Origin of the sequence: Saccharopolyspora sp. CA-218241 (assembly GCF_050954615.1) — a bacterium.
In the GTDB taxonomy this organism is placed as follows: Bacteria; Actinomycetota; Actinomycetes; order Mycobacteriales; family Pseudonocardiaceae; genus Saccharopolyspora; species Saccharopolyspora cebuensis.
The window spans coordinates 3,389,187-3,615,550 of the sequence record NZ_CP191860.1 but is presented as its reverse complement, the minus strand read 5'-3'; the positions used below and the strand labels follow the sequence as shown (position 1 = coordinate 3,615,550).

Here is a 226,364-nt window from a genome sequence, read left to right as displayed (position 1 = left end):
CGGCTGACGTCCAGCGCCGCGGAGAGCTCGGTCTCCCGCAGTTGGACGCCCGGGGCGTAGGCGCCGCTGAAGATCGCGTCGCGGATGCGGTCGGCCACCTCTTCAGCGAGTCCTCGGCGGCGGGCGGGGCGGACGCGGTTTCGGTCGGTCATTGCTCCTCCTGGCGATGATGTCCTAATGTTAACATTCAGACATCGCGGAGCCCGATGAGCGGGTCCGCGGCCCACCACGGCGGAAGGTGCCCCATGACGGTCCTGGATTCCCCGATCCCGCGCTTCCACCTCGCGGTCCCGGTCGACGACCTGGCGGCGGCGCGCCACTTCTACGGCGAGGTCCTGGGGCTGGAGCAGGGACGCAGCGCATCGACCTGGGTGGACTGGAACCTCCGGGGGCACCAGTTCGTGACCCACGTGGCGCCCGAGCGCGCCCGGCGCGTCCACAACCCCGTCGACGGCCACGACGTCCCGGTGCCGCACTTCGGCCTGATCCTGACGATCCAGGAGTTCCACGAGCTCGCCGACCGGCTGCGGGCGGCGGGCACCGAGTTCGTCATCGAACCCTACGTCCGCTTCGAAGGCGAGCCCGGTGAGCAGTGGACCATGTTCCTGCTCGACCCGGCGGGCAACGCCCTGGAGTTCAAGGCCTTCGCCGACGACGACCAGGTCTTCGCGCGCTGACCGCGTTCGCGTCGCCGGGGCCCGCCGGTCGGCGGGCGGCGGGGGGCTGAGCCGACGACGGGAGGCGGCTCAGCTCCCCGCGGCGGCCGGGGATGTGCTCCGACCGGCGCACGCCCCGTCCGGGATTCGGCCGCTCGCCGACGATGTGACTTGACCCACGGCGGCATCGCGCCGTAGCGTCCGGTCGCACCGCGATGTTAGCGCTCACATCCACGACGACGCGGCCACCGCGGAAGTGGTCGCCCGTGCGGCGCCGGCCCCAGCGCCGCGCCGGAAACCCGATCCCGTTCGCCCGCCCACGAAGCGACCCGCCCGCCGAGAACCCGCGCCGCGTCCTCGCAGCGGTGCCGGACCACCTGCGCGCCCCCCGGGAACGAACCGGAACGGGACGCGGAGCCAGGTTCGACCGAGGAGACGACGATGCCTCTTCCTCCCGACCCCGCCGCCATCGCACCGCTGCCCCGCCGCCGGTTCCTGCGCCTCGCGGGCGGTCTCGCCGCCGCCTCGACGACCGGACTGGCCGCCTGCGGCACCGCCGATCCCGGGTCGAGCCTGCGCTACTGGAACCTGTTCAGCGGGGGCGACGGCGAGACGATGGCGCGGATGCTGGCCGGGTACCGCGCCCGCAACCCGCACGTCGACCTGGACGAAGTGACCCTGGAATGGGGCGATCGGTACTACACCAAGCTGGCGATGGCGGGCGCGGCGCAGCGCGCACCGGACGTGGCGATCCTGCACCTCGGGCGGTTGCCCGCCTTCGCGCCGGGTGGGCTGCTCGACCCGCTGCGCCCGGACCTGCTGGCCCGCGCGGGCATCGGCGGCGCGGACTTCCCCGCCGGCCTGTGGCGGCGTTCCCACCACGACGGTCGGCTGTTCGCGGTCCCGCTGGACACCCACCCCTTCGTCCAGTACTACAACGTCGAGGTGTGCCGCGAAGCCGGACTGCTCGACGACCGGGACCGGCTGCCGCCCCTCGACGGCCCCGAGGCGGTGCGCACCGCGCTGCGCGCGGCCCGGCGGGTCACCGGCACCCCCGGCCTGCTGGTGGAGACCGCCGGGGAAGGGGTCACGCCGTGGCGGCTGTTCTGGTCGCTGTACCGGCAGGCCGGAGGTGACCTGCTCACCCCGGACGGCACCCGTTCGGCCCTCGACGACGCCGCGCTGACCGGAGTGCTGGGATTCCTGCAATCGCTCAGCGACGAGGGCCTGGCCTCGACCGGGCTGAGCGCCGACGGTGCGATCGCGCTGTTCAGCAGCGGCCGGGCCGGGTTCTTCTGGCACGGGGAGTGGGAAGTGCAGACCTTCCTGAACTCCGGCCTGCCGTTCAGCATGACCCGGTTCCCCGGCGTGTTCGGACCGCCGCTGGCCGAGGCCGATTCGCACGCCTTCGTGCTGCCCCGGCGACCCGACCGCAGCGCCGAGGAGCACCTGCTGGCCTACGAGTTCATCGCCGCCCTGCTCGCGCGCAGCGCCACGTGGGCGGAGGGCGGCCACATCCCGGCCTACCTCCCGGTGGCGCGGAGTCCGGAATACACGCGGATGCGCCCGCAGTCGCTGTACCGCTCGGTGATCGACGACGTGCAGCTCGATCCGGAGGTGTGGTTCGCCGGATCCGGTTCGCGGTTGTGGTCGGAGATGACCGCGATCCTCGGTCCGGTGATGGACGGGCGCACCTCGGTGCCGCGCGGGGTGGCCCGGATCCACCAGCTCGTCCAGGACCTGCTCGACACCCCCAACCCGGTCTCGTGAGCACGCCACCACGGAGGTCCGCGCCATGTCCTCGTCCACCGCGGCACCCCGCCGCTCGCGCGACGCCACCGCAACCGGGCTCGCGTTCGTGGCCCCCTTCCTGCTGGTCTACGCGCTGTTCCTGGTGGTCCCGCTGGGAATGGGCCTGATCAACGGGTTCACCGACGCCAGCCTGGTCGGCGGGGACCGCGAGTTCGTCGGCGCGGCCAACTTCGCCGAGGCGCTCACCGACCCCGCCCTGTGGCGCTCGCTGGGCGTCACGGTGGTGTTCACGCTGGCCAGCACGCCGCCGCTGATCGCGGTCGGGCTGCTGATGGCCCTGCTGACCCACCACCTGGCCCCGGCGCGCTGGCTGTGGCGGCTGGTCTTCTTCGCGCCCTACGTGCTGCCGTCCTCGGCGATCGCGCTGATCTTCGTGTGGATCTACCAGCCCGGGTTCGGGCTCGCCGATGCGCTGCTGGGGATGGTGGGAGCCGAGCCGGTGGGCTGGTTGTCGCGGCCGGTCGCGGCGATGCTGGGCGTGGTGCTGGCGACCGTCTGGTGGACGGCCGGTTTCAACTTCCTGCTCTACCTCGCCGCGCTGCAAGCCATCCCCGGCGACCTCTACGAGGCCTCCTCGCTGGACGGCGCGAGCCGGGTGCAGCAGTTCTTCGGCATCACCCTGCCCATGCTGCGGCCCACCACCGGGCTGATCGCGGTGCTGCAGCTGCTGGCCTCGCTGAAGGTGTTCGACCAGTTCTACCTCATCACCGGCGGCGGACCGCAGCACTCGACCCGGCCGATCCTGCAGTACGTCTACGAGCACGGCTTCACCAACTACCGGATTGGCTACGCCTCGGCGGTGTCCTACGTGTTCTTCGCGCTGGTGCTGCTGCTGACCGCCGCGCACCTCAGCATCCGACGACGTCGAGAGGGGCGCCTCGGCCATGCCTGAACGTCCGTTGACCCGTTCCCGGGCGCGCGCCGGCAACGCGGTGCTGCTCCTGATCGCTCTCGCGCTGGCGGTGGTGTGGGCCTTGCCGCTGGTGTGGGCCGTGCTGACCTCGTTGAAGCCGGAGAGCGAGACCACCGAGATCCCGCTGCGCTGGCTGCCGCGCGAGGTCACCGCGGAGGCCTACCGCAGCGTGCTGGCCACCGAGGAGATCTGGTACTGGCTGGCCAACAGCGTGTTCACCGCGAGCGCGGTCACCGCGCTGGTGCTGCTGCTGTCGAGCACCGCGGCCTACGGCTTCTCGCGCACCCGGTTCCGCGGGCGCGGCGCGCTGTTCGCGCTCGTCCTCGCGGGCGTGCTGGTGCCCACCGAGATCCTCATCGTGCCGCTGTTCCAGGAGATGGTGTTCTTCGGCTTGGTGGACACGCCCTGGGGCGTCATCCTCCCGCAGGCCGTCCTGCCCGCGATGGTCTACATCCTCAAGGTCTTCTTCGACGGGGTGCCCCGGGAACTGGAGGAAGCCGCCCTGATGGACGGTGCGGGCCGGTGGCGGGTCTTCTGGCGGATCGTGCTGCCGCTGTCGCGCCCGGTCCTGGCCGCGGTCGGCATCTTCACCTTCATCACGACGTGGAACAACTTCCTCTGGCCGTTCATCGTCACCGCCAGCCCCGAGTCGATGACGTTGCCGGTCGGGCTGGCCACCGTCCAGGGCAGCTACGGCGTGCGCTACGCCGAGATCATGGCCACCGTGGTCCTCGCCGCGCTGCCGCTGCTGATCGTCTTCGTCCTGTTCCAACGGCACATCGTCCGCGGCATCGCCCACACCGGGCTGGGCGGCCGCTGAGCGGCGCCGCGGATCCCGGCACCACGAGAGCAGCAGGAGGGGAACGCATGACCAGCTCCAGCGACGCCGAACGGGCGGGGGCCGCCCTGACGATCGACCCGGACTTCGCGGTGGGAGAACCGAATCCGCGGTTGTTCGGCTCGTTCGTCGAACACCTCGGCCGGTGCGTCCACACCGGACTCCACGAGCCGGATCACCCCGCGGCGCGCCCGGACGGGCTGCGGCAGGACGTGCTCGACCTGGTGCGCGAGCTCGGCGTGACCCTGGTCCGCTACCCGGGCGGCAACTTCGTCTCCGGCTACCGCTGGGAGGACGGCGTGGGGCCCGTCGGGGACCGCCCGCGGCGGCTGGACCCGGCGTGGCGGTCGGTCGAGACCAACGAGTTCGGGCTCAACGAGTTCATGCGGTTCACCGAAGCGGCCGGGGTGGAACCGATGATGGCGCTGAACCTCGGCACCCGCGGTCCGCAGGAGGCCCGCGAGCTCCTGGAGTACTGCAACCACCCCGGCGGCACCGCCTGGTCGGACCTGCGGCGCGCGCACGGGGTGCCGGACCCGCACGGGATCCGGTTGTGGTGCCTGGGAAACGAGATGGACGGGCCGTGGCAGATGGGCCACAAGACCGCCGAGGAGTACGGTCGCGTCGCCGCCGAGACGGCCCGCCTCATGCGCATGACCGACCCGGACCTCACCTTGGTGGCCTGCGGCAGCTCGAACTCGTCCATGCCGACGTTCGGCTCCTGGGAGGCCACCGTGCTGGAGCACGCCTACGAGCACGTGGACCACATCTCCTGCCACGCCTACTACGAGGAGTCCGACGGCGACGTGGACAGCTTCCTCGCCTCGGCGCAGGACATGGAGCACTTCATCCGGTCCGTCGTCGCCACCTGCGACCACGTCCGCGCCGTGCGGCGCAGCCCCAAGGAGCTGGAGCTGTCCTTCGACGAGTGGAACGTGTGGTACCGCCGCCTCCGCGACCCCGAGACCGAACCCCGGTGGGAGGTCGCCCCCCGGCTGCTCGAGGACCACTACACGGTCACCGACGCCGTCGTGGTGGGCAGCCTGCTCGTCACGCTGCTGCGGCACTGCGACCGGGTGACGGTGGCGTGCCTGGCCCAGCTCGTCAACGCGATCGCCCCGATCCGGACCGAACCGGGCGGTCCCGCCTGGCGGCAGACCACCTTCCACCCGTTCGCGGACGCGGCGCGCTGGGGCCGCGGTCGGGTGCTGCGCGTCGAACCCCGCTCCGACCGGCACGCGACGGCGCAGCACGGCGAGGTGGACCTGCTGCACTGCACCGCCGTCCAGCAGGAGGACGACGCGGTGGTGCTGCTGGCCGTCAACCGGGCCACCGACCGGCCGCTGGACCTGGTCGCCGACGTGCGCGCGCTGGGCGAGGTCCGGGCCGTGGAGCACCGCGCGCTGGCCGACGCCGACCGCCACGCCCGCAACAGCGCGCTGCACCCGGACCGGGTGAGCCCGCGAGCGGTCCCCGGGGCGGTGGTGCGGGACGGTGCGCTGACCGCGCAGCTCCCGCCGCTGTCCTGGAACGTGCTGCGCCTGCAACCGGTGCGCTGAGCACCGGCCCGGGAGCCGATCCGGGTGGCGCGGGGGAGGAACGGCTCCCCGCGCCACCCGGGTCACCGGTCCAGCTCGATCCGGTCGGCGCCGTCGCTGCACGAGGTTCCTCATAGAAGAACGGACTGTTCCGCAGGGCGCAACTGCCGCACGATGGCACGTACCCCCCGGTACGTCCGCGGCGGGGTCGCGCCGCCCCTGCGCTTCCCCCGGGCGCCGCCGGGGCAGTTCGACGCCCAGAGGAGCTAGACCAGTGCAGTTCTACCTCGACGGTTACCAGCCCGGCGACCCGTTCGTCGCGGAACCCCACCCGTCCCTGGCCGAGCGTCCCAGCGGCCTGCCGGAGACCGCGGATGTCCTGATCATCGGCTGCGGTCCGGCCGGGCTGCTGCTGGCGGCCCAGCTCGCCGAGTTCCCCGAGATCCACACCGTGATCGTCGACCGCCGGGACGGACCGCTCGAGGTCGGCCAGGCCGACGGCGTCGCGTGCCGCACGGTGGAGATGTTCGAGGCGTTCGGCCTGGCCGACCAGCTCGTCCACGAGGGGTACCAGGTCAACGAGGTGACCTTCTGGCGCCCGGACCCCGAGGACCGCTCCTCGATCGTCCGCACCGGGCGCATCAACGACGTCGAGGACGACCTCTCCGAGATGCCGCACATGATCGTCAACCAGGCGCGGATGCTGGCCTACCTGCGCGACCACATGCGCCGTTCGGCCACCCGCGCCGAACCGTTCTACGGCCTGCACGCCACCGAGGTCCGGGTCGACCCCGACACCACCGCCGAGCACCCGGTCGAGGTCACGCTGCAGCACGTGGCGGACTTCGAGCCGACCGGCGAGGTCTCGACCCTGCGCGCCCGGTACGTCGTCGGCTGCGACGGCTCGCGCAGCGCCACCCGCGAGTCCATCGGACGCCGCCTCGAGGGCGACACCACCAACCAGTCGTGGGGCGTGCTGGACGTCCTCGCCACCACCGACTTCCCCGACATCCGGCTGAAGTCCGCCATCACCTCCGAGCAGGGCAGCGTCCTGATCATCCCGCGCGAAGGCGGGTACCTGGTCCGGCTCTACATCGAGCTCGACAACGACCGCGACGCCGAGATGCTGCGCGACCGCAGCGCGACCCCGGACGAGCTCGCCGCGGTCGCCAACCGGATCCTGCACCCCTACAGCATCGACGTGCGGCACGTCGGTTGGTGGGCCGTCTACGAGGTCGGCCAGCGCCTGTGCGCGCGCTTCGACGACGTCCCCGACGACGAGGACGGCACCCGCCTGCCCCGGGTCTTCATCGCCGGCGACGCCTGCCACACGCACAGCGCGAAGGCCGGGCAGGGCATGAACGTCTCGATGGCCGACGCCTGGAACCTCGGGTGGAAGATCGCAACGGTGCTCCGCGGCACCTCGCGGCCCGAGGTGCTGCGCACCTATTCCGAGGAGCGCCAGGAGGTCGCCCGCGAACTCATCGACTTCGACCGGGAGTTCGCCGCCCTGTTCAGCGAGCGGCCGGACGGCGACGAGGCGGACGACCCGACGCGGTTCCAGCGCTACTTCCGCGAGCAGGGCCGGTTCACCGCCGGGGTCGCGAACCGCTATCGGCCCTCCCTCCTCACCGCGGCGCCGACCCACCAGCACCTGGCGGAGGGCTTCCAGATCGGGATGCGGTTCCACTCCGCGCCGGTCATCCGGATGGCCGACGCCAAGCCGGTGCACCTCGGTCACGCGCACCGGGCCGACGGCGCCTGGCGCCTCCACGCGTTCGCCGACCGGGCCCACCCGGGTGCCCCCGGTTCCCGGCTGCGTGCGCTCGCCGATTTCCTGGCCTCGGCGGACTCGCCGATAGCCCGGTTCACCCCGCCGGGCGCCGACCCCGACTCGGTGATCGACTTCCGCGCCGTGCTCCAGCAGGGGCACCGCGACGTCACGGTCGAGGACCTCCCGCCGGCCCTGCTGCCGCGCAAGGGGCGGTTCGGGCTCGTCGACTACGAGAAGGTCTGCTGCCCGGAGCCGGCCCGCGACGTCTTCGAGCTGCGCGGGGTCGACCGGGACGCCGGAGCCCTGGTGGTCGTCCGGCCGGACCAGCACGTCGCGCACGTCCTGCCCCTCGACGCCCGCGACGAGCTCGTCGACTTCCTCCGCGGGGCGCTGGTCGAGGTCGGGACGCCCACCGGCCGCCGGCCCGGCGCTGCGGCCAGCCTCTGATCCGGGCCGGCTCCGGTCGACGTCCGATTCCCCGCCGTCGTCCAGCGGTATCCTCACCGGCCGTGCCGTGCGGCGGACCGCAGCCAGGTTCCGCGACCGTCGCGGCGGGGCGGGAGAATCGTGGCATGACCCGACTCCGGCACTGGCCGTCCTTCCCCGCGCAGCTCCCCCGTTCGACCCGGGTGCGGTGCCGTCCGCGCCGCACGTGCTGTTCCGCGCGTGGCTGGAAGAGGCGGGGGAGCAGGTGCTCGCCCCGCACGCGGTCACGTTGTCCACGGTGGACGCGGAGGGCGCGCCTGATGCCCGCGTGGTGATACTGAAGGAGGTCGACGAGTCCGGTTTCTTCGTCGCCAGCAGCGCGCGGAGCCCGAAGGGGCGGCAGCTGGCGGTGAACCCCCGCGCGGCGTTGACCTTCTTCTGGCCGGCCCTGGGCCGTCAGGTCCGGGTGCGGGGATCGGTCAGCGCGTGCGGTGCGGAGACCTCGGCGGCGGACTTCCGCGACCGTCCGCCCGCCTCCCGCGCCGAGGTGCTGATCGGACGGCAATCCGAGGTGCTCACCGATCCCGGCGAGCTGGTCCGCGCGGCCGAGGACGCCGACCGGCAGGTGCAGCAGGACCCCGACCTGGTGCCGGACTCCTGGACCCGCTACGTCGTCGAACCCGGCACCGTGGAGTTCTGGCAGGCCGACCACGACCGGCGGCACGTCCGGCTGCGCTACCGCCGTGCCGGAGCCGGCTGGACGACCGAACGGCTGTGGCCGTAGACCGCGTCGAGGTGCTCGTCCGCCGCACCGGCGGGGCGGGGGATCAGGCGCTCAGCATTCGACGATGTTGAGCGCCAGTCCGCCGCGAGCGGTCTCCTTGTACTTGTCCTTCATGTCCGCCCCGGTCTCGCGCATCGTCTTGATCGCCTTGTCGAGCGAGACGAGGTGCTGCCCGTCGCCGCGCACGGCCATCCGCGCGGCGGTGATCGCCTTGACCGACGCCACGGCGTTGCGCTCGATGCAGGGGATCTGCACCAGCCCGCCGACGGGGTCGCAGGTCAGGCCGAGGTTGTGCTCGATGCCGATCTCCGCGGCGTTCTCCACCTGCTCCGGGCTGCCGCCGAGGATCTCGGCGAGCCCCGCCGCCGCCATCGCGCACGCCGAGCCCACCTCGCCCTGGCAGCCGACCTCCGCTCCGGAGATCGAGGCGTTCTCCTTGAACAGCACGCCGATCGCGGCTGCGGTGAGCAGGAAGCGCACGGCCGCGTCGTCGGAGAACGACGGCAGGAACTTCCGGCAGTAGTGCAGCACGGCCGGGACGATCCCCGCTGCGCCGTTGGTCGGTGCGGTCACGACCCGGCCGCCCGCGGCGTTCTCCTCGTTGACCGCGAGCGCGTAGAGGGTGACCCACTCCATCGCGCGCAGGGCGTCGCCGTCGTCGGCGGCCGACTCCAGGTGCGCGCGCAGCTGCCCGGCCCGCCGCCGCACCCGCAGACCGCCGGGCAGGACGCCGTCGGTGCGGGTGCCGCGCTCGACGCACTCCTGCATCACCGACCAGATGTGCAGCAGCCCGGACCGGGTCTGCTCCTCGGTGCGCCAGGAGAGCTCGTTGGCCAGCATGACGTCGCTGATCCGCAGGCCGGATTCGCGGGTGCGGCCGAGCAGTTCGTCCCCGGTGCGGAACGGGTGGCGCACGGCGGACTCGTCCTCGACGAGCACGCGCCGCCCGGTCTCGTCCTCGTCCAGGACGAAGCCACCGCCGACCGAGTAGTACTCGCGGCGATCGAGCCGGTGCCCGATGCCGTCCAGGGCTTCGAAGACCAGGCCGTTGCTGTGGAAGTCGAGGCGCTTCCCGCGGTGCAGCACGATGTCCTCGTCGGCGGAGAAGGCGATCCCGCGTTCGTCCCCGAGCACGAGGCGGCCCTCGTCGTGCACCGCCCGCACCCGGGGTCGTGCGGCCACCGGGTCCACGAGGTGCGGCTGCTGCCCGGACAGGCCGAGGATGACCGCCGCGACGCTGCCGTGGCCGTGCCCGGTCGCGCCGAGCGAGCCGAACAGCTCGCAGCGCACCCGCTCGGTGCGGGGCAGGAGCCCGGTGTCGCGCAGCCGTGCCACGAAGAGGTGGGCGGCCCGCATCGGGCCGACCGTGTGCGAGCTGGAGGGCCCGATACCCACGGTGAACAGGTCGAACGCGGAGAGGGTCATGGAGGCTCCAAACCGGCTGCGAGGGAGTCGACCTGAATGCGCGACTAATATATCAAAAGGTGATCTGCTGCGGGTTGGCCGGGGTCCGGCGGGGCGGGGGCTTAGGATTGACGGCGTGACCGCTACCTCGCAGGAGTCCGAACGCGCGCCCCTCTCGCTGGCCGACCGCGCGTACTCCGCGATCCAGGAGCTGCTGATCATGCTGGACATCCCGCCGATGGCGCCGATCGACGACGGCGCGCTGAGCAGCACGCTCGGCATCGGCCGGACTCCCGTCCGGGAAGCGCTCAAGCGGCTGGAGGTGGACCGCTTGGTCGTCTCCTACCCGCGTCGGGGCACCTTCGCGACCGCGGTCGACATCACCGATCTGGCCTACATCTCGGAGATCCGGGTGCAGCTGGAGCCGCTCGCCGCCCGCCGTGCGGCGCGGATGGCGAGCCGCGAGATGAGTGCCGAACTGGTCGAGCTCGCGGATCGGATCGAGGCCATCGACGTGCGGACCATCGAACGCGGCCAGCTCATGCGGTGGGACCTGCGCGTCCACCGGATGATCTACCAGGCCGCCGGGAACCCGCACCTGCAGGACACCCTGGTCCGCTACCACAACCTCGCCACCCGCATCCACTGCCTGTTCGTCGACCGGATGTCCCATTTGGACCGGCACATCAGCGAGCACGTCGATCTGCTCCGGGGTGTCGCCGCGGGAGAGGTCGACGAGGTCGGCGAACTGGCCCACGAGCACGTCATCGGCTTCGAGAAGGCCATCCGCGCGCTCACCTGACCCCGGCGACCTCGCCGCGTCCGGTCCGCACCGCGCTAAACGCGCGCCGACATCTCCGAGGGCTCGACCGGCCCGAGCGCGCTGCTCCGCGGACCTCGCGCGACGCGACGGTCGCCGACCTCCGCGGAGCACATCAAGCGCTGCACCACGATCGGCACCGCCCACGACCAGGGCAAGACCTCGGGCCCCCGTCGACGGGAGGCATCGCCGAACTGCTGGGCGAGGACCTCGGGCAGCACCTCCCGTCCGCCCTACCGCCCCGTGGCCGTCGCCGCGCTCGCCGGGCGGGACCGCGGTGAGCTCTACGACCCGGTCCGGGTCACGGCCGGCACGTCGAGCGGGGAAGATCGCCGATCCACGGCGGATGATCGGGGAGAGCACTCCCTCCCACTCCCAACGTATAGCTCACCCGGGGGCTTGCGGCAAGGCCCGGGTGCTACCGCAGAATCGCCGGAACCGATCCGGGAGCCGCGGGAACGGAAGTGCGCGTGGTGCTCCCGGCCGGTCGGCACGTGCGCTGACGGACGCGCCGGTTCTCCGGGGCCTCGGGAGCGGGTGTCGGCCGCGCTCCCGGACCCGCCACCTGTTCAGCCACTGCGAGGGAATGTGTCGACTCACGATGAGGACGAGCTGCGGTCGGAGCGGGACTACGTCGCCGGTCTCTACGCGCGGCTCGACGCCGAGCGCGCGCGGGTGCAGCGCGAGCGCACCGCGGCGTTGCGGGGCCACGGCGGGACGGCCGTGGAGCGGGACGTCGAGGTTCGGGCGCTGGCCCGGGAAGCCGAGCGGCTGGACGCGGCGGACAACGGGCTGTGCTTCGGCAGGCTGGACACCGCCTCCGGCGACCGGGCCTACATCGGCCGGATCGGCCTGTTCGACGAGGACGACGAGTACGAACCGGTGCTGCTCGACTGGCGGGCACCGGCGTCGCGGCCGTTCTACACCGCCACCGGCGCGAATCCGGAGAACGTGCGCCGACGCCGCCAGTTCCACACCCGCGGGCGCCGCGTGCACGACTTCACCGACGAGGTCTTCGGCCGCCTCGGGGGTGACGAGCGCGGTGACGCGGCGCTGCTCGCGGCGGTCGACGCGCCGCGCGGTGCGGGGATGCGCGACATCGTGGCGACGATCCAGGCGGAGCAGGACGCGATCATCCGGCTCGACCACCCGGGCGTGGTGGTGATCGAAGGCGGCCCCGGCACGGGCAAGACCGTGGTGGCGCTGCACCGGGTCGCGTACCTGCTCTACACCCAGCGGGAGCGGATGGAACGCCACGGCGTGCTCGTGGTGGGGCCCAATCCGGCGTTCCTGGACCACATCGGCCGGGTGCTGCCGTCGCTGGGCGAGTCCGAAGTGGTGTTCCGCACCACCGGCGATCTCGTCCCGGGCCTGCGCGTCACCGCGGAGGACTCCCCGGCTGCCGCGCGGCTCAAGGGTTCGCTGCGGATCCTCGACGTGCTCGCGGCGGCGATCGCCGACCGGCAGCGGCTGCCGGAGCACCCGCAGCCGATCGAGCTGCGCGACGTCGTGGTGCGCATCGACGCCGAGACCGCGGAGTGGGCCCGGGACGAGGCGCGCGCGAGCGGTCTGCCGCACAACGAGGCCCGCGCCGTGTTCACCGAGATCGTCACCTACGTGCTCACCGAACGGGCGATCGCCCGGATCGGCCGGGGCTGGCTGACCCGGGACGACCGCGAGGCCTGGGAGCAGCTCCGCGCGGACCTGCTCGTGGAGCTCGCCGAGCACGACGCGTTCACCGCCGCGCTCGACCGGCTCTGGCCGGTCCTGACGCCGGAGGCGCTGCTGGCGGGGTTGTACGAGTCCCCCGAGCGGCTGCGCGCGGCGGGCACCGGCGAGGTGCTGCTGCGCGCCGACGGCGCCGCCTGGACGGTCTCGGACGTGCCGCTGCTCGACGAGCTGGTCGACCTGCTGGGCCGTGCCGAGCCCGCCGACCGGACCGCCGAACGCGAGCGCGCGGCCGAGGCCGGGTACGCCGCGGGCGTGCTGGAGATCCTCAACGTGGAGCGCCACGACCTGATGGACGACGAGGACCACCTGCTCGCCCAGGACCTGCTCCACGCCGAGGACCTGGCCGAGCGCTTCGTCGAGCGCGACACCCGCGACCTCGCCGACCGCGCCGCCGCGGACCGGGACTGGACCTACCGGCACGTCGTGGTCGACGAGGCCCAAGAACTGTCCGAAATGGATTGGCGGGTGCTGATGCGGCGCTGCCCGAGCCGGTCCTTCACGGTGGTCGGCGATCTGGCGCAGCGCCGGTCGGCGGCCGGGGCGACCGCCTGGGGAGCGATGCTGGACCGGTACGTCCCCGGCCGCTGGGCCTACCGGTCGCTGTCGGTGAACTACCGCACGCCCGCGGAGATCATGGCCGTCGCCGCGGCATTGCTCGCCGAGTTCGCGCCCGGCGTCCGGCCACCGGAGTCGGTCCGCGCGTGCGGGGTCGAGCCCTGGTCCCGGCACGTCACCGAGGACGCGCTCCCCACCGCCGTCGAGGAGTTCGTGCGGGACGAGGCCGGGCGCGACGGAACGAGCGTCGTGATCGGTCCACCGGACGTGCCCGGCGCGGTCCCCGCCTCGAGGACGAAGGGCCTGGAGTTCGACGCGGTCCTGGTCGTGGATCCGGGGCGGATCCTCGCCGACGGCCCGAGCGGCGCGGCCGAGCTCTACGTGGCCCTCACCCGCGCCACCCAGCGCCTCGGCGTCGTGCACCGCGACCCGCTGCCGCCGGTCCTGCGCGGGCTCGCCACCGGCGCCCGGCCCGGGTAGCGATGGCCCGGATACCCGGGGTGGGGCGGCGCGAAACCGGGTACCGGGACGCGTCTGCGGGCGCCGGGGGTGACGGTGGTAACACTGCCGCCCCCGGGTTGCCGATGGTCCGGAGATTCATCCACACTCGATCGTGAGGGGAGTACTTCCTCGGGCCGGCCCCGGTCAGTACGGGCACGCACAGGTGCCCCCGGGTGGCCACCCCGCGCGGGTGAAGGAGACCTCGGCCGATATGAGGTTCGAGGAGACGCCTGTGTCCGATTCCGCGATGGTTCTCGCCGCCCCGGAGCAGTCGATCGGTTCGCCCTGGCTGTGGGGGATCAGCATCGCCGTGCTGCTGGCGCTGCTGGTCACGGACTTCCTGGTGACCCGCAAGCCCCACGAGGTCTCGATCCGCGAGGCCGTGGGCTGGTCGGTGTTCTACCTGGCCCTGCCGTTCGTCTTCGCCCTGGGTCTGTGGGCGTTCTACGGCGGTGGTCAAGCGCTGGAGTTCACCACCGGGTTCGTGGTCGAGAAGTCGTTGTCCGTGGACAACTTGTTCGTGTTCATGCTCATCCTGTCCGGCTTCGCCGTGCCGTTCGCGTTGCAGCAGCGCGTTCTGCTGTACGGCATCGTCGGAGCCCTGGTGCTGCGCGGTGTTTTCATCGCCGCGGGTGCGGCTCTGCTGCAAGCCGGCACGTGGGCCTTCCTGGTGTTCGGCCTGATCCTGTTCATCACGGCAGCCAAGATCATGCACGAGGCGGTCCGCGGGTCCGCGTTCGACAAGGACGTCTCGGAGATGCGGTCGGTGCGGTTCCTGCGCCGGCTGATGCCGGTCACCGAGGACTACCGCGGTACCCAGATGACGGTGCGCGAGGGCGGGCGACGTGCCCTGACCCCGCTGGCCGTGGTGGTCGTGGCGATCTTCGCCACCGACGTGGTCTTCGCCGTGGATTCGGTGCCCGCCATCTACGGGATCACCGAGGACCCGTACCTGGTGTTCGCCACCAACGCCTTCGCCCTGCTGGGGCTGCGGGCGCTGTACTTCGTGCTGCACCAGGCGCTGTCCAAGTTGGTCCACCTCAACCACGGGCTCGCGCTGATCCTCGCCTTCATCGGCGTGAAGCTGGTGCTGCACTGGGCCCACGGGGTCTGGCCCGCCGTGCCGCAGGTCCCCACGCTGCTGTCCTTGGCGGTCATCGTGGTGATCCTGACGACCGTCACGCTGACCAGCCTCCACGCCCGCCGCAGCGCGAAGGAACCCGCCACCTCCGGGAGGTGAACCATGCTCACCGACGTGCTCGTCGATGTAGGCACGATCGCGCTGGTCGTGGCCGCGCTGATCATCACCTGCGCTGCCCTGTCGGACGCACGCCCACCCCACGGGCGCCAGCACTAGCCGGCGGGACGGCCGGGCCCGGGGACGCTCGTTTCGGGCGCCCCCGGGCCTCTGTCGGCGTGACGCAGCGCACAGTGCGGTGCGCGCCCGGGGTTCCGGCGGGTTGTCCGCCGCTCGTCGTGCGGTAGCCTACCGGGCAGTATCGTGATCATGGCTTTCGTGAAGGGCGCGCGCATGCACACCCCGGAATCACCGAGTTCGGGCCGCTTCGACACGTGGAGCGCCGCGGTGGACCCGACGGTGGCCAGCGTCGCCCGGATCTACGACTACGCGATCGGCGGCAAGGACAACTTCAAGGTCGACCGGGACGTCGCCCACGCGCTCGTCGCCGAGGTGCCGGAGGCGTTGCTGTTCGCCCGGGAGAACCGCTCGTTCCTCCGCAGGGCGGTGCGCTTCCTGGCCGCCGAGTGCGGGATCCGGCAGTTCATCGACCACGGCAGCGGCCTGCCCACGGCGGACAACGTGCACCAGATCGCCCAGCGCTCCGAGCCGGACTCCCGCGTCGTCTACATCGACAACGACCCGGTCGTGCTCGCCTACGGGCGGGTGCTGCTCGCCGAGGATGGCAACACCGCGGTGCTGCACGCCGACATGGGCGCGACGGAGTCGATCCTCGCCGAGGAGCGGACGCGGCAGCTCATCGACTTCACCGAACCGGTCGCGGCGCTGTACGTGTCGGTCCTGCACTGCATCCCGGACGACGCCGATCCCGGTGCGGTGGTGGCCCGGATGCTCGACGCCGTGCCCTCCGGCAGCTACCTGGTGCTGTCCCACATCGTCAGCGACGACGAGCAGGCCGCCGCGCACTTCACCGAGTTCATGACCAGCAGCACGACCTGGGGCCGGGTGCGCAGCCCGGAGGAGGTCGCCGGGTTCTTCACCGGCCTGGAACTCGTGGAACCGGGGCTGGTCGACGTCGTGAACTGGCGTCCCGACCCCGAGGACCCGGTGTGGTCGGTGACCGACTCGCCCTTCGGCGAGTTCCCGCCCGACCCCGCGGGGCCCAAGAAGCTCTGGGAGCTGGGCGGCATCGCCCGCAAGCCCTGAGCGGACGGTTGCGGGGCAGGCCCGGAGGTGGGCCCGCCCCTTCCGATCAGCGGATGTCCGACGGTCCCCAGTAGGCCCACATGCGGGTGATCCGGTGCGCGTCGTTGATCTCGAAGACGTCCACCGAGTTGACGCTGCTGGTCGTGCCGTCGATCGTCGCGCTCACCACGATCGGCAGCGCGACGAAGGTGCCCTCGTGGCTGCCCCGGGGCTCACCGGGCTCCACGCGCGACCGGTAGTTGTCGACGATGTTGCGGTAGTAGTCGCGCAGCGCCGCGTGACCGGCGACCGGGCCGGTGCCGACCGGGTCCTCGATCACCGCGTCCGGTTCGAAGAGCTCCAGGATGGCCTCGACATCTCCCGCGGTGACCCGTTCGCAATAGGCGACGGCGACTTCCTTGCGTTCCTGCTCGGTGGGCATGGCGCCAGTGTGTCGGATCCGGACCGCGGCAAGATCGCCGGGTGCAGGGGTGGTCAGTCGTGGTCCGGGGCCTGGGTGAGGTGGTGCTCGGCGGCGTCGACGGCTTCGGTGAGCAGTCGGCGGACGTGGCCGCCGCGGGTGCTGTAGAGGGCCCGGCGGCCGTCGCGGCGGGTGGTCACCAGTCCGCTGAGCCGGAGCTCGGCCAGGTGCGAACAGCAGCCGTTCCAGGCCCAGGCAGACCGGGACCGTCCGGTGCTGGCCGCCGGGGCGCTGGCCGGCTACGGCCTCGGATCGGCGCTGATCGTGGTGACCGCGCCCCGGGTGCTGCGCCGCGTGCCCGAACGCCCGCTCATGCTCGGAGGCGGCGCGCTCAGCGCACCGCTACCGGCTCGACGCCGAGCTGGACCCGGCCTGGCCACGCTGACGGCCCGGCGTCCGCTGTGGACCCACGCGGCCCGCCGGGAGCGTCTTGACGGGGAGATTTGTGCCGTCGCGGATTTCCTCCTACGCTCATACCCTACGGGGGTACCGTACAAGGAAGGGAGTTCCATGGGTGAGAGCACCTACATCGTGAAGGGCATGACGTGCTCCGGGTGCATGAACAAGGTGACCGGTGCGGTCACCGGCGTCGCCGGGGTCACCGAGGTCGATGTGGACATCAGTGACGGTCGGCTCACGGTGGTCGGCGACTCCTCGGTCGATCCGGAGGCGATCCGCCGCGCGGTCGGCGAAGCCGGCTACGAGCTGGCGAGCTGACGGGGGACTGGGCGAGTGCCGAGCCAAGACCCGTCCCCGGACGAGCCGCTGGTGGTGATCAAGGCAGTGGACAACGGGCCGTACCAGGTGAAAGGACCGGTCCGGCTGGTCGACCACGAGAACAACGCGTACGACCTCGGTCCCGGCCGGACCCGCCTGCTGTGCCGATGCGGGTTGTCCGCGAACAAGCCGCTCTGCGATGGGTCCCACGCGCGGGGAGGTTTCGCCGCGGCGGAACGGGCCGACGGCGCCGGGGCGGACTGATCGGGCGGGTCGGTGGTGGTGCGCGGATCGCGCCCACCACCGGCCCGTCACCGCCGCGCCGTCCGGTGGCAGTGCGGCAATGCCGAGGCCACGAGCCGGAGGACCAGTTCGCCGGTTCCGCCCTTCCGCCGGACCTCCGCGCTGATGGCGGGGACGAGCCGGTGGCAGCACACGTGCACCGCGGCGGTCCATCCGGCGAGCGCGGCTCTCCCGCCGTGCGCCTGTTGCAGGTGCAGCACCCGTCGCATCGGAATCCCTCCCGGCTGCCGAACGTCCGTACGTTACCCCCGTAGGGTACAAGGGTCCGTTGCGGCTCGTCGATGCGCGGGCCGGATGGCCGAGCCGCCGCGTGGCGGCTCGGCCGGGCCGGTGTCAGAGGGAGCCGGTCCGCCAGGGGCCGGTGATGGCGAAGGTGATGCCGGGCGTCTGGAGGTTGACGAACAGCCAGTTGCCGTTCTCCGGCTCGAACGTCACGCCGCACCACTCGGAGCCGCGGTAGTCGCCGGGCGGGACCGACTTGCCCGGCGCGCCCCCGACCGGCACGACCACGTCGTTGCGGGCGAACGGGAACACCACGCCATCGGTGGTCAGGCCGTGCACGTACTCGCCCTCGCTGCCGTCCTCGCACAGCACGATCCCGCCGCGCGGGCTGACCGCGAGGTTGTCCGGGTTGTTCAGGACCGCGGCGTCGGGGGAGGCGAACAGCACGCGCATGGTCTCGGTCTCCGGGTCGTACTCGAAGACCTGGCCCTGCCCGGTCGGCCCGCCGTCGGTGGAGACGAGGTAGGCGCGGTCGTTGCCCCACCACGCGCCCTCCAGCCTGCTGAACACGGCCGCGCCCTTGGCGGCGCCCTGCTCAGCGGGACGCGTCTCGCCCGGCGCGTAGTCCGGGTTGTCGATCGTCACCCAGGCGGTCCGGTACTCGGTGCCGGTGCCGTCGGTGTAGGTGTTGTACGAGGAGCCGTCCGGGGTCCGCACGACCAGCATCTGCAGCTCGCCGCCGGCGCGGAGATCGCCGGGCTTGGCGGGCAGGTACCGGTAGAACCCGGCCGGGGTGTCGTCCTCGGTCAGGTAGACGATGCCGGAGCGGGGGTCGATGCACAGGGCCTCGTGGGAGAACCGGCCCATCGCCGTCAGCGGACGCGGATCGCCCTTCCGGTCGTGCGGCACCTCGAACACGTAGCCGTGCCGGGTCCCGTCGGCGCCGATGTCGGTGGTCTCCTCGCAGGTGAGCCAGCTCCCCCACGGGGTCGGCCCGCCGGCGCAGTTGCGGATCGTGCCGCTCAGGCTCGCCCAGGACTCCAGGAACTCGCCCTTGTCCGGGTCGAACACCAGGTTCGTGGTGCCGCCGATGGCGTTCGCGTCGTAGGAGGGGTCGGTGAACGCCCCGGAGTAGCCGTCCTGCTCGTGGTTGCGGACCAAGGCGATCGTGCCGTCGGGGCGGTGGAAGGCCGCCATCCCGTCGTGCATCCCCGGCGTGTCGACGCCGTCGGACATCCGGTCGCCGGTCCAACCGTAGCTGGTGTACTCGAAGCCGCGCGGCAGGGCCAGCAGCGGCAATCCCGTGGCCCGGTCCTTGACCGGGCGCAGCGGCCCGTAGTCCGGGCTCTCGTCGGCCTTGACCAGCGGCGCGGCCCCCGCGGTCCGGGCGCCCAGCGCGTTGAGCGGGCCCAGCGCCGTCAACGCGGCGATGCCGGCTCCGCCGCCGGTGAGGAAACCTCGCCGACCCAGCCCTGCGGAACGTTCCTCGGACATGGCGTCCTCCTCCTCGTGGTGGGACAAGCGAGGGAACGTTAGCCGCGGGAGCTGTCCGGCGATCCGGACGATCACGACACCGGGATGAACGCCGGATGTCCGGCCGGCGAGCGTGCCGCGTTCGCAGCAGCGGACCCCGGAGGGCGGACCACACGCCCCTCACTCGGTACGACCCGCGCGAGCGACCCGTTCCGGGACACCGCACCGGGAGATGCTCACCCGGGCGGGCGGCTGGTCGGCGTCACCCGCGGGGCGGCGGCGGGGTCAGCGCCGGAGGGCGTCCTCGACCGCGGCGACGAGGTCGCCGTAGGACTCCGGCCGCAGCTGTTCGCCGTTGAGGAAGAACGTCGGCGTGCCCGTCACGCCTGCGGCGAGCCCGTCGTCCCGGTCCCGCTGCACCCGTTCCGCGGTGGCCGGGCTGTGCAGGTCGGTGCGGAACCGCGCCGTGTCCAGGCCGATCCGCTCCGCGTACCCGACGAACGTGGCCTCCTGCGACTCCTGCGCGCCCGCCCACGCGTCCTGGTTCTCGAACAGCATCCGGTACATCGCTTCGAACTCGCCTTGGGTCGCGGCGGCTTCGGCGGCCTGGGCGGCGAGGTCGGCGTTGCGGTGGCTGGGAACCGGGAAGTACCGCACGACGTAGTCGAGGCGCCCGGCGTAGTCGCGGCGGAGCTGCTCGACGGCCGGGTAGGCGGCGCCGCAGGAGCCGCACTCGAAGTCGAGGAACTCGACCAGGGTGACCTCGCTCCGCGGTGCGGTGGACAACCGGTGGCTGTCCGGGCGGACCAGCAGCTCTTCGGGAACCGCGCCCGAGCGCGCCGACTGGCTCGTCGGTGCGCCCGGCGGTCCGCTGACCACCAGCACGGTGAAGATCACGACCGCCGCCGTCCCGATCACGACGAGGGTCCACAGGAGGTTCTTGCTCATCACGGCCTTCCCGAGGGCGCGCAAGCGGCTCCCGCATCGCCGCCTGTCTACTAGTGAGGCTAGTAGATGGCGCGGCGGCTACCGCGCGCGCCCCGAGCGCAGCGCGAAGGCGGCGGCGACCCCGAGGGCCGAGGTCGCCAGCGCGCCGACGGTGACGATCTGCTCGAACAGGCCCGCTCCCGCCTCGTTGCGGTGCCGCTCGGACTCCGGCGGTGCGGTGTCGACCGGCGGTGCCTCGGGTGGGCCTCCGGCCGGATTCCGCTCGGCGACCGCGACGATCCGGGATTCGGCCGTCGCGGTGGGATCGGCGGGCAGGGCGGCGACCTCCGGTGCGAGGACGCCGACCAGGACGGCCGAGCACGCGCAGCCCAGGGCGGCCGCGCGCCGGCTCCGGGTGCGGTGGTGAGCGGACACCGGAAACCTCCTGCGGGCGGTGCGGCCGGGGCCGCGGACGCCCCGTTCTACTAGAAAGCTTAGTAGATCGGCGAGGCGCTCGGCGCGGTGCTCCCGTTCCGCTTCAGCCGACCAGCGCGGGGCAGACCGCCAGCAGGAAGCCCGCGAGCGCTCCGGTGCCCGCGACGGCGGGCAGGGCGGTGGTGACCAGGCCCGCCGCGCTCGCGGTGAGGCCGCGGCGCACCCGGCCGGCGGGGAGCCGGGCGGTGTCGAGGTGGTGCAGCCGGGTGTCCACCGCGTCCTCGGCCATGGCCAGCGCGTGCCGCGGTGCTCGCCGGTCGGCGTGCCCGGACAGCGCCAGCAGCGCATCGCGCACGGCGGCGGTGCCGTGCGACCGGGCGGCGACCCGGTCGGCGGCGAGTTCGACCAGCGTGCGCACCAGTTCCGGCGATCGGCGCAGCAGCGGGATCCGGGGCGCGGCCCGCGCCACCGCGTCGGCGAGTCCGATCAGCGCGTGGTGCGCACCGCGCAGGTGCGCGCGCTCGTGTTCGAGCACGGCCGCGACCTCGTTCCGCCGCAAGGCGCGCTCCAGTCCGTCGGTGACCACGACGAAGCCGGGGGAGCCCGCGACGCTGTAGGCCATCGGCGCGGCGTGGGGGAGCCGGAGGGTGGCCACTCCGGCGTCGTCGGGCGCAGCGGTGATCCGCAGCAGCGCGAGGTGCCTGCGGTGGGTCCGCTGCCGCCGCCGCGAGAACCGCAGCAGTTCCGACCCCACCCGGGTCAGCGGCACCGCGAGTCCGACGAGCAGCACCAGCGTGGTCACCACGTGCAGCTTCGGCGTGGCGCCGTGGCGGACCACGGCCCAGCAGTGGTGCAGCGCCTCGACGAGCAGGGGAGTCGGTCCGTGCCCGGGCAGCACGATCACCACGAGCGCCGCCGCCGCGGTGAGCGCGGTCGTGGACACCGCGGCCAGCCAGCAGGCCAGCGCGGTCTGCGGTTCGACGCGATGGCGGATCATGCCGGTCAGCACCGCGGGGGCGCCGCAGGCGACGAGCGCCACGCCCAGCAGCAGCGCCCCGGCGAGCATCACGGCCTGCTCCGGCGCCGCCGCAGGCCGCGGCGCAGCGCCGCGGTCTCGTCGTCGGAGGCGGACTGCGCGAAGTGCAGCAGGACGCCTTCGGGGTCCCCGCTGGAGTCGAGCAGTGCGCGCAGCGCCCGGGCGGCGGCCGCGTCGCGGGTCTCGGTCGGGACGTAGTGGTAGGCGCGCCGCTGGAGCTCGCGGTGGACCCAGCCCTTGCGGTGGAGGTTGTCGAACACCGTCTGCACCGTGGTGTAGGCCAGCGCCCGCGTCCGGTTCAGCTCGGCGAGCACCTCGCGCACGGTCCGCGGCCGATCCGAGTTCCAGAGCGCGTCCATGACCGCGCTCTCCAGCTCTCCCAAGCCCTGCATGCCCACCTCCGGCCTTCCCTCCCCGAGGGTAGTGCGGGCCCGCGGTGGACCCGGTGCCACCGCCCCATCAACTAAGTTGCATAGTAGACGTGAGTCCGGTCCGCGGCGGTGGAGCGGCCCGCGCATCCGTCGAACGGGAGGCAGTCGATGACCGAATTCGTCATGTCCGGTCCGCTGGTGCTGGCCGCGCTCCTGTCGCTGGCCGCCGGGGTGGTCTCGTTCGCCTCGCCGTGCTCGCTGCCCCTGGTGCCCGGATACCTGGCCTACCTGGCGGGCCTGGCGGGTGCCGAGGCGCCCGACGGGAGCGCGCGCAGCCGCGGTCGCGGACGGCTGCTGCTGGCCACGGCGTTGTTCATCGCCGGGTTCACCGCGGTGTTCACCGCCGCCGCGGTGGTCGTGCTCGGCGCCTCCGACGCGCTGCTGCGCAACGAGCTGCTGCTCCAGCGGATCGGCGGTGTCGTCACCATCCTCATGGGACTGGCCTTCCTCGGGCTGTTCCCGGCGCTGCAGCGCCAGTACCGGATCCACGCCCTGCCTCGGGCGGGCCTGCTCGGAGCCCCGGCGCTCGGCGCGGTCTTCGGCCTCGGCTGGACGCCCTGCCTCGGGCCCACGCTGACCGGGGTGATCGCCCTGGCCGCGGGCACCGAGACCACCGGACGCGGCGTGCTGCTCGTGGTCGCCTACGCGGCCGGGCTGGGACTGCCCTTCCTCGGCCTCGCCGCGGGGCTCGGTTGGGCGGTGTCGATGACCGACTGGCTGCGGCGGCACGTGCGCGCCGTGCAGGTCGGCGGCGGTGTCCTGTTGCTGGTCATCGGCGTGCTGCTGGTCACCGGCCTGTGGGGCGCGATGCTGTCGTGGCTGCGGGCCCCGATGGCCGCGGTGAACCTGCCGATCTGACCCGCACCCGCGGCGACCGCGTGGGCAGCGGGGATAGCCGGACCCTATGAACGGCATCGGCAACGCGTGTTGGACCTGCGCGACCCGCCGGGATTGACTCGGACCAGCACGGAAGAGCCGACCGCACCGAGGAGCCCAGCGATGTCCGCACCGCACGCGCCGCGCACGTTCCGGATCGCCGCCATCCCCGCCGACGGCGTGGGTCCCGAGGTGGTCGCCGCCGGGCGGACCGTGCTGGACGCGCTGGCCGCGAGGTCCGGCGGAGCCTTCGCCTTCGACTGGACCGAGTTCCCGTGGGGCTGCGGCTACTACGAGAAGACCGGTCTCATGATGCCCGAGGACGGCCTGGACGTGCTCGCCGACTACGACGCCCTGTACTTCGGCGCCGTCGGCTGGCCCTCGGTGCCGGATCACGTGAGCCTGTGGGGGTTGCGGCTGCGGATCTGCCAGAACTTCGACCAGTGGGCCAACGTCCGACCGGTCCGCTTCCACCCGGGGGTCGTCTCGCCGCTGCGCGCCGCCGACAGCACCGAGCTGGACTGGGTCGTGGTGCGGGAGAACAGCGAAGGGGAGTACGCCGGGCTCGGCGGGCGCAACCTCGCCGGGCGCGGCCCCGGCAACGAGGTGGCGTTGCAGACGGCGTTGTTCACCGAGCGGGGCTGCGAGCGGATCCTGCGCTTCGCCTTCGACCTGGCCTGGACCCGGTCCGAGAAGAAGGTCTCCTCGGTGACCAAGAGCAACGCCCAGCAGTACGGCATGGTCCTGTGGGACGAGCTCTTCGCCCGGGTCGCGCCGGACTACCCGGACGTGGCGACCGAGAGCGTGCTGGTCGACGCGATGTCGGCGAAGTTCGTGCTGCACCCCGAGGACCTGTCGGTGGTGGTGGCCTCGAACCTCAACGCCGACATCCTGTCCGACCTCGGCTCGGCGCTGGCGGGCAGCCTCGGGCTGGCGGCCAGCGCCAACCTCAACCCGGAACGGCGCTTCCCCTCGATGTTCGAGCCGGTGCACGGTTCGGCGCCCGACATCGCGGGCCGGGGCGTGGCCAACCCGATCGGCGCGCTGGGCAGCGCCGCCCTGATGCTCGACCACTTCGATCTGCCCGCCGAGGCTGCGCGGCTGCGCGCCGCCCTCGACGCCACCACCGCGGCGGCCGTGCTCACCCCCGACGTCGGCGGCACCGCGGGCACCGACGACGTCGTCGGCGCCGTCCTGGACCACCTCGCAGGCTGACCGCCGGCCTCGGGGTCACCCCGCCGCCGCGGCGATCTCCTCCGCGCCGCGGCGGACCAGCGCGCCCAGTTCCGGGAACCGGGACTCCGCCACCCGGTCGCGCGGGCCCCAGATGCTGACGATGGCGAACGGACGTCGCCTGGGGTCCAGCACCGGGGCCGCGATGCCGTAGACCTCGTCCTCCAGTTCCCCGATGCTGACGCTGTAACCCCGCTGCCGGATGTCGGCCAGCTCCGCCAGCAGGGTGGCGCGGTCGGTGCGGGTCGTCTCGGTGAACTCCGCCAGCGGCGAGGCGAGCATCGACTCGACCTCGTCGTCGGGCAGCCAGGCGAGGAACGCCTTGCCCGCCGAGGTGGCGTGGATGGGGATCTGCCGCCCGAGCCACCGCGCGCTGAGCACCACCGGCGGCACCACTTCGTCCACGTAGGTCAGACCGAGCCGCTGCACCACCGCGAGGTTCGCGGTCTCACCGGACTCCCGGCTCATCCGCTCCAGGACGTCGTGCGCGCGGCGGACCAGGCCGTCCACCCCGGCGGTGGCGGCCATCCGGCTGACCGCGAAACCGATGGAGTAGCGGTTGGTGACCGGGTCGCGCTCGACCAGCGCGTGATGTTCGAGGGTGGCCAGCAACCGCCAGGCGGTCGCGCGGTTGATCCCGCACTCGACGGCCAGCTCGGCGGCGGAGCGGCCCTCCGGGGCGCTGCCGGACACCGCGTTGAGCAGGGCGACGGCGCGATCCACGGACTGCACGCGTCCGCCGCGCGCCTGCTCCTCGGTCGCGTGCGCTGCTGCTCCGGCGCTCATGGCCCCACCCTAGTCCAGCCCTCCCGCCGCGGTGCGGCGCGGCCGGGCGGCCTTGACGGTGCGCACCGCGCTCCTCTAGCGTCGCACATTACGAACAGTCGACGCGTAATGTGAGATAACATGGAACGAGTCGTCACGCCGTACGAAGGCAGCGGGCACCGCCCGTGGGATGACGCGGCGGAGATCCCGGCGCCGCTGCGGCTGCACCGCACGACGGTCAGCCCGCGGTGGGTCGACTACAACGGGCACATGAGCGAGTCCTGCTACTTGCTCGTGTTCGGCGACAACTCCGACGCCTTCTTCCGCTACCTCGGGATCGACGAGCAGTACCGGGAGGGCGGACGCTCCCTGTACACGGTGGAAACCCGCCTCCACCACCGGCGCGAGGCCGCCGAGGGCGAACCGCTCGCGCTGAGCCTGCGGGTGCTCGACCGCGATGCCAAGCGGGTGCACGTCTTCCACGAGATGCGCCACGGCGACACCGACGTGCTGCTGGCCGCCGCCGAGCAGCTGCTGGTGCACGTCGACACCCGGGCGGGGCGGTCCTGCGAGCTGCCCGCCCACCTCCAGCACCGGCTGGACGCCCTGCACCGCGCCCACGCGGTCCTGCCGGTCCCGGACCTGGTCGGCCGCCCGCTGGGCATCCGGCGCTGATCCGCGAGCGGCCGCGCCGCCGCGCGCAAGACGACCCCCGAGCGACCTCCAGGAGCAGCAGTGGACTTCGAGCTCACCGGCGAACAGCGGATGATCGTCGACACGGTCCGCCGGTTCGTCACCACCGAACTGGCGCCGCACGAGGACGAGGTGGAACGCCTCGACGAGGTGCCGCCCGAACTCGCCGAGGAGATCCGCCGCAAGGCGATCGCCGCCGGTCTCTACGCGGCCAACATGCCCGAGGAGCTCGGTGGCGGCGGGCTGGACGCGACCAGCATGACCCTCGTCGAACGCGAACTGGGGCGGGCGGGCTACGCGCTGCAGATGCTGGTCGCCCGGCCCAGCAACATCCTGCAGGCCTGCGAAGGGCAGCAGCGCGATCGCTACCTGCTGCCCGCCGTCCGCGGCGAACGGCACGACTGCCTGGCCATGACCGAACCGGGCGCGGGTTCCGACGTGCGCTCCATGACCACCCGCGCGGTCCGCGACGGCGACGACTACGTCATCAGCGGGACCAAGCACTTCATCAGCCACGCCGACGTCGCCGACTTCGTGATCCTGTTCGCCGCCACCGGCACCGAGCAGACCCCGCGCGGTCCGCGCAACCTCATCTCGGCGTTCCTGGTGGACCTGGATACGCCGGGCCTGGAGGTCCGCCAAGGCTCGCCCTGCGTGTCGCACCGCGGCTACCACCAGTGCGAACTGGCCTTCACCGACTGCCGGATCCCGGTCGGGCAGCGGCTCGGCGCGGAAGGCGCGGGGTTCGAGCTGATGGGCGAATGGCTCGGCGCGAGCCGGCTCAGCGTCGCCGCCACCAGCGTCGGGCGCGCGCGGCGGGTGCTGGAGATGACCGCGGAGTGGGCCGCCGAGCGCGAGCAGTTCGGCCAGACCATCGGCCGGTTCCAGGGCGTGAGCTTCCCGCTGGCGGACATGGCCACCGAGCTGGAGGCCGCGGAGCTGCTGACGTTGCGCGCCGCGGCCAAGCTCGACCGCGGGCTCATGACCGACCGGGACGCGGCGATGGCGAAGCTCTACGCCTCCGAGGCGCTGGGCCGGATCACCGACCGGGCGGTGCAGGTCTTCGGCGGGATGGGCCTGATGGCCGAGCTGCCCGTCGAGCGGTTCTGGCGCGATGCGCGGGTCGAGCGGATCTGGGACGGCACCAGCGAGATCCAGCGCCACATCATCTCCCGGTCCCTGCTGCGCCCGCTGGGCTCGTGACCGCCGTGAACACCCCCGGGCCAGGAGGTGCGATGGGCCTCGACGGCGTTCCCGATCCCCCGCCGCGCGCGCGGAACCTGCGCCGGTTGCTGTCCCCGCGGCACATCGCGGTGGTCGGCGGCGACGCCGCGGCCGAGGTCGTCCGGCAGTGCCGCCGGCTCGGCTTCACCGGAGCGATCCGGCCGGTACACCCGAGCCGGTCCGAGATCGAGGGCCTGCCGTGCCACCGCAGCGTCGCCGAGCTGCCCGAGGTCCCGGACGCGGCCTTCGTCGCGGTCCCCGCGAGGCCACCGTCGAGGTCGTGCGGCAGTTGGCGGAGCTCGGCGCCGGAGGAGCGGTGTGCCACGCCTCCGGTTTCGCCGAGCACGGCCCGGACGGCGCAGAGCTGCAGCGGTGCCTGGTGGCCGCCGCCGGGGACATGGCGCTGATCGGCCCCAACTGCATCGGCGGCCTGGACTACCTCGACGGCGCGGCGCTGTGGCCCGACCAGCACGGCGGCACCCGCGTCGACCGGGGCGTCGGGGTGATCACGCAGAGCGGCAACATCGGTCAGAACATCACCATGCAGCGCCGTTCGCTGCCGGTGGCCCGGCTGGTCACGCTCGGCAACGCGGCGCTGACCGGTGTCGCCGAGCTGATGGAGGCCATGCTCGCCGATCCGCGGATCACCGCGATCGGCCTGCACCTGGAGGGCATCGACGACGTCGCGGCGCTGTCGAGGGCGGCGCTGCGGGCGCTGCGCCGGGGAGTGCCCGTCGTGGTGCTCAAGTCCGGCACCTCGGAGCTCGGCGCGCAGGCCAACCTCAGCCACACCAGCTCGCTGGCCGGATCGGACGTGCTGTGCGACGCCCTGTTCCGGCGGACGGGCATGGCCCGGGTGCACCGCGTCGAGACGTTCGTCGAGGTACTGAAGTTCCTGCACGTGCACGGCGCCCTGGACGGCGGTGCGATCGCCTCGGCGAGCTGCTCGGGTGGGGAGGCGGCGCTGGTCGCCGACCTGGCGGAGCGCAGCGGTCTGGAGCTCCCGGAGTTCCCCGCCGGGACCGGGGCCCGGCTGCGGGACCTGCTCGGGGAGCGGGTCGCGGTGGCGAACCCGCTCGATTACCACACCTACATCTGGGGCGACCTCCCGGCGCAGACGGCGTGCTTCACCGCCCTGTTCGGCGCGGGTTTCGACTGCCACCTGCTGCTCGTCGACTTCCCCCGCGACGACCGCTGCTCCGCCGGGCCGTGGTCGACGGCGGTGGACGCCTTCGTCGCGGCGCAGCGCTCGGCAGGCGGCGCTGGTTGCGCGGTGAGCGCGCTGCCGGAAGGGCTCCCGGAACCGGTCCGCCTGCGGTTGCTGGCCGAGGGGATCGCGCCCATGCAGGGGCTGTCCGACTGCCTCGCGGCGATCCGCGCCGCGGTCCGGATCGGGGCCGCGCAGCGCGAGGTCGGCTCGGTGCGCCCGCTGGAGGTCCCGGCGATGCCGACCGGCGCGGCCCGGCAGCTCGACGAAGCGGCGGGCAAGCGCGCGCTCGCCGGGTACGGGCTCGCGGTCCCCGACGGGCGCGTGGTCGACGCCGACGGCGCCGCGGCGGCGGCCGCCGCCCTGGGCCCTCCCGTCGTGGTCAAAGCGGTGTCGGCCGAACTGGCGCACAAGAGCGACGCGGGCGGGGTGCGGCTCGGCCTCACCGGGGCGCAGCAGGTGACCGACGCGGTGGCGGGCATGGCCGCCCTCGGCGATCGGTTCCTCGTCGAGCGGATGGTCGACGACGCCGTCGCCGAGCTCATCGTGGGCGTGCGGCGGGACCCGCGGTTCGGCTTGGCGCTCACCGTGGGGGCGGGCGGGGTGCTCGTCGAGCTCGTGCGGGACTCGGCCACGCTGCTGCTGCCCGCGACCCGCGCGGAGGTCCTCGACGCGCTGCGCGGGCTGCGGATCTGGCCGCTGCTGGCGGGGTTCCGCGGCCCGGCGGCGGACGTGGACGCCGTGGTCGAGGCGATCGCGGCGATCGGCCGGTACGCCGCGGCCAACGCGGGACTGCTGGAACTGGACGTGAACCCGCTGCTGGCGCGGACGCACGGCGCGGTGGCCGTAGACGTGCTGGTGCGGGAAGTGGAGGAGGTCCGATGACCGACCAGGTGCGGCTCGACGTCGACGGCGGGGTGCTCACGATCACCCTGGACCGGCCGAAGGCCAACGCCGTCGACGTGGCGACCAGCCACGCCCTGCACGCGGCGTTCGACCGGTTGCGCACCGACGACTCGCTGCGCGTCGCGGTGCTGACCGGCGCGGGCGACCGGTTCTTCTCCGCGGGCTGGGACCTCAAGGCGGCGGCGGAGGGCGAAGCGATCGACGCCGATCACGGCCCGGGCGGCTTCGCCGGGCTCACCGAGTTCTTCGACCTGGACAAACCGGTGATCGCCGCGGTCAACGGCCTGGCGCTGGGCGGCGGTTTCGAACTGGCGCTGGCCGCCGACCTGGTCGTCGCCGCCGAGCACGCCGAGTTCGCGCTCACCGAGGTCACCCTCGGCATGGTCCCCGACTCGGGCGGCGTGCTGCGGCTGCCGCGCCGCCTCCCGCAAGCGGTGGCGACCGAGCTGCTCCTGACCGGTCGGCGGATGGACGCCGCCGAGGCGCACCGCTGGGGCCTGGTGAACCGCGTCGTCCCGGCGACCGGGCTCGGCGACGCCGCGGCCGAGCTGGCGCACCGGATCGTGGCGGCGGCACCGCTGGCCGTCGCCGCCGTCAAGGAGATCACCCGAAGCACCGCGGCCCTCGACGTCGCGGACGGCTACCGCCTGCTGCGCAGCGGGCGGCTCCCGCGCTACCAGGAGATGCTGGCCTCCGCCGACGCCGAGGAAGGCCCGCGCGCCTTCGCCGAGAAGCGCACCCCGAACTGGTCCGGCCGCTAGCCGGGACCGGCCCGGCGGGCGCCGACTCGGCGTGCGGCGGGCGTGGAGGTGAACCTGGCCGTTTCGACCAGCCGACGTCGCGGTCCGAGATCCCGCGCCGTGCTGCGCCAGCCCGTCGCCGCGTGCCGACGATTCCCTGCACTGATGCCGCCGCTGCGGCCGGGATCGCCGACTGGGCCGCGACGATGCGTTCGGGCTCCCGCGTCACCGCTGCTCCGCGGCACCGCGCAGCAGCAGGTGGCCCCGGCGGTGGCGCTCGCCTTCGCGGGGCTCGCGCAGCATCCGGCCCACTTCGGCGAATCCTGCCGCGCGCGCGAGGTCCGCGAGGTCGTCGATCGGCCACCGGTAGGCCGTCGTCACCTGGTGGTCGAACGCCGTCACCGGTCCGCCCTCGGACTCGAAGAACGCGAGCAGGAGGTGGCCGCCCGGTGCGAGCACCCGGCGGAACTCGGCGAAGTACGCGGGCACGTCCTGCGGTGCGGCGTGGATGACCGAGTACCAGGACACGACGCCGTGCAGCGCGTCGTCGGCCAGGTCCAGGGCCTCCATGGAACCGACCTCGAACCGCAGGTCCCGGTACGCCTCGCGGGCGAGGTCGATCATCACCGGCGACACGTCGACGCCGAAGACGTCCAGGCCCAGGTCGCGCAGGTGCGCGGTCACCCGCCCGGGGCCGCAGCCCAGCTCGGCGACCGGTCCGGCACCGTTGGTCCGCACGAGCTCGGCGAACGCGGCGAGCAGCGCGCGGTCCAGCACCAGCGCGTCGAACTCGTTCCGGGCGAATTCGGCGTAGCGGACGGCCACGGCGTCGTAGGCAGCCGCGGTCGGGAGTTGTTCGGTCACGGGCGAGGACCCTAGTGCGCCGCGCTGACGGCCGTCCCGTCAGCCGTGGTCGGCGGCGCTGAGCGGCCGGTCTTCGGCGGCGCGGCGCAACGCCGAGGGTTCGAAGCCGGCACCTGCGGCCGGGAGGCCTGGAGGAAGGCGCGCAGCGCCGGGCGGGCGGCGCCCGGCGGGCGGCATCGCGCGCGAGCCGGACCACCGAGCTCGTCCTGGACGCACCGGGCAGCCGGGTGCGGACGTCGAGGCGCCCGGCCAGGTCGGCGGTCCAGCGCTCGTCGCCGAAGACCGGGGCCTCGCGGCGTGCCCGCGGCCCGGCGGCCGCGTTCGGAACCGGGCAATCGTGTTGACACCATCGGGTAAGGGCCCTCGGCGCCGCTCCGGACGGAGCCGCGGCCCGGTCGACTAGGCTCGGCCCGACCGTGTGAGGAGGGACCGTGTCCGCCGCCGAAGAACTCCGCAGGCAGCCGAACGCCTCCTTGGGCGAGCAGGTCCGCCGAGCGCTGCGGGCGCGGATCGCGGAGGGGCGGCTGCATCCCGGTGACCGGCTCTTCGAGCAGGACCTCGCCGCGGAGTTCGGGATCTCCCGGGTGCCGGTGCGCGAGGCCATCCGGAGGTTGCAGGGCGACGGGCTCGTGGAGGTGCGCGACCGGCGGCGCGGGGTCTTCGTGCGCGGCCTCGACCGGCGCCAGGCGGAGGAGCTGTTCGACGTCCGCGAGGCCCTGGAGGTGCTGGCCGCCAGGCTGGCCGCCGAGCGCGGCAGCGAGGCGGGCGTGGCGCGCACGGCGGCGTTGACCGCGACCGCGCGGCGCTCGCTGGAAGCCGGTGATCTCGCCGCGATGGCGGAGGCGAACGCCGCGTTCCACGACGAGCTGGTGGCGCTGTCCGGCCACGAACTGCTGGCCAACGTGCTCGAACCGCTGCACGGCCGGCTCGCGTACCTCTTCCGCCTGAACCTGGAACCCGAGCGCGTGTGCACCGAGCACGAGCAGCTCCACGCGGCCATCGCCGCGGGCGACGCGGAGCGCGCCGCCGCACTCGCCTGCCGCCACGTGCGCTCCAGCCGGCGCATGGTGTTCGCCCACGACCTGTGCTGAGCGCCGCCCTCGCCCGGCCGGTCGATCATCCGCGCGCCCGCGGCGGGTCCCAGTTGACGATCGCCTTGGGGCGCGGCGGGGCGTAGGTGCGGACCTTCGACGTGTGCAGCCCCAGGTGCACCAGCGACTCGGCGATCGTGACGGCCGCGGTCACCCCGTCGACCACGGGCGCACCGGTGCGCTCGCGCACCCGCTCGCCGAGTCCCGACATGCCGCCGCAGCCCAGGCAGATGACCTCCGCCCGGTCGTCGTCCACCGCGCGGACCGCCTGCTCGGCGATGGCGTCGACGGCGGCGCGGAGGTCCCGCTCGATGTCGAGCACGGCGAGGCCGCTGGCGCGCACGGAGGCGCACCGGGCCGCGAGACCGGCGGCGGTCAGCCGGTCCTCGATCAGCGGGACCGTGCGGTCCAGGCTGGTCACGACCGAGTAGGTGCGGCCGAGGAACTGGGCGGTGCTCGCGGCGGCTTCGGTGATGTCGACGACCGGGACGTCGAACAGCTCCTGCAGCCCTTCCCGGCCGTGTTCGCCGTACCCGGCCTGGATGATGGCGTCGAACGGTTCCCGGTAGGCCCGGACGGCCTCCATCACGGCGATCGCGGCGAGGTGGCTCTCGTAGTTGCCCTCCACGGACTCCGCGCCGAAAGCGGGTGTGAGCGCGACGATTTCGGTGCCCGGCCGGGCCGCGGTCGCCGCTTGCGCGGCGATGGACTCGGTGATGGACGCCGAGGTGTTGACGTTGACGACGAGGATGCGCACTCCTGGACCTCCCTGGGTGTTCGACGGCGGGGTGGTGCGGGAACTCGGGCGCCGCCGCGCGGCCGCCGTTCCCGCGGGACACCTCACTCGGACGGAACCGCGATGGACTCGCCGTCCACGTCCCGCGCGTCGGGCTTGCGGTCGCCGATGACGGCGTAGATGCCGGCGCCGAGGATCGCCCCGATGAACCAGGAGAACCCGGCCACCGCGCTGAAAGCGGGTACCAGCGCCAGCACGACCGCGATCGCGGCGGCGGGGGCGAACGCCCACACGGCCTTGGGGTTGTACCCGCCCCGGTAGTGGTACTCGCCGCGCTCGTCCTCGGTGTAGAGGTCGGGGATGTTCACCCGGGTCCGGCGCAGCAGCCAGTAGTCGGCCATGATCACGCCGAACAGCGGACCGAGCAGCGCCCCGAGACCGCCGAGGAAGTAGTTCACCACCACCGGGTTGTCGTAGAGGTTCCAGGGCAGGATGGCCAGACCGATGAGGGCGCTCACCAGACCGGCCCGGCGGAAGTCGAGGTGCCGCGGGAACAGGTCCACGAGCACGTAGATCGGCGCCACGAAGTTGGCCAGCAGGTTCACCGCGATCGTGAGGACCACCAGGGCGATCGAGGCCGCCGCCAGCAGGAACATGTTCGGGATCGTCTGGACGATGTCGGTCGGGCTGGTGATCACCCTGCCGTCCAGCTCGAACTGCGCTCCGCTGAGGACCACGACGATCACGGCGAAGAACAGCATGTTCACCGGGATTCCGACGAGGTTGCCGCGCAGGATCGCCCCGCGGCTGGTGGCCGAGCGCGTGAAGTCGCAGAAGTTGAGCACGAACGTCCCGTAGATGACCACCCAGAGCGCGGCGCCCTCCAGGATCTGCGCCCACATCGCCGCCCCGGTGAGCGGATCGTCCGTGGACAGCGCGATGGACCCGTCCGCGCGGACGAACAGCCAGATCGCCAGCGCGCACATCGTGATGAGCGTGACCGGGGCGGCCACCGCCATGTACTTGCGGATCACGTGCATGCCGTAGCTGACGATGAGGACCTGGACCGCCCAGAGCGCGAGGAAGGTGATCCAGCCGAGCACCGACAGTCCCAGCACCGATCGCTCCTGCAACGGCTGCAGCGCCGGGAACATGGCCAGCAGCAAGGTGTTGAGCACCGAGGACGCCAGGTAGGTCTGGATGCCGAACCAAGCGATCGCGACCACACCGCGCACCGCCGCCGGTAGCTGCCCGCCTCGGGTGCCGAACGCGATGCGGCTCATCACGGGGAACGGCACCCCGGCCTTGTGCCCCATGTAGCCGGACAGCGTCAGCAGCAGGAACAGCAGCAGCGAGGCGAGGGCGAAGGCGACCAGGATGCCCCAGACGTTCAGGCCGAGGGCGAACAGGCCGATCGCGAAGGTGTAGTTGCCGAGGCTGTGCGCGTCGTTGGCCCAGAGCGTGAAGACGTTGTAGGCGCCCCAGCGGCGCCCGTCCTTCCGGGTGGGCGCGAGGTCGTAGCTGTACAACCGGGAGCTGGCGGTCGCCGCGCCCGCCGCCGGTGGGGGGTGTCCGGCGGTGGGCGGGCTGCCCGGGTTCTCGCTGTGCATCGCGCGGTCTCCAGTCCTCGGGAGGAAATTCGGCGGTCGTCCGGGGATCGGGTCCCCGATGTGGTGTCCGGTTCGGACGGCGGCTCAGCGACGGCCGTCGTGGGGGAGCCGGCCGCGGGCTCGATTGCTGCGACGGCCGCGGCTTCGCCGCTCGCGTTGGAGGTGCGTCACCTCGCGCGGGTGCCGCGGGGCAGCGGTCGTTCGCGGCGTCGGTTCTGCGCGGGGAGGAGGGGCGTGCGGCGCTCCGGACGACGCGGAGCGAGTTGCGGGGCCGCCCGGAGGGCGCAGCGACGGGTCATTCACACGGCATCATTCCGTTATGTGAAAGTATACTTTTGCGATGCGAGCACGCTAGCGACAGCTCTCCTGCCCGTCAAGAGAACGTCACCGGGTGGCCACCTGAGGCCGGGTCCGCGGGCCCAGGAACGGGACCGCTGGCGGAGCTGCGTCGACGCGGGGCGGTGCTGGCGTCCGGTGCGCGAGGAAGGCAGGTGATCTACTCGTCGCGGACGACCCCGGCTTGCGTCAACGAGGTCGTGAAGCCCGGCGCCAGGTGCTTCGAGGCGGCGTGCGCAGGCACGGCCGCTCCGGAACCCGCGGTCAGCGCACGGCGTCGCGCCGCCTCCGCAGCGGACGCACCGCTCGGGTCCGCCGCCGGGTGGTGCGGCCCGGCGCGGCGGGAGGTGAGGGGATCAGCCGGTCGTCATCCGGCGGCGGTGAACGGGACCTCGGCGGGCTTTGCCCCGGCGAGGTTGTCCTCGAACGCGCCGTCGGAGATCGCCAGGCTCGCCGCGCCGAAGTCGGCGCCGGTGAGCGCGTCCCGGATGCCCGCCGGGAAGCGGTTCCAGCTCACCAGGTCCGGGTATTGCCAGGTCTCGTAGTGGTTCTCCGGCGGCTCGTCCCCGCCGGTGGCGATGCGGAAGGCGTGCGTGCCCGCGCCGTCCTTGTGGTACACGACCTTCGGGTGGGTGCCTTCCCACCGCACCTCCGAGCTCGGGTAGGTGGTGTAGTCGCCGTGCGCGGAGACCGAGACGTACCGGGCCTCGTCGTGGTGCACCCACACCACGACGTGCTCGATGTCGTGCCGGTGCCCGAAGGCGTCGACCCCCGGGACGGCCTGGTCCTTCTCGAAGTACAGGTCGTACAGGTAGGCGCACCAGCCGCTGTCGTCGCAGCGCGAGCGCGAGTAGGAGTTCGTGTTGTCCAGATCGGACTGATCGCGGCAATTGCCGTTCAGCGCACCGGAGTTCTTCAGCCCCTCGGCGATCGTGCCGTCGCGGCCGATCGCGGGCGTCGGGTAGCAGCCGTCGGTGTCGTAGTCGAACGCCGGTTGCCACTTGGCGTCCGCCGCGGCGGCATCGCCCGGCAGCGCGCTCGGCGGTTCGGCCAACGCCTGCCCGGGCGTCGCCACCAGCAGGAGCGCGGCACCGGCCAACCCCCGCCCGAACCGGCGACGCGCGCGGACGGCGGGCGCTCCTCGATGACGTGCGTTGCGCTTGACGGCCATCCCCGAAACCTCCCGAGCCGCGCCGGTCCGACCGGAGCGGAACACTAGCGGCACGGGAGGTGAACGGACAATCGCGCTCCGGCTGAACGGCGGGTGCCCTCGGCGGGCCCGGGCGGTGACCAGGCCCCCGGTCCGCTCCCGAGCGCGGTGCGGCTCGCCGATGCCCAGGTCGGCACGCTGGCGCGCGGGCTCGGGGCCGGGCACCATGACGATGCCGGAGATCCGCCGGGAGGGCGTGATCGCCGCAACGGCAGGAGGGGTAGGCCGATGGCCACCGAAGACGACGTGCGCAGGATCGCGCTGAGCTTGCCCGGTGCCTACGAGCGCGAGTCGTACGGGGGATGCCCTTCCTGGCGAACGAAAGCCCGGGTGTTCAGCTGGATTCGGGACGACCCCGAGGCGCTCGTGGTCTGGGTCGCCTCGGTGGAGGAGAAGGAGGAGCTCATCGCCTCCGACCCCGGCACCTTCTTCACCACCTCCCACTACGACGGCCACCCCGTCGTCCTGGTCCGCCTGGACGACGTCGATGCCGATGAACTCCGGGAACTGATCGAGGAGTCCTGGCGGCTCCGCGCGCCTCGAACGCTGAGCGCGAACCGGGACCGAGCCCCCGGCCGCTAGTCCGGGACCGGCACGGCCGACTTGCTCGGCGGTGCTCACCGGCGGTCGTTCTCCGCTGTCAGGTCAGGCGGCGGGTGATGGCGTAGGCGGCGCGCCGGACCTCGACGCCGAGGCCCTCGACCCGGTCCGGGGGGATGTCGTCGATGAGCCCGGCGACCTGGACGGCGACGTGCGGGCCGTCGCCCGGTGCGGGCAGCGCGGCGGCGATGGAGGCCATGCCGGGTTCGCGTTCGTTGCGGGCCTCGGAGAACCCGCGCTCGCGGATGCGCCCCAGTTCGTCGCGGAGCTGGTCCGGGCTGACGCCGGCCCCGCTGGCGAGCACGTGGTCGCCGATCTCGTCGAGCAGCGCGTCGACCTCCGGCGCCGCCATGTGGGCGAGGAGGACCTTCCCCGCGCCGAGGTGCAGCGGGAGCCGTTCGCCGACGGGCAGTTCGTAGCGCAGCGGCCGCTTGCCGGGGGAGCGGGCCAGCACGATGCGCGACCGGTCGTGGCGGCGGAACAGCGAGGCGGTGAGCCCGGTTTCGGCCGCGAGGTCGGCCAGCACCGGGTGGGCCGCCACCAGCAGCGGGCTCGTGGTGAGGTAGGCGTGGGCGCCGAAGATCATCCCGATCCCGGGGCGGTAGCCGGTGGCGTCGCGCTCGACCCGCCCGCGGGCTTCGAGGACGTTGAGGATGCGTTGGGTGGTCGCGACCGGCAATCCCGCTTGCCGCGCGATGTCGCTGAGGCGCACGGCCTGGTGCGTGCGGTCGAGGACCTCCAGGACGTCGATGGCCCGTTCGAGCGAGCGCATCGTCGACGTCGGTTTCTCCGCTGGCATCGTGTCGTGCCCCTCGCCTTCTGCTCCTCGGTTGCCCGCCGATCTTCTCACGCAGTGGTAACCCTTGGCGCCTCCTGGGGGCACCTTCCGGTGCCCGGGTGTTGACGGGCGGTTCAACCCTCGCGTAGAAAGCTCACACAATGATGAGAGTTACCGCTGTATGGAACCTCTTGTCGCTCTGTGTCGATGGCGATGCCGGGGATTGATGACTATGCCTCTTGCTCTGTACGCGCTCGGCGCGTTCATCACCGTGATCATCGTGTGGAACGTGCTGCTCCGGCGGAACATGGGCGAGGCCATGCTGCTGGGCCTGCTCGCCACGGCGGCGTTCGCCGGCCCGCGGGCCCCGACCGCGCTGCTCGACGGCGTGACCGGCGCACTCGACGAGGAGGTGCTGTACGCGGCGCTGGCGTTCGTGTTCATGGCTTACGTCGTCGACCGCACCGGCCTGATCCAGAAGCTGCTGGCGATCCTCAACTCGCTGTTCGGCCGCCTGCGCGGTGGCCCGGCGCTGGTGGACACCGCCGGGTCGGCGGTGATGGGCGCGCTGTCCGGGTCGAACTCGGGAAACACCGCGGCCACCGGTTCGTTCACGGGGCCGTGGATGGTGCGCAACGGGTGGAAGCCCGAGCGCAGCGCCACCGTCCTGGCGGGCAACGGCGGCCTCGGCGCGGCGCTCCCGCCGAGCGCCTCGATGGTGATCATGATCGGGTTCGCCGGGTCGATGGTGACGACCGGGCAGATCTACCTCGCACTCCTCGCGGCGGGCGCGTACCAGCTGCTGTGGCGGTTCCTCGTGATCGGCTGGTTCGTCCGGCGGGACCGGATCGCCCCGATCCCCGCCGATTCCGTCGTGCCGTTGCGCAGCAGCGTGCGCGCCGGTGGCTGGGCTCCGGCGATCGCGCTCGGCGCCCTGCTGCCCATCCTCGTGACGGTCGGCCCGGTGGCGTCCTTCCTCGGTTCGGACGAGCACCTCGGCGCGTCCGTGGACGACATCTCCATCCTGACCTGGATCCCGATCATGATCAGCGCGCTGGCGCTGCTGGTCGGCCGCGACCGGCTGCCCAGGACCGCACGGGGCTGGTTCGGGTTCCTCGCCGACTCGATGCCGCGCTTCGCCACCGTCGGGGCGCTGCTGTTCTTCGCGGTCGCGGCGAGCGAGGTCCTCGACGGGCTCGGGCTCGCCGGTGACATCGACGCGATCCTCAACGGACTCGCGGTAAACAAGTACGTCGTGGTGGTGCTGGTCGGGATCCTGATCGCCGTGATCGCAGGTCCGCTGTCGTCCACGGCGACGTTGACCGCGGTCGGTCAGGTCTCCTTGTTCTCGCTGGTGGGCGTCGGCGTCGACCCGGTGCTGGCGGTCACCGCGATCCTCGTGTTCGCCTCGACCGAGGGTGCCTCCCCGCCCGCGTCCGGGTCGATCTTCGTGGCGTCCGGGCTGACCGGGGCCCAGCCGGAGCGGACGTTCGCGCCGCTGATCGGCTACTACATGCTGCCGATCACCCTCATCGGCTGCCTGATCGCCTGGGGTGTCCTGCCGGTCTTCGCCCCCTGAACCGGTGCCGCCCGAAATCCGTTGTCCGACACCACCTCGCAGGAGCGACCCATGACCACCACCGCGCGCCACCGCCTCCGGAAACCGATCCGCATCCTGTTCGTCACCACCTTGCTGGTCTTCCTGGCCCTGGCGGTGCTCCTCGTCGCCACCCAGGTCATCGGCGTGCTGCTGCTGCGGCCCGGGGTGGTCACCGGTGCTTCGGACGTGCTGCTGCTGCCCAGCATCACCGCCGCCGTCGTCTTCGGTCTCGTCGCCTTCGCCGGGAGCTACCTGCCGGACTCCGGCACCGGCGACGCCCAGGACTGAACCCGCGCCCGGGCGCGTCCCCGACCGGGCGCGCCCGCCACCCACGAAGGAGTTCCTCATGCACGTTTGCGTCCTCGGCCTCGGCGAAGCCGGTGCCCGCTACGGCGCGGACCTGGCCGAACGCGGCTGGACGGTCACCGGCTACGACCCGGGGCCGGCCGCGACCCCGCCGGTGTCGCGAGGGCCGGGACCGCCGCCGAGGCCGCCGCCGGAGCGGATCTGGTGCTGAGCCTGGTCGGTGGTGCGCACGCCGCTGCCGCCGCCGAAGCGGTGGCCGGGCACCTCGCGGACGCGACGGTCTACGCCGACATGAACGCCGGCTCGCCGGAGCTCAAGGAATCCCTCGCCGCGATCGTCGGTGCGGAGCGCTTCGCCGACGTCTCGGTGATCGGCTCCGTCCCGCGCTTCGGCGTCGCCACCCACGTGCTCGTCAGCGGGCAGGCGGCCGCGGCGGTGACCGACCACTTCACCGCGTTCGGGGCCCGCGCCGAGACCATCGCCGGGACGGCCGGCGCGGCTTCCGCGCGCAAGCTGCTGCGCAGCACCTTCATGAAGGGGCTCGGCGCACTGATCACGGAGTCGTTGCAGGCCGCCCGGGCGGCGGGCGCGGAGGACTGGGTCGCCGCGCAGATCGACGGCGAGCTGAGCAGCGGGGCGGCCACCCGCGAACGCCTGCGCACCGGCACCGCCAGGCACGCCGCGCGCCGCGCGGGGGAGGCCGACGCCGCCGTCGCGCTGCTCGACGCCCTCGGCCAGCGCGGACCCATGACCCGGGCGACCGCCGAGGTGCACCACGCCCTCGCCGACGAGCAGCAGGGCGCCACCGACGACCTGCGCACCGCCTGCGCGTCCTTGGCGGTGGCCGCCATCGGCGACGCCCGCGACCGGATGGGCCTGCTCGACGGCGGTATCCGCCCGCTGTGGAAGGGCGCGCGAGCGGTCGGCCACGCCCGCACCGTCTGGGTGCCCCGCGGCGACAACCAGGCCGTGCACCGCGCGCTGGCCACCGCCCGGCCGGGCGATCTCCTGGTCGTCAACGGCCACGGTGACACCAGTCGGGCGCTCATCGGTGAGCTCATCGCCGAACGGGCCCGCGCGCGGGGGATCACCGGCATGGTCATCGATGGTGCCGCCCGCGACATCGCCGAGCTGGAGCAGCTCGGGTTCCCGGTCTGGGCCCGCGCGGCGAACCCCGCAGGTCCGTACAAGAACGGTCCCGGGCAGATCGACGTCCCGGTGGCCGTCGGTGGCGTCGTCGCCCGCCCCGGCGATCTCATCGCGGCCGACGGGGACGGGGTCGTCGTGGTCCCGGCGCACGAGGCCTGGGCGACCCTGCGCCGCGCCCGCGCCATCGAGGACGACGAACGGCGGCGCCGCGACGCCATCCTCGCCACCACCGGGTCCGATTAGCCCGCGAGCAGCCGGCGGAATCCATCGGCACCGCTTCCAGGCAGCTCCCGGGGAGGACGACCTGCCCGGGAACTGCTCGACACCGTGCGGTGCCAGTCGGCGGATTGTCCAGGGCGTTGCGCGTGCTGCCCGGTACCCGGGTCCGGCGCGCGTCCCGCAGCGCCGTCGCGACTCCCCGGAGTTCGCTGGTGCGCATGGTGTCGTCCCCTCCGGCAGGCGGGTCAGCGCGCGGCGCCGACGGTGGCGCGGTGGCGGAACCGGGTCCCGGGGTGGTCGTCGAGCAGCCGCACGATCCCCGGGCCGTAGAGCTTCTCCCGCAGGGTCGACCCGGCGTACTCGGTCCACATCGCTCCGCGGCGTTGCAGCTCCGGCACGACGAGCTCGATGAAGTCCGCGATGTCCCGGTACTTCACGGCGTGCGCGAGGTTGAAGCCGGCGATGCCGGTCTCCTCGACCCAGCGGATCAGCTCATCGGCGACGGTCGCCGGGGAACCCACGATGGTGGGGCCGGTGCCGCCGATGCCCACGAACTCGGCGATGTCCCGGGGGGTCCACTCCTTGTCGGGGTCCATCTTCGAGAACAGGTCCACCATGGTCTGCCCGGCCTCGGTCCTGACGTGCCTGAGCGGCACGTCCGGGTCGAACCGGGACATGTCCAGCGCGGTCCACCCGCTGTAGCGGGCCATCGCGCCGGAGTAGCTCACCATCCGGCGGTACTCCTCGTACTTGGCGTGCGCCAGCTCGTCGGTCGGGGCGCAGACCACGTTGAGCATCTGCAGCACCTTCAGGCCGTCCGGGTCGCGACCGTGCTCCACGGCCAGCGCGCGCAGCGCGTCGACCTGCCGCTTGAGCGCGGGCTTGGAGACGGCGTTGACGAACACCCCTTCCGCGCCGGCCGCGGCCAGCGCCCGCCCCCTCGACGATCCGCCCGCCTGGAACAGGACGGGGGTGCGCTGCGGGGAGGGCTCGCACAGGGCGAACCCGGGCACGGTGAAGTACGTCCCCCGGTGGTCGATGTCGTGCACCCGCTCGGGATCGACGTAGACGCCGCGGGCGGCGTCGCGGACGACCGCGCCGTCCTCCCAGGAGCCTTCCCACAGCTTGTAGCAGACCTCGAGGTGCTCGGCGGCCACGGCGTAGCGCTCGTCGTGCGGGGTCAGCCTGCCGTTGCCGAGGTTGCGCGCGGCGCTGTCGGCGTAGGAGGTCACCAGGTTCCAGCCGATCCGCCCCTCGGTGAGGTGGTCGAGGGTGCTGAACCGGCGGGCCAGCGCGTAGGGGTGTTCGTACGAGGTGGACCCGGTCAGGCCGAAGCCGAGGTGCTCGGTGGCGGCGGCCATCGCCGAGACGACGAGGAAGGGATCGTTGGCCGGGATCTGGGCCGCGTCGGCGAGCGCGCCGGCGGCGCTGCCCTGGTAGACGTCGTGGTAGCCGACGTTGTCGGCGAAGAACACGCCGTCGAACCGGGCCTGCTCGAGGAGCTTGGCGTAGTCGGTCCAGTAGCGCAGGTCCTGGTAGCGCGAGCCCTGGTCCAGCTCGTGCCGCCACAGCCCGGCCGAGAGGTGTGCGGGGCCCTGGAAGTCGAAGGCGAACAGTCGAATGCGGTGAGACGTCATCGTCCACTCCCGTCCGTGAGGTCGGCGGAGGTCCCGTCGTGGGTGGTGCGCTCGGGTCGTGCTCAGGCGGGAATCGCGCGGTACCCGCCGAACCGGCCGCGGTGGTAGACCAGCGGTGCACCGGTGCCCGCTCGCAGGCCGCGCACCTCGGCGATCACGATGCGGTGGTCCCCGCCCGCCAGCTCGTGCACCGCCCGGCAGTCGATCCAGGCGTGCGCGCCGGAGATCTGCGGGCTGCCGTCGCCGGATTCGTGCCACCCCACCGCGGCGAACTTGTCCGGACCCCTGCTCGACAGCGCGCGGCAGACGTCGTCCTGCCCGTCGGCGAGGACGCTGGCGCTGAAGTACCCGGCCGGGCGGATCTTCGGCCAACTGGTCGAGGTCGTCGCGACGCTGAAGCTGACCAGCGGTGGGTCCAGCGACAGCGACTGGAACGTCCCGACGACGAGTCCCGCCGGGGTCCCGGTGCGCGGCTCGCGGCCCGCCACGACGACGACACCGGTGGGCAGGTGCCCCATCACGTCGCGGAAGTGGCGTGCCTCGATCGTTGGAGACGACGTGGTCATGCTCGCGTTCCCTCCCATTCGGATGCCGGGGTCAGCGCGCGGCGCCGAGGTCCGCGCCGATCTCGCGGGCGACGCGCAGTCCGCTCTCGATGGCGCCGTCGATGAAACCCGCCCACACGGTGGCGTTGTCGCTGCTGGCGAAGTGCAGGACGCCCTCGGGGCGCCGCTGCGCCTCGGAGTAGCGGGTGAGCTGGTGCGGGCGCTGCATCAGCCAGGTCTCCCGCGAGTGCGGGTCGGCCATCCAGTCGTGCCCGGTGACCTCGAGGACCTCGAGGTCGTCCCGCCACACCCGCAGCGCCTCCCGGACGGCGTCGATGTCGTGCGGTGAGATCCGCCGCGAGTCGGCGCCGAAGGACACGAGCACGGCGTCGTCGTCGCCGACGTGCTCGGTGCGCGCGACCGACAGCGGGTGCGCGGCGGAGGAGTAGGCGAAGAACGGGGCGATCGGCCCGCGCACGCGGATCCAGATCTTCACCCCCCGCGACGCGGTCCCCTCCTCGCTCGCGGCCCGCTTCCCGGCGCTGAGCTCCGGCTCGACGGCCAGTCCGCCGAGGATGTTCTGGGGCAGCGTCAGGACGACCCGGCCCGCCTCGATGCGCTCTCCCGCGGCGGTGGTCACCGCGGCACCGTCCGGGCGGTGCTCGACGTGGCGCACCTCGGTGGAGGTGCGGAAGTCGGCGCGGGTGTCCGCGACGATGGCCTCGACCAGCGATCGGGTCCCCGAGGCGAGGCGGAACACCGCGGAAGCCTCGTGCATGAGGTGCCACGAGCCCCCGGTGGCGGCGGTCCAGCGCAGCGCGCTGGTGAACGCGCCGTCCTGGAGGGGGGCGTTGAAGTGCCCGACCCAGGCGGCCTCGTTCGCGCGGTACTCCTCGACCGGCAGGTCCAGCTCGTCGAGCTTGTCCTGGACGCTGAAGCCGTCCACCGACGCGAGCCCGGGTGCGGCGGTGGGCGCGTCCGGGCGCGGGATCCACCGCATCGTCCCGTCCAGGAGCCGGCGCATGCCCGGGTCGATCAGCTCCATGAAGGCGTCGAGCGTTCCCGACCGGACCTCGTCGCCGGCCAGCCAGTACGCCTCTTCGGGGCGCGGTCCGCGGGTCACCTCGAGGCCGTACCGGGTGACTTCGGCCCACGCGTGCGGCTGCACCCAGTGCAACCAAGTCCCGCCGAGCTCCAGGTCGCGGCCGAGGCGGTGGTCGGTCCACACCCGGCCGCCCAGCCGGTCCCTGGCCTCCAGCACGGCGACGCGAACGCCCTGCCGGCCGAGCTCGCGGGCCGTGATCAGCCCGGCGATCCCGCCGCCGACCACGACGACATCAGCTTTCTCGGTCACGGTGACAGCACTCCCTCGCGATTCGTATCCCGAACGGGCCGGACACCTCGCGGCGGAACCCGACGCGGAGCGGCGGCGCCCTCCGGCAGCGGCGGACTCGGCGATGACTCACTAAAACACGAACAGTTCGTTCAATATACGAACGCTTAGCCGGTATTGTGACCTCGGCCGCTTTCGGCGTCAACCCCAGAGTTCTGCTGTTTTGGCACGGATTTTCGCGCTCGACCTGACAGGGAGGGTGGCGGCGCGGGCAATGCATGTTCGTATAATGAACGGATAGATCGATTTACTGCACTGATCACGACGGCGCGGCGGCGCGGCGTCCCGATGTTCTCCATCGCCGAGCTCGTCGAGCGGATGGCGCACCACGGCAGCGGGGTCCGGCGCACCGGGCAGGCCGAGATCCCGCCGATCTCGGCCTCGTCCAGCGGTGCCGAGCACCTCGGCCGGCGATGGGGCGTCGAGGGCGCCGAGGACCTGCTCGTCCGGTTGCACGGCGAGTGCCTACCGCCGAGCCGCTCGCCGGGGCCGGTAGCACGACGGGGGCGCCGGCACCGCGCGTGCTGACGCCCCCGTTCCTCGGCGACCGGCTCCGGCTCAGCGGCCGTTGCCGGGCGCGTACTTCCGGAGCAGCTCCTCGGTCTCGTGCTCGGCCCCGACGGCGGAGGCGGTGAACTCCGGGGTGTCGAAGACCTCGCCCGCGATGGGGTCCCGGAAGGCGGAGTCGCCGTCGAGTCCGATGGCGCCGGTCTCGGAGTCCACCGTGGTGGCGTGCGCCGGGACGTCGTGGACGGCCAGCACCGTGGTGTCCGCGCCGCGGGCGGCCGGTGCGGACGGGTTTCCGGTCGTGGCCGTCTCGAGTCCGCCGAGCGCCGCGGAGGCGCCCTTGAAGCGACCGCGCGGCGGCGCCTGCCCGCCGTGCTCCTTGAGCAGTTCGCGGAGGCTGCGGTGGAGCTCCTCCTCGTCGTCGGCCTCCTTGCGGGCGGTCGCCACGAGCGCCGACGGGGTGGCCTGGGGCCGGATGCGCACGTAGCGCGGCATGGTGGCCATCTCGAAGCGCAACATCCGCACCAGCGCGATGACGGCCAGTGCGTAGATGATCGACAGCGGCGCGGCACCGGCGATCGAGCTGACCTGGAGCACGGTGAGCGCGGCTTCCCCGCCCGCGAGCAGCAGCAAGGCGCCGACCACGCCGATGATCACCGCCCAGAACACGCGCGTCGCGCGCGGCGTCTCGGTGCGCCCGCCGTGCGAGAGGACGTCCACCACCAGCGAGCAGGAGTCCGATGAGGTGATGAAGAACAACGTGATCACCAGAAGGGCGATCACCGACAGCGCGACCACGATCCCCCCGCCCACGGGGAGGTTCTCGAACAGCAGGAACAACGACGTGTTGGTGTCGATGGTGCCGTCCGCGCCGACCATCGAACCGTTCTGCAACTGGTGGAGGATCCCGGTGCTGCCGAAGATCGTGAACCAGAGGATCGCGATGACCGTGGGCGCCAGCATGACGCCGAGGATGAACTCCCGGATGGTGCGGCCGCGGGAGATGCGGGCGATGAACATGCCCACGAACGGTGCCCAGCTCAGGAACCACCCCTGGTTGAACAGGGTCCAGCTCAGCGTCCAGCCGTCGGTGGCACCGGCGCCGGTGACGAACATCAGCTCCGGGAGCGTCTGGAGGTACTCACCGGTGTTCTGGACCATCGACTGGAACAGGAAAACCGTCGGCCCGACCAGCAGCACGCAGAGGGCCAGCACGGCCGCCAGCGTCATGTTGGCGTTGGAGAGCCAGCGCACGCCCTTGTTCAGGCCGCTGACCACGGACAGGGTGCCCACCGCGGTGACCACCACCACCAGCCCCAGGAGCAGGGCGTTGGACGGGCTGAACCACCCGAGGTGGACCAGGCCGGCCTGCAGCTGCAGCGCCCCCTGCCCGAGCGAGGTGGCGACGCCGAAGATGGTGCCGACGATGGCGAACACGTCGATGGCGTGGCCGACCCAGGACTCGATCAGCTTGCGGCCGAAGACCGGTTCGAGCAGCCACCGGATCGACAGCGGGCGACCGCGGCGGAAGGACATGTAGGCCAGCCCGAGCCCCACGACGACGTAGATGCCCCACGCGTGCAGGCCCCAGTGGAACAGCGCCTGGCCGATGGCGGCGCGGCCGGCTTCCGGCGTGCCGGCTGCGTTGCCCGCGATCTCCGGCGGGGACATCAGGTGGTTCAGCGGTTCGGCCACGCCCCAGAAGACCAGGCCGATGCCCATTCCGGCGGAGAACAGCATGGCGAACCAGGAGAACCGCGAGAACTCCGGCCGCTCGTCGTCCCGCCCGAGCCGGATGTTGCCCACTTTGGACAGTGCCGCCCAGAACGCGAAGACCAGGAAGGTCGTGACGACGAGGACGTACCACCAGCCGACCGTGCCACCGATGCCGTCCCGCAGGTTCGTGAACGCCGTCTCGGCGTCGTCGCCGTAGGCGGCCCCGTACCAAGTGGCGAAGGCCAGGGCGACGAGGATGATCAGCAGCGCCGGCACGAACACCGGCTTGGACAGGCCGCGCCAGACCTCGGCCAGGCGGTTCGGTCTCCGGTCCGCTTCTGCTGGGGAAGCCACACGTGCTCCTTACTCTGCGTGCGATGTGCTGTTCAATCGTGGGGTGCCGTCGGCGCGGCGGGGCCGGTGAGCGGCGAGATGCCGGGGACGCCGTGCGCGAGTGGTGCGCTCGAAGCGGCGTGGGCGGTCGCACCTCCGGCGAGGCACCGCCGGAGGGTCCGCGCGGACGCGCCGTTCGCGGGGCACGGCTTCGCCCGGCCGGGGAGCGGCCGGGCGTGCGCGGTGCGCGCAGCGGCGAAGGGCGCGGTCGCCGAACCGGCGGCCTGGATGGATCACGGGTCGGCGCGGACCGCGGGTCCGAGCCGCCGCAGCACGACACCTCCTATACTGGTCTGTATAACGCTGGACAACGTATTTTTACAGCCCTGTGAAAGTCAAGGTGGTGTGGCGTGGAGCATGAGGTGGCCGACGCGGGGGACCTGACCCCGCGGGCGCGGCGCATCCTGGAAGTCGCCTCCGAGCTGTTCTACGACCGCGGCATCCACGCCGTCGGGGTGGACACGATCGCCGCGGAGTCCGGCGTGACCAAGCGCACGCTCTACAACAACTTCGGCGCCAAGGACGTCCTCGTGGCGACCTACCTGAAGAACCGCCACTCGGGGTGGTGGCGGGGCCTGGAAGAGCGCCTCGCCGCCGCCGAGCCGCCCCGCGCGCTGACCCTCTTCGACGTCTACGCCGAGGACGCCCGCACGAGCAAGCGCGGGTGCGCCTTCCTCAACGCCGCCGCCGAGCTGCCCGCGGACCACCCCGCGTACGCCATCATCCGGTACCACAAGCGGTCCGTCGAGGACCGCCTCGGCGAGCTCATCGCCGAGCACGAACCCCTCGCCGCGGAGCCGGAGCGCCTGGCGCGCCACCTCTTCCTGCTGCTGGAAGGGGCGTTCGCCCACCACGGCATCCACGGCGAGGGCCTGCTGACCGAAGCGCGCGAGATCGCCCGGGGCCTGCTCACCTAGGGCGCGCGGAGGCGGCACCCGGCGCCGTCGCGTCCAGTAAGTGAACGCCCTCCTGGTAAACTGGGCCCTCGGCATTGGTCCAGCGGAGTTCGACGCTGCGGCGTTGCAGGAGGCGGAACGGCGATGGGCGACGGGCCCGAGCATGCGGGCATGGTCAACAAGTCGGTGACCAAAGCCGTCCGCCTGCTCCGCGAACTGGCCGCTCAACCCCGCACCGGGGCCACGGTCACCACGCTGGCCAAGTCGACGGGGCTGAGTCGGCCGACCGCGTTCCGCCTGCTCTACAGCCTCGAACAGGGCGGCCTGGTCGACCGCGTCGACACCAACTACGTCCTCGGCTGGGAACTCGCCCGGCTCGGCCGCCACGCCGACCCGTACGCGGGTCTGGTGGCCCACGCCCAGCCGCTGCTGCAGGAACTGGCGGACCAGTTCAACGAGTCGGTGACCCTGTCCGTCCCGAACGCGCAGGACGGCCTCGACCTCGTCGCGGAGGCGGCGGGCTCGCACGTGGTCGGCGTCCTGTCCCGCAACATGGTCGGCCAGCGCTACCCCATGCACGCCAGCTCCACCGGCAAGGTGCTGCTCGCCGAGCAGCCGCTCGACAAGCTGCGCGCGGTGCTGCCCGAGAAGCTCGACGCCTTCACCCCGCACACCATCACCGACCGGGCGATGCTGCTCAAGGAACTCGACCAGGTGCGGGAACAGGGCTTCGCCATCATCGACAACGAGCTGGAGCACGAAGTCCTCTCGCTGTCCCGCCCGATCCGGGACACCGCGGGAACCCTCGTCGCGGTCCTGACCCTCAACGGCCCGCGGAGCCGGTTCGGCCGCGACCGGATTCCCGAGGCCCTGCAACAGATGCAACGCACCATCGACCGCCTGGCGGAACTGTTCTGGCGCGATTCGCTCGGCGCCTGAGGCGCGCCGCCCGCCGCGTCCCGGGCGCCCGCGGGGAACCCGGGCCGCTGCCCGAGCCGGTCCGCCGGGTGCGCGCCGACGACTTCGCCATGCGGATCATCGGGGGTCGGTGGCACCGGTGTGGTCATCGTCGCGCAGGTGCTGGCCACCGCGGCCGCCCTCGACGGCCGGCACGTCCGGATCCTGGACCGGAGCGGGTGGTGCAGAAGGGCGGCGCGGTCGTCTCCGACGTCAAGATCAGCACCGCGCCGCGGGCCCGCGCCGCCGCGGCTCGCTGCGGGTGAATGCGACCTCTACCTGGGTTGCGACTCCCCGGTGGCCACCGACCCCGTCCACCTGCGCACGACCGCCCCGGGCCGGGCCATCGCCGTGCTGTCCACCGCGGAGGTCCCCACCGGGCACATGGTCGTCCCCAGAGGAGCGCTTCCCCGAGGCCGACGGCGTGCGGGCCGCCTTCGACGGCCGCGTCGCCCCCGCGCCTCCCCGCCGACGAGCGCTCGGCGGCGCTGTTCGGCGATGGCCAGTTCGCCAACATGCTCCTGGTCGGCGCGGCGTACCCAGCCGGGGCCCTGCCGCTACCGGCCGAGGCGATCGAGACCGCGATCCGGCTCAACGGGGCGCAGGTGGACACCAACCTCCTCGCGTTCGGCCACGGCAGGCGCTTGGTCGCGCGACCCGAGGACGAGCCGGCACCGGCGCCTCTCGGAATCGACGAGCTGATCGCCCACCGGACGGCGGACCTGACCGAGTACCAGGACGCCCGCTACGCGGCGGCCTACGCGCGCTTCGTCACCGACGTCCGCGCGCGGGAGCACGCGGTGCGGCCGGGCAGCACCGAACTGACCGGGTCCGTGGCCCGCGCCCTGCACAAGCTCATGGCCTACAAGGACGAGTACGAGGTCGCACGCCTGTGCCTCGATCCCGCTTTCGACCGGAGCGTGCGCGACCAGTGGGGCGCGGGCGCGAAGGTCCACTACCGGCTGCACCCGCCGGTGCTGCGCGCGCCCGGGATGGACCGCAAGATCGCCCTCGGCCCCTGGTTCCGCCCGGCCTTCCGCGCCCTGCGGCGGCTCCGCGGCACCGCGTGGGACCCGTTCGGCCGCGCCCACGTCCGCGAGGTCGAACGCGAGCTCATCACCGAGTACCGCGGCGCCGTCGAGGCGGCGTCGCACGCGCTCACCGAGCGTTCCCTGCCCACCGCGGCCGAGCTCGCCGAACTGCCCGACCTGGTCCGCGGCTACGAGCGGATCAAGCTCGACAACGTCGAGCGGTACCGGGTCCGGCTCCGCGCGCTGCTCGACCAGCTCGGACCGCCGCGTTGACCTCCCGCGCCCACGCCATGCCCGTTGGATCCGGTGCCCGGCGGCGAGGAACGACCACCACCGTCGGTGGCTCCGCTGCCGTCCGGTCCGCCGCGGGGCGCGGCCGAGGGTGAGCCCGCTCCACCATCCGGCCGGACGAGGCTGTCACCGCGGTGCCGGGCCTGGTGCCGCGGAGGCTCGGCGCGGGGACGAGCGCGCGGGCCTCCGCGCGCGTCGGGCCGTTCAGCCCAGCGGTCGGTCCGCCGACGCGCTGGGAGGCGTCGGCAGGGGGGAGTTGGCCAGCAGGGTGGTGAATTCGGCCTCGGGGAGCGCGGGGGTGAAGAGCCAGCCTTGGTAGGCGTCGACGCCGAGGCCGTCGAGCAGGTGGAACTGATCGGCGGTTTCCACCCCTTCTGCGATGCAGCGGCGTCCCAGCGCCTTGGCCATGCCGATCATCGATTCGGTGACGGCCCGGTCGGCCGGGTCGTCGGTGATGCCGGCGACGAACTGGCGGTCGATCTTGATCAGTTCGGCGGGGAGCTGCTTGAACCGGGCCAGGGACGAGTAGCCCGTGCCGAAGTCGTCGATGGCGAAGCGTGCTCCCCGCCGGGCGAGGCTCAGCATGCCGTGCTGGGTCTGGAGGTGCGGGACGGCCAGTTCTTCCTCGACCAGTTCGAGGATGACGCGGTGCCAGTCGAATCCGGCCTCGGCCACCGCCTCGGCGATGAGGTCGGCGAAGGCCGGGTCGCCGGGTACCAGGCCGCTGAGGTTGATCGCGATGTCGACGGGCCGGCCGTTCGGGGCGGACCACCGCGCTGCGGCGCCGAGCGCGGTGCGCAGCACCCACTGGTCGAGTTCCCGCAGCAAGCCGGCTTGGTCGGCCACCGTCAGGAAGGCGCCCGGGGTGAGCAGGCCGCGTTCCGGGTGGGGCCAGCGGACCAGGGCCTCCGCGGCGAGGATCGCGCCGTCGGCCGCGAGGATCGGCTGGTAGTGCACGCTCAGCTCGTCGCGGTGCAGTGCCTGACGTAGCTGTCCTTCGAGGTCGACCTGGTGGTCCACGGAATCCATCAGGGTGGTCGTCGCCTGGCGGACCTGGCCGGGACCGCGTTGCCGGGCCTGGCCCATCGCCGCGGTGGCGAACCGCAGCAGGTCACCGCCGCCCCTCCGGGGGTCGTCGTGGACCGCGACCCCGATCGAGGCCGAGACGTTGAGGAACTGATCCCGGACCGGCACCGGTGTCCGAACCAGTCCGGACACTCGGCCGGTCAGCGCGTCGAGCCCGCCGGCCACGGCCAGGTCCGAGCACAGGACCACGAACTCGTCCTCGCCGGATACGCGGGCGATCGTGCTCTCCTCGCCCAGTCCTTCGGCCAACCGCCGGGCGAGTTCCGCCAGCAGATCGTCCCCGACCTCGTGTCCCAACGAGGTGATGACCCGCTTGAAGTTGTCGATGCGCACGGCCAGCACCGCCACGGTCGCGGCCCGAGCCCCTTCGAGCAGCTGCTGCAGCAGTTCGCGAGCCGCGGTGCGGTTGGGCAACCCGGTCACGACGTCGTGCCTGGCGCGGTACTGCAGCGGCGGGCCGGTCTCGCGCTGGTCGGTGATGTCCTGGGCCGTCCCGGCCAGCACCACGTTCCCGTCGGCATCCCGGGTCGGCGTGCCGTGCACCCGGAAGATCCGCACGGCACCGTCGGGACGCACATAGCGGTGCTCGACTTCGACCGGGTGATGATGGGCGACCAGCGGGGACCACGCCTCCCGCACCCACGCCCGGTCATCGGGGTCCACCGCCGCCAGGAAATCCTCGAACGAGGTGTGCGACCGGCCGGTGAGCTCGGACAGCGTGTCCGACAATTCGAGGACGTCGGCCGCCGGATCCCACTGCCACGTGCCGATGCGGGCGGCGTGCTGGGCATCCCGCAGCGATGGATCGCCGAGCATCGTGGTGCGGTCCACCTCGAGCAACCGGGCGCGCTGCGCCGGGGACATCCGGCTCAGCGCGACCGTCAGGTCCGACACGTCCAGCAGCACGGTGACCCGCAGTCGTTCATCGTCGCCGTGCTGCCAGCTGACCGTGCGCACCGCGCTCACACCCGGACCGCGGCCGCGCAGCCGCCACACCGCGCCGTCGCGCACCAGGAGCTGGCTCATCCGCTGGCCCACCAGTCCCTCGGGCGTGACCTCGCCGGCGAGCTCGGCGGCCTGCTCGCTCGCCCGCACGACCGTCCCGTCCGGGGCGCTGACCAGCACGGCGGCATCGGGTGGAAGCCACAGCTCACCGGCGATCCCGGTCCAGCCCAGCCGCTCATCCGACCCAGCGTCCCGCACAGTCGACCCTTTCCCGCAGCTCAACGCACACGGTCTCCGACTAGAGGGAGACACTCGATGGTGGGCCGGGGTGCTCGGCGCTGCAACCGCTGCCGACTGCGCCCGAGGGGCGACCAACCAGCTCTGGAAGGCTCCGACGTGGGCGCGGGCGACCGGTCGATCGTGGCCGCCGCCCCTGGTAGGTCCGTGGAGCCCCCAGCGCTCCGGCCCGACGGCTCTCGATGGGGCGGGATGATCCCGCTCAGCCCGGCCGCAGCCGCGTCCGGGTGCTTTCGCACGGGCCGGGCCCGGGTCGCTTCGCCGCAGCGCATTCGGCACCGGGTGCGCCGGCCCGGCGTTGGACGAGCTCGGTGCTGACTCCTCTCCGGTGCGTCGCGGGGTGTCATTCCCGGTCGTCGTCGGCGGTGGCCTTTTCGGCGCTGACGGTGGTGAGGTGGCGGTGCATGGCGGCGGATGCTTCCCGGCGGCGGTGGGCGAGCAGGAGGTCGGCGATCTCGACGTGCTCGCGGCACCGGACGATCGCGCGGTCGCGGGCCAGCGAGCGGCGGTATTCGATGAGCCGTCGCAGGCGGTCGATGCGCTGGAGGGTGTCGATGAAGAACGTGTTGCGGCTGCACCGCATGATGGCTTCGTGGAAGCCGCTGTTGAGGTCGAACAGCTCGGCGTTGCCGATGTTCCAGATGTCGCCGTCGACGAGGCGCCGCTGCTGGACGCGCACCTCCTCGATGGCGGTGCGGTCGAGGGCGAAGGTCGGTTCGAGGATGGCGGCGGGTTCGATGGCCAGGCGGAGCCGGTAGCTGTCCTGGTAGGAGCGCAGTTCGGTGAGCATCGGCTGGAACTCCCAGCCGTAGCCGGGCAGCCGTTCGATCCAGCCTTCGCCGCTGATGCGGCGCAGGATCCGGGCGAGCTGGGCGGGGGTGAGGCCGTAGTCGCGGGCCAGGCCGTTCTCGGTGACCCGATCGGGGAGGTTGCCGTCGAGGCGATCGGCGGCGATGCGCAGGTACAGCTGCTCGGTGTCGTCGGCCTCGGTCCGCGCCGCGGGGAGCTCCTCGGGTGGTCGCAGGACGGTGTAACCGCCGCGTTCGGCGAGTCCGACGACACCGTCGTCGGCCAGCAGTCGCAGCGCGCTGCGGATCGGTGACCGGGACACGCGCAGGTGGTCGGCGAGCTTGCGTTCGACCAGCTTGGTGCCCTGGGGCACCTGCCGCTCGCGGAGGTGGTTCACGATGCGTGCGGCGGTCTGGCGCGCCAGCGGGGTCGGTGCCACGGTGCGCGTCCCTCCTTCCCGGTCGCCGCGACGTGCGGTCGCGGTCCTGGACCAGGTTAGGACGCGCCCGTCGTCACAGCGGCAGGACGTCGATGACGTGCTCGACGGCCGGTGGTTCGGCGAAGTGCGGCCCGACCAGCTCCCGCCAGCGGACGTACCCGTCCGAGGAGCGGAAGGTCGCGGTGTGGTGCTCGACGGTCTCCCACTCGACCAGGAGCCGGTACAGCAAGGGGTCTTCCACGCTGCGGACGAGCCGGACGCTGTGGCATCCCGCCGCGGCGCGGAACACGGGGACGGCCTCGGCGACCGCCGCCTCGAACGCCTCCTCGTCGCCGCTGCTGATCCGGATGTGCGCGATCTCGGTGATCACGGAGTTCTCCTCTCAGGTCAAGGTGATGGCGCCGGTGAGCACGGTGCAGCCCACCATGCCGAGCGAGACGACCGCGACGCGCAGCAGCGCGAAGCGCTGGAGCTCGCCGATGTCCTTGCCGATCAAGCCGAGCAGGACCCACAGGGGCGCCGATGCCGGTCCGATGGAGTGCAGCATCTGCCCGACCACGCCGGCCCGGGCGATCTCGTAGGCGGCGATGCCGTGGTGGCTCGCCGACTCGGCGAGCACCGGCAGGATGCCGAAGAAGTAGGCGTCGTTGGACATGAAGAAGCTCAGCGGCAGCCCGATCAGCGCGGTGAACAGCGGGATCAGGTTCCCGAGCGAGTCGGGCACCACGGCGAGCAGGGTGCGGGCCATCGCATCGACCATGCCGGTCCCGGACAGGATCGCGGTGAAGATGCCGGCCCCGAGCACCAGGATGACCACGGGCACGGCGTTGGAGGCGTGCTTGCGGATGACCTCGCCCTGCTCGGTAAGCTTTGGGTGGTTGGCCAGCAGCGCGATCGCGAACCCGGCCATGAACAGGTGACCAGCTCGGCCACGCCCAGGACCAGCAGGACCAGCAGGAGCACGGCTGTCGGCGCGACGGTTTCGATCCCCGCCATGGCGATGTCGCCGAAGTCCGCGCCACGGCCCGCGATGACCGCGAAGAGCACGGGCGCGGTGATGATGGCGACGAACGCGGTGGCGTACCTGCGCATGACCAGCACCATGAAGGTGCCGAGTGTCAAGAAGCCTAAGGTGGCGAGCATCGTTGCTGCTCCTAGCGGGCTCGGGTTTCCGGGCAGGGGGTGTCGCCGGGGCGGCCGTGGTGGCCGCCCCGGTGAGGTGGCGGTGGGTCAGCCGGCGGTGGTGCCGTGCTCGGCGTCGACGCGCGTGGTCACGCCGGTGCCGACCAGGGTGCGGGTGGCGTCGATGGAGGCGTAGGTCCAGAGGATGCGCATCGGCGCGGTGTCGGAGGCGTTGCGGAAGCGGTGGGGGACCCCGGCCGCGACGTAGGTGGTGTCGAAGCGGGTGAGCCGGTGTTCGGTGCCGTCGATCTCGACGATCGCGTCACCATCGAGGATGACGACGCTCTCCGGGCAGTTGTGGGTGTGCAGCGGGATTCCCGCGCCACCGTCGAAGAGGGTCTGGCCGTTGAGGAACACCTGCGCACCGCGCGCTCGGGTGACCAGCGGGATGGTGCTCGCGCCGCCGCCCCGGGAGAAGGCGTCGAGTTCGGCCGGGCGCAGCACCACGGGCGGGAAGTCCGCGCAGCAGGGGCCGTCGGGCTGTGCGTTCATCAGGCACCGATCCAGAGCGTTTTGACGTTGACGAATTCGCGGATGCCCTCCGCGCCGAGCTCGCGGCCGTAGCCGGACTTCTTGATGCCCCCGAAGGGCAGTCGCGGATCGGAGGCGACGAGTCCGTTGATGAACACCGCGCCGGCGTCGATCCGGCGCGCGAAGTCCCGGGCCCGCTCCAGGTCGCGGGTCCACAGCGCCGCGCCGAGGCCGAATTCGGTCTGGTTGGCCAGGGTCAGCGCCTCTTCGGCGTCGGCGACGCGGGTGATCGCGGCAACCGGACCGAAGGTCTCCTCGGTGAACGCGGCCATGCCGGGCGTGACGTGGTCGAGCACGGTGGGCGGGTAGAAGAAGCCGGGGCCGTCCAGCGGCTGTCCGCCGGTGCGGACGTGCGCGCCCGCGTCGACCGTGCGCCGGACCTGGTCGTGCAGCGCGTCGCGCAGGTCGGCCCGGGCCATCGGGCCGATCCTGGTGGCGGGATCGGTGGGATCACCGACCCGCAGTGCCTCCGCGGCTCCGGTGAAGGCGGCGACGAACTCGTCGGCCACGGCGTGTTCGACGAGGAATCGCTTGGCGTTGACGCAGCTCTGCCCGACGTTGGTGAACCGCGCTGTCACCGCGGTTTCGGCAGCGGCGGTGATGTCGGCGTCGGCCAGCACGATGAACGGGTCGGACCCGCCGAGTTCGAGGACCTGCTTCTTGAGCTGCGCGGCGGCTTGGGCCGCCACGATCGAGCCGACCTCGGTGGAGCCGGTGAGCGTGACCGCCGCGATGCGGTCGTCGGCGATGAGGTCGGCGACCGCGGGGACCGGCAGCAGCAGGCTGCGGCACAGGCCCTCCGGCGCACCGGCTTCGCGGACCACTTCCTCCACGGCCAGCGCGCATCGCGGCACGTTGTTGGCGTGCTTGAGGATCGCGCCGTTGCCCGCGGCCAGCGCCGGCGCGGCGAAGCGGAAGAACTGCCAGAACGGGTAGTTCCACGGCATGATCGCCAGCACCACGCCGAGCGGATCGTGGACGACCGCCGATTCGGCGGCGCCGGACTCGAGCGGCCGGTCGGCGAGGTAGTCGGCGGCGTGCTCGGCGTAGTGCTCGCAGGTCAGCGCGCACTTGTCGATCTCGGCCTCGGCTTCGGTGATGGGCTTGCCCATCTCCGCGGTGATCAACCGGGCGTACTCGTCGCGGCCCGCGCGCAGGACGGCGGCGATCGAGCGCAGCAGCCCGGCCCGTTCGGCGATCGGGAGCCCCCGCCACCGCCGCTGCGCGGACGCGGCGGCGTCGAGCGCGGCGTCGACGTCGGTGTCGGTGTGCGGCTCGAACCGTGCGAGTTCGGTCTCGGTGGCGGGGTTGGTGGACAGGATCATCACTCGCCGCCCTCCTCGTCCAGTGCTGCCACGACGGCGTCGGTGAACGCGGCGGTGCCCAGGGAGCCGCCGATGTCGCGGGTGCGGGTGGCGGGGTCGGACAGGGCCGCCCCGACGGCGGACTCGATCAGGGCAGCGGCTCCGGTCAGCGCCGGGGCGTTGTGCCGGGTGCCGAGCCAGTCGAGCAGCATGGCCGTCGAGAGGATGAGCGAAGTGGGGTTGGCGATCCCCTGACCGGCGATGTCGGGGGCGGATCCGTGCTGGGCCTGGCCGACGCAGATGTCGTGGCCGGCGTTGATGGAGCCGCCGAGGCCCAGGCTGCCGGACAGTTCGGAGGCCTCGTCGGAGAGGATGTCGCCGAACATGTTCGTCGTCACCATGACGTCGAAGGTGTGCGGTCGGCGCACCAGCAAGGCGGCCGCGGCGTCGACGATCAGTTCTTCCAGCTCGACGTCGGGGAAGTCGGCGGCGACCTTGCGGACCTCGCGCAGGAACAGGCCGTCGGAGAGCTTGACCACGTTGGCCTTGTGCACGGCGGTGACCTTCTTGCGCCGTGTGCGGGCGAGTTCGAACGCCGCGCGTGCGATGCGCTCGCAGGCCTTCGCCGAGATCTTGCGCACCGACAGCGCCAGGTCGGCGTCGGGCATGAACTCGCCGGTACCGGCGACCATGTTGCGGTCGGAGTAGAAGCCCTCGGTGTTCTCGCGAACGATCACCAGGTCCATCGGGTGCCGCAGGATCGTCAGGTCGGGGTGCGAGCGGCACGGCCGCACGTTGGCGAACAGCTCGAAGGTGGTGCGCAGCTCGGCCGAAGGGTTGATCCCCCCGTCAGCTCGCGGCGGGTAGTCGTAGTGCTGCACCGGACCGAGCACGACGCCGTCGACCTGCGGGATCCGCTCCATCACCCGCCGCGGCAGCGTGGTGCCTTCTTCGGCGAGCGCTTTCAGGCCGATGTCGTGGGTTTCGAGTTCCAGTCCGAGGCCGAGCAGGCGGTCGGTGGCGGTGAGGACCCGGAGGGTGGCGTCGGTGATCTCGGGACCGATGCCGTCCCCGGGCAGGACGAGCAGTTGCACGGTGACACGTTCCTCTCGTGGTCGGCCGAGTTGGCCGTGACAGGACCCTAGAACCAGCTTTGGTTTTTTTCAATGGCGAAGTACCAAATGGCGGGCTCTTCGGCGAAACGGGACCGCTCGCGCCCGGCCAGGACGAGGTCAGTCGCCGGGGCGCCGGTCGACGGGGACGTTGCGGGTCAGGGCGCCGGTGAGGGCGAGTGGCCGAGGCCGGGTGAGCCGGGAACTGCTCGGCAGCATCGCCGACGACTGCACCGGCGGCACGGATGTCCTGGCCGCGCCCGGCCTTCGCGCGGTGGTCCACTTCGGACTCCCCGAGGTCGGGTGGAGCGCGGTGCGGTGGTGATCGCGCCGACACCGCCGCTCCCGGGTTCGGTGCCGGCTGCCACCGGACGAGCGCAGGACCTACAGTCGGTGGTGGGCGTCGGCCGTCGCGGGCGGAGCTTCGCCGGCGGGACACTGGAGCCAGCGCGTGAGTACCAATGTGTGAGTAGGAGTGCGGCGGTGCGGAAGGTGAAGGACCTGACCGGTCCTGGGCACACGGACCAGTTCGGGATCGGTGGCACGGACCTCGGGGTCATGGCGACGGCTCCGGACGGGCGGCTGGTCGCGGTGTTCGGCGACACCTTCGAGCGGGCGGGCGTCGGGGGTCCCGGGTGGCGGTCCCCGGTGGTGCTGTTCGCGGACCCCGCGACCCGCCGGGCGGGCATCGAGTGGACCGGCTCGATCGGGCCCCGCCGCCGGTACGCGGATCAGGCGTTGCCGTACCACCACGACTCGATGATCAACGGGTTGCGGGTCAGCACCGTGCTCCCGACCGATGTCATCACCATCGGTGACGAGATGTTCCTGCACGTGATGGTGTGCGCGGGGATCGGTCACGTGCACTGGTCCGAGATCCACCGCTCCACCGACAACGGCGAGACCTGGCACCACACCGGCGCCACCTGGCCCGGCGACCACCTCGGCGGCCTGTTCCAGATGCTGACCTGGGAACTGGGCGAGGACGGCTACGTGTACGCCTTCTCCACCGGGTTCCAGCGGGACCGGGGTCTGCTGCTCCAGCGGGTGCCCGCCGACCGGATCGCGGACCCGCGCGCGTGGGAGGGGTGGGGCTTCCGGGAGGGCGCGTGGGCCTGGGGCAACCCGCCGACGCTCGTCCTCACCGGCGCGTACGGCGAGCTGTGCCTGCGCCGGGTGGGCGGGCGGTGGCTGCTGGCGCTGTTCGACGCGGGCAACTACCGGATCGACGTGCTGAACCTGGACGGGCCCACGGCGAACCTCTACGAGGCGGGGCGCGGCACCGCCCTGCACGGCGCCTCCTGGTACCGCGAGGACCACGCGGGCGGGCACGTCGCCCAGCTCTACGGTCCCTACATCGTGCCCGGCTCGACGCTGGACGATCTGCACCTGGTCGTCAGCCAGTGGAACACCGAGAAGGACTGGCCCTACCGCTCCATGCAGTTCGCGGGCACCGCCCCAGGACCCGGCGACCGCCCCGCGCCACCCGCCGAACAACCCGGCCTGGACCTCCGGACGGCCGCCGGGGACCTCGCCAAACGAGGCATCGGATGGGGCCTCAAACGGCTGCTGAAATGAAGGAGTGGTCGCGCAGGCCCGCGCGGTGGCGGGCTGGCAGCCGGACGCGCACCGTTGCATCTAGCATGCCGGTGTCCATGGGGTACGACAACTGCTGTGCTGATGCCGTTCGGTGCGCGGGCTTCCGGGCGGGTCGGCCCGATTCACGGAGGTCGCGATGTTCGCCGAGCACGGGCCCGGCACCCTGGCGCCCACCCGCGGAGCGGCGTCGTGAGCAGGCAGCCGGACGTGACGCTCGCGCAGCTGAGGTACTTCGTCGAAGCGGCGTCGGTGCTGAGCATGACCAAGGCGGCCGAGGAGCTGCGGGTGGCCCAGTCGGCGGTGTCGGCGGCGGTCGCCCAGCTCGAACGGCAGGTGGGCACGCCGCTGTTCATCCGCCAGCACGCCCGCGGGCTCGTGCTGACGGCGGCGGGCGAGGAGATGCTGCGCGACGTGCGCGGACTGCTCGCGCACGTCGGTGAGGTCCTGGACGCGGCGCGCGGCCGCGGTGATGACGTCCGCGGCCGGATCAAGCTGGCGTGCATGGTCACCCTCGTCCCGTTCGTGCTGCCCGACCTCCTCGCGGAGTTGAGCGGGAGCTGCCCCGGGCTCGAAGTCGAGGTGCTGGAGCTCGAGGCGGCCGCGGTCAGCACCGCGCTGCGCAGCGGCACGGTCGAGGTCGCCGTGACCTACGACCTCGGTCTCGGGCAGGGGGTGGCGCGGGAGGTCATCGCCGAGGTCCCGCCGTACGTGGTCCTGCCCCCGCGGCACCCGCTCGCGGACCGCTCGGAGGTGCGGCTGAGCGACTTGGCGGAGGAGCCGATGGTGCTGCTGGACCTCCCGCACAGCCGCGAGTACTTCCGCGAGCTGCTGGCTGCGGCCGGCGCGCCGCCGCGGATCGCCTACCGGTCGAGCAGCGTCGAGGCGGTGCGCGGGATGGTCGCCCGGGGGCTCGGCTTCTCCCTGCTGAACCAGCGGCCGGTGCTGGACGGGACCTACGGTGGAGGATTCGTCGAGGCCCGCCCGATCGCCGACGACGTCCCGTCGCTGTCCGTCGTGGTGGCGTGGATGGAGTCGGTGCGGCGCACCGCGCGGGCGCGCGCCGTCACCGACAGCGCCCGGGAGGTCGTCCAACGGCTCCGCTCGGCGACCGGGGAGCCGGCGCCGGGAGGTCGCGCCCGGTCGTGACGCTCCGGGGTCGCACCCGGACATCCGGCGAGTCGACCGAGGGGCACCGCCGCCGAGCGCGCACGGTGGCGGTGCCGGCAACGCGCTCACGTGGTCCTTCTCGCGGTAGAGCATCGGCCCATCCGATGCAACGGACAACTTATCTCTGTTTGCCCGATGTGAGCTGGGCCGCTTAGCGTCGCCCCACGAACGGCCGCCGACGTCCGGAAGCGCCGTTCTCGGCAGGACGCCGGAGCGCGGGCCTGTCGTCTTCTCGCGATGCCCGCTGGAGGTCCCCGTGTCCGATCCCACCGCACGTTCCGCCGCGGACACCGCGCGCGATGCGGCCGTCCAAGCCGATCCCGCCTCGCTGCGCCGGAGCGTGGCCGCCGGCGCGATCGGCGTCTTCGTCCACTGGTTCGACTGGGCCGTCTACGCCTACCTCGCCACGACGATCGCGACGGTGTTCTTCCCGGCCGAGGACGAGGTCGCCGGCGTGCTGTCGGTGTTCGCCGTGTTCGCGGTCTCGTTCGGCATCCGCCCGCTCGGCGCGCTGGTGTTCGGGCCGCTCGGCGACCGCATCGGTCGGCGGCGCACGCTGTCGATCGTCATCATCGTGATGTCGATCGCGACGCTGGTGATCGGGTTGCTGCCCGGGTACCGGACGATCGGGATCGCCGCGCCGATCCTGCTGGTCGCGGTCCGGTTGGTGCAGGGCTTCGCCGCCGGCGGCGAGTTCGGCAGCGCCGCCAGCTTCCTGGCCGAGCACTCGCCCCGGTCCCGCCGCGGCTTCGGCGTGAGCTGGCTCGAGGTCGGGTCGCTGCTCGGCTTCCTCGCGGGCTCGCTCGCGTTCTACCTGCTCTCGGTCTCGCTGACGCCCGAGCAGATCACCGCCTGGGGGTGGCGGATCCCGTTCCTGATCGCGGCACCGATGGGCGTCATCGGCTACGTCATCCGGACCAAGATCGAGGACACGCCGGAGTACCGGGCGCTGGAGGCGACCGACTCGGTGTCGCGCAGCCCGGTCGCGGAGCTCTTCCGCGTCAACCTGCGGCAGTTGCTGCAGGCTGCCGGGCTCATGACGATGATGCACGTGCTGTTCTACGCGGTGCTCACCTACCTGGTGAACTACCAGACCGAGCACCTGGGGCACTCCGCCGAGAGCGCCGCGCTGCTGTCGACGTTCGCCTCGCTGCTCGGGCTGGTGCTGGTGCCCGCGTTCGGCCGGCTGTCCGACCGGGTCGGCCGCAAGCCCGTCATGGTCGGTGCCGCCATCGTCCTGCTGGTCGCGGCCACACCCGCCTACCTGCTGATGCAGACGGGGATGGCCGGCACCGTCGTCGCGGCGCTCGGGTTGGCGGTGATCCTCTCGGCGATCCTCGGAACCCACGCCGTGTGGGCCGCCGAGACCTTCCCGACGCGGACCCGCCAGGGCGGGCTGTCGATCGCCTACAACATCACCGCAGCGCTCTTCGCGGGCACGGTGCCGTTCTTCATGACGGTCCTCATCTCGGCCACCGGCAGCCTCCTGGTTCCCGGCCCGTACCTGATGGTCGCCGCCGTGATCGGGCTGGTCGCCGCCCTGAGCATGCGCGAGACGGCCGGGCGTGGCCTGCTCCAGGACCAGGACCTGCCCGCCCGCTCCGGGGAGGACGCGTCCGCGCGCCCGGCTTCCGCCGGCGGCGCCCGCTCCTGAACGTCAGCACGGACGTGCGGCACGGTTGCATCGGTTCATCTGATGCGCGCATTCGGAAACATGTCTTGGACTGTTGCAGTGGAATCGCCGAAACTCGGCTCATCGGGAGAACGTCGTGACTCCTGGAACGGAGGTTGAGATGTCGCACCACGAGACCGAGGTTCTCGTCGTCGGCGCGGGGCAGGCCGGGGTGGCCATGAGCGAACACCTCGGCGCGCGCGGGATCGGGCATCTGGTGCTGGAACGCGATCGCATCGCCGAACGCTGGCGCACCGGGCGCTGGGACTCCCTCGTCGCGAACGGCCCGGCGTGGCACGATCGCTTCCCGGGTCTGCTGTTCGCCGATGTCGATCCGGATGGTTTCGCGTCGAAGGACCAGGTGGCGGACTACTTCGTCGAGTACGCCGACAAGATCGGCGCACCGATCCGCTGCGGCGTGGACGTCCAGCGCGTGCGGAAGAACGTCGGACGCCCCGGCTTCCACGTGCGGACCTCGGAGGGGACGATTGAGGCGCGCCACGTCGTGGCGGCGACCGGACCGTTCCAGAAGCCGGTCATCCCCCCGGTGGTCCCCGAGGACGCGGACGTGGTCCAGCTCCACTCCAGCTCCTACCGCAACCCGGAGCAGCTCCCCGAGGGCGCCGTGCTCGTCGTCGGGGCGGGCTCGTCGGGCGTCCAGATCGCGGACGAGCTGCGGCGGTCCGGCCGGAAGGTCCACCTGTCGGTCGGTCCGCACGACCGGCCCCCGCGGCGGTACCGGGGCGCGACTTCTGCTGGTGGCTCGGCGTGCTCAACAAGTGGGAAGCGGCGGCGCCGCCGCGGGGCGCCGAGCACGTCACGATCGCGGTCAGCGGCGCGCACGGTGGCCGGACCGTCGACTTCCGGGCGCTGGCGGCGGAGGGCATCACCCTCGTCGGCATGACCCGCGCGTACGAGGACGGCCGGTTGCGCTTCGCGCCGGACCTGCGCGAGAACATCGCGGGCGGCGACGCCAACTACCTGGCGATGCTCGACGAGGCCGACGACTACGTCGCGCGCAACGGGCTCGACCTGCCCGAGGAGCCGGAGGCCCGCGCTTTCGGGCCGGACCCGGACTGCGTGGTCGACCCGCTCGTCGAACTGGACCTCGCCGGTGCCGGGATCACCTCGATCGTCTGGGCGACCGGCTACGCCTCCGACTACAGCTGGTTGCAGGTCGACGCCTTCGACGACCACGGGAAACCCCGGCACGCCCGGGGTGTGTCCGCCGAGCCCGGGATCTACTTCCTCGGCCTGCCCTGGCAGTCGCGACGCGGATCGAGCTTCATCTGGGGGGTGTGGCACGACGCCGCGTACGTCGCCGAGCACATCGCGATCCAGCGCGGCTACCTCGCCTACCACGACGGCGGTGGAGCGCTCGACCCGCGCCGCTCCGTCGCCGACCAGCACGCCGAATCCATCACCACCACCGGAGCAGCCTGATGCCGACCCACACCCGCATCCGCCCGTTCAACACCCGCGACACCTATCCCGAGCAGAACCTCGACAACGACCTGTGCCAAGCCGTGGTCGCGGGCAACACCGTCTACGTCCGGGGCCAGATCGGCCAGGACCTCGACACCAGCGAGTCGGTCGGGATCGGTGACGTCGGGGCCCAGGCCGAGCAGGCGATGGCGAACATCGACCTGCTGCTGCGCGAGGCGGGCAGCCGGATGGAGCACTTGGTCAAGCTGACCATCTACCTGGTCGACCCGCGTTACCGCGAGGCGGTCTACCGGACCGTCGGGCGCTGGACCCGGGTGTGCACCCGATCTCCACCGGGGTCGTGGTGTCCGCGCTGGCGCGCCCGGAGTGGTTGTGCGAGATCGACGCCATCGCCGTGATCCCGGAGGGTGACCAGTGACCTTCTCCATCGCAGCCCGCCAGGACGGGCGGTTCGGCATGGCCGTGAGCTCCTCGAGCCCGGCGGTGGCGGCCCGGTGCGTGCACCTGAGGCCGGGGGTGGGCGCGGCCGCGTCGCAGAACGTGACCGATCCCCGGCTGGGCGGACGCCTCCTCGACCGGCTGGCGTCCCACGGCGATGCCGACCGGGCCTTGGCGGAGGTGGGCGAGGGCGCCACCGATCTGGACTACCGGCAGCTGACCGCGGTCGGGGCGACCGGCCCGGCCGCCTGGTTCAGCGGGCAACGCACCCTCGGTACCCACGGTGGCGCGGTCGGTCCGCACTCGGTGGCCGCGGGGAACATGCTCGTCACCAGCGACCTGCCGTCGATCATGGTCGAGGTGTTCGAGTCGGCGGCGGGCGAGCTGGAGGAGCGGTTGCTCGCCGCGCTGCGCGCCGCGCTCGACGCGGGCGGTGAGGAGGGGCCGGTCCATTCGGCCGGCGTGGCCGTCGTCGCCCCCGACGTCGAGTGGCGGGTGACCGACCTGCGGGTCGACTGGTCCGAGGCACCGATCGACCAGTTGACCGAAGCGGTGCGGGTGTGGCTGCCGCAGCGCGACGACTACGTCCGCCGCGGGCTGCGGCCCGCGACCGCGCCGTCGTACGGCGTTCCAGGCGACCTGTAGGAGGTATCCATGTCGAGCACGGTGTCCCGCGAGAAGGCCGCGGTCCGCACCGCGGTGGATCGGGCGGCCGAGGAGCTGGTCGGGCTGTCGGCGGCGCTGCACGCCCGGCCGGAGACGGCCTGGGAGGAGCACCACGCCGCCGCGGCGGTCCCGGAGCTGCTCGAGCGTCGCGGGTTCACCGTGACCTCGGCCTATCTGGGGTTGGAGACGGCGTTTCTGGCCCGGTACGGCTCGGGGCCGCTGCGGGTCGCGTTGTGCGCCGAGTACGACGCGCTGCCGGGGCTCGGGCACGCCTGCGGGCACAACCTGATCGCCGCGTCGTCGGTGGGTGCCGCGCTGGGGTTGGCCGAGGTGGCCGACGATCTCGGGTTGACCGTCGAGGTGTACGGCACCCCGGCGGAGGAGGGCGGCGGCGGCAAGATCGAGATGCTGGACCGGGGGGCGTTCCGCGATGTCGATCTCGCGATGATGGTCCATCCGGCGCCGGTCGACGTCGCCGAGGCGCGGCCGTTCGCGGTCAGCCATTCCCGGATTTCCTACCGGGGCCGGTCGGCGCACGCGGCGGCCTATCCCGAGGACGGGGTGAATGCGGCGGACGCGTTCACCGTCGCGCAGGTCGCCATCGGGTTGCTGCGCCAGCAGCTGCCGTCGGGTTCGCGGGTCCACGGGGTCGTCACCGCCGCAGGGTCGGCGCCCAACGCGATCCCGGAGGATTCGTCGGGGCGGTGGTACGTGCGTGCGGAGAGCTTGGCCGAGCTGGCCGAGATCGAGCCGAGGGTGCTGCGGTGCTTCGAGGCGGGGGCCCTGGCCACCGGGTGCGTGCTGGAGGTGGAGGCGGAGAGCAAGCCCTACGCCGAGTTCCGCACCGATGCCCGCACGCTGGAGCACTACCGGGCCAACGCCGTGGAGCTGGGTCGCGAGTTCGCCTCGGGGGAGCTGGCGGGCCGGATGAACCGGGCTTCGACCGACATGGGCAACGTGTCGCAGGTCGTGCCGGCCATCCACCCCTACATCGGGATCGGGTCGCTGCCCGCGACCAACCACCAGCGCGCCTTCGCCGCGCACTGCGTCGGTGCGGAGGCCGAACGGGCTCTGCTCGACGGAGCGATCGCGCTGGCCTGGACCGGGGTGGACCGGGCCCGGGACGGGGCGAGGTCGTGACCCCCGCGGCGGGCGGCACCGCCCGCGGGCGGACCGAGCAGGACATGCTCGGCACCGTCACCGTGCCCGAGCAGGCCTACTACGGCGCGCACACCGCCCGCGCGCTGACCAACTTCCCGATCAGCGGTGAGACCCTGGCGGCCCGGCCGCACCTGATCGACGCGCTGGCCGCGGTCAAGCAGGCCGCGGCGTCGGCGAACGTGGCGGTGGCGGCGCTGCCGGAGCACATCGGCTCGGCGATCGTCGCGGCCTGCGAGGAGATCCGCGGCGGGGGCCTGCACGACCAGTTCGTCGTCGACCTGGTCCAGGGCGGGGCGGGCACCTCGACGAACATGAACGCCAACGAGGTGATCGCCAATCGCGCCCTGGAGCTCCTGGGCCGGCCGCGCGGCGACTACGTCGCGGTGCACCCGCTCGACCACGTCAACCTCGGGCAGAGCACCAACGACGTCTACCCGACGGCGGTCAAACTCGCCCTCGACGCCCACCTCCGGGAGTTGCTGGACGCGCTGGCCCGGCTCCGGGAGGCGTTCGAAGGCAAGGCCGCCGAGTTCGCCGACGTCCTCAAGGTGGGGCGGACGCAGCTGCAGGACGCGGTGCCGATGACGCTCGGCCAGGAGTTCGGTGCGTTCGGGGTGACGCTCGGCGAGGACGAGGACCGGCTGTCCGAGGCGCGGCTGCTGCTGCACGAGCTCAACCTCGGCGGAACGGCCATCGGCACCGGCCTCAACGCCCGCCCCGGGTACCGGGAAGCCGCGGTCGCGCGGCTGCGCGACATCACCGGGATCAGCACGCTCGTCTCGGCCCCCGACCTCGTCGAGGCCACGCAGGACGTCGGGGTGTTCGTCCAGCTCTCCGGCGTCCTCAAGCGCACGGCGGTCAAGGTCTCGAAGATCTGCAACGACCTCCGGCTGCTGTCGTCCGGTCCGCAGGGCGGGTTCGCCGAGATCGAGCTGCCCGCCCGCCAGGCGGGTTCGTCGATCATGCCCGGGAAGGTGAACCCGGTCATCCCGGAGGCGATCAACCAGATCGCCTTCGACATCATCGGCAACGACGTGACGGTGACCCTCGCGGCGGAGGGCGGCCAGTTGCAGCTCAACGCGTTCGAGCCGATCATCGCGCGCGCTCTCGGCGCCGGGCTCGGGAATCTCACCGCCGGGCTGCGGGTGCTCGCCGAGCACTGCGTGGTGGGCATCCGCGCCCGCCGGGACCACCTCGCCGCGGTCGTCGCGGGTTCGACCGGCCTGGTGACCGCGCTGAGCCCGGCGCTCGGCTACGAGACGGCGTGCTCGATCGCGGTGGAGGCGCACCGGGACGGCCGTCCCGCGCTCGATCTGGTGCGGGAGCGGACCACCCTCACCGAGGAGCAGCTCGCCGCGCTGCTCGCCCCGGACGTCCTCACCGGTCGCCGCACCGCCACCTGACCCCGGGCGTTCCCACCCGCCGCCGGACGGGTCCGACCGGCGGCGGCCACCCCTCTCGGGCGGCGCAGCGCGCGGGTCCACCGCTGTTCCGGTGGACCCGCGCCGCGTGCCGTCAGTGGCTGCCGACGAGTTCGCCGGTGAGCTTGCCGTGCATGGCGGCGCTGTGCTCGTTGAGCCCGACGATCTCGACGGACTTGCCCTTGGCCTCGTACTTGGTGGTGATGGCGTCGAGGGTGGCGACGGTGGAGGCGTCCCAGATGTGGGCGTCGGTGAGGTCGATGACGACCTTGTCCGGGTCCGCGGAGTAGTCGAACCGGTACACCAGGTCGTTGCTGGAGGCGAAGAACAGCTCGCCGGTGACGTGGTAGACGACCTGGCCGCCGTCGGGGTCGGTGATCGCCGTGACGTCGGCGAGGTGGGCGACGCGGCGGGCGAAGATCACCATCGCGGTGAGGGTGCCGACGACCACGCCGATGGCGAGGTTGTCGGTGGCCACGACGATGGCCACGGTCACGATCATCACGAGGATCTCACCGGTGGGCAGCCGTTTGAGGGTGGTGGGGGCGATGCTGTGCCAGTCGAAGGTGCCGAAGGCGACGAGCACCATCACCGCCACGAGCGCGGCCATCGGGATCTGCGAGACCAGCGGCCCGAACGCGATGCACAGGACCATGAGGAAAACCCCGGCCAGGAACGTGGACAGGCGGGTGCGCGCCCCGGAGGTCTTCACGTTGATCATGGTCTGGCCGATCATCGCGCAGCCGCCCATGCCGCCGAAGAAGCCGGTGACGATGTTGGCGATGCCCTGGCCGATGGATTCGCGGGTCTTGTTCGAGCGGGTGTCGGTGATGTCGTCGACCAGCTTGGCCGTCATCAGCGATTCCATCAGCCCGACCAGGGCGAAGGCCAGCGCGTAGGGGGCGATCAGCGCCAGGGTGTCCAGGCTGAACGGGACGTCGGGCACCCCGGGCACGGGCACCGAGGAGGGCAGATTGCCCTTGTCGCCGACGGTGGGCACGGCGATGCCGGCCGCGATGGTCAGCGAGGTCAGCGCCACGATCGACACCAGGGGTGCCGGGATCACCTTGGTGAGCTTCGGGAACAGCACCATGATCACGAGCCCGGCGGCGAACAGCGGGTAGACCTGCCACGGCACGTCGATCAGCTCGGGGACCTGGGCCATGAAGATCATGATGGCCAGGGCGTTGACGAAGCCGACCATGACGCTGCGCGGGACGAACCGCATCAGCCGGGCCACCCCGAGCGAACCGAGGAGGACCTGGAAGACGCCGCCCAGGATCACCGCCGCGACGAGGTGGCCCAACCCGTGCTCCCGGGCCAAGGGGCGACGACCAGCGCTATGGCGCCGGTCGCGGCGGAGATCATGGCGCTGCGCCCGCCGACCACGGAGATGACGACCGCCATCGTGAACGAGGCGAACAGGCCGACGCTGGGGTCGACACCGGCGATGATCGAGAACGAGATGGCCTCGGGGATCAACGCCAGGGCGACGACGAGCCCGCCGAGGATCTCGGTGCGGGCGACCTTGGGGCTGAGCCAGGACGGCCTACCCGGCCGCAGGCGTGCGAGGGGCGGGGGCGAAGGATTCGACACGGAACAACCTGACATGCTCGGGCGCCGCATCGCGGCGCGAAAGGACCACCGCGGCGGCGCGGCGGAACGCGGTGGGAATTGCGGCGCTGAAGTCGTCTGCGGAGGAGCCGTCGGCTGTGACGGCGCGGCGGGCGGTCAGATCACCGCGGCCTGCTCGGCGGACATGGACGCTCCTCGGCTCGTGATCGGAGTCGGGGACGTCGGTGACCCCCGGGCTCGGTCGCGGTATCGGTGGCCGCGATGGCCCGCAACTCTCCCCTTACGTTAAATGAGGGGGTGGGAGGCTTGGAGGGGCGGGGAGCAAATGAGTGCCGGATCACGTCCACCCGCGGACGTCGGGGGCGCTGGGTGCGGTTCAGCGGCCCGCTTCGAGGTGGCCGCGGATCGTGGCGGCGAACTCCTCGGCGATGCGCAGCCTCGCCCGCAGGTCTTCGCAGGCGTTCTCGGCGGTGGCGCTGAACTCCGCCAGGCGCGCCTCGGGATCCTCGATCGCGGGGCTGTCGGGCGTGGGGTCGAGGATGGCCAGCAGGTCCCGCATCTCCTCGAGCTGGAAGCCCAGCGGTTTCATGCGCTTGATCAACTGCAGCCGGTCGATGTCGGGTTCGGTGTAGAGGCGGAAGCCGCCCTGGCTGCGGGCGCTGGGCACGACGAGTCCGACCTCGTCGTAGTAGCGGATCGTGCGCAGGGACAGCCCCGTGCGTTCGGCCACCTCACCGATCTGCATCCGCTCGCCCACACTGCTCCCTTCCCGCATCCGTTCCGGCTCCGCCCCGGTCGACCGGTCGCCGGGCATCGGCACGACACTACCGCCGCCCGAGGTCGGCCGTCGCCCGCGCCTCCGGTCCTGGTGGGCGTCGCCCCGGGGAGGGTGCGGACTGGAGCCGGGGGCGGGGCCGCCGGCGCCGGAACTGCGATCGCGACGCCGTTGCGGGTGGCGAGCACGAGTGCGGCGAGCGATCGTCCTCGTGCCGGAAGTCCCTTTCCGCAGAACCGGCGATCGTAGCCGGGGGCGCACGGCCATGGCACGTGGTTGTCATCAATTGCCGCACGCGGCCCGTCCGCCGCCGCGCAGCAGTGCCGCGCCGTGACAACAAGCGGCAACGCGTTGCCCCTCGGGCAGCCGCGCGAGAACCATGTGACTCCGGTCAACGGCGCGTGGTGCCGCCGGTAGTGGGAGGTGATGTCCGCCCGGCCGCACGATGAACATCCAATTCGGACAAGGGAGTCAGGAATTGAGACGTCACCGCAAATTTCCTCCTGGGCCGGCGGTCGCCGCACTCGCGGCGGTCCTCGCGGTTCCGGCCATGCTGCCGGGTGGCGCACTCGCGTCGTCGCCGGACGCGTCCGAGCGAGCAGGTCAGGACGTCCCCGAGGTCGAAGCCAGGGACAAGCCCGTCATCGAGCGCGGCAACCAGCGCTTCCGCGATCTCAACGCCAACGGCGGCGTGGACCCGTACGAGAACTGGCACCTGCCCCCGCAGGTGCGCGCCCAGGACCTCCTCCAGCGGATGACCTTGGCGGAGAAGGCCGGGCTGATGCTGATCGACACGTTGAACGCCGGTTGCGGCGGCGCGGTCGACACCGGCTTGGCCGACGACTACCAGCACACCCAGCACATGCACCGGTTCGTCTTCCGCAACGAGGTGGTGCGGGAGGGGCGGCAGCGGTGCGAGCCCGGCGAAGGCGCCACCATCTCGCCGGAGCAAGCGGCGACCCACATGAACACCATCCAGGAACGCAGCGAGTCCACCCGGCTCGGCATCCCGGTGCTGTACAAGTCCAACGCGCGCAACCACATCGACGCCGATGCCCGGGAGGGCATCAACGAGTCGAGCGGTGCTTTCACCGCCTTCCCCAAGGAGGCGGGCATCGCCGCGGCGGCGCTGGGCCGCCAAGCCGCCGCGGGCGAGCGGCCGACGACCGGTGACATGTCCGCGGTCGAGGACTTCGCCGAGGTGATGGCCGCCGAGTGGGAGGCGATCGGGCTGCGCGGCATGTACGGCTACATGGCCGACCTGTCGACCGAGCCGCGGTGGTACCGCACCCACGAGACGTTCACCGAGGACCCCGACCTGGCCGCGCAGATCATGACCACCCTGGTGGGGACGCTGCAAGGCCAGGTCGACCGCCGTGGCGTGTCGCTGTCGCCCGACAGCGCGGTCGCGCTGACCATGAAGCACTTCCCGGGTGGCGGGCCGCAGGAGCTGGGGCTGGATCCCCACTACGCGTTCGGCAAGACCCAGGTCTACCCGGGTGGTGCGTTCGGCGCGCACCTCCGGCCATTCGAGGCGGCCATCGAGGCCGGGGTGTCCTCGATCATGCCCTACTACGGCGTGCCGGTGGACGTCACCCACGAGGGCGTCGCCTACGACCAGATCGGTTTCGCCTTCAGCGAGCAGACGATCGACGGGTTGCTGCGGGAGCAGCTCGGCTTCCAGGGCTACGTCAACTCCGACACCGGCATCATCAACGACCGGGCGTGGGGTCTCGAAGAGGCCTCCGTGCCCGAACGGATCGCTGCGGCGATCAACTCCGGGACCGACACCCTGTCCGGGTTCGACGAGGTCGGCGTGATCACCGGCCTGGTCGCGGACGGCCTGGTCACCGAGGAGCGGATCGACGAGGCGGCCCGCCGGCTGCTGATGCCGCTGTTCCGGCTGGGTCTGTTCGAGGACCCCTACGTGGACGCCTCCGCCGCCAACGGCATCGTCGGCAACCCCGAGCACCAAGAGACCGCCCGGCAGTTGCAGCGCGAATCCGCGGTGCTGCTGCAGCACCGGCCCGCCGCCGACGGGCGGTCGGCCCTCCCGCTGCCGGAGGGCTCGACGGTCTACGTGCTGGGCGGCATCGACCCCGCCGTCGTGGAGAGCTACGGCTACCAGGTCATCAACGGCAACGCCGCCGATCGACCCAGCGCCGCGGGCGCCGACCACGTGCTCATCGACATGACGGCCCACGCCGCGAACACCTCGGACTACCGCAGCGACGACCCGGCCACCGGGCTCGACCCCGAGCACATCAACCCGATCGAGCTGGAGGGGGTGCGCGGCCTGGACGGGCAGAGCCCCTACGGCGCCGCGGACGCCTGCAACGCCTACGGCGCGCAGGAGTGCACCGATGATCGCCTGCGCTTCGGCGGTCCCTACCCGTGGGAGTCCGGCACCCTGGACTTCTCCGGCATGGCCGAGGCCGAGTCGTGGCAGGTCACCCCGCCGCTGGACGTGGTGCAGCAGGTGATGCAGGAGGTCGGTGACCCCGGCAAGGTGGTGCTCAACGTCTACTTCCGCCAGCCGTACGTGCTCGACCAGGCCAGCGGGCTGCGGAACGCGGGCGCCGTCCTGGCCACCTTCGGCACCTCCGACGAAGCCCTGATGGACGTGCTCAGCGGTGCGTCCGCCCCCACCGGCCGGATGCCGTTCGCGCTCGCCGGCACCCGGCGCGCCGTGCTCGAGCAGCACAGCGACACCCCGGGCTACGCCGAGACCACCGACGGCGCGCTCTTCCCGTTCGGGCACGGCCTCACCTACGCGCCCTGATCCACGCGGACGGCCCCGCGTCCGGCCTTCGCAGGTCACGGGGCCGTTCCCGCTGGGGAACGCCGCTCGCACGAGCTGCCCCAGTGCTTCCAGCGCTCGATCGTCCTGCTGGGAGCGGAAACGCGCACCGGCTCGGTACCAGGGCGGGAAAGCGCGTTCGGGTCTGAGGTTCGCGGCGGCGAGGTCCGATGACGTCGAAGCGTGCCGGGGTCGGGTTGCGCGCGGGGAGGGGTGCGTGGTTGATCGCGGACAGGGCTTCGTTGACCGCGAAGATCTTCGCGGCCGGTGGCCGACCTCGTCGCCCACCGGCCGCCCGGCCGTGGTGACCCGAAGGGGTACGGTCGCGTTACCGTTCCGGCCGCACGCGTGGTGCCGAGCGACAGATGATCTAGCGCCGACTCCGAGACCGTCGGCGGGCGAACCGATCGGGAAAGGCCAGGTCATGTCCGAGCTCGCGCAACGTCTCGGCGTCGCCGACCAGGACCGGCGGCGAGGGTTCATCGTCGACACGCTGGTGGAGGCCTTCTCGGACCTCATGCAGGCGGCCCCGGTGGCGTTCCGCACCAAGTTCCGCAAGATGGCCGCCTCGCCTTGGGCGTTCTACCGGGGCAGCGCGTGCCTGTTCTACGCCGACGTGGCGCGCCTCGAAGACCCGTGGGCCGATGAGCGCACCCGTCGGGTGTGGATCCAGGGCGACCTGCACGCCGAGAACTTCGGGACGTACATGAACGGCGAGGGCGTGCTCGTGTTCGACGTCAACGATTTCGACGAGGCCTACCTCGGTCACTTCACCTGGGACCTGCAGCGCTTCGCCGCCAGCGTCGCCCTGCTGGGCTGGCGCAAGGCACTGCCGGACGCCGACATCGAGGATCTCGTCCGGACCGCCGCCCGCGCCTACCTCGACCAGGTCGGCGAGTTCGTGCGCGGCGAGCGCGACTCCGCGTTCTCCCTGCGGCTGAACACCACGGACGGCGCCATCCACGAGGTCCTGCAGCGGGCCCGCCTGCGGTCCCGCGGCAGCATGCTCGACGGCATGACCGAAACCGAGGGCTACAGCCGCAAGTTCCGCGAAGGGCCCGAGGTGCGCCGCCTGGAAGCGCCCGAATACCAGCGGGTCCTGGCCGCCTTCCGCCGGTACCTCACCACAATCCCGCAGGACAAGAAGATGCGTGACGTGGCCTACGAGGTCAAGGACCTGGTGGGGCGCAGCGGGTTCGGGATCGGCAGCGCGGGGCTCCCGGCCTACAGCGTGCTCATCGAAGGTGAGAACGAGGCGCTGGAGAACGACATCGTGGTGTCGATGAAGCAAGGCAACGTCGCGGCACCTTCCCGGGTCGTTCCGGACGGGGACATCCGCACCCACTTCCGCCACCACGGGCAGCGCACCGTGCTGTCCCAACGAGCGCTGCAGGCCCACGCCGACCCGATGCTGGGCTACACCGAGATCGACGGTGTCGGCTACGTCGTCGACGAGGTCTCGCCCTACGAGTCCGACCTGGCTTGGGAAGAGCTGACCGAACCGGCCGAGATCGCGCCCGTCCTGGACTACCTCGGCCGCGCCATCGCCAAGATCCACTGCGTGTCCGACTCCGACTCCGACCAGGCGCTGGTGCCCTTCCAGACCGAGGAGGCCATCGCGGCCGTCGTCGACGGGTACGGGGAGGAGTTCACCCGGTGGTTGTGCGACTTCGCGCTCGACTACGCCGACGTGGTCCGCGATGACCACCGCCTGTTCGTCGACGCGTTCCGCAGCGGCGAGATCCCCGGCGTCACCTCCACCGCCAAGTCCTGACCGGAGCACCACCGCCGAGACCGTCGCAAGGTCGCCACGGACGGGTGCCAGGTCAGCGGTCGGTTTTCGCGAGGGGTGCGTCCTGGTGCTCGATCTCGGTGAGCCAGCGGAGGAAGCGGCGCGCTGTCGGTGATGGGGGCGGTGCGTCGAGGGAACGCACGAGGTAGTGGGCTTGCCGCATGGGCCAGGCCGCGTCGAGGGCGAGGCTGACCCGACCGGTCGCGACGGCGGTGCGGGCGAACCGTTCGGGGATGATCGCGCAGGCCGGGCCGGCGGCGGCGAGTTCGAGTGCGCTGATGCTGGTGTCGACGGTGGTGGCGCTATCGGGTGACGGTGTCCCGGTGGGCAGGAGGCGTTGCCAGACGTCGTCGAAACCGAGGATCTGGATCCTGGGGCGGTCCGCGAGGTCGTCGATGGAGCGGACGGGACCGTAGCGGTGGAGGTGCTCGGAACCGTGGACGATCACCGCATCGTCGTGGTGCAGAAGTTCACTGTGGACACCGGTCCGAGGACCGCGTCCTTGGTGGATGTCGACGTCGACCTCGCCGGGGGTGAGCGCTTCGGACCAGACGGCGCAGATCAGGCGCACGTCGATGTCCGGGTGGGCGTGCAGGAAGTCGGGGAGTCGCGGAGCGAGCCACGTGGTGGCGTAGGAGCTGGGGTCGGTTGCCCGCGTGCGCCGGTGGCTGTCGCGTCCGCCGGAATCAGCGGCACGGCTTCGGCCGGTCGCTCCCGTGCCGCTACGCGCTGTCCTCGACCAGGTAGGTCACGGCTGGATCGGGCAATTGCTGCAGACTCCGCCGGACCCACTCCCACGGTGCCGGGTGGGGAACAGGCGCCGCCGGGCCCCGGGCGGCGAGCTGCGCGTGGAACCTGACGTTGCTGGCGAAGTCCTGGGGATACACGTCGCGGTCGACTCCGCAGTAGTCACCTCGATGGCGGGCCAGGCGCAGGACCTCGTCCCAGTCCTCGATGTTCGCCAGGCCGGCCGAGCAGGTGCCGTGCGAGAAGAGCCCGAGGTCGATCTCGTCGTAGTCCGGTCCGTCGGCCAGGTGGTCGAGGAGCGTGTCGCGCGCTGAGCGGGTGCCGAACGTCGTCCAGTAGGGGACCCGCCCTTGCCGCAGCGGCAGGTGCACGTCGAGCAGGGCGAAGCAGCCGACGAGCAATCGGTCCGGGGCGATACCGCGCTCGGCGAACCAGTCCCGGTAGATCCTCGCGACCGGTGCGCTGAGGGTGTCGGGGTGCTCGAACCGCAGCCGTTCGAGCCGCCATCCCTCCTGCTCGCACAGCCGGGCGAGATCGGGCAGGAGCGCGGGATCGAAGCCCCATTCGGCCTCGGGGCTGGAGGTGTCGGGGGGCGGTGCGTCCCAGCGGGAGCACGGTGAGCCCTGCTGGGCGAGGAAGCGAGCGACGCGGGGCCCGCCCTCGGCGTACTCCTCGGCGGTGAGCCCGCCGACGGCCCCGTGCTGGAACACCTGCCGCTCCCCGGTGGCCGTCGTGGGCCAGCGCTGACCGCAGTCGGCGACGAGCACGGTGCCGCCCGGCTGCAGCCGGGCGCGGAGGAAGTCGGCATACGCGGCGGGAAGCCGCCGGTACTTCAACCGGAAGTACGCCATCCGCCGGATCATCAGCCGGTCCTGGTTGGCATCGTGCATGTGGTGCAGACCGACGGTCGGGTTGGCGGTGAGGATGGCGGCGCGGGCGGACGCGAGGCCGCCCACGGCGGCTCTGGGCTCGTCCGGGTGCAGCCCGCGATGCCGGACCGGCACGAGCACGGTTTGCGGCAACCACGGCACGCCGGCGAGCGCGGCGAGGTGGATGCTCGCACCCGAGGTAGAGCCGATCATCACCGCGGGACCTCGGCCGCGCGGGTAGTGCCCGGCGACCCAGCGCGCCACGTCCTCCATGTCGACATGGCCAAGCCGGTCCTGGCCGACGGCTTCGAGCTGACCGGACCACGCGTACGCCCGTTCGCGCAAGGCGGCGGGGAGCCGGTTCACCCAGGGCAGGAGAACAGGTCCCGCCAGCCGCGCGGTCGGCCCGAGCCCCAAGGTGGGGCTGCTGTCGCCGTGCAGATGGCGGGAGAGCACGCGCAGCATCGCCGACGCGGAATCGAAGGCGGCGACGGCCTGCTGCGGCCTCACCCCTGCGCCGGCGCGTCCCATGCCCGCGAGATGAGGTCGTGGATCGGCGTGCACCACGCCGCCGGGTGACTCCAGACGAACGTGTGCGGTCCGGGCACGGCCTCGAACCTCCCTTCAGGGGCGAGATCGGCCAGCGACCGCGCCCACGACTCGGTCGAAACCTCGTCGTGCTCGCCGCGCAGGACGAGCACCGGGCAACGCACCGCGCCGATCACGTCCTCGAGGTGATCACGCAGGTGTACCGACACGAGGTTGCGCAACTGGCGCGCGCCCGCACGTACCCACTCGGGGGTGTGCTGCTGCTGCAACCCGGGCAGAGGGTAGCGCGAGTCCCGGCGCCACTGCAGGATCAGGCGTGGCCACGACCGGACCGCCGGATCCACCGTCGGGCTCGCCAGCACCAGTGCGCGCACCCGCCGCGGACGCTCCACGGCGACTCGGGCGACGACCTGGGTGCTGCTCGAATGCCCGACCAGCACGACCGGCGGCAGGTCCGCGGCATCCAACCAGGCGGTCACGGCGGCGGCGTAGCCCGGTACGTCGAGCAGCTCCGTCGCGGGCCCGCTACCGGCGAGCCCCGGCAGGTCCACCAAGTGCGTCCGGGCTCGGTCGCTCAGCGCGGTGAGTGCGGGCAGCAGGTACTCCGACACCGCCATCCCCTGGACCGCAACGACGTGCGGCGCCTCGTCCCTGGTGGGTCCCAACGTCCGGCTGCGCATACGGCCCTGGGGCGTGTCGGTGAACCGCACCAGGTAGCCATCCGGTTGCGGAGCGCTCCGAGGCGCCGAACGGTCACGGGTGCTCATCCGTTCCCACCTCGCGGGGTTGCCGGGTTGCGACACGGTGCCCGCCTCCGGTTGTCCGAGATCGCTCAAGGAAGCGATAACCACAGTGCGACTGCGGAGTACCCGGCAACGACCGCGGGCAGTCCACCGACCCTTGTGCACGTGCCACGGCGAGCACCAACAGCCCGACGTGGCTCCACGAGGTGCTGCGTACGGGGCGCGAGACCGGCCGGACAGAAGCTCGCCCGGGGCCACAACCCGACGCGGACGGTTTCCGCTGACCCAGCGAGGGCAAGCCGCCCGCGGTGAGCTCAACGACTCGACCGAGCGGTCCGCCACCGCAGCCGCTCCCGATGCCGACCACCTGGTCGACAGCGACCGATTCGCGCAGCACCTCGCAAAGCTGCCAGGATGGCTCGCTGCAGCTTCCCGGATGCTAGGTGAGGGGCACCAGGCTCGTGGTGTCGGCATCGATCGCTACTTTCCGGGTGTCGGTGCGTTCGAGCCATGCCTTGCCTTCGGCTGCGATGCCCTCCAGCACGTGCAGGGCGTGGGTGAAACCAGCGGAGTCGAGGCTTACTTCGGACAGGCCTGCCTCGCCCTCGGTGCTGAGCTCAGCGCTCTGCTCCGGTTCTGCGACGCGGATGGTCCGGGAAGGACCGTTCGTGAGGGTGAGGTCGATGGTGTAGTCGTATTCGCCGGCTTTGACCACCTGCAGCGAGGAGACGGCGTCGAATCGGAAGTTCCCCCGCTCGTGTCCGTGGAACGATGCGCTTTCGAAGTCGAGCTGCCTGGTGAGCTCTCGAACGCCGTCCGAGGTGATGAGGAACAGGTGCAGGTCGTACATGGAGTAGCGCCAAGGACCGCCTGGGACGTGGGCTCGTTTGCTGTTCTTCGCCGGACTCTGGACGATGGCGTGGGCGATGATGTCGCGCCAGGCGAGTCGGTAGTGGCGCAGTGCTTCGTCGATGAGGAGCGCCCTGTCGCACGCCAGCCACGCTTCCATCTCGTTCTCAGTGGGGCAGGTCGCTTCGAGCTTGCCCTTCCACCTGCTGTGTTCGGCTTCCCTCTCTTCCAGGATGCGCAGGTATTCCCACTCTTCTTCAGCGACGCGGCGGCGTTCGCCCATGATGAGCGACCACGTGGCAGCGGCGATCCGCGTGCTCACGAGCGCGAGGAGCGCGGCGCCCACCGCGGGGAGAGGCTCTGCCAGGAATGCCGCCATGACGACGATGGACATCGATGCTGCGGTGAGCGCGAGGCAGAGCAAGCACCAGGCCTTGGTCGCCAGGGGAGTCCGGTAGCGCTCGCGGTACTCGAACAACGTTTCGTCCTGCCACTGCTTCCGGGCTTGGCGAATCACGTATCGGATCAGCCAGTTGACCTGGCCGAGCGGGACCCTGCTCTCGCGGTAGAGCTCGACGATCTCGTTTCGCCGCGCCGCCCGAGCAGACCTGGTGCTCAGGAGCCAGAAGTCGGTGTTCACGCCCTTCGGGGCGTACTTGTGGGAGTAGTATCGGAAGGAGCGATCGACGTCGTTGGCGAATCTTGATCCCGCGTTTTCGGTCGGACCGAAACTCCCGGAATGCTCGCGGTCTTTGGCCCTGCGTCGGTGCACGCGGTAGTGCCACTCGAATCCGTACTTGGCGGTACCGCAGCCTGCGGCGAGCGCAGCGAGGTAAGCGATGACCGGAAGCGGGGTCGGCTGCCTCAGGACGAGCCAGCCGAGGTAACCGATGGCGAGGGCCAAGGAAGTGGTCGACAAGGCGGTGCGAAAGTGGTCGCCAGCGGTGCAGACGTTCGGTGTCGGGCGGCGGGCACGAGGACCGGCGGGGCGGGGGTGGAAGTAGGCCCACACCCGGCCGACCCGGTCGTCGTGGCATCTCATCCGGTCCGCTTCTCGGCGAATTCTTTCCCAGAAGTGATCTTTCATACCACCGGTGAGGACGAGATCGCAGTGCCGCACGATCGCATCGCGCTGCTGGGAAGGCAGCGCTTTCAGCTTCTCGAGCGCTCCGCTGGGGTTGCTCTCGGAGCCGTCGAGCGGGCCGAGGAGGTCGGTCACCGCTTGCAGCGCGCGTTTCCACTCGCTGTCCGAATACTTGGCGAGGTGGTCGGGTAGACGCGCCAGTTGGGCTCGTTCCTCGGCGGTGAGGTCGCGGTACGAGCGTTTGCTGAGCATGGCCAGCACCCAGTGGAACCGCACTTCGGCGTTCTCGTAGTTCCGGGTAATGGCTTCGGTGATCAGGTCCCGTGCCCGTGACGGGACGCCGTCATTCAGGTACCGCAGACCGACCTGGTACTTCACTTCGGGCGGGTCCCCGGGAAGCACCTGGTACACGGTCGAGTTGTGCACCTCCTCGGCTTGGATCCCCACGAACGAGCCGGATTCCGCGGTGTTCTTCGTGTGGCCGTCGCTCACGACAGCCCGCTCACGGCGGTGATGAGCGCGGCGACCTTGGCCGCGATCTCGGCGGATTCGTCGATCAAGCCGCGCAGTCGCTTGAGCGCGAGGACGGACTTGCTCTTGGCGTCGGGCGTGTTCTCCTCCAAGGCCTTGCCGGCGAGGTCGAGCTCGTCCTGCGCCGCATCGCAGGTAGGCGAGTCGAGCCGCCCGCTCGATCGCGCGCGGGCCAGTTCCTCGCGCACGGCTGCCAGTTGGGCGGCGAGATCGGGCGTGGGCGAGGTAGGCCCGGGAGTGCCCATCCAGACGGAGCTATTGCTGACGTCCCGGGCCTGGATGCCGACGTTTCCGTAGGCGATGCTGGTGACGTCCCCGGTGCGGTCCGTGTCGCGGTGGCGCATCGTCGAGTGCTCCTGTTCTCCGATGAGTTCGTCTGCTAGTCGGTTCGCGAACGCTGCCGCGTTGTTGGCGGCCCGTGGTTGCCATCTGCCGTCGTCGTCGGTGTTCTTGGTCCCGTCGGCGTGATCGCTGATGCCGCGCACGATGGCCACCGGGGAACCGGCCAGGTGTCCGGCTTGGGCGACGCCGGCGGATTCCATTTCGATCGCCACGGCGTCGTTGTAGTGCTGCCGGATCCATTCCGCCTCGGCGGAGATCCCCGAGTTCTGCACGACCTCGCCAGCGGCAATGGGACCGAAGTGGACACTGGGTAGCCGAGTTCCCGGATCGGCCTCCTCAGCCCAGTGCCCGGTCCGGGCGATGTGGGAGGCGAGCTGGCCGATCCCGTGATCGGCTTCCCATGCCCTGGGCCGTGCTTTGAGCCCGTCGTCCTCGCTGGTCCCGCCGTGGTAGGCGTACACGTGCGTGGCCACCACGACATCCCCGAGCGGAGTCGCATCCCACAGCGCGCCCGCGACACCGACGAACAGCACCGCGACCGGTTCGAACTCCTCGATCGCGCGCTCGGCCAGGACCGCTGCGGAGTGGTTGCCCTTGCCGGTCAGCGCGAGCGCCACTCCACCTCCCGCAGCGAGGTTTCCGACCTCGAAGCGGGTACCGCGCACGTGGATGTGGGTTCGGAGGTCGACCAACCTCCGCCGCACGGCTTCGTACTCCACGTTGAGGGCGGTCAGTATCACCACCATGTCGTCCGTCATCGTTCCCCTTCGCTCGTCGTTCGATCGGGCCGGACCAGCGGGGGGTGCAGCACGGTTCGCGGCCCTGCTCGGAACAGCCGAGCGGGACGTCCTCCCGTGGTTCTGCGATCAGTGCCCGCCGGTTCGACGAACCCGGGTACCGCCTGAATCTTCCGGTAGAAGTTCCGGGGGTCGAGTTCGACGCCCCAGACCGCTTCGTAGACCTGCTGAAGTTCCGCGATCGTGAACGTGCCGCCGCAGAACGCGGTCGCGAGAGCCGAGTGCTCCAGCTTGCTCCGCGCACGCTCCACCCCATCGGTGAGGATCTGGCGGTGGTCGAAGGCCAGCTTCGACCAGCCGGTGAGCAGTTCCTCGACGGGCACCCAACCGGCTTCCGCCGCGTCCGTGCCCGCGACCGGTTCAGGAAGGCCCGGGGCGATCGCGAGGTAGGCCACCGAGATCACCCGGCCACGCGGATCACGTGACGGCGCACCGTAGGTGCCGAGTTGCTCCAGGTGCAGCTGCGCGCCGTCGAGGTCCGCTTCCTCCCGCAGCTCGCGATGAGCGGCATCCAGGATGTCCTCCCTGGCGTTGTTCAGGAAGCCGCCGGGAAGCGCGCGCGCCCCCCGGTACGGCTCGACTCCGCGCTCCACGAGCAGCACCTGAAGCTGTGCCTCCCGCAGCGTGAGGATCACCAGGTCTACCGTGACCAGAACTTCCGGCGGCGACCACGAATCTTCGACCACGAGATCGGAAGGTACATTACTGTCAAACTGACATAAAGTCCGGAGAGTCAGGTTCACCCGGATGCGGGACTCCTTGTCCGTCCGCGAGCGCCGCCCGCCCGGTCGCAGTGCGGGAGACGATCATCGATCTGGTCCGCAAGAGCGCCGCGGACATCTCGTTCGCCCTGGGTCCGTGAAGCCGCTCCGCGCCTTCACGCTCGTCGGCCGGGGTTGGTGGAGCCGCCTAGGGTGTGCGCGTGGAACGACGTCAGCTCGAGTACTTCCTCGCCGTGGTGGACCACGGTGGGTTCACCGCAGCCGCCAGCGCACTGCACGTGGCGCAGCCCTCGCTGTCGCATTCGATCAAGGTTCTCGAACGGGAACTCGGTGCGGAACTGTTCCACCGGTTGCCGCGCAGCGTGCGGCTCACCGCGGCCGGCACCGCGCTGATCGATTTCGCCCGTCGGGCGCTGCGTGAGATGGAGACCGGGCGGGCCGCGGTGCGCGAGGTGACCGGGCTGATGGCGGGCAGGCTGGACCTGGTCACGCTGCCCACGCTCGCGCTGGATCCGCTGGCCGAGGTGATCGGTCGGTTCCGCGCTCGCCACCCGCAGGTCCGGGTGCGGTTGAGCCAGCCGGAATCCGAGGACGACGTGCGTGCGGCCGTGCGCACCGGGCAGGCCGAGCTCGGCTTCTCCGGCGTGACGTCGCCTTCGGACGACGAGCTGGAGACCGTCCCGATCGGTGAGCAGGAACTCGTCATCGCCATGCCGCCGGGCAGCGTCCCGTCACCGGACGGTCGGATGACCGTCGACGAGCTGCTCGCCAGGGACGTGGTGACCGGCTTCGAGGGCACCCTGGTGCGCGATCTCCTGCGTGCCGAGGCGGAGCGGCGCGGCGTCGAGCTCAACGTCGTGGTGGAGGTCGGTCACCGCGAATCCGCGCTGCACCTGGTGGTGGCCGGTGCCGGGTGCGCGGTGCTTCCGCGCCCGCTCGCGCGGCTCGCCGAGCTCGAAGGCGCGGTGCTGTGCTCGGTGGAGCCGGTGCTCAACCGCCGGCTCTACCTCTTCCGCCGCCCGGGCAGGCTGTCGCCCGCCGCGCAGGCGTTCCAAGGGATGCTGGGGTACCCCGACTCATAGTCGGTTTCTATCGGTACACCTGAAATTCGGTATTTGTTTCGATCGGTGGAGCGGTTTCCAATCGTCGGCATGACCGACACCACGCACCTCCGTCTCGGCAACGCCGCCGATCCGAGGCCGAGGGTCGTCACCCTCGGGACCGCAGGAGGGCCCCGCTGGTGGGCGGGCGAGAACGCGGGCGAGCGTTCCGGCATCGCCACGGCCGTCCTCGTCGGTGGCCACGCCTACCTCGTCGACGCCGGTCACGGGGTCGGACGGCAACTGAACCTCGCCGGTATCCCGATCAGCTCGCTGCGTGCGGTGTTCCTGACGCACCTGCACTCCGACCACACCGTCGACCTGGCGAGCCTGGCGATCTTCGGCATGTTCGCGCTGGCGGAGGACCAGGACCCGATCCGGATCATCGGGCCGGGCGACCGCGGTGCGCTGCCGCCCGTCGCACCACGCGCGGTGGTGCCTCCGGCCCCGGTGTTCCCGGAGCAGCCGACCCCGGGCACGGCGGCGATGTTCCGGCACCTGATGGCCGCCTACGCCACCGACCTGAACGACCGCGTGCTCGATGCGCTGCGGCCCAGCCCGCTCGACCACTTCCGGGCCGAGGACATCCGCATCCCGGAGGCCACCGGCTACCACCCGAACGACAACCCGACGCCGGAAGGCGTGCGGCCGTTCGAGATCTACGCCGATGACCTGGTCACCGTCACGGCCACCCTCGTGCGCCACCCGCCGATCGCGCCGGCGTTCGCGTTCCGCTTCGACACCGCGCACGGCTCCGTCACCATCTCCGGTGACACCGCGCCGTGCGACAACCTGATCCGCCTCGCCCGGGACACCGATCTGCTGCTGCACGAGGCGATCGACTTCGACTGGGTGCACCGCACCTACGCCGGGGGAGGTCCGACCGCGCAAGCCTCGATCGACCACCACACCAAGTCCCACACCAGCCCGGACCAGGCGGTGGACATCGCCAACGCCGCGGGCGCCGAGGCGCTGGCCCTGCACCACCTGGTGCCCGGTACCACGCCGCGCTCGGTGTGGGAGGCCGCGGCCGAGCGGTGCCAGGGCGCGTTCCTCGTCCCCGACGACCTCGACGTGCTGCCCTTCGGCACGTCGCCGCCCGGATCCCACGTCACGCGCGCAGAGGTGGTCGCACCATGAACCAGCAGGCCACCGCCCCCGCGGGCCGGGAGTCCGCATCGGACAGCCTCAACTCCCGGGAGATGCGGCGCATCCTGGCGTCGAGCTTCATCGGCAGCGCCATCGAGTTCTACGACTTCATCCTGTACGCGACCGCCGCCAGCCTGGTGTTCGGCGAACTGTTCTTCGCCGGGATGCCGCCCGCCGTGGGTCTGTTCGCCTCGTTCACCACCCTGGCCGTCGGCTACGTCGCCCGCCCGCTCGGCGGTGCGATCTTCGGCCACTTCGGCGATCGCATCGGCCGCAAGGGCGTGCTGATCGTGTCGATGGTGCTGATGGGGACGGCCACCACCGCGATCGGCATGCTGCCGACCAGCACCCAGATCGGTGTCGCGGCACCCGTGCTGCTGGTCGTGTTGCGGCTGGTGCAGGGTCTGGCCGTCGGTGGCGAATGGGGCGGCGCGATGCTGGTCGCGCTCGAGCACGCCCCGGCGAAGCGGCGCGGGTTCGCGGCGAGCTTCGCCAACATGGGCGGGCCGGCCGGTGCGGTGCTCGCGACCCTGGTGGTGTCGGCGTTCTCCACGTTGCCGGACGAGCAGTTCCTCAGCTGGGGCTGGCGGGTGCCGTTCTTGCTCAGCGCCGTGCTGATCGCCGTCGGCCTGGTGATCCGGCTGAAGGTGTCGGAGACGCCGTTGTTCCTGGACCTGGAGGAGAAGGCCGAGCGTCGGAAGATCCCGCTGCTGGAAGTCGTCACGCAGTACCCGCGCAACCTGGTGCTCGGCATCATCGCCGGGATGAGCTCCTACACCGTGCAGGGCTTGATGACGGTGTGGGCGGTGGCCTACGCGATCGATCTCGGCGTGGACCGGACCGGAGTGCTCAACGTCAAGGCGGTCGGGGCGACGCTGACGATCGTCGGGATCTGGTTCGCGGCCCGCCTGTCCGACCGGTTCGGCCGCAAGCCGGTGATGGTGACCGGCATGTTCGCCGGGGCGGTGCTGGCGTACCCGATCATCCTGCTGCTGCAAACGGGCACGCTGTGGGGCTTCGCGGTCGGTCTCTTCCTGGCCAACGGCATCGTCCAGGGGGTGATCTTCGGGCCGTTCGGTGCGTTCGTCGCCGAACTCTTCCCGACCCGGATGCGCTACACCGGCGCGTCGCTGGCCTACCAGAGCGCCTCCACCCTCGGCGCCGGTTTCACCCCGATGATCGCCTCCGGGCTGGTGCTCGCGGCCGGTGGCGGGCTGTGGTTGCTCGCGCTGGTGTGGGCGTTGTCGTTCCTGGTGTCGGCGGCCTGCGTGCGGGCCACCCGGGAGGGGCGCGAGATCGATCTCGCGGGCGAGACCAAGTAGCGGCCGGGGGGGAGCGAGTCGGGTCGCGTTCCGGCGCGGCCCGGCTCGCTCGCGCTTACGCCTGCCCGCCGTGGGACGGTCCGTGCTGGTCGTGGTCGCGTTGGAACTGCCGGAACGCGTCGAGGGTGGCGGTGCGGTGCCGACGAGCGGCGAGTTCGACCTCGACCGGGTCGCTGCCGTCCTCGATCAGGGCGACGAGCTGCTCGTGCTCGGCGACGGATTCGACCGCGCGGCCCGGAACGAAGCTGAAGGTCGAGCCGCGCAGCATCCGCATCCGGTTCCAGCCGCGGTGCACCAGGTCGGTGATGTGCTCGTTCGGGCAGCGGGCGAACAGGACGGCGTGGAACTCCTCGTTGAGCTCGGTGAAGCGGCGCGGGTCGAAGTGCTGCAAGCACTCCCGCATCCGCTGGTTCACCTCGCGCGCGCCGGCCAGATCGTCGGCGGTCAGCAGCGGGGCGGAGAACCCGGTGGCAGCGCCTTCGACGACCGCGAGCGTCTGCATCGTGGCGACGTACTCGCCCTCGTCCACCATGGCGACTTGCGCGCCGATGTTCTTCTCGAAGGTGACCAGACCTTCGGCCTCCAACCGCCGGATGGCCTCGCGGACCGGGACCGTGCTGACCTTGAGCTCGTTGGCGATCTGGCTCAGCACCAACCGGTAGCCGGGGGTGAAGCGGTGCGAGACGATCCGCTCGTGGAGCCACTCGTACGCCAATTGGGATTTGCTGGTGGCGACGCGGCCGGCCGGTGCGTCCGTGGTCATGGGTCCTCGCTTCGCTCGACGTCCACTTCATCTTGCCCGAGGCGCGTGGCGCGTCCGGTCGTCCTGTCGCGAGCGTACTCGCGGCATTGATATCAGATACGTCATCGTATACGTTCCTTGGCATGACGCACGACGATGTCGGTTCCCCCTCCGAAGGACTCGCTCGGCACCCACTCGTCGGGCGACCGGGCAAGGTGATCGCGCTGCACCTGAACTACCGGTCGCGGATCGCCCAACGCGGCCGGGTCCCGGCCAAGCCGTCGTACTTCCTCAAGCCGGTGACCTCGGTGGCGGCCACGGACCAGACCGTCGAACGCCCGCTGGGCGCGGAGCTGCTGGCCTTCGAGGGCGAGATCGCGCTGGTGATCGGCAAGACCGCCCGCCGGATCGCCCGCGAGGACGGGTGGGCGCACGTGTCCTCCGTGACCGCGGCCAACGACCTCGGCGTCTACGACCTGCGGGCCGCTGACAAGGGTTCGAACCTGCGCTCCAAGGGCGGCGACGGCTACACGCCGCTGGGGCCCGCGGCCCTGCCCGCCGCCGAGCTCGACCCGGCCGCGCTGCGGGTCCGGACGTGGGTCAACGGCGAGCTCGTGCAGGACGACTCCGCGGGCGCCGTCGCCTTCCCGTTCGGCGAGCTGGTCGCGGACCTGTCGCAGCTGATCACCTTGGAGCCGGGAGACGTGGTGCTCACCGGCACCCCCGCCGGATCCTCCGTGGTGGTCCCGGGCGACGTCATCGAGGTCGAGGTGGACGTCCCGGACACCGAGCACCGCACCGGTCGGCTGCGGACCACCGTGGTCGAGGGGGCGGTCCCGTTGCCGGACTTCAGCGCGCAACCGACCGCCGACGACCACCAGCGCGCCGAGGCGTGGGGGAGCCACGAGGCCGCCGGGCTCATCCCGGAGCCGGCCCCGTTCGAGCTCACCGACGAGCTGGTGGCGAAGCTGCGGCAGGTCTCGGTGGCGACGTTGTCGGCGCAGCTGCGCAAGCACGGCCACAACCAGCTGTCCATCGACGGCGTGCGCACCAACAGCCCAGGGCGGAAGATGATCGGCCGGGCGCGCACGCTGCGCTTCGTGCCCGGTCGCGAGGACCTGTTCCGCAGCCACGGGGGCGGGTACAACGCGCAGAAGCGGGCCTTCGACGCGCTCGGTCCCGGCGACGTCCTGGTGGTCGAAGCCCGCGGTGAGCGCGGCAGCGGGACGGTCGGCGACATCCTGGCGCTGCGGGCCCAGGTCCGGGGAGCGGCGGGCATCGTCACCGACGGCGGAGTGCGGGACTGGACCGCGGTCGCCGGACTCGACATCCCCACCTTCTCCAGCGGTCCGCACCCGGCCGTCCTCGGGCGGCGGCACGTCCCGTGGGACGGCGACCTCACGATCGCGTGCGGCGGTGCGACGGTGCAGCCCGGGGACGTGATCGTGGGCGACGACGACGGCGTCCTGGTCATCCCCCGGCGCTGCTGGACGAGGTGCTCGACGCCTCGATCGAGCAGGAAGCCGAGGAGGAGTGGATCGCGGCCCGGGTCGCCGAGGGCGCGTCCGTCGACGGCCTCTACCCGCTGTCCGGCGAATGGCGCGAGCGCTACGACGCCGAGCGGAACCCCGACCGCTGAAGCACCACGATGCGCAGGGCGCTTCGGGCGAGCGCTGCGGCTCCGCTGCCGACACCGCCGCGCACACCACCCGCAACCATTCCCGCAGGAGGATCGACATGAGCAACGCTCCGGGTGCCTGGCGCACCCGCCCCGAGGAACTGACCGGATCGATCGCGCCGGTGATCACCCCGTTCACCTCCGACGGCGAGGTGGACCACCGGTCGCTGGCGAACCTCGTCGACTGGCAGCTCAAGCAGGGCTCCGACGGGATCTCCATCGGCGGCTCGACCGGTGAGCCGAGCGCGCAGACGATCGAGGAACGGGCAGCGGCGATCCGCACCGTGCTCACGACCGTCGACGGCCGGGCCCCGGTCGTCCCGGGCACCGGCTCGGCCAAGCTCGACGAGACCATCGAGCTCACCGGCGCGGCGCACGACGCCGGGGTGGACGCCGCGCTGATCATCACGCCGTACTACGCGCGGCCCACCCAGGAAGCGCTGTACGCCTGGTACTCCACGGTCGCCGCGGAGTACCCGGACCTGCCGATCATCGCCTACAACGTGCCGAGCCGGACCGCGGTGGAGATCGCGCCGGAGACGGTGGCCCGGCTGCACCGCGACGTGCCCAACTTCGTCGGCATCAAGGAAACGACCAAGGACTTCGAGCACTTCTCCCGGGTGATCAAGGCCGCTGGTCGCGATCTGCTGGTCTGGTCCGGAATCGAGCTGCTGTGCCTGCCGCTGCTGGCGCTCGGGGGCACCGGCTTCATCAGCGCCACCGCCAACATCGCGCCGGCCGCGACCAAGCGGATGTACGAGGCCTACCGCGCCGGGGAGCTCGACGAGGCGCTGGACCTGCACTACGGCCTGCACCCGCTGGTGGACCTGATCTTCGTCGAGACCAACCCGGCGCCGGTGAAGTGGGTGCTCCAGCAGCGCGGCCTGATCAGCTCCGGCCACGTCCGCTCGCCGCTGATCACGCCGACCGAACCGGGTCAGGAAACGATCCGCGCGCTGCTCGCCGAAGGCGCGAACCACCTCTCGCCCGTCGATGACAGCGACACCATCGCCGCCCGCACCGCCGCAACCGCTTGAGGAGTACGACCATGACCGACGCCGCCACGCCCGCCCGGCGCGTGCCGCAAGACCTGCCGGAGCGGATCCAGCACTTCATCGACGGCGAATTCGCCGATAGCTCGGACGGCGCCACGTTCGACGTCCTGGACCCGGTGTCCAACCGGAACTACCTCCAGGCCGCGGCCGGCACGCGGGCCGACATCGACCGCGCCGTCGCGGCCGCGCGCACGGCCTTCGACGAGGGCCCGTGGCCGCGGATGCTGCCGCGCGAGCGAGCGCGGATCCTGAACAAGATCGCCGACATCGTCGAGTCCCGCGACGAGCGGCTGGCCGAGTGGGAGAGCTTCGACTCCGGGCTGCCGATCACCCAGGCGCTCGGGCAGGCCCGGCGGGCCGCGGAGAACTTCCGGTTCTTCGCGGACCTGATCGTGGCGCAGGCCGACGACACGTACAAGGTCCCCGGCAAGCAGGTCAACTACGTCAACCGCAAGCCCAAGGGCGTGGCCGGCCTGATCACCCCGTGGAACACGCCGTTCATGCTGGAGAGCTGGAAGCTCGCCCCGGCGCTGGCCTCGGGCTGCACCGTGGTGCTCAAGCCCGCCGAGTTCACCCCGCTGTCGGCGAGCCTGTGGCCGAAGATCTTCCGCGAGGCCGGGGTGCCGGACGGCGTGTTCAACCTGGTCCACGGGATCGGCGAGGACGCGGGCGACGCGCTGGTCAAGCACGAGGACGTCCAGCTGATCTCGTTCACCGGCGAGTCGGCGACCGGCGAACTGATCTTCGCCAACGCCGCACCCACGCTGAAGGCGTTGTCCATGGAGCTCGGCGGCAAGAGCCCGGCCGTGGTGTTCGCCGACGCCGACCTCGACGCCGCGATCGACTCGACGGTGTTCGGCGTCTTCTCGCTCAACGGCGAGCGCTGCACCGCGGGCAGCCGGATCCTGGTGGAGCGACCCGTCTACGACGAGTTCGTCCGGCGCTACGTCGAGCGGGCCGAGAAGATCAAGGTGGGCGACCCGCACGACCCGGCCACCGAGGTCGGCGCGCTGGTGCACCCCGAGCACTACGAGAAGGTGACCGGCTACATCGAGATCGGCAAGACCGAGGCCAAGCTGGCCGCCGGCGGCGGCCGCCCGGAAGGCCTGGAGTCGGGCAACTACGTGCAGCCGACGGTGTTCGTGGACGTGCCGCCGACGGCGCAGATCTTCCAGGAGGAGATCTTCGGCCCGGTCGTGGCGATCACCCCCTTCGACACCGACGAGGAAGCCTTGGAGCTGGCCAACGACGTCAAGTACGGGCTGGCCGCCTACGTGTGGACCTCGGACCTCGAACGCGCGCACACGTTCGGGCAGCGCATCGACGCCGGCATGGTCTGGCTGAACTCGCACAACGTCCGGGACCTGCGCACCCCGTTCGGCGGGGTCAAGGCATCCGGTCTGGGCCACGAGGGCGGCTACCGGTCGCTGGACTTCTACTCCGACCAGCAGGCCATGCACATCTCGCTGGCGCCCGTCCACACCCCCAAGTTCGGCGCCTGACGGCGCCGCGCACGCGAAGGAACGTTCAACGATGAGTGTCTCGGCTGCGACATCAGAGCTTCCCCCGCCCGACATCGTCCGCTGCGCCTACCTCGACCTGGTCGTCACCGATCTGGCGGCTTCCCGGGAGTTCTACGTGGACGTGCTCGGCCTGGTGGTCACCGAGGAGGACGACCACGCGATCTACCTGCGGTCGTTCGAGGAGTTCATCCACCACAACCTGGTGCTGCGCAAGGGGCCGGTGGCCGCGGCGGCGGCGTTCGCCTACCGCGTCCGCACGCCTGAGGACGTGGACCGGGCCGAGCAGTGGTTCGCCGCGCGCGGCTGCCGCACCGAACGTCGCGCGGACGGCTTCACCGCGGGCATCGGTGACTCGGTGCGGGTCACCGACCCGCTGGGCTTCCCGTACGAGTTCTTCCACGAGGTCGAGCACGTCGAGCGGCTCGCGTGGCGCTACGACGTCCACACCCCGGGGCTCTCGTGCGGCTGGACCACTTCAACCAGGTGACCCCGGACGTGCCGAAGGGGCGGGAGTACCTGGAGGACCTGGGTTTCCGGGTCACCGAGGACATCAAGGACGACGAGGGCACCACCTACGCGGCCTGGTTGCGGCGCAAGGACACCGTCCACGACACCGCCCTGACCGGCGGCGACGGCCCGCGCATGCACCACATCGCCTTCGCCACCCACGAGAAGCACAACGTCCTGTCCATCTGCGACAAGCTCGGCGCGCTGCGCATGTCCGACGTCATCGAGCGCGGCCCGGGCAGGCACGGCGTGTCCAACGCGTTCTACCTCTACATCCGCGACCCCGACGGTCACCGGGTGGAGATCTACACCCAGGACTACTACACCGGCGACCCGGACAACCCGGTCGTGACCTGGGACGTGCACGACAACCAGCGCCGCGACTGGTGGGGCAACCCGGTCGTGCCGTCCTGGTACACCGACGCCTCGCCGGTGCTGGACCTCGACGGCGAACCGCAGCCGCTGCAGGAGCGCACCGACAGCAGCGAGATGGCCGTCACCGTCGGCGCCGACGGTTTCTCCTACACCCGCAAGGGCGACGAGAACGAGGGATTCAAACTGGGGGCATCACTATGACCGCGACGGAGCGCGACCTCCTCGGGCGCGTCCCCGACGAGCTGTTCGTGGCCGGGAAGTGGATTCCCGGCGGCGGCGGTACCTTTCCGGTGCACGACCCCGCCACCGGCGCGGTGATCGCCGAGGTCGCCGACGCCGCACCCGCCGACGGCGCCGCCGCGTTGGACGCTGCCGCGAGCGCGGGACGGGACTGGGCCCGCACCCCGGCACGGCACCGCGCCGAGGTCCTGCGCCGCACCTTCGACCTGGTGCAGGAGCACGCCGACGACCTCGCCCTGCTGATGACCCTGGAGATGGGCAAGCCGCTGCGGGAGGCGCGCGGCGAGGTCGGGTACGGCGGGGAATTCCTGCGGTGGTTCAGCGAGGAAGCCGTCCGCATCGACGGCCGCTACAGCAGCAGCCCCGAGGGCAACGGCCAGATGGTCGTGACCCACCGGCCGGTCGGTCCTTCGCTGCTGATCACGCCGTGGAACTTCCCGCTGGCGATGGCGACCCGCAAGATCGCACCGGCCCTGGCGGCCGGCTGCACCGTCGTGCTCAAACCACCCGCCCTGACCCCGCTGACCACCCTGCTGCTGACCCGGCTCTTGCAGCAGGCGGGAGTGCCGGAGGGCGTGGTCAACGTGGTGCCGACGTCGCGTTCCGGGCCGCTGTGCGCGCCGCTGATCAGCGATCCGCGGTTGCGGAAGCTGTCGTTCACCGGCTCCACCGAGGTCGGCGTCCGGCTGCTGGAGCAGGCGGCCGGGGGAGTCCTGCGCACCAGCATGGAGCTCGGCGGCAACGCGCCGTTCCTGGTCTTCGACGATGCCGACCTGGACGCGGCGGTGGACGGCGCGCTGGCCGCCAAGTTCCGCAACATCGGGCAGGCGTGCACCGCCGCCAACCGCTGCTACGTCCACGAGACCGTTGCGGAGGAGTTCAGCCGACGCGTCACCGAACACGTCGCGGGGATGCGGACCGGACGCGGCACCGAGGACGGCGTCGACATCGGGCCCCTGATCGACCGCAAGGCCGTCGGCGACGTCGCAGCCCTGGTCGACGACGCCGTCGATCGCGGCGCCGTCGTCCGCACCGGCGGGTCGGGAATCGACGGTCCGGGCTCCTTCTACCGGCCGACCGTGCTCACCGACGTGCCGCCGGACGCGAAGGTGATGCAGCAGGAGATCTTCGGGCCGGTGCTGCCGATCACCACCTTCGCCTCGGAGGAAGAGGCGATCGAGCTGGCCAATTCGACCTCTTACGGGCTCGTCGGCTACGCCTACACCCGCGACACCCGCCGCGGCCAACGCCTGATCGAGGAGATCGAGACCGGGATGATGGGCCTCAACGTCGGGGTCGTCTCCAACGCGGCAGCACCGTTCGGCGGCGTCAAGCAGTCCGGACTCGGCCGCGAAGGCTCCCGGGAAGGAATCCAGGAGTACCTGGAAACGAAGTACACCCTGATGCCCGGCCCCTACGCGTGAGGCGTGATCCCACCTCGGAAGAACCGACTTTCTCGCAATGACGTGAGGAGAGATCGTGCAGTTCCACCACCACGGGTACGTTTCCGGTGACCCCCGCATCCAGCCGGCCGCTGGGACGGGAGTGGATCGCCCCGCGGAGCTTCCCGACGAGGTCGATGTCCTCATCGTGGGAAGCGGGCCGGCGGGGATGATCGCCGCCGCCCAGCTCGCCCAGTTCCCGCACATCGTGACGCGCGTGGTCGAACGCCGCCCCGGTCGGCTGGAGGTCGGGCAAGCCGACGGTGTCCAGGCGCGCAGCGTCGAGACCTTCCAGGCGTTCGGGTTCGCCGACCGGATCACCGAAGAGGCCTACCGGATCACCGAGATGTGCTTCTGGGCGCCGGACCCGGACAACCCGCGCAACATCGTCCGGACCTCCCGCGCACCCGATGACCCGACCGGGATCAGCGAGTTCCCGCACCTGATCGTCAACCAAGCCCGGGTGCTCGACTACTTCGCCGAGGCGGCGCGCAACGCACCGGCCAGGCTCGAACCCGACTACGGCTACGAGTTCGTCACCCTGGAGATCGCCGACGAGGGCGAACACCCGGTCGCGGTCACGCTGCGGCGCAGCGCTGGTGCGGACGCGGGCGAGCAGCGGATCGTCCGCGCCAAGTACGTGATCGGGTGCGACGGTGCGCGCAGCCGAGTGCGCGAGTCGATCGACCGGGAACTGGTCGGCGACCAGGCCAATCACGCGTGGGGCGTGATGGACGTGCTCGTCGAGACCGACTTCCCCGACATCCGCACCAAGTGCGCCATCCAGTCGCACGACGGAGGCAGCATCCTGCACATCCCGCGCGAGGGCAATCATCTGATCCGGATGTACGTCGACCTGGGCGAGGTCTCCGAGGACGACCACGGCGCGGTGCGGGGCACGTCCCAGGAGGAGGTCGAGGCCCGGGCCAACGCGATCATCCACCCGTACACGTTGACGGTGAAGCACGTCTGCTGGCGCAGCGTGTACGAGGTGGGGCACCGGCTGGCGGACCGGTTCGACGACGTGCCGGAAGAGCTGGTGGGTGTCCGCGGTCCGCGGGTGTTCATCACCGGCGACGCCTGCCACACCCACAGCGCCAAGGCCGGGCAAGGCATGAACGTGTCGATGCAGGACGGGTGGAACATCGCCTGGAAGCTGGCGCACGTGCTCGACGGGCGCGCCCCGGAAACGCTGCTGGACACCTACTCCGCCGAACGCCAGGTCATCGCGCAGAACCTCATCGAGTTCGACCGGGAGTGGTCGAGCATGATGGCCGCCAAGCCCGAAGAACTCGGCGACCCGAACACGCTGGCGGACTTCTACGTCAAGACCGCCGAGTTCCCCGCCGGCATGATGACCCGGTACCAGCCCTCGCTGATCACCGGCGACGCCGCGCACCAGGAGCTGGCGACGGGGTTCCCGATCGGCAAGCGCTTCAAGTCCAACGCCGCCACGCGGGTCTGCGATGCCAACCCGGTGCACCTGGGGCACCACCACCGCGCGGACGGACGCTGGCGGATCTACGCGTTCGCCGACCGGCCTGCCCCGGGGCAGCGCTCCAAGGCCGCCGACTTCGCCGAGTGGATCAGCGGTTCGCCGGAGTCGCCGGTGGTCGCCTGCACGCCGGAGGGCGCGGACGTCGACGCGTGGTTCGACCTCAAGGTGATCTACCAGCAGGACCACACCGGTGTCGACCTCGCCGCGGTACCGAGCGCGTACCTGCCGAAGGTCGGCCCGTTCGGCCTCGTCGACTACGAGAAGGTGTACGCCGCCGACCCGCGGGACGACATCTTCGAGGCGCGCGGTGTGGACCGGGGTGGTGCGCTCGTCGTCGTGCGCCCCGACCACTACGTCGCGAACGTGCTCCCGCTGGACGCCGAGGAGGAACTGGCGGCGTTCTTCGCGGGGATCGTCAACGCCGAGAGGCAACCCGTCGGCATCTGGCGGTCCCCGAGCACAACGGGTGCGAAGGCGCGGCGCTGAGAACCGGCCGCGTCTTCGGCGTTCCCGACTCGACGGCATCGCGGGGAGGCGCTCAGCGCGGCGTGTCCGCTACCGTCGGCGGACACGCCGCGAGGCGCATGAGTCACGACCGGTGTCCACCTCCGGCCCGGTCGGTTCCGCGCTTGGCGTGGGCCTTGAGGTCGAATGCCGGGTCGGCGGCCTGTTCCGGCCGGAGCGGCAACTCGGCTGCCAGCAGGCGGCGGGCGACCAGGTGGTCGGCCGGTCGATTGGCGGACTCGACCGCGGTCAGCTCGCCATCGCGGAACCGGAACACCGAAAACTTCCCCGCGTTGACGTCGCCGCGCAGCACGGCGTCGTCCCCGGGAAGCCCGAGCCCGGCGATCTGGAGCCGGAGGTCGCCCTGGTTGCTCCAGAACCACGGCACGTCCCGGTAGCGGGACGGGCCGTCGATGATGGCACGAGCGACGTGCCGTGCCTGGTCGGTGGCGTTCTGCACGGATTCCAGGCGGGTCCGCGCCCCGAGGTGGTGGCTGGGGAAGGCAGCGCAGTCCCCGATCGCGTAGATGCGCTCGTCGTCGGTCCGCAGCGAGTCGTCGACGAGCACGCCGCCGTCCACCGCGAGCCCGGCCTGCTCGGCGAGTTGGGTGCGCGGCGAGGCACCGACGCCCACCAGGACGAGGTCGGCCGGGTACCGCCCGCCCGATGCGTCGAGGACCGCCGCGACCCGCCCGGCGCGGCCCTCGAACGACTCGACCCCCGCACCGACCCGCAGGTCCACGCCCGTCCGGCGGTGCGCGGTCGCGACGAAGTCCGACAGCGGCGCGGACAGCACGCGTGCCATCGGTCGGTCGGCCGCTTCGAGCACCGTGACGTCGAGGCCGCGCTCGCGGGCGGCCGCGGCGAATTCGAGCCCGATGAACCCAGCACCGATCACGACCGCGGACCGCGCGCGTTCGAGGTCGGCGCGGACGGCACGCGCCTCGTCCAGCGTGCGCAGGTGGTGGATGCCGTCGAGGTCGGCGCCCGCGACGCGCAGCGTCCGGTTGGCCGACCCGGTGGCCAGCACCAGGTGCGAGTACGGCAGCACACCACCGCCGTCGAGCGCGACCTCGCACCGCGCCCGATCGATCACCGCGGCGCGCGCCCCGGTCCGAACCTCGACGTCGAGCCCGGCGAAGTGGTCCGCGGTGCGGATCGGTAGCGGTGCGGGTTCACCACCCGGGCGCAGGTAGTCCTTCGACAGCGGCGGGCGCTGGTAGGGCGGGCAGTCCTCCTCGCCCACGACGGTGACGGTGCCCGCGAACCTCCCGGAGCGAAGTGAATCCGCCGCCTGGAGCCCGCCCTGCCCGGCCCCGATGATGACGACGCGGTCCGGTGCGGACATCGCTCACACCTGGCTGGCGGGGACGTCGACGTCGATCTGCGCCACGTCCCCGCCGAGCGCGATCTGGCAGCCGAGCCTGCTGCGCCGCTCGTCGCGGGGTTCAGCGGTGCACTCGAGCATCTCCTCCTCGTCCTCGCCGATCTCCGGCAGACCGTCCAGGAACGGCTCGTGCACGTACACGTGGCAGGTCGCGCACATGGCCTGTCCACCGCATTCGCCGACGATGCCGCGAACTCCGCTGCGCACGGCGGCCCGCATGATGGTGGTGCCGGACTCGGCCTCGATGGCGTCCACCGCGCCGTCCGGGTGGTGGAAGTTGACCTTCGCCATGGGATGCTCTCCTCGGTCGTCCTGTCGGGTGGCGGTCATCCGCGGTCCCACCGCACCGGGAGGCGGAGCACACCGCGGAACACCCAGCCGCCGGACAGCGCGGGCGCTTCCGGATCCAGTCGTAGGTCGGGCAGCGCGTCGAACAGGCGCGGCATGGCGACACCCACCACGGAGGCGCGCGCGACCCAGGCACCGGCGCAGAAGTGATTGCCACCGCCGAAGGCGAGGTGCGGTTGCCTGGTCCGGTTGATGTCGTAGGTCTCCGGGTCGTCGAAGACCTTCGGGTCGCGGTTGGCTGCCCCGACGACCACGCCGAGCCGAGCGCCCTCGGGTACCAGAACGCCTTCCAGCACGGTGTCCCCGGTGGACTCCCGCGGGTACATCCCGATGGGGGCGACCCAGCGGACGGACTCCTCGAACGCGGCGGACCACCGCGACGGCTCGGCCAGCACCTGCCCGAGCTGGTCCGGGTGGGACAGCAGCGCCCACACCGTGGTACCCAGCGCGTCCCGCGGCTCGTTGAGGCCGCCGCCGATGGTCATCTTCAGGTTGGCGCGGACGGCTTCCAGCGGGATCGGCAGGTGGGCCAGCCCGGACAGCAGGCTGTGGTCGGGGTCCTCGCGCAGGCGCGGCAGCATCTCGTCGATCGCGGCATCGACCTCCCGCGAGGACCGCGCGGCCCTGGCCCACACGTCCGGGTCGTCGGCGTAGTTCCCGGTCCCGTCGATGAGGGTCTGCGACCAGCGCTGGAGGTCGTCCTGCGTCGCGTTGTGGAAACCCAGGACGAGCCGGAGGTTCTCGGCGGCGTAGGGCGCGGCGAACTCGGCGATGAGGTCGGCCCCCGGCCCCGCCTTCGCCAAGCGCTCCAGGTAGGTCGTGCAGTTCCGCTCGAATACCGCGTTCCAGTGCTTCTTGATCGCGTTCGGCCGGAGCACTCCGCCGTAGGACTTGCGGTCGACGTCGTGCGCGGGGTCGTCCTTGCGGAGCATGCTGTGCCCCATGGCCCGCTTCATCAGCGAATCGGACTCGTCCGCGGAGAACCGCTCCTGGTCCTGTTCGATGGTGTGGCAGGCGGCGTAGTCGGTCACCATGTACCGGTTCACCGCGGGAACCCAGTGCACCGGCGCTTCGGCGCGCATCCGCTGGTAGAGGGGGAAGGGATCGGCGTAGAGGTTCGCGATGGTGACCCAGTCCGCGACCGGGATCGGACGGGCCTCGGCCGGGTCGACAGTGCGCGTCATCGTTGACCGCCTCCACTTCGTCGAGGGATGCGAAAAGCCTGGCAGAAGCGAACAAATCATGTAAACTTCAAACTTGTTCGATGCATCCACTACTGCGTGGTGGATGTCCGCATCGGCTGCTGCGGACGGACCTGCGGGGTGGCGATGGCGAAGTACACGCTCCGGCAGTTGACCTACTTCGAGGCGGTCGCGGAGACGGGTTCTATCTCCAGCGCCGCGAGCGGGCTGCACGTGTCGCCGACCGCGGTCGCCTCGGCGCTCAACGAGCTGGAACGCGTCTTCGGCACGCAATTGGTGGTGCGCCGCAAGGCCCACGGGGTGTCGCTGACACCGGCCGGGAGCTACCTGCACTCCCGTGCCGCGGACCTGCTTCGGCAGGCCGACGACCTGGAGCTCAACGTGGCCAGCGGGGGAGCGGAGCTCAACGGTCCGCTGGTGATCGGCTGCTACGCCACCGTGGCGCCGACCGTGGTGCCGCCGCTGCTGGAGTGGTTCGCCGACAACCACCCGAAGGTCCAGGTGCGAGTGGTGGAAGGCAGCCAGTCCGAACTCCCGGGCAGGTTGCTCGCGGGCGAGCTGGAGCTGGCGGTGGTGTACGACCTGAACCTCCCGACGGGCCTGGAGTCCGTGGTGCTCTACGAGGCGCCCGCCCACGTCCTGCTCCCGGCCGGGCACCGCTTGGCGAAGCAGCCGGTGGTGTCGCTGGGTGAACTGGCGGGCGAGCCGATGGTCCTGCTCGACGTGCCGCCCGCCGCGCAGCACACGATGGCGCTGTTCGACCGCGTCGGTGTGGTGCCGGAAGTGGCCGTGCAGGTGTCGGACTTCGAGCTGGCCCGCTCGCTGGTCGCGCGGGGGATGGGGTACGCGATCATGATCCAGCGGCCTGCGGTCGGCAAGTCCTACGAGGGATTGCCCGTGGTGGCGAAGGAGATCCGGCCGGCCGTGCAGCCGATCAGGGTGAAGGCGGTCTGGCCGACGGCGGTCCGGTTGACCGACCGGGGCCGGGCGCTGCTCGATCTCGCGCGTAACCCCGGAATTCCGAAGGCGCCGCGAGCCCGCTGACCCCGCGGAAGGCTCAGGGCGAGACCGGGACCGGGCGCGAGGTGGTGCACGCGGTCATCCGCGTCCACTGGGGACAGCGTCGTCGTCCCCGTCCTCGGGACTGGTGCCCGCGAACGCATCCGGTGTGGGCGGCCGAGCGGCCCGGCCGCCCACACCCGGTCGGTCACCGGTCGATCGCGGCGCTGAGCTTGGCAGCCCCGGGGATGTCCAGCGCATCCGCGCCGAGGGACTTGCCGGTGCGGTCCTTGATGGTGAAAGCCGCGATCATCCCGATCACCGTGAGGCCGAACAGGTAACCCGAAACGGCCATGGTGCTGCCGAATGCGGCCTGGAGCCAGGTCGCGATCATCGGGGCGAAGGCGCCTCCCAGAATCGCGCCGAAGGCGTAGGACAGCCCGGCCCCGGAATAGCGGACGTGGGCCGGGAACATCTCGGCGAGCATGGCCGCCTGCGGTCCGTAGGAGAACCCGATGCCGATGCTGAAGACCAGCATCGCCAGCCCCATCAGCACCACGCTCTTGGTGTCGATCAGCCAGAACATCGGGAAGACCCAGATCAGCAGCACGGCGAAACCGATCTTGTACACCGCGGTCCGCCCGATCCGGTCCGACAGGATCGCTCCCGACATCGTCGTGACGACCCAGGCCGCGCTGGTGAGGGTGACCAGGTTGAGGATCGTGGAGCGGTCCATCCCCAGCTCAGCCGTGGTGTAGGAGAGCACGTAGCCGCCGGTGACCATGTAGCCGGCCGCGTTGTTCGCGGCGAAGGTGAGCGCTCCCTGGAGCACCTGCGGTCCGTTGAACCGGAACATCTGCACCAGCGGGAGCCGGACGGCCGGCTTCGCGTCCTCGGCTTCGGCGAACACCGGCGACTCGGCGACGCCCAGCCGGATCGCCATGCCCACCACGACGAGCACGACCGACAGCAGGAACGGGACCCGCCATCCCCAGTCGAGGAACTGCTGCTCGGACGTGGTCATGGTGACGATGCTGAGCACGGCGGTGGCGATCAGCATCCCGATCGGGACCCCGATCTGCGGGAAGCCGCCGTACCGGCCGCGCTGGTCCGCGGGAGCGTGCTCGACGGCCATGAGCGCGGCCCCGCCCCATTCACCGCCCGCGGAGAACCCTTGCAGGACGCGCAGCACGATCAGCAGGATCGGACCCCACATCCCGATCGAGTCGAAGCTCGGGACCAAGCCGATCGCCGTCGTGGCCCCGCCCATCAGCACCAGCGTCAGGACCAGCATGGCCTTGCGCCCCAGCTTGTCCCCGAAGTGACCGGCGACCGCCGCACCGAGCGGGCGGAAGATGAAGCTCACCCCCACGGTGGCGAACGAGATCAGCCGACCGGCCAGTTCTCCGTAGGAAGCCACGAACGGCTCGAAGAACAGGGGCGTCAGCACCAGCGCGGCGGCGTTGGCGTAGATGAAGAAGTCGTACCACTCGATGGTCGTGCCGATCAGCGTGCCCACCGCGACTCGGCGGTGGTCCCGCCGAGAGCGCTCCCGGGTGTGTTCTCGGTCGGACATGGCAGCTCCCTTGCTGTCTCTGGCGCGGTGCCGGGCTGACGCGAGCGCCGCTCCCGAATCCCGCCGCTCGGCAACCCTCGCGGCCGGAGGAGCCTTCCGCTCCCACCGCGACTTCCATCCCGGTCGGCTCGGTGCTCCGTCAGCGAGGCGCGGAGTGCGGAGGGCGTCGTAGGCGTGCGGCCCCGTCGGGCTGCGCGGGGGAGCTGTTGGGCCGCGCTGCGGCGACTGCGCCCAGCAGGTGTCCGGGCGCGGTGGTCACGAGGTCGCGGGTCAACGGAAGCTCCCAGGATCAGCTACGAAATCGCATACGATCCAGGATGGTGATCGCTGCAGGCCACTGCTGTCAATGGCCAGCCGACCGCGACCTGCCGGAGTTGGCAGCGGCGAACTGCTCGGAAGGTTCCTCGTTCCGGGTCGGCGCGACCGGACGAACGGTGTCGAGCGTCGCCACCGGTGGTGGGACGCCGTGCCGCCACCGGTGGCCGGGGTCCCGCCGACCCACCGCCGCCGGTGGCGGCTCCGGTGTCACTGGACGGACCAGCCTCCATCGGAGGGGAGGACGGCGCCGGAGATGTTGACCCCGTCGTCGCTGAGCAGGAACGAGAGGGAGGCGGCGAGGTGTTCGGCGCTGGCGACCGGGGGCATCAGGCGGATGAAGTCACCGGTGCGCGCCTTGCCGAACTCCGCGCGTCGGCCCTCGCCACCGATGCCGGTGGCCACTCCGCCGGGGGCGATGGCGTTGACCCGGATGCCGTCCGGGCCGTACATGAATGCCGAGTTCTTGGTGATACCGACGACGGCGTGCTTCGACGCGTGTAGGCGACCCCGGCGGCATTTCCGCGGAGCGCGGCCTCGGAGGCGATGTTGACGATGGAGCCGCGGCCCGCCGCCAGCATCGCGGGCAGCACGGCGCGGGTGAGCCGGAAGGTGCCGTCCACGTTGACCGAGAAAGTCCGCCGCCACGTCTCGTCGGAGGTCTCGTGGGCAGCGGCGAAGTCGTCGACGACGCCGGCGACGTTCGCGAGTCCATCGATCGTGGGCCCGGCTGAGGTGACGATGCGCTCGATGTCGTCGGTGCTGGTGATGTCTCCGGCGACGAGCACGAGCGAGTCGGTGTCGAGTTCGGCGGCGAGCTCGTCGAGCTTGTCGGCCGACACATCGGCGGCGATCACGCGACCGCCCTCGCGGATGATGCGCGAGGCCGTGGCCCGGCCGATACCGGAGGCGGCGCCGGTAACGATGACCGTGCGATCTGCGAAGCGTCCCGGGATGATGCGTTCGCGCCAGCCCGCGCCTTCGCCATCGGCGGGGTGGTGCCGTCGTTCACGCGGCGCACGAGGTCGTCGACGGTAGCGGGGGTAAGCTCGCCCCGGCTGAGGTCGGTCAGCTGCCGCAGCGGGAGGTTCCGGACGCGGGCGAGCGTGTCGGAGTCGAACCCGTGCTCGCCGAGGAGTTCCCGCAGCGCGGCGGCGCCTCGCGGATGCGCCAGCCTGTCGCCGACCGCGCTGCCGGCTGTCAGCGGGCGTGTGCGTGGGTCACGGGCATGCCTTTCGTGTTGGTGTTCCGCCATTCGCGTGGCGGTAAGTCAGCGGGCTTCCGGTCCTGAGGTGCCCCGTACCCGGCGTCGCGGTCGTCCTCGCGAGGGATGCCGCTGAGATGCGAGGCGGGACCGGGTGATCCGCCGCTTCCCGGAGAACTGCTCAGCGGATCAGGTCTTCCCGGCCGCGTCGGCGGTGCGCTGCGGGATGGCGGCGGCCAGCGCGAAGGACAGCAGGGCGGCGAGCCCGCCGATGATCATGACGACCTGGAAACCGGTGAGCGAGGGGATCGTGGCGGTGCCGAAACCGATGACCAGGTGCGCGAGCACGACTCCCGTGATCGCGCTGGAGAAGGAGTTGCCGAGGGAGCGCATCAAGGTGTTGAGACTGTTGGCCGAGCCGGTTTCGGACACCGGCACCGCATTCATGATCAATGCGGGCATGGCGCCGTAGGCCATCCCGATCCCCACCCCGTTGATGCAGGAGATCAGTACGAGTTGCCAGATCTCGGACATCATCGGGACACCCAGCGCGTAGCCGACCGTGACGGCCAGCGCACCGACCATGAGCGTCACCTTCGGACCCCGGGCTCGCGACAGGCGCGCCGACAGCGGCGCCACCGCCATCATCACCAGCCCTTGCGGCGCCATGACCAGGCCGACGACCAGCATCGACTGCCCCAGGCCGTACCCGGTCTCCACCGGCGTCTGCAGCACCTGCGGGTGCACCAGCCGCACCGAGAACATCGAGAAGCCGAGGGCGATGGAGGCCAGATTGGTCAGCAGCACCGGAGCGCGTGCGGAGGTGCGCAAGTCCACCAGCGGCTGCCGGGTGCGCAGCTCCCACCAGCCCCACACCGCGAGCGTCACCGCGGCGGCGCCGAACAGGCCCGTCATCGCGGCACCGCCCCAATCCGGACCTTTGGAAATGGCCAGCAGCAGGAACACCAGTCCCGCGGAGAGCCCGATGGCGCCGGCGAAGTCGACGCGTCCACCGGTGCGGACGGGTGACTCGGGCACGAAGCGCAGCACGAGGGCCAAGGCGAGCGCACCGAGCGCGGCCGAGATCCAGAACAGCACGTGCCAGCTGGTGTGATCGGCGATCAGCGCGGCGAGCGGCAGCCCGAGCGCGCCGCCCACCCCGAGCGACGAGCTCATGGTCGCGGTCCCGGAACCGACCCGGTCGGCTGGGAGCTGGTCGCGCATGGCGCTGATCCCCAGCGGGATGACACCACCCGCCAGTCCTTGGAGGGCGCGTCCGATCACCATCGGTGCGAGCGAGTCGGCCATCGCGGTCACGACCGAGCCGGCGACCAGCAGCACCAGGCTGACCAGGAGCATCCGCCGCTTGCCGAACATGTCCCCCAGCCGTCCCGCGACGGGCGTGGCGACGGAGGCGGCGAGCAGCGTCGCGGTCACCGCCCAGCTCGCCCCTGCGGGTGTCGTGCCGAGGAGCTGGGGAAGCGCGGGCACCAGCGGGATGATCAACGATTGCATCAACGCGACCGTGATCCCGCTGTACGCCAGCACGGCGATCATGGCGGTCGCCTCGGGGCTCGCGCCGGACGTGCGGGGAACGGTCGGACTGGGCAGCGGTGCGGACATGCGATGACCTCCGGGAAGGGAGAACCTTGCCACCGATTGAAACATAGGGTTTAATTGAACCAATCAGGTGGTTTACTTGGTGGGCGACCAGGGGAAGACGGTTGCCCGGGAGGGTGATGGCTTTGGCGGGCAAGGTTCGGGCGCAACGCGGGAGCGGGACGCGAGAGCTGATCATGACCACCGCGGAGCGGTTGTTCGGCGAGCACGGAGTGCACGCGGTGTCCAACCGGCAGATCGGTGAGGCCGCCGGGCAGGGCAACAGCGCTGCGGTCAGCTACCACTTCGGGACCAAGGTGGATCTCATCCGCGCCATCGCCCACGGGCACGCGGAACAGGTCGAGGCCTTGCGCGCCGGGTTGCTGCCGCGGGTGATCCGCTCCGCGGAGGTGCGTGATTGGGTCGGCTGCCTGGTGCGTCCGATCACCGAGCACATGGCCGCGCTGGGAAGCCCGACGTGGTACGCCCGGTTCAGCGCCCAGGTCATGACCGACCCCGCCCTGCACCAGGCCACCGTGGAGGACTCGATGAGTTCGCCGACGGTGCACGCGCTGCTGGAGGGGTTGAACCGGTGCCTGCCGGATCTGCCGCAGCTGGTGCACGCCGAGCGCGGCACCATGGCCCGCCACCTGATCGTGCACATGTGCGTGGAGCGCGAACGCGCGCTCGCAGAGGGGAGCTCGACGTTCCAGTCGAGCTGGGACGAGTTGGCCACGAGCCTGACCGATGCGATCAGCGGCCTGTGGCAAGCCCCGGTCACCAGGCGCGAGACGCGGTAGCAACAGCGCTGAGGGGCGGCTGCGCGCGGATTCATGACGGCGAGGAGGTGAGATGACCGATGCCGAGAGCGTGATCGGGCAGTCGCTCTTGCCGAATCCCCGAAGTGCGCGGTGCCGGTCCGAACCGTTTCCGGGATTTCCGCGCTCGGCGCGAGGGCGATCCGACCGGGGATTTCCGGCCGTCCGATGGCGACATGCCGTGGGCGCGCCTCGGGCCCGTCCAGCAGTACCCGTCGCAGCGATCCGGGATGACCGGTCCCGGACGGTTCCACCACGGCGTGAAGAAGAGCGTGGCAGGACATCTCCCACGTGGATCTGCGATCGCGGATGTGCCGCCGTCCGGCTCAGGGAGCTCGGGTAGCCACTCGCGCCACTGCACGTGCTGCGCGAGGCCGCTGCCGAGGCTCTGCCATGCGTCTTCGCGAGGAGTCCCGCGGGGCGTGCCACGTCAATTCGTACCGATGTGATCGGCTGCGTGCTGCGCAGCTGGTGTTCAATGAGAAAGGCCGCGATGCCGATGCTGTCCTCTTCGACGCCCGAGTTCTCCGATGCCGAGGTCGCCGCGCTGCGCGAGCGTTACCGTGCGGAGCGGGAGCGTCGGGTCCGTCCCGACGGCAGCAGCCAGTACCGGAGGGCGGAGGGGAGATTCGGCTATTACGCCGAGGACCCGTACGCCGAGGTCTCCAGCAGGGAGCCGCTGACCGACCGGGTGGACGCGGTCGTGATCGGCGGCGGTTTCGGTGGCCTGTGCGCGGGTGCCCGGCTGCGCCAGGCGGGCCTGGAGCGGATCCGGATCATCGAGAAGGGCGGTGACTTCGGCGGTACCTGGTACTGGAACCGCTACCCGGGCATCCACTGCGACATCGAGTCCTACGTCTACCTCCCGCTGCTGGAGGAGGTCGGCTACGTCCCGAGGTGGAAGTACTCGCCGGGCGAGGAGATCCGCCAGCACGCGATGGCGATCGGCCGCGAGTTCGACCTCTACCGGAACGCCTGCTTCCAGACCGGCGTGCGGGAGCTGTGCTGGGACGATGGCGAGTGGATCGTCCGCACCGACCGCGACGACGAGATGCGCGCGACCTACGTGGTCGTCTCCAACAGCACGCTGGACCATCCCAAGCTTCCGGGGATCCCGGGGATCGAGGACTTCGCCGGACACACCTTCCACACCAGCCGCTGGGACTACGGCTACACCGGCGGCGGACCGGACGGCGGGTTGACGGGGCTGGCGGACAAGCGGGTCGCGGTCATCGGCACCGGTGCCACCGCGATCCAGGTCGTGCCGCACCTGGCGCGCGATGCCGAGCACCTCTACGTCTTCCAGCGCACCCCGTCGTCGGTGGACGTGCGCGACAACCGGGCGACCGATCCGGAGTGGGCGGCGTCGCTGGAACCCGGTTGGCACGCGCGGCGGCGGGAGAACTTCCAGGCCGTGGTGACCGGGAACCCGGTGGCGGAGGACCTCGTCGACGACGCGTGGACGGCGAGCGCGAACGTGCTCGGCAAGATCATCGCCACCGACGCGCGAGCGGACTGGGACGTCGCGGAGTGGGAGCGGGTCGAGGAACTGCTCGACTTCGAGAAGATGAACCGGCTGCGGACACGGGTCGAGGAGACCGTCGATGACCCGGCGACCGCCGAACTGCTCAAACCGTGGTACCGCTACGGCTGCAAGCGGCCCACGTTCAGCGACGAGTACCTGCCGGCGTTCAACCGTTCAAACGTCACGCTCGTCGACACCGCCGACCACGGCGGCGTCGAGCGGATCACCGAGCGCTCGCTGATCGTCGGTGGCCGCGAGTACGAAGTCGACTGCATCATCTTCGCGACGGGCTTCGAGGTCGGGAGGTCCGACGTCGTCACCGGGCGGCTGCCGATCCTCGGGCGGGACGGCGAGGGCCTGCTGGAGAAGTGGTTCTCCAACGGTGTCCGCACCTTGCACGGCTTCTACAGCAACGGGTTCCCGAACCTGTTCCACCTGGGCTCGACGCAGAACGCGCCCTCGGTCAACTTCGTCCACGTCCTCGATGAACAAGCCATCCACATCGGCGCCGTCGTGGCCGAGGCTCGCCGCCGTGGCGTGAAGTGCATCGAGCCCAGTGCTGCGGCCGAGACGGCATGGGTCGAGACGCTCCGCGCCAGCTCGCCGGAACGCGCTTGGTTCGACGCCGAATGCACCCCCGGCTACTACAACGACGAAGGCACCGCGCACGGCCGCACCACCTACGGCCGCGGTCCGGCCGCGTTCCAACGCCTCCTGCGCGAATGGCGCACCGGCGACGGCATCGATGAAGTCCTCGGCGACGCGAACTGAACCGAGGTGGGCGGCTCGGCTTCACCACCCGTGTTCGCGAAGGGCGCGTGCTGACCGGGCGAGGTGAGTGGTCGCCATCGATGCCCTCGCCTGCCCCGTGGGGATCGCGGCTCGGCGTCCGAGCGAGCGGCCGGTGTCCGCGGCGGGCACCGGCCGCTCGGGCGTGATCAGCCGCCGTTGGACTGCCGTACCCCTTCGGCGAGCGCGTCGAACCGGTAGACGTAACCGCCCGACGGGCCGCTGACGGTCACGTAGGCATCGGTCGTTCCGGGTCGGATGGCGATGTTGGTCGCGGATTCGAAGTCCCCGTCGCCCTCCGGCACGGTGATCGTGGCTCGGTGCGTGCCGTCGGGCCCGTAGACGATGATCTTCGGCTCGCCGTGCACGCCCTGGTAGACGTTCCCGGCCGCGTCGACGGCGTTCGAGTCCGTCTGGGCCGTGCCGCCGTCGACATGCATTCCGACGTGGCCCGCGGTCACGGCCGTGCCGTCCTCGTTCAGCGTGAGGCGGTCGATGCGGTTCGCGTCGAGCTGGCTCACCCACAGCGCTCCGCCGTCGAGGTCGAACGAGATCCCGTTGGGGTTGGGTTGGTGGTCGGCGAGCACGGTGCCCTGGCCCGTGTCGGCGTCGAAGCGCAGGACCCGCCCCGACGGCTCGGCCCCCGGGTAGGCGGTGAACTCCGAGTCGGTGACGTACATGTTCCCGTCCTCGTCGAACGCGAGGTCGTCGGGTTGCATCGGCTTCCCCTCGACCGGCCCGGAGACGACGGGTCGCGGGTCGCTCCCGTCCGCGGCCACGCTCACGATCCTGCCGTTGGCGTAGTCGGTGAGGTGGAGCCGCCCGTCGACGGGGCTGAACTGGGCCGAGGTGAATGCGCTCCGGTCGTCGGTGAACACGGTGTCGACCGCGCGGGACTCGAGGTCGACGGCCACGACCTTCGGCCCACCGGCTGGTGCCGTGACGTCGACCAGGTAGAGCCGGCCGTCGGCGCCGAAGGTCGGCCCCTCGAGCAGCGTCGGTGCCGGGTTCGTACGGGCCGGTGCGACCTCGACGACCTGTTCGGCCACCTGCTCGCCCGGGCCGCCGGCTTCGGCGCCCGGATCGGTCGGTGCGGTCGAGATCGATGCGCACCCCGCCACGGCCAGCAGGGGCACGACGGCGAGCCAGCCGCGGGCTCCGCGCCACCTGGCGTTCGTCGTGCGCGTCACGCCCGCACCTCCGCCAGTCCACCCGACCCGGACTCGCGGTCGCGTTCTCGGCTGCACGTCGCGCGCAGGACGTTCGGGCCGAACCCGGGATGGGCGGCGGCGTCAGCCGCATGGCTCGTTGTGGCAGTCACGGGATTGCCTCTCGCTGGACGGTAATCGGTCGACAGGCGGCGAAAGCGCCTTGGACGACTCTAACCGTACGTTGATGTACGTTTCCGGGTCCAGGTGCGCACCGGGGGCCGGCCGATGGCTACTCTCCCTCCCATGCCGTCAACCCGGCGACGCGACGCCACGCACAACCGCGAGCGCTTGATCGACGCGGCGCGGCGCTCCTTCGCGGCTCTCGGTCCGGACGCCCCGCTCGAGGGCATCGCGCAGGGGGCCGGTGTGAGCCGTACGACGCTGCACCGCCACTTCGAGACTCGGCAGGACCTCGCGGCTGCCGTGCTGGAGCGCAACGTCGCCGACATCGAGGCCCGTGCGGCATCGCTCACCGGCACGGACGACGGCGCCGTCACCCTGTTCCACCACCTGCTCGACATGCAGGCGAACGCCCCCTGGTTGGCGCGTGTCGTCGCGGCCGACGAGAGCACGGGAGTCGGCGCGCTGGCCGATCGCACGGCGGCCGCGATGGAGCCGTTGGTCGAACGCGCACGCATGCGCGGCATCATGCATCCCGAGCTCGGCACGCAAGACCTTCTCCTGACGCTTCCCATGGCCCTGGCCGGTCAGGCGGCGGGAGAGCACTCCGCCAGTCCCCATCGCTCGGACCACCTGCGCGCGATCCTGCATCGCGGGCTCTTCACGACCGACCCGCCGCGGAGCCGTCCGGTGGCGGGCCCGTGACCGCTTCGCCGCCCCGGGCTTCGGTCCGGCTGGTGTCGGCGTGGACACCTTCGTCGAGGACGGCCTGGATCGCCGACCTGTGCTCGTCGAGCTGGTAGCAGCGCGAGCATCAGGATGACCGGGATGAGGGGGTCCGATGGGATGCAGCGCGATGGTGCCGCGCTCAAGCGCGTTCGATGGATCTTTTCGCGTACTCCGCGAAGTCGGCCCCCGGTGCGGGAGGTCGGTGCTACGTTCCTCCGGTGATCATGGAGAGCTGATCACTGCTGGTTTCGTCGATGGTGCCCGCGTCGCGTGCTCCGAGGTGGCGCCGGTGCCGCGCGGGGGGCGTTCCAGCCGCGGGATCCGGTTCGGCTGCGCGTGGGCGGGCCCGTCGACGACAGCGCCGCTCCGTGCCCACGATGGCCCGACGAACCGAGGGGACCATGACGTTCGAAGTCGTCACCGGAGACCTGACCGCGCACGCGAGCCACCTGGACGGTCTGACCGCCCGCCTGGAGACAGCGGTCGCGGCCGCCGAGACGGTGAGCATGTCGGATGACGCCTACGGCCTGCTGTGCTCCTTCCTGCCGGCCATCATCAACCCGGTGGAGCAGGAAGGCGTGGACGCGGTGAAGTCAGCGCGGGAGGGCGTCAGCGCCACGGCGGACAACGTGCGCAAGTCGGCCGAGCAGTACCGGGAGATCGACGACGCGAACGCCGCCTCGCTCAGCCCGATCAAGGAGGCCGTCGCCGGGAACCGGAGCGCGGTGGCGCCGGCCGGCGAGCCCGTGAGCGCTACGCCGGTGATGGCACCGAACGCCGGCCGCACCGGCTCGATGACCATGTCCGGAGAGCTCCCCCGGTAGCCGATCGGCGTTCCGCCGGGCGGCGGGACGTCCTCGCTCGCAAGACGCATTCCCCGGAGCGGCTCCGGCCGGGGCGGGTGGTGCGGAAGCTCCCCGAAATCCAGTGAGACGGAGGTTCTCCGATGCCGGATATGAACTCGGGCGGGTTCGCCGTGACCGGGGCCGACCCGGATGCCGCCGAGCGGCGGATCCAGGAGTGGGCGCAGGGATTCGCGGACAAGGCCCAGCGGTACCAGCAGGTGCAGGCGCAAACCGAGCAGTTGCGGCTGACCGCAGCCAGCCGGGACGGCAGCATCAAGGTGACCGTCCGCGCCGACGGCAGCGTGACGGACCTGGAATTCACCGAGAAGGTCCGCGCGCTGGCGCCGAACGACCTCGCCGCGCAGATCCTGTCCACCATGCACCGGGCGCAGTCCGACATCGCCGACCGCGTGGGGGAGGCGATGACCGCGCACCTCGGTGACGAGGACGCGCAGACGCGCGCCATGATGCTGGACAACCTGCGCGAGCGGTTCCCCGACCAGCCGGACGAACCGGAGGGGCCGGAGCAGGAGGAATCGGCGCCCTCGCTGAGGTGGGACACCCGTGACGAGTACTGACCCGGTTCCCGGCGCCGGTCGTCCTGCCCCGGCGTTCCGCCCCGCCCGGTCTTGGAGTGATGACCTGTGACGAATCCGCTGGTGGCGGAACGCGAGGACTCGACGCAGTCCTTCAGCGGAGTGCCGATCCTGGAGTCGGTCAACGAGACGCAGAAGGCGATCGAGTCCGGTGACTGGGCCTCCGGCGTCATGGGCGCGGTGGGGACCGGGCTGGATGCGCTCGGCATGGCGCTGGATCCGTTCGGGGCGATCCTCTCCGCCGGGGTCGGCTGGCTGATGGAGCACGTCGGCCCCCTGTCGGACGCGCTGGACTCGCTGACGGGCGATCCGGACCAGATCGAGGCGCATTCGAAGACCTGGAAGAACATCTCGACCGAACTGGGCGCCGTCAACACCGAGATGACCGCGCTGGTGGAGTCCGACACCGCCGGCTGGATCGGCGCGGCCGGTGACGCCTACCGGGCCCGCAGCGAGGACACCACCGCCCTGATCGCGGCGGCGCAGCAGGCCGCCGACGGGGCGTCGAGCGGCATCGCCACTGCCGGTGAGGTCGTCGCCGGGGTCCGCACGCTGGTGCGCGACATCATCGCCGAACTCGTCGGCAGCCTCATCAGCTGGGCGCTCCAGGTGCTCGCCACGCTCGGCCTCGCGATGGCGTGGGTGGTGCCGCAGGTCGTCGCCGCGGTCGCCAAGGTCGCGGCCCAGATCGCCGACATCACGACCAAGCTGATCAAGGCGATGAAGGCGCTGGCCCCGCTGCTGAAGAAGCTCGGCGGCTCCTTCGGCGACGCGAAGAAGCACCTGGACGAGATCAAGGCCGACGGGGGCAAGGCCGACGGTCCGGCCCCGCAACCGGTCCCCGGGGCCGCGGCCCGGCGTCCACCTCCACGGCCGGAACCGACACCCCGCGAACCCCGCCCACCACCGATCGAGGAGGTCCCGCAGGCGGTTCCCCCCGCGGCGGGGTCGATGACGACGGCTTCACCCCCGTCCCGCCGCGCGGCGGCAGGAACGGAAGGAACGGGCGGAATGGCGGGAACCAGAACAACCAGCCGCCGCCGGGCTACCCGAGTCGACCCGATGGCCGTTCGCCGGGCGCGGAGAAGCCCATCTCGCAGCAGATTCACGACCACGTCATCCGGGGTGAGTGGTCCGGTCACCCGGAGTACGGCAACCCGGTCGGTGGCCACGTGCGCAAGGACGACGTCGGTGGGCCGACCAGGACCGATGGTTATAGCGGCAACGGCGTGGCGAACGGGAACCCGCACCACAGCGGGATCGAGCAGCTGGGACCGGGCCAGGCCAAGATCGACTTCGGCGACCAGAATCCCGTGACCAAGCCGGAGTCCACGTCCCTGTTCCCGCCGGGGATGTCCGGGAGGCAGGTTCAGGACATCGGTGACGTCGCGTGGAACAAGGGGAACACGCCGTACCAGCCGGACCCGAACAGTCCTTCCCGGGGGGAGTGGTGGGGCGACGCCAAGATCAACGAGGGCCCTTACGCCGGTCAGACGATCACCGTCGCAGGGTGGTATCACACGGATAAGAACGGTAAGGCCGTCGTCGACACCTACTACCCCTACGAGATGAAGTAACCGCGCGCGGTCGGCAGCCGCAGCGGCTGGTCCCGGTCGGACCAGCCGCTGCGACGACCGCACGGTGCTCAGGCCGCCGCTGGATCCGGGTGCGGGATCGCGGTGTCCGAGGTGGAGCGTTCCCGCGCGGCCGCGACCGTGCGGTCCACGGCGTCTTCCCAGGGCGTGGGTTCGAGCCCTTCCTGCGTGGTGAGGATACCGGGTGCCAGCGCGCACGGGCGGTGCCACAGGTCCTCGAGCCGGGACAGCTCGCGCGCCAGGGTCGAGAACGGTGCGGCGGCGCGCATCGCGCGGCGTGGGATGCCCAGCGGTGCCCTGCGGCGGACTCCGCCGACGTCGGCCGCACGTCCGGCCAGTTCCCGCATCGTCCTCGGCGGGGCGGTCGGTGCGTGCAGCACGCCGTCGGCCGGCAGCCGGTCGAGATGCCGGGCGGTGTGCAGCATCGCGGTGGCCAGGTCCGGGATGAACGTGAGCGAGTGCGGGGCGTCGAGGGCGCCCGGGAGCACCGCGCGCCGATCCGCGAGCACCGGTTCGATGACGGTCGTGCAGGCGACCGAGGCGCCGGTGCCGAGGCTGGTGGGCCCCACGAGGTCGGAGGCCACGATGCTCGTGGTCCGGGCGGCGTGGGCGCGACGCCGATCGATGAGCAACCGCCGGATCCGGCCCTTCTCGTCCCGCGGCGCGAACTCCGCCCCTTCGCGCAGGTCGGAGGCCAGCCCGACGAACGGGTACATCGACTCGGGGAACACGATCGGTACGTCGTGGCGGGCGGCCGCGTCCAGCACCGCCTCCTCGCGCGGTGGCAGGTCGCGCCGCCAGATCCGCGAGTCGTAGGGGGCGTGGAAGCAGGCGTGGACGGCGTCGGCGCCGCGCAGCGCCTGCTCCAGGGCGGCCGGATCCAGCACGTCGCCCGTCACCCGCGAGATCCCGCGGTCCTCGTGCTCCTGGACCTCGCTGCGGCGCAGGATCGTCACGGTGTCCCCGTCCCCGATCGCCCGCGCGATGATCTCGCGCCCGATCTGCCCTTCGCCGATCACCAGGTGGTGCATCGCTCCCCCTCCGCAAACTGTGAGCACTGCTCTCTGTCTGACCAAGAGTGAACACCGCTCTCGCCCCGCGCGTCAAGAGCGGTGCTCTCTGTTTGGCACACTGCGAGGATGGCGGATACCCCGAACCCCCGGCCGACGGCACGAAGCCGAGCCCGCGAGCAGACGATGCGGCGCATCATCGCGCTCGGCAACGCCCAGCTCGCCGAGCACGGGCCCGAACAGCTCAGCGTTCGGGAAATCGCCCGCGGTCTCGGGATGGTTTCCTCGGCCGTGTACCGCTACGTCGTCAACCGCGACGAACTGCTGACGCTGCTGCTGGTGGACGCCTTCGACGATCTCGCCGATGCTGTCGAGGCGGCGATCGCGGAAGTACCGGCGGCGGGCCCCGCGGAGCGGTTCACGCGCCTCGCGCACGCCGTGCGCTCCTGGGCGATCGTGAACCCCGCCCGGTGGGCTCTGCTCTACGGCACCCCGGTGCGCGGCTATGCGGCTCCGGCCGAGATGACCACCGGGCCGGGCACGCGGGTCCTCGCCCGGCTGCTCGAGGTCGTGGCCGAGGTCGATGGTGTCCCCGCCGCGCCGGAGCTGGGAGCGGAACTCGCGGCAGCGCTCGAGCGGGGATCCCATGAGCTCGGGACCGATGCGTCGGCCTCGACGGCGCTGCGGGCGACCGTGCTGTGGAGCGGCCTGGTGGGGGTGGTCAACGGGGAGCTCACCGAGCAGTACGGCGCGGAGTTCGCTCCGGTCGCCGAGGAGCTGTTCGCCGCCCAGATCGAAGTTCTGCGGGGCCTGCTCGGGGCGGAGCGCGGCTGCTGACCTTCCGTCCTGCCCCGGTCGGTCGCGGGAGCGGTGTCCGCACGCCGCCGAGGTCGCCGCGGTACCGAGGTCCGGGCGGCCGGGTACGTCACGACGACTCCCGCGCGGTCGGCGTTCGTCGCCGCCGCGTTCAGAACATCGGCGACGTCGCGTGGAACGACGGGAACGCGCACGTCCAGCCGGATTCGCAGCCGAGCGCTCCTCGCAGCCGCGGTGCTCAGGCCGCGGCGGGTTCCGGTTGCGGGTCGGTGAGCGGGTGGGCGAGCTCCTCCTTCGGCAGCCGCGCCAGCACGATGGTGACCAGCGCCGCCAGCAGCGGGATCACCGCGGCGATCAGGAACGTCGGGGTGAGGCCGATCAGCGCGGCGACCGGTCCGGCGACGGCCAGGGACAGCGGCATGAGGGCGATCGAGACGAAGAAGTCCAGGCTCGACACCCGGCCGAGCAGGTGCGGTGGCACGAGCCGTTGGAGCAGCGTCCCCAGATGACCATCGGCGCGGAGAACAGCGCACCGAGCACGAAGGCCGCGATCGCCACCGTCAGCAGCCGGTCGCTGACCGCGATCAGCGCGAACGAGGTGCAGGACAGCCCCCACATGCCGAGGGTCGCGGTGAGGTAGCGGCGGGGGATCCGCAGCGAGGTCATCACCGCCGAGCCCGCGGCACCGCCGATCCCGAAGGCGGCCATCATCCCGGCGTGGGCGGAGGCGTCCCCGCCGAGGTGGTCCTTGATGAAGAACGGCAGCAACACCTGGAGCGGTCCCATCACCGCCAGCACCAGCAGCGCCGCGAACAGCAGGCTCGACAGCAACCAGCGGGTCGAGACGACGTACCGGAACCCTTCGAGCAGGTCGGCCACCGCCGAGCGCGGGGCGGTGCCGCGGGCCCCGCGCAACGGCGTCGCGGGCACGGTGGTGAGGATCCCGGTGGCCAGCAGCGCGCAGCAGGACGCGGCGGCGAGGGCGATGCCGGGGGACAGCGCCCCGATGATCAGGCCGGCCACCGCCGGTCCGGCGGCCTGCTGCACGGTGGGCCGCAGCGCGCCCTCGAACCCGTTGACCGCCATCAGGTCGTCCGCGGCGACCAGCGCCGGGATCCACGCCGAATACGCCGGGTAGTAGAACGCGGAGGCCATGCCGCCGACGAACCCGATGACCACCAGGTGCCACAGCCGGGTCTGACCGGTCAGCGAGAGCACCGCGGCGGCGCCGAAGCAGGCGGCCTGCACGCCGTGCACCCCGAGCAGGATGTGCTTCTGCGGCAGGCGATCGGCCAGCACCCCGCCGACCAGGCCGAAGACCAGCGTGCCCGCCGAGGCCGCCGCGCCCACCGCGGAGAGCTCCGGCGGTCCGCCGCCGATGCGGATCACCTCCCACACCTGCGCCACCGCCCACAGCCCGCTGGTGAACAGCGAGAAGAACAGCGAGACCGCGAGCCTGCGGTAGGCGCGGTGCCGGAACGGCAGCAGCGCGCGCGGGAGACGACGGGCGGGGGTCGTCATGGACGTTCCTCCTGGCGGGTGCGGCGGATCCGGCCCCGGTGCGCGGACCATCGTGGCAGGACCGGCCGACACCCGCGGTGGAGCCGCGAACCGGTGCCGGTCACGATCACCACGCTAGGAATTCCAGCGCGGTCGAGGTCAAGCCGGATGTCGTCCGGCGGCGGCTCCGCCGCGGCGAACGGGCACCACGCGCCGACGGGGACCTGCCGGTGAGCGGTAGGTCCCCGTCGGTGGTCGGTTCAGCGTCCGTGGAAGTGGCGGATCAGCTTGCGCGGCACCAGCTTCCGCTCACCGTCGACCACGATCGGCACCAGCTCGGGTGCGGCGGCCTTCCACCGCGCCCGCCGGTGGCGGGTGTTGCTCCGGGACGTCTTGCGCTTGGGCACTGCCATGTCTTCCTCCTCGATCGGGGGCGGCGCGGGACGGCCGCCGGGATTCCGCCGCGCGAGCGGGGCTCAGCCGTGCTGGTCGCGGGGAGCGGGCTCGCACGGGTCCTCGTGCCAGGTGATCGCCGACTCGGCGGGGGCGCGCCACGCCTGCTCGCCCGAGGCGAGCTCGTCGTCGGTGAGCAGCGCGCCGCGCAGCGCGCGCAGCACGTCGCCGGGGTCGGCTTCGTGGACGAGGACGACGAGTTCCTGCATCCGGTCGCCGTAGTGCTCGTCCCAGTGCAGCGAGGCACGCAGCCGCTGCTCCACCGGTACCTCCGCCCACCGCTCCGGGGGCAGCGCGGCCAGCCACGGCCCGGCGTGGCCGAGGTGCAGCCCACCGCCCGCCGATTCCAGCCACAGCACGCTGTCGGGATCGCCGGCCACCCACGCCCGGCCGCGGGCGCGCACCACCCCGTCGAGCAGCGCGTCCAGCGCTTCGTGCAGGCGTTCGGGGTGGAAGGGGCGGCGTTGTTCGAACAGCACGACCGCGACCCCGGCGACCGGTTCCATCGGTGGCTGCCCGCGCAGCAGCGGCCCGTGCGCGCCGTCGACCGCGCCGCGCCGGGCATCGGCCGGGATCCGGTCCAGCAGCGCGGGCACGTCGAGTCCGCCGAGCGCGGTGCGCGGTGCGGTCGGTGCCAGCCGCGCGAGCACCGCCTCGGTGCGCCTGGCCCGCCAGCGCTCCGCTTCGCCGGCCAGGACCACGGCGTCGGCGAACTCCACCTGGCCGACGGCGACCTGGGCGACCGTGCGCTCGTCGTCCGCGCTGCCGCCGAGCCCGCGCTCGCGCAGCTCCTCGTCGCCGCCGGCGTCGTCGAGCCAGCTCGGCAGGTCCACCACCGCGAGCGCGGCCCGCACCTCGACGTCCTCGGCCACCGGGGCGTCGTCGACCACGACGTGCTCGATCGCCCAGCAGATCGCCTCCGGTTCCAGCGCCGGGTCGAGCCGCACGACGATGCGCCGCACCCCCGGCGTGCGGGCCAGGCGGCGCAGCAGCGGCAGGAAGTCCTCCCGCAGCGTGCACGAGACGCAGCCGTGGGCGAGTTCGAGCACCGCGGTGTCCTCGGCCTCGCCGTGCCGGACGTGGCGGCGCAGCACGCCTTCGGGCAGGGTGCGCAGGTCGTGGTGCACCACGGCGGTGCCGCGCGGATCGGTCGCGCGGACGGCGTCGGTGACGGCGGTGACCGGTTCCTCGGGAAGACCCGCCACCAGCAGCAGCGGCACTCGGGAGGTCCGGGTCGGCTGGCTCCGCACGTGCGCCTCCAATCGACAATGGTTTTCAATTGCTTGCCGGGACGCTACACTAGTTGAAAACGGATGTCGTTATCAGGAGGTTGTGGTGTCCGTCCGATGCCAGGTGACCGGGCGCGTGCCCGGACACGGCAAGCAGGTCTCCCACTCGCAGCAGCGCACCTCGCGGCGCTGGCTGCCCAACGTGCAGCGGCGCCGGTACTGGCTCCCGTCGGAGCAGCGCTGGGTGCGGTTGCGGGTGTCGGCGAAGGGGGTCGGGACGATCGATCGGCGCGGCATCGAGGCGGTCGTCGCCGAGCTGCGCGCCCGGGGCGAGCGGGTCTGAAGGCGGGAGGGGAGCAGTGGCCAAGAAGTCCAAGATCGCCCGCGATCAGCAGCGCCGCGTCGTCGTGGCCCGCCACGCCGAGCGCCGCGCCGAGCTCAAGCGGATCATCAAGGCGCCGGGCAGCACCGTCGAGCAGCGCACCGCCGCCCTCGCCGAGCTGTCCCGCCAGCCGCGCGACGCCAGCGCGACCCGGGTGCGCAACCGCGACGTCGTCGACGGCCGTCCGCGCGGCTACTTCCGCAAGTTCGGGCTCTCCCGGGTGCGCCTGCGCGAGCTCGCGCACCGCGGCGAGCTGCCCGGCGTGACCAAGTCGAGCTGGTGACGGCGATGGCGCGCGCCCGCTACAGCCCCCCGCGCCGGGAGAACCTGTTGCGCCGCGCAGGGGTCACCGAGGTGGACTGGAAGGACGTGTCGCTGTTGCGCGAGTTCCTGTCGCCCCGAGGCCGGATTCGTTCCCGCCGGGTCACCGGCCTCGGCCCGAGGGAACAGCGCCAGGTCGCCCGGGCCATCGCCCAGGCGCGGGAGATGGCGCTGCTGCCGTACCCGACGCAGCGCTGACCCCGCTTCCGCCGCACCGCGGCGGACCCGCCACCCCCGGTCGCTCCCGCGTGTTCCCGGCAGAGCTCGCTCCGGGCACCGGGGGTGGTGCGGCCCGGTCGTCCTGCGGCGGGACACCGGCGTTCGTACCCTCGGCACGTCCACCATTGGGGGAGTGGCCATGCTTGCGAGGCGACGGCTGTTATCGGTGGTGCTGGCGGTACCGCTGCTGCTCGGGACCGGGGCGGCGGAGGCCGCACCGCCCGGCCCGGTCCAGGTGGTCGGGCTCGACGTCGTCGGCACCGCCCGGCTGCTGGCCGAGGGCCGGACCACCTCGGTGGCGCTGGTCGAGCGGTACCTGCGCCGCATCGACGCCTACGAGGACGCCTACGCCGACCAGCCGGGCGTGAACGCGATCATCGCGGTCAACCCGCACGCCGCGCGGCGGGCCGGCGAATTGGACGCGGAACGGCGGCGCGGCGCGGTGCGCGGACCGCTGCACGGCGTCCCGCTGGTGCTCAAGGACAACGTGGACGTGCGCGGGATGGCCACCACCGGCGGCTCGGCCGCGTTGCGCGGTTCCCGGCTGCACGACGACGCGACGCAGGTCCGGCGGCTCCGCGAAGCCGGCGCGATCGTGCTGGCCAAGACCAACATGCACGAGTTCGCGATGGACGTCACCACGGTCAGCTCGGCCGGCGGCCAGACCCGCAACCCCTACGACCAGCGACGCCACCCCGGCGGGTCCAGCGGGGGCACCGGGGCGGGCGTGGCGGCGGCCTTCGCTCCCGCGGGTCTGGGCACCGACACCTGCGGATCGCTGCGCATCCCCGCCGCGCACACCAACCTCGTGACCCTGCGGGCCACCACGGGACTGTCCAGCCTCGACGGAGTGCTGCCGTTGGCCGGCAGCCAGGACGTGCTCGGGCCGATGGCCACCTCGGTCCGCGACGTCGCGGTGGTGCTCGACGCCACCGCCGGACCCGATCCGGCTGACCCGGCGACCGCGCAGGCGCACGGGCACGTGCCGCCGAGCTACCTGCGGGGGTTGCACCCCGACGCGCTGCGCGGCGCGCGGCTCGGCGTCGTCACCGACTACTTCGGCGACGCGGCGGCCGAGCGGCCGACCAGCGCCGTGGTGCGCACCGCCATCGCGGACATGACCGCCGCCGGAGCGCACGCGGTGGAGCTCGGCCCGCTGCCGCGGATCACCGGCGAGCTCGCGGAATCCAGCCGCATCAAGCACGAGTTCGAGCACCACCTCAACACCTACCTGGCGCGCACGCCCGGCCCCCGGAGCTCGCCGGGCTGGAACCGCCCCGCGACCGGACGACCCTGGACGACGTGGTGGCCTCCGAGGCGGCGATCCCGGAGGTCCAGCAACGCCTGCGGACGCTGCTGGACAGCCCCGCGCTGCCGAACGACGCGCACGACGAGGCGCTGCGCCGGCGCGACGTGCTCCGGCGGCAGCTGCACGAGCTGATGGTCGCCCACGACCTCGACGCGCTGGTCTACCCTTCGGTCTCCGCCCCGCCGACGGAACTCGGCACCCGCCAGTCGCACCTCAACTGCCGGCTCGCCGCGCACAGCGGCTTCCCGGCGCTGAGCGTGCCCGCCGGGTTCACCCCGGACGGGCTGCCGATCGGCGTCGAACTCATGGGCGCGCCCTTCGCCGAACCGCACCTGCTCGCCTTGGGCCACGCCTACGAACAGCGCACCCACCACCGCGTCCCACCGCCCACGACCCCACCGCTGCCCTGATGGGCGCCGTCCTGGTCGCTTCCGCCCACAGCGGACGGTCGTCAGTCGGCGACCAGGACGCGGCGGGGGCCGGAGCTGCGGGCGGCGCCGCGTTCCTGCTGGCGCCGCACCAGCCAACGGCCGGGTGCCACCCCACTACCGCCGTGCTCCGGGTGCACCAGGAACGCCGGGGCGGTGTTCTCGAACGCCGCGATGGTCAGGCCCAGCGGGTCGTGCACCGCGGGGCTCCACCGGCAGGTGTCCCGATCGGACACCAGGGTGTGCGGGTTGCCGCCCGCCGCGCCGCGCAGCAGCTCCACGCCTTCCGGCGGAACGGGGTGCCAGCGGGCGCGGGTGGGCACGGTGATGGTGCCGAGCATCGCCAGCGGCAGGACGAGCAGGTCGCCCTGCGCCTGGAGGCCGTCGAGCACCGGTACGGACAGCTCGCGTTCCAGGTGGTCCAAGGCGTCGAGGCCGGTGCGGTCGAGGAGTTCGGCGAGATTCATCTGCATCACCTCGGGAAGTCGTGATCAGGTGCGGCGGAGCAGCCGCGCGTACTGGGCTCCGGTGAGCCCGTAGGACCACCCGGCCGCGTCGACCGGGTCGCGGAACCAGGGCGGCACGTGCAAGCCGTAGCGGCGCCGGGTGCCGTCGCGCTCGGCGGAGCCGTTGACGGCCAGCAGCAGCTGGACCGAGCCGCCCGACTGCCGGTACGGCACGTCGTAGAGGTGCAGTTCGCAACCCGGGTTGCCCGGATCGGGAGCCGCGCCGACCAGCGCCAGACCGGCCACGTCGGCGTAGCGCTCCCAGCCGCCGAGGCGCTCGATCGCGCAGCGCCGCACCTCCACGTTGCGCTCGGCGGCGATCCGCTCCGGTGCGGGGTCCTCGATCACCCAGGCGGGCACCCGGGTGCCGTGCCAGGAGTGCACCGCCCAGCCGTCCGGGTACACCACGGCCGGTCCGGTGGCGGCGTGCAACCGCAGCTCACCGGTGCTCGCACCGGGCATCGGTTCGACGCGCACGGCGGCGGGGCGTTCGGCGACCACGCACCGGCCCTCGCGCGGCCACCACCAGCCGGCGGAGCGGGCCAACAGGGCCCACGGTTCCAGGGCGTCGGTGTCGTCGAACCGCCACAGCCGCCGGTGCACGTCGCCGTGCGCGATCCAGTCGACCTCGTGCTGCCCGAACCAGCACAGCCCGGTCGGCCCGGGCAGCGCCGACTTGACCGGTCCGGCCACCGCGTCCCGGATCCGGCGGCGCAACGCGCGGTGCACCTCCTCGGCCAGCACCGGGCGCAGCGGTGCACCGGAGCGCAACGCGGTTTCCGGATCGGACGGTGGATCGCGCGGCTCGGGGACGCCGAGGGGGTCGCCGAGCCGTTCCCGCAGGGACGACATCAGCGACGCCAGCCGGTGTTCCACCGCGGTGAACCGCGCCGGGGTGGGTGCGGTCGACGCGGGCACCGAACGCAGGGCGGCGGCCGGGGAATCCACCCACTCGAACGCGGGCGGTGGCGCGCCCACCCTCGCGTACAGCGCGGTGATCGCCGCCTCGGCGGCGGCCCGGTCGGCGGGAGCGCTGCGCAGCGCGTGGCGCTGCCAGTCGGCGCGGATCTCCACCGCTCGCCGCCAGCGCGCGAGGCGCCGGTCCAGCGCGGAACGGTCGGAGGGGAGCGGGGAACGGCGGGCCCGGCGCCCGCGGCGCCCGCTCAACGAGTCAGGGCGGTCGCGCCCTTTCCGGTAGGCATGCCGTGATCGTGGCATCCCCGCCCGGCGCCCCGCAACCTCCGCCCGCACCGCGCCGGGCGGAGCGGGCATCGGGCTTCAGCGGGACAGCACCGCCGCGAGGGCGTCGCGGAGCCGGGCGGCGGGGTCCTCGGGCAGCGCGGCGCTGCGCCAGGCGACGTGGGCGTCGGGGCGGACCAGCAGCACGCCGTCCTCGGCGATCTCGCTGAGCCGGGACCAGTCGTCGTAGAGGTCGGTGTAGGGCCGGCCGGGGCCGATCAGGTGCGCGTCGACCTCGACGCCGAGTTCGGCGCCGATCTCGGCGGCGGCGTCGACCCAGGGCTGCCCGCCGAGGCCGGTGAGCACGGTGAAGCGCCCCCGGCCGACGAGGTCGTGGGTGGAGACCTTGTGCCCGTCGCGGCCCAGCCAGGCGTGCGGCAGGCGGGCGCCGGGCCAGGTGGTCGGGTGGTGGTGCAGCTCCGGATCGCGGGTGTACTCCGGTTCGGGGGTGCCGTCGCCGACGACGGCCGTGGAGGCGTAGCGCTGGCCGAGTTCGACGCCCAGCGCGTTGAACTCGTAGTTCTTCAGCTCCATCGCCTTGCGCAGCAGCTCGCGCTTGCGGGCGCCCTCGGGCGTGGCGTCGCGGCGGGAGTCGATCGCCGCCCGCATCGCCTCGGTGTCCTCGGTCTCGTGCACCCCGAGCGCGTCCAGGATGGCGCCGAACTCCTCGATGGACTTGTTGGCCCGCAGCACGATCTGCTCGCCCACCGGGGCGCGCTCGGCCTCGTAGCTGTCCAGCAGCGCCTCGCCCGCGACGCCGCGCAGCACGTGGGCGAGCTTCCAGGCGAGGTTGTAGGAGTCGCCGATGGAGGTGTTGGAGCCCAGCCCGTTGGACGGCGGGTGTCGGTGCGCGGCGTCGCCCGCGATGAACACCCGGCCCTGCCGGTACCGGGTGGCGTACATCTTGTTGTTGCCCCACAACGACATCGAGCGGATCGTCACCGGGATCGAGGGATCGCCGACGAGTCCGCGCACGATCTCGGTGGCCATCGCCTCGTCGAGTTCCGGCGGCGGCTGGTCGATGTCGTAGCCCCAGGTGGCCAGCCACTCGTTCCACGGCCGCACCATCCGGACCAGGCCCAACCCGATCCCGCCGATCGTCGCGCCGGGTTGCAGCACCCAGTACAGCACCGACGGCCGGTGCTCGACCAGGTGCGACAGGTCCGCGTCGAAGACGATGTTCATCGACCCCGCCACGTCCATCTCGCCTTCCATCGGCAGCTCGAGGTCGGCGGCGACCTTCGAGCGGCCCCCGTCGGCGCCGATGGCGTAGCGGGCGCGGACGCGGTACTCGTGGCCCGTCGAGCGGTCCCGGACCAGCGCGGTGACCCCGGAGTCGTCCTGGGTCAGCGACAGGTACTCGGTGTCGAAGCGGAACCGGGTGCCGCGCTCGGCGGCGGCGGAGACCAGGATCGGCTCGAACAGGTGCTGCGGCAGGTCGCAGTTCATCGACGGGCTGGCCATCACGTAGTCGGCCTCGCGCTGCGGGTGGGTGCCCCAGGTGCGCACCCGGCCGATCTCCTCACCGGCCAGCGACGAGCAGAACACCGTGTCGCCGATCAGGTGGTGCGGCGTGGCCTTCGCCTTGACCTGGTCCTCGATCCCCATGTCCCGCATGATCTCCACCGTGCGCTGGTTGGTGATGTGCGCGCGGGGGGTGTTGGCGGTCCACCGGTACTTGGAGACCACGAGGTTGTCGACGCCGTAGGTCGACAGGAACAGCGCCGCCGAGGCCCCGGCCGGCCCGGAGCCGATGATCAGGACGTCGGTGGTCAAGTCGGGGGGCGTGGACACGTCTGCTGGCCTCCGTGGCGTGGTGGGCTGCTGCGGGCGGGCGACGTGGCGGGGCGTCCGCGTTCCGCCGGGTGCCGCGCCCGGTCGCGTGCCGATGGTAAGCGGCGGCGCAGCGTGATGATCATGGCCGCGATCCGCCGCGGCACGGCCCCGCGGGCGGCGCCGACCTGCCGGATCGGCCGCCCCGCGCGTCACCGAGCGCGACGACCGCACGCAGCGTCGCGGACCCGGTACGTCCGCTTCGGCCCGTGATGATCACCACAGGGGATCAGGTCTCGTCGCGCAGCGTCCGGACGTAGGAGAGCAGGGCGCGGCGCACTTCGGCGCGCACGGCGGGGTCGGTGGCCCCGGCGCTGCGCCCGACCGCGTAGAGCCCGTTGCTGATGTGCACGATCACCGAGGCCGCGGTCTCCCGGCGTTCCGGCGGCATGGCCGGTGCCAGGACCTCCAGCCGCTGCACCAGGCGGCTGCGGATCGCCTCGACCACGCCGGGCGCGGCCGGGGGCGAGGTCGACGAGCTCAGCAGGAACCCCAGCAGTCCCGGCGGGTCCTCGTTCAGCGCGGCGTGGATGTCGAGCACCTCGTCGATGAGTTCGGCGGGCTCGGCGTCGAGCGCGTCGCGGAGCCGCTCGTCGAGCGCCGCCCCGAGCCGGATCGTCCACTGCTCCTGCAGCGCCGTGAGGATCGCGTCCTTGTCGGCGAAGAACTGGTACAGCGAACCGACCGAGACGCCCGCCCGCGCGGCGACGAGGTTCGTGTTGACCTCCGCGTACCCGCGCTCGGCGAACAGCTCGCTCGCCGCGGTCAGGATCCGCTCGACGAGCTCCCGGCTGCGCCGCTGCTTCGGCATCCGGCGGCGCCCGGGCGTGGGTGCCGCCGCACCGCCGGGTTCCGGCACGGGCATGGTGGCCGCTCCTCCCCGTGGAACGCGAGTGATCGCAGCATCACCGCAGGTGCGAACGCGAGTTGTCAAATGCGAGTTATTGCTCGGATAATAGTCCTGGGCGGGAGCTGATCGCCAGCGCGGCGGCTCCGGCGGGCCGGTCGTTCCACGCGGAGGAGTCCATCCATGACCAGCAGGCACTGGGACGTGCTCATCGTCGGTGCCGGTCTCTCCGGCATCGGTGCCGCCCACCGGATCGGGTCGGCGGCGCCGGACCGCGACTACGCGATCTTCGAGGCGCGCGGCGCGATCGGCGGCACCTGGGACCTGTTCCGCTACCCGGGCGTGCGGTCCGATTCGGACATGCACACCCTGGGCTACCCGTTCCGCCCCTGGACGCGGCGCGAATCCATCGCCGACGGTGCGTCGATCCGCGAGTACATCCGGGACACCGCGGCCGAACACGGCATCGACCGGCACATCCGGTTCCACCACCGCGTGGTGGCCGCCGCCTGGTCCTCGGCGCACGCGCGGTGGACCGTCGAGGTCGAGGTCGGCCCGGAGCGGCGGACCGAGACCCACACCTGCTCGTTCCTGTACCTGTGCAGCGGCTACTACGACTACGACCACGGGCACGTGGTGGACTTCCCCGGCCAGGAGCGCTTCCGCGGCCGGATCGTGCACCCGCAGCACTGGCCGGCGGACCTCTCCTACCGGGGCGAGCGCGTCGTGGTCGTCGGCAGCGGCGCCACGGCGGTCACGCTCGTGCCGTCGATGGCCGAGGATGCCGCGCACGTCACCATGCTGCAGCGTTCGCCCACCTACATCGCCTCCCGGCCGGACGTCGACCCGCTGGCGGAGCGGTTGCGCGCGCACCTGCCCGACCGGCTCGCCTACCGGCTCGTGCGCGGCAAGAACATCCTCACCGGCACGCTGGTCTACCGGCTGTGCCGCCGGTGGCCGCGCCGGGCGGCCCGGGTGCTGCGCGACGGCGTCGCCGGGCAGCTCCCGGACTCCGTCCCGCTCGACCCGCACTTCGCACCCCGCTACGACCCGTGGGACCAGCGGCTGTGCCTGGTGCCCAACGGCGACCTGTTCCGGGCGCTGCGGGACGGCCGGGCGAGCGTGGTCACCGACGGCCTCGAATCCTTCACCGAGCACGGCGTGCGGCTCACCTCGGGCGAGGAGCTGGCGGCCGACGTCGTGGTCACCGCGACCGGGCTGGAGATGCTGGCGTTCGGCGGGATCGACCTGACCGTGGACGGCGAAGCGGTCGACCCCGGTCGCCAGGTCGTCTACAAGGGCATGATGTTCAGCGGGGTGCCGAACCTGGCGTGGTCGCTGGGCTACACCAACGCCTCCTGGACGTTGCGCTCGGACCTCACCGCCCGGTACGTGCGTCGGGTCCTCGACCACATGCGGCGCCACGGGCACACCACCTGCCTGCCCCGACCGCGCGGCGCCGGGGCGCGGCGCTCGGAGCGGCCCATCCTGGACCTCTCCTCAGGTTACGTCATGCGGGCCGCCGACCGGCTGCCGAAGCAGGGTTCCCGGCGGCCGTGGCGGCTGCACCAGAACTACCTCGTGGAGCTCCCCGCGATGCGGCTCAGCCGCGTCGACGACGGCTCCCTGCTGTTCAGCCGGACCGCCTCGGCGCCCGACCGATCCGCGACCACCGCACCCACCCGCTGAGGAGATCCCGTGCGCGACTTCGCATTCCCCGGCACGACCGCGCTGATCACCGGCGCCGCGAGCGGCATCGGCGAGGCGCTGGCGCACGACCTCGCGGGCCGGGGCTGCGCGCTGGCCCTCCTCGACCGGGACTCGGCGGGCCTGGACCGGGTGGCGCAGCGGTGCCGCGCGCTCGGCGCGGACACGAGCGTCCACGTGGTCGACCTGTCCGACGGCGCCGACCGGGCGGACCTGGCCGAGGAGGTGCTGGACCGCCACCAGCGGGTCGACCTGCTCGTCAACAACGCCGGGGTGGCGCTCGCCGGTGAGCTGCACCAGGTCGGCATCGAGGACTTCGACTGGCTGATGGAGGTCAACTTCCGGGCGGTGGTGACCACGACGATGGCGTTCCTGCCGCACCTGCGCGGCAACCCCGGGGCGCACGTGGTCAACACCTCCAGCCTGTTCGGGCTCGTCGCCCCCGCCGGGCAGGTCGCCTACGCGGCGAGCAAGTTCGCGGTGCGCGGGTTCACCGAAGCGCTCCGGCACGAACTGGCGGGCCGGGGGGTCGGCGTGACGGTGGTGCACCCCGGCGGCGTCAAGACCGGCATCGCCACCAGCGCGCGACTGGGCCGCGGCACCGACGACGAGCAGCGAGCGGCGCGCGACGAGTTCTCCAAGCACCTGACCATGCCGCCCGCGACGGCGGCGCGGCTCATCACCGAGGCCGTCCGCACCCGCAAGCCCCGCCTGGTCATCACCCGCCCGGCCAAGGTCCTCGACCTGCTCGCCCGGCTCGTCCCGGGCCGGTACGCGGCGGTGCTCACCGCGCTCAGCGGCCTCCGGAAGTGAGGGAGCGTCCCGCCGGGAACGCGCTTCCCGCCCCGGTGAACCCGCGGGTCCGCGGGGCGTTCACCGTTGCCGGTGAGAGCGCGCGCCGCTCGGTGCGTCCCGGCCCGGTCGGCGATGCCGTCCTGGTAGGTTCGGCGCCCTGCGCGGCGGGATGCGACGCCGCCGCCCGCGATGGCGATTCCCGCGGGTCCGCCGCTGTCGAACGAAGAAGAGGGGTTCCGCCGTGCCCAAGATGACCGCTGCCGTTCCGGTGCTCACCGCCGTCGACGTGCCCGCCGCCGTCGAATTCTGGTCCCTGCTCGGTTTCACCCGCGAATTCGCCGAGTCCGACTTCGCCGGGGTGGGGCGCGACGACGTCACGCTGTTCATCTGCTCGGTGGACGACCAGGTGGTCCCGGACAACACCCAGGCCTGGGTGGAGGTGCACGGCTTGGACGACCTGCACGCCGAGTGGGCCGGTGCGGTCCTGTCCACCGACTACCGGGACACCTCGGGCCCGGCGATCACCGCCATCAGCGACCAGCCGTGGGGTCGGGAATTCGCCGTCCGCGACCGGGCGGGCAATTGCGTGCACTTCGTCGGCGAGCACTGATCACCCGGAGGTGTTGTTCCGGAATCCCGGAATCGCGGCAGCCCGTTCGGAATCACGGCGATTCCCGCGCCGCGCGTGAATCCCGCTCGGTGATCGCGATGGCGGAACTCCCGAATTCCCCGGGCACGGCCCGAATCGCCCGTTGACATGGTGATCCGCCCGGTTATGTGATGGGTGGGCGGCGGAGCGGTTCGTCGCGGCACAGCCGAGAGCGGAGAACGGTGCGCAGTTCCGGTGCCCCCGGATCCGTCCGCGCGTTCGTCCGCTTCGCCGGGGGAGGAACGCATGGCCGGCACGCGAGGCATCGGGACGGCGGACGCACCGCGGGAATCGGCGCCGTGGTGGCGGCGGGCATCGGACACCGGGCGCCGGGTGGTCCCCGCGCGCTGGCGCGTCGCCGCGCGGGACCGCCGGTTCGCCGCCGAGGAACGGCCGGAACTCCAGGCGTTCCAGCGCTTCTACGAACGGCTGGAGCGCAAGCGCGGCGCGGTCTACCTGTTCGTCACCGGCGGGCTGCTGCACCGGCTGGTCAGCGCCGAGCGCCTGGTGCCCCGCGACGTCAACCTGGTGCTGCTCGGTTCCGGCCTGGCGGAACCGGAGGTGCGGTGGATCCGCACCCGCCTGGACCGCCCGTTCCACCACATCGGGCTGCCCGTCGACGCCAACACGGCGTGGGAATTCCTGTTCGCCACCAACCGGTTCGACTTCGGCTACGTCGACGCGGACTGCCTGGTCCTGGAACCGGCGGTGTTCGACGACCTGCTGCGGTTCGACGACGACATCGCGCTCAACGCGGCTTGGACCCACCCCGCCGAACCCGGCCTCGCGCTGGCCGTTCCGCCCCTCGTCGGCGTCCACGTCGCGGCGGTGCGCGAACTCCGGCGCGGCGGCCGGTACCTGAGCCCGGCGCACCACGACTGGGACGGCTCGGTCCTGCCCGGACCGCAGCCGCGCTCCTACCGCCGCGTGCCCACCGCCCGGCAGCGCCGCACCCTGCTCGAAGTGCTGCCCGCCGACGAGCGCGGCAGGCCGGTGCCACCGGGCGGCGCCGCGCACTTCGACACCCTCGTCGCCTTCCAGATCGGCGCCGTCACCGCCGGTTACCGCACCCGCGCCGTGCGCCCGCTCGCGCACCGGCCGCCGGACGCGGCCGCCGCCTCCGGGGCCTGGCAGCAGGACCTCAGCGACGAACTCGTGCACCTGCGGGAGCTGGACCGCCACGTCCGGCTGCACCTGGCCATCGAGCACGCGCAGCTCAGCGCCACCGGCGCCGAGCTGCCGGGGAGCTACCGCGCTCGGCTGCGGGAGGTGGCCGGCCGGCTGGCGGGCCTCGGGGTGGCCCCGGAGGAAGCCGCCGGGCTGGTCCGGGCGCACCTGAACGGCCGGGGAGTGGGCGAGCGGTCGGCCGACCGCGTGCTGGGCGCTGGTTGACCGATCGGTGCTGATCGGCGTCCGGTTGGGGGTCCGGTGGTGGCGTCGGGACAATGGGGGGCGTGAACGCGATCCTCAACGTGCTGTGGCTGGTCCTGTCCGGTTTCTGGATGGCGGTCGGCTACGCGGTGGCCGGAGTCATCTGCTGCATCCTGATCATCACCATCCCGTTCGGCATCGCCTCGTTCCGGATGGCCAACTACGCGCTCTGGCCGTTCGGGCGCACGCTGGTCGACCGGCGCGATGCCGGGGCGGCGTCGCTGCTGGGCAACCTGGTGTGGCTGGTCTTCGCCGGGTGGTGGCTGGCCCTCGGGCACCTGGTCACCGGTGCCCTGCTGTGCATCACGATCATCGGCATCCCGCTCGGCGTGGCGAACTTCAAGCTGGTCCCCGTGTCGCTGGTACCCCTGGGCCGCGAGATCGTCCCCGCCTGACGGGTCCTTTCGGAATGCGGCGGAGCCGCATGCGGTGAGGCCGTCAACCGGCGCCGCCGCCACCGGTCACACCCGCTCCCGGGTGCGGCGCCGGGCCACGACCAGGCGCCGCACCAGCGGGATCAGCGCGACCACGACCAGCAGGGCGAACAGGGTGCCGGAGATCGGGCGGGCGAGGAACCCGGACGGGTCGCCGTCGAAGATCAGCAGGGACCGGCGCAGCGACTCCTCCAGCATGGCGCCGAGGACGAACGCGAGCACCAGCGGTCCCGGTTCGAAGCCGAACTTCTTCATCAGGTAGCCGAGCAGGCCGAAGAACACCACCAGCGCGATGTCGAAGACGCTGTTGCGCACCGTGTAGACGCCGATCAGCGTGATGAGCACCGTGATCGGCGCCAGCACCGCCGCGCGCACCCGCAGGATCTTCACGAACAGCCCGACCAGCGGGATGCTCATGATCAGCAGCAGCACGTTGCCGAGGTACATGGAGTTCACCACGCCCCAGAACAGCTCCGGTTCCTGGTCGACCAGTTGCGGGCCGGGCGTGACGCCGTGCACCAGCAGCGCCCCGAAGATCATCGCCATCGTGGCGTTGGCGGGGATGCCCAGGGTGAGCAGCGGGATGAACGACGAAGTGGACGCGGCGTTGTTCGCCGTTTCCGGAGCGGCGACGCCTTCCACCGCCCCGCGCCCGAAGTGCTCCGGGGTCGGCGACCGCCGCTTCTCCAGCGCGTAGGCCGACAGCGAGGACAGCGTCGCGCCGCCGCCGGGCAGGATGCCGAGCAGGAAGCCGACCACCGAGCCGCGTCCCATCGCCCCGGAGGAGCGCCGCAGGTCGGTGCGGGACGGCCACACGTTGGGCACTCGCGACGGGGCGGCCACCGCGGTGCGCCGCCGCTCCAGGTCGTGCAGGATCTCGCCGAGCCCGAACAGCCCCATCGCGATCGGCACGAAGTCCAGTCCGTCGGACAGGGCCAGCGAATCGAAGGTGAACCGCTCGACGCCGGTGAAGGTGTCCCGGCCGACGGTGGCCAGCAGCAGCCCGAGGCAGGCCGCGACCAGCGCCTTGAGCCGGCCGCCGTTGCTCACGGTGGCCACCAGCAGGATGCCCAGCAGCGCCAGCGCGGTGTACTCCGGCGGGCCGAAGTCCAACGCGAAGCCGGCGACCAGCGGGGCGAAGAAGGACAGCGCGACGATGGAGACCGTGCCCCCGGCGAACGACCCGATGGCCGCGATGCCCAGCGCGGTGCCCGCCTTGCCCTGGCGGGCGAGCGCGTGGCCGTCGAAGACGGTCACCACCGAGGAGGCCTCGCCGGGCAGCCGCAGCAGCACGGAGGTGATGGTGCCGCCGTACTGCGCGCCGTAGAAGATGCCGGCCAGCATGATGATCGCCGTCACCGGTTCCACGCCGAAGGTCAGCGGCAGCAGGATCGCGATCGTCGCCGCCGGTCCCAGTCCGGGCAGCACGCCGACGAGCATCCCGATGACGACGCCGAGCAGGCAGTACAGCAGGTTGGTGGGTTCCAGGACGACGCCGAACCCGTCGAGGACGGGGGCCAGATCCATCGTGGCTCCAAGGGGGCCGTTGCGGGTCAGAAGAGGTGCGGGATGGGCACGCCCAGCGCGCCGACGAAGATCGCGTAGAACGCGATCACGATGCCCAGCGCGGCCACGACGGACAGCCGCCACGTTTCGCCGCCCAGGAACCGGAGCCAAACCAGGGCGAGCAGCACCGAGGGGATCTCGAAGCCGATGGTGCCGACCAGCGCGACGAATCCGGCCATGCTCAGCAGGCCGACGAGCACCTTCGCGCTCTCACCGGTGAACGCCTCGGCGTCGGTGGTGCGCCGGGCCAGCACCGCCAGCGCGATGCCGAGCCCGGTGATGGCGAGGCTGATCAGCAGCGGCCAGGTCCCGGGACCGGGCGCGGCGGGGGTGCCCGCGCCCAGGGTCCAGGACCCGACGAGCCCGGCGACGCCGACCGCGATCACCAGCAGCGCCGCGACGAGGTTGGCCACCGGTCCCGCCCGCGGCGGTTCCCCGGCCTCGGCCGCCTCCTCCGGCTCGGCGGCCGTCACCGCGCGCCCCCGAGGTCGATGCCGTACTCCTGCACCATCCCGCGGTAGCTGTCCAGCGAACCGGTCCACTCCTCGACGACCCGCGCGCCGTCCACCTCGTGCGGCGTCAGCAGGTTCTCCTCGTTGAACTTCCGGTAGGACTCGGTGGCGAAGGTGGCCCGGAACGCCTCGCGCAGCCGGTCCAGCACCTCCGGCGGGGTGCCCTTCGGGGCCACCACCGCGCGCGCCTGCGAGACCAGCACGTCGTAGCCCTTCTCCACGGCGGTCGGGGTGTCCGGGAGGTACTGGTTGCGCTGCTCGGAGAAGGTGACCAGCGGGATCAGCGCGCCGCCCTCGATCTGCCCGATCGCCTCGCCGAGCTGCACCGCGGCGACGTCGACCTGCTGCCCGAGGACGGCGGTCATGGCCGGGGCCCCGCCGTCGAAGGGCACCGCGGTCCCGGGGATCCCGGCCTGCTTGAACAGCAGCTCCTGGGAGAGCTGGCTGCCGGTGCCGACGCCGGTGGTGCCGAACTTGAGCTCGCGCCCGGCGGCGGCGAGGTCCTCCAGCGCGCCCAGCCCGGAATCGGCGTGCGCGACCAGCACGTAGTCGTCCCGGGAGATCCCGGTGATGACCTCGAAATCGGTGACGTCGACGGCCTGGTCCGGGGGCACTGCCAGCGGCGTGATCGCCACCAGCGAGGCGTTGAGGACCATCAGCTCGTGCCCGTCGGGCGCCTTGCCGGACAGCTCCTCGGCGGCCAGCGCGCCGTTGGCGCCCGGCGTGTTCACCACCGGCATCGCGACGCCGAGCTCCTCGGCGGCGCCGTCGGCCAGCGCGCGCCCGATCAGGTCGGTGCTGCCGCCCGGGTCCTGGCCGATGGACAGGGTGATCGGTCCGCTGGGGAATTCCCCGCCGCCGCTGGACAAGTTGCCCCCGCACGCGCTGAGCGAGAGGGCGAGCGCCGCGGCGACGGCGGGCACCGCCCATCGGCGGCCACGCCTCCGGCGGGATGATCCCCGGTGAATGGGCTCCGTCGACGTCACCTGGGTCATGCCTTCTCCTTCGCTGGCGGTGATCGGCGTTGTGATCGGCATCACTGCGGCCGGACGCCCGGGAAGCCTAAGAGCGGAATTCCATGCATGTCCAAGGCCGATCGGGCATGAGCTGATACCTTGCGCGCATCATGTTCTCCTTCGAGCAGCTCCGCGGGTTCGTCGCCGTCGCCGAGGAACTGCACTTCGGCCGGGCGGCGGAACGGCTGGCCATGACGCAGCCGCCGCTGAGCAGGCAGATCCAGAAGTTGGAACGCGCCGTCGGGGTGCGGCTGTTCGAGCGGGACAACCGGCGGGTGGCGCTCACCCCCGCGGGAGCGGCGTTCGTGGCCGAGGCGCGCCGGTTGCTGGCGCTGGCCGACCGGGCGCCGGACGTGGCCCGCAGGATCTCCGCCGGGTCGCGCGGCACGCTGCGCATCGGGTTCACCGCCGCCTCGGCCTACGGCACCCTCGGTCAACTGCTGAACCGGTTGGAGGAGGCCCTGCCGCAGATCGACGTGGAACTCTCGGAGATGGTCACCGGCGAGCAGGTGGCGGCGCTGCGCGGCGGGGAACTGGACCTCGGGCTGGCCCGGCCGCCGTTCGACGGCGAGTTCGGCTCCCGGGTGCTGCGCCGGGAACGGATGCTGGTCGCGGTGCCCGAAGATCACCCGCTCGCCCGGCGCGGCACCCCGGTGGCCGCGGCCGACCTCGTCGACCAGCCGCTGATCATGCATTCGCCGAGCAAGGCGCGCTACTTCTACGACCTGGTCGTCGGGTTGGTGCCGATCGCGCACCGCAACGTGGTGCACGTGGTGAGCCAGATCCTGACGATGGTGTGGCTGGTGGCGGCCGGGCGCGGCATCGCGTTCGTGCCGGAATCGGCGACCGGGCTGGGCATTCCCGGTGTGGTGCACCTCGAACTCGCGGGAGCGCCCGACGACCCCGTCGAACTGCACCTGCTGTGGACCCGGGATTCGCGCAACCCCGCGCTGTGGCGGGCGCTCGACGCCGTCGACCAACTGATGCCGGACGGGTATCACTCGATGCAGAACAACTCTTGGACAGCATCGTGAACAGCTCCCTACCGTAGCGGCGACAGAGCCCGGCCCAGCGCCAGGGCGTTCCCGATCGCCGACCGAAGGGCGTTCCCGTGACCCAGTTCGCTCCGCCCGATCTGGCCACCCGGCTCGGAACCGGCCTGCTCTCCTTCCCCGTCACCCACTTCGACGCCGAGCTCGCCTTCGACGAAGCGCGCTACCGCGACCACCTCGCGTGGCAGAGCGGATCCGGCGTCGCCGGATTGTTCGCCGCCGGGGGCACCGGCGAGGGCTTCTCGCTGACGGCGGGCGAGGTCGACCGCGTGGTGCGCACCGCCGTCGACGAGGTCGCGGGCCGGGTCCCGGTGCTGGCCCCGGCGACCGGCGGCACCGCGCTGGCGGTGGCCCAGGCCCGGGCGGCGCAGGACGCGGGCGCCGACGGCGTGCTGCTGCTGCCGCCGTACCTCACCGAAGCCGGGCAGGCCGGGCTCGCCGAGCACGTCAGCGCGGTGTGCGCGGCCACCGATCTCGGCGTGCTCGTCTACAGCCGGGCCAACGCGGTGTTCACCGACGTCACCGTCGCCGCCCTCGCCGACCGGAACCCGAACCTGATCGGGCTCAAGGACGGCGTCGGCGACGTCGAGCGGATGGCCCGGATCTACGCGCGGCTCGGCGACCGGCTGGTCTACGTGGGCGGCCTGCCGACCGCCGAGACCTTCGCGCTGCCGCTGCTCCAGCTCGGGGTGAGCACCTACTCCTCGGCGCTGTACAACTTCCTGCCGGAGTTCGCCCTCGGCTTCTTCGAGGCGGTCCGCGCGCAGGACCGCGCCGAGGTCTACCGCAGGCTCAACGAATTCGTGATCCCCTACCTGGACATCCGGGACCGGGCGCGCGGCTACGCGGTGTCCATCGTCAAGGCGGGGCTGGACGCGGTGGGCCGCGACGGGGGACCGGTCCGCCCACCGCTGACCGGGCTCACCGACGAGGAGCGGGCCGATCTGGCCGAGCTGATCGCCGCGGTGTCCTGAATGCCGAACCGAACAACCGAGGGGTTTCCCGTGGACACGTCACGCACGCCCACCGTCGTCGACGTCGAGGTGGTGCCCGTCGCCGGGCGGGACAGCATGCTGCTCAACCTCAGCGGTGCGCACGGCCCGTTCTTCACCCGCAACGTGGTGGTGCTGACCGACAGCGAGGGCCGAACCGGGCTGGGCGAGGTGCCCGGCGGCGAGCCGATCCGGCGCACCCTCCTCGACGCCGCCGAACTGGTGCGCGGTCGTCCGGTCGCCCGGCTGCACCGGACCCTGCGCGAGGTCGCCGAGACCTACGCGGCCCGGGACGCCGGCGGGCGCGGCGAGCAGACCTTCGACCTGCGCACCACCGTCCACGCCGTCACCGGCTTCGAATCCGCGCTGCTGGACCTGCTGGGCAAGCACCTGGAGGTGCCGGTGGCCGACCTGCTCGGCGAGGGGCGGCAGCGCGACCGGGTGCCGGTGCTGGGCTACCTGTTCTTCATCGGGGACCGGCGCCGCACCCCGCTGCCGTACCCGACCGCCCCCGAGGGCGCCGACGACTGGGAGCGGGCGCGGTGCGAACCCGCGCTCACGCCCGAGTCGGTCGTCGCGCTGGCCGAGGCGGCGCGGGCCCGCTACGGGTTCCGCGACTTCAAGCTCAAGGGCGGGGTGCTGGCGGGGGAGCAGGAGATCGCCGCGGTCCGCGCGCTGGCCGAGCGCTTCCCGGACGCCCGGATCACCTTGGACCCCAACGGTGCCTGGTCGCTGGAGGAGGCGGTCCGGTGGTGCGCCGGGATGTCCGGGGTGCTCGCCTACGCCGAAGACCCCTGCGGCGCGGAGGACGGGTTCTCCGGCCGGGAGGTGATGGCGGAGTTCCGGCGTGCCACCGGGCTGCCGACGGCGACGAACATGATCGCGACGGACTGGCGGCAGCTCGCCCACGCCGTGCGCTCGCACGCGGTGGACATCCCGCTGGCCGACCCGCACTTCTGGACCCTGCGCGGTTCGGTGCGGGTGGCTCAGCTCTGCCACGACTTCGGTCTCACCTGGGGATCGCACTCCAACAACCACTTCGACATCTCGCTGGCGATGTTCGCCCACGTCGGAGCCGCCGCTCCGGGCGCGATCACCGCGCTGGACACGCACTGGATCTGGCAGGACGGCCAGGCGCTGACCCGCGATCCGCTGCGCATCGCCGACGGTGCGATCGCCGTGCCCGACGCGCCGGGGCTCGGGGTGGAACTGGATCGCGACGCCCTGGGCGCCGCGCACGCGCTGCACCTCGAACACGGCCTGGGCGCCCGCGACGACGCGGCGGCGATGCGCCACCTCGTCCCTGGCTGGACCTTCGACCCCCGGCGCCCGGCGCTGGTCCGATGAACTCCCCAGGAGGCCCGATGAACACCGCATCCGACCGGATCGGCTCCGTGGTGCTGTCCCGCGTCGACCTGCCGCTGGACACCCCGATCAGCGACGCGAAAGTGCTGACCGGGCGGCAGAAACCGCTCACCTCGGTGTCGATGCTGTTCGCCGAGATCCGCACCGAGGAGGGCTGGGAGGGCGTCGGCTACACCTACTCCAAGCGCGCGGGCGGGCCCGGCCAGTACGCCCACGCCCGGGAGGTCGCCCCGGAGCTCATCGGCGAGGACCCCAACGACATCCAGCGGATCTGGACGAAGCTGGTCTGGGCGGGCGCCTCGGTCGGCCGCAGCGGGCTGGCCACCCAGGCCATCGCGGCGATCGACATCGCGCTGTGGGACCTGAAGGCCAAGCGCGCCCGGCTGCCGCTGGCCAAGCTGCTCGGCGCCCACCGCGACGCGGTGGCCTGCTACAACACCTCCGGCGGTTTCCTGTCCACGCCGCTGGAGCAGGTGGTGGACAACACCCGCGCGGCCCGGGAGGCGGGCATCGGCGGGATCAAGATCAAGGTCGGGCACCCGGACCGCCGCGCGGATCTGGCGCGGGTCGCGGCCGTCCGCGAGGAGCTCGGCGACTTCCCGCTGATGGTGGACGCCAACCAGCAGTGGGACCGGGGCACCGCGACCCGGATGGGACGGGTGCTGGAGGAGTTCGACCTGGTCTGGATCGAGGAGCCGCTCGACGCCTACGACGCCGTCGGGCACGCCGCGCTGGCCCGCGAGCTGGCCACGCCGATCGCCACCGGGGAGATGCTCACCAGCGCTTTCGAGCACCGGGAACTGCTGCGCCACGAGTCGGTGGACTTCCTGCAGCCCGACGCGGCGCGGGTCGGCGGAATCACCCCGTTCCTCGCCGTCATGGCGGCGGGCCGGGACGCGGGCGTGCGGCTGGCCCCGCACTTCGCGATGGAGATCCACCTGCACCTGGCCGCGGCCTACGAGCTGGACCCGTGGGTCGAGCACTTCGACTGGCTGCAACCGCTGTTCGACGAACGCCCGGAGATCGCCGACGGGCGGATGGTGGTCCCGGGCCGACCGGGCCTGGGCATCACGATCAGCGAGCAGGCCCGGGCCTGGACCGTCCAGCAGGCCCGCACCGACGCCGACGGCACCACCGCGCTGGCGGAGTGACCGCACCCGTCATGCCGCGGGCGCGCTCCGTCCGGCGGTGGCGACCCCGTTCAGCAGGTCCGCGAGTTCGATGAGCGCCGCGGGTCGCGCCGTGTAGTGGTAGTTGCGGCCCTGCTTGCGGACCGCGACGAGTCCGGCGGTCTTGAGGATCTTGACGTGGTAGGAGACCGTCGACGCCGAGACGTCGGCGTCGGCCACGATCTCCGTGCAGGAGATCTCGTCGACGGTGGCGATGCGCAGGAACAGATCCATGCGCACCGGGTCGCTGAGCGCCTTGAACACCTCGGTCCGGTTCGCGAGGCCATCGCGGACGTCGTCGAACGCGCTCATGATCACCGCCTCGATCTCGGGTTGCGAGTCCGGTCCAGTCTACTTGCGGCTGGAGCGTCCGAACTGCGCCCGCGCACCGCGCGGGCGCAGTCGTCCGGCCGGGTTCGGCGAGCGGCCCACGGTTGACGGTGACCGGCAGATGTTTCTACGATCATCGAAATGTTCGCCAGGAGGCTGTTGGTCCGTTCGTCCCAGGTGCAGCCGAGCCGGGGCGTGGCGAGGTGGCGACCCGGCCTTCCGGCGGGTGCGGCATGAGCGCCGGAGCCCAACGCGCCGCGATCGCGGTCGTGCAGGTCCTCGGGCTCGCCGTCTGGTTCTCCATGTCGGCCGTCGTCCCGAGCCTGCAGCAGGAGTGGGGGATCTCGGCGGCGGAAGCGGTGTGGCTCACCGGCTCGGTGCAGATCGGTTTCGTCGCCGGGGCGCTCGGGTCGACCGCGCTGAACCTGGCGGATCGGGCCCGCCCGCACCGGGTCCTCGCCGCGAGTGCGGCCTCGGCCGCTGCGTGCACGGTCGCGCTGGCCGTCTTCGTGGACGGGATGGCGGGGGCGATCCCGCTGCGCTTCCTGACCGGGGTGTGCCTGGCCGGGGTGTACCCGGTCGGGATGAAGCTGACGGCCTCCTGGTCGAGCAGCACCGGCCGCGGCCTCGCTCTGGGCGTCCTGATCGGGGCGCTGACGATGGGGTCGACGCTGCCGCACCTGATCGCGGGACTGGGAGCGCTGCCGTGGCGCGGCGTGCTGTCGGCCGCGTCGGGGATCGGGCTGCTCGGCGCCGTGGTCGCGCTGGTGCTGGTGCGGCCGGGGCCGCACCTGGCCGCGGCGGCACCGAAGCACAACCCGCGATACGCGATCACGATGTTCGCCGAGCGCGGGCCCGCGCTCGTCAACGTCGGCTACTTCGGGCACATGTGGGAGCTCTACGCGCTGTGGACCTGGATCCCGACGTTCCTGCTGGCCAGCTCCGCAGGAGCGGCGTTGCCGGGTTCGGTCGCGCTCGTCGTCTTCGCGGCCATGGGGATCGCGGGCGTGGCGGGTTGCCTGCTGGGTGGCTGGGCCGCGGACCGGTTCGGTCGCTCTCCGACCGCCATCGCGGCGCTGGCCGTGAGCGGGCTGTGCTGCGCGGCGTCGCCGTTCGCCTTCGCCGCGGGACCGGCGTTGCTCGTCGTGTTCTGCGCCGTGTGGGGCGCGGCGGTGATCGCGGATTCCGGCGTGTTCTCGACCTCGTTGAGCGAGACGGCCGATCCCCGCTACGTCGGCACCGCGCTCACGGCGCAGACCGCGATCGGCTTCGCGCTCACCGTCGTGAGCATCCAACTCGTCCCGGTGTTGGCCGACGTGGTCGGCTGGCGCTACGCGTTCCTCGTGCTGGCCCCGGGCCCGCTCATCGGCGCGCTCGCGATGCGCGCCTTCGGCGCCCGCCCGGCAGCCGGTGCGGTGCCCGCGAAGGAGAGCACCTGACTCCCGCGCGACCCGACCGCGCATCGGGGCGCCGCCGCGACGGTGCACAATCATTGACTTGCTCAACGGTTGATGCTCTTCTGTGAAAGCGGCGGTAGTCGGCTGCGAGGAGGCACCGATCGTGCGCAACGAGGGCGTGGGTTCCTGGCCGTACCGGCGGATCCGGCGGGACCCGGGGCGCACGGCGCTCACCTTCCGCGCGCAGAGCTGGAGCTACGGCGCGCTGGACGAGCGGGTCACCCGGCTCGCGCACGCGCTGCGCGGCCTGGGGGTGGGGCGCGGTGACCGGGTCGCGCTGGTGAGCCCGAACCACCCGGCCTACCTGGAGGCGCTGTTCGCCTGCGGTCTGCTCGGTGCGGTGTTCGTGCCGCTCAACGCCCGGTCGGCCGCACCCGAGATCGCCTTCGCGCTGCGCGATTCGGGCGCGGCGGTGCTCGTCCACTCGGCCGCGGTGGCCGCGACGGCGGTCGAGGCGGCGGAGTCGGCGGGGACGCCGCGCCGGATCGTGGTCGACGGCCCGCCGGACGCGGCGGCGCTGGACTACGAGGCGCTGATCGAGGGCGCGGCCACCGACCGGCTCGACGAACCGGTCGGGCACGACGACCCCTGCGCCATCATGTACACCTCCGGGACCACCGGACGGCCCAAGGGCGTGGTGCTCACCCACGGCGGCGTCACCTTCGCGGTGCTGAACCCGGTGCTGGACCTGGACCTGACCACCGACGAGGTCGCGCTGGTGTGCGCGCCGCTGTTCCACACGGCCGCGCTGGACTTCGTCGCGCTGCCGGTGCTGCTCAAGGGCGGCACCGTGCACGTCGAGGAGCGCTTCGACCCCGGTCGGGTGCTCGCCCTGGTCGAGCGGCGCCGCGTCACCTACACCTTCGGCGTGCCGACGATGTGCGACGCGCTGAGCGCGCATCCGGACTGGCCGGGCGCCGACCTGTCCTCGCTGCGCCGCGTCGTGGTCGCCGCCGCGCCGGTGCCGCCGCGCACCCTGCGCGCCTTCGCCGACCGCGGGATCCGCATGTGCCAGGGGTACGGGCTCACCGAGACCGGGCCGGGAGCGCTGATCCTGACCCCGGACGCCGTCGAGCGCAAGCTCGGGACGGCGGGCGTGCCGCACTTCTTCACCGACGTCCGGGTGGTGGACCAGCGCGGCGAGCCGGTTCCGCCGGGCGAGCGCGGGGAGATCCAGATCAGCGGTCCGAACGTGATGCGGGAGTACTGGAACCGCCCGGAGGCGACCCGGGAGGCCTTCGCCGACGGCTGGTTCCGCTCCGGCGACATCGGGGTGTCCGATGAGGATGGTTACGTGTCCGTGGTGGACCGGCTGAAGGACATGTTCATCTCCGGTGGGGAGAACGTCTACCCGGCGGAGGTGGAGGCCGCGTTGCTGGACCTGCCGGGGATCGAGGAGTGCGCCGTGTTCGGCGTCCCGGACCCGCGGTGGGGCGAGGTCGGTCGCGCCGCGGTGACCGTCGCCGACGGCGTGCGGATCGACCAGCCGCAGATCGTCGCGTTCCTGGAGCGCCGCCTGGCCCGGTACAAGATCCCGAAGTCCTTCGTGGTGCTGCCCGAGATCCCGCGCACCGCGAGCGGCAAGGTGCGCAAGGGCGAGCTCCGCGAGCGCTACGCGGGTTGACCGGTCTCGGCCGAGCTCAGCCCTCCTCGGCGGGGAACGCGACGTGCTGGAGCGCCTCGCGCAGCTCCCGGGTGCGCTCGGCCGGCAACCCCGCGAAGTGCCGGTCGCTGCGCTCGGCCACCCGGTCCCGCGCCTCGCCGTGCAGCCGGACGCCGTCCTCGGTGGCCGTGACCAGCTTGTTCCGCCGGTCCTGCGGATCGGCCGCGCGCACCACCAGGCCGCGATCCTGGAGCTCGTCGACGAGGGCCACGATCTGGCTCGGGTCGAGGCCGACCAGGGCGGCGAGCCGCCGCTGCGCGATGCCGCGGTGCTCGACGACCAGCGCGAGCACGGAGTAGGAGCGGACCCGGAGGTCGAGCGGAGCGAGGGCCTTGCTGGCCGACCGCGCCACCACGCCGCTCGCGCGGGAGAGCAGGAAGCCGAGGTCGTCGGTCAGCGGGGGGTGCGGGCTCATGGGGGCCTCCTGCCGGGAACGCCCGGAATCGTAGCAGTACCTCAACGATTGAACTTATCCACGGTAGATGTTCTCATGCGACCGTGGTCGGAATCGCGGAGGACCAGCGCGGGGCTCAGCGGCACGGTCGCGAGCGGTGCCCGGTGAGCGCGGCATCAAGCTGCGCTACTCCGACCCGATGCTGCTCGACGACGTGGCCGCCGACTTCCCGGACCTGACGATCATCCTGGCGCACCCCTCGGTGCCGTGGCAGGACGCCACGATCTCCATCGCCACCCACAAGGCCAACGTGCACAAGACTTCCCGGTGATCCGGCCCGACCGCTGGATGCGCGACTTCGCGGCGCTCGAGATCCTCGCCGGGGTGCGTCGGCTGAATCCGCGAGGGCAACGCCCTGCGGCTGCTCGGGCTCCGCGGCTGAGCACCGCGCGGAGAAGGCTCCGCCCGGCCGCGTACCACCGACGGCCGGCGAAGCCTCCGCCCCGCTCGGGGGCACTTCCCATCCTCCCAGGACCCGCCGCGCTCGTCATCCGGCGCGGCGACGCCTTGCCCCGGCGTGCCCGGTCGGCGAGGATCACCCCATCGGTCCAACGCGAGGAAGGATGTCCCGAGGTGTCCGATCCGACTTCCGAGTTCGTCGGCGTCAACCACCGGGTGGCGAACCCGGCCCGGATCTACGACTACGGGCTGGGCGGTGACCACAACTTCGCGGCCGACCGCGAGCGCTTCGAGATGCTGGAGCAGGTCGATCCCGACGCCCGCCTGGTGGTGAGCGCCAACCGCGGTTTCCTGCGCCGGGCGGTGCGGTACTGCATGCAGCAGGGCATCACCCAGTTCCTCGACCTGGGGTCCGGGGTGCCGACCGTGGGCAACGTGCACGAGGCGGCGCACCAGATCGACCCCTCGGTGCGGGTGGTCTACGTCGACAACGAGCCGGTCGCCGCCGCGCACACCCGGCGGTTGCTGCGCGGCCTGGACAACACGGCCATCGTCGAGGAGGACCTGCGCGACCCGGAGGCCATCATGAGCGCCCCGGAGACGCGGGAGCTGCTCGACTTCTCCCGGCCGGTGGGGCTGATGATGGTGGCCGTGCTGCACTGGGTCGCCGACGCCGACGTCGCGGGGCTGCTGGCCCGCTACCGTTCCTTCCTCGCCCCCGGCAGCATGCTCGCCATCAGCCACCTCACCGACGAGCACCTCCCGGAGCAGATGGGCCAGGTCGGCGAGGTCTTCGACGAGACCACCGAGCCGGTCACCTACCGCCCGCAGTCCCAGGCCGACCTGCTGTTCGAGGGCTGCGACCTGGTCAGCCCCGGCGTCGTCTACACCACGGAGTGGCGGTCCGAGCCGCACGAGGCCGTGCACCCGCCGGAGCGCGCCAAGATCTGGGCGGCCGTCGGACGCCTGCGCTGATCACGCCGCCTTCTGGGCCTTGGACGCATCCGGCTCCGGTTGGGGCAGCAGCGCGGTGTGCAGCCCGCCCGCGATCAGGCCGCCGACCACCGGGGCCAGGATGAACAACCACACCTGGCCCAGCGCGCCGCCACCGGCGAAGATCGCCGGGCCCAGCGCGCGGGCCGGGTTGACCGACGTGCTGGTCAGCGGGATCCCGACGAGGTGCACCACGGCCAGCGCGAAGCCGATCGGGATCCCCGCGAAGCCGGGAGCGTTGCGGTGCCCGAGCCTGCTGGTCACCGAGAGCACGACGAACACGAACAGGAAGGTGAGCACCACCTCGGCGGCGAAGGCGCCGCCCGCGCTGATCCCGACGTCGGATTCCTCGCCCCAACCGTTCGCACCCAATCCGGTGACCCCGGGCTGGTAGACCGCCGTCGTGCGCATCACGCCGTAGAGCACCGCCGCGCCCGCGATGCCGCCGACGAACTGCGCCAGCCAGTAGCCCGCCGCCTCCGACAGCGGCATCCGGCCGGAGCACACGAATCCGACCGTCACGGCGGGGTTGATGTGGCAGCCCGACACCGGTCCCAGCGAGTACACCAGCACCAGCATCACCAGGCCGAAGGTGAGTGCGGTCGCCACCACCCCGGCCGCGAGGCTGGTCCCCGCCAGCGCGATGCCGTCGCCGAAGGAGAGTGTGGCGACACCGACGGCGAAGAACACCAGCAGCGCCGTGCCCAGCGCCTCGACCGCGAGCTTCCTAGCCAGCATGACGTCCCCCAGGTCGTCGTGAGCTCGGTCCCCGCCAGGGTGGGCCAGTCCGCGCCGCCCCGCCGGGCGGACCGGTACCGATCGGGTGGGCGAAGCGGTGCCGCGCCGATCCCCCTCAGATCCGTCCGGGTCCGGGATCGGGCACGTCGGTTCGCGGCCGACGCGGCCTCGTGCTGGGAGGCGACGACTTCGGTCCCGAGCTGACGACGCAGGTCAGCGCGCTCGCCGTGGGGCGGGTCCCGCCGGGTGGTGGTTCCGGAGGGCCGCGCGGTCCAGGAAGCCGAGCCTGGCCTCCGAGGGGGCCAGCACCAGGTCGCCGCGCCGTAGCGGGGGCGGCAGCACGGACCCGGCCAGCCGGGCCCGCACGAGTGCGCGCAGCCGGGGACCGCACCGCCGGTAGAAGCGCAGCTGGGTGTGCCTGCCGAACAGCAGCCACCCGAACCGCAGGACCGGGCCGAGGGCGGGGGTGCGCTGCGAGCAGCCGGTGATGACGAGCTCGACCGATCCCGAACCGACGTCCTTGACCACCTCGTAGCTCATCCGGCCGCGTTCGAGGTGCCCCTCCAAGGTCTCGTACGCCCAACCCCAGCCGTGCCGTCCCGACGTCCCGGTGCGTTCGAGGACGTCGGTCACCCGCACGCCCATGGTGAAGCGGATCCCGTGGAACCGGCCTTCGAGCAGCATGTCGCGGCCGAGCAGGTCCGCGCGGCGGTCGTAGACGGCGCGCACCAGCTCGGGCTCGGAGAACTCGTAGTCGCGCACCAGACCGCACGCGACTTCCCACGCCCCGCCGCGCACCGGCGGACCGGGACGTTCGCGGGCCAGGAAGCACCGGTGCTCGTCGAGGTGCCAGCGCCGCGGCTCGACCTCCGCGGGGTGGAAGTTCACCCGGCGCCCGCGCAGTTCCCGCAGCGCCGCGCCCGGGTCGCCGCCCAGCAGCGGGAAGCCGGTCATTCGTACTCGCGGAGCGAATCGCCGATCACCCACAGCGTCGGCGGCCACAACCCGGTGAACAGCGCGCGCCGCTCGGCGTTGCCCCGCTCGTGCTGGTCCACCGTCTTCGCCCGGATCCACAGGCAGAGGCACAGCGCCACCGAACCGAGCGACATCGCGTGCAGGTAGCTGCTGCGCAACCCGGCACCGTGCAGGAGCCGAACGACCATCGAAGCCTCCGGTGTTGCCCGTCGTCGCCGATCGTGCCCAGTATGGGGAACCCACGTCGCCTCCGCGACAAGGAGGGTTCCGATGCCGATCACCGAGCGGACGCCGGTCATCGCGTTGCGCTGGGCCGCCGGGATGGCGCTGATCTCGTGGCGCTACCTCTGGCAGACGACCCCGCTGTACCGCACCGAGGAGTTCGGCGACGACTCCGACCTCCCGCCCGCGCTGCCCGCCGATCTCGTCGACGAGCACAGCCAGCTCGCCCCGCACGGCGTGGGACCGCTGTTCCACCGGCGGTTCGGCGTGCACGTCGAGGGCGGCTCGCTCACCGCGCAGGAGCTGATCGACGTGTTCAGCCGCCGGTTCGACCGGGCAGTGCCGCGCGAGGTGGCGGCGGTGAGCAGGCGGACGGGAACCCGAGGTGCGCTGCAACCCGGTGACGAGCTGGTGGTCCGGATGCCCGGGCCCTGGGACGCCCCGGTCCGCGTCGTCGAGCGCACTCCCGAGTCCTTCCGGCTGGCCACCCTGCGCAGCCACCTGGAGGCGGGGCTGATCGAGTTCCGCGCCAGCCCCGAGGACGACGGCCTGCGGTTCGAGATCGAGGCGTGGGCCCGGCCGAGCACCGCGGTGGTGCACCTGCTGTACTCCCGGCTGCGGCTGGCCAAGGAGATGCAGCTCAACATGTGGGTCCGGAGCTGCCTGGCGGCCGCCGCGCTGGCCGGCGGCCGGGCCCGCGACGGCGTCACCATCCACACCCGGCGCTGCGTCTGGCCGCAGTAGGGGAGGAACGGCCGAACGGCCGAGGTATAGATGGCCGAACGGCCGAGCGCACCGGCTCCGTTCGGGCCGATCGACCGATGCCGCCGGCGCCTCGGGTCGGCCAAGGTGGTGCTGTCGTCCCCACCGGATCGGAGGCAGCGCCGTGCACGAGTTCGAAGGTCGCATGCACGGGTTCGAAGGCCGTTGGTGCGCCGGGAAGTCCGAGCGCCGCATGCGCTCGCGGAGTCGGGTCGTTCCCGCGGCGGGTACCTCGGGACCGGCTTCCGGAGCGGGCGGACCGCTCCGCCCCTCCGCGCGCGGCCCGCCGAGGGGCGCTGGGCGGAACGCGATCGGGGTGGTGCTGCGGGAACCGAGCCGCCGCGCCCGGCGGCGCATGGTGTCGCGGCGCTCCGGGTAGGTCGACGGTGGTTCAACGTTCTCGTCGAGGAGGAAGTCGTGGAGCACGTCGCGCTCGGGAATTCTGGTCTGCTGGTGTCGCGCTTCGCGATCGGCACGCTCACCGTGGGGAACGATCCCACCTTCGCGCCGATGGCCGGGGTGGACGCCGACGGGCTGCGGCGGCTGTTCGACATCGCCCTCGACGCCGGGGTGAACCTCGTCGACACCGCGAACATGTACTCCTTCGGCCAGGCCGAGGAGATCACTGCGCAGGCGCTGGCGGGACGGCGTGACGACGTCGTGCTCACCTCGAAGGTGCGGATGGCGGTCGGGGCGGGGCCCAACGGCGGTGGCGCATCGCGGTCCCACATCCTGCGGGAGGTGGAGAACAGCCTGCGCCGGTTGCGCACCGACCACCTGGACCTGCTCTACACCCACCAGTGGGACGGCGTGACGCCCATCGAGGAGACGCTGGCCGCGCTGGACACCCTGGTGCGGGACGGCAAGGTCCGCTACGTCGGCACCTCGAACTACAGCGCGTGGCAGCTCGTCAAGACCACCTACACCGCGCGGTTGCGCGGTCTGGTGGAGCCGGTGGTGCAGCAGATGTACTACTCGCCGGAGGCGCGCGAGCTGGAGTACGAGATCCTCCCGGCCGCCCGCGACCTGGGCATCGGGACCTTCGTGTGGGGAGCCCTCGGTGAAGGCCTGCTCTCCGGCAAGGTGCGGCGCGGGCAGGAGACCCCGAGCACCACGCGGCAGGGCAGCGGTTGGCCGGAGCCGCACGTCACCGACTGGGAGCGCGCCTACTCGGTGATCGAGGTGCTCGCCGGGATCGCCGACGGGCACCGCGCGTCCGTACCGCAGGTGGTGCTGGCGTGGCTGCTGCGGCGCCCCGGGGTGACCGGCATCGTGCTGGGCGCCCGCACACCGGAGCAGCTCCAGGACAACCTCGCGGCCGACCGGCTCGAGCTCTCCGAGGAGGAGCACCGGCGGATCACCGAGGTCGGGCAGCTCCCCGCCTACTACCCGTACTGGCACCGCTCGCTCAACGCCCCGGACCGGCCGGACCCGGCCGAGCAGCCCTACCTCGAGGAGTTCGCCCGGCGAGCCGGGCAGCAGTCCTGAACGCCCGCTCGACGGTTCCGCCACCGACGCCGCGCCCGCCACCGACGCCGCTGCGCGGCGGCCCGCGGGTGAACGCTCAGATCCCGGCGTCGGCGAGCCCTTCGCCCAGCGCGGCGATCGCCCGCGGACCGTGCCCGGCCGCCAGCAGCGGAGCGAGCACGTCGCGGCGCAGGTCGGGCAGGTGTCCCAGCAGCACGTCGGCGGGCCCGTCGATCTCCACCGCGCCCAGCGCGGCGGGCAGCAGCAGGGTCTGCGCCGGTCCGAGCGGTTCCGCCGCCGACCCGCTGCGCACCACCACCGGGCCCCCGAGGTTGGACAGGACCTGCGCGGTGCGGAACGAGTGCCGCATCGGGGCGGTGCCGCCGACCCGCCACCGCTCCAACGCGAAGTGCGGACCGGCGCACAGCACGATCCGCCGCACCCCGTCGTCCACGGGGATGTCCAGCCCCGGTACCGGGTCGGGCCGGGCGTCGTAGCGGACCTGGTCGAGCAGCGCCTCGACGTTGGCGCGCCACTGCTCGTCGGGCAGCGTCGAGCCGTCCTCCATGGCCCAGCGCATCGCGTGCTGCTGGACGTCCGAGGTCTGCTCGATCTCGTAGACCAAGGTGGCCGGACCGAAGCTGTGCACCGTGCCGCCCGGCACGTAGAAGGTCTCGCCCGGGCGCACCGGAACGCGCCGCAGCGCCCGGTCGAAGTCCTGGTCCAGCAGCGCCCGGTGCAGCGCCTCGCGGTCCACCCCCGGGCGCACGCCGCACAGGGCGGTGGCGCCGGGCGCGGCGTGCAGCACGTGCCAGGCCTCCGTCTTGCCGTTCGGTTCGCCCTCCAGCCGCCGCGCCGCGGCGTCGTCGGCGTGCACGTGCACGGGCAGCGGACCGGCGGCGTCGATGAACTTGGTGAGCAGCGGGAAGCGGTCGCCGGACCAGCCGTCGCCCACCAGCTCCTCCGGCCACCGGGCGACCAGCTGCCGCAGCGGTGTCCCGGCCAGCGGACCGCTGAGCACCTCGGCGGCGCGCCCGTCGACGTCGCTGACTTCCCAGGTCTCGCCGACGGCCCAGTCCGGCAGCCCCGCCTTGCCCAGGGTGCGCGCGATGGCCCGGCCGCCGAAGACCAGCGGTCGGGCCGGACAGCTCAGGCGCAGCGGGTACCAGTCCATCAGAGGATCGGCGTGCCGCCGGTCACCGGGATGCGGGCGCCGGAGACGTAGCTGCCCTCGTCCGAGGCGAGCAGGACGTAGGCCGGGGCGACCTCCGCGGGCTGCCCCGGTCGGCCCAGCGGGACGCCGCCGCCGAAGTTCTCGACGTCGTCCTCGGTCATGGTCGACGGGATCAGCGGGGTCCAGATCGGTCCGGGCGCGACGCTGTTGGCGCGGATGCCGCGCGGGCCGAGCATCTGGGCGAGACTCGCCGCCATGTTGGCGATCCCGGCCTTGGTCGCGTTGTAGGCCAGCAGCTTCGGCGGTGGGGCGTCGGAGTTGACCGACGTCGACCCGATGATCGACGCGCCCGCGCGCAGGTGCGGCACCGCCGCCTTGGTCAGGTGGAAGAACGCGCTGAGGTTGACCGCGAGGGTGTGGTCCCACTCCTCGTCCGGGATGTCCTCGATCGAGTCGTGGGTCATCTGGAACGCCGCGTTGCTCACCAGCACGTCGAGCCGCCCGAACTCCTCGACCGCCCGCGCGACGATGTCGCGGCAGTGCGCGGGATCGGCCACGTCGCCGGACATCACCACCGCGGTGCGCCCGGCATCGACGATCCAGCGCCGCGTCTGCTCGGCGTCCTGGTGCTCGTTCTGGTACGCGACGAGCACGTCGGCGCCCTCCCGCGCGAAGGCGATCGCCACCGCGCGGCCGATGCCGCTGTCGGCGCCGGTGATCACGGCGGCCTTCCCGGTCAGCCGCCCGGAACCCCGGTAGCTGCGCTCGCCGTGGTCGGGCCGGGGTTCCATCGCCTCGGTAATGCCGGGCGGGGTCTGCTGCTGCGCCATCGGACCTCCTCGTGCCGGGCCCCTCGATGCTCGCCCACTCCCGCGCGGCCCGCACTCGCTGGCGCGGGGAGGTTGCGGCGGGGTGATCGTCGGCACAGCGGCTACCCGCCGGTAGGCCACGACCGGGTACAACCGGTGTGCTGAGAAGCTGCTGTGGCACTCGTCCCGCGTGGTGGTGCGGGTGGCGGGGCCTCAGGCGGTCGCCGCGCTGCGCCGATCCGCCCGCGTGCACGGCGTCGCGGCTGCCCTCAGGCCGCTGGAGAACCCGCGGCGGTGCCGGTTGCGCCTGGTCGCGAGCGGCGCCGCCGCCCCGAACAACCGGAGGTGACCATGACCGCCGAACAGGACCCGAGGTGGTTCCGCGAGGCGCTGGCCGAGGCACCGCGGCACGCGGACGTCGAGGTCGAGGGGTGCCCGATCCACCTGCGCTGCTGGGGCGATCCGGAGCGGCAAGGGCTGGTGCTGGTGCACGGCGGTGCGGCGCACTCCGGCTGGTGGGACCACATCGCCCCGTTCCTGGCCCGCACCCACCGGGTCGTCGCGCTGGACCTGAGCGGGCACGGTGACAGCGGTCGGCGGCCGGTCTACGACATGCTGACGTGGGCCCGCGAGGTCGTGGCCGCCGCCGAGGCCGGGGGAGCGGTGCGCGCACCGCTGGTCGTGGGGCACAGCATGGGCGGCTGGGTCGCCGCGACCGCCGGGGCGCACCACGGCGATCGGTTCGACGGCGTCGCGATCATCGACTCCCCGCTCAACGACCAGCCGCCCGAGGAGCGCAAGCTGCGCAGGGAGCTCCGCGAGCCCAAGGTGTACCCCTCGCTCGAGGCGATCGTGCACCGGTTCGCGCCGCTGCCCGCCCAGGAGGTCGTGCTGCCGCACGTGCGCAGGCACGTCGCGGCGGAGTCGGTCCGCCCGGTCGAGGGCGGGTGGTCCTGGAAGTTCGACCCGAACATGGTCGGCGACCGGTTGCTGCTGCGCGACCTGCTGCCCGCGCTGCGCTGCCGGGCGGCCTTCCTGCGCTCCGAGTTCGGCCTGGTCCCGCCGCCGATGATCGCCGAGATCGAAGCGCTGCTCGGCGATGCGCCCGTCGTCGAGCTGCCCGAGGCCGGGCACCACCCGATGCTGGACCAGCCGCTGTCGCTGGTCACGGCGCTGCGGGCGCTGCTCGCGCACTGGTCGCCGGTCACCCTCTGAGCGCCCCGGGACGCCGGTTTCCGGGGGCGGGGCTGCTGCGCAACGGTGCGCTGCCTCCGGCGGGTGGTCAGTCGTCGAGGCGGTCCAGGGCGGCGGCGCCCCGCCTGCGCGGGGACCACGCGCGCCCGTCCGGGTCGGTGAGCAGCCGCCCTGCGGGAACCGCCCACAGCCGCGTCCGGCGGGTGACGCGGGGGCGCCGGTGGGTGCGTAGGTGCCCGGGTGGGCGCGGGCCGCGCCGCCCGGCGGCGTGCCAGCGGTCCAGGGCCGCGGCGGCCTCGCGCAGCAGCGCGATCCCGCGCTCCGGCGGGTCCGGCTCGGTGTCCGGGCGCCCGCCGAGGTGCTCCCGCCACAGCCGCACCCGCAGGTCGCGGGCGAAGCTCCCGCCGGGCTCGTCCACGACGGCGGCGGTGAGCTCGGAGTCGTAGGTCCACGACCGGCGGTTGAGGTTGGCCGACCCGACGGCGGCCCAGACGTCGTCGACCACGCACAGCTTGGAGTGCACGTAGATCGGCGGCCCCGCGTCGCTCTCCAGCTCGAACAGGTGGACCCGGTCGCCGCCGGCCCGGTGCAGCAGGTCCACCGCATCGGCGTGGGCGACGTCGCTGGTGGCCACGTGCAGCGCGCCGTCCTTGTCCGGCCGCCGGGGGAGCACCGCCACCAGCCGCAGGTGCGGTCGTCGGCGCAGGGCCTCGGCGAAGACCTCCGCGACCATCGGCGACCAGAGGAACTGGTCCTCGACGTAGACGAACCGGCGGGCGCGGCGCAACGCCTTGCGGTAGCCGTGCGCGACGCTGCGCTCGCCGTCCGGGGCGAACGGGAACGGCGGGGTCTTGGCCGGGTAGGTGCGCAGGAGCTGCACCGCGTGCGGTCCGCAGCGGGGCGGTGCGGGCAGCGGCTCGGGGAGCGCGGTGGGGTGCTCCTCGCGGTGCCACCACGACGCCGGTGCCCGGCGCAGCGAAGTCGAGTCCTGCCACCGCTCCCGGAAGCAGTGCTCCACGTCGGCCACCGCGGGGCCGCGCACTTCCAGGTGGGCGTCGTGCCAGGACGGGCGGTGCCCGTAGACCGCGGCGACCGAGGACTGCACCCGCGGATCGCCGCGGTGGCCGCCGTCGTCCCGCCTGCTCGGGCTCGGGTCGATCCCGCCGACGAAGGCGACGTCGTCGGCGGGCCGGTCGGGCCGTCGGATGACGAGGAACTTCTGGTGGTGGCTGCCGGTGGCCCGGACCCGCTGGTCGAGCACCGCCGTCGCCCCTTCCCGCCGCAGCAGGGCGGCGAGGTCGAGGTTGCCCGGCGCGAAGTCGTCCAGGACGTCCAGGTAGGGCCGCCAGAGCAGCGCGTGCACCGACGCGCCGGCGCGCACGGCACCGACGAGCGCGGCGCCCGCGGTCCGGCCCGACGCGTCGAGGGGCTGGTCCGGATCGCCGAGCCACGCCGCGAGGTGGATCCGGTCGCCCGGACCGGTGTCGGCGAGCTCGGCGCGCAGCCGGTCGAAGTACTCGGCGCCGTCGATCAGCGGGCGCACCCGGTTGCCGCCGGACCAGGCGGTCGCCCCGTCGAGCCCGGTGTGCGGGTTGCCGCGTTCGGCCGGGGTGAGCAACCAGTCCGTCACGTCCTGCTGGTCGTGGTCCACGTGCGGATCCGCCCTCCCGTCGTCGCGTGTCGCGAGGAGAGGGGACCCACTGGGGACGTCGGTCAAACGTGCGGATCGGCCGCGGCGGTGCTGGCCGCGCAGAGCGCACCCCAACCCCCGGCGATGGCGGCGGCCTTGCGGCGCGCCCGCGCGGTGGGCAGGCTCAGCCCGAACAGCACCGCGTCCGCCGCGTCGCAGGCCGCCCGGGCCCCGATCGCCCAGCGCAGGGCCGGACCCTGGGGGCGGTGACCATCGCGATGCCCGACACCAGGTCGCGGGCGCCCACGGCGCGCGCCAGCGACGCGATGCCTGCGGGGGTCGCGCCGCGCTCGTCGGTGAGCTCGCACGGTCCGGCGAGCAGCGCGGGGCGCACCAGCACACCGGCGCCGTAGGCGGCGGTCAGCGCGCCGAGCACGCGGGGCAGCGAGGGCATGGTCCTCCTCCGTGTCGTCGCGGACCTCCCCAGGAGATCACGCGGCGCGGGCCGGGGCAGCCCGAGCGCCACCGGCGGGCCTCGTCCCGGTGCGGGAGGATCGTCGGCGTGCGGACAGCGGCCACCGGCCAGCGCCACCGGGCCGACGCCGACCCGGTGGCGGCACCGGAGCCGGGGGCCGCCGCGGACGTCTTCGTCCCCTACGGGCCGACGCACTGGGCGGCGCTGGGCCTCGGCGCGGTGGGCGCGGTGGTGCTCGTGCTCGTCGGTCGACGGCTGCGCGGACGGCGCGCCGAAGTGCGGTTCCGCCGCGGCTTCGCCGTGCTGATCCTCGCCTTCCAGGTGCCGGTGCAGGTGCGCCGCCTGCTGCCCGGGCAGTTCGACCTGCACGACTCGCTGCCGCTGCAGCTCAGCGACCTGGCTTGGATCGCCGCCGCGTACGCGCTGTGGTCGGGCCGCTGGTGGGCCTGCGCCCTCACCTACTACTGGGGGCTCACGCTGACCCCGCAGGCGGTGTTCACCCCCGCCCTGGACGCCCCCGACTTCCCGCACCTGGCCTTCCTGGAGTTCTGGGTGCTGCACCTGGTGCTGCCGTGGGCGGCGATCCACCTGACCTGGGGAGCGGGCGTGCGGCCGGACTGGCGCGGTCTGCGCGTGGCGGTCGCCACCACCGCGGCCTGGGCGGTGCTGGTGCTGGGGTTCAACGCCTGGGCCGGCACGAACTACGGCTTCCTCAACCGCAAGCCGGACAACCCCTCGCTGCTGGACCTGCTCGGCCCGTGGCCCTGGTACCTCGTGGTGGAGCTGGTCCTGGTGGTGCTGGGCTGGGCGCTGATCACCTGGCCGTGGACGCGGCGTCGCGGAGCGTGACGTGCTGGCGGGGTGCGGAGCCGGGCCGCGCGCTGTGCGAGCCTGGGGCCGCGGTCGCGCGGGCGGTCGCGGTGCGGAGGAGGCCCGGATGGACGCTCGTCAGCTCACGTACCTGCTGGTGCGGACGCTGGTGTTCCTCGCCGTCGCGGTGGTGGTGGCCGCGCTGGCGGGGTGGCCCTGGTACGGGGTCGCCGCGGTGGGGCTGACGGGTGCCGCGGCCGCCGTGCAGCTCGGCGGCGTGCTGTGGCTGCGGCGGTCGGAGCGCGCGAAGTCCTCCACGATGGGGTGAACTCACCCGTCCGGGACCGCACGGTCGGCCGTCGTCCGCGACGGTCGGCGGCGGGCACGCTGGGGGTCTGGCCCGGAACCGCCCCTCGCGGGGGAAGTGGGCGGCAGCCGCGCGAGGCACCGCTGAAGGCAGGCTCCGGCGGAGTCCACCCGCGTGGGAGGAGCAGTGCCGTGCACAAGGTGAAGGACCTGACCGGGCCGGGCCGCACCGACCGCTTCGGCATCGGCGGCACCGACCTGGGGACGATGACGACCGCGCCGGACGGTCGGCTGGTGGCGGTGTTCGGCGACACCTTCGAGCAGGCGACCGTGGGCGGGCCGGGCTGGCGCTCGCCGGTGGTGCTGTTCGCCGACCCGGGCAGCGCGCGGCGCGGCATCGAGTGGACCGGCGCGGCCGGTCCGGGTTCCTACGCCGCGCAGGTCCTGCCCTACGAGCACAACTCGATCATCAACGGGCGCCGGGTCAGCACGGTCATCCCGACCGACGTCATCGCGCTCGGCGGCGAGATGTACCTGCACGCGATGGTGTGCGAGGGGATCGGCAACGTGCACTGGACCGAGGTGCACCGCTCCACCGACAACGGCGAGACCTGGCAGCACACCGGCACGACCTGGCCGGGCGACCACCACGGCGGGTTGTTCCAGATGCTGACCTGGGCGCCGGGCGACGACGGGTACGTCTACGCGTTCTCCACCGGGTTCCAGCGGGACGAGGGCCTGCTGCTGCACCGGGTCCCGGCCGACCGGCTGACCGACCCCCGGGCCTGGCAGGGCTGGGGCTTCCGGGGCGGCGCCTGGGCGTGGGGCAATCCGCCGACGGTCGCCCTCACCGGCGCCTACGGCGAGCTGTCCCTGCGCCCGGTGGGCGGCCGGTGGCTGCTGGCGTTCTTCGACGCCGGGAACTACCGCATCGACGTGCTCAACCTCGACGTGCCCACCGCGAACCTCTACGCGGCACCGCGCGCCACCGCGCTGCACGGCACCTCCTGGGACGCCGAGGACCACGCCGCCGGGCGCGTCGCCCAGCTCTACGGGCCCTACGTGGTGCCCGGCTCGACGCTCGAGGACCTGCACCTGGCGGTCAGCCAGTGGAACACCACGACGAACTGGCCCTACCGCGTGATGCAGTTCGCCGGGCGCGCTCCCCGGTGACCGGCCGCGCGGCTTCCGCCGAGCGGGAGAATGGGCCACCGGATTTCACCCGGATCACCGCCATCGGAGAGCCTGTTTCGGGATTCCGCGGTGCGCATCCGGCGGTGCGCCGGGGAATCCGTTCGGAGCACGGCGCGGTGCTCCGGTGGTGCGCAGCCCGGCGCCGGTCCTGACAACGCGCCGGGACGCGATTCCCGCAGCGCCGACCACGTTCCACTGTGGATTCCTGTCCGGTGGCGGACACCGCCGGATCCGCTCGACGAGCGCTTTCCCGCACGGCTGCGCGCGGCGCCGGATGGCCCTGTCCGGGAGCGGCCGTACGGCGAGCGGACATCCGGGTTACATCGGGAAACCCGGTATTGACGTTCTCGTGAACAATTCCTCTAGGCTGTGACGCACTTCGTGCTCTCCGCGCAAGAAGTGGGGTAGTCGGTGCAACCCGAGAACGCACATCAGGCCCGCGTGCTCACGTCCCTGCGATTCCACGGTCCCCAACCCGCGGCCGAACTGGCCGCTCAAGTTTCGTTGTCCCGGTCCAAGGTCGGGCAGGAACTCCTGCGGCTCCAGGAACTCGGTTTCGTGGAGCGGGCGGGCAAGGCCGAGTCGCGAGGCGGTCGGCGCTCCGGCCTGGTCCAGCTCTCCCGTGGGCTGCGCTTCCTCGGCGTGGACATCGGCGCCACCTCGCTGGACGTCGGCATCACCGACGGCAGGCTCGAACTCGTCGCCCGCGCCGCCGAGACGATCGACATCGAGGACGGTCCCGAGATCGTCCTCGGGCGCGCGGTCGAGCTGATCGACAAGCTCCGCGCGGACGGTCTGCTGGCGCGGGTCGACGGCGTCGGGGTGGGGCTGCCGGGTCCGGTGAGCTTCCGCGACGGGTTCACCGTGTCGCCGCCGATCATGCCGGGCTGGGACCGCTACCCGGTGCGGGAGTTCTTCATGCAGCAGCTCGACTGCCCGGTGCTGGTCGACAACGACGTGAACCTGATGGCCGTCGGCGAGATGTACTGCGGGCTGGCCCGTTCGGTGCGGGACTTCCTGTTCGTCAAGATCGGCACCGGGATCGGCTGCGGCATCGTCACCGCGCACCGGGTGATGCGCGGCAGCAGCGGCAGCGCGGGCGACATCGGGCACATCGCGGTGCAGGAGACCGGACCGGTGTGCAGTTGCGGCCGGTCCGGGTGCCTGGAGGCGTGGTTCAGCGGCGCGGCGCTGTCCCGCGACGCCACCGCGCTGGCCCGCAGCGGCGAGTCCCCGGAACTGCACCGGCTGCTGGGCGACCGCGCGGTGCTCACCGCCGAGGACGTCGGGATCGCGATGCGGTCCGGTGATCCGCAGGCCCTCGGCCTGGTGCGGGACGGCGGGCGGCGGCTCGGCCGGGTGCTGGCCGGACTGGTGAACTTCTTCAACCCCGCGATGATCATCGTGGGCGGCGGGGTGGCGCGGCTCGGGCACCCGCTGCTGGCCGAGGTGCGCGCCGAGCTGTACCGGCGCTCCACGCCGCTGGCCACCAGCAGCCTGCCCATCGTGCTGTCCGAACTCGGCGAGCACGCCGGCGTCGTCGGCGCCGCCGGGATGGCCGGCGACCACGTGCTCGGCGTCCAACCGGCGAGCTGACAACCCCCAGGAGGGCGGAGATGAACAAGCTCGGTATTGCGCTGGTGGGCCATTCCTTCATGGGTGCGGTCCACTCGCAGGCCTGGCGGACCGTGGGGCGCGTCTTCGACCTGCCCGTCCGGCCCGAGATGGTGGTGCTGTGCGGACGCCGCAAGGAGGCGGCGCAGGAGGCGGCCGACCGGTTCGGCTGGGCGGAATCCACCGACGACTGGAAGTCGGTGCTGTTGCGCGACGACATCCACGTGGTCGACATCTGCACCCCCGGCGACAGCCACGCCGAGATCGCGGTGCACGCGCTCGAAGCGGGCAAGCACGTGCTGTGCGAGAAGCCGCTGGCGAACTCGGTGACCGAGGCGGTGTCCATGCAGGAGGCCGCGGATCGGGCGCGTCGCAACGGGATTCAGTCGATGGTCGGGTTCAACTACCGCCGGGTCCCCGCGCTGGCCCTGGCCCGCTCGTTGGTCGCCAGCGGCCGGATCGGGCAGGTGCGGCACGTCCGGGCGAGCTACCTGCAGGACTGGCTGGTCGACCCGGACTCGCCGCTGACCTGGCGGTTGCGAGCCGAACGCGCCGGATCCGGGGCGCTGGGCGACCTGGGGGCGCACCTGGTGGACCTGGCGCACTTCCTGCTCGACGAGGAGATCGTCTCCGTCTCCGGCACGGTGGAGACGTTCGTGGCCGAGCGTCCGCTGCCGGATGACCCGGCGCGCACCGGACCGGTGACCGTCGACGACGCGGCGCTGTTCACCGCCCGGTTCCGGGACGGCGCGCTCGGCACGTTCGAGGCCACCCGCTACGCCACGGGCCGCAAGAACGGGCTGCGCATCGAGGTCAACGGCAGCGCGGGCAGCCTCGCGTTCGACTTCGAGTCGATGAACGAGCTGCACTTCCACGACGCCGCCGAACCCGCCGACACCGCCGGATTCCGGCGAATACTGGCCACCGAGCCGCAGCACCCGTACCTGGAGGCGTGGTACCCGCCGGGCCACGTGCTCGGCTACGAGCACACCTTCGCCCACGAGTTGCGCGACTTCGTCACCGCGATCGCCGAGCGCAGCGCGCCCGCCCCGGACTTCACCGCCGGGCTGCGGGTGCAGCGGGTGCTCGACGCCGTCCAGCGCAGCGCGGCCCACCACAGCCGCTGGATCCCGGTGGGGGAGGCGCAGCGGTGACCGGGGCGGACGTCCCGGCGCTGTTGGAGATGACGGGCATCGTCAAGGACTTCCCCGGGGTGCGGGCGCTGGACGGGGTGGACCTCCAGGTCCGCGCCGGTGAGGTGCACTGCCTGCTGGGCCAGAACGGCGCGGGCAAGTCCACGTTGATCAAGGTGCTCTCCGGAGCGCACCAGCCCGACGCGGGCGTGGTGCGCTGGGAGGGCGCGGAGGTGGCGCTGTCCTCCCCGGTCGCCGCGCTGCGCCGGGGCATCGCCGCGATGTACCAGGAGCTCGACCTGGTGCCCGGGCTCAGCGCCGCCGAGAACATCTTCCTAGGCCACGAGCACGCCGTCGCGGGGTTCACCCGGCGCGGGCAGGCGCGGCACGAGGCCGCGGAACTGCTGGCGCGCCTGGGACATCCCGGGATCGACCCGGACACCGAGGTGGGCGCCCTGCCCGCGGCGGTGCGGCAACTGGTGTCGATGGCCCGCGCCCTGGCGCACCGGGCGCGGCTCATCGTGATGGACGAGCCCACCGCGGCGCTGTCGGCCGGCGAGGTCGACGACCTGTTCCGGGTCATCGGCGAGCTCACCGCCGAGGGCGCGGCGGTCGTCTACATCTCGCACCGGATGGAGGAGATCCGCCGGATCGCCGACCGCGTCACGGTGCTCAAGGACGGGCGCACCGCGGCCTCCGGGCTGCCGGTGGCAGGCACCTCCACCGGCGAGCTGATCGCGCTGATGACCGGCGGCACCCCGCCGACCGTCGAGGCGGGCGGCAGCAGCGCCACCACGACGCCGGTGTTGGAGGTGACCGGGCTCGCTCGCCGCGGCGAGTTCACCGACATCAGTCTCACCGCGCACGCCGGGGAGGTCCTGGGCATCGCCGGCCTGGTGGGCTGCGGACGCAGCGAACTGCTGGAGACCGTCTTCGGCGCCCGGACCCCGGACGAGGGCGAGGTGCGGGTGGACGGCAAGCGGGTCCGCCCGGGCAGCATCGCCGCCGCGGTCCGCGCCGGGATCGGGCTGACCCCGGAGGAGCGCAAGAGCCAGGCGCTGGTGCCGCAGCTCCCGCTGGCGGCCAACGTCACGCTGGCCACGCTGCGCCGCTACAGCAAGGCGGGTTTCATCCGGCGCGGCAGCGAGCTCGCCGACACCGGCACGATCGTCGACCGGCTCCAGCTCCGCCCGGCCGACCCGACCCGCGCGGTGTCGGCGTTCTCCGGCGGCAACCAGCAGAAGGCGGTGATCGGCCGGTGGGTGCTGCGGGACTGCCGCGTGCTGCTGCTCGACGAGCCGACCCGCGGGGTCGATGTCGGTGCCCGCGCCGAGCTCTACGCGCTGATGCGGTCGCTGGCCGAGCAGGGCATCGCGATCGTGTTCGTCTCCAGCGACATCCCGGAAGTGCTGGCCCTGGCCGATCGGGTGCTGGTGCTGCGCGACGGCACGGCGGTGCACACCGCCGGGGCCGGTGAACTCACCGAAGGCGACGTGCTCGACCTCGTCATGGAGGCCCGGACGGCATGACACAGACCACCACCCCGACCGCCCCGCCCCGGACGTCCGCGCTGGCCGCCTGGTGGGCCCGCGCGGACATCCGGATGATCGCGCTGCTGGCCGTGTTCATCGCGCTGTGCGTGGTCGGCTACGCCACCCGCCCGGACGCGTTCCTGACCGAGGGCAACATCTCCACCGTGCTGCGGCTGTCGGCCGCCATCGGCGTGGTCAGCGTCGGCATGACGTTCGTGATCGCGGCGGGCGGCATCGACCTGTCCGTCGGGTCCATCGTGGCCCTGTCCAGCGTGTGGATGACGACGTGGGCCACCCAATCGTTCGGCCCGGTGGTGATGGTGCTGTGCGCGCTGTTGGTCGGCACCGCCTGCGGCCTGGTCAACGGCGTGCTGGTGTCCTACGGGAAGGTCGTGCCGTTCATCGCGACGCTGGCCATGATGGCCTCCGCGCGCGGGCTCGCCGAGCGGATCAGCGGGCGGCAGACCCAGGTCGTCGACGATCCCGCGTTCGGCGCGGTGTTCCGCGGCGACCTGCTGGGCGTGCCGGTGCTGATCTGGATCTTCGCGGTGGTCTTCGCCGCCGGCTGGGTGCTGCTCAACCGCAGCACCTTCGGGCGCCGCACCCTCGCGGTGGGCGGCAACGCCGAAGCGGCCCGGCTGGCGGGCATCGACGTGCGCAGGCACACCGCGGTGGTCTACGCGCTGGCCGGCCTGTGCTGCGGGATCGCCGCCCTCATGGTGGTCGCGCGCACCACCGCGGGCGCCTCCACCAACGGGATGTTCTACGAGCTCGACGCGATCGCGGCGGTGGTCATCGGCGGCACCCTGCTCTCCGGCGGCCGGGCCAGCATGACCGGAACGCTGCTCGGCGTGCTGATCTTCACGACGCTGGGCAACGTCTTCACCCTCAACAACCTGGAAACCGACATCCAGAACATCGCCAAGGGCGCGATCATCGTGCTCGCCGTGCTGCTGCAAGCCCGAACCCGGCGCCGCGCCTGATTTCCTCCGACCACGTTGGGAGACCGCCATGTCCGCGTTCCCGGAAACGCACCGCCGAAGATTCCTGCTCGGCACCGGCGCCCTCGGCGCGACCGCGCTGCTGAGCGGCTGCCTGGCCAACGAACCGCCGCAGCAGCAGAACCAGAACGCGGTCGCCACCGGTGGCGACAACGCCGCCCCGGGGCGGCACGTGACCATCGGGTTCTCCGCCCCGGCCGCCGACCACGGCTGGCTGGCGGCCATGACCACCAACGCCCGCGACCAGGCCGAGCAGTTCCCGGACGTGACGCTGGAGGCCACCGAGGGCAGCAGCGACGTCAACCAGCAGATCGCCCAGGTGGAGACGCTGATCAACGCCCAGGTCGACGTGCTGGTGCTGCTGCCCGCCGACGGCAAGGCGCTGACCGGGGTGGCCCGCCGCGCGATGCAGGCGGACATCCCGGTGATCAACGTGGACCGCGTCTTCGACTCCGAGGACGCCTACCGGTGCTGGATCGGCGGTGACAACTACGGCATGGGGGTCAACGCCGCCGGCTACATCGCCGCCGAATTGGAGCGGCGCGGGGTGACCGACCCGGTCATCGCCGAGATCGCGGGCACCGATTCGCTGCCGCTGACCCAGCAGCGCAGCGCGGGGTTCCGCGACGGGCTGGCCGAGCACGGCTTGGAGGTGTCGCGGCGGGTGGCGGCCGACTTCACCGCGGAATCGGGCGAGCGGGAGACCACCAACCTGCTCCAGGCCGCGTCGCGGCTGGACGCGGTGTGGAACCACGACGACGACCAGGGGATCGGGGTGCTGGCCGCCGTCGAGTCGGCCGGGCGCGACGAGTTCTTCCTGGTCGGCGGCGCCGGATCGCGGCAGATGATGGACCGGATCAAGGCCGGGAACAGCGTGGTGCGCGCGACCGTGCTCTACAACCCGTCGATGTGCTCCTCGGCGATCTCGCTGGCCCGGCTGCTCGCCCAGGCGCGCGGCATGGCCGACCTCGCCGAGCACGAGATCCCGCGCTCGATCACCACCTATTCCGCGGTGGTGACGCGGGAGAACGTCGACCAGTACCTCGACGTCGGCTTCGCCTCCTAGCGACCGTCCCAGGAAAGGAATTCCTCCCATGCGCACCGCGATCCTGACCGCCGTCCTGCTCGCCGCGGCGGCCCTGGCAGTACCGGCCGCGGCGGCCCCGGAGCACGGACGGCAGCACGTTCTGGTGTTCTCCAAGACCGCCGGTTTCCGGCACGATTCCATCGAGGACGGCATCGCCGCGATCGAGAAGCTTGGTCACCGGCACGGATTCACCGTGGAGTCCACCGAGGACTCGAAGGTGTTCACCGACGCCCGGCTGCGCCGCTACGACGCGGTCGTGTGGTTGTCGACCACCGGTGACGTGCTCGATCCCGCGCAGCAGGGCGCCTTCGAGCGCTACGTGCGCGGCGGTGGTGGCTTCATGGGCGTGCACGCCGCCGCCGACACCGAGTACGACTGGCCGTTCTACGGCGAGCTGGTCGGCGCGTACTTCACCAGCCACCCCGAAATCCAGCCGGCCACCGTGCTGGTGGAGGACCGCCACCACGACTCCACGGCGCACCTGCCGGAGCGCTGGGACCGCACCGACGAGTGGTACAACTACGCGACCAACCCGCGCGGTGCCGTCCACGTTCTCGCGTCGCTGGACGAGGCGAGCTACGACCCCGGCGACGGCGCCATGGGCGATCACCCGATCGCCTGGTGCCACACGATCGACGACGGCCGCGCCTTCTACACCGGCGGCGGCCACACGCGGGAGTCCTTCGACGATCCCGCGTTCCTGCGCCACCTGCTCGGCGGGATCCGCACCGCGACCGGACTCCGCCCCTGCTGACCCGCGATCGGTCCACAACGAGGAGTGACCTGATGCGAGCACGTCGATTATCAGTCTGGACGGCGGTCACCGCGATGGCGGCCGCCCTGATCACCGCACCCGCGTACGCGGCCCCACCCCCGTCGGAGCCGCCACCGGACTCCGCCTTCGACCAGGTCACCCTGGCCAAGGGCGAGACCAAGGTCGGCGAGCCGATGGCGCTGGCGGTGCTGCCCGACCGGCGGGTGCTGCACACCTCCCGCGACGGCGATGTCTTCCTCACCACCCCCGACTCCACCACCACGCTCGCCGCGGACCTGCCCGTCTACAACCACGACGAGGACGGGTTGCAGGGCATCGCCATCGACCCGGACTTCGAGGAGAACAGGTGGGTGTACCTCTACTACGCCCCGCCGCTGGACACCCCGTCCGGTGACGCGCCGGAGGAGGGCACCGAGGCGGACTTCGCCCCGTTCGACGGGTACAACCTGCTGAGCAGGTTCAAGTTCACCGAGGAAGGCACCCTCGACCTGGCCAGCGAGCAGGAGGTCCTGCGGGTGCCCGCGCAGCGCGGCACCTGCTGCCACGCCGGCGGTGAGATCGACTTCGACGCCAAGGGCAACCTGTACCTGTCCACCGGCGACGACACCAACCCGTTCTCCTCCGACGGGTACACGCCGATCGACGAGCGCGCCGAGCGCAACCCCGCCTTCGACGCGCAGCGCTCCTCCGGCAACACCAACGACCTGCGCGGCAAGATCCTGCGCATCCACGTGGAGCAGGACGGCAGCTACACCATCCCGAAGGGCAACCTGTTCAAGCCGGGCACGGACAAGACCCGCCCGGAGATCTACGCGATGGGCTTCCGCAACCCGTTCCGGTTCAGCGTCGACCCGAAGACCGGCTGGATCCACCTGGGCGACTACGGGCCGGACGCCGGATCGGCCGACCCGGCGCGGGGACCCGCGGGCACCGTCGAGTACAACCTGATCAAGGAGCCCGGCAACTACGGCTGGCCGTACTGCATCGGAGACAACCAGCCGTTCGTCGACCACGACTTCGCCACCGGCGAATCGGGCGAGGCGTTCGACTGCGCCGCGCCGCGCAACACCAGCCCGAACAACACCGGCCTGACCGAACTGCCGCCGGTGCAGCCCGCCTGGCTGCCCTACGACGACGGCTCGGTGCCCGAACTCGGCTCCGGCCCGGAGTCGCCGATGGGCGGACCGGTGTACCACTACGACCGCAATCTCGACTCGCCGGTGAAGTTCCCGCAGTACTTCGACAGGAAGGTGCTCAACTACGAGTGGGACCGCGGCTGGATCAAGGAGTTCTCGATCGACCGCCGCGGACGGCTCGAGCACATCCGGCCGTTCTTCGACTCGATGGAGCTGATCCGGCCGATGAACCTGGAGTTCGGCCCGGACGGCGCGCTGTACGTGCTGGACTACGGCTCCAGCTACTTCGGCGGCGCGGACGACTCGGCGCTGTACCGCATCGACCACAGCCCGCAGAACAAGACGCCCCAGGTGGCGCTGAGCGCGGACGTGACCTCGACCGGGCAGGCGCCGCTGACGGTCAACTTCGACCCGGCGGGCACCACCGACCCGGACGGCGGTGAGCTCAGCTACGCGTGGGACTTCACCGACGACGGGGAGGTCGACGAGACCACCGCGGGGCCGACGAGCTTCACCTACACCGAGCGCGGCGCGCACACCGCCAAGCTCGCCGTCACCGACGAGCAGGGCAAGACCGGCTACGCCAGCGTGCAGATCGTCGTCGGCAACACCCCGCCGGAGGTCACCATCGAGCTGCCGCCGAACGGCGGGGCGTTCAGCTTCGGCGAGCAGGTGCCGTTCCGGGTCAGCGTCACCGACGCCGAGGACACCCAGATCGACTGCTCCCGGGTCGAGGTGAGCTACGCGCTCGGCCACGACACGCACGCGCACCCGCTCAGCGAGACCACCGGGTGCGAAGGCGTGATCGAGACGCCCGCCGACGAGGGGCACGGCATGGACGCCAACCTCTTCGGCGTCATCACGGCCACCTACGCCGACAGCGGTGCCGACGACCTGCCGCCGGTCGAGGGCGAGGGCCGGGTCACGCTCCAGCCGAAGCACAAGCAGGCCGAGTTCTTCACCGAGTCCCAGGGCGTCGAGGTCGTCGCCGAGCCGGGGGCCGCCGGGGGGAACAAGGTCGGCGCGATCGAGGACGGTGACTGGTTCTCGCTCGACCCGGTGAGCCTCACCGGCGTGGACGGCATCGGCTACCGCGTCTCGGCAGCCGGGGCGGGCGGCACCATCGAGGTCCGCTCGGGCGCCGTCGACGGACCGCTGGTGCAGACCGTGCCGGTGCCCGGCACCGGTGGTGACGACCAGTACGTCGACCTGGAACCGGTCGCGGTGACCGATCCGGGCGGCTCCGGACCGCTGTACTTCGTGTTCCGGGGCGAGGGGAGCGGTCTGTTCGCGGTCGACGAGCTGACCTTCTCCGGTGCGGGCGTGTCCGAACCGGTGCCGCCGGAGGCCGCCGTGACGGCCCGGGCCCGGGGCGACGTCCCGCGTTGATCCGCGTGGTGGTGGCCCCGCCTGCCGGGGCCACCACCGCTGTCCCACCAGGAGGTGACACGGTGGACGACACGACACGACCGGGCCGCACCGGCCTGTGGCTGAACGGGGCCCGCGGCTCGGTGGCGACCACGACGATCGTCGGGCTGGCGGCGCTGCGCGCGGGCCTGGCGCCACCGACCGGCTGCGTGACCGAACTGCCCGGCATCCGCTCGGCGGCGCTGCCGGACTGGGCCGACCTCGTCGTCGGCGGCCACGACGTCTCCGCCGTCTCGCCGCACAAGAGCGCCGAGCACCTGGTGGCCTCCGGGGTGCTCCCGGCGGGGGTGACCGGTGCGGTCGCGCCGCAGATCACCGCCGCCGAAGCCGAACTGCGCCGGGGATACGACCCGGCGGTGGACCGGGACGGCCAGGGCGCGGCGGCCCGGCGGATGGCCGCCGACATCGACGACTTCGCCCGGCGGCACGACCTGCGGCGCGTCGTGGTGGTCAACGTCGCCTCCACCGAGGCACCCGTCCCGGACCTGCCGGAGCACCACGATGCCGCGGCCCTGGAAGCCGCGTTGGACGATCCGGCGCGCGGTGTGCTCCCGGCCAGCGCGGTCGCCGCGTACGCCGCGGTGCTGGCCGGGAGCCCGTACGTGGAGTTCACCCCGTCCATGGGCATCAACTGCCCGGCCCTGCGGGAACTCGCCGAACGGCGGGGCCTGCCGTACGCGGGCTCCGACGGCAAGACCGGGCAGACCCTGCTGCGCACCGCCCTCGCGCCGATGTTCACCGAACGCGGTTTCGCGGTGCGCTCCTGGGCGGGCACCAACCTGCTCGGCGGGGGCGACGGCGCGACGCTGGCCGACCCGGAGACCGCCGCCAGCAAGCTCGCGTCCAAGGCGCGGGGCCTGGCCGCGCTGGTGGGCGAGCAGGCGACGGCCCCCCTGCACATCGACCACGTCCCCGACCTGGAGCAGACCAAGGTGGCGTGGGACCACGTGCGCGCCGAGGGCTTCCTCGGCACCCCGGTGACCCTCCAGCTCACCTGGACCGGCTACGACTCGGCGCTGGCCGCCCCGCTGGTGCTCGACCTGGTGCGGCTGGTCGCGATGGCCCACCGGGCGGGTCAGCGCGGCGCGCTGCCGGCGCTGGCGTGCTTCTTCAAGGACCCGATCGGCAGCGACGAGCACCGCTTCGACCACCAGGTGCGCCGGTTGTACGACTGGGTGCGCGCCACCGCGGGAGGTGCCGGATGACCCGCCTGCGAACGCTGGTCGAGCTCACCCGGGCCCCGGCGGCGCTGACGGTGCTCGGTGACACCGCCGTCGGCGCGGTCGCCGCGGGACGTCCGCTGCGCGGTCGCCGCGCGCTGCTCCCGCTGGCGTCGGTGTCGCTGTACTGGGCGGGGATGGCGCTCAACGACTGGGCCGACCGGGAGCGCGACGCGGTGGAGCGGCCCGAGCGGCCGATCCCCGCCGGACGCATCGGCCCCGACCAGGCGTTGCGCGTCGCGGTGGCGCTGGGCTCCTGCGGTGCGCTCGCCGCCGCGTGCGCCGGACCGGCCGAGGCGCGCGTCGGGGCCGGGCTGGCCGCCTCCGTGGCGGGCTACGACGCGGTGCTCAAGCACGGCGCCGCGGGACCCGCCGGGATGGCGCTGTGCCGGGGCCTGGACGTGCTCCTGGGCGCCGGTGGTGACCGCGCCGCCTGGCCTGCCGCCGCGGTGCTGGCCGGGCACACCGGCGGGGTCACCGCCCTCGCGCGGGGCGAGGTCGACGGGACCGGGGTTCCCACGGCCGCGGCCGCGCTGGCCGGTACCGCGCTGACGGCCGCGGCGGTGGTCGCGGGCCGCTGCGCCTCGCCCCGGCACCGGGTCGCGGCAGCCGGGGCCGCGCTGGTGTACGCGGCGAAGGTCGGCTCGGCGCAGTGGCGCACCTGCCGCCGACCGGACGGGACCACCGTCCGCGCCGCCACCCGCGCCGGGATCCGCGGCATGGTGCCGCTCCAGGTCGCCCTGGTCGCGCGCCGCGACCTCCGGGCGGCGGCGGTGCTGGCCGCTGCGGTGCCGCTGGCCCGGTACGTCGGCAGCCGGGTGGAGATCGCATGAGCGGGCCGCGACTGGGATACGGCAGCAACGGGTTCGGCGACCACCGGTTGCCGGACGCGCTGGCGGTGATCGCCGAGCTCGGTTACGAAGGCGTGGCGCTCACCCTGGACCATCACCACCTGAACCCGTTCGCCGACGACCTGGCCGAACAGGTGCGGTCGGTGCGGCGGGAACTCGGGCGGCACGGGCTGTCGGTGGTCGTGGAGACCGGCGCCCGCTACCTGCTCGACCCGCGCCGCAAGCACCACCCGACGCTGGTGTCCGAGGACGTGGAGCGGCGCGTCGACTTCCTGCGGCGCGCGGTGCGGGTGGCCGCCGACCTCGGCGCCGAGGTGGTGTCGTTCTGGTCCGGCGTCCAGCCGTCCGATGTGGACGACGAGCTGGCCGCCGGGCGGCTGCTCGACGGCACCGGGCGGGTGCTGGACGAGGCCCGGCGGCACGGCGTGGTGCTGGGCCTGGAGCCCGAACCCGGCATGGTCGTGGACACCGTCGACCGGGCGCTGGCGGTGCGCGAGCGGCTCGGCGACCCGCAGCACCTCGGGATCACCCTCGACGTCGGGCACTGCGTCGCCGTCGAGGCCGACAGCGCCGCCGAGTGCGTCCGCAGGCTCGGCCCGCTGCTGGTGCACGTGCAGCTCGACGACATGCGGCCGGGGGTGCACGAGCACCTGGAGTTCGGCGACGGCGAGCTCGACCTGCCCGCCACGCTGGAGGCGCTGTCCGAGGTCGGGTACTCCGGACTGGCCGCGGTCGAACTGCCCCGGCACGGCCACGCCGCACCGGTGGTCGCCGAACGCGCGATGGCGGCGCTGCGGCAGGCGTGGCCGCCGTGGCTGGCCGAGGCGGTCGCGTCGGTGCGGCGCGATCCGGCGAGCATCGGCGCGCTGTTCCCGGCGGTCGGCCGGGAGGTCGGCCGCGCCCCGCTGCGCCGGGACGACCCGCACGGCGCGGTGCACGGCACCGTCGACGACCGGGCGCGGACCCGGCTGCTGGTGGCGCTGGCCGACACCGCCGCGCCCGAGGCGCTGGCGGCCGAACTCGCGCAGCTGTACCGCTACGGCGACGACGCCGAGCGGCGCGGGGTGCTGCGCGGTCTGGCCGCCGTGGACCGGGCCGAGGTGGTGCCGACCGGCTTGGAGCTGGTCGGCGACGCGCTGCGGACCAACGACCCGCGGTTGGTCGCCGCCGCGCTCGGGCCGTTCGCCGCCCGCCACCTCGACGACCACGCCTGGCGGCACGGGGTGCTCAAGTGCCTGTTCACCGGGGTGCCGCTGGCGGCGGTCGCCGACTGGCGGGGCCGCCGGGACGACGAGCTGCACCGCATGGTCGCCGACTACGCCGCCGAGCGGCGCGCCGCCGGACGTGCCGTTCCCGCCGACGCCCGCACCCTCCTGGAGAGCTGATGCGCATCTTCGACCCGCACATCCACATGACCTCCCGCACCACCGACGACTACGAGGCCATGCACGCCGCCGGGGTGCGGGCGATCACCGAGCCCGCGTTCTGGCTCGGCCAGCCGCGCACCACCGTCGGCTCGTTCACCGACTACTTCGACGGGCTGATCGGCTGGGAGCGGTTCCGGGCCGCCCAGTTCGGCATCCGCCACCACGCCACCATCGCGCTGAACCCCAAGGAGGCCAACGACCCGCGCTGCCGCGAGGTGCTCGACGTGCTGCCGCGCTACCTGGCCAAGGACGGCGTGGTGGCGGTCGGCGAAGTGGGCTACGACGCCATGACCCCGGAGGAGGACACCGCGTTCGCCCACCAGCTCGACCTCGCCGCGCGAGCCGGGCTGCCCGCCATGGTGCACACCCCGCACCGGGACAAGCCGGCCGGCACCCGGCGCAGCCTCGACGTGGTGCGCGAGTCGGACCTGCCGCCGGAGCGGGTGGTCGTCGACCACCTCAACGAGGTCACCGTGGAGCTCGTCGCCGACAGCGGCTGCTGGATGGGCTTCTCGATCTACCCCGACACCAAGATGGACGAGGACCGGATGGTGGCGCTGCTGCGGCGCTACGGCACCGAACGGGTGCTGGTGAACTCGGCCGCCGACTGGGGCCGCTCGGACCCGCTGAAGACCCGGGCCACCGGCGAGGCCATGCTGCGCGCCGGGTTCACCGACGCCGAGGTGACCACCGTGCTGTGGGACAACCCGGTGGCCTTCTACGGGCAGAGCGGACGGCTCAACCTGGACCCGCTGCCCGGGTTCACCGCCGAAGCCAATTCCTACGAGGGCAATTCCGTGCTGCGCGGCGCCCGGCCGGAGCGGTGATGCCGGTGTTGTCGTACTGCACGAACGTGCACCCGGCCGAAGACCTGGACGGGGTGTGCGCGCAGCTCGCCCGCTACGCCGGGCCGGTGCGCGCCGCGCTGGGCGAGCAGGAGATCGGCGCCGGGCTGTGGCTGGCCGCCGACCTCGCCGCCAGGCTGGTCGCCGAACCCGCCGCGCTGCACCGGCTCAAGTCCGAAGTGGCCGATCGCGGGCTGCGGGTGGTGACGCTCAACGCCTTCCCGCACCACGGTTTCCACGACCCGGTGGTCAAGCACCGCGTGTACCGACCGTCGTGGGCGGAGCCGGAACGGCTGCGCTACACCCTGGATTGCGCCGAGGTGCTGGCCGCGCTGCTGCCCGACGGCGGCTCCGGCAGCATCTCCACGCTGCCGCTGGGCTGGCGGGAGCCCTGGGGCGCGGCCGAGGAGGGCGTCGCGCGCCGCCGGTTCGACGAACTGGCCGCGGGCCTGCGCGCGTTGGAGGACCGCACCGGCAAGCGGATCCGGGTGGGCATCGAGCCGGAACCGGGTTGCCTGCTGGACACCGCCGCCGATGCGGTGTCCTGGCTGCGCGGGTGCGATCCGAGCTACCTCGGGCTGTGCCTGGACACCTGCCACCTCGCGGTGTCGTTCGCCGACCCGGTGGGCACCGTGCGCGAGATCCGCGCGGCCGGGGTGGAGGTCGTCAAGGTGCAGGCCTCGGCCGCGCTGCACGTCGACGACCCGGTGGCCGCCCGCGCCGAACTCGCCCGCTACGCCGAACCCCGCTACCTGCACCAGGTCCGCGAACGGGCGCCGGAGGGCGTGCGCGCCTGCGACGACCTGCCCGAGGCGTGGGACGAGCTGCCCGGCGGCGGACCGTGGCGGGTGCACTTCCACGTCCCGCTGCACTGGCGGGCCACCGGCGCGCTGCGGCCCACCACCGACGTGCTGCGCGCGGCGCTCGGCGCGCTGCCCGACCCGCTGCCGCCGATCGAGGTCGAGACCTACACCTGGAGCGTGCTGCCCGACCCGCCGGACGACCTGGTCGACGGCATCGCGGCCGAGCTCGCGTTCACCCGAGAGCTGCTCGATGCGAGGGAGTTGCCATGAAACCGGTGGTCCTGCTCGACGTCGTCGGGCTCACGCCGTCCCTGCTGGCGCACATGCCGAACCTGCGCGCGCTCGCCGCCGGGGGCTGGCAGGCCGAGCTCGGCACCGTGCTGCCCGCCGTGACGTGCAGCGCGCAGTCCACCTTCCTGACCGGGAAACCGCCGGCCGAGCACGGCATCGTGGGCAACGGCTGGTACTTCCGCGACCTCGGCGAGGTGCACCTGTGGCGCCAGCACAACCGGCTGGTGCGCGGTCCGAAGGTCTGGGAGTCCGCCCGCGCGGCGCGTCCCGGCTACACCGCCGCCAACATCTGCTGGTGGTACGCGATGGGCGCGACGACGGACTGGACCGTCACGCCCCGGCCCATCTACCACGCCGACGGCCGCAAGTCGCCGGACTGCTACACCCGGCCGCCCGGCCTGCACGACGAGCTCACCGCGGCGCTCGGCCCGTTCCCGCTGTTCCACTACTGGGGGCCGACCGCCGACATCACCTCCAGCCTGTGGATCACCGCCGCCGCCCGCCGGGTGCTGCGCCACCACCGCCCGGACCTGCTGCTGTGCTACGTCCCGCACCTGGACTACGACCTGCAGCGCTGGGGACCGGACAGCCCGCAGGCGCGCGCCGCGGCGGTCGAGGTCGACCACGCGCTGTCCGGGCTCCTCGACGAGGCCCGGGACTCGGGTGCGGCGGTCGTGGTGCTCAGCGAGTACGGGATCACCCCGGTGGACCGGCAGATCCACCTCAACCGCGCGCTGCGCCGGGAAGGGCTGCTGGAGGTCCACGCCCAGGCCGGGATGGAGTACCTCGACCCGTGGACCTCGCGGGCCTTCGCCGTCGCCGACCACCAGGTCGCCCACGTCTACGTGCGCGATGAGTCCGATGTGGACAAGGTGCGGTCGCTGGTCGCGGCGCAACCCGGGGTCGACGAGGTGCTGGGGCGTGCGGAGCAGGCCCGCTTCGGCCTGGACCACCCGAGGGCCGGGGACCTCGTCGCCGTGGCCGAGCCCGACGCCTGGTTCACCTACTACTACTGGCTGCACGAGGACCGGGCGCCGGACTTCGCGCGCGGCGTGGAGATCCACCGCAAGCCCGGGTACGACCCCGCCGAGCTGTTCCTCGACCCGGACGACCCCTGGGTGAAGCTGAAGGCCGCCGCGAACCTGGCGAAGAAGAAGACCGGGCTGCGCTACGCGATGAACGTCGTGCCGACCGACGGCCGGTTCGTCCGCGGTTCGCACGGCCGGCTGCCGGACGACCCCGCCCACGGCCCCGTCCTGCTGTGCTCCGACCCCGCGGTCCCGGCCGCGGTGGAGCGCTCCGGGCGGCTGGCCGCGACCGACGTGCACGACCTCGTGCTGAGGCTGCAAGGAATCCGTTGAAAGGGAACCCCATGCCGTTGCCCCGCCGCACCCTGCTGCAGACCGCCGCGGTGCTCGCCGCCGCCGGTGCCTCCACCGGAGCCGCGAGCCACCACCCCGGCCGCATCCCGCACAAGGCCATCAGCATCCAGCTCTACACGCTGCGCTCGCTGCTGGACGCCGACCTCGTCCCGACGCTGCGGCAGCTGGCCGACATCGGCTACCGCACCGTCGAGACCGCCGGGACGCACGGCCGCACCGCCGCCGAGTTCCGGTCCGTCCTCGACGACCTCGGCCTGCGCGCCACCTCCGGCCACTCCGGGCTGGAGGGCGGCATCGACGCGCTGATCGAGGAGTCGTGCGCCCTCGGGCACCGCAGAGTCGCGGTGCCGTACGCGGAGTTCGACACCGCCGACGGGTGGCGCCGGTTCGCCGACCAGCTCAACGAAGCCGGTCACCGCTGCCGCCGCGCCGGGCTGCGGTTCGGCTACCACAACCACGACCACGAGTTCGCCACCGTCGACGGGCACCGGCCGTTCGACATCCTGCTGCACCGCACCGATCCGCGCCTGGTGCACTTCGAGCTGGACGTCTACTGGGCGGTGCACGCGGGCCAGGACCCGGTCGCGCTGGTCGACGCGCACCGCGGCCGGTTCCCGCAGCTCCACGTCAAGGACCGCTCGGCGGCGGGGGAGATGGTCGATCCGGGCACCGGCACCATCGACTTCCCGGAGCTGTTCGACCACGCGCGGGCGCGGGAGTTCATCGTCGAGCACGACAACCCGACCGACCCGATGCGCACCGCCCGCGTCGGCTTCCGCTACCTGCGCACCGTTCGCTGGTGATCTCGGTTTCCGGGCCGGTGGCAGGACCGCCGGCCCGGAAACCGGTGGACCGCGCCGCCGGTTCCGCAGTAGGGTGCCGATCGTGCTGATCACGCCGCCCGCCGCCGCGGGCTGGATCGTGCCCGCGCTCCCGCTCTACGGCGAAGACCACGAGCGCGGCGACTCCGCCTGGTGAACCGCTCCTGATCGGTCCCGTCCTGCCCGCGCGGCCCCGACGGCCCGCGGGAAGCACCGATCGGTGGAGGAGTTACCCGTGGCCGCGCCGCCCTCCCGCCTCGCGCCCGCCGTCGAGGTCCTGACCAGTCCGCACGTCCCCCGACTGCTGTCGGCCTCGCTGCTGGGTCGGCTGCCCACCGGCATGGCCGCCCTGGCGATCCTGCTCGCCGTGCTCGACCGCGGCGGGACCTACACCGCCGCCGGCGGGCTCTCCGCGGTGTACGCGGCGAGCGCGGCGGTGGGCGGACCCGTCCTCGGGCGGTTGATCGACCGCACCCGGCAGGCGCCGGTCCTGCTGTGCTCGGGCGCCGCCTCGGCGGCGGGCTTCGTCGGCCTGGCGCTGCTGGACCCGGTGGCGCACCCGCTCGCCGCGGCGGGGTGGGCGGCGCTGGCCGGGGCGGCGACCCCGCAGCTCGAACCGTGCCTGCGGGTGCTGTGGTCCCCGGTGCTGCGGGACGACGAGGCGGTGCGCACGGCCTACTCCCTGGACGCGGCCACCCAGGAGCTCGTCTTCGTCACCGGCCCGCTCGTGGTGCTCGCGGCCACCGCCGCGGGCGGTCCCAGCGCCGGACTGCTGGTCGCCGGGGCGCTCGGGCTCCTCGGCAGCCTCTGGTTCGCCACCGCCGCCCCCGCGCGGCGCTGGCGGGGCGGTCCGGCGGCGGGAGCGCACCCGGCCGGTCCGCTGCGGTCGGCGGCGCTGGTCCGGTTGCTCGTGGCGCTGCTGTTCGTCGGCGCCACCATCGGCATGTTCACCGTGGGGATCACCGCCTACACCGATCACCTCGGCGCGCCCTCGGCCGCTGGTTGGCTGATCGCGGCCAACGCGCTCGGCGCCCTGATCGGCGGCATCGCCTACACGACCGCCCCGAGCCCGGCCGACGAGCACCGCAGGCTGCGCGCGCTGCTGGCCGGGCTGGCCGTCGGCTACGCGCCGCTGGTGCTGCAACCGGGACTGCTGGGCACCGCACCGCTGGCGGTGCTCAGCGGTCTCGCCCTGCCGCCGGTGCTCGCCTGCTCCTTCGCGCTCGTCGGCCGACTGGCCCCGGCGGGCACGATCACCGAGGCGCACGCCTGGATGATCACCGCTTTCGGCGCCGGGAACGCCGCCGGATCGGCCGCCGCCGGTCTCGCCGCCGACCTCGCGTCGAGCCGCGCCGCGCTGGCCCTCGGCGTCCTCACCGGCGCCCTCGCCCTGGTGATCGCCGCCCGCCCCTTCACCCACCACGGCCCCGATACCCACCACGGCCCCGATACCCACCACGGCCCCGGCACCGCGCCGCGCCCGGAAGGGGCGTGAGTGAGGGGCACCTTCATCCGACTATGCCGGATGAAGGTGCCCCTCACTCACGGTGGAAGCTGCACGCGGTGGCGGGCTTCCGGGATGAATCACCTAGCTGAAGAAGAACATGAGGCTGTCCGGGATCGACCCGATGTCCCCGAGGGTGTCGGCGGTGAACTCGCCGATCTCGGTGAGTTCGAGGGCGGGGTAGGTCTCGTTCACGGTTCTCGGCCTCCTCGTGTCGGCGGTGGCGCTGTGATCGTCGTTCGGCGCCTGCCTCCGGGGATCGGCAGGTGTCCGCGGTGTCCTGAGCGCTCCCGGGTTGGTGTCACCCGTGTTCCGCAGCAGAGCCGCTCGGCCGTGTGGCGAGAGGAGCTCGACACCTGATGCTCGCCCCGACGAGGCCGGGGCGCGGTGGTTCGGGCGGTGGTGGCGCGGGTACGCCGGGAGGCGGAATCGTCGAGCGCAGTGAGGAGAGCACCGTGGCATCCGAACCGCAGGCCCCCGCACCGTACGACGGCTTCGACCGGATGCCGATCGGTGGCGAGTGGGTCACCGGACGCGCCGGTTCGACCGCCACCGACGTCAACCCCTACACCGGGGAAACGCTGGTGGAGATCCAGCACGCCGACGCCGCCGACGTGGACGCCGCCTACACCGCCGCGGCCAGCGCGCAGCGCGACTGGGCCGCGCGGACCGCCGCGGAACGCGCCGAGGTCTTCGTGCGCGCCGCGCAGATCATGTCGGACCGCGAGGAGGAGATCGTCGACTGGCTGGTCCGCGAGGCCGGGGCGATCCGCCCCCGCGCGCAGTGGGAGTGGATGGCGGTCCGGGCCGTGATGCTGGAGTCCGCGAGCTACCCGGCGCGGGTCACCGGGCGAATCCTGCCCGCCGCCCTCATCGACGGCAAGGAGAACCGGGTCTACCGGCAACCCGTCGGCACCGTGGGCGTGATCAGCCCGTGGAACTTCCCGTTGCAGCTCTCCAACCGCTCGGTCGGGCCCGCGCTGGCCGTCGGCAACGGCGTGGTGCTCAAGCCGGCCAGCGACACCCCGATCACCGGTGGCCTGCTGCTCGCCCGGATCTACCAGGAGGCGGGGCTGCCCGAGGGACTGCTCAACGTCGTGGTGGGCCGCGGCGGCGAGGTCGGCGACGCGGTGGTCACCGATCCCCGGGCGGGGGTGGTGTCGTTCACCGGGTCCACCCCCGTCGGCCGCGGCATCGCCGAGAAGGCGCCGCTGACCAAGCTCGGCCTCGAACTCGGCGGCAACGGTCCGCTGGTGGTGCTCGACGACGCCGACCTGGACCGGGCGGTGGACGCGGCGGTGTTCGGCTCGTTCTTCCACCAGGGCCAGGTCTGCATGGCCACCAACCGGATCATCGCCCACCGCGCGGTGCACGACGAGGTGGCCGAGCGCGTCGCCGCCCGCGCCCGGGACCTGCGCTGCGGCGACCCCGCCGACCCGGAGACGCGGATCGGTCCGGTGATCAACCGCAGCCAGCTCGACTCGGTGCGCGAGAAGGTCTCCCGCGCCACTTCCCAGGGCGCGCGGTTGCTGGTTTCCGGCGAACCCGGCGGTCCCAGCGGGCAGCTGCTGCCGCCGCACGTGCTCACCGGGGGCAACGACGTGGCCACCGCGGACGAGGAGGTCTTCGGGCCGGTCGCCACCGTGGTCCGCGCCGAGGACGAGCAGCACGCCCTCGACCTGGCCAACGACACCGAGTACGGCCTGTCCAGCGCGGTGTTCACCGGCGACGCCGAGCGCGGCGTGCGGTTCGCCCTCGCGGTCCGGGCCGGGATGACCCACGTCAACGACACCACCATCAACGACGAACCGAACACCGCCTTCGGCGGCGAGAAGAACTCCGGTGTCGGGCGCTTCGGCGGGGAGTGGGCGATCGAGGAGTTCACCACCGATCACTGGGTGAGCGTGCAGCACCGCCCGCGCCCCCCGATGCTCTGACCCGTGAGCCGCGCCGCCGGGGCGTGGACGGTAGCGGTGGTGTTCCTGGTCGGCATGATCGGCACCACCCTGCCCACGCCCCTCTACCCGATCTACGAGCGCCACTTCGGCTTCGGCGGGCTGGTGGTCACCCTCGTCTTCGCCGCCTACGCGGTGGGGGTGCTGGCCGCCCTGCTGCTCGTCGGCGACCTCTCCGACCGGGTCGGCAGACGCCCGGTGCTGGGCGCCGGGGTGGCCTTCGCCGTGGTCAGCGGTGCGGTGTTCCTGGTCGACGCGGTGCCCGCGCTGTTCGCCGGGCGGGTGCTGTCGGGGATCTCGGCGGGGATCTTCACCGGGACGGCGACGGCCACCATCGTCGACCTCGCGCCCGCGCGGCGCGCCAGCCGGTCGGGCCTGCTCGCGGCGGCGGTGAACATGCTCGGGCTCGGGCTCGGACCGGTCACCGCCGGGGTGCTCGCGCAGTTCGCGCCGTGGCCGCTGCGGTTGCCCTACGCCGTGCACCTGGTGCTGATGCTGCTGCTGGGCGCCGCGCTGCTGGCCGTGCCGGAGCCGGTGCGACGACCGGCGGGCCGGGTCCGCCTGCGGGTGCAGCGGCTCGCGGTCCCGGCGGAGGTCCGGGGCACCTTCGTGCCCGCCGCGATCGCCGGCTTCGCCGGTTTCGCCGTGCTGGGGCTGTTCACCTCGGTCTCCCCGCTGTTCCTGACCGGGGTGCTGGGCATCGAGGACCACGCGGTGACCGGTGCGGTCGTGTTCGTGCTGCTGGGCAGCTCCACGATCGGCCAAGTGGCGTCGGAGTCGCTGGACCGGCACCGCTGCCTGGTCGGCGGGTGCGCGGTGCTCGCCGCGGGCGTCCTGGTCGTCGCCGCCGGGATCGGCACCCGGTCGCTGTGGGCGTTCCTGCTCGGGGCCGTGGTCGCCGGGCTGGGGCAGGGGATGAGCTTCCGGTCCGGGCTCACCTCGGTCACCTCCGGTGCGCCGGCCGAGCAGCGCAGCGGGGTGTCCTCGGCGTTCTTCGTGGTGCTCTACGTCGCCCTGTCGTTGCCGGTGATCGGCGTCGGCGCCGCCGCGCAGGCGTTCGGCATCGTGCCCGCGGGCGTGGTGTTCGCCGGGATCGTGGCGGTGCTCGCGGTGGGAGCGGGGCTGGTGCTGGTGCGCCGGACTTCCTGATCGTCCACCGGGTCGATCCGTGATCGCGGGTGTTGACCGGTGCGCGCGCCGCGCCATAACTTGTAGAACGGTCGATCAGTTCGGATCCACCCGAGGGAGGGCGGTCCCGTGACCGAGCTCGACGCGCTGCGGAGGTCGCTGACCGCGCCCGGGATGCCGTTCGAAATGGTGGAGCGCGACCTCGGCGGCAGGCGGGTCCGCACCTGGCGGCACGCCCCGGAGAGCCTGCGCGCCCTGGTCCTGGACTCCCGGGAGTTCGGCGGCCGCGACTTCATCCGGTACCAGGACGAGCGGCTGAGCTACGCCGAGCACTTCGCCGCGGTCGCGACCTTCGCGCACCGGCTGGCCGAACGCGGTGTCGCGCCCGGTGATCGGGTGGCGCTGGCGATGCGCAACTACCCGGAGTGGTCGGTGGCGTTCTTCGCCGCCGCCTCGCTGGGCGCCGTCGCGGTACCGCTCAACGCGTGGTGGACCGCGGGCGAGCTCGAATTCGCCTTGCGCGACAGCGGGTCCTCGGTGCTCGTCGCCGACGGCAGGCGGGCCGAGCTGCTCGGCGCGATCCCCGCCGACCTCGGCATCGATCTGGTCGTGGTGCGCCCCGAAGGGCCGCTGCCCGCCGGTGCCGCCGACTGGGACGCGGTGCTCGGCGCGATCCCCGCCGACGCCGCGCTGCCCGATGCCGAGGTGGGGCCCGACGACCTGGCGACCCTCTTCTACACCTCCGGCACCACCGGCCGCCCCAAAGGCGCGGTCGGCACCCACCGCAACATCTGCACCAACCCGGTCAGCGTCGCCTACGGCGCGGCGCTCGGCGCGCTCCGCGGCGGCACCCCGCTGGAGGAAGCGCTCGCCCCGCAGCCGGAACGGACCAGCCTGCTGCCGGTGCCGCTGTTCCACGCCACCGGCTGCCACTCGGTGCTGGTGAGCACCTTCCGCTCCGGCGGCGCGCTGGTCCTGATGCACAAGTGGGACCCGGCCGAGGCGCTGCGGCTGGTCGAGCGGCACCGCGTCACCCACTTCACCGGCGTGCCCACCCAGCTCTGGCAGATGTGCGCCCATCCCGACCTCGCCACCCGCGACCTGTCCAGCCTGCGCACCGCGGGCTCCGGTGGCGCCCCTGCACCGCCGCACCTGCTGACCCGGATGGTCGCGTCGATGCCGGACCGGGGGTTCTCCAACGGGTACGGGCTCACCGAGACCTCCTCCGCCACCTCGATCAACGCGGCCGGGAACTACCTGGCCAAGCCGGACAGCGTCGGACCGCCGGTCGCGGTGGTGGACGTCAAGGTGGTCGACGCGGTGGGGGAGGAGGTGCCCACCGGCGGGATCGGCGAGCTGTGGATCAAGGGCCCCAACGTGGTGGTCGGCTACTGGAACCGCCCGGACGCCACCGCCGAGGCGATCACCCCCGACGGCTGGCTGCGCTCCGGGGATCTCGCGCACCTGGACGACGAGGGCTTCATCCACGTCGTGGACCGGGCCAAGGACATGGTCATCCGCGGCGGCGAGAACGTCTACAGCGCCGAGGTCGAGGCGGCGGTGTTCGAGCACCCCGGGGTGCGGGACTGCGCGGTGGTCGGCGTGCCGCACGAGGAGCTGGGCGAGGAGGTCGGCGTCGTCGTGCAGCCCGAGCCCGGCGTCGAGCTCGACGCCGAGGCGCTGCGGCGGTTCCTGGGCGAGCGGATCGCCGCCTTCAAGGTGCCCGCCCACGTCTGGCTGCGCACCGAGGACTTCCCGCGCAACGCGGCGGGCAAGCTGCTCAAGCGGGCGCTGCGCGACGAGGTCGTCCCGGGCTGAGGCGTCATGGCCGCGGGTTCCGCCGCGTCCAGCCGCTCCCGCGCCGACCGCCCGCCGCCGCGTCGCAGCGCGGGCACAACCGCAGGCGCGCGCCGGCAGTCCCGGCCAGCCACCGGGCATCGCGCCAGGACACGTGCGGGAAGCGGGCCAGGCCCGCCCGGTGCAGCGGGACGCCGCACAGCGCCTGGTTCGTCCCGGGCCGCCACCCGTGCACATCACCGCACGGCTGCCGCACCCCGTCCTCGTCGGTCCACTTGCTGCTGGCCGCCACCGCGGGTTCCACCCCACCGGTCTACCCGGAATCCCCGCGTACCACCGCGCCCGCCCGGGTACGCGAGAGCCATGCGGCCGCTCGAGACCGACTCGCTCACCTTCATCGGCACCGCCACCGCGCTGCTGCGCCTGGGGCCGTTCACGGTCCTCACCGACCCCGATTTCCTGCACCGGGGTCGGTGGTCCTACTTCGGGCAGGGCCTGTTCTCCCGGCGGCGCACCGAGCCCGCGATGCGCCCGGCCGAGCTGCCGCCGCTGAACGCCGTGGTGGTCTCGCACCTGCACGGCGACCACTTCGACCGGACCGCCCGCCGCGAACTGCCGCACGACGTGCCGATCGTGACCACCGGGCACGCGGCGGCCAAACTGGGCAAGAGCGGCTTCACCGAGCCGGTGCCGCTGGCGACCTGGGCGCGGCAGGACTTCATCGAGTCCGGCGCGACGCTGAGCATCACCGCCGTCCCCGCCCGGCACACCGCGGGACCGCTGAACCGCCTGCTGCCGCCGGTGATGGGCAGCGTGCTGGAGTACCACCCGGCCGGGGGCGGGACGCCGAAGCGGCTCTACCTCAGCGGCGACACCGTGATGCACGGCGGGCTCGCCGCCATCCGGCAGCGCTTCGGCGAGCTCGACGTGGCGGTGCTGCACCTCGGTGGCACCCAGGTCCTCGGCGTGCTGCTGTCGATGGACCACGAGCAAGGCGTGGACCTGCTGGAGCTGCTGCGACCGGAACGCGTGGTGCCCGTCCACCACGACGACTACGGCCTGTTCCGCTCACCGGTGTCGAACTTCGAGGCGGAGCTGGACCGGCGCCGCCCCCCGACCGAGCTGCACCGGTTGCGCCGCGGCGAAAGCCTCGCCCTGTAGGGTCGACGCACCCGATCAGCGGCAGAAGGGCGCCCGTGCCCGATCGTTCCCACTCCTCGCTCGTCACCGAGCTGCGCGCGGCGGGCTGCGTCTTCGCCGAGGACGAAGCCCACCTGCTGCGCGCCGAAGCCCGCTCGCCCGCCGAGCTCGACACCCTGCTCGCCCGCCGCGCCGCCGGTCTGCCGCTCGAACAGGTGCTCGGCTGGGCGGGGTTCCGGGGCCTGCGGATCCGGTTGCGGCCCGGCGTCTTCGTCCCGCGCCGCCGCAGCGAACTGCTCGTCGAGCAGGCCGTCGCCCGGGGCCGCGCCGGCGCGGTGGTGGTGGACCTGTGCTGCGGCTCCGGCGCGCTGGGCGTGGCGGTGGCCGCCGAGCTGCCGGGCGCGGAGCTGCACGCCGCCGACCTGGACCCGGTGGCGGTGCGGTGCGCGCGGGACAACGTCGGTGCCGTCGGCGGCACCGTGCACGCCGGGGACCTGTTCGCGGCGCTGCCCGCCGAGCTGCGCGGCCGGGTCGACGTGCTGCTGGCCAACGTGCCCTACGTGCCCACCGGGGAGATCGGCGCGCTGCCGCCGGAGGCCCGCGAGCACGAGCCGCGGCTCGCCCTCGACGGCGGGCCCGACGGGCTCGATCCGCTGCGCCGGGTGGCGGCCGAGGCGCCGGAGTGGCTCGTCCCCGGCGGGCACCTGCTGGTCGAGGCCGGTGACCGGCAGGCCGGGGCGGCGGCAGCGGTGCTCGCCGAGCGGGGGATGGACCCGGAGGTCGTCCGCTGCGCCGAACGCGGTGCGACGACCGTGCTCGGCACGCTGCGGTGAGCGGTTCCGCGCAGGTCGGCGCCGGGGTCGCGACCGGTTCGGGGATTCATCCGTCCGGAGGGGTTGCGATCAACCTGTAGGGTGATAGTGAGCGGTTGAGCGCACAGCCGATTGCCCAGTGGAAAACCAAGCGCGGCAGCTTGACGGAGCCGTCGCTGGTCCTTCTTCCGGGGCGGCCGGCAGCGGCCGCGCTCCCGGGACCGACAGACAGCTCCTCCGTCCGGCTGCTCATCCAGGAGGCAGCCGCACATGACCATGATCGCTGAACGAACCCCGGAAGCCGAGCGGGCGGTAGAGACCGCCGCGCCGGGAGTCCGGTTGAAGCTTTCCAGGCCGACGACCACCGCCGTCGTCGTGCACGTCGCCGGGGACGTCGACGCGAGCACCGCGCCCCGCTTGCACGAGCTGCTCGCCCCCCGGCTCTCCTCGGTCGCCGAGACCGTGGTCGTGGACCTCAGCGAGGTCGGGTTCCTCGGCGTCGCCGGGCTCGAACTGCTGTCCCACGCCCAGCACCGGGCGGCGGCCCGGGGCGTCGCGTTCCGCGTCGTCGACGGCCCGGTGTGCGTGGACCGGGCGTTGCGCGCCGCCGGGTGGACCGCCGCCGTGGCCCCCCACCCGACGGTGGCCTCCGCGCTGAGCGGGGACACCGGGTGGGAGCTCACGCCGCCGGTGCTCCCGCTGGACTGACCGCCCGCGCGGGTGCGTTCGCCGCCCGGCGGGGATCCGCGCAGCGGTGCGGATCCCCGCCGCGGTGCGGGCCGAGGCGCTGTGGCCGAGGTCGCAATCCGGTGATCGCCGGTGGGATCCGCCGACGATCACCAGCGACGATGATCAGTACACTGAGGACTGAATCGGGGATCGCCGCGCACCGCGGCCGTTTGACCGTCGGAGGTCCCGGGTAGACATCGCCGCGTCGGAACGGAACGAAGCGGGAGGACGCGGTGGGAGGGACGCGGAACCGGGTGGCTGCACGGCGGGGAGCGGTCGGCACGCCGAGCGGGCGGTGGCACGAACTGCTGCGCGCGGTGGTCGGCTACGCTCGCCGGACTCCGTCACGCTTGAGAACCCAGGCGCGAGCCGGAAGTCCCGTCGGTAGCCCTGAGGAGATGGTGGATGTCCGCCCCCGAACCGCAAGTCCCTGCCGGGTTCAGCGTCGAGTTCGACGGCGGCGAGCCGTCCGGAACCGCCCGCCGACTCGTCGTTTCCGGTGAGCTCGACCTGATGACCAGCCCCCGGTTCGCCGCGGCGCTGGAGGAGCTGCTCGACGACCCGGGCACCGGCCCGGTCGTCGCCGATCTCACCGGGGTCGCGTTCTTCGACTCGTCCGCGCTCGGCGTGCTGCTCCAGGCCGCCGACCGGGCCCGGAACCGGAACCGGCCGCTGCGGGTGGAGCCCAGCGAGCGGGTCCGCAAGGTGATGGTGCTCGCCGGCACCGCGCGGCACTTCGGCATCGAGGAATGACCCGGCCCGGTCCGCCGGGACCGGGCACGGCCGTCCGCCCGCGGCGAACCGGGGCGGGCGGACGGCGAAATTGCGTCGCGGGTGTCGGGACCCGCCGGTAGCGTCGTCGGGGTTCCGCGCCGTCCGGCGACCACCGTCGGCGGTCGGCCTCACGACAGGAGACCCCTCGATGACCACCGCCGCCAACGACCGCGCGCCCGGAACCGCCGCGCCCCCGTCGTCCGCGAGCGCCGCCCTCGTCGTCTGGCTGCTGGTCGGCTCGGCGTTCGTCATGATCCTCAACGAGACCATCATGAGCGTGGCGCTGCCCGTGCTCGTGGTGGACCTCGGCATCAGCGTGAGCACCGCGCAGTGGCTCACCAGCGGATTCCTGCTGACCATGGCGGTGGTCATCCCGATCACGGGGTTCCTGCTGCAACGCTTCCCGCCCCGGCGGATCTACCTGGCGTCGATGAGCTCGTTCGCCGCCGGGACGCTGATCTCCGGGCTGGCGCCCGGTTTCGGGGTGCTGATGACCGGGCGGATCGTGCAGGCCGTCGGCACGGCGGTGATGGTGCCGCTGCTGATGACGTCGGTGATCCGGCTGATCCCGGCCGAACGCCGGGGCGCCACGATGGGCACCATCACCGTCGTCATCGCGGTGGCGCCCGCGCTCGGCCCCACCTTGTCCGGGCTGCTGCTGTCCACGCTCGGCTGGCGCTCGATGTTCTGGATCGTGCTGCCGATCGCGCTGGTGGCGCTGGCCGCCGGGGCGGCCCGGCTGCGGATCGACGCCGAGACCCGGTACGTGCCGCTGGACCTGCTCTCCGTGGTGCTCTCGGTGCTGGCCTTCGGCGGACTGGTGTACGGCCTGAGCAGCATCGGGGAGTCCGCGCGCGGCGGCTCCGCGGTGCCGCCGTGGCTGCCGACGGCCGTGGGCGCGATCGCGATGGTGGCGTTCGTGGCGCGGCAGATCCGGTTGCAGGCCGACGGCGGCGCGCTGCTGGACCTGCGCCCGCTGGCCAACCGGCCGTTCGCCACCTCGATCGTGCTCGTGGTGCTCAGCATGATGTCGCTGTTCGGCGTGCTCATCCTGCTGCCGCTGTACCTGCAGGACGTGCTCGGCGCCAGCGCGTTCACCACCGGGCTGGCCGTGCTGCCGGGCGGTCTCGCGATGGGGCTGCTGGGCCCGGTCATCGGGCGGCTCTACGACAAGGTGGGGGCGCGTCCGCTGGTACCGCCGGGCGCCGTGGTGCTCTGCGGCGCGCTGTGGGCGTTCACCGGGCTCGGCGAGTCCTCGCCGCTGTGGGTGGTCATCGCGATGCACGTCGTGCTGGTCTGCGGTATCTCGCTGATGCTGACGCCGTTGGTCACCGACGCGCTCGGGATGCTGCCCGGCGAGCAGGTGTCGCACGGCAGCGCGATCGTGAGCACCTTGCAGCAGGTCGCTGGTGCGGCGGGCACGGCGCTGTTCATCACGCTGATGACGATCGGTTCGGCCGAGGCCTCGGCGGGCACCGACGTCGGCGGGGCGCGCACCGCGTTCCTGTGCGCGGCGATCATCGCCACGGCCATGCTGCCGATCACCCTGCTCGTCGGCCGCCGCCCGAAGGACCGGCCCGCCGCCTGACCGGCGCAGCGGCGGTCACGCCGGGAGGTGGTCGGCGAGCTGTTCGGCGGCGCTGCGCGGTGCGCGACCGAGGAGTTCGGCCAACAGCGGGTCGACGCGCGCGAAGTGGCCCGTGCGGGTGGCTTGGAACAGGCTGAGCGCGGACCGGGCCACCTGCTCCGGGGTGCCGTTCGCGGTCTGGTCGGCGATCCACCGCTCGTCGTCCACGACGACGCGCTCGACGGTGCGGCCGGTGAGTTCGGCGGCGATCCGGGCGAAATCGTCGAGGGTCACGAGGTGGGGCGGGATGAGGGTGATGGGGCCGTCGAAGGCGCGGTCACCGGTGAGGACGATCGCGGCGGCCTCCGCCGCGTCGGCGCGATCGACCCACGGCACGGGACCGTCCGCCGGGCCCGCGATCACGCCGGTCCGCCGCCAAGGGCCGAGGAACCGGTCGAGGTCGCCGAAGAAGCCGTTGCGCAGCGAGGTCCAGGCGACTCCGGAGTCGGCGAGCATCGCCTCGGTGGCGGCGTGGATGGCGAGCGGGGGTACGGGGCGTCGGCGGCCGCGCCCACCGTGCTGGTGTACAGGATCCGCCGGGCCCCGGCCGCGACGGCAGCCCGGATCGCGGTGCGGTGCTGGCCGACCACATCGGCTGTCGGGTCGCTGGAGGACACCAGGAGCACCTGGTCGGCGCCGGTGAAGGAGTCGCGCAGGGCTTCCGGGTCGTCGTAGGACCCCTGCCGCACGCGCACACCGCGCTCGGCGAAGTGCCGCGCCTTGGTGACGTCGCGCGCGCTGACGCCGACCTGGTCGGCCGGGACGCGCTGGAGGAGGTGCTCGACGGTGGCGCCGTTGAGCGCCCCGGTCGCGCCGGTGACGACGATCATGTCCCTGCCCTTTCCTGCGTGCGGAAACCCGAGCCGGCGCGATCTCGGTGCGCCGGCCGGTCGCCCGGGTCAGAAATTGACCCGTCCGGTCAGTTTCGCGTTCGCCGCCGACCCTAGGTAAGCTGACCCACCGAGTCAACTTGTTGTGGCGGTGATGATCATGGCCGGTGCGGCGGAACCCCGGTTGCGCGCCGACGCCAAGCGCAATGCCGAGCAGATCCGCAGCGCCGCGATCGGCGCTTTCCGGGACCGGGGCCTGACCGTGCCGCTGGAAGAGGTCGCCAAGGCGGCGGGGGTCAGCAAGGCCACCATCTTCAACCGGTTCGGCGGCCGGGTCGGCCTCATCGAGGCCGTCGTCGAAGAGCTCGTCGCGACCGAGCTGTTCCGCATCATCGACCGCGCCCGGTCCGTGCCGGACGCCGGGGAGCGGATCGCGCAGTACCTCACCGCGATCCGCGACCTGCAGTACCGCCGACCCGCCGTCAACGACGTCCTGCTGCAGGAATACCCCCACTCGCGGCAGCTCATGGAGATCTGCCGCACGGCGGGCGGGTTCAACGAGGAGCTCGTCGCCGCGGGACGGAAATCCGGCGCGCTGCGGCCCGATTTCGCGGCGGACGACCTCCACGCGCTCGTCGTCGACAACGCGCTCGCCCTCAAGCACGGAACCCGCCCGCACCGCGACGACTACGAACGCCGCACCACGTTCCTCCTCGACGGAATCCGGGCGCGAAGCCGATTCCGGGGGCGTGACCGCACTGCCGCCCTGGCCGACCGACGTGGGCGCCCGCGTCCACGTCGGGACGCCCTCGCGCGTGGTCCGCGTGACGGTGCGGGCGGGTTCGCGGCGCTACAGCGTCACGGTGAGCTCGGGGAGGCGCCAGGTGCCGGGATCCGGCTGCCGCTCCGGGACGCGCACCGGCGCCAGTGCTGGGTAGCGGCGCAGCAGGCTCCCGAGCGCGACCTCGGTCTGCACCCGGCCCAGCGAGGCGCCGAGGCAGAAGTGCGGGCCGTGGGCGAAACCGAGGTGACCGGGGGTCGGCTCGCGGGCGATGTCGAAGCGCTCGGGGTCGGCGAACGCGCGGGGGTCGCGGTTGGCCGAGCTGAGCACCGCGATGACCATCTCGCCCGCGCGCACCTCCGCGCCCGCCACCTCGACGTCCTCCCGGGCGAAGCGCGGGATGGCGAGCAGTTGGGGGCCGCACCAGCGCAGCGATTCCTCGACGGCGCGCGGCAGCAGCTCCGGTCCGGTGCGCAGCGCCGCCAGGGCGTCGGGGTGCTCGAACAGCGTCCCGACGGCGTTGGCGATGAGGTTCGCCGGCGTCTGCCCGCCCAGGACGAGCTGCCAGACCAGGGCGACCAGCTCCACCTCGCTGAGCCGGTCGCCGTCCTCGTCGCGGATCCGCACCAGCTCGGACAGCAGGTCCCCGCCGGGTTCGGCGGTGCGGTGCGCGACCGCAGCGCGGGCGTCGGCGATGACGCCGGGGATCGCCGCGGCCAGCGCCGGTCCCGCACCCGTCGCGACGGCCGCGCCGTACTCCTGCCAGCGGGGGCGGTCCGCCTCGGGGATGCCGACCAGCTCGCAGATCACCTCCATCGGCAGCGGCCGGGTGAAGTGCGCCGACAGGTCCACCGCACCGCCCTCGGCGTGCTCCGGCAGGGCGTCCAGCAGCTGGTCGACGATCCGCTGGACGCGCGGGCGCAGCCCGGTGGCGCGGCGCGCGGTGAAGGCCGGGGCGGCGAGCCTGCGCAGCCGGAGGTGTTCGGCGCCTTCGGTCTCCTGCATGGTCCGCAGGTAGGGCAGCAGGTCCTCGGGGAGGTCGGTCGGGCGCATCGCGAAGCTGGCGGGGCTGAGCTCGAAGCGCGGGTCGCCGAGCATCGCCCGGCACTCGCGGTAGCGGGTCAGCGCCCACGGCGCGGGCAGGCCCGGGGCCGCCAGGCGCGCGACGGGCCCGCGCTCCCGGAGTCGCTGGTAGGCGGCGACCGGATCGCGGGCGACGTCCGGGTCGGTGAGGTCGAGCTCGGGCACGCTCATCGGTACTCCCATGTTGGCAACATCTGAATGATGAGAGTATCCGAAAATTGGCGCAGCGGGGAACGCTTCGCCGCGCGCGGTGGCGGGCCGGTCCGCCACCGCGCGGCGGGGATCAGGACTTCAGGTCGCTGACCTCGGCGAGCAGCTCCAGCGAGCGCATCCAGGCGGTGCGGTCCGGCGCGGAGGAGACCACGATCAGCTCGTCGGCCTGCGCCTGCTCGGTGAAGCGGTCCAGGTGGTCCCGCACCTCCTGCGGGGTGCCGATCGCGGAGTGCTTCGCCATCTGCCGCACCTGGTGGCCCGCCGGGGAGTCCAGGATCGCGTCCGCCTCCTCGGGGCTGAAGGTGCGCCCGCGCCCGACGAGCTGGGTGACCCGGTTGCGCTTCATCTCGTGGAACTGGGTCCGCGCCTCGTCGGTGGTGTCGGCGGCGATCACGTTCACCCCGGCGATCACGTAGGGCTCGGCGAGCTGCTCGGAGGGCTGGAACTCGCGCCGGTAGACCGACACCGCCTCCTCCAGCGCGTCGGGGGCGAAGTGCGAAGCGAAGGAGTACGGCAGCCCCAGCAGCGCGGCCAGCTTCGCCCCGAACAGCGAGGAGCCCAGGACGTAGAGCGGGACGTCGGTGCCCTTGCCCGGGACCGCGTCGACGCCCTGGATGCGGCTTTCCCCGCGCAGGTAGCCCTGCAGCTCCAGCACGTCCTGCGGGAAGCTCTCCGCCGAGGTCGGGTCGCGCCGCAGCGCCCGCATCGTCTTCTGGTCGCTGCCGGGCGCGCGCCCCAGCCCGAGGTCGATGCGGCCCGGGTACAGCGTCGCGAGGGTGCCGAACTGCTCGGCGATGGTCAGCGGCGCGTGGTTGGGCAACATCACACCGCCCGCGCCGAGCCGGATGCTGCTGGTCTTCTCCGCCACGTGACCGATCAGCACGCTGGTCGCCGAGGAGGCGATGGACGGCATGTTGTGGTGCTCGGCGTACCAGATGCGGCGGTAGCCCCATTCCTCCGCGCGCCGGGCCAGTTCGACGCTGGCGGCGAAGCTCTCACCCGCCGTCTCACCGGAGCCGATGTGCGCGAGATCGAGGACGGAGAGCGGAGCAGTCACAGCGGGTCAACCCTTCAGGTCACGTACGTGCGGCGCGAGGCCGGTTCCGGGGACGAAACGCCCGCGCGGACCGGGCTATTCCCCGCCGGGACTCGCCACCGCGCGGAGGAGATCGTCGCCGGGAGGTGTCGGCGGGTGTTCAGCCGGGAACACCCGTCGCGGGCCGAGCTGCTGTCCGGACACCCGGCCCGGCCAAGGCCCTCGCCGGTTCAGACGTGGAGCCGGTGGGGGCCGTCGTCGGCGGCCGCCGCGCTCCCGGTGCGCCCGCGCTCGATCGCCAGCCGCTCCAGCACCGGCACCACCTGGTGCGGGCTCGGCATCGCCCGGACCTGCGCCCGCAGCCGCGCGGCCTGCGCGGCGAAGCCGGGCTCCACGAGCAGGCGCGCCAGCCGGAACCGCACGTCGGCGTGATCGTCGCAGGTCGTGGCGAGGGCCGCGCCCTGGCGGACGAGCGCCGCCGTCCGGTGCGGGTCCGCGCCCGGTGCCGGCGCGAGCACGAGCTGTGGCACGCCGTGCACCATCGCGGCGGTCATCGCGGTGCGGTTGCCCCGGTGCACGACCGTCGCGCAGTCCGGCAGCACCTCGTCCAGCGGGATCGCCGTCGCGCCCCCGGCACGTCCGGTCCCGGGGTGCGTCACGACCACCTCGACGTCGAGCTCGGCGACCGCCTCCGGCAGTTCCGCCGGTGCCGGGTCGACGAAGCACACCCGGGGTCGCCGCGGCGGCTCGCGCAGCCACTCCGGCAGGATCGCCGGCCCGCCGTAGGGGATCGGCCGGATCGGCGTGCTGCGCAGGTCGAGCGCGGGGCGCAGCCAGGGCGGTGTCGGGTCGAGGGTGAGCTGGCCGACCACGACCTCCTCGGCGAAGGCGCAGCCGAAGCGGGCGAGCTTGCCCTCGAGCCAGGCCGCCACCGGATCGGCCCCGCCGCCGTCGAGCTCCTCGTGCAGCGCCAGGAACACCGACCGCAACCGGGCCCAGTGGTCGACCCCGCTGAGCATCCTGGCGTGCGCCGCGCCCACGGCGGTCGCGACCACCGGTCCGGCGTAGGACACCTCGTCCCACACCACCAGGTCCGGCCGCCAGCGCTGCGCGACGTCGGCCAGGTCGTCGAGCATCGGGTCGTCCAGCGCGAGCGGTTCGTGGACGCAGGTGGTGAACAGCGCGTGCAGGCGCTCGTAGGTCAGCGCGGCGGGACTCGTCTCGTCCAGCAGCACTTCCCACCCGGGCGCGGCGCGACCCCGGTCCCGTCCGACCGCCACGGCGGTGAGCCCGGTCCGCGCCACGGAATCGGCCATCCCGGGCGGCCCGGCGACCCGGACCTCGTGCCCGGCCGCGCGCAACGCCCAGGCCAGCGGGGCGAGGGCGTGCAGGTGCGCCGGGGCGGGGGTGAACAGCACGCGCACGGGTTCACCCGCGCGCGGCGGGCCGGGTGCGGGACATCGCGGTCAGCCGCCGTAGAACAGGAAGCCGTCGTCCTTGAACCCGACGTCGGAGCCGAGCGTGTCCGCGTTGAACCCGCCCACCTCGGCCAGCACCGGCGGCCGGTACGTCGGTTCGTCCATCGTGCTCTCCCCGGGTGATCGGCGACCGCCCACCGCGGTCGTCCGCGCCTACAGCACGGATCGTGTACGGCGACCCGTTCCGGGTCAACGGCGCGGCACCCGGCTCACCCGCTCCGCGCACGGGGATCATCCGCTCGGGGCCGCCGATCGGATCCGCCACCGGCACCGCTGCGCAGATCATTCTGGAAGCGGTCCTTAGGGTGAGGGCATGGTTCCGGAGGACGAGACCGACTCGTCGAAGCGCAAGCCGCTGCTGGTGCTGGGCAAGATCACCGAGATCCTCGACGCGTTCTCGCTGTCCCGCCCGGTGCTGACGCTGGGGGAGATCCAGCAGGCCACCGGCATTCCGGCGTCCACGGTGCAGCGCCTGGTGTCCAACATGGTGGTCGAGGGACTGCTGGACCGGGCGGGGGAGGGCATCCGGATCGGAGCGCGGATGGCCTCCTGGGCGGCGACCGCGGTCTCCGGGGTGGACGTGCTGACCCTGGCCCAGCCGGTGCTGCGGAGCCTGCGCGACCGCACCGGCGAGACCGCCTGCTTGTTCCGCGCCGAGCAGGGGCACCGGGTGTGCGTCGCGGTGGCCGAGACCCGGCACGCGCTGCGGCGCGAGATGCACGTCGGCAAGATCATGCCGCTGCACGCGGGCTCGGCCGGGCGGGTGCTGCTGGCCTGGGACGCCGAACTCGCCGAGGCGGTGCTGGCCGGGCCGCTCGAAGCGCTGACCGGGACCACGGTGACCAGTCCGGAGGCGTTGCGCGGGCTGCTGGACCGGACCCGCCGCGACGGGTACGCGATCACCGCGGCCGAGCGCGACGACGGGGCGTCCGGGCTGGCCGCGCCGGTGTTCGGCGCCGGTGGCGAGCTGGCGGGGGCGCTGGCGGTCAGCGGTCCCACGATCCGGATGTCGCGGTCCTGCTGCGAGCGGTGGGTGGAGCCGCTGCTCGAGCACGCCGAGCGGCTCACCGGCGTGCTGGGCGGCCGCCCGCCCGGCTGAGCCCCTCGATCGTGAGCCTTGCTCATATCGCGGGTGGTGGCTCATGATGTGAGTCGCAGCCGAGGTGAGGAGATGAACACGTGAGCGCCGACAAGCCCTTGCCGCTGGAAGGCGTGCGGGTCCTCGAACTGGGCAACTACATCGCCGCGCCCACCGCCGGGCGGCTGCTCGCCGACTTCGGCGCGGAGGTGATCAAGATCGAGCGGCCGCGCACCGGCGACGAGCTGCGCGGATGGCGGCTCTACGGCGGCTCGACCTCGATGCTGTACCGCACCGTGAACCGGAACAAGAAGTCCGTCGTGCTCGACCTGCGCACGGCGGCGGGACGCGACGCCGTGCTGCGGCTGGCCGAGCGCAGCGACGTGGTGCTGGAGAACTTCCGCCCGGGCACGCTGGAGCGCTGGGGGCTCGGCCCCGAGGAGCTCGACGCGGTCAACCCCGACCTGGTGCTCACCCGGATCTCGGCGTTCGGCCAGACCGGGCCGATGGCCGGGCGACCCGGTTTCGCCGCCGTCGCCGAAGCGGTCGGTGGGCTGCGCGCGCTGGTCGGCGAACCCGACCGCCCGCCGTCGCGCACCGGGGTGTCCATCGGGGACTCCATCGCCGGCCTCTACGCCGCCTTCGGCGCCATGATGGCGCTGTTCCGCCGGGAGACCCGGCGCGGCGGCACCCGTCCGCCGCTCGACGAACGCGTGATCGACGTGGCCCTCAACGAATCCGTGCTGTCCATGATGGAATCGCTGGTGCCCGATCACCTGGCGTACGGGGTGGAGCGGCAGCGGGTCGGCGGCCGGATGGAGGGCATCGCGCCGACCAACGCCTACCCGTGCGCCGATGGCAGCAGCGTGGTGATCGCGGGCAACGCCGACGGCATCTTCCGGCGGTTCATGACCACCATCGGCCGGGAAGACCTGGCCGCCGACGACGGGTTGGGCACCAACGCCGGGCGGTGGGCGCGCCGCGACGAGCTCGACGCGGCCATCGGCGAGTGGACCTCGTCGCTGCCGCGCGAGGTGGTGCTCGCCGAGCTCGACGCGGTCGGCGTTCCGGCCGGGCCGATCTACACCGCCGCCGACATCTGCGCCGACGAGCAGTACCGGGCCCGGGACATGGTCCAGCACTTCGACGTCGACACCGGGGACGACGAGCCCCGGCGGGTCGGTTTTCCCGGCATCGTGCCGGTCCTCGGCGGGACCTCGCTGCCGATCCGGGGCCTGGGCCCGGATCTCGGCGAGCACACCGAGGAGGTGCTGACCGGCCTGCTGGGGCTCAGCGCGGACGAGCTCGCCGCCGCCCGGGGCTGACGGTCAGCTCGCGTGCTGCCTGCGGCGGACCTGGAAGAAGTTGCTGTCCCCGCCGCCCTTGCGGTGCTCCTGGTAGACGAACTCCAGGTCGCGTTCGTCGAAGGTGTGGAACCAGTCGTCCCACGAGACGGTGCGCAGCTTCTCGCCGCCGTAACCGGGGAAGTCGACCTCCAGCACGCCGAGGTGATCGCCGTGCTCGGTCCCCGGTGGAGTCGCGGGCGTGCCGCCGCGCTGCTCGACCCACTGCTGGATCGTGTCGTGGTCGGTGGTGGTCAGGGACTGCCCGGGGTAGTCCTCGCGGGTCATCGTGGGCACCTCCTGTTCTGGGGTCGTCCACCGGTGGCTACCCGCCGGCGCGCGGACGGACCACATCCGCGTTCGGGGTCGACGGCCCCGCCCGGTACGCAGAGCGGGGCCGTCGCGCAGGACACCGCTGCGCCTGCGATTCGGGCCGGACGCGGCCGCACCCGGCCCGGTGATCGACACCCAAGCGCACACCGGCTCCGCGCGCTGGCCGGCCCACCGGATCGGGCGACCGCGGTCAGCTCGGCAGGTGCGCGCGGGTGGTCGCGGTGATCCCCGCCGCGACGCCGAGCATGCCCGCGGTCAACCCGAACACCGCGCCGATCCCGGTGACCCCGGCCAGCGCACCGGCCAGGTAGGGCACCGCGACCTGGCCGAGCCGGTTGCCGCTGAGCCGCAGCGACAGCGCGCTGCCCCGGTTCTGGTCGGAGACCAGCCGCACCACCCAGGTCATCGTCAGCGGCTGGCCGAGGCCCATGAAGAACCCCGCCACCGCCAGGCAGACCAGCAGCACCCACGGCACCGGGACCAGTGGGACCACCGCCAGGGCGATCGCCGAGCACAGCGGAGCCGAGACCAGCAGCAGCCTGCGGTCGACCAGCGCCACCAGCCGGCCGAGCAGCAGGCGGGACAGCACCGAGGTGATCGTGCGCGCGGTGAGCAGCGCGGTGACCACGCCGACGCCGATGCCGTGGTGCTCGCCGAAGACCGGCAGGTAGGCGGTCAGCACGTCGGTCGCGGACAGCACCGCGAGGCTGGAGTACATCGCCGGTTTCATGCCGGGCGTGCGCAGCATCCGCCAGCTCGACTGGCGCTGCGCCCGGCGCACCGGGGCCGGCGGCGGCGTGCGCAGCACGGCAACCAGCGGGAGGGCCAGCACGGCGAGCGCGGTGGCGACCAGCAGGCCGGGCGTCGTGTTCAGCTCCCCACCGGGCCCGCGCGTCGCCGCGGTCACCGCGCCGCCCAGTGGCAGCCCGACGGCTTGGCCGAGCGAGACGCCGAAGGTGAGGCCCCCGAAGCGGCGGTCCAGCTCGGCGGTGGTGGAGAGCTTGGCGATCACGGCCTGCCCGGAGACGGTGAACAGGAGCTGCCCCAGCCCGAGGACCACGTTGCCCGCGCCGAGCAGCAGGAGGTCGGAGCTGACCGCGGTGAGCCCGGCGCCCGCCGCGGTCAGCACGGTGCCCGCGACGATGGCGGGTCCGGTGCGGTACCGGTCGACGGCCCGCCCCACCGGAAGCGCGATCAGCAGCGGTACCAGGGCGAAGGCCCCCGCGATGACGCCGACCGCGGTCGCGTCCCCGCCCAGCGCCAGCGCCCGGTACGAGGTGTTCACCCGCACGATGCTGTAGACCGCGTTGGTCAGCACCGTGGCGGCCACCAGGGGGCCGAACCACCTCAGCTCAGCCCGCGTCGTGCTCACCTGCGCAACGTGCGGGGGCGAGGGCCGCCCGGGTGAGGTCGAGGTGCCCGGCGGGCGCGGGCCGGTCTCCGGGGGGCTGCGGTGGGGAGGACGCGATCATCGACGGCCAGTCTGCTCCGTGCCACCCGGTCGTGCGAGTTCAGGTAGCGGGGCTCACAGGCCCAGGACGAGGCGGGCGATCAGGAAGTAGATGATCAGCCCGGTGGCGTCGACCAGGGTGGTGACCAGCGGCGCCGAGATCACCGCCGGGTCGACGCCGACGCGCTTGGCCAGCAGCGGCATGGTGGAGCCGATCATCGCCGCCCAGGCGCACACCAGCACCAGCGAGGCCGCGACCGTGACGGCCACCGGCAGGTCCACCAGCAACCCGCCCACGACGAGGCCCACCGCACCCAGCGCCACGCCGAGCACCAGCCCGACCCGGCACTCCCGCCACGCCACCCGCGGCACGTCGCCGACGCGCACCTCGCCGACGGCCAGCGCCCGGACGGCGGCGGTGGCGGCCTGCGCGCCGACGTTGCCGCCGGTGCCCACCAGCAGCGGGATGAACAGCGCCAGCGCGGTGACCTGCGCCAGGGTCGCCTCGAAGAACTGCAGCACGTTGACCGTGAGGGTGGCCGCCACGATGAGCAGCAGCAGCCAGATGATCCGCGAGCGGGCGAGCGCGACCACCGAGACCGACATGTAGTGCCCGCTCCAGGGGGTCGCGGCGGCCTGCCGGGCGATGTCCTCGGTGTCGGCCTCCTCGATCAGGTCCACCGCGTCGTCGATGGTGAGCAGCCCGACCACCCGGTCCTCGCTGTCCACCACGGTCAGGTCCACGAGGTTGGCGTCGGACATCAGCCGGGCCGCGGCCTCGGCGTCGTCGGTGGCGCGGACCCGGGGTGCGCCGTCGTCGACGAACTCGGCCACCGGGCGGTCCGGCGCGCTGAGCACCAGGTCGCGCAGGCTCACCGTGCCGACGAAGCACCGCTGGTCGTCCACCACCGGCAGGGTGTAGACGGTCTCGGCCTCCAGGCCCTTCTCCCGGACCGCCTCCAAGGCGTGCCCCGCGGTGCGGCCGTACCGGACGGCGACCGGTTCGGGGCTCATCGACCGCCCCACCGAGCCCTCCGGGTAGCCCAGCAGCGCCGCGGTGGTGACGCGCTCGCGGTGGCTGAGCCCGGCCAGCACCCGCTGCGCGAACTTCGCCGGGGCCTCGCCGAGCAGCCGGACCCGGTCGTCCGGGTGCATCGCCTCGACGAGCTCGCGGAACGACTGGTCCCGCAGCCCGGACAGCACGTGCTGCTGGTCGGGCGGGTCGAGCTCCTCGAACACCGTCAGCGCCTCGTCCTTGGGCAGCAGCCGGAACAGCAGCACCGCCTGCACCGGGGCGGCGCGCGCGATCTCGTCGGCGATCTCGTGCGGGCGGTGCTCGTCGAGCCAGCGCAGCAGGCCGACGACGTCGTTGTCGTCGAGCAGGTCCTCCACCTCTGCCATGCTCACCACCCCCGGCGAGTCGGTCCCCTCCCGAAGGATGCCGTACCCGGCGGCGCCGGGCAGATCACCCGCGTTCGGCGGATTGTTCCGGTCGAGAAGATGAGATTTGCTCATGTTCATTCCGCCGCCGTCCGGGAGGTCGTCGATGATCCGCTTCGCCGCGGTGCTGCTCGCGGGAGCGCTGGCCGTCTCGCCGGGCGCCGCCGCCGCCGCCGGGCCGGAGGCCGAGGACGGTGCGTTCTCGGTGCTCACCTACAACGTGGCCGGGCTGCCCGAACCGCTCTCCGGTAGCGAGCCGGCGCGCAACACGCCGCTGATCGGGGAGCGGATCGCGCCCTACGACGTGGTGCACGTGCAGGAGGACTTCAACTACCACGCCGCCCTCTACGAGGCCGACGACCACCCGCACCGCACCCCGACCAGCGGCGGGGTGCCGTTCGGGTCCGGGCTCAACACGCTGGCGAACTTCCCGGTGACCGACCTGGACCGCGTCACCTGGGCGCAGTGCTGGATCAACCAGGCCGACTGCCTCACGCCGAAGGGCTTCACCTTCTCCCGCGTCGAGATCGCCCCGGGGGTCTCGATCGACTTCTACAACGCGCACGCCGACGCCGGGGACACCGCGCTGGACGAGGCCGCGCGGCGGGCGAACCTCAGCCAGCTCGCCGACTACATCGCCGAGCGCTCCGCCGGCCGCGCCGTGGTGGTGATGGGCGACCTCAACTCCCGCTACACCAGCAGCGGCGACATCGTGCGGGAGTTCGCCGCCCGCAACGGGCTGACCGACCCGTGGGTGGACCTGGTGCGCGACGGCGTCCCGCCGCCGATCGGCGGTCCGGCGCCCGCGTGCGAGCCGGCCGACCAGTGCGAGGTGGTGGACAAGATCTTCTACCGCAGCGGCGCCGACCTGCGGCTCACCGCCACCGACTACGCCAACGACCGCACCGGGTTCCTGCGCGAGGACGGCGAGCCGCTGTCCGACCACGACCCGATCAGCGCGGAGTTCACCTGGCACCAGCGCTGATCGGTGGCATCGTCGAGCCCGAGCGCACCAGGACCCTCCTCAACCGGATCCAGCGCTTCACCCCGGAGGAGCTCACCGCCGAGCTCGCCCGCGCGGGCTTCGCCCACGTCGAGGTGCTCGGCGACCTCGCCGGTGCCGAGCACGACCTGGCGGCCCCGTCCTTCGACGCCGTGACGTCCTGAGCGCCGGCGGTGCGGATCAGCGCCGCGGCGGGAGGGTGCGGTCGTGCAGGGACTGCATCCGGGCGTCGAGATCGGCGGCGGCTTCGGCGGCGGCGGTGAGCTCCCCGGCGAAGTCCTGCGGGACGGCGCCGCCGCTCTTGTAGGTCAGCTCGTGCTCCACGGCGGCCCAGAAGTCCATCGCGATGGTCCGGAGCTGCACCTCGACGGTGACCGGCTCGGTGCGGTCGGACAGGTGGACCGGGACGCGCATGATCAGGTGCAGGCTCCGGTAGCCGTTCGGTTTGGGCTCGGCGATGTAGTCCTTGACCAGCACGGTCTCCATGTCGTGCTGCCGGAGCAGGTCGTGCACCAGGTAGACGTCGGAGACGAAGGGGCACACCACCCGCACGCCCGCGATGTCGTCGAGGTGCTCGCGCGCCGCGTCCGGGGTGATCGGGTGGCCGCGCCGGTGCAGCTTCGCGGCGATGGCGGCGGGGCGCTTGATCCGGGAGGTGATGTGCTCGATCGGATCGTGCTCGTGGGCGTGGTCGAACTCCTCGCTCCAGATCCGCATCTTGGTCATCATCTCGTCGACCGCGAACTTGTGGAGCAGCAGGAGGTACCCGGCGCGGCGCATGAAGTCCAGGCCCGGCACCTCGTCCGGCGGCCCGGCGGGCAACCCCCGGTGCGGGGAGGACCAGCCGTGGCCGGGTTCGCGCGGTGGTCGGTCCGGCATCGGGTCTCCTCGGCGGCGGTCGGTTCGCCGTCCAGCCTAGGCACGCGGTGCCCGGGATGCCCGGAAAGTGGTGTACGCCTCCACGGCGCGCAACACCGGGGGCGCCGCACGTGACGGCGCCCCCGGCGGGGTCAGCGCTTGCGGTTCTCGCCGAGCTCCTCGGCGATCGGGTGGCTCGGGATCGGCTCGTCCCGCTCGCTCATCCCGGACTTGCCGGGCTGCCGGTGCTGCTCCTGGGCCTCGGCTTCGGACGGACCGGCCCCGAGCGGGACGGACTGCTCCACCTCCGCCAGGTTGGCGTACTCGACCGGCGGGATCGAGTTCAGCGCGCGCATCGTGTCGCGATCCGCGCCCGCTTCCTGCGCGTCGCGCACCAGGGTTTCCTTGTCCGCCGGGAAGTCGGATTCGGACAGGGCGGTGCGCAACCGGCGCACATCGGTCGTCACCATCGTGGCTCACCTCCCTCCCGGAGCTACCCGGCAGGGAGGTGGGCCAAACGCCTCAGCGCCGCAGGAAGTGCCGGTACTGGTGGGCGATCGTGCGGTGGTCGGCCGCGGTGTCCAGGAACATCAGCGAGTCCATCCGGCAGTCGCAGGGGTTGCGCTCCTGGTCGTTCTGCGGGTAGCTGCCGCCGATCTTGATCCCGCGCGGATCGGTCGGCGAGGTGCCGGTCCCGTCGACCTCCCACGGGTCGCCCGGCACCACGTAGGACCCCGGCACCGGACGTCCGTTGTGGTAGAGCGCCATCTCCCCGGTGGTGTAGTCGAACGTGGCCGCCAAGTGCACCCACTCGCCGCGGGGCAGCAGCGTGCGCCAGTCCTGGTGCGCGGCGAAGGTCTGGGAGGCGCCGCCGTCCAGCCGCCTGCCCAGCGCCACCAGCTTGAGCTCGCCGTCCACTTCGATCAGTTCCAGCAGCGCCCGGACGCCGTGGCCGTCGGAGTCGCCGCTGAGCACCCCGGCCAGCCCGACCGAGTTGAACCGGTCGTGCGGATCGGGCGTGGTGGTGTCCGGGGCCGGGTGGTCGCCGGTCATCTTGAACCAGCCCATCACCGTGATGCCCTCGGCGCCGTTGAAGGCCCGCAGCGACTCCACGCCGCCCTCGTCCCAGATCCCGGCCTTCCAGTCGTCGTCGCCGTCGTGGTGCGGATCGACCTGCCGGGTCTGCAACGCGTTGTTGCTGCCCGGGAACGCCCCGTCGTCGACCCGCATCTCCTCGCCGCCGTTGACCAGATCCAGCAGCGAGTTCGACGAGCCCTGGTCCTCCTCGTAGGAGTCGTCCGCGGCGAACGGGTGCTCGAAGTCGTAGTGCGCCACCAGATCGCGCTGGACCCGGTCGGTCACCGGGGGCTCCTGCCCGCGCCGGGTGCCGGTGACCTTCCAGATGGTGCCGTTGGCCTTGGCCAGCAGGTACAGCTCGCCCTCGGCGTCGATGCCGAAGCGCAGGTCCACCCGGCCGTCGCCGACGAAGTCGGTCATCCGCATCGGGTTGCCCGCGGTGTCGAAGAGCTGGAGCTCGTGCAGCGGTGCGCGCTCACCGCCGCGCTCCATCTCGTCGACCTCGGTGTAGTAGACGCTGCCGTTGACCAGGTCGCCGAAGACGTACTTGCCGCGCAGCGCGGGGACATCGTCACCCCGGTACACCTGGCCACCGGAGATCGCGTGGCCGCTGTCGGAGTTGCACGGCCAGTTCAGCGGCGCGTCGTGGTCGTAGGCGGCCACCGGGTAGGTGTAGCCGTACCGCTCGTCGTCCTCCGGCAGCGGGTAGAGGTAGCACTGCGTCTCGGGGCGGAACGACAGGTAGCCCTCGCGCTCGCTCCAGCCGAGGTTGTCCCCGGCCCGCACCTCGTAGACCGCCTCCACCGCGCGCTGCCCGATGTGCCCCAGGTACATCGCGCCGCTGCGCGGATCCCAGCTGAACCGGTGCGGGTCGCGCATCCCGTAGGCGAAGATCTCGCCCAGCGCCCCGTCCTGGCCGGCGAACGGGTTGTCCGGCGGGATGCCGTACCGACCGCCGGGACCGTTGTCGCCGGCCGGGTCGATGCGCAGGATCTTGCCCGCCGGGTTGCCCAGGTCCTGCGGGATGTCGTTGTCCACCGCGATCCCGCCGTCGCCCACGGCCAGGTAGAGCAGCCCGTAATCGGGGTCGCCGGGGCGCGCGGTCGGGTTGAAGTCGATCTGCTGGATGGCGTGGACCTGGCTGCCGAAGCCGAAGCGGAAGATCTCCCGGCTGGTGCCCCGGAACACGTCGGCGGACGGGTCCTCGGCGGTCCACTCGGTCACCACGCTCTGCACGACCGAGTCCGGCTGGTTCGGGTAGGTCGGCTCCTCGGTGGCGATCGCCTCCTCGCCCTCGGTGTGCACCGTGTAGAAGGTGCCGTTGTCGGCGAACTCCGGGTGGAAGGCGGCGAAGCCGAACCCGCTGCCCATGCCGCGGCCGGAGAAGAAGTGCTCGAAGCGCTCCCGGAAGTCCAGGTAGACGTGCTGCTGGTCGCCTTCCAGCAGGTACAGCGGTCCGTTGAGGTCCGGGACGTACATCCGCCCGGAACCGTCGGGGACCTCGCCGACGAAGTTGATCCGGTTGTGGCGCATCAACCGCTCGTCGGTCGGCGGGGGCGTGGGTTCGGTCTCGGGGAGCTGGGCGTACTCCTCCAGCACCAGGCCGAGCCGGGAGGGGATCGGGTCCTCGGGGATCGGGTCGGTGATCGGTTCGTCGCCGACCGGGGCCGCCGCCGGGGCTGCCGCCGGGGCGGGCCCGGCCGACACCACCGGTGCCACCAGGGTCGAGGCGACCGCTGCCGCGGTCATCGCGGGTAACCACCATCTGCGCTTGCGCACTGCGGAACTCCTGTCTCGTCGGGTCCGTTCAGGACAGGTGCGGGAGGGCCCGGCCGACGGCGGTGACCTCGCGGACGCGGCCGTGGTTGTCGAACGAGCCGAAGCCGATCCGGCCGCCGCGCAGCCGGTGGTCGGTGGCGGTCATCAGCAGCCGCCCGTCGACGTGCACCGCGATCCGCCCGGACGGGACGTGCTGGTCCACCCGGACGCGGTGCCAGTCGGTGTCGTCGATCGCCGGCGGTGCCCCGCTCGTCCCGTCCCACTGGTCGTCGATGCGCTCGCGGTCGGCGTCGTCGACGACGAAGACCCCGTTGTGCGGGTAGATCGTGTTGTCCTGGGACAGGTGGACGTAGCTGAACCGGGTCGGGGAGCGGTAGTTGAGCAGGAGCACCACGTCGCGGTCGTCCCGGGCGACCGGTTCGTCGATGCGGACCTCGGCGGTGTAGCGCAGCGTGCCCAGCGCCGGTCCGCGCTGGACCACGGCGTACTCGAACGGGCGCCGCGGTCCCTCCGGCGGGTCGCCACGTTCGACCAGCACCACCTCGCCGTCCCGGAACTCCCACTTCTCCGGGGTCAGCGGTGCCCAGTCCCGCTCGTCGGCCCGCGGCTGCACCCGCGCCCAGCCCGCCGCCTCCTGCGCGGTGGCCACCGGCGCGGCCAGCAGCGCGAGCACCCCGGCCAGGGCGACCGCCCACCGGCGGCTCACCGGTCGGCCCCCAGGTGCGGGGCGACGAATTCGGCGTAGCGGCGGGCGATCGTGGCCAGCACCGCCGCGCCGTCGGCCGCCCACACGTCGGCGTTGAAGATCTCCACCTCGACATCGCCCCGGTACCCGGTGTCGCGCACCGCCCGGGTGAGCGCGGCGAAGTCGATGTGACCGTCGCCGACCATCCCCCGGCTCAGCAGCGCGTCCGGGGCAGCGGGGTGATCCAGTCGGAGACCTGGTAGCTGACGATCCGGTCCCCGGCGCGGGCGATCCGCTCGGCCACGTCGGGGTCCCACCACACGTGGAAGGTGTCGACGACGACGCCGACGACGTCCGCCGGGTGCTGCTCGGCGAGGTCGAGCGCCTGGCCCAGGGTGGCGACCACCCCCCGGTCGGCGGTGTAGATCGGGTGCATCGGTTCGATGCCCAACCGCACCCCGCGCTCCCGGGCCGGGCCGGCCAGGGAGGCCACCGCCTCGGCCACCCGCGCCCGCGCGCCCGGCAGGTCCCGGTCGTCCGCGGGCAGCCCGCCGGGGACCAGGACGAGCACCTCGCAGCCCAGCGCCGCCGCCTCGTCCAGCGCGGCGAGGTTGTCCCGGTGCGCGGCGGCCGGATCGGGCCCGGTGAAGAACCCGCCCCGGCACAGCGACGAGACCCGCAGGCCGGCGTCGGCCACCAGGCGCGCGGCGGCCGCGGTGCCGACCTCGGCGACCGGTTCGCGCCAGAGCCCGATGGCGCCGATGCCGCGCTCGACGCACCCGGCCACCGCCTGCGGCAGCGACCAGCGCGCGGTGGTGCGCTGGTTCAGCGACAACCGGGCCAGCGCGGGATCTCCCGGTCGCGGGGTGGCGATCCGCGCCGGGCCGCCGGAGGGCACGTCGCGCGCGGTCACGACGCCGCTCCCGAGGTCTCCAGCAGCAGCCGCATCCGGTGCGCCGCCAGCTCCGGGTCGGGCAGCAGCCGGGCTTCGTTGGCCAGCGCGAAGATCCGCGCCAGGTGCGGCACGCCGCGGGCCGACTGCATCCCCCCGACCATGCTGAACCCGGGCTGGTGGCCGCTGAGCCAGGCGGTGAACGCGATCCCGGTCTTGTAGTGGAACGTCGGCGCGCCGAACACGTGCCGAGACAGCGCCAGGGTGGCGCCCATCTCCGCGTCGTAGGTCGCCAGGTCGCCCTCGTCCAGCGCGGTCAGCGCCGCCGAGGCCGCCGGGGCGACCGCCGAGAAGGCGCCGAGCAGGGCATCGGAGTGGTGCTCGCCGTCGCCCCGGATCAGCTCCGGGTAGTGGAAGTCGTCACCGGTGTAGAGCCGGACCCCGGCGGGCAGCGCGGCGCGCAGCGCGCGCTCGTGCTCGGCCGACAGCAGCGACACCTTCACCCCGTCGACCTTCGCGGCGTGCTCGCGGACCAGGTCCAGGAACACCTCGGTGGCCGCAGGCAGGTCCGCCGCGCCCCAGTACCCGGCCAGCAGCGGGTCGAACGCCTCGCCGAGCCAGTGCAGGACCACCGGCTCGGCGACCTGGCGCAGCACCGCCCCGTAGACCTCGCGGTAGTCCTCGGGGCCGCGGGCGATCCGGGCCAGGTGCCGGGAGGCCATCACGATCACCTGCGAACCGGTGGATTCCACGAACCCGACCTGCTCCTCGTAGGCGGCGAGGACCTCGGCGGTCGAGCTGACCTCCGCCCGGTGGTCGGTGCCCGCCCCGGAGGCGATCCGGGCGCCGTGGTCGCGGGCCACCTCGGCGCTGCGCCGGACCAGCTCGCGCACCGCGGCCCAGTCCAGCCCCATGCCGCGCTGCGCGGTGTCCATCGCCTCGGCCACCCCGAAGCCGTAGCCGAACAGCATCCGGCGGAACTCCAGGGTGGCGTCCCAGTCCAGCACGGCGGGAGCGCCGGGGGAGTTGTCGGCCAGCGGGTCGGCGACCACGTGCGCGGCGGCGAAGGCGACCCGGCTGCGGTGCGGTCGCGGATGCCGCGGCCACGCCCGGGGTTCGCGCAGCACGACCTCGGTCCAGCCGTCCTCGGTCGGCAGCCGCAGGGAGGCGCTCATGCCGCACCGTCCTCGGGCAGCTCCACCCGGCGGCCTTCGGCCGACGACGTCAGCCCGGCGTCGACCAGCCGCAGCCCGCGCACCCCGGCGGCCAGGTCGTAGGGGTGCGGGCGACCCAGGTGCACGTCGAGCAGGAAGCGCTCCCACTGGGCGCGGAACCCGTTGCCGAACTCCGCGTTGTCCGGCACCTCGTCCCACTGCCCGAGGAAGTCCTCATCGGTCGGCTCGTCGGGGTTCCACACCGGACGCGGGGTGCGCACCCGGTGCTGCACGCGGCAGCCGAACAGCCCGGCCACGGCCGAGCCGTGGGTGCCGTCCACCTGGAACTCGACCAGCTCCCGCCGCGCCACCCGCACCGCCCACGAGGAGTTGATCTGGGCCACGGCGCCGCCGTCGAGTTCGAAGAAGGCGTAGGCGGCGTCGTCCGCGGTGGCCGCGTAGGGCTCGCCGCGCTCGTCCCACCGCTGCGGGAGGTGCGTGACGGCCTTCGCGGTCACCGCCCGGACCCGGCCGAAGAGGTTCTCCAGCACGTAGTTCCAGTGGCAGAACATGTCCAGCACCATGCCGCCGCCGTCCTCGGCGCGGTAGTTCCAGCTCGGCCGCTGCGCGGGCTGGCCGTCGCCTTCGAAGACCCAGTAGCCGAATTCGCCGCGCACCGACAGGATCCGGCCGAAGAAGCCGGAGTCGGCGACCCGCTTGAGCTTGCGCAGGCCCGGCAGGTAGAGCTTGTCGTGCACGACGCCGTTGACGATCCCGGCATCGGTGGCGGCCCGCACCAGCTCCTGCCCGTCGGCGACGGAGGCGGCGATCGGCTTCTCGGTGAACACGTGCTTGCCCGCGCCGATCGCCCGCAGCAGCGCATCCTTGCGGGCGGCGGTGATCTGCGCGTCGAAGTAGATCGGCGCGTCGTCGTGGGCCACCAGCTCCGCCGCGTCGGTGCTCCACTCCGCGACGCCGTGCTCGTCGGCCAGCCGCTTGAGCCGCTCGGCGTTGCGGCCCAGCAGCACCGGCTCGACCTGCACCCGGCTGCCGTCGGGCAGCGGGATCCCGCCGTCGTCGCGGATGGCCAGCACCGAGCGCAGCAGGTGCTGCCGGTAGCCCATCCGCCCGGTGACGCCGTTCATCAGGATGCGGTAGGTGTGATCGGTCATGGTCGTGCGGCTCCGTTCCCGGTGGTCAGGCCGAAGAGGGGTCGGTGCGGCGGTTGCCGAGGTAGAGCTCGCCGAGCCGCCGGTCGGCGAGCAGGTCGGCGGCGGGACCGGAGATGTGCACCCGGCCGAGGTCGAGGACGCAGCCGAAGTCGGCGGTCTCCAGCGCGCGGCGGGCGTTCTGCTCGACCATCAGGACCGCGGTGCCCGCCTCGCGCATTCGCACCACCTGCTCGAAGACGGTGCTGGTGGCCTTCGGGTCCAGCCCCATCGACGGTTCGTCGAGCAGGACCACGCGCGGGCTGACCATCAGCGAGCGGGCGAACTCGACCTGCTTCTGCTGGCCGCCGGACAACGCTCCGGCCAGCGCCGTCCAGCGCTGCGCCACCACCGGGAACAGGTCCTTGACGAAGGCCACCCGCTCGGCGATCGCCGCCTTGTCCCGCATCGTGTAGGCGCCGAGCAGGACGTTCTCGCCGACGGTCATCTCCTTGAACACGCTGTGGCCCTGGAGCACGTGGGACAGCCCGGCGGTGAGCATCCGCTGCGGGCGGTGGTGGGTGATGTCCTGCCCGTCGAGCAGGACGCGGCCCGCGCGCGGCGGCAGCATCCCGCTGGCGACCTTGAGCGCGGTGGACTTGCCCGCGCCGTTCGGGCCGACCAGGCACACCACGCTGGCCGGCGGCACCCGCACGGTCAGCCCCCGCAGCACCAGCGCGGCCCGGCCGTACCCGGCTTCGACGTCGACGAGTTCCAGCAGGTCAGACCCCAAGGTAGGCCTCCAGCACTCGGGGGTCGTCGCGCACCTCGGCCGGCGTGCCCTGGGCGATCGGCCGGCCCCGGTCGAAGACGACCACGTGGTCGGACAGGCTCATCACCATGTCCATGTTGTGCTCGACGACGAGGAACGTCCGGCCCTCGGCGTTGAGCTCGCGGACCAGCGCGCCGATCCGGTCGATCAGCGCCGGGTTCACCCCGCCCGCCGGTTCGTCGAGCAGGATCGTGTCCGGATCGGCCATCAGCACCCCCGCGAGTTCGAGGAGCTTCTGCTGGCCGTAGGACAGGTCGCGGCCTTCGACGCGCTCCAGGTGCTCGATGCCGACGCGGGTGAGCAGATCCCGCGCCTTGGCGACGTCGGCGGGCTGGGCCGACCGCTTCAGCGCGCCCAGCGGGGAGCGGGGGCGCACCGCGACGAGCAGGTTCTCCAGCACCGTCATCCGGGGAACACCCGGCAGAGCTGGAAGCTGCGGCCGATCCCGGCGCGGGCGATGCGGTGCGGGGCCAGCCCGGTGATGTCGGCGCCCCGCAACCGCGCCGTGCCCGCGTCCGGGCGGATCATCCCGGTGACGCAGTTGAAGAACGTCGTCTTGCCGGACCCGTTCGGCCCGATCAGCGCGTTGATCCGGCCGTCGAGGAACTCCACCGAGGCGTCGTCGACCGCCCGCACCCCGCCGAAGGACTTCGTCAGCCCGGTCGTGGTCAGCCCGCTCACCGGGACACCTCCTGCTCGTCGCTCGCCCGCCGCTCGCCGAGTTCGGCCTGGGTGACCTCGCGGATGGACGTCGTCCTCGGCCGGAACCGGTTCACCAGGGAGCCCAGCGCCGGAATGATCCCGTCGGGCATGAACAGCACCACCGCGCCCAGCAGCAGCCCGAGCGCGACCAGGTGGATCTGGGTGTCGCCGTACTCGTTCTTGAAGTACTCCATCGCGTAGCCGACGATCACCGCGCCCAGCGCCGGGCCGAACAGGCTGCGCAGCCCACCGAGCAGGCTCATCAGCACCATGTAGGAGCCGGTCAGGATGGAGAACTGGAAGATCGGGTCCAGGAACCCGAACCACAGCGCGTAGAGCCCGCCGCCCAGAGCGGTGAACAGCGCGGAGAGCACGAAGGCGATGAGCTTGTAGCGGAACGTCGGCACCCCGAGCGCCTGCGCCTTGTCCTCGTCCTCCCGGATGGCCTTGAGCCCGGTGCCGAAGCGGGACCGGTCGATGGCCCACCAGCACAGCAGCGCCACCGCCAGCAGCACCCCGTGCAGGTAGAAGAAGCGCGCGTGCTGCTCCGGTCGCGGGACGTCCTCGCCGAACGGCCGGGGCAGCCGCAGCCCGTTGGATCCCCCGGTGACCTCGCTCCAGCTCTGGAACACCAGCAGCAGGATCAGCACCAGGGCCAGCGAGACGATGACGAACGAGGCCCCGCGCACCCGCAGGCTGGCGATGCCCACCGGGACCGCGATCGCGGCCACCGCCGCGCTGCCGAGCAGCAGCGCGACCCACGGGTTCAGCCCGGTGTGCAGCACCAGCAGCGCGGTCGCGTAGCCGCCGAGGCCCGCGTAGGAGGCGTGGCCCAGCGAGATGTAGCCGGTGAAGCCGCCGACGAAGTTCCACGAGGTCGCCAGCACGGCGTAGCTCATGATCACCACGCCGACCGAGAGGATGAACGGGTCCGGCGCCAGGCCCGGGAAGGCGAGCACCGCGCCGACCAGCGCGAGCAGGCCCACCACCCGGGCGCCGCGCAGCGCGGTCCGGGCCCGGTCGGAGGCGGGGACGTCGGCAGCGGCGAGGTCAGAAGCGCTGGGCAAGGCGACCTCCGAAGAATCCCTGGGGGTGCAGCATCAAGGTGGCGAACAGCGCGAGGTAGAAGAACGTCTGGGCCCAGGTGGTGCCCAGCGGGATCTGCAGCATGCTCTGCCCGACGCCCAGCACCATCGCCGCGATCGCCGCCCCGGGGATGCTGCCGAGCCCGCCGACGACGATGATCGCCATCAGCGGTCCGATCCAGTGCCAGTGCAGCGACGGGTAGATCGTCGAGTCCAGCGCCAGCGCGGTGCCGCCGACCGCGGCGGTGGCCAGCCCGAGGCCGAAGCCCAGCCCGGCGATGCGGTCGGTGTTGATGCCGACGAGCTTGGCCGCTTCCTCGTGCTGGATGGTCGCGCGCAACGCCTGGCCGAACCGGGTCAGCTTGAGCAGCGCGTAGAGGCCGCCGAGGGCGAGCGCGGCGAGGCCGAACGCGATGAGCTTGACCACCGGCACGCTCGCCCCGAACACCTCGAGGTGGGCGCCGGAGTAGGGCAACGCGATGCGCCGGTGCGTGCCGGTGAAGGCGAAGCCGAGCAGCCCCTCGATGATCAGCGCCAGCGAGAAGGTCAGCAGCACCGACATCATGGTCAGCGTGGCGGGCCGCAGCCGGGAGATCAGCAGCCGTTGCAGCGCCACCCCGATGCCGAAGAACAGCGGCACCGTGACCAGCAGCGACAGCAGCGGGTCGAGCCCGGTGCTGGAGCTGAAGAACCAGGCCAGGTAGGCGGCCAGGACGAGGAAGGCCGAGTGCGCGAGCATCACCACGCGCATCACGCCGAAGTACAGCGTGAGCCCGGCGGCCAGCAGTGCGTAGAGCCCGCCGAGCAGCAGGCCGAGCAGCAGGCTCTGGAACAGCAGGGAACCGTCCATCGTGGCCTCACCACTCCGGTTTCGGGTAGACGAGACCGGTTTCGGCGGTGTCGTGCGGGAGCACGATGCGGATCTCGCCGTCGACGTACTGCTGGATCAGGTGGGCGCCTTGCGGTTTGCCGGTGCGGTCCCAGCTCAGCGGTCCGACGACGGTCGGGACCTCGTTGTGCCGCAACCAGTCGATCAGCCCCTGCTGGCAGGCGCGCGAGGGGTCGGCGCACCCCACGGCTTCGACGGCGGCGGCCACCACCTGCCCGGTCGTCCAGGCGTTGGCCTCGTCCTCGTTCGGTTCGGTGCCGTGCAGCCGCCGGAAGTGCTCGACGAACTCCCGGTTGGACGGGTAGGTCGCGGTGGGCGTGTACCCGGTGGGGGAGACGATCCCCTCGACGTGTTCGCCGAGTGCCTCGCGGAACTCCGGGTTGGTCGGCGCGGTGGAGAAGGCGGCCAGGTCCGGCTGGTAGCCGAGCTGGCGCAGCGCGACGATCAGGTTCACCGCGTCCTGGTACTGGGTGCCGCCGACCACCACGTCGGCGCGGGAGTCGGCGATCTCGGCGGCGATGGAGGCGAAGTCGGTCGTGTTGGGCGGGTACACCTCGTCGACGACGGTGCGGACGCCGCCCGCTTCCAGGGCTTCCTTCAGCCCGTAGGCGGTGCCCTGGGCGAACGGGTCGTCCATCGTGGCGTAGGCGGCGGTCTTCGGCCGCTGCTCCGGCGGCAGCGCGAGGATCGCCTCGGCGAGGTGGTCGTAGTGGTCCTGGGCGATGGCCGGGGCGGCGTAGAAGAGGTTGTCGAAGTCCTGCTGGAAGATCTCCTCGGCCGCGCCGGCGGGTTCGACGAACAGGTAACCGTAGTCCTCGGCCACCTGCGCGGCGGGGATGACCAGGCGGGTCGAGAAGGGGCCGAAGACCAGATCCACGCGGTACTGGTTGATCAGCTTCTCGTAGTCGGAGGCGACCCGGTCGGCGCTGGACTGGTCGTCCAGGATGATGAGCTCGACCTGCTTGCCGAGCAGTCCGCCGCGGGAGTTGACGTGGTCGGCCCAGGCCTCGTAGCCGCGCTGCACGCCCTTGCCGGGTTCGGAGAAGTCCCCCGTGAGCGGGAGCGAGATCCCGATCTGGATCGCGTTGGGATCGCCCAGCTCGCTGGAATCCGCGCTCAGGCAACCGCTGAGCACGAGCGATCCGGCCGCGAGGGCGGCTCCGAGGCGGAGGCCGTTGGCTCTGTTCATGGTCCACCCGTCGTCGGGGGCATGTGTGAAAGCGCTTTCGTAAGCGCTTTCGGTAGAATAGGGATCACCGCACGGGGTGGCAAGGATCACTTCCCGTGATCGTGGTGCGATGGGCGGACCGCCGCCGGGAGCGTGCGGCGGGGTCCGGCGCTCCCGCACCGCTGCGGGCGAGGCGGACGGGTGATGCGGAACCGACGAGGAGCGGGAATGGCGCAGCAGGGCGGGCGGCTCCGGCTGGTCGACGTGGCGGAGGCCGCCGGGGTCTCGATCGCGGCGGCCTCCCGGGCGCTGTCCGGGTCGAAGGGCGTCAGCGACACCATCGCCGCGCGGGTGCGGGAGGTGGCCGCCGAGCTCGGCTACGTCGCCGACGCCCACGCCCGGTCCCTCGCCGGGGGCGCCAGCACCAGCGTCGGCCTGCTGGTGCACGAGATCGGCGACCCCTACTTCTCCGAGATCGCCAGCGGGGTCCTGGGCGTCGGTGCCCGGGAGGGCTTGACGGTGCAGATCTGCCACACCGGGCGCGAGCCCGACAACGAGCTGGTCCAGGTGCGCGCGCTGATCGCCAACCGGGTGCGGGCCGTCATCATCGCCGGTTCCGGGTTCGTCGATCCCCGCACCCAGCTCGCCGTCAAGGAGGAGCTGCGCGGGTTCCAGGACTCCGGCGGGAGGGTCGCGGTGATCGGCAGGCACCACCTGGGCGTCGACGCGGTGCTGCCGGACAACGTGCCGGGCGGGCGCACCATCACCGAGCACGTGCTGTCCCTCGGGCACCGGCGGATCGCCTTCGCCGCCGGCTCGCTGGAGCTGACCACCGTCGCCGACCGCCTCGCCGGTGCCGAGCAGGCCCTGTCCGCTGCCGGGCTGGCCCTGGCGAACCTCCCCGTGGTGGAGGCGCCGTTCACCCGGGACGGCGGCAAGCGCGCGATGGCGCGCATCCTCGACGAGCACCCGGGCACCACGGCGGTGATCGCGCTCAACGACGACATGGCCATCGGCGCCCTCGCGGTGCTGCGGGAGCGCGGCGTGCCGGTGCCGGAGCGGATGTCGGTCGCGGGGTTCGACGACGTGGCGGTCGCCGAGCACCTCGCGCCGGCGCTGACCACCGTGCGGCTGCCGATGGCGGAGCTGGGGGAGCAGGCGCTGCTCATGGCGCTCAAGCCGAAGTCCGCGCGGCCGCGCCGCCGCGCCACGCCGCACCGGTTGGTGGTCCGCGGGTCCACCGCCGCGCCGCGCTCCTGACGTCGCGCCGTTTGCCCACGTCAGCGGCGTGCGTCAACACGGGCGGTGATCGTTCACCGGGCTGGTTGATTCGTCCCGTCTGAGCGGGTGAGGGCCCCCGTGCTCCATTGACGCGATCTTGGACCGGCCTCAACGATGCTCTTCGTGTTCGCACGGTCGCTGCGGGTGATGCCAAGTCGGAGCCCGGTGCGGCCGAGGGCGACCGCCCGGGTCCGGAACGCGGGCGGGTTCCCCGGTGCGGCGAGGTGGTTCGCGGCGCGGCGGCGCGGCGGAGCCTGCGGAACGGCCCGCGGTGGCGCGGGCGTGAGGAGTGCGTGGTGACGAGGAGTGCTGGCTTCGTGGTGCTGCCGGATTCGATCGGCGCGGGCGAGCTGCGGGTGGCGGTGCCGTTCGAGTCCGCCCGCGTGTACACCCACGCGTCGGGACGTCCGTGGCTGGTGACCCGCGACGACGTCGTGCTGGCCACCGCGGGTCCGGTGCGGTTGGCGGTGATCGGCCGGAGCCCGGCGGACGCGGACCGGTTGGCGGAGCTCGCCGCGCGGATCACCGATCTGTCCGATGTGGACAAGATCGTGGGCGCGGTGCTCGGCTCCTGCCACCTGGTCGCCTCGGTGCGCGGCCAGGTCCGCGTCCAGGGCAGCCTCTCCGGGCTGCGGCGCGTCTTCCGCTCGCGGGTGCACGGCGTTCCGGTGGCCTCCGACCGGGCCGACGTGCTCGCCACCATGACCGGCGCCGGGATCGACGAGGAGGCGCTGGCCGTCCGGGTCGCCTGCGGCGTGCAGCTCGGTCCCCCGGCCGGGGACCGCAGCACCTGGTCCGGGGTGGTCGCGGTGGCCCCGGACCACTGCGTGCTGTGGGACCGGGACGAGGAGCGGGAGGCCCGGTGGTGGCACGCCCCTCCGGCAGAACTGTCGCTGGAGCAGGGCGCCGCGGTGGTGCGCGAGGCCCTGACCGAGGTGGTGCGCGGGCGAGCCCCGGAGGAGGGCAGGCTCAGCAGCGACCTCTCCGGCGGCATGGACTCGACCACGGTGTGCTTCCTGGCCGCCCGGGACGCCCCGGACCTGTTCAGCTTCCGCTGGGGCGAGGCCGAAGCGGGCAACGACGACGCGCTCTACGCCGCCCAGGCGGCGCGCGAGCTCCCCGGCGTCGAGCACCTGGTGCTGCCGCAATCCGAACTCCCGGAGATCTTCGCCGATCCGGACGTGCCGGTCACCGAGGAAGAGCCGTACGTGATGAGCCGGACGATCGCGCGCACCCGGCACAACGCCCGGTGGCTGGCCCAGCGCGGCTCCCGCAGGCACCTCGCCGGGCACGGCGGCGACGAGGTCTTCTGCCCGCTTCCCGGCTACCTGCACCGGCTCATCCGGCGGCACCCGCTGACCGCGTGGCGGCACCTGCGCGGCAGCGTGGCGCTGCGCCGCTGGCCGCTGTGGTCGACGCTGGGCCAGATCCTCACCCCGTCCACGCTGGACGCGTGGTGGCGGGTGCAGGCGGACCGGCTGACCTATCCGGCACCGCCGCTGCGCCGCGCCGTGCTGGCGTGGGGGACCGGACCGCTGCGCGCTTCGCCGTGGGTCACCGACGGCGGTGTGGAACTGGCCCGCGAGGCGCTGCGCCGCGCGTCCGAGGACGCCCACCCGCTCGCCGAGGACCCCGGCCTGCACCAGCTCATGGTGGTGGTGCGGGCGAACGCAGCGCGCTACCGGCTGCTCGCCCGGCTGTACGAGGAAGCCGACGTCGAGCTGGAGATGCCGTACCTGGACGACCGGGTGATCGAGGCCGTGATGCGGGTCCGGCCGCACGAGCACGGCGGTCCCTGGCGGTACAAGCCGCTGCTGGCCGACGCGATGCGCGGCCTGGTGCCCGCCGAGGTGCTCGGTCGTTCCACGAAGGGCGAGTTCGGCGAGGACGTCCGGGTGGGCCTGCGCAGCAACCTGCCGGTGGTGCTGGAGCTGTTCGCCGATTCGGCGCTGGCCTCCCGCGGGTTGATCGACCCCGACGACCTGCGCGCCCGGCTGACCGCGCCGCAGCCGGACAACACCACCGTGATCGCGCTGGAATCGCTGATCGGCTGCGAGACCTGGCTGCGCACCGCCGCCCCGACGATCCCGGCGCCTCGCCAGCCCGGCACCCGGACCGGCGAGCCCGACCTCGCCACCGGCTGATCCGCACCGACCATGACAGGAGGCCCGACGCCCATGCAGTTGCACCCGGACGTGTCCACCACCGAGACCGATGACGGCACCGTGCTGCTGCACCAGCGCACCGGTCGCTACTGGCAGCTCAACACCACCGGCAGCCACGTGCTGCGGTTGCTGCTCGACGGCAGCGCGCCGGAGGACATCGCGGCCGGGCTCGCCGACCGGCACGGCATCGACCCGCAGCAGGCCGAGCGCGACGTCAGCGCGGTGGTCGAGCAGCTCCGCGGCGCCAGCCTGGTGGTGCGGTCATGAGCGCCCCGGTCGCGCTGTCGCCCCGGGAGCGGTTGCCGCTGCGGCGCCGGGTGCTGCCGCTGCTGGCCGTCGGTGCGGGCCGGTTGCTCTCCCGCGCCCGGCCCGCGCGGTTGCGCCGGGTGCTGGAGTTCGCCCGCAGGCGGGCGACCCCGGCCACCGCCGAGCAGGCCCGGGCCGCCCGGTCCGACGTGGTCTCGGTGAGCCTGCGCTGCGCCGGGCAGGGCTGCCTGCAGCGCTCGATCGCCACCGCGCTGCTGTGCCGGATGCGCGGCACCTGGCCGACGTGGTGCACCGGGGTGCGCACCCACCCGTTCGCCGCGCACGCCTGGGTCGAGGTGGACGAGGTGCCGATCGGCGAGCCCTACCCGAAGGGCCACTACAAGCCGATGCTGGCGGTGCCGCCGGTCGCCGCCGAGGTGGCCGAGGAGGGCTGACCCCGCGCCCCGGAGCGCGCTCGGGTCCTGGCGCGGACCACCTCGCGCGGCGTCGGGGCCGCGTCACAGCACCAACTCGGCGCCCTCCGGGGCGAGCTCGGCGCCCGCCGCGCGCATCGCGGCGTGCTCGGGCGAGCTCTCGTCGAGCACCGGGTTGGTGTTGTTCAGGTGGGTGTAGAGCAGCCGGGCGCCGGGCGGTCGGGGCTTGCGCAGGCTGCCGCCGGGTCCGGCCATCGGCAGGTGCCCCATGGCGCGCTGCGCGGGGTCGCCGACGTCGCCGCCGGTGGCGCCGGACATCTCGGCGGAGCCGTGGAAGGACCCGTCCAGCAGCACCACGTCGGCTCCGGCGCAGAACTCCTCGAAGCCGAACGGCCACCCGGCCAGGCAGGGCGCGTAGACGAGCCGGCCGCCGGTGGCCGGGTCGGTGAACCGGTAGGCCACCACCCAGGTGCCGGGGGCGTCCGCGGCGTACTTCGGCCGCTTGCCGCTGACCGGGAGCACGTCCACCCGCAGCCCGCCGAGCTCGCCGGACCCGGCGATCCGCCAGTCCCACCGCGCGTACGGCTCCAGCACGGTTCTGGCGGGCAGCGCCGCCAGCACCGGTTCCGGGGCGTGCACGGTCAACCCGCCCGCCTCCTTGAGCTGGAACAGGCCCGTGGTGTGGTCGAGTTCGCCGTCGGTGAGCAGCACGCCGCGCAGCGGGGTCTCCCGGGCACCGGGCCCCGGGGCCAGCGCCGGGCACCCGAGGAGCTGGGTGCGGATGTCCGGCGAGGCGTTGACCAGGTACCAGGACGCGCCGTCCGCGCTGATCGCCAGGCAGTCCTGGGCGCGCGCCGGGTGCCTGCCCGCGCGGGCGCCCCGGCAACCCGGGCAGGCGCAGTTCCACTGCGGCACCCCGCCGCCCGCGGCGGTGCCCAGCAGCACGGCCCTCATCGCGGCCCCCGCATCGCGTAGCCGGTGCGCGGCGGGGCCTCCAGGGCCAGGTCGACCAGCCCCCGGTCCGGGGAACGCTGGCAGACCGGATCGGTGGCGGCGGCGTCCCCGGTGAGCAGGAACGCCTGGCACCGGCAGCCGCCGAAGTCGACGGTCCGGCGTTCGCAGCTCCGGCACGGTTCCTGCATCCACTCCTCGCCCCGGTAGGCGTTGAACGACGCGGACTCGTACCAGATCTCGGCCAGCGGCCGGTCGCGCACCGACTCCAGCTCCAGGCCGGTGATCACCGACGCGGCCGGGCAGGGCAGCACGACCCCGTCCGGTGCCACGGTGAACTGGCGCGCGCCCCAGCCGGACATGCACGGCTTGGGGAACTCCTCGTGGTAGTCGGCCAGCACGTAGCCGATCTCCATCCGCCCGCGCAGCCGGTCCACCGCCGCGCGCACCACCGGCTCGGCCCGGGCGAGCTGCTCCCGGGTGGGCATCAGCGCGCCCCGGTTGCGCCACGCCCAGCCGTAGTACTGGGTGTTGGCCAGTTCGAGCCGGTCGGCGCCCATCCGCTCGGCCAGCGCGATGATCCCCTCTAGCTGGTCGTGGTTGTCCCGGTGCAGCACCGCGTTGACCGTCAGCGGCAGTCCCGCGCCGGTGATCAGCTCGGCGGCGGTGAGCTTGTGCGCGTGGGCGCGGGTGCCCGCGATCCGGTCGGCGGTCTCCGCCTCGGCCGCCTGCACCGAGAGCTGGACGTGCGCCAACCCGCGTTCGACGAGCTCGGCCAGCCGTGCCGCGGTGAGCCCGAGGCCGCTGGTGGTCAGGCTGACGTAGCACCCGTGCCCGGCGGCGGCGCCCACCAGTTCGGGCAGGTCGCGGCGGGCCAGCGGTTCCCCGCCGGAGAGGTTCACCTGGAGCACCCCGAGCGCGCGGGCCTGGGCGAACACCGATTCCCACGCTTCGGTGCTCAGCTCCCGGTCGCGGCCGAGGAGCTCCAGCGGGTTGGAGCAGTACGGGCAGTGCAGCGGGCAGCGGTGGGTCAGCTCGGCGAGCATCCCCAGCGGCGCGTCGGTCACGTCCACTCCACCACCCGGCGTTCGACCAACCGTTCCAGCACTTCGCGCACCTCCTGTTCGCGGACCCCGCTGAAGCGCTCGCGCAACCGTTCGGCGATGCCGTCGACGGTGGTCCGGCCGTCGCACAGCTCCAGCACCGCGGTCGCGGTCCGGTTCGGCATCAGCACGCCCTCCGGGTAGAGCACGACGGGGCGGTCCCGGACGTGGTCGTGGTCCAGGCGCACCCCGCGGCGCAGCGCCGGGGCGCTCACCCGGCGGCCCGTTCGACGGCGTCGAGCACCGACCACAGCACGTCGCACTTGAACGCCAGCGCCGCCACGGCGGCGTCCTGCTCCGCCCGGGTCGTGCAGTGGCGCAGGACGATCTCCAGCGCCTCGGCCCCTTCACCGCGCACCGCGTCGATCCGGTCGGTGAAGTAGGCGAGGTCGGCGCGGTCGATCCAGGGGTAGTGCGCGAGCATGTCGACGACCCGCCTGCGCATCAGGGCACCGGAGAACATCTCGGTCAGCCCGGAGGCCACCCCGAGCGCCCACGGCTGCTCCCGGGCGAAGGTCACGTAGGCGTCCACGGCGAAGCGGACGCCGGGCACCACGTGGCGTTCGTCGAGCACTTCGGCGCGGTCGAGCCCCACCGCCTCGCACAGCCGCAGCCAGCGTTCCGCGCCGCCCTCGCCGTCGGCGCGGCCGTCGTGGTAGGCGATCCGCTCCAGCCACCGGCGCCGGATCTCCGGTACGGGGCAGTTGCTGATGATGGCCGCGTCCTTCTGCGGCAACATCCGCTGGTAGTACCACCGGTTCGCGGCCCACAGCCGCAGTTCCCGCTTCGACAGCGCGCCGCGGTGCAGCCGCTCGTGGAACGGGTGGGCCGACCAGTAGCGGGATTCCAGCGCGCGCAACGACGCGGTGAACTCGTGTTCGCCGAGCGCGGGCACGGGCGTCACCTCCGGCCGGGTGGGCCGCCCGCGCGGGGCGCGGGCGGCCGTCCCGGAGCGCTCGTGGTTCACTCCATCCGGGCCACGTAGGCGGTGACCTCCGGTGGGGTGTCGTAGTCGGTGAACTCCGGCGTGGTCCAGGGCTCGAGCTCGTCGATCATGGGCGCACCTCCCGCGCACGATGGGACAGTTGTGCACGGTAGGTGTTGTGCGGCCGGATGCGCTTCCCGCCGAACGGAGGGTTTTCCGTTGCAACCCGGGCGCGGGGCTTCCCCCCTTCGAGCTGCCCGACGATTATCCGGAGGCGCGTCGGGATACCCGGAGAACCGGCCCCCGGGGCCGCGTCGAGCACGACCACCGAACGCGAGGAGACGAGATGGACGCCCAGCGCGCCACGGGTGGCCTGCGGACCTACATCCACGTCGTGAGCAGCGCGCTCGGCGGCGCCGTCGACGTGGTGGACATCGACGCCTCCAAGGGCCCCGCGACCGCCATCATCCTGCTGCACTCGACCATACCGACGTTGCCCGAACTGCCGCTCCTGCTCACCTGGGACGAGATCAACGGCTGGGCGCTGCGGGTGAAGATCAGCGACGACGGCGACACCACCGCGCTCGGGTACCTGGGCGACGAGATCCTGCCCGACCCGGCGGTGGTGCGGACGTTCCTGACCGAGGCGGTCGACGGCGGGAACCCCGGCGTGATCATGCCGCCCGGCTTCCGGACCCCCGGTGCCGACGACGACCTGGAGCACCGGCTCGCGCACTTCGACCAACCGCCGTTCTGAACCCCGCGGGAGTGGCTCCCGCACCGGGTTCCGAGGAAAGCGAGAGGATGACTTCCGCACCCCCGGCCCAGGCTTCCGCGGCCGACACCGTCCGCGCCGCGACCGACGTGCTCGTCCCGATCCTCGCCCAAGGCGTCATCGCGCGGCGCCCGGCGGCCGTGCGGCTGGCCGGCCGGGTCGGCGCCGACCGGCGGACCGTCCGCTTCCTGCAGCGGATGCGCGACCGCTACGGCGACGGCCCGCTGCGCCTGCGGGTGCCCGGGCGCTCGTTCTACCTGCTGCTCGCCCCGCGCGACGTGGCGCGGGTGCTGGCCGGCTCGCCCGACCCGTTCGCGCTCGACGCGGTGGAGAAGCGCGCCGCATTGCGGCACTTCCAGCCGCACGGGGTGCTCATCTCGCCCCCGGAGTCGCGTCCGGCCCGGCGCGGGTTCAACGAGGCGGTGCTGGACACCGGGGCGCCGGTGCACCACCTCGCCGGGTCGCTGGTCGGCAAGATCGAGCAGGAGGCGCGCCAGGCGGGTGCGGCGGCCGCGCGCCGCGGTGCGTTCGGCTGGGACGACTTCGCCCCGGCGTGGCGCCGGGCGATGCGCCGGGTGCTGCTCGGCGACGGCGCCCGGGACGACACCGAGCTCACCCGCCTGCTGGAGAAGCTGCGCCGGGATGCCAACTGGGCCTACGCCAAGCCCGCCCGGACCGCGCTGCGCCACCGCTTCGACCGCCGCCTCGCCGGGCACCTCGACCGCGCCGAGCCGGGCAGCCTCGCGGGCCTGGTCGCCGGGACCCCGGCCGCGCCGGGGACCGACCCGGCGGGGCAGGTGCCGCACTGGCTGTTCGCCTCCGACCCGGCCGGGATGGCGACCGTGCGGGCGCTGGCGCTGCTGGCCTCGCACGACGGGATCGCGGCGCGGGTCCGCGCCGAGCTGGCCGACCGGGACCTCACCGAACCCCAGGACCTGCCGCTGCTGCGCGCCTGCGTGCTGGAGTCGGTGCGGTTGTGGCCCACCACGGCCGTGGTGCTGCGCGACAGCACGTCCCGCACCGGGTGGGACGGCGGCGCGCTGCCCGCGGCCGGCACGGCGCTGATCATCAGCTCGTTCTTCCACCGCGACGAGCGGACCGTGCCGCAGGCGCACCGCTTCGACCCGGACGCCTGGCTGGACGGTCGCGCCGCGCGCTCCGAGGCGCTCGTCCCGTTCAGCGCCGGTCCCGGCACCTGCCCGGCCCGGGAGCTGGTGCTCTACAGCGCGAGCACCTTCCTGGCGGTGCTGCTGCGCGACCAGGACTTCCGGTTGCGCCCGTTCCGGCGCCTGGACCCGGCCCGGCCGCTGCCCTACGGGTTGAACCCGTTCGCGTTGCGCTTCACCGCCTGCGCCCGGGACTAACCGTCCGGACCCGCGGGTAATCGGCGGGGCATGGTGGAACAGCAGAACGGACGGGCCCGCCGCGACCTCGAACCGGAGGTCGAGGAGGACGCGCAGGTCCGCCGCCAGCCCGGTGGCCTCGGCGGGGAGGGGACCGAGGCCGAACGGCAGGTCGCCGACCAGCCCGAGCACGACGCCGTGCGGGAGCAGGACGAGCTGGACGCCCCGATCGGCCCGGAGATCGGCGGCGAGGCCGACGAAGGCCGGACCGGCCCACCCGACGAGTAGTTCCCGCGGCGAGGCGCACCACGCGATCGACGCTGCCGAGCCGACGATCCCGGACCCGTGGGCGCGCGGAGGTCCGCCGGGGGCCGCCCGACCAGGAGGTGCTCGCCCGCACCTCAGAACGGCCACCGCCGCACCCATGTCAGCTGCTGGGCGTGACGTCGTCGGACTGGACCGGAGCCCGGCCGGGTAGTCCGCTGGTATGCCCGAGCTGCCCGACGTCGAGGGGTTCCGCCGGGTCGTCGCCGACCACGCGGCCGGAGCGACGCCGCGGCGGGTCCGGGTGCGGGACGCGGGCGTGGTGCACGGGGACGCCGACGCCTTCGCCCGGGAGCTGACCGGCCGGACCTTCGGGCGGCCGGACCGGCACGGCAAGTGGCTGGTGGTGCCCACGGGCCAGCGCTTCCCGGAGCTGCTGGCCCACTTCGGGATGACCGGGGCCTTCGTGTGGGGTGGCACCGACGAGCCGGACCACCGGCATGACCGGGTGGTGTTCGAGTTCGACGGGGGTGCGCTGCGCTACCGGGACATGCGCAAGCTGACCGGCCTCCGGTGGGCCCGCGACGAGTCCGAGGCCGACGACGTGCTGGGCGATCTGGGCCCGGACGCCGCCGCGATCGACCGCGACGACCTGCGCGCCCGGCTGACCCGCTCCCGCAGGCAGCTCAAGCCCGCGCTGATGGACCAGACCGCCCTCGCCGGGCTCGGCAACCTCTGCGTCGACGAGATCCTGTGGCGGTCCAGGTTGCCCCCGACGCGGCCACCACCGAGCTGCGCGCCCCGGAGTGGACCAACCTGCACCGGCGGATGGGCGCGGTGCTGCGGCAAGCCAGCCGCGTCGGACGGGTACCGGACCGGCCGTCCTGGCTCACCGGGCACCGCGACGAGCACGACGGCCGTTGTCCGCGCTGCTCGACGGCGTTGCGGCGCGGCCGGTTCGGCGGTCGCGCGACGGTGTGGTGCCCGCACTGCCAACCCGGCTGATCACCCGGTGACCGTCGCCCGCCGTCGGGCGGCCGGACCGGACGCGGTCGTCAGCCGCTCGGCGGCAGGTACTTCGGGGCGAACAGCTCCTCCACGGGGCGGGGCCCGACGTACTGGCGGCAGGTGCACGGGACGTACTCGTGCCCGTCCCAGCCCCCCTCGACGTACCGCGAGCGCCGCAGTTCGGCGTGGCAGGTGCCGTCCTCGGGATCGTGCTGGTCGAGGCCGTGGCCGCAGCCGCAGGACGCGGTGAGCTGCTCTTTCGCCCGCGCCTTCGACCGGACCCGGCCGAACCGCCCCGCCGCGAAACCGAGGGCGAGCAGCACCCCGCCGACCACCAGGCTGATCGGATCCATCGCCACCCCTCCCGGTACCTCACCCGTCCGGGTGGGCTCGATCAGCATAGCGATCCGCCGGGCGCGCGGTCCCCGATTCGCCGCCGGTCGCGGGCCGCGGATCACCGGAGCCGGTGCGCCGGGGTGTCCGCCGTGCTCGGCTGCTGCGCGGGCACCTCCACCTCCGGGGTGATCCCGGCGAGCACGTCGGGGAGCTCGGCGATCGGGGTGGGCCGGCCGAAGTAGAAGCCCTGCACCTCGTCGCAGCCCAGGTCGACCAGGACCGCGAGCTGCTCGGCGTCCTCCACGCCCTCGGCGATCACCGAGAGCCCCACCGCGTGCGCCATCGCGATGATGCTCTGCACGATCGCCCGCGCCTCGGCCGCCGCGCCGATCCGGGCGGTGAACGAGCGGTCGATCTTGAGCGTGTCCACCGGCAGCCGCAGGAGTTGCGCCAGCGACGAGTGCCCGGTGCCGAAGTCGTCGATGGCCAGCGCCACCCCCGCGCGGCGCACCGACTCCAGCGTCTGCTTGGCGTTGCGCACGTCCTCCATCAGCGCGCTTTCGGTGATCTCCAGGCAGAGCACCTCGGGCGGCAATCCCGCCGCCTCCAGCGCCGCCAGCACCGACTCGACCAGCGACGGGTCGTCGAGCTGCCGCGCCGACAGGTTCGCCTTCAGCGTCAGCGGCAGCCCGCCCCCGCCGCGGTAACCGGCCAGCTCCCGGGTCGCGGTGCCGAGCATCCGGGCACCGATGTCGTGGATCAGGCCGGACTCCTCGGCCAGCGGGATGAACTCGCCGGGGGAGACCGTGCCGTGCACCGGGTGCGTCCAGCGCAGCAGACCTTCCACCGCCACCGGTCGGCGTTCGGGCAGCGAGACGATCGGCTGGTAGGCCAGCCACAACTGGTCCAGCCGCCCGGCCCGGCGCAGGTCCTGCTCCAGTTCGAGGTGGCGCTGCATCCGCTCCCGCAGCCCGACGTCGAACACCGCCAGCTGCCCGCGTCCGCGGCTCTTGGCCTGGTACATCGCCACGTCGGCGTCCCGCAGCACCTCCTCGGCGTTGCGCCGGTCGTCGGTGTCGGCGACCGCGATGCCGACGCTGGCCTCCACGTGGATCTGCCTGCCGTGCGCGGTGAGCGGTGCGTCCAGCGCCGAGCGCACCCGGTCGGCGAGCCGGCGCAGGTCGCCGACCTCACCGCCGCTGAGCACCACGAACTCGTCGCCGCCGAGCCGGCCCGCCAGTTCGTCGGGGCGCACCATGCCGGACAGCCGCCGGGCGATCATCCGCAGCACCCGGTCGCCGAACTGGTGGCCGAGCGAGTCGTTGATCACCTTGAACCGGTCCAGGTCGATGAACAGCACCGCGACCGGCGTGCGCGCGGTGCGCAGGTCGGTGCTCAGCCGCCGCAGCACGGTGCTCCGGTTGGCGAGCCCGGTCAACGGGTCGCGGACGGCCTGGCGCTCCAGCCGCTTGCGGATGGCGCGGGACTCGGTGATGTCGGTGAAGGACAGCACCACCGGGTGCGGCGGCGGGTCCCCGGGGGTCAGGGAGTGGGTGGAGATCGCCAGCCAGACCCCGCGCCCGTCACCGCGCACGGTCCGCACCGAGCGCAGCCGCTGGGGTTGCCCGGTCCGGCCCGTCATGCTCGACGGGTGCGCCTGGTCATGCAGGGCCTTGCCGTTGCGGTGGTACAGCGCCCAGGTCGCCGCGCGCAGGCCGAGCAGGTGTTCGCGGGTGGTGCCGAGGATCTGCGCCGCCGCCGGGTTGGCGGATTCGATCCGGCCGTCGGTGTCGACTACCACGACGCCTTCGCCGAGCGAGTCGACCACGGTGGCGTAGTGCTCCTCCGCGCGGCGCCGGGCGGTCTCGTCGGCGCACACCAGGATGAACCCGTCGGCCAGCCGCGCCGCCGAGATCCGGATCGTCAGCGGTGTGCCGTCCGCGTCCCGGTGCTCGGTCTCGGTGACCCCGCCCGAGTCCACCAGCTCCGCCGGGTCCACCGGGGCGCCGAACATCTCCGCGGCGGGGCGGCCCAGCGCCCGGTGCGCGGGATGGCCGTAGATCGCCTCGGCCGCGGGGTTCCAGGTCGTGATCACCGCGTCGCCGTTGGTCGAGATGATCGCGTTGTGCACGTGGTGCATCAGCGCGGCCTGGTCGTGCAGCGCCGCTTCGGCGGCCCGCTGCGCGGAGATGTCGCGCAGCACCGCCTGCACCGCCGACCGGCCGTTCCAGGTGGTGCGCACCGACACCGCCTCCACCAGCACCTCGGAGCCGTCCAGCCGCACCAGGTGGCCGGTGGCCGGCGGGGTGGCCGCCGGGCCGCTGAGCACCGCGAGCTGCCTGCGCAGCCCGTCGCGCGTCTCGCTGGTCAGGAAGTCGGCGAGGGGGCGGCCCACCACCGCCGCGCTGGTCTCCGCGCCGACCAGCCGCAGCGCCGCGGCGTTGACGTAGACGACGACGTCGTCCTGGTGCACGCACACCGGCTCCGGGTGCTGCTCGATGAGCGACCGGTAGCGCTCGGCGAGATCGGCCAGCGCCTGCCTGCCCTCGGCTTCGGTGGTGACGTCGGTGATGACCCCCACCAGGCCGCCCGCCTCGTCATCGCACCGCCGGGCGCGCAGGCGCAGCACCACCGGTCCCGTCTCGCGCGATTCGCGGGCCCGGTGGACGTCGAACTCCCGCCGGTCGGGGTCGGCGTCCGCGGCGTCGAGCAGCGGCCGGAGTAGGTGGGCGAACTCGGCGCGGATCTCCTCGTCGGCGGCGCCGGGCAGCCCCAGCAGCGTCCCCAGGTTCCCGGACCAGCCGGGCTCCGCGTCGCCACCGGTGCCGCACCACCACGGGACCGAGCCGGTGAGCGGCCACGCGGCGTCGCGGAGTTCGCGCGCGGTCCGCGCGAACCCGTTGCTGTCCTGGGCGTCGGCCATGGTCCTCCCGGCGGTGTCCTTCGGAGTTCCCGATGGGCGGCGGGGGCAAACGGCCGCCGCCCGAACGGGGGAGCGGTGCCCGCCGGGTTTCCGCCCGGTCGCGCGCGGGAAAGCCCTGCCTGCAACTGCACATCGAGCCCGAGGAGGGGACATGTCCCACCTCTGGCGCGGTGCCGCGGCGGGAGCCGCCGGGACCACCGCGCTCCAAGCGACGACCTACCTGGACATGCTGCTGCGGGCCCGGGGGCCCAGCAGCACGCCGGAGGAGACGGTGCGCCGTGCCGAGCAGGCCGCGGGCACCTCGCTGAGCTCCGACGACGAGGCGGAGGGCAACCGGCGTTCGGCGGCCGGGGCGCTGCTGGGCATCGTCACCGGGGTGGCCAGCGGCGTCGGGTACGCGGTGGCGCGCGGGCGGTGGCCGCGGCTGCCGACGCCGGTGCTGGCGGTGGGCGTCGGTCTGCTCGCCGCCGCCGGATCGAACGCGCCGATGACCGCGCTCGGCGTCACCGACCCGCGCACCTGGGATGCGGACTCATGGGTCAGCGACCTGGTGCCGCACCTGTGCTACGGGATCGCCACGGCCGGTGCGTTCGAGGCGATGAACCGGCGCCCGGTCGAACCCCGGTGAGCGCGCGCGATCGGGGCCCGTCCGCGGTGGACGGGCCCCGATCGTCGCGGGACGCGTTCAGCGGGTGCTGCGGTGCTTGCGGTCCTGCTCCAGCTTGCGGGCCCGCTCCCGCTCGACGGCCTCGGCCTGCTCGCGGGTCGCGGTGCCTTCGGCGACCGAGATCTCGGCGTCCATCATCCGCTGGTGCTGCTCGTCGCCCGACTCGGCGCGGATCTGCTCGTCCGGGTCCGGCCGGTGGTGCTTGATCGGGTGCTCGCGCCGGTACGGGTTGTCCGGCGGCAGCCCGCCGCTGACCCGCCCGTAGAACCCGAGCACCGACAGGAACAACCCGGCGATCAGGCTGAACAGGCAGTTCGACAGCCGGAAGCCGAGCACGTTGGCGCCGGTGTGCATGATCCCGAGGTGCACCAACCCGGACAGCAGGAACAGCACGCCGAGACCGATGCTCACCGTGGAGGCGAGCCGTCCGCCCCACACCGAGGAGATGACCAGCACCAGCCCCGCCACGATCGACAGCACCGCCAGCGCGCCGTTGGTGGACAGGCCCCACACGAGTTCACCGGCGAACAGCCACGGCACGTTGCGGGCGAGCCCGAGCACGCCGAACACGAGCAGTGCCACGCCCAGCGCCGCGGCGCCGATCCGGTGCACCACGTGCACCGGGTGTGTCTGAGTCCTGGCCATGACAGCACCTCCTGTAGCTGTGTCCTCGCCCCGCCGGCGGGCTCAGCGCCCGCGCCGGTGGTCCGGCGGGACCCTCGGGCCGGTGTGCAGCAGCGGGTCGCGGCGGAACCGACGACCGCGGGCGATCCCGGACCGCACCACGTCGCCGAGCTTCCTGCGCACCTGCTGCGGTACGGCTCCGATCCCGATCCGTCGCACGGGGACGACCTCCTCCCTCGGTCCGGGCCCGGCGATCACCGGGCGGCTCCTCGCACACTGGGTTGACGCTGCGGGCCCGGATCAAACCCGCACCCGGCGATCAGCGCGCCGCCGGGTCACCCGATCACGACGCGGAAGACGAAGAACCCGGCCACCAGCAGCACGACCACGGCGAGGAGCACCAGCCAGATCCACTTGGCCGACCGCGAGCCGGGTCGGGTGGTGAAGGTGGTGGCCTCGGTGGCCGAGGCCGAATCCGGTGGGGTCTCACCCGGCGGGACCCCGCCGCCGGGGTCCAGTCCGGGGGTGCGGTCGGGGTCCGGGTCGGGCGGTTGCTGCTGTCGTGCCATGGGACTCCTCGCAGAACGGATCGCGGGGCGGTGCCGGCCGGGCGCCCCGCTCTGCCCGGGAGGACCTCCTAGCAGGCGGGTTGCCGACCTCTTTCGAGGTGAAACCCCGGCGGCGCCCGCCCGCGACCGGCACCGCCGCGCGCGGCGCTGCCGGAGACCTCAGACGTGGTCGCGGGGGATCCAGCGGTCCCAGTTGTCCGAGTACACCCGTTGACCGCCTTCGTAGGCGTCGAGCTCGGCGTGCAGGTGGAACTGGGTCCTGGTCGAGGTCAGCGTGGTGCGGGTGACCGTGCCCGCCGACCAGTCGCCGCGCGAGAAGCCCATCGTCCACTCCACGTCGCCGCGCACCGAGTCGAAGTCGTCACCGGACCAGCTGTAGGTCTCCTCGGCGCGGCGCTCGACGTCGAGGCCGATGTCGTCGAACCGGACCACGCCGAGGTCCTTGACCACCTCCAGCGCCGAGCTGTAGTCGGCCAGGTCCTTGCTGATCTGCCACTTCTGCTCCCCGGCGGACAGGTGCGTGCTGGCAAGCGGCTCGGCGCCCTCCGGGTCGTGGAACAGCGGGGTGGGCAGGTCGTCGGGCTCGCGCACCGGGCGGATCGGCAGCTCGAAGCAGCTCTGCTCCGGGTAGACGGTGAGCTGCACGGGTTCCGGCGGGGGCCACGCCAGGGGCCAGTACGAGGTCGACAGCGCCAGCCGGATGCGGTGTCCCGGCGGGAACGCCTGCGCGACGCCGTTGAGCTGCACCCGCACCTGGTAGCGCTGCCCGGGCACCAGCGGCTCGGGTTCGGCGTTGCCGTTGCGGTGGGTCAGGTTGAGCAGCCCGTAGGTGACGCGGGTGGCGCGGCCGTCCTCGTCGACGTCGGAGAGCCGCGCGGCCACCATCGCCACCGGCCGGTCCACCTCGATGCTCAGGTCGGCCACCGCCCCGCCGAGGATCTCGCAGCGCTCGATCAGCGGGTCGCTGTCGAACACCAGCGAGCCGCCGTCCTCCTCGCGCTGGTCGTAGGGCAGGTCCGGGGGCGCGTTGTAGGAGCACCACTTGCCCGCGTACTGCCCGACCGACAGCGGGGATTCCACGCTCAGCGGCCGGGAGCTCAGCTCCTGGCCCTCCTTGCCGATCTGGTAGAGGCCGAGCGGGTAGGGGATCCGCCGCACGTGCGGGGACGGCCACGACGGTTCCCCGACCCAGCGGCCGGGGCGCTCCTCGTAGGCGGTGGAGGGCGGCACGCTCTCCTGCATCCAGGCGCACAGCATCGGCCCGTTCATGACGCCGTTGTCGACGTCCTTGAGCCAGCGGTCCCACCAGCGCACCAGGGACTGCAGGAAGCCGATCGCCGGGCCGGGCTTGCCGAGGTGCGGGTACTTGTGCGACCACGGCCCGATCAGGCCCTTGCGCGGCACCTCGAGGCCCTCCAGGGTGCGGAACACCGCGTTGGAGTAGCCGTCGGCCCACCCGCTGACGCCGAGCACCGGGCACTGGACGCTGGAGAAGTCCTCGCACACCGACCCGTGGCGCCAGTAGTCGTCGCGGCGCTGGTGCTCCAGCCACGCCTCCAGCCAGTGCCCGCTGCCCTCCAGCCGCTCGCGCCACATCTTCCGCCACCGGTCGCCGACCAGCTCCGGGTCCGGCGGGCACGAGGTGTAGGCGAACATCGTCGCCGCCCAGGACAGGTTGTCGCCGAGCAGGCAACCGCCCATGTAGTGCACGTCGTCGGCGTAGCGGTCGTCGGTGTAGCTCAGCGCGGCGATCGCGCCGAGGCTCGGCGGGCGGCGCGCGGCGATCTGCAGCGCGTTGAACCCGCCCCAGGAGATGCCCATCATGCCGGTCCGGCCGGTGCACCACGGCTGGGACGCCAGCCACTCCAGCACCTCCATGCCGTCCTGCAGCTCCTGCTCCAGGTACTCGTCGACGAGCACGCCCTCGGAGTCACCGCTGCCCCGCAGGTCCACCCGGGCGCACGCGTAGCCGTGCCCCGCCAGGTACGGATGGTTGATGGAGTCCCGCAGCGCGGTCAGATCGCGCTTGCGGTAGGGGATGAACTCCAGGATCGCGGGCACCGGCTCGGAATCCGACTCCGTCGGACGCCAGATCCGGGCGGCCAGCCGGGTGCCGTCGGACAGCGGAATCCAGACGTGTTCCTCCTCCGCGATCTCGTGGGGCAGGGAGCTGACGGTCTTCATCCGATGGCCTCCTCGTCCAGTTCGAAGGGCAGCAGTTGCACGCAGCGGTCCCACTTGGCCGCGAGGTCGTCGTCGTCCTGGCCGCCGAGGTAGACGGCCGCGAGTTCGTAGCTGTAGCTGTCCTGCGCGTACAGCTCGGAGAGCCGGAGCCCGGCGGTGGCGGGGATGTCCACGATCGCCTCCGGGAACTCGGCGTGCAGCCGGGCGAGGTCGTCGGGCGAGGGGGAGCGGCGCACCACCGCGTCGCCGCGGAAGGTGCGCAGGTGCCACTTGCCCGCGACGGCGAAGTCCCCCGCCCGGTGCGGCAGCTCCGGGGCGAGCCCGAGCGCGAGCCGCACCATCGCCTGGAGGTTGGGCGCCCCGTCGACGAACGCGAACAGCGGGGCGTGCGACTGCGACAGCCGCGGGTTGATCTCCAGGATGTCGAGCCGATCGCGCTCGGCGTCCCAGAAGAACTCGATGTTGAACGTGCACCGGTCCAGCCCGATCCGGCGCAGCACGCGGGTCGAGATGCCGGTGGCCCGGTCCACCACCTCCGGGGGCAGCGCCGAGGGGTAGCGGTAGCACAGGAAGCTCGACGTCCCGGGGTAGCAGGCCGAATCGATCGCCCCGTAGACGTGCGGTTCACCGCGGTGGCAGTAGCCCTCGACGGTGAGCTGGTGCCCGTGCACCTCCTCCTCGGCCAGGCACGCCCGGCCACCGGCGGCGGCGATCTCCGGCGGCAGCGCGTCGAGCATCGACAGCAGGTGGTCGAAGTCCGAGCCGACCCGGTCGATGCCGTGCTTGATCCCGGCCACCGCCGCGTCGAACTCGGCGCGGTCGGCGGCCTTGTACGCCAGCTCCGAGGAGTAGGACTTCACCGGCTTGAGCCACATCGGATAGCCCACCCCGGCGGGCGGTGCGGGCCGCTCGGGACCGAGGTCCACCAGCGAGAACGCCGGGTGCGCCGTGGTGACCCGCTGCTGCTCCAGCCGGCTCCAGTACTTGTCCTCGCAGGTCGCCACCGCCCGCAGGTCCGGGGCGGGCAGGCCGTGGCGGTGGCACAGGATCGGCACCATCGAGGTGACCGGGAAGTCCCAGTACCCGATGAGGGCGTCCGGGACCGCCCCGGCGGAGCACAACCGCTCCTCCGCCATCTCCAGCAGGCGGGGCAGGTCGTGCGCGTCGGACATGATCTCCTCCCGGCGCAGCAGCGGGTGGTAGCGGCACGGCGGGAGGCCGGGCAGGCCTTCGACGAGCTGGAGGTTCCGGTCGTCCAGCCCGAGCACGAAGACGTTCGCGACACCGCTCACGCATGTCGCCTACCCGCTGGCCCGGACGTTCATGCGGGTTCCGGCGCCGCGGTGGGCACTTCAGTCGACGTAGCGGCGGGCCGCGGACCTGCGCTGGCTCTCCTCCAGGCGGCGCAGGCCGCGCTCGACCCCGGGCGGGACGACGCGCCGCTCGCGCAGCACCCAGCGCAGCCCGCCGACGGCTTCGGAGACCGCGCCGAGGGTGTGCCGGTCCTTGGGGGAGGAGCCGAGCACGGCGGCGCTGCGGCGCACCGCGCTCGGCAGCGGCCGGCGCAGCCACGTCGTCCACAGCGTGTTGCGGATGCCCAGCTGCCTGCGCCGCCGGGAATCGCGGGCCACCGAGGGGGCGTGGTGCACCACGACGTCCTCCACCCAGCACAGCCACCAGCCCGCCGCCGCGAGGTCCAGCGCCAGCAGCTCCTCCTCCCCGCCGAGCCACAGCCGTTCCCGGAACCCGCCGGCCGCCCGGAACGCCGAGGTGCGGAAGGTGGTCAGCCCCGCCATCACGCTGAGCAGGGCGGGCCCGGGCAGCCACGCCGGGGCGGGCACCGGTGAGCCGCGCAGCTCCGGGGTGAGCGGGTCGTCCCGCCCGTCGGGTTCCACCACGCACCGGCCCATCACCGCGCCGACCGCCGGGTGCTCGTCGAGGACCCGCGCGGCGCGCCGCAGCGATCCGGGCGCCCACCAGCAGTCGTCGTCGCAGAAGGACACGTACGGGGTGGTCACCTCGCGCACCGCCAGGTTGCGGGCCACCGCGCCGAGGTTCTCGGTGCTGCGCAGCAGGCGCACCTGCGGGAACTCGGCGGCAAGCAGGTCGGCGGTGCCGTCGGTGGACCCGTTGTCCACCACGATGATCGGCACCCGGTCGGGCAGCGCGGTCATCCGCTCCAGGGCGCGCGCCGCTTCGGCCCGCCGGTTGTGGGTCATCATCACCGCGGTCGTGCGCGGACCGTCCTCGGGCATCGAACACCTCCAGCGTCGTCCTGCCCGGAGTACCCGGGTTCGTTTGCCCCCGCACCGGCGCGGGTAAGTCCGCAGCAGCCGGACGCGGCGGAGCCGGCGGGGAAAGGCGGTAGCACCACGTGTTCTTCCACCGCGCGCTGATCACCGGAGGAGCCGGGTTCGTCGGCTCGCACCTGTGCGAGGAGCTGCTGGCCGGGGGCACCCGGGTGGTGTGCCTGGACGACTTCTGCACCGGTCG

General features: G+C 72.7%; 212 protein-coding genes and 11 pseudogenes (2 of these 223 cut by a window edge). 122 read left to right on the top strand and 101 right to left on the bottom strand.

Features of this window, described 5'->3' with window-relative positions:
• Positions 1-152, bottom strand: the start of a protein-coding gene (locus tag ACQP0T_RS17260; protein WP_433868996.1) for a GntR family transcriptional regulator. 547 nt of this gene lie to the left of the window's left edge; only the first 152 of its 699 coding nucleotides appear in the window; it begins with the start codon at positions 150-152; its stop codon lies off the left edge, out of view.
• Positions 153-245: 93 nt separating this feature from the next.
• Between ACQP0T_RS17260 and ACQP0T_RS17255 the strand changes: the two genes are divergently transcribed.
• The 7 genes from ACQP0T_RS17255 (at position 246) to ACQP0T_RS17225 (ending at position 8,741) form a co-directional block, all read left to right on the top strand.
• Positions 246-677 carry a VOC family protein gene (locus tag ACQP0T_RS17255; RefSeq protein WP_433868995.1) on the top strand — a complete coding sequence of 144 codons (432 nt, stop codon included), beginning with the start codon at positions 246-248 and terminating at the stop codon, positions 675-677.
• Positions 678-1,097: 420 nt separating this feature from the next.
• On the top strand, positions 1,098-2,426 hold the full coding sequence (locus tag ACQP0T_RS17250) for an extracellular solute-binding protein (protein WP_433868994.1): 1,329 nt from the start codon (positions 1,098-1,100) through the stop codon (positions 2,424-2,426).
• A 25-nt stretch (positions 2,427-2,451) separates the two neighbouring features.
• Positions 2,452-3,360: a carbohydrate ABC transporter permease gene (locus ACQP0T_RS17245; protein WP_433868993.1), complete on the top strand. Its 909-nt coding sequence runs from the start codon at positions 2,452-2,454 to the stop codon at positions 3,358-3,360.
• Positions 3,353-4,201, top strand: a complete 849-nt coding sequence (locus tag ACQP0T_RS17240; protein ID WP_433868992.1) for a carbohydrate ABC transporter permease — start codon at positions 3,353-3,355, stop codon at positions 4,199-4,201. The genes ACQP0T_RS17245 and ACQP0T_RS17240 overlap by 8 nt, the downstream gene beginning before the upstream one ends.
• Positions 4,202-4,248: 47 nt before the next feature.
• The gene (locus ACQP0T_RS17235; protein ID WP_433868991.1) at positions 4,249-5,778 is read left to right on the top strand and encodes an alpha-N-arabinofuranosidase; all 1,530 of its coding nucleotides are present in this window, start codon (positions 4,249-4,251) and stop codon (positions 5,776-5,778) included.
• 253 nt (positions 5,779-6,031) lie between these two features.
• Positions 6,032-7,978, top strand: a complete 1,947-nt coding sequence (locus tag ACQP0T_RS17230) for an FAD-dependent monooxygenase (protein WP_433868990.1) — start codon at positions 6,032-6,034, stop codon at positions 7,976-7,978.
• A 187-nt stretch (positions 7,979-8,165) separates the two neighbouring features.
• On the top strand, positions 8,166-8,741 hold the full coding sequence (locus tag ACQP0T_RS17225) for a pyridoxine/pyridoxamine 5'-phosphate oxidase (protein ID WP_433868989.1): 576 nt from the start codon (positions 8,166-8,168) through the stop codon (positions 8,739-8,741).
• Between the two features lie 51 nt (positions 8,742-8,792).
• Here ACQP0T_RS17225 and ACQP0T_RS17220 read toward each other — a convergent pair whose 3' ends face one another.
• The gene (locus ACQP0T_RS17220) at positions 8,793-10,166 is read right to left on the bottom strand and encodes an L-serine ammonia-lyase (RefSeq protein ID WP_433868988.1); all 1,374 of its coding nucleotides are present in this window, start codon (positions 10,164-10,166) and stop codon (positions 8,793-8,795) included.
• Between the two features lie 115 nt (positions 10,167-10,281).
• Between ACQP0T_RS17220 and ACQP0T_RS17215 the strand changes: the two genes are divergently transcribed.
• From ACQP0T_RS17215 to ACQP0T_RS17195, 5 genes and pseudogenes are all read left to right on the top strand, one after another.
• Positions 10,282-10,947, top strand: a complete 666-nt coding sequence (locus tag ACQP0T_RS17215) for a GntR family transcriptional regulator (protein WP_433868987.1) — start codon at positions 10,282-10,284, stop codon at positions 10,945-10,947.
• A gap of 51 nt (positions 10,948-10,998) precedes the next feature.
• Positions 10,999-11,223 (top strand): annotated as a pseudogene (locus tag ACQP0T_RS17210) (hypothetical protein); the annotation flags it as partial.
• A gap of 330 nt (positions 11,224-11,553) precedes the next feature.
• A complete protein-coding gene (gene helR / locus ACQP0T_RS17205; RefSeq protein WP_433868986.1) occupies positions 11,554-13,731 on the top strand; it encodes an RNA polymerase recycling motor ATPase HelR in 2,178 nt (725 codons plus the stop codon).
• Between the two features lie 232 nt (positions 13,732-13,963).
• Positions 13,964-14,992, top strand: a complete 1,029-nt coding sequence (locus tag ACQP0T_RS17200) for a TerC/Alx family metal homeostasis membrane protein (RefSeq protein ID WP_433868985.1) — start codon at positions 13,964-13,966, stop codon at positions 14,990-14,992.
• Positions 14,993-15,259: 267 nt separating this feature from the next.
• On the top strand, positions 15,260-16,156 hold the full coding sequence (locus ACQP0T_RS17195) for an SAM-dependent methyltransferase (RefSeq protein ID WP_433868984.1): 897 nt from the start codon (positions 15,260-15,262) through the stop codon (positions 16,154-16,156).
• Positions 16,157-16,202: 46 nt separating this feature from the next.
• Here ACQP0T_RS17195 and ACQP0T_RS17190 read toward each other — a convergent pair whose 3' ends face one another.
• Positions 16,203-16,577: a nuclear transport factor 2 family protein gene (locus ACQP0T_RS17190; protein ID WP_433868983.1), complete on the bottom strand. Its 375-nt coding sequence runs from the start codon at positions 16,575-16,577 to the stop codon at positions 16,203-16,205.
• Between the two features lie 53 nt (positions 16,578-16,630).
• Entirely contained in the window at positions 16,631-16,756 is a 126-nt protein-coding gene (locus ACQP0T_RS17185; protein WP_433868982.1) for a hypothetical protein, read from the bottom strand.
• A 370-nt stretch (positions 16,757-17,126) separates the two neighbouring features.
• Here ACQP0T_RS17185 and ACQP0T_RS17180 point away from each other — a divergent pair, with 370 nt between their 5' ends.
• Positions 17,127-17,333, top strand: a complete 207-nt coding sequence (locus ACQP0T_RS17180; protein WP_345361224.1) for a heavy-metal-associated domain-containing protein — start codon at positions 17,127-17,129, stop codon at positions 17,331-17,333.
• A 15-nt stretch (positions 17,334-17,348) separates the two neighbouring features.
• Positions 17,349-17,597, top strand: coding sequence for a CDGSH iron-sulfur domain-containing protein (locus tag ACQP0T_RS17175; protein ID WP_433868981.1), 249 nt, complete (start codon positions 17,349-17,351; stop codon positions 17,595-17,597).
• Positions 17,598-17,644: 47 nt separating this feature from the next.
• Here the strand turns inward: ACQP0T_RS17175 and ACQP0T_RS17170 are convergent, their stop codons facing one another.
• The 6 genes from ACQP0T_RS17170 to ACQP0T_RS17145 all read right to left on the bottom strand — a co-directional run bounded on the left by ACQP0T_RS17170 (position 17,645) and on the right by ACQP0T_RS17145 (position 22,121).
• Positions 17,645-17,845 carry a hypothetical protein gene (locus ACQP0T_RS17170; protein WP_433868980.1) on the bottom strand — a complete coding sequence of 67 codons (201 nt, stop codon included), beginning with the start codon at positions 17,843-17,845 and terminating at the stop codon, positions 17,645-17,647.
• A gap of 124 nt (positions 17,846-17,969) precedes the next feature.
• Positions 17,970-19,352, bottom strand: a complete 1,383-nt coding sequence (locus ACQP0T_RS17165; RefSeq protein ID WP_433868979.1) for an alkaline phosphatase PhoX — start codon at positions 19,350-19,352, stop codon at positions 17,970-17,972.
• Positions 19,353-19,616: 264 nt separating this feature from the next.
• A complete protein-coding gene (locus ACQP0T_RS17160) occupies positions 19,617-20,279 on the bottom strand; it encodes a DsbA family protein (RefSeq protein ID WP_433868978.1) in 663 nt (220 codons plus the stop codon).
• Between the two features lie 78 nt (positions 20,280-20,357).
• Positions 20,358-20,693: a hypothetical protein gene (locus tag ACQP0T_RS17155; protein WP_433868977.1), complete on the bottom strand. Its 336-nt coding sequence runs from the start codon at positions 20,691-20,693 to the stop codon at positions 20,358-20,360.
• Positions 20,694-20,796: 103 nt separating this feature from the next.
• Positions 20,797-21,759, bottom strand: coding sequence for a M56 family metallopeptidase (locus ACQP0T_RS17150; protein WP_433868976.1), 963 nt, complete (start codon positions 21,757-21,759; stop codon positions 20,797-20,799).
• Entirely contained in the window at positions 21,759-22,121 is a 363-nt protein-coding gene (locus tag ACQP0T_RS17145; protein ID WP_345361209.1) for a BlaI/MecI/CopY family transcriptional regulator, read from the bottom strand. Before ACQP0T_RS17145 ends, ACQP0T_RS17150 begins: the two co-directional genes overlap by 1 nt.
• Positions 22,122-22,268: 147 nt before the next feature.
• On the opposite strand from ACQP0T_RS17145, the gene ACQP0T_RS17140 reads away from it, so the two are divergent.
• Positions 22,269-23,018 carry a cytochrome c biogenesis CcdA family protein gene (locus ACQP0T_RS17140; RefSeq protein WP_433868975.1) on the top strand — a complete coding sequence of 250 codons (750 nt, stop codon included), beginning with the start codon at positions 22,269-22,271 and terminating at the stop codon, positions 23,016-23,018.
• A 141-nt stretch (positions 23,019-23,159) separates the two neighbouring features.
• On the top strand, positions 23,160-24,251 hold the full coding sequence (locus ACQP0T_RS17135; RefSeq protein ID WP_433868974.1) for a tartrate dehydrogenase: 1,092 nt from the start codon (positions 23,160-23,162) through the stop codon (positions 24,249-24,251).
• Between the two features lie 15 nt (positions 24,252-24,266).
• Here ACQP0T_RS17135 and ACQP0T_RS17130 read toward each other — a convergent pair whose 3' ends face one another.
• Positions 24,267-25,055, bottom strand: coding sequence for an IclR family transcriptional regulator (locus ACQP0T_RS17130; protein ID WP_433868973.1), 789 nt, complete (start codon positions 25,053-25,055; stop codon positions 24,267-24,269).
• 120 nt (positions 25,056-25,175) lie between these two features.
• Between ACQP0T_RS17130 and ACQP0T_RS17125 the strand changes: the two genes are divergently transcribed.
• From ACQP0T_RS17125 to ACQP0T_RS17105, 5 genes are read left to right on the top strand one after another with little or no spacing between them, the layout of a single operon-like run.
• Positions 25,176-25,709 carry a thioesterase family protein gene (locus ACQP0T_RS17125; RefSeq protein ID WP_433868972.1) on the top strand — a complete coding sequence of 178 codons (534 nt, stop codon included), beginning with the start codon at positions 25,176-25,178 and terminating at the stop codon, positions 25,707-25,709.
• 60 nt (positions 25,710-25,769) lie between these two features.
• A complete protein-coding gene (locus ACQP0T_RS17120) occupies positions 25,770-26,930 on the top strand; it encodes an acyl-CoA dehydrogenase family protein (protein WP_433868971.1) in 1,161 nt (386 codons plus the stop codon).
• 32 nt (positions 26,931-26,962) lie between these two features.
• Complete coding sequence (locus tag ACQP0T_RS17115; protein WP_433873755.1) at positions 26,963-27,358, top strand: CoA-binding protein; 396 nt, start codon at positions 26,963-26,965, stop codon at positions 27,356-27,358.
• Positions 27,241-29,043, top strand: coding sequence for an acetate--CoA ligase family protein (locus ACQP0T_RS17110; protein WP_433873753.1), 1,803 nt, complete (start codon positions 27,241-27,243; stop codon positions 29,041-29,043). The genes ACQP0T_RS17115 and ACQP0T_RS17110 overlap by 118 nt, the downstream gene beginning before the upstream one ends.
• Entirely contained in the window at positions 29,040-29,825 is a 786-nt protein-coding gene (locus ACQP0T_RS17105; protein ID WP_433868970.1) for an enoyl-CoA hydratase-related protein, read from the top strand. Before ACQP0T_RS17110 ends, ACQP0T_RS17105 begins: the two co-directional genes overlap by 4 nt.
• A 204-nt stretch (positions 29,826-30,029) precedes the next feature.
• Here ACQP0T_RS17105 and ACQP0T_RS17100 read toward each other — a convergent pair whose 3' ends face one another.
• Entirely contained in the window at positions 30,030-30,668 is a 639-nt protein-coding gene (locus tag ACQP0T_RS17100; RefSeq protein ID WP_433868969.1) for a class I SAM-dependent methyltransferase, read from the bottom strand.
• A 431-nt stretch (positions 30,669-31,099) separates the two neighbouring features.
• On the opposite strand from ACQP0T_RS17100, the gene ACQP0T_RS17095 reads away from it, so the two are divergent.
• A complete protein-coding gene (locus ACQP0T_RS17095) occupies positions 31,100-31,759 on the top strand; it encodes a GntR family transcriptional regulator (protein WP_433868968.1) in 660 nt (219 codons plus the stop codon).
• Positions 31,760-31,784: 25 nt separating this feature from the next.
• Here the strand turns inward: ACQP0T_RS17095 and ACQP0T_RS17090 are convergent, their stop codons facing one another.
• The 3 genes from ACQP0T_RS17090 to ACQP0T_RS17080 all read right to left on the bottom strand — a co-directional run bounded on the left by ACQP0T_RS17090 (position 31,785) and on the right by ACQP0T_RS17080 (position 35,612).
• The gene (locus tag ACQP0T_RS17090) at positions 31,785-32,516 is read right to left on the bottom strand and encodes an aspartate/glutamate racemase family protein (protein ID WP_433868967.1); all 732 of its coding nucleotides are present in this window, start codon (positions 32,514-32,516) and stop codon (positions 31,785-31,787) included.
• 83 nt (positions 32,517-32,599) lie between these two features.
• Positions 32,600-34,105, bottom strand: coding sequence for an NCS1 family nucleobase:cation symporter-1 (locus ACQP0T_RS17085; protein ID WP_433868966.1), 1,506 nt, complete (start codon positions 34,103-34,105; stop codon positions 32,600-32,602).
• A 703-nt stretch (positions 34,106-34,808) separates the two neighbouring features.
• Positions 34,809-35,612 carry an NPP1 family protein gene (locus ACQP0T_RS17080; RefSeq protein ID WP_433868965.1) on the bottom strand — a complete coding sequence of 268 codons (804 nt, stop codon included), beginning with the start codon at positions 35,610-35,612 and terminating at the stop codon, positions 34,809-34,811.
• A gap of 267 nt (positions 35,613-35,879) precedes the next feature.
• Between ACQP0T_RS17080 and ACQP0T_RS17075 the strand changes: the two genes are divergently transcribed.
• Positions 35,880-36,233 (top strand): MmcQ/YjbR family DNA-binding protein, encoded by a 354-nt coding sequence (locus tag ACQP0T_RS17075; protein ID WP_433868964.1) that lies wholly within the window; start codon positions 35,880-35,882, stop codon positions 36,231-36,233.
• 58 nt (positions 36,234-36,291) lie between these two features.
• On the opposite strand, the gene ACQP0T_RS17070 is transcribed toward ACQP0T_RS17075, so the two are convergent.
• On the bottom strand, positions 36,292-37,050 hold the full coding sequence (locus ACQP0T_RS17070) for an IclR family transcriptional regulator (RefSeq protein WP_433868963.1): 759 nt from the start codon (positions 37,048-37,050) through the stop codon (positions 36,292-36,294).
• Between the two features lie 211 nt (positions 37,051-37,261).
• On the opposite strand from ACQP0T_RS17070, the gene ACQP0T_RS17065 reads away from it, so the two are divergent.
• From ACQP0T_RS17065 to ACQP0T_RS17050, 4 genes are read left to right on the top strand one after another with little or no spacing between them, the layout of a single operon-like run.
• Complete coding sequence (locus ACQP0T_RS17065) at positions 37,262-38,608, top strand: TRAP transporter large permease subunit (protein WP_433868962.1); 1,347 nt, start codon at positions 37,262-37,264, stop codon at positions 38,606-38,608.
• Between the two features lie 51 nt (positions 38,609-38,659).
• A complete protein-coding gene (locus ACQP0T_RS17060) occupies positions 38,660-38,917 on the top strand; it encodes a hypothetical protein (protein WP_433868961.1) in 258 nt (85 codons plus the stop codon).
• A 58-nt stretch (positions 38,918-38,975) separates the two neighbouring features.
• Complete coding sequence (locus ACQP0T_RS17055; RefSeq protein WP_433868960.1) at positions 38,976-39,146, top strand: hypothetical protein; 171 nt, start codon at positions 38,976-38,978, stop codon at positions 39,144-39,146.
• A complete protein-coding gene (locus ACQP0T_RS17050) occupies positions 39,140-40,327 on the top strand; it encodes a DUF1932 domain-containing protein (RefSeq protein WP_433868959.1) in 1,188 nt (395 codons plus the stop codon). The genes ACQP0T_RS17055 and ACQP0T_RS17050 overlap by 7 nt, the downstream gene beginning before the upstream one ends.
• Before the next feature lie 221 nt (positions 40,328-40,548).
• On the opposite strand, the gene ACQP0T_RS17045 is transcribed toward ACQP0T_RS17050, so the two are convergent.
• From ACQP0T_RS17045 to ACQP0T_RS17025, 5 genes are all read right to left on the bottom strand, one after another.
• Complete coding sequence (locus ACQP0T_RS17045; RefSeq protein WP_433868958.1) at positions 40,549-41,940, bottom strand: LLM class flavin-dependent oxidoreductase; 1,392 nt, start codon at positions 41,938-41,940, stop codon at positions 40,549-40,551.
• Positions 41,941-42,002: 62 nt separating this feature from the next.
• Positions 42,003-42,506 (bottom strand): flavin reductase family protein, encoded by a 504-nt coding sequence (locus ACQP0T_RS17040; protein ID WP_433868957.1) that lies wholly within the window; start codon positions 42,504-42,506, stop codon positions 42,003-42,005.
• Between the two features lie 31 nt (positions 42,507-42,537).
• Entirely contained in the window at positions 42,538-43,839 is a 1,302-nt protein-coding gene (locus tag ACQP0T_RS17035; protein ID WP_433868956.1) for a flavin monoamine oxidase family protein, read from the bottom strand.
• Between the two features lie 180 nt (positions 43,840-44,019).
• Positions 44,020-44,334, bottom strand: coding sequence for a hypothetical protein (locus ACQP0T_RS17030; RefSeq protein ID WP_433868955.1), 315 nt, complete (start codon positions 44,332-44,334; stop codon positions 44,020-44,022).
• Positions 44,335-44,436: 102 nt separating this feature from the next.
• Positions 44,437-46,455: a BCCT family transporter gene (locus tag ACQP0T_RS17025; protein WP_433868954.1), complete on the bottom strand. Its 2,019-nt coding sequence runs from the start codon at positions 46,453-46,455 to the stop codon at positions 44,437-44,439.
• A gap of 389 nt (positions 46,456-46,844) precedes the next feature.
• Here ACQP0T_RS17025 and ACQP0T_RS17020 point away from each other — a divergent pair, with 389 nt between their 5' ends.
• The 3 genes from ACQP0T_RS17020 (at position 46,845) to ACQP0T_RS17010 (ending at position 49,651) form a co-directional block, all read left to right on the top strand.
• Positions 46,845-47,411 (top strand): TetR/AcrR family transcriptional regulator, encoded by a 567-nt coding sequence (locus ACQP0T_RS17020; protein WP_433868953.1) that lies wholly within the window; start codon positions 46,845-46,847, stop codon positions 47,409-47,411.
• A gap of 123 nt (positions 47,412-47,534) precedes the next feature.
• Entirely contained in the window at positions 47,535-48,329 is a 795-nt protein-coding gene (locus tag ACQP0T_RS17015) for an IclR family transcriptional regulator (protein WP_433868952.1), read from the top strand.
• Between the two features lie 533 nt (positions 48,330-48,862).
• Positions 48,863-49,651 (top strand): DUF6537 domain-containing protein, encoded by a 789-nt coding sequence (locus ACQP0T_RS17010; RefSeq protein WP_433868951.1) that lies wholly within the window; start codon positions 48,863-48,865, stop codon positions 49,649-49,651.
• 222 nt (positions 49,652-49,873) lie between these two features.
• Here ACQP0T_RS17010 and ACQP0T_RS17005 read toward each other — a convergent pair whose 3' ends face one another.
• The 7 genes from ACQP0T_RS17005 to ACQP0T_RS16975 form a co-directional block, all read right to left on the bottom strand.
• Positions 49,874-51,958: a putative bifunctional diguanylate cyclase/phosphodiesterase gene (locus ACQP0T_RS17005; protein ID WP_433868950.1), complete on the bottom strand. Its 2,085-nt coding sequence runs from the start codon at positions 51,956-51,958 to the stop codon at positions 49,874-49,876.
• Positions 51,959-52,340: 382 nt separating this feature from the next.
• On the bottom strand, positions 52,341-53,225 hold the full coding sequence (locus tag ACQP0T_RS17000; RefSeq protein WP_433868949.1) for a GntR family transcriptional regulator: 885 nt from the start codon (positions 53,223-53,225) through the stop codon (positions 52,341-52,343).
• 73 nt (positions 53,226-53,298) lie between these two features.
• Entirely contained in the window at positions 53,299-53,595 is a 297-nt protein-coding gene (locus ACQP0T_RS16995) for an antibiotic biosynthesis monooxygenase family protein (RefSeq protein WP_433868948.1), read from the bottom strand.
• 12 nt (positions 53,596-53,607) lie between these two features.
• The gene (locus ACQP0T_RS16990) at positions 53,608-54,135 is read right to left on the bottom strand and encodes an SLC13 family permease (protein ID WP_433868947.1); all 528 of its coding nucleotides are present in this window, start codon (positions 54,133-54,135) and stop codon (positions 53,608-53,610) included.
• A 320-nt stretch (positions 54,136-54,455) separates the two neighbouring features.
• A complete protein-coding gene (locus tag ACQP0T_RS16985) occupies positions 54,456-54,899 on the bottom strand; it encodes a cupin domain-containing protein (protein WP_433868946.1) in 444 nt (147 codons plus the stop codon).
• Positions 54,899-56,263, bottom strand: a complete 1,365-nt coding sequence (locus tag ACQP0T_RS16980; protein ID WP_433868945.1) for an NAD-dependent succinate-semialdehyde dehydrogenase — start codon at positions 56,261-56,263, stop codon at positions 54,899-54,901. The genes ACQP0T_RS16985 and ACQP0T_RS16980 overlap by 1 nt, the downstream gene beginning before the upstream one ends.
• Positions 56,263-57,336 carry an isocitrate/isopropylmalate dehydrogenase family protein gene (locus ACQP0T_RS16975; protein ID WP_433868944.1) on the bottom strand — a complete coding sequence of 358 codons (1,074 nt, stop codon included), beginning with the start codon at positions 57,334-57,336 and terminating at the stop codon, positions 56,263-56,265. Before ACQP0T_RS16975 ends, ACQP0T_RS16980 begins: the two co-directional genes overlap by 1 nt.
• 211 nt (positions 57,337-57,547) lie before the next feature.
• On the opposite strand from ACQP0T_RS16975, the gene ACQP0T_RS16970 reads away from it, so the two are divergent.
• The 10 genes from ACQP0T_RS16970 (at position 57,548) to ACQP0T_RS16925 (ending at position 66,906) form a co-directional block, all read left to right on the top strand.
• Positions 57,548-57,679 (top strand): hypothetical protein, encoded by a 132-nt coding sequence (locus tag ACQP0T_RS16970; RefSeq protein ID WP_433868943.1) that lies wholly within the window; start codon positions 57,548-57,550, stop codon positions 57,677-57,679.
• Positions 57,680-57,837: 158 nt separating this feature from the next.
• Positions 57,838-58,932, top strand: a complete 1,095-nt coding sequence (locus ACQP0T_RS16965; protein ID WP_433868942.1) for a DUF4185 domain-containing protein — start codon at positions 57,838-57,840, stop codon at positions 58,930-58,932.
• Between the two features lie 210 nt (positions 58,933-59,142).
• Complete coding sequence (locus tag ACQP0T_RS16960) at positions 59,143-60,099, top strand: LysR family transcriptional regulator (protein ID WP_433868941.1); 957 nt, start codon at positions 59,143-59,145, stop codon at positions 60,097-60,099.
• Positions 60,100-60,376: 277 nt separating this feature from the next.
• Positions 60,377-61,774 (top strand): MFS transporter, encoded by a 1,398-nt coding sequence (locus ACQP0T_RS16955; protein ID WP_433868940.1) that lies wholly within the window; start codon positions 60,377-60,379, stop codon positions 61,772-61,774.
• Between the two features lie 139 nt (positions 61,775-61,913).
• The gene (locus tag ACQP0T_RS16950) at positions 61,914-62,696 is read left to right on the top strand and encodes a flavin-containing monooxygenase (protein WP_433868939.1); all 783 of its coding nucleotides are present in this window, start codon (positions 61,914-61,916) and stop codon (positions 62,694-62,696) included.
• The gene (locus ACQP0T_RS16945; RefSeq protein WP_433868938.1) at positions 62,693-63,235 is read left to right on the top strand and encodes a hypothetical protein; all 543 of its coding nucleotides are present in this window, start codon (positions 62,693-62,695) and stop codon (positions 63,233-63,235) included. Before ACQP0T_RS16950 ends, ACQP0T_RS16945 begins: the two co-directional genes overlap by 4 nt.
• On the top strand, positions 63,235-63,636 hold the full coding sequence (locus tag ACQP0T_RS16940) for a RidA family protein (protein ID WP_433868937.1): 402 nt from the start codon (positions 63,235-63,237) through the stop codon (positions 63,634-63,636). The genes ACQP0T_RS16945 and ACQP0T_RS16940 overlap by 1 nt, the downstream gene beginning before the upstream one ends.
• Before the next feature lie 16 nt (positions 63,637-63,652).
• Positions 63,653-64,321: a DUF1028 domain-containing protein gene (locus ACQP0T_RS16935; RefSeq protein WP_433868936.1), complete on the top strand. Its 669-nt coding sequence runs from the start codon at positions 63,653-63,655 to the stop codon at positions 64,319-64,321.
• Positions 64,322-64,330: 9 nt separating this feature from the next.
• Entirely contained in the window at positions 64,331-65,482 is a 1,152-nt protein-coding gene (locus tag ACQP0T_RS16930) for a M20 family metallopeptidase (RefSeq protein WP_433868935.1), read from the top strand.
• Positions 65,479-66,906, top strand: coding sequence for an aspartate ammonia-lyase (locus tag ACQP0T_RS16925; RefSeq protein WP_433868934.1), 1,428 nt, complete (start codon positions 65,479-65,481; stop codon positions 66,904-66,906). The genes ACQP0T_RS16930 and ACQP0T_RS16925 overlap by 4 nt, the downstream gene beginning before the upstream one ends.
• Before the next feature lie 112 nt (positions 66,907-67,018).
• Here ACQP0T_RS16925 and ACQP0T_RS16920 read toward each other — a convergent pair.
• Together ACQP0T_RS16920 and ACQP0T_RS16915 are read right to left on the bottom strand one after the other, a co-directional pair.
• Positions 67,019-68,535, bottom strand: a pseudogene (locus ACQP0T_RS16920) (SulP family inorganic anion transporter).
• Between the two features lie 340 nt (positions 68,536-68,875).
• On the bottom strand, positions 68,876-69,313 hold the full coding sequence (locus ACQP0T_RS16915; protein ID WP_433868933.1) for a MerR family transcriptional regulator: 438 nt from the start codon (positions 69,311-69,313) through the stop codon (positions 68,876-68,878).
• 511 nt (positions 69,314-69,824) lie between these two features.
• Here ACQP0T_RS16915 and ACQP0T_RS16910 point away from each other — a divergent pair.
• Both ACQP0T_RS16910 and ACQP0T_RS16905 read left to right on the top strand, forming a co-directional pair.
• A complete protein-coding gene (locus ACQP0T_RS16910; protein ID WP_433868932.1) occupies positions 69,825-72,056 on the top strand; it encodes a glycoside hydrolase family 3 N-terminal domain-containing protein in 2,232 nt (743 codons plus the stop codon).
• Between the two features lie 442 nt (positions 72,057-72,498).
• On the top strand, positions 72,499-73,848 hold the full coding sequence (locus ACQP0T_RS16905) for a DUF2252 domain-containing protein (protein WP_433868931.1): 1,350 nt from the start codon (positions 72,499-72,501) through the stop codon (positions 73,846-73,848).
• 52 nt (positions 73,849-73,900) lie between these two features.
• On the opposite strand, the pseudogene ACQP0T_RS16900 reads toward ACQP0T_RS16905, so the two are convergent.
• The 6 genes and pseudogenes from ACQP0T_RS16900 to ACQP0T_RS16875 all read right to left on the bottom strand — a co-directional run.
• Positions 73,901-74,497: pseudogene (locus tag ACQP0T_RS16900) on the bottom strand (LysR substrate-binding domain-containing protein); the annotation flags it as partial.
• A 91-nt stretch (positions 74,498-74,588) separates the two neighbouring features.
• The gene (locus tag ACQP0T_RS16895; RefSeq protein WP_433868930.1) at positions 74,589-75,992 is read right to left on the bottom strand and encodes a hypothetical protein; all 1,404 of its coding nucleotides are present in this window, start codon (positions 75,990-75,992) and stop codon (positions 74,589-74,591) included.
• Entirely contained in the window at positions 75,989-76,798 is an 810-nt protein-coding gene (locus tag ACQP0T_RS16890) for an alpha/beta fold hydrolase (RefSeq protein ID WP_433868929.1), read from the bottom strand. Before ACQP0T_RS16890 ends, ACQP0T_RS16895 begins: the two co-directional genes overlap by 4 nt.
• A gap of 415 nt (positions 76,799-77,213) precedes the next feature.
• Complete coding sequence (locus ACQP0T_RS16885; protein ID WP_433868928.1) at positions 77,214-79,199, bottom strand: hypothetical protein; 1,986 nt, start codon at positions 79,197-79,199, stop codon at positions 77,214-77,216.
• Positions 79,196-80,338 (bottom strand): purine phosphorylase, encoded by a 1,143-nt coding sequence (locus ACQP0T_RS16880; RefSeq protein WP_433868927.1) that lies wholly within the window; start codon positions 80,336-80,338, stop codon positions 79,196-79,198. Before ACQP0T_RS16880 ends, ACQP0T_RS16885 begins: the two co-directional genes overlap by 4 nt.
• Positions 80,335-81,063, bottom strand: a complete 729-nt coding sequence (locus ACQP0T_RS16875; protein WP_433868926.1) for an NUDIX hydrolase — start codon at positions 81,061-81,063, stop codon at positions 80,335-80,337. The genes ACQP0T_RS16880 and ACQP0T_RS16875 overlap by 4 nt, the downstream gene beginning before the upstream one ends.
• Before the next feature lie 236 nt (positions 81,064-81,299).
• Between ACQP0T_RS16875 and ACQP0T_RS16870 the strand changes: the two genes are divergently transcribed.
• From ACQP0T_RS16870 to ACQP0T_RS16860, 3 genes are all read left to right on the top strand, one after another.
• A complete protein-coding gene (locus tag ACQP0T_RS16870) occupies positions 81,300-82,181 on the top strand; it encodes a LysR family transcriptional regulator (RefSeq protein WP_433868925.1) in 882 nt (293 codons plus the stop codon).
• 69 nt (positions 82,182-82,250) lie between these two features.
• Positions 82,251-83,339, top strand: coding sequence for an MBL fold metallo-hydrolase (locus ACQP0T_RS16865; protein WP_433868924.1), 1,089 nt, complete (start codon positions 82,251-82,253; stop codon positions 83,337-83,339).
• Positions 83,336-84,670: an MFS transporter gene (locus ACQP0T_RS16860; protein WP_433868923.1), complete on the top strand. Its 1,335-nt coding sequence runs from the start codon at positions 83,336-83,338 to the stop codon at positions 84,668-84,670. Before ACQP0T_RS16865 ends, ACQP0T_RS16860 begins: the two co-directional genes overlap by 4 nt.
• Before the next feature lie 55 nt (positions 84,671-84,725).
• Here the strand turns inward: ACQP0T_RS16860 and ACQP0T_RS16855 are convergent, their stop codons facing one another.
• Complete coding sequence (locus tag ACQP0T_RS16855) at positions 84,726-85,433, bottom strand: GntR family transcriptional regulator (RefSeq protein ID WP_433868922.1); 708 nt, start codon at positions 85,431-85,433, stop codon at positions 84,726-84,728.
• 122 nt (positions 85,434-85,555) lie between these two features.
• On the opposite strand from ACQP0T_RS16855, the pseudogene ACQP0T_RS16850 reads away from it, so the two are divergent.
• The 6 genes and pseudogenes from ACQP0T_RS16850 (at position 85,556) to ACQP0T_RS16825 (ending at position 94,216) form a co-directional block, all read left to right on the top strand.
• A pseudogene (locus ACQP0T_RS16850) lies at positions 85,556-87,051 on the top strand (fumarylacetoacetate hydrolase family protein).
• Between the two features lie 98 nt (positions 87,052-87,149).
• Positions 87,150-88,127 (top strand): 4-hydroxy-tetrahydrodipicolinate synthase, encoded by a 978-nt coding sequence (gene dapA, locus ACQP0T_RS16845; protein ID WP_433868921.1) that lies wholly within the window; start codon positions 87,150-87,152, stop codon positions 88,125-88,127.
• Between the two features lie 11 nt (positions 88,128-88,138).
• Positions 88,139-89,647 carry a 5-carboxymethyl-2-hydroxymuconate semialdehyde dehydrogenase gene (gene hpaE / locus ACQP0T_RS16840; protein WP_433868920.1) on the top strand — a complete coding sequence of 503 codons (1,509 nt, stop codon included), beginning with the start codon at positions 88,139-88,141 and terminating at the stop codon, positions 89,645-89,647.
• Between the two features lie 31 nt (positions 89,648-89,678).
• A pseudogene (gene hpaD, locus ACQP0T_RS16835) lies at positions 89,679-90,751 on the top strand (3,4-dihydroxyphenylacetate 2,3-dioxygenase).
• Complete coding sequence (locus tag ACQP0T_RS16830; RefSeq protein WP_433868919.1) at positions 90,748-92,214, top strand: NAD-dependent succinate-semialdehyde dehydrogenase; 1,467 nt, start codon at positions 90,748-90,750, stop codon at positions 92,212-92,214. Before hpaD ends, ACQP0T_RS16830 begins: the two are co-directional and overlap by 4 nt.
• Positions 92,215-92,269: 55 nt before the next feature.
• Entirely contained in the window at positions 92,270-94,216 is a 1,947-nt protein-coding gene (locus tag ACQP0T_RS16825; protein ID WP_433868918.1) for an FAD-binding monooxygenase, read from the top strand.
• A gap of 103 nt (positions 94,217-94,319) precedes the next feature.
• Here ACQP0T_RS16825 and ACQP0T_RS16820 read toward each other — a convergent pair whose 3' ends face one another.
• Genes ACQP0T_RS16820 through ACQP0T_RS16810 form a run of 3 tightly spaced genes read right to left on the bottom strand, consistent with a single transcriptional unit; the run spans position 94,320 to position 97,153 of the window.
• Positions 94,320-95,582 (bottom strand): NAD(P)/FAD-dependent oxidoreductase, encoded by a 1,263-nt coding sequence (locus ACQP0T_RS16820; protein WP_433868917.1) that lies wholly within the window; start codon positions 95,580-95,582, stop codon positions 94,320-94,322.
• Positions 95,583-95,585: 3 nt separating this feature from the next.
• Complete coding sequence (locus tag ACQP0T_RS16815) at positions 95,586-95,912, bottom strand: 2Fe-2S iron-sulfur cluster-binding protein (protein WP_433868916.1); 327 nt, start codon at positions 95,910-95,912, stop codon at positions 95,586-95,588.
• Between the two features lie 35 nt (positions 95,913-95,947).
• Positions 95,948-97,153, bottom strand: a complete 1,206-nt coding sequence (locus tag ACQP0T_RS16810) for a cytochrome P450 (protein WP_433868915.1) — start codon at positions 97,151-97,153, stop codon at positions 95,948-95,950.
• 99 nt (positions 97,154-97,252) lie between these two features.
• Between ACQP0T_RS16810 and ACQP0T_RS16805 the strand changes: the two genes are divergently transcribed.
• Positions 97,253-98,215, top strand: coding sequence for a LysR substrate-binding domain-containing protein (locus tag ACQP0T_RS16805; protein ID WP_433868914.1), 963 nt, complete (start codon positions 97,253-97,255; stop codon positions 98,213-98,215).
• A 163-nt stretch (positions 98,216-98,378) separates the two neighbouring features.
• Here the strand turns inward: ACQP0T_RS16805 and ACQP0T_RS16800 are convergent, their stop codons facing one another.
• The 3 genes and pseudogenes from ACQP0T_RS16800 to ACQP0T_RS16790 form a co-directional block, all read right to left on the bottom strand.
• Positions 98,379-99,746, bottom strand: a complete 1,368-nt coding sequence (locus ACQP0T_RS16800) for an MFS transporter (protein WP_433868913.1) — start codon at positions 99,744-99,746, stop codon at positions 98,379-98,381.
• 525 nt (positions 99,747-100,271) lie between these two features.
• A pseudogene (locus tag ACQP0T_RS16795) lies at positions 100,272-100,936 on the bottom strand (SDR family NAD(P)-dependent oxidoreductase).
• A 518-nt stretch (positions 100,937-101,454) separates the two neighbouring features.
• Positions 101,455-102,888 carry an MFS transporter gene (locus ACQP0T_RS16790; protein WP_433868912.1) on the bottom strand — a complete coding sequence of 478 codons (1,434 nt, stop codon included), beginning with the start codon at positions 102,886-102,888 and terminating at the stop codon, positions 101,455-101,457.
• 173 nt (positions 102,889-103,061) lie between these two features.
• Here ACQP0T_RS16790 and ACQP0T_RS16785 point away from each other — a divergent pair, with 173 nt between their 5' ends.
• Positions 103,062-103,664, top strand: a complete 603-nt coding sequence (locus tag ACQP0T_RS16785) for a TetR family transcriptional regulator (protein ID WP_433868911.1) — start codon at positions 103,062-103,064, stop codon at positions 103,662-103,664.
• 496 nt (positions 103,665-104,160) lie between these two features.
• The gene (locus tag ACQP0T_RS16780) at positions 104,161-105,978 is read left to right on the top strand and encodes a flavin-containing monooxygenase (protein ID WP_433868910.1); all 1,818 of its coding nucleotides are present in this window, start codon (positions 104,161-104,163) and stop codon (positions 105,976-105,978) included.
• A gap of 167 nt (positions 105,979-106,145) precedes the next feature.
• On the opposite strand, the gene ACQP0T_RS16775 is transcribed toward ACQP0T_RS16780, so the two are convergent.
• The gene (locus tag ACQP0T_RS16775) at positions 106,146-107,186 is read right to left on the bottom strand and encodes an SMP-30/gluconolactonase/LRE family protein (protein ID WP_433868909.1); all 1,041 of its coding nucleotides are present in this window, start codon (positions 107,184-107,186) and stop codon (positions 106,146-106,148) included.
• A 264-nt stretch (positions 107,187-107,450) separates the two neighbouring features.
• Between ACQP0T_RS16775 and ACQP0T_RS16770 the strand changes: the two genes are divergently transcribed.
• The 5 genes from ACQP0T_RS16770 (at position 107,451) to ACQP0T_RS16750 (ending at position 111,074) form a co-directional block, all read left to right on the top strand.
• Complete coding sequence (locus ACQP0T_RS16770) at positions 107,451-108,032, top strand: TetR/AcrR family transcriptional regulator (protein ID WP_433868908.1); 582 nt, start codon at positions 107,451-107,453, stop codon at positions 108,030-108,032.
• A gap of 425 nt (positions 108,033-108,457) precedes the next feature.
• Positions 108,458-108,880 (top strand): type VII secretion target, encoded by a 423-nt coding sequence (locus ACQP0T_RS16765; RefSeq protein WP_433868907.1) that lies wholly within the window; start codon positions 108,458-108,460, stop codon positions 108,878-108,880.
• 122 nt (positions 108,881-109,002) lie between these two features.
• Positions 109,003-109,479 (top strand): YbaB/EbfC family nucleoid-associated protein, encoded by a 477-nt coding sequence (locus ACQP0T_RS16760; protein WP_433868906.1) that lies wholly within the window; start codon positions 109,003-109,005, stop codon positions 109,477-109,479.
• Between the two features lie 66 nt (positions 109,480-109,545).
• Entirely contained in the window at positions 109,546-110,814 is a 1,269-nt protein-coding gene (locus tag ACQP0T_RS16755; protein ID WP_433868905.1) for a WXG100 family type VII secretion target, read from the top strand.
• Entirely contained in the window at positions 110,811-111,074 is a 264-nt protein-coding gene (locus ACQP0T_RS16750; RefSeq protein WP_433868904.1) for a hypothetical protein, read from the top strand. Before ACQP0T_RS16755 ends, ACQP0T_RS16750 begins: the two co-directional genes overlap by 4 nt.
• A gap of 68 nt (positions 111,075-111,142) precedes the next feature.
• Here the strand turns inward: ACQP0T_RS16750 and ACQP0T_RS16745 are convergent, their stop codons facing one another.
• The gene (locus ACQP0T_RS16745; protein WP_433868903.1) at positions 111,143-112,123 is read right to left on the bottom strand and encodes an NAD(P)H-binding protein; all 981 of its coding nucleotides are present in this window, start codon (positions 112,121-112,123) and stop codon (positions 111,143-111,145) included.
• Positions 112,124-112,231: 108 nt separating this feature from the next.
• Here ACQP0T_RS16745 and ACQP0T_RS16740 point away from each other — a divergent pair, with 108 nt between their 5' ends.
• Positions 112,232-112,939, top strand: coding sequence for a TetR/AcrR family transcriptional regulator (locus tag ACQP0T_RS16740; RefSeq protein WP_433868902.1), 708 nt, complete (start codon positions 112,232-112,234; stop codon positions 112,937-112,939).
• Positions 112,940-113,156: 217 nt separating this feature from the next.
• On the opposite strand, the gene ACQP0T_RS16735 is transcribed toward ACQP0T_RS16740, so the two are convergent.
• The 4 genes from ACQP0T_RS16735 to mrf form a co-directional block, all read right to left on the bottom strand.
• Positions 113,157-113,339, bottom strand: coding sequence for a hypothetical protein (locus tag ACQP0T_RS16735; RefSeq protein WP_433868901.1), 183 nt, complete (start codon positions 113,337-113,339; stop codon positions 113,157-113,159).
• A complete protein-coding gene (locus ACQP0T_RS16730; protein WP_433868900.1) occupies positions 113,297-114,439 on the bottom strand; it encodes an MFS transporter in 1,143 nt (380 codons plus the stop codon). The genes ACQP0T_RS16735 and ACQP0T_RS16730 overlap by 43 nt, the downstream gene beginning before the upstream one ends.
• A 239-nt stretch (positions 114,440-114,678) precedes the next feature.
• Positions 114,679-114,831 carry a 50S ribosomal protein L32 gene (gene rpmF, locus ACQP0T_RS16725; RefSeq protein ID WP_345360997.1) on the bottom strand — a complete coding sequence of 51 codons (153 nt, stop codon included), beginning with the start codon at positions 114,829-114,831 and terminating at the stop codon, positions 114,679-114,681.
• Between the two features lie 63 nt (positions 114,832-114,894).
• Entirely contained in the window at positions 114,895-116,121 is a 1,227-nt protein-coding gene (mrf, locus tag ACQP0T_RS16720; protein WP_433868899.1) for a ribosome hibernation factor-recruiting GTPase MRF, read from the bottom strand.
• A gap of 85 nt (positions 116,122-116,206) precedes the next feature.
• Here mrf and rpmB point away from each other — a divergent pair, with 85 nt between their 5' ends.
• From rpmB to ACQP0T_RS16695, 5 genes are all read left to right on the top strand, one after another.
• Positions 116,207-116,443, top strand: a complete 237-nt coding sequence (rpmB, locus tag ACQP0T_RS16715) for a 50S ribosomal protein L28 (RefSeq protein WP_433868898.1) — start codon at positions 116,207-116,209, stop codon at positions 116,441-116,443.
• Positions 116,444-116,459: 16 nt separating this feature from the next.
• The gene (gene rpsN / locus ACQP0T_RS16710; RefSeq protein WP_433868897.1) at positions 116,460-116,765 is read left to right on the top strand and encodes a 30S ribosomal protein S14; all 306 of its coding nucleotides are present in this window, start codon (positions 116,460-116,462) and stop codon (positions 116,763-116,765) included.
• 5 nt (positions 116,766-116,770) lie between these two features.
• Entirely contained in the window at positions 116,771-117,001 is a 231-nt protein-coding gene (rpsR, locus tag ACQP0T_RS16705) for a 30S ribosomal protein S18 (protein WP_433873751.1), read from the top strand.
• A 160-nt stretch (positions 117,002-117,161) separates the two neighbouring features.
• Positions 117,162-118,463 carry an amidase family protein gene (locus ACQP0T_RS16700; protein WP_433868896.1) on the top strand — a complete coding sequence of 434 codons (1,302 nt, stop codon included), beginning with the start codon at positions 117,162-117,164 and terminating at the stop codon, positions 118,461-118,463.
• Positions 118,436-118,741: an amidase family protein gene (locus ACQP0T_RS16695; RefSeq protein WP_433868895.1), complete on the top strand. Its 306-nt coding sequence runs from the start codon at positions 118,436-118,438 to the stop codon at positions 118,739-118,741. Before ACQP0T_RS16700 ends, ACQP0T_RS16695 begins: the two co-directional genes overlap by 28 nt.
• Positions 118,742-118,782: 41 nt before the next feature.
• On the opposite strand, the gene ACQP0T_RS16690 is transcribed toward ACQP0T_RS16695, so the two are convergent.
• The 4 genes from ACQP0T_RS16690 to ACQP0T_RS16675 all read right to left on the bottom strand — a co-directional run bounded on the left by ACQP0T_RS16690 (position 118,783) and on the right by ACQP0T_RS16675 (position 123,202).
• Positions 118,783-119,226 carry a hypothetical protein gene (locus ACQP0T_RS16690; RefSeq protein WP_433868894.1) on the bottom strand — a complete coding sequence of 148 codons (444 nt, stop codon included), beginning with the start codon at positions 119,224-119,226 and terminating at the stop codon, positions 118,783-118,785.
• A gap of 24 nt (positions 119,227-119,250) precedes the next feature.
• On the bottom strand, positions 119,251-120,432 hold the full coding sequence (locus ACQP0T_RS16685; RefSeq protein WP_433868893.1) for a DUF6745 domain-containing protein: 1,182 nt from the start codon (positions 120,430-120,432) through the stop codon (positions 119,251-119,253).
• A gap of 111 nt (positions 120,433-120,543) precedes the next feature.
• Entirely contained in the window at positions 120,544-122,280 is a 1,737-nt protein-coding gene (locus ACQP0T_RS16680; RefSeq protein WP_433868892.1) for an FAD-dependent oxidoreductase, read from the bottom strand.
• A gap of 286 nt (positions 122,281-122,566) precedes the next feature.
• Positions 122,567-123,202, bottom strand: a complete 636-nt coding sequence (locus tag ACQP0T_RS16675) for a TetR/AcrR family transcriptional regulator (protein ID WP_433868891.1) — start codon at positions 123,200-123,202, stop codon at positions 122,567-122,569.
• 165 nt (positions 123,203-123,367) lie between these two features.
• Here ACQP0T_RS16675 and ACQP0T_RS16670 point away from each other — a divergent pair, with 165 nt between their 5' ends.
• From ACQP0T_RS16670 to ACQP0T_RS16650, 5 genes are all read left to right on the top strand, one after another.
• Positions 123,368-124,873, top strand: coding sequence for a flavin-containing monooxygenase (locus tag ACQP0T_RS16670; protein ID WP_433868890.1), 1,506 nt, complete (start codon positions 123,368-123,370; stop codon positions 124,871-124,873).
• Between the two features lie 9 nt (positions 124,874-124,882).
• A complete protein-coding gene (locus ACQP0T_RS16665; protein ID WP_433868889.1) occupies positions 124,883-125,704 on the top strand; it encodes an SDR family NAD(P)-dependent oxidoreductase in 822 nt (273 codons plus the stop codon).
• 232 nt (positions 125,705-125,936) lie between these two features.
• Entirely contained in the window at positions 125,937-126,296 is a 360-nt protein-coding gene (locus ACQP0T_RS16660) for a bleomycin resistance protein (protein WP_433868888.1), read from the top strand.
• Between the two features lie 285 nt (positions 126,297-126,581).
• On the top strand, positions 126,582-127,727 hold the full coding sequence (locus tag ACQP0T_RS16655) for a hypothetical protein (RefSeq protein WP_433868887.1): 1,146 nt from the start codon (positions 126,582-126,584) through the stop codon (positions 127,725-127,727).
• A gap of 62 nt (positions 127,728-127,789) precedes the next feature.
• Complete coding sequence (locus ACQP0T_RS16650; protein WP_345360959.1) at positions 127,790-128,161, top strand: YccF domain-containing protein; 372 nt, start codon at positions 127,790-127,792, stop codon at positions 128,159-128,161.
• Positions 128,162-128,227: 66 nt separating this feature from the next.
• Here ACQP0T_RS16650 and ACQP0T_RS16645 read toward each other — a convergent pair whose 3' ends face one another.
• The 3 genes from ACQP0T_RS16645 to ACQP0T_RS16635 are packed head-to-tail and all read right to left on the bottom strand — an operon-like array spanning position 128,228 to position 131,201.
• The gene (locus tag ACQP0T_RS16645) at positions 128,228-129,727 is read right to left on the bottom strand and encodes a tripartite tricarboxylate transporter permease (protein ID WP_433868886.1); all 1,500 of its coding nucleotides are present in this window, start codon (positions 129,725-129,727) and stop codon (positions 128,228-128,230) included.
• A gap of 26 nt (positions 129,728-129,753) precedes the next feature.
• The gene (locus ACQP0T_RS16640; RefSeq protein WP_433868885.1) at positions 129,754-130,239 is read right to left on the bottom strand and encodes a tripartite tricarboxylate transporter TctB family protein; all 486 of its coding nucleotides are present in this window, start codon (positions 130,237-130,239) and stop codon (positions 129,754-129,756) included.
• Positions 130,236-131,201, bottom strand: coding sequence for a tripartite tricarboxylate transporter substrate binding protein (locus ACQP0T_RS16635; RefSeq protein ID WP_433868884.1), 966 nt, complete (start codon positions 131,199-131,201; stop codon positions 130,236-130,238). The genes ACQP0T_RS16640 and ACQP0T_RS16635 overlap by 4 nt, the downstream gene beginning before the upstream one ends.
• 203 nt (positions 131,202-131,404) lie before the next feature.
• Here ACQP0T_RS16635 and ACQP0T_RS16630 point away from each other — a divergent pair, with 203 nt between their 5' ends.
• The 4 genes from ACQP0T_RS16630 to ACQP0T_RS16615 all read left to right on the top strand — a co-directional run bounded on the left by ACQP0T_RS16630 (position 131,405) and on the right by ACQP0T_RS16615 (position 135,854).
• A complete protein-coding gene (locus ACQP0T_RS16630; RefSeq protein WP_433868883.1) occupies positions 131,405-132,328 on the top strand; it encodes a LysR family transcriptional regulator in 924 nt (307 codons plus the stop codon).
• A gap of 77 nt (positions 132,329-132,405) precedes the next feature.
• On the top strand, positions 132,406-133,320 hold the full coding sequence (gene kdgD / locus ACQP0T_RS16625; RefSeq protein ID WP_433868882.1) for a 5-dehydro-4-deoxyglucarate dehydratase: 915 nt from the start codon (positions 132,406-132,408) through the stop codon (positions 133,318-133,320).
• A 30-nt stretch (positions 133,321-133,350) separates the two neighbouring features.
• Positions 133,351-134,685 (top strand): enolase C-terminal domain-like protein, encoded by a 1,335-nt coding sequence (locus ACQP0T_RS16620; RefSeq protein WP_433868881.1) that lies wholly within the window; start codon positions 133,351-133,353, stop codon positions 134,683-134,685.
• 17 nt (positions 134,686-134,702) lie between these two features.
• Entirely contained in the window at positions 134,703-135,854 is a 1,152-nt protein-coding gene (locus ACQP0T_RS16615; protein ID WP_433868880.1) for an L-talarate/galactarate dehydratase, read from the top strand.
• Positions 135,855-135,863: 9 nt separating this feature from the next.
• Here the strand turns inward: ACQP0T_RS16615 and ACQP0T_RS16610 are convergent, their stop codons facing one another.
• Entirely contained in the window at positions 135,864-136,184 is a 321-nt protein-coding gene (locus ACQP0T_RS16610; RefSeq protein ID WP_433868879.1) for an ArsR/SmtB family transcription factor, read from the bottom strand.
• A 251-nt stretch (positions 136,185-136,435) separates the two neighbouring features.
• Here ACQP0T_RS16610 and ACQP0T_RS16605 point away from each other — a divergent pair, with 251 nt between their 5' ends.
• Positions 136,436-137,641, top strand: coding sequence for an MFS transporter (locus ACQP0T_RS16605; protein WP_433868878.1), 1,206 nt, complete (start codon positions 136,436-136,438; stop codon positions 137,639-137,641).
• 121 nt (positions 137,642-137,762) lie between these two features.
• The gene (locus ACQP0T_RS16600; protein ID WP_433868877.1) at positions 137,763-139,283 is read left to right on the top strand and encodes an acyl-CoA synthetase; all 1,521 of its coding nucleotides are present in this window, start codon (positions 137,763-137,765) and stop codon (positions 139,281-139,283) included.
• Between the two features lie 16 nt (positions 139,284-139,299).
• Here the strand turns inward: ACQP0T_RS16600 and ACQP0T_RS16595 are convergent, their stop codons facing one another.
• On the bottom strand, positions 139,300-139,737 hold the full coding sequence (locus tag ACQP0T_RS16595) for a MarR family winged helix-turn-helix transcriptional regulator (protein ID WP_433868876.1): 438 nt from the start codon (positions 139,735-139,737) through the stop codon (positions 139,300-139,302).
• A 139-nt stretch (positions 139,738-139,876) separates the two neighbouring features.
• Between ACQP0T_RS16595 and ACQP0T_RS16590 the strand changes: the two are divergent.
• Both ACQP0T_RS16590 and ACQP0T_RS16585 read left to right on the top strand, forming a co-directional pair.
• Positions 139,877-140,158: pseudogene (locus tag ACQP0T_RS16590) on the top strand (amidohydrolase family protein); the annotation flags it as partial.
• Between the two features lie 191 nt (positions 140,159-140,349).
• Positions 140,350-141,150, top strand: a complete 801-nt coding sequence (locus ACQP0T_RS16585) for an SAM-dependent methyltransferase (protein ID WP_433868875.1) — start codon at positions 140,350-140,352, stop codon at positions 141,148-141,150.
• Here ACQP0T_RS16585 and ACQP0T_RS16580 read toward each other — a convergent pair whose 3' ends face one another.
• From ACQP0T_RS16580 to ACQP0T_RS16570, 3 genes are all read right to left on the bottom strand, one after another.
• On the bottom strand, positions 141,151-141,906 hold the full coding sequence (locus ACQP0T_RS16580; RefSeq protein ID WP_433868874.1) for an aquaporin: 756 nt from the start codon (positions 141,904-141,906) through the stop codon (positions 141,151-141,153).
• Between the two features lie 213 nt (positions 141,907-142,119).
• Positions 142,120-142,860 (bottom strand): DUF1990 family protein, encoded by a 741-nt coding sequence (locus ACQP0T_RS16575; RefSeq protein ID WP_433868873.1) that lies wholly within the window; start codon positions 142,858-142,860, stop codon positions 142,120-142,122.
• Positions 142,857-143,069: a hypothetical protein gene (locus ACQP0T_RS16570; RefSeq protein ID WP_433868872.1), complete on the bottom strand. Its 213-nt coding sequence runs from the start codon at positions 143,067-143,069 to the stop codon at positions 142,857-142,859. Before ACQP0T_RS16570 ends, ACQP0T_RS16575 begins: the two co-directional genes overlap by 4 nt.
• Before the next feature lie 82 nt (positions 143,070-143,151).
• Here ACQP0T_RS16570 and ACQP0T_RS16565 point away from each other — a divergent pair, with 82 nt between their 5' ends.
• The gene (locus ACQP0T_RS16565; RefSeq protein ID WP_433868871.1) at positions 143,152-143,847 is read left to right on the top strand and encodes a DUF1990 family protein; all 696 of its coding nucleotides are present in this window, start codon (positions 143,152-143,154) and stop codon (positions 143,845-143,847) included.
• A gap of 435 nt (positions 143,848-144,282) precedes the next feature.
• Entirely contained in the window at positions 144,283-145,353 is a 1,071-nt protein-coding gene (locus ACQP0T_RS16560; protein WP_433868870.1) for an aldo/keto reductase, read from the top strand.
• Between the two features lie 76 nt (positions 145,354-145,429).
• Here ACQP0T_RS16560 and ACQP0T_RS16555 read toward each other — a convergent pair whose 3' ends face one another.
• Entirely contained in the window at positions 145,430-146,506 is a 1,077-nt protein-coding gene (locus ACQP0T_RS16555) for a type I phosphomannose isomerase catalytic subunit (protein ID WP_433868869.1), read from the bottom strand.
• Positions 146,506-147,336, bottom strand: coding sequence for an SDR family oxidoreductase (locus ACQP0T_RS16550; protein WP_433868868.1), 831 nt, complete (start codon positions 147,334-147,336; stop codon positions 146,506-146,508). The genes ACQP0T_RS16555 and ACQP0T_RS16550 overlap by 1 nt, the downstream gene beginning before the upstream one ends.
• 330 nt (positions 147,337-147,666) lie before the next feature.
• Between ACQP0T_RS16550 and ACQP0T_RS16545 the strand changes: the two genes are divergently transcribed.
• Positions 147,667-148,530 carry an alpha/beta fold hydrolase gene (locus ACQP0T_RS16545; RefSeq protein ID WP_433868867.1) on the top strand — a complete coding sequence of 288 codons (864 nt, stop codon included), beginning with the start codon at positions 147,667-147,669 and terminating at the stop codon, positions 148,528-148,530.
• Positions 148,531-148,597: 67 nt separating this feature from the next.
• Here ACQP0T_RS16545 and ACQP0T_RS16540 read toward each other — a convergent pair whose 3' ends face one another.
• Both ACQP0T_RS16540 and ACQP0T_RS16535 read right to left on the bottom strand, forming a co-directional pair.
• Positions 148,598-150,160, bottom strand: a complete 1,563-nt coding sequence (locus tag ACQP0T_RS16540) for a phospholipase D family protein (RefSeq protein ID WP_433868866.1) — start codon at positions 150,158-150,160, stop codon at positions 148,598-148,600.
• Positions 150,161-150,323: 163 nt separating this feature from the next.
• The gene (locus tag ACQP0T_RS16535; protein ID WP_433868865.1) at positions 150,324-150,593 is read right to left on the bottom strand and encodes a hypothetical protein; all 270 of its coding nucleotides are present in this window, start codon (positions 150,591-150,593) and stop codon (positions 150,324-150,326) included.
• Positions 150,594-150,701: 108 nt separating this feature from the next.
• Between ACQP0T_RS16535 and ACQP0T_RS16530 the strand changes: the two genes are divergently transcribed.
• The 21 genes from ACQP0T_RS16530 to ACQP0T_RS16430 all read left to right on the top strand — a co-directional run bounded on the left by ACQP0T_RS16530 (position 150,702) and on the right by ACQP0T_RS16430 (position 176,675).
• A complete protein-coding gene (locus ACQP0T_RS16530) occupies positions 150,702-151,463 on the top strand; it encodes a YwaF family protein (RefSeq protein ID WP_433868864.1) in 762 nt (253 codons plus the stop codon).
• A gap of 88 nt (positions 151,464-151,551) precedes the next feature.
• Positions 151,552-151,752 (top strand): hypothetical protein, encoded by a 201-nt coding sequence (locus tag ACQP0T_RS16525; RefSeq protein ID WP_369774517.1) that lies wholly within the window; start codon positions 151,552-151,554, stop codon positions 151,750-151,752.
• A gap of 170 nt (positions 151,753-151,922) precedes the next feature.
• The gene (locus ACQP0T_RS16520; protein ID WP_433868863.1) at positions 151,923-152,903 is read left to right on the top strand and encodes a DUF4185 domain-containing protein; all 981 of its coding nucleotides are present in this window, start codon (positions 151,923-151,925) and stop codon (positions 152,901-152,903) included.
• Between the two features lie 432 nt (positions 152,904-153,335).
• A complete protein-coding gene (locus tag ACQP0T_RS16515; protein ID WP_433868862.1) occupies positions 153,336-154,520 on the top strand; it encodes an ROK family transcriptional regulator in 1,185 nt (394 codons plus the stop codon).
• A 20-nt stretch (positions 154,521-154,540) separates the two neighbouring features.
• Positions 154,541-155,692, top strand: a complete 1,152-nt coding sequence (locus ACQP0T_RS16510; protein ID WP_433868861.1) for a Gfo/Idh/MocA family protein — start codon at positions 154,541-154,543, stop codon at positions 155,690-155,692.
• 29 nt (positions 155,693-155,721) lie between these two features.
• Complete coding sequence (locus tag ACQP0T_RS16505; protein ID WP_433873750.1) at positions 155,722-157,200, top strand: sugar ABC transporter ATP-binding protein; 1,479 nt, start codon at positions 155,722-155,724, stop codon at positions 157,198-157,200.
• Entirely contained in the window at positions 157,197-158,186 is a 990-nt protein-coding gene (locus ACQP0T_RS16500; protein WP_369774521.1) for an ABC transporter permease, read from the top strand. Before ACQP0T_RS16505 ends, ACQP0T_RS16500 begins: the two co-directional genes overlap by 4 nt.
• 28 nt (positions 158,187-158,214) lie before the next feature.
• Positions 158,215-159,270 (top strand): substrate-binding domain-containing protein, encoded by a 1,056-nt coding sequence (locus tag ACQP0T_RS16495; RefSeq protein ID WP_433868860.1) that lies wholly within the window; start codon positions 158,215-158,217, stop codon positions 159,268-159,270.
• Positions 159,271-159,298: 28 nt separating this feature from the next.
• Complete coding sequence (locus tag ACQP0T_RS16490) at positions 159,299-160,045, top strand: ThuA domain-containing protein (protein WP_433868859.1); 747 nt, start codon at positions 159,299-159,301, stop codon at positions 160,043-160,045.
• A gap of 74 nt (positions 160,046-160,119) precedes the next feature.
• Positions 160,120-162,591: a PQQ-dependent sugar dehydrogenase gene (locus ACQP0T_RS16485; protein WP_433868858.1), complete on the top strand. Its 2,472-nt coding sequence runs from the start codon at positions 160,120-160,122 to the stop codon at positions 162,589-162,591.
• Positions 162,592-162,653: 62 nt separating this feature from the next.
• Positions 162,654-163,835 carry an inositol-3-phosphate synthase gene (locus tag ACQP0T_RS16480; RefSeq protein WP_433868857.1) on the top strand — a complete coding sequence of 394 codons (1,182 nt, stop codon included), beginning with the start codon at positions 162,654-162,656 and terminating at the stop codon, positions 163,833-163,835.
• On the top strand, positions 163,832-164,683 hold the full coding sequence (locus ACQP0T_RS16475) for an SCO3242 family prenyltransferase (protein WP_433868856.1): 852 nt from the start codon (positions 163,832-163,834) through the stop codon (positions 164,681-164,683). The genes ACQP0T_RS16480 and ACQP0T_RS16475 overlap by 4 nt, the downstream gene beginning before the upstream one ends.
• Complete coding sequence (locus ACQP0T_RS16470; RefSeq protein WP_433868855.1) at positions 164,680-166,086, top strand: EboA domain-containing protein; 1,407 nt, start codon at positions 164,680-164,682, stop codon at positions 166,084-166,086. The genes ACQP0T_RS16475 and ACQP0T_RS16470 overlap by 4 nt, the downstream gene beginning before the upstream one ends.
• Positions 166,086-166,955, top strand: coding sequence for a TatD family hydrolase (locus ACQP0T_RS16465; RefSeq protein WP_433868854.1), 870 nt, complete (start codon positions 166,086-166,088; stop codon positions 166,953-166,955). The genes ACQP0T_RS16470 and ACQP0T_RS16465 overlap by 1 nt, the downstream gene beginning before the upstream one ends.
• Before the next feature lie 5 nt (positions 166,956-166,960).
• Complete coding sequence (gene eboE, locus ACQP0T_RS16460) at positions 166,961-168,046, top strand: metabolite traffic protein EboE (protein ID WP_433873749.1); 1,086 nt, start codon at positions 166,961-166,963, stop codon at positions 168,044-168,046.
• Complete coding sequence (locus tag ACQP0T_RS16455) at positions 168,043-169,428, top strand: alkaline phosphatase family protein (RefSeq protein ID WP_433868853.1); 1,386 nt, start codon at positions 168,043-168,045, stop codon at positions 169,426-169,428. Before eboE ends, ACQP0T_RS16455 begins: the two co-directional genes overlap by 4 nt.
• Before the next feature lie 11 nt (positions 169,429-169,439).
• On the top strand, positions 169,440-170,252 hold the full coding sequence (locus ACQP0T_RS16450) for a sugar phosphate isomerase/epimerase family protein (RefSeq protein WP_433868852.1): 813 nt from the start codon (positions 169,440-169,442) through the stop codon (positions 170,250-170,252).
• Between the two features lie 253 nt (positions 170,253-170,505).
• Entirely contained in the window at positions 170,506-171,765 is a 1,260-nt protein-coding gene (locus ACQP0T_RS16445; RefSeq protein WP_433868851.1) for an MFS transporter, read from the top strand.
• 464 nt (positions 171,766-172,229) lie between these two features.
• A complete protein-coding gene (locus ACQP0T_RS16440) occupies positions 172,230-173,711 on the top strand; it encodes an aldehyde dehydrogenase family protein (RefSeq protein ID WP_433868850.1) in 1,482 nt (493 codons plus the stop codon).
• Between the two features lie 3 nt (positions 173,712-173,714).
• The gene (locus ACQP0T_RS16435; protein WP_433868849.1) at positions 173,715-174,878 is read left to right on the top strand and encodes an MFS transporter; all 1,164 of its coding nucleotides are present in this window, start codon (positions 173,715-173,717) and stop codon (positions 174,876-174,878) included.
• Between the two features lie 108 nt (positions 174,879-174,986).
• Positions 174,987-176,675, top strand: coding sequence for a class I adenylate-forming enzyme family protein (locus ACQP0T_RS16430; RefSeq protein ID WP_433868848.1), 1,689 nt, complete (start codon positions 174,987-174,989; stop codon positions 176,673-176,675).
• Between the two features lie 4 nt (positions 176,676-176,679).
• On the opposite strand, the gene ACQP0T_RS16425 is transcribed toward ACQP0T_RS16430, so the two are convergent.
• Complete coding sequence (locus ACQP0T_RS16425; protein ID WP_433868847.1) at positions 176,680-176,958, bottom strand: hypothetical protein; 279 nt, start codon at positions 176,956-176,958, stop codon at positions 176,680-176,682.
• A gap of 59 nt (positions 176,959-177,017) precedes the next feature.
• On the opposite strand from ACQP0T_RS16425, the gene ACQP0T_RS16420 reads away from it, so the two are divergent.
• The 5 genes from ACQP0T_RS16420 (at position 177,018) to ACQP0T_RS16400 (ending at position 181,697) form a co-directional block, all read left to right on the top strand.
• Positions 177,018-177,815 carry an MBL fold metallo-hydrolase gene (locus ACQP0T_RS16420; RefSeq protein WP_433868846.1) on the top strand — a complete coding sequence of 266 codons (798 nt, stop codon included), beginning with the start codon at positions 177,018-177,020 and terminating at the stop codon, positions 177,813-177,815.
• A gap of 35 nt (positions 177,816-177,850) precedes the next feature.
• The gene (locus ACQP0T_RS16415) at positions 177,851-178,627 is read left to right on the top strand and encodes a putative protein N(5)-glutamine methyltransferase (RefSeq protein ID WP_433868845.1); all 777 of its coding nucleotides are present in this window, start codon (positions 177,851-177,853) and stop codon (positions 178,625-178,627) included.
• A 318-nt stretch (positions 178,628-178,945) separates the two neighbouring features.
• A complete protein-coding gene (locus ACQP0T_RS16410) occupies positions 178,946-179,314 on the top strand; it encodes an STAS domain-containing protein (RefSeq protein ID WP_433868844.1) in 369 nt (122 codons plus the stop codon).
• Between the two features lie 426 nt (positions 179,315-179,740).
• Positions 179,741-180,088 carry an STAS domain-containing protein gene (locus tag ACQP0T_RS16405; protein WP_433868843.1) on the top strand — a complete coding sequence of 116 codons (348 nt, stop codon included), beginning with the start codon at positions 179,741-179,743 and terminating at the stop codon, positions 180,086-180,088.
• A 169-nt stretch (positions 180,089-180,257) separates the two neighbouring features.
• Positions 180,258-181,697, top strand: a complete 1,440-nt coding sequence (locus ACQP0T_RS16400; protein ID WP_433868842.1) for a DHA2 family efflux MFS transporter permease subunit — start codon at positions 180,258-180,260, stop codon at positions 181,695-181,697.
• Positions 181,698-181,712: 15 nt separating this feature from the next.
• On the opposite strand, the gene ACQP0T_RS16395 is transcribed toward ACQP0T_RS16400, so the two are convergent.
• Complete coding sequence (locus ACQP0T_RS16395; RefSeq protein ID WP_433868841.1) at positions 181,713-182,192, bottom strand: hypothetical protein; 480 nt, start codon at positions 182,190-182,192, stop codon at positions 181,713-181,715.
• A complete protein-coding gene (locus ACQP0T_RS16390) occupies positions 182,096-182,566 on the bottom strand; it encodes an NAD(P)H-binding protein (protein WP_433868840.1) in 471 nt (156 codons plus the stop codon). Before ACQP0T_RS16390 ends, ACQP0T_RS16395 begins: the two co-directional genes overlap by 97 nt.
• Positions 182,567-182,720: 154 nt before the next feature.
• On the opposite strand from ACQP0T_RS16390, the pseudogene ACQP0T_RS16385 reads away from it, so the two are divergent.
• Positions 182,721-182,909 (top strand): annotated as a pseudogene (locus ACQP0T_RS16385) (TetR family transcriptional regulator); the annotation flags it as partial.
• A gap of 507 nt (positions 182,910-183,416) precedes the next feature.
• Here the strand turns inward: ACQP0T_RS16385 and ACQP0T_RS16380 are convergent.
• The 4 genes from ACQP0T_RS16380 to ACQP0T_RS16365 form a co-directional block, all read right to left on the bottom strand.
• Positions 183,417-184,601, bottom strand: a complete 1,185-nt coding sequence (locus ACQP0T_RS16380; RefSeq protein ID WP_433868839.1) for a cytochrome P450 family protein — start codon at positions 184,599-184,601, stop codon at positions 183,417-183,419.
• 112 nt (positions 184,602-184,713) lie between these two features.
• Positions 184,714-185,700 carry an LLM class flavin-dependent oxidoreductase gene (locus tag ACQP0T_RS16375; protein ID WP_345360811.1) on the bottom strand — a complete coding sequence of 329 codons (987 nt, stop codon included), beginning with the start codon at positions 185,698-185,700 and terminating at the stop codon, positions 184,714-184,716.
• 209 nt (positions 185,701-185,909) lie between these two features.
• A complete protein-coding gene (locus ACQP0T_RS16370) occupies positions 185,910-187,103 on the bottom strand; it encodes a nucleotide disphospho-sugar-binding domain-containing protein (RefSeq protein ID WP_433868838.1) in 1,194 nt (397 codons plus the stop codon).
• Positions 187,104-187,145: 42 nt separating this feature from the next.
• Positions 187,146-187,262 carry a lasso RiPP family leader peptide-containing protein gene (locus tag ACQP0T_RS16365; protein WP_433868837.1) on the bottom strand — a complete coding sequence of 39 codons (117 nt, stop codon included), beginning with the start codon at positions 187,260-187,262 and terminating at the stop codon, positions 187,146-187,148.
• 208 nt (positions 187,263-187,470) lie between these two features.
• Between ACQP0T_RS16365 and ACQP0T_RS16360 the strand changes: the two genes are divergently transcribed.
• The gene (locus ACQP0T_RS16360) at positions 187,471-188,256 is read left to right on the top strand and encodes an IclR family transcriptional regulator (RefSeq protein WP_433868836.1); all 786 of its coding nucleotides are present in this window, start codon (positions 187,471-187,473) and stop codon (positions 188,254-188,256) included.
• 80 nt (positions 188,257-188,336) lie between these two features.
• Positions 188,337-189,560 carry a CaiB/BaiF CoA transferase family protein gene (locus ACQP0T_RS16355; protein ID WP_433868835.1) on the top strand — a complete coding sequence of 408 codons (1,224 nt, stop codon included), beginning with the start codon at positions 188,337-188,339 and terminating at the stop codon, positions 189,558-189,560.
• 3 nt (positions 189,561-189,563) lie between these two features.
• Here the strand turns inward: ACQP0T_RS16355 and ACQP0T_RS16350 are convergent, their stop codons facing one another.
• The 3 genes from ACQP0T_RS16350 to mgtE all read right to left on the bottom strand — a co-directional run bounded on the left by ACQP0T_RS16350 (position 189,564) and on the right by mgtE (position 192,762).
• Complete coding sequence (locus tag ACQP0T_RS16350) at positions 189,564-189,866, bottom strand: hypothetical protein (protein ID WP_345360798.1); 303 nt, start codon at positions 189,864-189,866, stop codon at positions 189,564-189,566.
• 235 nt (positions 189,867-190,101) lie between these two features.
• Complete coding sequence (locus ACQP0T_RS16345) at positions 190,102-191,283, bottom strand: MFS transporter (protein ID WP_433868834.1); 1,182 nt, start codon at positions 191,281-191,283, stop codon at positions 190,102-190,104.
• A 153-nt stretch (positions 191,284-191,436) separates the two neighbouring features.
• Complete coding sequence (gene mgtE / locus ACQP0T_RS16340; protein WP_433868833.1) at positions 191,437-192,762, bottom strand: magnesium transporter; 1,326 nt, start codon at positions 192,760-192,762, stop codon at positions 191,437-191,439.
• Positions 192,763-192,907: 145 nt separating this feature from the next.
• Between mgtE and ACQP0T_RS16335 the strand changes: the two genes are divergently transcribed.
• Positions 192,908-193,786: an endonuclease/exonuclease/phosphatase family protein gene (locus ACQP0T_RS16335; protein ID WP_433868832.1), complete on the top strand. Its 879-nt coding sequence runs from the start codon at positions 192,908-192,910 to the stop codon at positions 193,784-193,786.
• Between the two features lie 198 nt (positions 193,787-193,984).
• Here ACQP0T_RS16335 and ACQP0T_RS16330 read toward each other — a convergent pair whose 3' ends face one another.
• The 13 genes and pseudogenes from ACQP0T_RS16330 to ACQP0T_RS16270 form a co-directional block, all read right to left on the bottom strand.
• Positions 193,985-194,584 carry a GTP pyrophosphokinase gene (locus ACQP0T_RS16330; RefSeq protein ID WP_433873747.1) on the bottom strand — a complete coding sequence of 200 codons (600 nt, stop codon included), beginning with the start codon at positions 194,582-194,584 and terminating at the stop codon, positions 193,985-193,987.
• 230 nt (positions 194,585-194,814) lie between these two features.
• Complete coding sequence (locus tag ACQP0T_RS16325; RefSeq protein WP_433868831.1) at positions 194,815-195,132, bottom strand: DUF2795 domain-containing protein; 318 nt, start codon at positions 195,130-195,132, stop codon at positions 194,815-194,817.
• 52 nt (positions 195,133-195,184) lie between these two features.
• On the bottom strand, positions 195,185-197,488 hold the full coding sequence (locus ACQP0T_RS16320) for a PQQ-dependent sugar dehydrogenase (protein WP_433868830.1): 2,304 nt from the start codon (positions 197,486-197,488) through the stop codon (positions 195,185-195,187).
• 58 nt (positions 197,489-197,546) lie between these two features.
• A complete protein-coding gene (locus tag ACQP0T_RS16315; RefSeq protein ID WP_433868829.1) occupies positions 197,547-198,224 on the bottom strand; it encodes a hypothetical protein in 678 nt (225 codons plus the stop codon).
• Positions 198,221-199,077: pseudogene (locus tag ACQP0T_RS16310) on the bottom strand (sugar phosphate isomerase/epimerase family protein). Before ACQP0T_RS16310 ends, ACQP0T_RS16315 begins: the two are co-directional and overlap by 4 nt.
• Positions 199,078-199,112: 35 nt before the next feature.
• Positions 199,113-200,270 carry a dihydrodipicolinate synthase family protein gene (locus ACQP0T_RS16305; protein ID WP_433868828.1) on the bottom strand — a complete coding sequence of 386 codons (1,158 nt, stop codon included), beginning with the start codon at positions 200,268-200,270 and terminating at the stop codon, positions 199,113-199,115.
• Positions 200,267-201,421: a Gfo/Idh/MocA family protein gene (locus tag ACQP0T_RS16300; protein ID WP_433868827.1), complete on the bottom strand. Its 1,155-nt coding sequence runs from the start codon at positions 201,419-201,421 to the stop codon at positions 200,267-200,269. Before ACQP0T_RS16300 ends, ACQP0T_RS16305 begins: the two co-directional genes overlap by 4 nt.
• Before the next feature lie 25 nt (positions 201,422-201,446).
• The gene (locus ACQP0T_RS16295; RefSeq protein WP_369775213.1) at positions 201,447-202,190 is read right to left on the bottom strand and encodes an ABC transporter ATP-binding protein; all 744 of its coding nucleotides are present in this window, start codon (positions 202,188-202,190) and stop codon (positions 201,447-201,449) included.
• A complete protein-coding gene (locus tag ACQP0T_RS16290; RefSeq protein WP_433873746.1) occupies positions 202,180-202,293 on the bottom strand; it encodes a hypothetical protein in 114 nt (37 codons plus the stop codon). The genes ACQP0T_RS16295 and ACQP0T_RS16290 overlap by 11 nt, the downstream gene beginning before the upstream one ends.
• A gap of 165 nt (positions 202,294-202,458) precedes the next feature.
• A pseudogene (locus tag ACQP0T_RS16285) lies at positions 202,459-202,841 on the bottom strand (ATP-binding cassette domain-containing protein); the annotation flags it as partial.
• A gap of 65 nt (positions 202,842-202,906) precedes the next feature.
• Positions 202,907-203,998 (bottom strand): branched-chain amino acid ABC transporter permease, encoded by a 1,092-nt coding sequence (locus ACQP0T_RS16280; RefSeq protein ID WP_433868826.1) that lies wholly within the window; start codon positions 203,996-203,998, stop codon positions 202,907-202,909.
• A complete protein-coding gene (locus tag ACQP0T_RS16275) occupies positions 203,982-204,866 on the bottom strand; it encodes a branched-chain amino acid ABC transporter permease (RefSeq protein WP_433868825.1) in 885 nt (294 codons plus the stop codon). Before ACQP0T_RS16275 ends, ACQP0T_RS16280 begins: the two co-directional genes overlap by 17 nt.
• Before the next feature lie 7 nt (positions 204,867-204,873).
• Complete coding sequence (locus ACQP0T_RS16270) at positions 204,874-206,094, bottom strand: amino acid ABC transporter substrate-binding protein (protein ID WP_433868824.1); 1,221 nt, start codon at positions 206,092-206,094, stop codon at positions 204,874-204,876.
• A 207-nt stretch (positions 206,095-206,301) separates the two neighbouring features.
• Between ACQP0T_RS16270 and ACQP0T_RS16265 the strand changes: the two genes are divergently transcribed.
• From ACQP0T_RS16265 to ACQP0T_RS16250, 4 genes are all read left to right on the top strand, one after another.
• On the top strand, positions 206,302-207,333 hold the full coding sequence (locus tag ACQP0T_RS16265) for a LacI family DNA-binding transcriptional regulator (protein ID WP_433868823.1): 1,032 nt from the start codon (positions 206,302-206,304) through the stop codon (positions 207,331-207,333).
• 317 nt (positions 207,334-207,650) lie between these two features.
• Positions 207,651-209,498, top strand: a complete 1,848-nt coding sequence (locus ACQP0T_RS16260) for a lasso peptide isopeptide bond-forming cyclase (RefSeq protein WP_433868822.1) — start codon at positions 207,651-207,653, stop codon at positions 209,496-209,498.
• A gap of 33 nt (positions 209,499-209,531) precedes the next feature.
• Positions 209,532-209,786 (top strand): lasso peptide biosynthesis PqqD family chaperone, encoded by a 255-nt coding sequence (locus ACQP0T_RS16255; RefSeq protein WP_345360748.1) that lies wholly within the window; start codon positions 209,532-209,534, stop codon positions 209,784-209,786.
• Positions 209,783-210,220: a lasso peptide biosynthesis B2 protein gene (locus ACQP0T_RS16250; RefSeq protein WP_433868821.1), complete on the top strand. Its 438-nt coding sequence runs from the start codon at positions 209,783-209,785 to the stop codon at positions 210,218-210,220. Before ACQP0T_RS16255 ends, ACQP0T_RS16250 begins: the two co-directional genes overlap by 4 nt.
• Positions 210,221-210,283: 63 nt before the next feature.
• Here ACQP0T_RS16250 and pqqB read toward each other — a convergent pair whose 3' ends face one another.
• Genes pqqB through pqqA form a run of 5 tightly spaced genes read right to left on the bottom strand, consistent with a single transcriptional unit; the run spans position 210,284 to position 213,309 of the window.
• Positions 210,284-211,153 (bottom strand): pyrroloquinoline quinone biosynthesis protein PqqB, encoded by an 870-nt coding sequence (pqqB, locus tag ACQP0T_RS16245; RefSeq protein ID WP_433868820.1) that lies wholly within the window; start codon positions 211,151-211,153, stop codon positions 210,284-210,286.
• Positions 211,150-212,223: a pyrroloquinoline quinone biosynthesis protein PqqE gene (gene pqqE, locus ACQP0T_RS16240; protein WP_433868819.1), complete on the bottom strand. Its 1,074-nt coding sequence runs from the start codon at positions 212,221-212,223 to the stop codon at positions 211,150-211,152. The genes pqqB and pqqE overlap by 4 nt, the downstream gene beginning before the upstream one ends.
• Positions 212,214-212,468 (bottom strand): pyrroloquinoline quinone biosynthesis peptide chaperone PqqD, encoded by a 255-nt coding sequence (gene pqqD / locus ACQP0T_RS16235; protein ID WP_345360737.1) that lies wholly within the window; start codon positions 212,466-212,468, stop codon positions 212,214-212,216. The genes pqqE and pqqD overlap by 10 nt, the downstream gene beginning before the upstream one ends.
• Positions 212,465-213,157, bottom strand: coding sequence for a pyrroloquinoline-quinone synthase PqqC (gene pqqC, locus ACQP0T_RS16230; RefSeq protein WP_433873744.1), 693 nt, complete (start codon positions 213,155-213,157; stop codon positions 212,465-212,467). Before pqqC ends, pqqD begins: the two co-directional genes overlap by 4 nt.
• Positions 213,158-213,216: 59 nt before the next feature.
• Complete coding sequence (pqqA, locus tag ACQP0T_RS16225; protein WP_345360731.1) at positions 213,217-213,309, bottom strand: pyrroloquinoline quinone precursor peptide PqqA; 93 nt, start codon at positions 213,307-213,309, stop codon at positions 213,217-213,219.
• Positions 213,310-213,524: 215 nt separating this feature from the next.
• Between pqqA and ACQP0T_RS16220 the strand changes: the two genes are divergently transcribed.
• The 5 genes and pseudogenes from ACQP0T_RS16220 to ACQP0T_RS16200 all read left to right on the top strand — a co-directional run bounded on the left by ACQP0T_RS16220 (position 213,525) and on the right by ACQP0T_RS16200 (position 216,565).
• Positions 213,525-213,935: a DUF6292 family protein gene (locus tag ACQP0T_RS16220; protein WP_345360729.1), complete on the top strand. Its 411-nt coding sequence runs from the start codon at positions 213,525-213,527 to the stop codon at positions 213,933-213,935.
• A 47-nt stretch (positions 213,936-213,982) separates the two neighbouring features.
• Positions 213,983-215,317, top strand: a complete 1,335-nt coding sequence (locus ACQP0T_RS16215; RefSeq protein WP_433868818.1) for a cytochrome P450 — start codon at positions 213,983-213,985, stop codon at positions 215,315-215,317.
• A 30-nt stretch (positions 215,318-215,347) separates the two neighbouring features.
• Complete coding sequence (locus ACQP0T_RS16210; RefSeq protein ID WP_433868817.1) at positions 215,348-215,584, top strand: hypothetical protein; 237 nt, start codon at positions 215,348-215,350, stop codon at positions 215,582-215,584.
• A 199-nt stretch (positions 215,585-215,783) separates the two neighbouring features.
• Positions 215,784-216,284 (top strand): annotated as a pseudogene (locus ACQP0T_RS16205) (DNA-formamidopyrimidine glycosylase family protein); the annotation flags it as partial.
• A gap of 29 nt (positions 216,285-216,313) precedes the next feature.
• Positions 216,314-216,565, top strand: coding sequence for a zinc finger domain-containing protein (locus tag ACQP0T_RS16200; protein WP_433868816.1), 252 nt, complete (start codon positions 216,314-216,316; stop codon positions 216,563-216,565).
• Between the two features lie 50 nt (positions 216,566-216,615).
• On the opposite strand, the gene ACQP0T_RS16195 is transcribed toward ACQP0T_RS16200, so the two are convergent.
• On the bottom strand, positions 216,616-216,921 hold the full coding sequence (locus ACQP0T_RS16195; RefSeq protein ID WP_433868815.1) for a hypothetical protein: 306 nt from the start codon (positions 216,919-216,921) through the stop codon (positions 216,616-216,618).
• Positions 216,922-217,022: 101 nt separating this feature from the next.
• Positions 217,023-219,827, bottom strand: coding sequence for a sensor domain-containing protein (locus ACQP0T_RS16190; protein ID WP_433868814.1), 2,805 nt, complete (start codon positions 219,825-219,827; stop codon positions 217,023-217,025).
• A gap of 151 nt (positions 219,828-219,978) precedes the next feature.
• On the opposite strand from ACQP0T_RS16190, the gene ACQP0T_RS16185 reads away from it, so the two are divergent.
• Complete coding sequence (locus ACQP0T_RS16185) at positions 219,979-220,455, top strand: hypothetical protein (RefSeq protein ID WP_433868813.1); 477 nt, start codon at positions 219,979-219,981, stop codon at positions 220,453-220,455.
• 57 nt (positions 220,456-220,512) lie between these two features.
• Here ACQP0T_RS16185 and ACQP0T_RS16180 read toward each other — a convergent pair whose 3' ends face one another.
• The 6 genes from ACQP0T_RS16180 to ACQP0T_RS16155 form a co-directional block, all read right to left on the bottom strand.
• The gene (locus ACQP0T_RS16180; RefSeq protein WP_433868812.1) at positions 220,513-221,139 is read right to left on the bottom strand and encodes a DUF4383 domain-containing protein; all 627 of its coding nucleotides are present in this window, start codon (positions 221,137-221,139) and stop codon (positions 220,513-220,515) included.
• 42 nt (positions 221,140-221,181) lie between these two features.
• Positions 221,182-221,337 (bottom strand): hypothetical protein, encoded by a 156-nt coding sequence (locus tag ACQP0T_RS16175; RefSeq protein ID WP_433868811.1) that lies wholly within the window; start codon positions 221,335-221,337, stop codon positions 221,182-221,184.
• Between the two features lie 116 nt (positions 221,338-221,453).
• Positions 221,454-221,687, bottom strand: a complete 234-nt coding sequence (locus ACQP0T_RS16170; protein WP_345360703.1) for a DUF6480 family protein — start codon at positions 221,685-221,687, stop codon at positions 221,454-221,456.
• Between the two features lie 159 nt (positions 221,688-221,846).
• The gene (locus tag ACQP0T_RS16165; protein WP_433868810.1) at positions 221,847-223,871 is read right to left on the bottom strand and encodes a CocE/NonD family hydrolase; all 2,025 of its coding nucleotides are present in this window, start codon (positions 223,869-223,871) and stop codon (positions 221,847-221,849) included.
• On the bottom strand, positions 223,868-225,163 hold the full coding sequence (locus ACQP0T_RS16160) for an ATP-grasp domain-containing protein (protein ID WP_433868809.1): 1,296 nt from the start codon (positions 225,161-225,163) through the stop codon (positions 223,868-223,870). Before ACQP0T_RS16160 ends, ACQP0T_RS16165 begins: the two co-directional genes overlap by 4 nt.
• Before the next feature lie 60 nt (positions 225,164-225,223).
• Positions 225,224-226,126, bottom strand: a complete 903-nt coding sequence (locus tag ACQP0T_RS16155) for a glycosyltransferase family 2 protein (RefSeq protein ID WP_433868808.1) — start codon at positions 226,124-226,126, stop codon at positions 225,224-225,226.
• Positions 226,127-226,245: 119 nt separating this feature from the next.
• Between ACQP0T_RS16155 and ACQP0T_RS16150 the strand changes: the two genes are divergently transcribed.
• On the top strand, positions 226,246-226,364 hold the start of the coding sequence (locus tag ACQP0T_RS16150) for an NAD-dependent epimerase/dehydratase family protein (RefSeq protein ID WP_433868807.1). Its footprint extends 853 nt past the window's final position; only the first 119 of its 972 coding nucleotides appear in the window; the start codon lies at positions 226,246-226,248; its stop codon lies beyond the right edge, outside the window.

Coding starts and splice junctions, on each gene's coding strand:
- ACQP0T_RS17255 (WP_433868995.1), top strand. CDS start 246: ATGACGGTCCTGGATTCCCCGATCCCGCGCTTCCACCTCGCGGTCCCG.
- ACQP0T_RS17250 (WP_433868994.1), top strand. CDS start 1,098: ATGCCTCTTCCTCCCGACCCCGCCGCCATCGCACCGCTGCCCCGCCGC.
- ACQP0T_RS17245 (WP_433868993.1), top strand. CDS start 2,452: ATGTCCTCGTCCACCGCGGCACCCCGCCGCTCGCGCGACGCCACCGCA.
- ACQP0T_RS17240 (WP_433868992.1), top strand. CDS start 3,353: ATGCCTGAACGTCCGTTGACCCGTTCCCGGGCGCGCGCCGGCAACGCG.
- ACQP0T_RS17235 (WP_433868991.1), top strand. CDS start 4,249: ATGACCAGCTCCAGCGACGCCGAACGGGCGGGGGCCGCCCTGACGATC.
- ACQP0T_RS17220 (WP_433868988.1), bottom strand. CDS start 10,166: ATGACCCTCTCCGCGTTCGACCTGTTCACCGTGGGTATCGGGCCCTCC.
- ACQP0T_RS17200 (WP_433868985.1), top strand. CDS start 13,964: ATGAGGTTCGAGGAGACGCCTGTGTCCGATTCCGCGATGGTTCTCGCC.
- ACQP0T_RS17195 (WP_433868984.1), top strand. CDS start 15,260: ATGGCTTTCGTGAAGGGCGCGCGCATGCACACCCCGGAATCACCGAGT.
- ACQP0T_RS17190 (WP_433868983.1), bottom strand. CDS start 16,577: ATGCCCACCGAGCAGGAACGCAAGGAAGTCGCCGTCGCCTATTGCGAA.
- ACQP0T_RS17180 (WP_345361224.1), top strand. CDS start 17,127: ATGGGTGAGAGCACCTACATCGTGAAGGGCATGACGTGCTCCGGGTGC.
- ACQP0T_RS17170 (WP_433868980.1), bottom strand. CDS start 17,845: ATGCGACGGGTGCTGCACCTGCAACAGGCGCACGGCGGGAGAGCCGCG.
- ACQP0T_RS17165 (WP_433868979.1), bottom strand. CDS start 19,352: ATGTCCGAGGAACGTTCCGCAGGGCTGGGTCGGCGAGGTTTCCTCACC.
- ACQP0T_RS17160 (WP_433868978.1), bottom strand. CDS start 20,279: ATGAGCAAGAACCTCCTGTGGACCCTCGTCGTGATCGGGACGGCGGCG.
- ACQP0T_RS17150 (WP_433868976.1), bottom strand. CDS start 21,759: ATGCTCGCCGGGGCGCTGCTGCTGGGCGTGGCGCTCGTCGCCTGCGGC.
- ACQP0T_RS17145 (WP_345361209.1), bottom strand. CDS start 22,121: ATGCAGGGCTTGGGAGAGCTGGAGAGCGCGGTCATGGACGCGCTCTGG.
- ACQP0T_RS17140 (WP_433868975.1), top strand. CDS start 22,269: ATGACCGAATTCGTCATGTCCGGTCCGCTGGTGCTGGCCGCGCTCCTG.
- ACQP0T_RS17135 (WP_433868974.1), top strand. CDS start 23,160: ATGTCCGCACCGCACGCGCCGCGCACGTTCCGGATCGCCGCCATCCCC.
- ACQP0T_RS17130 (WP_433868973.1), bottom strand. CDS start 25,055: ATGAGCGCCGGAGCAGCAGCGCACGCGACCGAGGAGCAGGCGCGCGGC.
- ACQP0T_RS17125 (WP_433868972.1), top strand. CDS start 25,176: ATGGAACGAGTCGTCACGCCGTACGAAGGCAGCGGGCACCGCCCGTGG.
- ACQP0T_RS17115 (WP_433873755.1), top strand. CDS start 26,963: ATGGGCCTCGACGGCGTTCCCGATCCCCCGCCGCGCGCGCGGAACCTG.
- ACQP0T_RS17105 (WP_433868970.1), top strand. CDS start 29,040: ATGACCGACCAGGTGCGGCTCGACGTCGACGGCGGGGTGCTCACGATC.
- ACQP0T_RS17085 (WP_433868966.1), bottom strand. CDS start 34,105: ATGCACAGCGAGAACCCGGGCAGCCCGCCCACCGCCGGACACCCCCCA.
- ACQP0T_RS17080 (WP_433868965.1), bottom strand. CDS start 35,612: ATGGCCGTCAAGCGCAACGCACGTCATCGAGGAGCGCCCGCCGTCCGC.
- ACQP0T_RS17075 (WP_433868964.1), top strand. CDS start 35,880: ATGGCCACCGAAGACGACGTGCGCAGGATCGCGCTGAGCTTGCCCGGT.
- ACQP0T_RS17070 (WP_433868963.1), bottom strand. CDS start 37,050: ATGCCAGCGGAGAAACCGACGTCGACGATGCGCTCGCTCGAACGGGCC.
- ACQP0T_RS17065 (WP_433868962.1), top strand. CDS start 37,262: ATGCCTCTTGCTCTGTACGCGCTCGGCGCGTTCATCACCGTGATCATC.
- ACQP0T_RS17060 (WP_433868961.1), top strand. CDS start 38,660: ATGACCACCACCGCGCGCCACCGCCTCCGGAAACCGATCCGCATCCTG.
- ACQP0T_RS17055 (WP_433868960.1), top strand. CDS start 38,976: ATGCACGTTTGCGTCCTCGGCCTCGGCGAAGCCGGTGCCCGCTACGGC.
- ACQP0T_RS17045 (WP_433868958.1), bottom strand. CDS start 41,940: ATGACGTCTCACCGCATTCGACTGTTCGCCTTCGACTTCCAGGGCCCC.
- ACQP0T_RS17040 (WP_433868957.1), bottom strand. CDS start 42,506: ATGACCACGTCGTCTCCAACGATCGAGGCACGCCACTTCCGCGACGTG.
- ACQP0T_RS17015 (WP_433868952.1), top strand. CDS start 47,535: ATGGGCGACGGGCCCGAGCATGCGGGCATGGTCAACAAGTCGGTGACC.
- ACQP0T_RS17010 (WP_433868951.1), top strand. CDS start 48,863: ATGCTCCTGGTCGGCGCGGCGTACCCAGCCGGGGCCCTGCCGCTACCG.
- ACQP0T_RS16990 (WP_433868947.1), bottom strand. CDS start 54,135: ATGGCCGGGTTCGCGATCGCGCTGCTGGCCAACCACCCAAAGCTTACC.
- ACQP0T_RS16985 (WP_433868946.1), bottom strand. CDS start 54,899: ATGAACGCACAGCCCGACGGCCCCTGCTGCGCGGACTTCCCGCCCGTG.
- ACQP0T_RS16980 (WP_433868945.1), bottom strand. CDS start 56,263: ATGATCCTGTCCACCAACCCCGCCACCGAGACCGAACTCGCACGGTTC.
- ACQP0T_RS16950 (WP_433868939.1), top strand. CDS start 61,914: ATGTCGCACCACGAGACCGAGGTTCTCGTCGTCGGCGCGGGGCAGGCC.
- ACQP0T_RS16945 (WP_433868938.1), top strand. CDS start 62,693: ATGACCCGCGCGTACGAGGACGGCCGGTTGCGCTTCGCGCCGGACCTG.
- ACQP0T_RS16940 (WP_433868937.1), top strand. CDS start 63,235: ATGCCGACCCACACCCGCATCCGCCCGTTCAACACCCGCGACACCTAT.
- ACQP0T_RS16930 (WP_433868935.1), top strand. CDS start 64,331: ATGTCGAGCACGGTGTCCCGCGAGAAGGCCGCGGTCCGCACCGCGGTG.
- ACQP0T_RS16915 (WP_433868933.1), bottom strand. CDS start 69,313: ATGCCCGGCGACCGGTCGACCGGGGCGGAGCCGGAACGGATGCGGGAA.
- ACQP0T_RS16910 (WP_433868932.1), top strand. CDS start 69,825: ATGCTGCCGGGTGGCGCACTCGCGTCGTCGCCGGACGCGTCCGAGCGA.
- ACQP0T_RS16905 (WP_433868931.1), top strand. CDS start 72,499: ATGTCCGAGCTCGCGCAACGTCTCGGCGTCGCCGACCAGGACCGGCGG.
- ACQP0T_RS16890 (WP_433868929.1), bottom strand. CDS start 76,798: ATGAGCACCCGTGACCGTTCGGCGCCTCGGAGCGCTCCGCAACCGGAT.
- ACQP0T_RS16880 (WP_433868927.1), bottom strand. CDS start 80,338: ATGACGGACGACATGGTGGTGATACTGACCGCCCTCAACGTGGAGTAC.
- ACQP0T_RS16865 (WP_433868924.1), top strand. CDS start 82,251: ATGACCGACACCACGCACCTCCGTCTCGGCAACGCCGCCGATCCGAGG.
- ACQP0T_RS16860 (WP_433868923.1), top strand. CDS start 83,336: ATGAACCAGCAGGCCACCGCCCCCGCGGGCCGGGAGTCCGCATCGGAC.
- ACQP0T_RS16855 (WP_433868922.1), bottom strand. CDS start 85,433: ATGACCACGGACGCACCGGCCGGCCGCGTCGCCACCAGCAAATCCCAA.
- dapA (WP_433868921.1), top strand. CDS start 87,150: ATGAGCAACGCTCCGGGTGCCTGGCGCACCCGCCCCGAGGAACTGACC.
- hpaE (WP_433868920.1), top strand. CDS start 88,139: ATGACCGACGCCGCCACGCCCGCCCGGCGCGTGCCGCAAGACCTGCCG.
- ACQP0T_RS16830 (WP_433868919.1), top strand. CDS start 90,748: ATGACCGCGACGGAGCGCGACCTCCTCGGGCGCGTCCCCGACGAGCTG.
- ACQP0T_RS16820 (WP_433868917.1), bottom strand. CDS start 95,582: ATGTCCGCACCGGACCGCGTCGTCATCATCGGGGCCGGGCAGGGCGGG.
- ACQP0T_RS16815 (WP_433868916.1), bottom strand. CDS start 95,912: ATGGCGAAGGTCAACTTCCACCACCCGGACGGCGCGGTGGACGCCATC.
- ACQP0T_RS16810 (WP_433868915.1), bottom strand. CDS start 97,153: ATGACGCGCACTGTCGACCCGGCCGAGGCCCGTCCGATCCCGGTCGCG.
- ACQP0T_RS16800 (WP_433868913.1), bottom strand. CDS start 99,746: ATGTCCGACCGAGAACACACCCGGGAGCGCTCTCGGCGGGACCACCGC.
- ACQP0T_RS16790 (WP_433868912.1), bottom strand. CDS start 102,888: ATGTCCGCACCGCTGCCCAGTCCGACCGTTCCCCGCACGTCCGGCGCG.
- ACQP0T_RS16785 (WP_433868911.1), top strand. CDS start 103,062: ATGACCACCGCGGAGCGGTTGTTCGGCGAGCACGGAGTGCACGCGGTG.
- ACQP0T_RS16780 (WP_433868910.1), top strand. CDS start 104,161: ATGAGAAAGGCCGCGATGCCGATGCTGTCCTCTTCGACGCCCGAGTTC.
- ACQP0T_RS16770 (WP_433868908.1), top strand. CDS start 107,451: ATGCCGTCAACCCGGCGACGCGACGCCACGCACAACCGCGAGCGCTTG.
- ACQP0T_RS16765 (WP_433868907.1), top strand. CDS start 108,458: ATGACGTTCGAAGTCGTCACCGGAGACCTGACCGCGCACGCGAGCCAC.
- ACQP0T_RS16760 (WP_433868906.1), top strand. CDS start 109,003: ATGCCGGATATGAACTCGGGCGGGTTCGCCGTGACCGGGGCCGACCCG.
- ACQP0T_RS16745 (WP_433868903.1), bottom strand. CDS start 112,123: ATGCACCACCTGGTGATCGGCGAAGGGCAGATCGGGCGCGAGATCATC.
- ACQP0T_RS16740 (WP_433868902.1), top strand. CDS start 112,232: ATGGCGGATACCCCGAACCCCCGGCCGACGGCACGAAGCCGAGCCCGC.
- ACQP0T_RS16735 (WP_433868901.1), bottom strand. CDS start 113,339: ATGCCGCTGTCCCTGGCCGTCGCCGGACCGGTCGCCGCGCTGATCGGC.
- ACQP0T_RS16730 (WP_433868900.1), bottom strand. CDS start 114,439: ATGACGACCCCCGCCCGTCGTCTCCCGCGCGCGCTGCTGCCGTTCCGG.
- rpmF (WP_345360997.1), bottom strand. CDS start 114,831: ATGGCAGTGCCCAAGCGCAAGACGTCCCGGAGCAACACCCGCCACCGG.
- rpsR (WP_433873751.1), top strand. CDS start 116,771: ATGGCGCGCGCCCGCTACAGCCCCCCGCGCCGGGAGAACCTGTTGCGC.
- ACQP0T_RS16700 (WP_433868896.1), top strand. CDS start 117,162: ATGCTTGCGAGGCGACGGCTGTTATCGGTGGTGCTGGCGGTACCGCTG.
- ACQP0T_RS16690 (WP_433868894.1), bottom strand. CDS start 119,226: ATGAATCTCGCCGAACTCCTCGACCGCACCGGCCTCGACGCCTTGGAC.
- ACQP0T_RS16675 (WP_433868891.1), bottom strand. CDS start 123,202: ATGCCCGTGCCGGAACCCGGCGGTGCGGCGGCACCCACGCCCGGGCGC.
- ACQP0T_RS16670 (WP_433868890.1), top strand. CDS start 123,368: ATGACCAGCAGGCACTGGGACGTGCTCATCGTCGGTGCCGGTCTCTCC.
- ACQP0T_RS16660 (WP_433868888.1), top strand. CDS start 125,937: ATGACCGCTGCCGTTCCGGTGCTCACCGCCGTCGACGTGCCCGCCGCC.
- ACQP0T_RS16655 (WP_433868887.1), top strand. CDS start 126,582: ATGGCCGGCACGCGAGGCATCGGGACGGCGGACGCACCGCGGGAATCG.
- ACQP0T_RS16645 (WP_433868886.1), bottom strand. CDS start 129,727: ATGGATCTGGCCCCCGTCCTCGACGGGTTCGGCGTCGTCCTGGAACCC.
- ACQP0T_RS16630 (WP_433868883.1), top strand. CDS start 131,405: ATGTTCTCCTTCGAGCAGCTCCGCGGGTTCGTCGCCGTCGCCGAGGAA.
- ACQP0T_RS16615 (WP_433868880.1), top strand. CDS start 134,703: ATGAACACCGCATCCGACCGGATCGGCTCCGTGGTGCTGTCCCGCGTC.
- ACQP0T_RS16610 (WP_433868879.1), bottom strand. CDS start 136,184: ATGAGCGCGTTCGACGACGTCCGCGATGGCCTCGCGAACCGGACCGAG.
- ACQP0T_RS16605 (WP_433868878.1), top strand. CDS start 136,436: ATGAGCGCCGGAGCCCAACGCGCCGCGATCGCGGTCGTGCAGGTCCTC.
- ACQP0T_RS16595 (WP_433868876.1), bottom strand. CDS start 139,737: ATGAGCCCGCACCCCCCGCTGACCGACGACCTCGGCTTCCTGCTCTCC.
- ACQP0T_RS16580 (WP_433868874.1), bottom strand. CDS start 141,906: ATGCTGGCTAGGAAGCTCGCGGTCGAGGCGCTGGGCACGGCGCTGCTG.
- ACQP0T_RS16575 (WP_433868873.1), bottom strand. CDS start 142,860: ATGACCGGCTTCCCGCTGCTGGGCGGCGACCCGGGCGCGGCGCTGCGG.
- ACQP0T_RS16570 (WP_433868872.1), bottom strand. CDS start 143,069: ATGGTCGTTCGGCTCCTGCACGGTGCCGGGTTGCGCAGCAGCTACCTG.
- ACQP0T_RS16565 (WP_433868871.1), top strand. CDS start 143,152: ATGCCGATCACCGAGCGGACGCCGGTCATCGCGTTGCGCTGGGCCGCC.
- ACQP0T_RS16555 (WP_433868869.1), bottom strand. CDS start 146,506: ATGGACTGGTACCCGCTGCGCCTGAGCTGTCCGGCCCGACCGCTGGTC.
- ACQP0T_RS16550 (WP_433868868.1), bottom strand. CDS start 147,336: ATGGCGCAGCAGCAGACCCCGCCCGGCATTACCGAGGCGATGGAACCC.
- ACQP0T_RS16545 (WP_433868867.1), top strand. CDS start 147,667: ATGACCGCCGAACAGGACCCGAGGTGGTTCCGCGAGGCGCTGGCCGAG.
- ACQP0T_RS16535 (WP_433868865.1), bottom strand. CDS start 150,593: ATGCCCTCGCTGCCCCGCGTGCTCGGCGCGCTGACCGCCGCCTACGGC.
- ACQP0T_RS16525 (WP_369774517.1), top strand. CDS start 151,552: ATGGACGCTCGTCAGCTCACGTACCTGCTGGTGCGGACGCTGGTGTTC.
- ACQP0T_RS16510 (WP_433868861.1), top strand. CDS start 154,541: ATGAACAAGCTCGGTATTGCGCTGGTGGGCCATTCCTTCATGGGTGCG.
- ACQP0T_RS16505 (WP_433873750.1), top strand. CDS start 155,722: ATGACGGGCATCGTCAAGGACTTCCCCGGGGTGCGGGCGCTGGACGGG.
- ACQP0T_RS16500 (WP_369774521.1), top strand. CDS start 157,197: ATGACACAGACCACCACCCCGACCGCCCCGCCCCGGACGTCCGCGCTG.
- ACQP0T_RS16495 (WP_433868860.1), top strand. CDS start 158,215: ATGTCCGCGTTCCCGGAAACGCACCGCCGAAGATTCCTGCTCGGCACC.
- ACQP0T_RS16490 (WP_433868859.1), top strand. CDS start 159,299: ATGCGCACCGCGATCCTGACCGCCGTCCTGCTCGCCGCGGCGGCCCTG.
- ACQP0T_RS16485 (WP_433868858.1), top strand. CDS start 160,120: ATGGCGGCCGCCCTGATCACCGCACCCGCGTACGCGGCCCCACCCCCG.
- ACQP0T_RS16475 (WP_433868856.1), top strand. CDS start 163,832: ATGACCCGCCTGCGAACGCTGGTCGAGCTCACCCGGGCCCCGGCGGCG.
- ACQP0T_RS16470 (WP_433868855.1), top strand. CDS start 164,680: ATGAGCGGGCCGCGACTGGGATACGGCAGCAACGGGTTCGGCGACCAC.
- ACQP0T_RS16465 (WP_433868854.1), top strand. CDS start 166,086: ATGCGCATCTTCGACCCGCACATCCACATGACCTCCCGCACCACCGAC.
- ACQP0T_RS16455 (WP_433868853.1), top strand. CDS start 168,043: ATGAAACCGGTGGTCCTGCTCGACGTCGTCGGGCTCACGCCGTCCCTG.
- ACQP0T_RS16450 (WP_433868852.1), top strand. CDS start 169,440: ATGCCGTTGCCCCGCCGCACCCTGCTGCAGACCGCCGCGGTGCTCGCC.
- ACQP0T_RS16420 (WP_433868846.1), top strand. CDS start 177,018: ATGCGGCCGCTCGAGACCGACTCGCTCACCTTCATCGGCACCGCCACC.
- ACQP0T_RS16405 (WP_433868843.1), top strand. CDS start 179,741: ATGTCCGCCCCCGAACCGCAAGTCCCTGCCGGGTTCAGCGTCGAGTTC.
- ACQP0T_RS16400 (WP_433868842.1), top strand. CDS start 180,258: ATGACCACCGCCGCCAACGACCGCGCGCCCGGAACCGCCGCGCCCCCG.
- ACQP0T_RS16395 (WP_433868841.1), bottom strand. CDS start 182,192: ATGCTCGCCGACTCCGGAGTCGCCTGGACCTCGCTGCGCAACGGCTTC.
- ACQP0T_RS16390 (WP_433868840.1), bottom strand. CDS start 182,566: ATGATCGTCGTCACCGGCGCGACCGGGGCGCTCAACGGCGCCACCGTC.
- ACQP0T_RS16380 (WP_433868839.1), bottom strand. CDS start 184,601: ATGAGCGTGCCCGAGCTCGACCTCACCGACCCGGACGTCGCCCGCGAT.
- ACQP0T_RS16365 (WP_433868837.1), bottom strand. CDS start 187,262: ATGGACGAACCGACGTACCGGCCGCCGGTGCTGGCCGAGGTGGGCGGG.
- ACQP0T_RS16360 (WP_433868836.1), top strand. CDS start 187,471: ATGGTTCCGGAGGACGAGACCGACTCGTCGAAGCGCAAGCCGCTGCTG.
- ACQP0T_RS16350 (WP_345360798.1), bottom strand. CDS start 189,866: ATGACCCGCGAGGACTACCCCGGGCAGTCCCTGACCACCACCGACCAC.
- mgtE (WP_433868833.1), bottom strand. CDS start 192,762: ATGGCAGAGGTGGAGGACCTGCTCGACGACAACGACGTCGTCGGCCTG.
- ACQP0T_RS16335 (WP_433868832.1), top strand. CDS start 192,908: ATGATCCGCTTCGCCGCGGTGCTGCTCGCGGGAGCGCTGGCCGTCTCG.
- ACQP0T_RS16330 (WP_433873747.1), bottom strand. CDS start 194,584: ATGCGCCGCGCCGGGTACCTCCTGCTGCTCCACAAGTTCGCGGTCGAC.
- ACQP0T_RS16325 (WP_433868831.1), bottom strand. CDS start 195,132: ATGGTGACGACCGATGTGCGCCGGTTGCGCACCGCCCTGTCCGAATCC.
- ACQP0T_RS16320 (WP_433868830.1), bottom strand. CDS start 197,488: ATGACCGCGGCAGCGGTCGCCTCGACCCTGGTGGCACCGGTGGTGTCG.
- ACQP0T_RS16305 (WP_433868828.1), bottom strand. CDS start 200,270: ATGAGCGCCTCCCTGCGGCTGCCGACCGAGGACGGCTGGACCGAGGTC.
- ACQP0T_RS16300 (WP_433868827.1), bottom strand. CDS start 201,421: ATGACCGATCACACCTACCGCATCCTGATGAACGGCGTCACCGGGCGG.
- ACQP0T_RS16290 (WP_433873746.1), bottom strand. CDS start 202,293: ATGAGCCTGTCCGACCACGTGGTCGTCTTCGACCGGGGCCGGCCGATC.
- ACQP0T_RS16275 (WP_433868825.1), bottom strand. CDS start 204,866: ATGGACGGTTCCCTGCTGTTCCAGAGCCTGCTGCTCGGCCTGCTGCTC.
- ACQP0T_RS16270 (WP_433868824.1), bottom strand. CDS start 206,094: ATGAACAGAGCCAACGGCCTCCGCCTCGGAGCCGCCCTCGCGGCCGGA.
- ACQP0T_RS16265 (WP_433868823.1), top strand. CDS start 206,302: ATGGCGCAGCAGGGCGGGCGGCTCCGGCTGGTCGACGTGGCGGAGGCC.
- ACQP0T_RS16255 (WP_345360748.1), top strand. CDS start 209,532: ATGCAGTTGCACCCGGACGTGTCCACCACCGAGACCGATGACGGCACC.
- ACQP0T_RS16250 (WP_433868821.1), top strand. CDS start 209,783: ATGAGCGCCCCGGTCGCGCTGTCGCCCCGGGAGCGGTTGCCGCTGCGG.
- pqqB (WP_433868820.1), bottom strand. CDS start 211,153: ATGAGGGCCGTGCTGCTGGGCACCGCCGCGGGCGGCGGGGTGCCGCAG.
- pqqA (WP_345360731.1), bottom strand. CDS start 213,309: ATGATCGACGAGCTCGAGCCCTGGACCACGCCGGAGTTCACCGACTAC.
- ACQP0T_RS16220 (WP_345360729.1), top strand. CDS start 213,525: ATGGACGCCCAGCGCGCCACGGGTGGCCTGCGGACCTACATCCACGTC.
- ACQP0T_RS16215 (WP_433868818.1), top strand. CDS start 213,983: ATGACTTCCGCACCCCCGGCCCAGGCTTCCGCGGCCGACACCGTCCGC.
- ACQP0T_RS16210 (WP_433868817.1), top strand. CDS start 215,348: ATGGTGGAACAGCAGAACGGACGGGCCCGCCGCGACCTCGAACCGGAG.
- ACQP0T_RS16195 (WP_433868815.1), bottom strand. CDS start 216,921: ATGGATCCGATCAGCCTGGTGGTCGGCGGGGTGCTGCTCGCCCTCGGT.
- ACQP0T_RS16190 (WP_433868814.1), bottom strand. CDS start 219,827: ATGGCCGACGCCCAGGACAGCAACGGGTTCGCGCGGACCGCGCGCGAA.
- ACQP0T_RS16185 (WP_433868813.1), top strand. CDS start 219,979: ATGTCCCACCTCTGGCGCGGTGCCGCGGCGGGAGCCGCCGGGACCACC.
- ACQP0T_RS16180 (WP_433868812.1), bottom strand. CDS start 221,139: ATGGCCAGGACTCAGACACACCCGGTGCACGTGGTGCACCGGATCGGC.
- ACQP0T_RS16170 (WP_345360703.1), bottom strand. CDS start 221,687: ATGGCACGACAGCAGCAACCGCCCGACCCGGACCCCGACCGCACCCCC.
- ACQP0T_RS16165 (WP_433868810.1), bottom strand. CDS start 223,871: ATGAAGACCGTCAGCTCCCTGCCCCACGAGATCGCGGAGGAGGAACAC.
- ACQP0T_RS16155 (WP_433868808.1), bottom strand. CDS start 226,126: ATGCCCGAGGACGGTCCGCGCACGACCGCGGTGATGATGACCCACAAC.